Source organism: Mesorhizobium sp. C395A (assembly GCF_030323205.1).
Classification (GTDB): Bacteria; Pseudomonadota; Alphaproteobacteria; order Rhizobiales; family Rhizobiaceae; genus Mesorhizobium.
Map to the genome: position 1 here is coordinate 3,915,001 of NZ_CP100473.1, position 222,661 is coordinate 4,137,661.

The 222,661-nt window shown below is 63.4% G+C and carries 216 protein-coding genes, 3 tRNA genes, 2 pseudogenes and 1 riboswitch (1 of these 222 cut by a window edge); of the genes and pseudogenes, 106 read left to right on the forward strand and 115 right to left on the reverse strand.

Going from position 1 to position 222,661, the window contains the following annotated elements; translation table 11 throughout:
- The first annotated feature begins 491 nt into the window (after positions 1 to 491).
- Complete coding sequence (locus NLY37_RS19115; RefSeq protein ID WP_023686664.1) at positions 492 to 2,462, forward strand: M23 family metallopeptidase; 1,971 nt, start codon at positions 492 to 494, stop codon at positions 2,460 to 2,462.
- A gap of 172 nt (positions 2,463 to 2,634) precedes the next feature.
- Here NLY37_RS19115 and NLY37_RS19120 read toward each other — a convergent pair whose 3' ends face one another.
- The 9 genes from NLY37_RS19120 to NLY37_RS19160 all read right to left on the reverse strand — a co-directional run bounded on the left by NLY37_RS19120 (position 2,635) and on the right by NLY37_RS19160 (position 16,201).
- A complete protein-coding gene (locus tag NLY37_RS19120) occupies positions 2,635 to 4,194 on the reverse strand; it encodes an MFS transporter (RefSeq protein ID WP_023743067.1) in 1,560 nt (519 codons plus the stop codon).
- A gap of 102 nt (positions 4,195 to 4,296) precedes the next feature.
- Positions 4,297 to 5,814, reverse strand: a complete 1,518-nt coding sequence (locus NLY37_RS19125; protein WP_023743066.1) for a L,D-transpeptidase family protein — start codon at positions 5,812 to 5,814, stop codon at positions 4,297 to 4,299.
- Between the two features lie 292 nt (positions 5,815 to 6,106).
- On the reverse strand, positions 6,107 to 6,463 hold the full coding sequence (locus NLY37_RS19130) for an MmcQ/YjbR family DNA-binding protein (RefSeq protein ID WP_023685771.1): 357 nt from the start codon (positions 6,461 to 6,463) through the stop codon (positions 6,107 to 6,109).
- A gap of 71 nt (positions 6,464 to 6,534) precedes the next feature.
- The gene (gene clpB / locus NLY37_RS19135) at positions 6,535 to 9,141 is read right to left on the reverse strand and encodes an ATP-dependent chaperone ClpB (protein WP_023743065.1); all 2,607 of its coding nucleotides are present in this window, start codon (positions 9,139 to 9,141) and stop codon (positions 6,535 to 6,537) included.
- 208 nt (positions 9,142 to 9,349) lie between these two features.
- The gene (locus tag NLY37_RS19140) at positions 9,350 to 10,330 is read right to left on the reverse strand and encodes a DUF4167 domain-containing protein (protein WP_023698975.1); all 981 of its coding nucleotides are present in this window, start codon (positions 10,328 to 10,330) and stop codon (positions 9,350 to 9,352) included.
- A gap of 304 nt (positions 10,331 to 10,634) precedes the next feature.
- Positions 10,635 to 11,513, reverse strand: coding sequence for a peptide chain release factor N(5)-glutamine methyltransferase (prmC, locus tag NLY37_RS19145; RefSeq protein WP_023701435.1), 879 nt, complete (start codon positions 11,511 to 11,513; stop codon positions 10,635 to 10,637).
- On the reverse strand, positions 11,506 to 12,585 hold the full coding sequence (prfA, locus tag NLY37_RS19150; RefSeq protein ID WP_023672971.1) for a peptide chain release factor 1: 1,080 nt from the start codon (positions 12,583 to 12,585) through the stop codon (positions 11,506 to 11,508). Before prfA ends, prmC begins: the two co-directional genes overlap by 8 nt.
- Positions 12,586 to 12,593: 8 nt before the next feature.
- Positions 12,594 to 14,864, reverse strand: a complete 2,271-nt coding sequence (gene ptsP, locus NLY37_RS19155) for a phosphoenolpyruvate--protein phosphotransferase (RefSeq protein WP_023672972.1) — start codon at positions 14,862 to 14,864, stop codon at positions 12,594 to 12,596.
- 83 nt (positions 14,865 to 14,947) lie between these two features.
- The gene (locus tag NLY37_RS19160) at positions 14,948 to 16,201 is read right to left on the reverse strand and encodes an aspartate kinase (protein WP_023707556.1); all 1,254 of its coding nucleotides are present in this window, start codon (positions 16,199 to 16,201) and stop codon (positions 14,948 to 14,950) included.
- Between the two features lie 245 nt (positions 16,202 to 16,446).
- On the opposite strand from NLY37_RS19160, the gene NLY37_RS19165 reads away from it, so the two are divergent.
- The 4 genes from NLY37_RS19165 (at position 16,447) to NLY37_RS19180 (ending at position 19,777) form a co-directional block, all read left to right on the forward strand.
- Positions 16,447 to 18,288 carry a CHASE3 domain-containing protein gene (locus tag NLY37_RS19165; protein WP_286440125.1) on the forward strand — a complete coding sequence of 614 codons (1,842 nt, stop codon included), beginning with the start codon at positions 16,447 to 16,449 and terminating at the stop codon, positions 18,286 to 18,288.
- Positions 18,285 to 18,584, forward strand: coding sequence for an antibiotic biosynthesis monooxygenase family protein (locus NLY37_RS19170; RefSeq protein ID WP_050588469.1), 300 nt, complete (start codon positions 18,285 to 18,287; stop codon positions 18,582 to 18,584). The genes NLY37_RS19165 and NLY37_RS19170 overlap by 4 nt, the downstream gene beginning before the upstream one ends.
- A gap of 85 nt (positions 18,585 to 18,669) precedes the next feature.
- Positions 18,670 to 19,419 carry a bifunctional 2-polyprenyl-6-hydroxyphenol methylase/3-demethylubiquinol 3-O-methyltransferase UbiG gene (gene ubiG / locus NLY37_RS19175; protein WP_023672976.1) on the forward strand — a complete coding sequence of 250 codons (750 nt, stop codon included), beginning with the start codon at positions 18,670 to 18,672 and terminating at the stop codon, positions 19,417 to 19,419.
- 25 nt (positions 19,420 to 19,444) lie between these two features.
- Positions 19,445 to 19,777, forward strand: a complete 333-nt coding sequence (locus tag NLY37_RS19180) for an MmcQ/YjbR family DNA-binding protein (RefSeq protein ID WP_023693995.1) — start codon at positions 19,445 to 19,447, stop codon at positions 19,775 to 19,777.
- Between the two features lie 87 nt (positions 19,778 to 19,864).
- On the opposite strand, the gene NLY37_RS19185 is transcribed toward NLY37_RS19180, so the two are convergent.
- Positions 19,865 to 20,755 carry a DMT family transporter gene (locus NLY37_RS19185; RefSeq protein WP_023743064.1) on the reverse strand — a complete coding sequence of 297 codons (891 nt, stop codon included), beginning with the start codon at positions 20,753 to 20,755 and terminating at the stop codon, positions 19,865 to 19,867.
- A gap of 101 nt (positions 20,756 to 20,856) precedes the next feature.
- Here NLY37_RS19185 and NLY37_RS19190 point away from each other — a divergent pair, with 101 nt between their 5' ends.
- A complete protein-coding gene (locus tag NLY37_RS19190; protein WP_023701431.1) occupies positions 20,857 to 21,342 on the forward strand; it encodes a MarR family winged helix-turn-helix transcriptional regulator in 486 nt (161 codons plus the stop codon).
- 4 nt (positions 21,343 to 21,346) lie between these two features.
- Here NLY37_RS19190 and NLY37_RS19195 read toward each other — a convergent pair whose 3' ends face one another.
- The 4 genes from NLY37_RS19195 to NLY37_RS19210 all read right to left on the reverse strand — a co-directional run bounded on the left by NLY37_RS19195 (position 21,347) and on the right by NLY37_RS19210 (position 23,811).
- Positions 21,347 to 21,772 (reverse strand): DUF1178 family protein, encoded by a 426-nt coding sequence (locus NLY37_RS19195; protein ID WP_023672980.1) that lies wholly within the window; start codon positions 21,770 to 21,772, stop codon positions 21,347 to 21,349.
- A complete protein-coding gene (locus tag NLY37_RS19200; RefSeq protein WP_023743063.1) occupies positions 21,769 to 22,635 on the reverse strand; it encodes a carbon-nitrogen hydrolase family protein in 867 nt (288 codons plus the stop codon). Before NLY37_RS19200 ends, NLY37_RS19195 begins: the two co-directional genes overlap by 4 nt.
- A gap of 86 nt (positions 22,636 to 22,721) precedes the next feature.
- Entirely contained in the window at positions 22,722 to 23,003 is a 282-nt protein-coding gene (gene grxC, locus NLY37_RS19205) for a glutaredoxin 3 (RefSeq protein ID WP_023672982.1), read from the reverse strand.
- A 22-nt stretch (positions 23,004 to 23,025) separates the two neighbouring features.
- A complete protein-coding gene (locus NLY37_RS19210) occupies positions 23,026 to 23,811 on the reverse strand; it encodes a ComF family protein (protein ID WP_198024960.1) in 786 nt (261 codons plus the stop codon).
- A 72-nt stretch (positions 23,812 to 23,883) separates the two neighbouring features.
- Here NLY37_RS19210 and NLY37_RS19215 point away from each other — a divergent pair, with 72 nt between their 5' ends.
- Entirely contained in the window at positions 23,884 to 24,756 is an 873-nt protein-coding gene (locus NLY37_RS19215) for a methyltransferase domain-containing protein (RefSeq protein ID WP_286440126.1), read from the forward strand.
- 12 nt (positions 24,757 to 24,768) lie between these two features.
- Here the strand turns inward: NLY37_RS19215 and NLY37_RS19220 are convergent, their stop codons facing one another.
- The 5 genes from NLY37_RS19220 to argJ form a co-directional block, all read right to left on the reverse strand.
- Complete coding sequence (locus NLY37_RS19220; protein WP_023672984.1) at positions 24,769 to 24,951, reverse strand: Flp family type IVb pilin; 183 nt, start codon at positions 24,949 to 24,951, stop codon at positions 24,769 to 24,771.
- Positions 24,952 to 25,078: 127 nt separating this feature from the next.
- Positions 25,079 to 25,387 carry a hypothetical protein gene (locus NLY37_RS19225; RefSeq protein ID WP_023694000.1) on the reverse strand — a complete coding sequence of 103 codons (309 nt, stop codon included), beginning with the start codon at positions 25,385 to 25,387 and terminating at the stop codon, positions 25,079 to 25,081.
- 97 nt (positions 25,388 to 25,484) lie between these two features.
- A complete protein-coding gene (mutT, locus tag NLY37_RS19230; protein WP_023685791.1) occupies positions 25,485 to 25,901 on the reverse strand; it encodes an 8-oxo-dGTP diphosphatase MutT in 417 nt (138 codons plus the stop codon).
- Entirely contained in the window at positions 25,898 to 26,647 is a 750-nt protein-coding gene (locus NLY37_RS19235; RefSeq protein WP_031246542.1) for a GNAT family N-acetyltransferase, read from the reverse strand. The genes mutT and NLY37_RS19235 overlap by 4 nt, the downstream gene beginning before the upstream one ends.
- 29 nt (positions 26,648 to 26,676) lie before the next feature.
- On the reverse strand, positions 26,677 to 27,918 hold the full coding sequence (gene argJ, locus NLY37_RS19240; protein ID WP_023743060.1) for a bifunctional glutamate N-acetyltransferase/amino-acid acetyltransferase ArgJ: 1,242 nt from the start codon (positions 27,916 to 27,918) through the stop codon (positions 26,677 to 26,679).
- Between the two features lie 169 nt (positions 27,919 to 28,087).
- Here argJ and NLY37_RS19245 point away from each other — a divergent pair, with 169 nt between their 5' ends.
- A complete protein-coding gene (locus NLY37_RS19245) occupies positions 28,088 to 29,317 on the forward strand; it encodes a caspase family protein (RefSeq protein WP_023743059.1) in 1,230 nt (409 codons plus the stop codon).
- A 114-nt stretch (positions 29,318 to 29,431) separates the two neighbouring features.
- Entirely contained in the window at positions 29,432 to 30,019 is a 588-nt protein-coding gene (locus NLY37_RS19250; RefSeq protein ID WP_023743058.1) for a TetR/AcrR family transcriptional regulator, read from the forward strand.
- Between the two features lie 46 nt (positions 30,020 to 30,065).
- On the opposite strand, the gene NLY37_RS19255 is transcribed toward NLY37_RS19250, so the two are convergent.
- Positions 30,066 to 30,986, reverse strand: a complete 921-nt coding sequence (locus NLY37_RS19255; protein WP_023743057.1) for a peptidylprolyl isomerase — start codon at positions 30,984 to 30,986, stop codon at positions 30,066 to 30,068.
- A 243-nt stretch (positions 30,987 to 31,229) separates the two neighbouring features.
- Between NLY37_RS19255 and secA the strand changes: the two genes are divergently transcribed.
- Both secA and NLY37_RS19265 read left to right on the forward strand, forming a co-directional pair.
- Positions 31,230 to 33,962: a preprotein translocase subunit SecA gene (gene secA / locus NLY37_RS19260; protein ID WP_023743056.1), complete on the forward strand. Its 2,733-nt coding sequence runs from the start codon at positions 31,230 to 31,232 to the stop codon at positions 33,960 to 33,962.
- Positions 33,963 to 34,171: 209 nt separating this feature from the next.
- Positions 34,172 to 35,254 (forward strand): transposase, encoded by a 1,083-nt coding sequence (locus NLY37_RS19265; protein WP_286440127.1) that lies wholly within the window; start codon positions 34,172 to 34,174, stop codon positions 35,252 to 35,254.
- Positions 35,255 to 35,517: 263 nt separating this feature from the next.
- Here NLY37_RS19265 and NLY37_RS19270 read toward each other — a convergent pair whose 3' ends face one another.
- Positions 35,518 to 38,106 (reverse strand): helix-turn-helix transcriptional regulator, encoded by a 2,589-nt coding sequence (locus tag NLY37_RS19270; protein ID WP_286440128.1) that lies wholly within the window; start codon positions 38,104 to 38,106, stop codon positions 35,518 to 35,520.
- Positions 38,107 to 38,350: 244 nt separating this feature from the next.
- Here NLY37_RS19270 and NLY37_RS19275 point away from each other — a divergent pair, with 244 nt between their 5' ends.
- The 6 genes from NLY37_RS19275 (at position 38,351) to NLY37_RS19300 (ending at position 44,453) form a co-directional block, all read left to right on the forward strand.
- Positions 38,351 to 38,623, forward strand: coding sequence for a DUF4242 domain-containing protein (locus NLY37_RS19275; protein ID WP_023673765.1), 273 nt, complete (start codon positions 38,351 to 38,353; stop codon positions 38,621 to 38,623).
- A gap of 445 nt (positions 38,624 to 39,068) precedes the next feature.
- Positions 39,069 to 39,572 (forward strand): hypothetical protein, encoded by a 504-nt coding sequence (locus NLY37_RS19280; protein ID WP_023742868.1) that lies wholly within the window; start codon positions 39,069 to 39,071, stop codon positions 39,570 to 39,572.
- A 260-nt stretch (positions 39,573 to 39,832) separates the two neighbouring features.
- The gene (locus NLY37_RS19285; RefSeq protein ID WP_023742869.1) at positions 39,833 to 41,236 is read left to right on the forward strand and encodes a lipopolysaccharide biosynthesis protein; all 1,404 of its coding nucleotides are present in this window, start codon (positions 39,833 to 39,835) and stop codon (positions 41,234 to 41,236) included.
- The gene (locus NLY37_RS19290; protein WP_023731050.1) at positions 41,236 to 42,516 is read left to right on the forward strand and encodes a GNAT family N-acetyltransferase; all 1,281 of its coding nucleotides are present in this window, start codon (positions 41,236 to 41,238) and stop codon (positions 42,514 to 42,516) included. The genes NLY37_RS19285 and NLY37_RS19290 overlap by 1 nt, the downstream gene beginning before the upstream one ends.
- 76 nt (positions 42,517 to 42,592) lie before the next feature.
- Positions 42,593 to 43,738, forward strand: a complete 1,146-nt coding sequence (locus NLY37_RS19295; protein WP_023742870.1) for a YncE family protein — start codon at positions 42,593 to 42,595, stop codon at positions 43,736 to 43,738.
- Between the two features lie 139 nt (positions 43,739 to 43,877).
- Complete coding sequence (locus NLY37_RS19300) at positions 43,878 to 44,453, forward strand: cation efflux transmembrane domain-containing protein (RefSeq protein WP_023742871.1); 576 nt, start codon at positions 43,878 to 43,880, stop codon at positions 44,451 to 44,453.
- A gap of 188 nt (positions 44,454 to 44,641) precedes the next feature.
- Here NLY37_RS19300 and NLY37_RS19305 read toward each other — a convergent pair.
- Positions 44,642 to 44,726: transfer RNA gene (locus tag NLY37_RS19305), tRNA-Leu, on the reverse strand.
- Positions 44,727 to 44,932: 206 nt separating this feature from the next.
- On the opposite strand from NLY37_RS19305, the gene NLY37_RS19310 reads away from it, so the two are divergent.
- Together NLY37_RS19310 and NLY37_RS19315 are read left to right on the forward strand one after the other, a co-directional pair.
- Positions 44,933 to 45,517, forward strand: a complete 585-nt coding sequence (locus tag NLY37_RS19310; protein ID WP_023685316.1) for a YqaA family protein — start codon at positions 44,933 to 44,935, stop codon at positions 45,515 to 45,517.
- Between the two features lie 62 nt (positions 45,518 to 45,579).
- A complete protein-coding gene (locus NLY37_RS19315; protein ID WP_023714966.1) occupies positions 45,580 to 46,098 on the forward strand; it encodes a disulfide bond formation protein B in 519 nt (172 codons plus the stop codon).
- Positions 46,099 to 46,363: 265 nt separating this feature from the next.
- On the opposite strand, the gene NLY37_RS19320 is transcribed toward NLY37_RS19315, so the two are convergent.
- Positions 46,364 to 46,921 carry an HNH endonuclease gene (locus NLY37_RS19320; protein ID WP_008874122.1) on the reverse strand — a complete coding sequence of 186 codons (558 nt, stop codon included), beginning with the start codon at positions 46,919 to 46,921 and terminating at the stop codon, positions 46,364 to 46,366.
- 127 nt (positions 46,922 to 47,048) lie between these two features.
- Positions 47,049 to 47,690 (reverse strand): DNA-3-methyladenine glycosylase family protein, encoded by a 642-nt coding sequence (locus NLY37_RS19325; protein ID WP_023685318.1) that lies wholly within the window; start codon positions 47,688 to 47,690, stop codon positions 47,049 to 47,051.
- 74 nt (positions 47,691 to 47,764) lie between these two features.
- On the opposite strand from NLY37_RS19325, the gene gluQRS reads away from it, so the two are divergent.
- A complete protein-coding gene (gene gluQRS, locus NLY37_RS19330; RefSeq protein WP_023685319.1) occupies positions 47,765 to 48,640 on the forward strand; it encodes a tRNA glutamyl-Q(34) synthetase GluQRS in 876 nt (291 codons plus the stop codon).
- Here the strand turns inward: gluQRS and NLY37_RS19335 are convergent, their stop codons facing one another.
- Positions 48,641 to 48,928 carry a hypothetical protein gene (locus NLY37_RS19335; protein ID WP_023671677.1) on the reverse strand — a complete coding sequence of 96 codons (288 nt, stop codon included), beginning with the start codon at positions 48,926 to 48,928 and terminating at the stop codon, positions 48,641 to 48,643.
- 218 nt (positions 48,929 to 49,146) lie between these two features.
- Here NLY37_RS19335 and NLY37_RS19340 point away from each other — a divergent pair, with 218 nt between their 5' ends.
- Positions 49,147 to 50,022 carry a DMT family transporter gene (locus NLY37_RS19340; RefSeq protein ID WP_031193215.1) on the forward strand — a complete coding sequence of 292 codons (876 nt, stop codon included), beginning with the start codon at positions 49,147 to 49,149 and terminating at the stop codon, positions 50,020 to 50,022.
- Here NLY37_RS19340 and NLY37_RS19345 read toward each other — a convergent pair.
- Positions 50,019 to 50,870 (reverse strand): YihY/virulence factor BrkB family protein, encoded by an 852-nt coding sequence (locus tag NLY37_RS19345; RefSeq protein WP_031246482.1) that lies wholly within the window; start codon positions 50,868 to 50,870, stop codon positions 50,019 to 50,021. The two genes, NLY37_RS19340 and NLY37_RS19345, sit on opposite strands and share 4 nt — an antisense overlap.
- Positions 50,871 to 50,930: 60 nt before the next feature.
- Between NLY37_RS19345 and NLY37_RS19350 the strand changes: the two genes are divergently transcribed.
- The 7 genes from NLY37_RS19350 (at position 50,931) to NLY37_RS19380 (ending at position 56,356) form a co-directional block, all read left to right on the forward strand.
- Positions 50,931 to 51,797, forward strand: a complete 867-nt coding sequence (locus NLY37_RS19350) for an SDR family oxidoreductase (protein ID WP_084559024.1) — start codon at positions 50,931 to 50,933, stop codon at positions 51,795 to 51,797.
- A 24-nt stretch (positions 51,798 to 51,821) separates the two neighbouring features.
- Entirely contained in the window at positions 51,822 to 52,013 is a 192-nt protein-coding gene (locus NLY37_RS19355) for a twin transmembrane helix small protein (RefSeq protein ID WP_023671673.1), read from the forward strand.
- Positions 52,014 to 52,032: 19 nt separating this feature from the next.
- On the forward strand, positions 52,033 to 52,614 hold the full coding sequence (locus NLY37_RS19360) for a cob(I)yrinic acid a,c-diamide adenosyltransferase (protein ID WP_023742873.1): 582 nt from the start codon (positions 52,033 to 52,035) through the stop codon (positions 52,612 to 52,614).
- A gap of 29 nt (positions 52,615 to 52,643) precedes the next feature.
- Complete coding sequence (locus NLY37_RS19365; protein WP_023742874.1) at positions 52,644 to 53,444, forward strand: rhomboid family intramembrane serine protease; 801 nt, start codon at positions 52,644 to 52,646, stop codon at positions 53,442 to 53,444.
- Positions 53,445 to 53,658: 214 nt separating this feature from the next.
- Positions 53,659 to 54,408 (forward strand): electron transfer flavoprotein subunit beta/FixA family protein, encoded by a 750-nt coding sequence (locus NLY37_RS19370; RefSeq protein WP_023685322.1) that lies wholly within the window; start codon positions 53,659 to 53,661, stop codon positions 54,406 to 54,408.
- A 19-nt stretch (positions 54,409 to 54,427) separates the two neighbouring features.
- The gene (locus NLY37_RS19375; protein WP_023742875.1) at positions 54,428 to 55,357 is read left to right on the forward strand and encodes an electron transfer flavoprotein subunit alpha/FixB family protein; all 930 of its coding nucleotides are present in this window, start codon (positions 54,428 to 54,430) and stop codon (positions 55,355 to 55,357) included.
- A 120-nt stretch (positions 55,358 to 55,477) separates the two neighbouring features.
- Positions 55,478 to 56,356, forward strand: coding sequence for a 3-hydroxybutyryl-CoA dehydrogenase (locus NLY37_RS19380; RefSeq protein ID WP_023671668.1), 879 nt, complete (start codon positions 55,478 to 55,480; stop codon positions 56,354 to 56,356).
- Positions 56,357 to 56,383: 27 nt separating this feature from the next.
- Here NLY37_RS19380 and NLY37_RS19385 read toward each other — a convergent pair whose 3' ends face one another.
- The 3 genes from NLY37_RS19385 to NLY37_RS19395 all read right to left on the reverse strand — a co-directional run bounded on the left by NLY37_RS19385 (position 56,384) and on the right by NLY37_RS19395 (position 59,712).
- Positions 56,384 to 58,318, reverse strand: a complete 1,935-nt coding sequence (locus NLY37_RS19385) for a PAS domain S-box protein (protein WP_050588462.1) — start codon at positions 58,316 to 58,318, stop codon at positions 56,384 to 56,386.
- A 202-nt stretch (positions 58,319 to 58,520) separates the two neighbouring features.
- Positions 58,521 to 59,159, reverse strand: coding sequence for an NrsF family protein (locus NLY37_RS19390; protein WP_286440129.1), 639 nt, complete (start codon positions 59,157 to 59,159; stop codon positions 58,521 to 58,523).
- A 1-nt stretch (position 59,160) separates the two neighbouring features.
- Complete coding sequence (locus NLY37_RS19395; protein WP_023742878.1) at positions 59,161 to 59,712, reverse strand: sigma-70 family RNA polymerase sigma factor; 552 nt, start codon at positions 59,710 to 59,712, stop codon at positions 59,161 to 59,163.
- Between the two features lie 204 nt (positions 59,713 to 59,916).
- Here NLY37_RS19395 and NLY37_RS19400 point away from each other — a divergent pair, with 204 nt between their 5' ends.
- From NLY37_RS19400 to NLY37_RS19410, 3 genes are all read left to right on the forward strand, one after another.
- The gene (locus NLY37_RS19400) at positions 59,917 to 60,924 is read left to right on the forward strand and encodes an iron ABC transporter substrate-binding protein (RefSeq protein ID WP_286440130.1); all 1,008 of its coding nucleotides are present in this window, start codon (positions 59,917 to 59,919) and stop codon (positions 60,922 to 60,924) included.
- A gap of 154 nt (positions 60,925 to 61,078) precedes the next feature.
- Complete coding sequence (locus tag NLY37_RS19405) at positions 61,079 to 62,650, forward strand: ABC transporter permease (protein WP_023742880.1); 1,572 nt, start codon at positions 61,079 to 61,081, stop codon at positions 62,648 to 62,650.
- Positions 62,647 to 63,729 carry an ABC transporter ATP-binding protein gene (locus tag NLY37_RS19410; RefSeq protein ID WP_023742881.1) on the forward strand — a complete coding sequence of 361 codons (1,083 nt, stop codon included), beginning with the start codon at positions 62,647 to 62,649 and terminating at the stop codon, positions 63,727 to 63,729. Before NLY37_RS19405 ends, NLY37_RS19410 begins: the two co-directional genes overlap by 4 nt.
- 35 nt (positions 63,730 to 63,764) lie before the next feature.
- Here the strand turns inward: NLY37_RS19410 and NLY37_RS19415 are convergent, their stop codons facing one another.
- The 4 genes from NLY37_RS19415 to ugpB form a co-directional block, all read right to left on the reverse strand.
- Complete coding sequence (locus NLY37_RS19415; protein WP_023742882.1) at positions 63,765 to 64,826, reverse strand: sn-glycerol-3-phosphate import ATP-binding protein UgpC; 1,062 nt, start codon at positions 64,824 to 64,826, stop codon at positions 63,765 to 63,767.
- A 7-nt stretch (positions 64,827 to 64,833) separates the two neighbouring features.
- Positions 64,834 to 65,682, reverse strand: a complete 849-nt coding sequence (ugpE, locus tag NLY37_RS19420; RefSeq protein ID WP_023694018.1) for a sn-glycerol-3-phosphate ABC transporter permease UgpE — start codon at positions 65,680 to 65,682, stop codon at positions 64,834 to 64,836.
- Positions 65,683 to 65,691: 9 nt separating this feature from the next.
- The gene (ugpA, locus tag NLY37_RS19425; protein WP_023731064.1) at positions 65,692 to 66,576 is read right to left on the reverse strand and encodes a sn-glycerol-3-phosphate ABC transporter permease UgpA; all 885 of its coding nucleotides are present in this window, start codon (positions 66,574 to 66,576) and stop codon (positions 65,692 to 65,694) included.
- A 71-nt stretch (positions 66,577 to 66,647) separates the two neighbouring features.
- Positions 66,648 to 67,958 carry a sn-glycerol-3-phosphate ABC transporter substrate-binding protein UgpB gene (gene ugpB / locus NLY37_RS19430; protein WP_023685331.1) on the reverse strand — a complete coding sequence of 437 codons (1,311 nt, stop codon included), beginning with the start codon at positions 67,956 to 67,958 and terminating at the stop codon, positions 66,648 to 66,650.
- Positions 67,959 to 68,143: 185 nt separating this feature from the next.
- Between ugpB and NLY37_RS19435 the strand changes: the two genes are divergently transcribed.
- Both NLY37_RS19435 and NLY37_RS19440 read left to right on the forward strand, forming a co-directional pair.
- On the forward strand, positions 68,144 to 68,290 hold the full coding sequence (locus tag NLY37_RS19435) for a hypothetical protein (protein WP_023685332.1): 147 nt from the start codon (positions 68,144 to 68,146) through the stop codon (positions 68,288 to 68,290).
- Between the two features lie 147 nt (positions 68,291 to 68,437).
- On the forward strand, positions 68,438 to 70,885 hold the full coding sequence (locus NLY37_RS19440) for a bifunctional diguanylate cyclase/phosphodiesterase (RefSeq protein ID WP_023742883.1): 2,448 nt from the start codon (positions 68,438 to 68,440) through the stop codon (positions 70,883 to 70,885).
- A 99-nt stretch (positions 70,886 to 70,984) separates the two neighbouring features.
- Here NLY37_RS19440 and tlpA read toward each other — a convergent pair whose 3' ends face one another.
- Positions 70,985 to 71,677: a thiol:disulfide interchange protein TlpA gene (tlpA, locus tag NLY37_RS19445; RefSeq protein WP_023742884.1), complete on the reverse strand. Its 693-nt coding sequence runs from the start codon at positions 71,675 to 71,677 to the stop codon at positions 70,985 to 70,987.
- Positions 71,678 to 71,712: 35 nt separating this feature from the next.
- On the opposite strand from tlpA, the gene argH reads away from it, so the two are divergent.
- The 3 genes from argH to lysA all read left to right on the forward strand — a co-directional run bounded on the left by argH (position 71,713) and on the right by lysA (position 74,737).
- Positions 71,713 to 73,113 carry an argininosuccinate lyase gene (argH, locus tag NLY37_RS19450; protein WP_023742885.1) on the forward strand — a complete coding sequence of 467 codons (1,401 nt, stop codon included), beginning with the start codon at positions 71,713 to 71,715 and terminating at the stop codon, positions 73,111 to 73,113.
- 68 nt (positions 73,114 to 73,181) lie between these two features.
- Positions 73,182 to 73,388, forward strand: coding sequence for a hypothetical protein (locus NLY37_RS19455; protein ID WP_023673325.1), 207 nt, complete (start codon positions 73,182 to 73,184; stop codon positions 73,386 to 73,388).
- Between the two features lie 80 nt (positions 73,389 to 73,468).
- On the forward strand, positions 73,469 to 74,737 hold the full coding sequence (gene lysA / locus NLY37_RS19460) for a diaminopimelate decarboxylase (protein ID WP_023742886.1): 1,269 nt from the start codon (positions 73,469 to 73,471) through the stop codon (positions 74,735 to 74,737).
- A 20-nt stretch (positions 74,738 to 74,757) separates the two neighbouring features.
- Here lysA and NLY37_RS19465 read toward each other — a convergent pair whose 3' ends face one another.
- A complete protein-coding gene (locus NLY37_RS19465) occupies positions 74,758 to 75,060 on the reverse strand; it encodes an ArsR/SmtB family transcription factor (RefSeq protein WP_023694025.1) in 303 nt (100 codons plus the stop codon).
- Positions 75,061 to 75,110: 50 nt separating this feature from the next.
- On the opposite strand from NLY37_RS19465, the gene NLY37_RS19470 reads away from it, so the two are divergent.
- The 3 genes from NLY37_RS19470 to NLY37_RS19480 all read left to right on the forward strand — a co-directional run bounded on the left by NLY37_RS19470 (position 75,111) and on the right by NLY37_RS19480 (position 79,190).
- Positions 75,111 to 76,052, forward strand: a complete 942-nt coding sequence (locus NLY37_RS19470) for a threonine/serine dehydratase (RefSeq protein WP_023737448.1) — start codon at positions 75,111 to 75,113, stop codon at positions 76,050 to 76,052.
- A 136-nt stretch (positions 76,053 to 76,188) separates the two neighbouring features.
- Positions 76,189 to 78,777, forward strand: coding sequence for a TIGR02302 family protein (locus NLY37_RS19475; protein WP_023737447.1), 2,589 nt, complete (start codon positions 76,189 to 76,191; stop codon positions 78,775 to 78,777).
- Positions 78,778 to 78,818: 41 nt separating this feature from the next.
- A complete protein-coding gene (locus tag NLY37_RS19480) occupies positions 78,819 to 79,190 on the forward strand; it encodes a glyoxalase superfamily protein (RefSeq protein WP_023685340.1) in 372 nt (123 codons plus the stop codon).
- Here NLY37_RS19480 and NLY37_RS19485 read toward each other — a convergent pair.
- Positions 79,187 to 80,050, reverse strand: a complete 864-nt coding sequence (locus NLY37_RS19485; RefSeq protein ID WP_023737446.1) for a LysR family transcriptional regulator — start codon at positions 80,048 to 80,050, stop codon at positions 79,187 to 79,189. The genes NLY37_RS19480 and NLY37_RS19485 overlap by 4 nt on opposite strands.
- Before the next feature lie 226 nt (positions 80,051 to 80,276).
- Between NLY37_RS19485 and NLY37_RS19490 the strand changes: the two genes are divergently transcribed.
- Positions 80,277 to 81,227: a DMT family transporter gene (locus NLY37_RS19490; protein WP_023737445.1), complete on the forward strand. Its 951-nt coding sequence runs from the start codon at positions 80,277 to 80,279 to the stop codon at positions 81,225 to 81,227.
- Positions 81,228 to 81,233: 6 nt separating this feature from the next.
- Here the strand turns inward: NLY37_RS19490 and NLY37_RS19495 are convergent, their stop codons facing one another.
- The 3 genes from NLY37_RS19495 to NLY37_RS19505 form a co-directional block, all read right to left on the reverse strand.
- Entirely contained in the window at positions 81,234 to 81,605 is a 372-nt protein-coding gene (locus NLY37_RS19495) for a response regulator (RefSeq protein WP_023694030.1), read from the reverse strand.
- A gap of 64 nt (positions 81,606 to 81,669) precedes the next feature.
- On the reverse strand, positions 81,670 to 82,212 hold the full coding sequence (gene hpt, locus NLY37_RS19500; protein WP_023673315.1) for a hypoxanthine phosphoribosyltransferase: 543 nt from the start codon (positions 82,210 to 82,212) through the stop codon (positions 81,670 to 81,672).
- 24 nt (positions 82,213 to 82,236) lie between these two features.
- On the reverse strand, positions 82,237 to 82,872 hold the full coding sequence (locus NLY37_RS19505; protein WP_023735188.1) for a hypothetical protein: 636 nt from the start codon (positions 82,870 to 82,872) through the stop codon (positions 82,237 to 82,239).
- A gap of 173 nt (positions 82,873 to 83,045) precedes the next feature.
- Here NLY37_RS19505 and ftsE point away from each other — a divergent pair, with 173 nt between their 5' ends.
- From ftsE to NLY37_RS19520, 3 genes are all read left to right on the forward strand, one after another.
- Complete coding sequence (ftsE, locus tag NLY37_RS19510; protein WP_023685344.1) at positions 83,046 to 83,705, forward strand: cell division ATP-binding protein FtsE; 660 nt, start codon at positions 83,046 to 83,048, stop codon at positions 83,703 to 83,705.
- The gene (locus NLY37_RS19515; RefSeq protein WP_023742887.1) at positions 83,698 to 84,687 is read left to right on the forward strand and encodes a cell division protein FtsX; all 990 of its coding nucleotides are present in this window, start codon (positions 83,698 to 83,700) and stop codon (positions 84,685 to 84,687) included. The genes ftsE and NLY37_RS19515 overlap by 8 nt, the downstream gene beginning before the upstream one ends.
- A 132-nt stretch (positions 84,688 to 84,819) precedes the next feature.
- Positions 84,820 to 85,539, forward strand: a complete 720-nt coding sequence (locus NLY37_RS19520) for a YdcF family protein (protein ID WP_023742888.1) — start codon at positions 84,820 to 84,822, stop codon at positions 85,537 to 85,539.
- 98 nt (positions 85,540 to 85,637) lie between these two features.
- Here NLY37_RS19520 and NLY37_RS19525 read toward each other — a convergent pair whose 3' ends face one another.
- Positions 85,638 to 86,270: a pyridoxamine 5'-phosphate oxidase family protein gene (locus NLY37_RS19525; RefSeq protein WP_023742889.1), complete on the reverse strand. Its 633-nt coding sequence runs from the start codon at positions 86,268 to 86,270 to the stop codon at positions 85,638 to 85,640.
- 114 nt (positions 86,271 to 86,384) lie between these two features.
- On the opposite strand from NLY37_RS19525, the gene NLY37_RS19530 reads away from it, so the two are divergent.
- Both NLY37_RS19530 and NLY37_RS19535 read left to right on the forward strand, forming a co-directional pair.
- Positions 86,385 to 87,290: a LysR family transcriptional regulator gene (locus NLY37_RS19530; RefSeq protein WP_023742890.1), complete on the forward strand. Its 906-nt coding sequence runs from the start codon at positions 86,385 to 86,387 to the stop codon at positions 87,288 to 87,290.
- A gap of 115 nt (positions 87,291 to 87,405) precedes the next feature.
- Positions 87,406 to 88,215: a lysophospholipid acyltransferase family protein gene (locus NLY37_RS19535; RefSeq protein ID WP_023742891.1), complete on the forward strand. Its 810-nt coding sequence runs from the start codon at positions 87,406 to 87,408 to the stop codon at positions 88,213 to 88,215.
- A gap of 69 nt (positions 88,216 to 88,284) precedes the next feature.
- Here the strand turns inward: NLY37_RS19535 and NLY37_RS19540 are convergent.
- From NLY37_RS19540 to NLY37_RS19550, 3 genes and pseudogenes are all read right to left on the reverse strand, one after another.
- Positions 88,285 to 88,910: pseudogene (locus NLY37_RS19540) on the reverse strand (LysE family translocator).
- Positions 88,911 to 88,993: 83 nt separating this feature from the next.
- Positions 88,994 to 89,941 (reverse strand): aldo/keto reductase, encoded by a 948-nt coding sequence (locus NLY37_RS19545; protein ID WP_023701390.1) that lies wholly within the window; start codon positions 89,939 to 89,941, stop codon positions 88,994 to 88,996.
- Between the two features lie 164 nt (positions 89,942 to 90,105).
- A complete protein-coding gene (locus NLY37_RS19550) occupies positions 90,106 to 90,639 on the reverse strand; it encodes a gamma-glutamylcyclotransferase (protein WP_023742892.1) in 534 nt (177 codons plus the stop codon).
- 124 nt (positions 90,640 to 90,763) lie between these two features.
- On the opposite strand from NLY37_RS19550, the gene NLY37_RS19555 reads away from it, so the two are divergent.
- Together NLY37_RS19555 and NLY37_RS19560 are read left to right on the forward strand one after the other, a co-directional pair.
- Positions 90,764 to 91,762, forward strand: coding sequence for a DUF2125 domain-containing protein (locus NLY37_RS19555; RefSeq protein WP_023742893.1), 999 nt, complete (start codon positions 90,764 to 90,766; stop codon positions 91,760 to 91,762).
- A gap of 124 nt (positions 91,763 to 91,886) precedes the next feature.
- Positions 91,887 to 92,810, forward strand: coding sequence for a sugar kinase (locus tag NLY37_RS19560; protein WP_023742894.1), 924 nt, complete (start codon positions 91,887 to 91,889; stop codon positions 92,808 to 92,810).
- A gap of 7 nt (positions 92,811 to 92,817) precedes the next feature.
- Here the strand turns inward: NLY37_RS19560 and NLY37_RS19565 are convergent, their stop codons facing one another.
- Together NLY37_RS19565 and hisC are read right to left on the reverse strand one after the other, a co-directional pair.
- Complete coding sequence (locus NLY37_RS19565; protein WP_023742895.1) at positions 92,818 to 93,753, reverse strand: prephenate/arogenate dehydrogenase family protein; 936 nt, start codon at positions 93,751 to 93,753, stop codon at positions 92,818 to 92,820.
- Between the two features lie 4 nt (positions 93,754 to 93,757).
- Positions 93,758 to 94,867 carry a histidinol-phosphate transaminase gene (gene hisC / locus NLY37_RS19570; protein ID WP_023742896.1) on the reverse strand — a complete coding sequence of 370 codons (1,110 nt, stop codon included), beginning with the start codon at positions 94,865 to 94,867 and terminating at the stop codon, positions 93,758 to 93,760.
- A gap of 125 nt (positions 94,868 to 94,992) precedes the next feature.
- Positions 94,993 to 95,070, forward strand: a riboswitch (SAM riboswitch).
- A gap of 60 nt (positions 95,071 to 95,130) precedes the next feature.
- On the opposite strand from hisC, the gene metX reads away from it, so the two are divergent.
- Together metX and metW are read left to right on the forward strand one after the other, a co-directional pair.
- Positions 95,131 to 96,300, forward strand: coding sequence for a homoserine O-acetyltransferase MetX (gene metX / locus NLY37_RS19575; RefSeq protein WP_023742897.1), 1,170 nt, complete (start codon positions 95,131 to 95,133; stop codon positions 96,298 to 96,300).
- On the forward strand, positions 96,297 to 96,911 hold the full coding sequence (gene metW / locus NLY37_RS19580; protein ID WP_023673299.1) for a methionine biosynthesis protein MetW: 615 nt from the start codon (positions 96,297 to 96,299) through the stop codon (positions 96,909 to 96,911). Before metX ends, metW begins: the two co-directional genes overlap by 4 nt.
- A gap of 7 nt (positions 96,912 to 96,918) precedes the next feature.
- Here metW and NLY37_RS19585 read toward each other — a convergent pair whose 3' ends face one another.
- Positions 96,919 to 97,239 (reverse strand): DUF1330 domain-containing protein, encoded by a 321-nt coding sequence (locus tag NLY37_RS19585; protein WP_023694041.1) that lies wholly within the window; start codon positions 97,237 to 97,239, stop codon positions 96,919 to 96,921.
- Between the two features lie 248 nt (positions 97,240 to 97,487).
- On the opposite strand from NLY37_RS19585, the gene NLY37_RS19590 reads away from it, so the two are divergent.
- The gene (locus NLY37_RS19590) at positions 97,488 to 98,423 is read left to right on the forward strand and encodes a glycosyltransferase family 2 protein (protein WP_023673297.1); all 936 of its coding nucleotides are present in this window, start codon (positions 97,488 to 97,490) and stop codon (positions 98,421 to 98,423) included.
- Positions 98,424 to 98,474: 51 nt separating this feature from the next.
- Here NLY37_RS19590 and NLY37_RS19595 read toward each other — a convergent pair whose 3' ends face one another.
- The 3 genes from NLY37_RS19595 to NLY37_RS19605 form a co-directional block, all read right to left on the reverse strand.
- The gene (locus tag NLY37_RS19595; protein ID WP_023714977.1) at positions 98,475 to 99,263 is read right to left on the reverse strand and encodes a DUF1194 domain-containing protein; all 789 of its coding nucleotides are present in this window, start codon (positions 99,261 to 99,263) and stop codon (positions 98,475 to 98,477) included.
- Between the two features lie 64 nt (positions 99,264 to 99,327).
- Entirely contained in the window at positions 99,328 to 101,148 is a 1,821-nt protein-coding gene (locus tag NLY37_RS19600) for an ABC transporter ATP-binding protein/permease (RefSeq protein WP_023737439.1), read from the reverse strand.
- A gap of 137 nt (positions 101,149 to 101,285) precedes the next feature.
- On the reverse strand, positions 101,286 to 102,068 hold the full coding sequence (locus NLY37_RS19605; protein ID WP_023670688.1) for a class I SAM-dependent methyltransferase: 783 nt from the start codon (positions 102,066 to 102,068) through the stop codon (positions 101,286 to 101,288).
- Positions 102,069 to 102,186: 118 nt separating this feature from the next.
- Between NLY37_RS19605 and gloB the strand changes: the two genes are divergently transcribed.
- Both gloB and NLY37_RS19615 read left to right on the forward strand, forming a co-directional pair.
- Entirely contained in the window at positions 102,187 to 102,954 is a 768-nt protein-coding gene (gene gloB, locus NLY37_RS19610) for a hydroxyacylglutathione hydrolase (protein WP_023670687.1), read from the forward strand.
- Positions 102,955 to 102,974: 20 nt separating this feature from the next.
- Entirely contained in the window at positions 102,975 to 103,406 is a 432-nt protein-coding gene (locus NLY37_RS19615; RefSeq protein WP_023699114.1) for a cupin domain-containing protein, read from the forward strand.
- On the opposite strand, the gene NLY37_RS19620 is transcribed toward NLY37_RS19615, so the two are convergent.
- Genes NLY37_RS19620 through NLY37_RS19630 form a run of 3 tightly spaced genes read right to left on the reverse strand, consistent with a single transcriptional unit; the run spans position 103,403 to position 105,806 of the window.
- A complete protein-coding gene (locus NLY37_RS19620; protein ID WP_023742898.1) occupies positions 103,403 to 104,077 on the reverse strand; it encodes a lysoplasmalogenase family protein in 675 nt (224 codons plus the stop codon). The genes NLY37_RS19615 and NLY37_RS19620 overlap by 4 nt on opposite strands.
- A complete protein-coding gene (yddG, locus tag NLY37_RS19625; protein WP_023670684.1) occupies positions 104,074 to 104,961 on the reverse strand; it encodes an aromatic amino acid exporter YddG in 888 nt (295 codons plus the stop codon). The genes NLY37_RS19620 and yddG overlap by 4 nt, the downstream gene beginning before the upstream one ends.
- A 44-nt stretch (positions 104,962 to 105,005) precedes the next feature.
- Complete coding sequence (locus NLY37_RS19630) at positions 105,006 to 105,806, reverse strand: DUF3108 domain-containing protein (RefSeq protein ID WP_023685359.1); 801 nt, start codon at positions 105,804 to 105,806, stop codon at positions 105,006 to 105,008.
- 259 nt (positions 105,807 to 106,065) lie between these two features.
- Between NLY37_RS19630 and rpmB the strand changes: the two genes are divergently transcribed.
- From rpmB to NLY37_RS19645, 3 genes are all read left to right on the forward strand, one after another.
- A complete protein-coding gene (gene rpmB, locus NLY37_RS19635) occupies positions 106,066 to 106,362 on the forward strand; it encodes a 50S ribosomal protein L28 (protein WP_023670682.1) in 297 nt (98 codons plus the stop codon).
- 162 nt (positions 106,363 to 106,524) lie between these two features.
- Positions 106,525 to 107,205, forward strand: coding sequence for a queuosine precursor transporter (locus tag NLY37_RS19640; RefSeq protein ID WP_023731082.1), 681 nt, complete (start codon positions 106,525 to 106,527; stop codon positions 107,203 to 107,205).
- Positions 107,206 to 107,208: 3 nt separating this feature from the next.
- Positions 107,209 to 107,880, forward strand: coding sequence for a polyamine aminopropyltransferase (locus NLY37_RS19645; protein ID WP_023742899.1), 672 nt, complete (start codon positions 107,209 to 107,211; stop codon positions 107,878 to 107,880).
- Positions 107,881 to 107,885: 5 nt separating this feature from the next.
- On the opposite strand, the gene NLY37_RS19650 is transcribed toward NLY37_RS19645, so the two are convergent.
- The 4 genes from NLY37_RS19650 to NLY37_RS19665 form a co-directional block, all read right to left on the reverse strand.
- Positions 107,886 to 108,911 carry an esterase-like activity of phytase family protein gene (locus NLY37_RS19650; RefSeq protein WP_023742900.1) on the reverse strand — a complete coding sequence of 342 codons (1,026 nt, stop codon included), beginning with the start codon at positions 108,909 to 108,911 and terminating at the stop codon, positions 107,886 to 107,888.
- A complete protein-coding gene (cobT, locus tag NLY37_RS19655; RefSeq protein WP_023742901.1) occupies positions 108,908 to 110,806 on the reverse strand; it encodes a cobaltochelatase subunit CobT in 1,899 nt (632 codons plus the stop codon). Before cobT ends, NLY37_RS19650 begins: the two co-directional genes overlap by 4 nt.
- 11 nt (positions 110,807 to 110,817) lie before the next feature.
- A complete protein-coding gene (gene cobS / locus NLY37_RS19660) occupies positions 110,818 to 111,804 on the reverse strand; it encodes a cobaltochelatase subunit CobS (protein WP_023670677.1) in 987 nt (328 codons plus the stop codon).
- 123 nt (positions 111,805 to 111,927) lie between these two features.
- The gene (locus NLY37_RS19665; RefSeq protein ID WP_032887126.1) at positions 111,928 to 112,557 is read right to left on the reverse strand and encodes a J domain-containing protein; all 630 of its coding nucleotides are present in this window, start codon (positions 112,555 to 112,557) and stop codon (positions 111,928 to 111,930) included.
- Positions 112,558 to 112,725: 168 nt separating this feature from the next.
- Here NLY37_RS19665 and NLY37_RS19670 point away from each other — a divergent pair, with 168 nt between their 5' ends.
- Positions 112,726 to 113,028 (forward strand): BolA family protein, encoded by a 303-nt coding sequence (locus tag NLY37_RS19670; RefSeq protein WP_023742902.1) that lies wholly within the window; start codon positions 112,726 to 112,728, stop codon positions 113,026 to 113,028.
- Positions 113,029 to 113,039: 11 nt separating this feature from the next.
- Here NLY37_RS19670 and NLY37_RS19675 read toward each other — a convergent pair whose 3' ends face one another.
- Positions 113,040 to 114,593, reverse strand: a complete 1,554-nt coding sequence (locus NLY37_RS19675) for an acetolactate synthase large subunit (protein ID WP_023742903.1) — start codon at positions 114,591 to 114,593, stop codon at positions 113,040 to 113,042.
- A 536-nt stretch (positions 114,594 to 115,129) separates the two neighbouring features.
- Here NLY37_RS19675 and NLY37_RS19680 point away from each other — a divergent pair.
- From NLY37_RS19680 to NLY37_RS19690, 3 genes and pseudogenes are all read left to right on the forward strand, one after another.
- On the forward strand, positions 115,130 to 117,079 hold the full coding sequence (locus NLY37_RS19680) for a PrkA family serine protein kinase (protein ID WP_023686732.1): 1,950 nt from the start codon (positions 115,130 to 115,132) through the stop codon (positions 117,077 to 117,079).
- A gap of 17 nt (positions 117,080 to 117,096) precedes the next feature.
- Positions 117,097 to 118,403, forward strand: a pseudogene (locus NLY37_RS19685) (YeaH/YhbH family protein).
- A 13-nt stretch (positions 118,404 to 118,416) separates the two neighbouring features.
- On the forward strand, positions 118,417 to 119,967 hold the full coding sequence (locus tag NLY37_RS19690; RefSeq protein ID WP_023670670.1) for a SpoVR family protein: 1,551 nt from the start codon (positions 118,417 to 118,419) through the stop codon (positions 119,965 to 119,967).
- Positions 119,968 to 120,008: 41 nt separating this feature from the next.
- Here NLY37_RS19690 and NLY37_RS19695 read toward each other — a convergent pair whose 3' ends face one another.
- Genes NLY37_RS19695 through NLY37_RS19705 form a run of 3 tightly spaced genes read right to left on the reverse strand, consistent with a single transcriptional unit; the run spans position 120,009 to position 122,643 of the window.
- Complete coding sequence (locus tag NLY37_RS19695; protein WP_023670669.1) at positions 120,009 to 120,905, reverse strand: HlyC/CorC family transporter; 897 nt, start codon at positions 120,903 to 120,905, stop codon at positions 120,009 to 120,011.
- Positions 120,902 to 122,035: a 3-dehydroquinate synthase gene (gene aroB, locus NLY37_RS19700; protein ID WP_023742904.1), complete on the reverse strand. Its 1,134-nt coding sequence runs from the start codon at positions 122,033 to 122,035 to the stop codon at positions 120,902 to 120,904. The genes NLY37_RS19695 and aroB overlap by 4 nt, the downstream gene beginning before the upstream one ends.
- On the reverse strand, positions 122,032 to 122,643 hold the full coding sequence (locus NLY37_RS19705) for a shikimate kinase (protein WP_023670667.1): 612 nt from the start codon (positions 122,641 to 122,643) through the stop codon (positions 122,032 to 122,034). The genes aroB and NLY37_RS19705 overlap by 4 nt, the downstream gene beginning before the upstream one ends.
- Positions 122,644 to 122,815: 172 nt before the next feature.
- Between NLY37_RS19705 and NLY37_RS19710 the strand changes: the two genes are divergently transcribed.
- From NLY37_RS19710 to NLY37_RS19730, 5 genes are all read left to right on the forward strand, one after another.
- Positions 122,816 to 122,968, forward strand: a complete 153-nt coding sequence (locus tag NLY37_RS19710) for a hypothetical protein (RefSeq protein WP_023670666.1) — start codon at positions 122,816 to 122,818, stop codon at positions 122,966 to 122,968.
- Positions 122,969 to 122,989: 21 nt separating this feature from the next.
- On the forward strand, positions 122,990 to 123,901 hold the full coding sequence (locus tag NLY37_RS19715) for a site-specific tyrosine recombinase XerD (RefSeq protein ID WP_286440131.1): 912 nt from the start codon (positions 122,990 to 122,992) through the stop codon (positions 123,899 to 123,901).
- Between the two features lie 88 nt (positions 123,902 to 123,989).
- Positions 123,990 to 124,940, forward strand: a complete 951-nt coding sequence (locus tag NLY37_RS19720; protein WP_023670665.1) for an acetyl-CoA carboxylase carboxyltransferase subunit alpha — start codon at positions 123,990 to 123,992, stop codon at positions 124,938 to 124,940.
- 237 nt (positions 124,941 to 125,177) lie between these two features.
- Positions 125,178 to 126,473 carry a L,D-transpeptidase family protein gene (locus NLY37_RS19725; protein WP_023694055.1) on the forward strand — a complete coding sequence of 432 codons (1,296 nt, stop codon included), beginning with the start codon at positions 125,178 to 125,180 and terminating at the stop codon, positions 126,471 to 126,473.
- A 60-nt stretch (positions 126,474 to 126,533) separates the two neighbouring features.
- The gene (locus NLY37_RS19730) at positions 126,534 to 126,782 is read left to right on the forward strand and encodes a sulfurtransferase TusA family protein (RefSeq protein WP_031246492.1); all 249 of its coding nucleotides are present in this window, start codon (positions 126,534 to 126,536) and stop codon (positions 126,780 to 126,782) included.
- Positions 126,783 to 126,794: 12 nt separating this feature from the next.
- Here NLY37_RS19730 and NLY37_RS19735 read toward each other — a convergent pair whose 3' ends face one another.
- Both NLY37_RS19735 and NLY37_RS19740 read right to left on the reverse strand, forming a co-directional pair.
- Positions 126,795 to 127,898, reverse strand: coding sequence for a CobW family GTP-binding protein (locus NLY37_RS19735; RefSeq protein WP_023742906.1), 1,104 nt, complete (start codon positions 127,896 to 127,898; stop codon positions 126,795 to 126,797).
- 3 nt (positions 127,899 to 127,901) lie between these two features.
- A complete protein-coding gene (locus NLY37_RS19740; RefSeq protein WP_023742907.1) occupies positions 127,902 to 129,080 on the reverse strand; it encodes a D-alanyl-D-alanine carboxypeptidase family protein in 1,179 nt (392 codons plus the stop codon).
- 233 nt (positions 129,081 to 129,313) lie between these two features.
- On the opposite strand from NLY37_RS19740, the gene NLY37_RS19745 reads away from it, so the two are divergent.
- Both NLY37_RS19745 and NLY37_RS19750 read left to right on the forward strand, forming a co-directional pair.
- Positions 129,314 to 130,477 carry a M20 aminoacylase family protein gene (locus tag NLY37_RS19745; RefSeq protein ID WP_023742908.1) on the forward strand — a complete coding sequence of 388 codons (1,164 nt, stop codon included), beginning with the start codon at positions 129,314 to 129,316 and terminating at the stop codon, positions 130,475 to 130,477.
- Positions 130,478 to 130,584: 107 nt separating this feature from the next.
- Positions 130,585 to 130,661, forward strand: a tRNA-Arg gene (locus tag NLY37_RS19750).
- 10 nt (positions 130,662 to 130,671) lie between these two features.
- Here the strand turns inward: NLY37_RS19750 and NLY37_RS19755 are convergent.
- The 5 genes from NLY37_RS19755 to NLY37_RS19775 all read right to left on the reverse strand — a co-directional run bounded on the left by NLY37_RS19755 (position 130,672) and on the right by NLY37_RS19775 (position 135,899).
- Positions 130,672 to 131,658 carry a methyltransferase gene (locus NLY37_RS19755; protein ID WP_023742909.1) on the reverse strand — a complete coding sequence of 329 codons (987 nt, stop codon included), beginning with the start codon at positions 131,656 to 131,658 and terminating at the stop codon, positions 130,672 to 130,674.
- 237 nt (positions 131,659 to 131,895) lie between these two features.
- Positions 131,896 to 133,287, reverse strand: coding sequence for a chromate efflux transporter (gene chrA / locus NLY37_RS19760; protein ID WP_023742910.1), 1,392 nt, complete (start codon positions 133,285 to 133,287; stop codon positions 131,896 to 131,898).
- On the reverse strand, positions 133,284 to 134,102 hold the full coding sequence (locus NLY37_RS19765) for a chromate resistance protein ChrB domain-containing protein (RefSeq protein WP_023742911.1): 819 nt from the start codon (positions 134,100 to 134,102) through the stop codon (positions 133,284 to 133,286). Before NLY37_RS19765 ends, chrA begins: the two co-directional genes overlap by 4 nt.
- Before the next feature lie 140 nt (positions 134,103 to 134,242).
- A complete protein-coding gene (locus NLY37_RS19770; RefSeq protein WP_023734628.1) occupies positions 134,243 to 135,031 on the reverse strand; it encodes a 3-hydroxybutyrate dehydrogenase in 789 nt (262 codons plus the stop codon).
- 331 nt (positions 135,032 to 135,362) lie between these two features.
- On the reverse strand, positions 135,363 to 135,899 hold the full coding sequence (locus NLY37_RS19775) for a TetR/AcrR family transcriptional regulator (RefSeq protein WP_023742912.1): 537 nt from the start codon (positions 135,897 to 135,899) through the stop codon (positions 135,363 to 135,365).
- Positions 135,900 to 136,048: 149 nt separating this feature from the next.
- On the opposite strand from NLY37_RS19775, the gene NLY37_RS19780 reads away from it, so the two are divergent.
- Both NLY37_RS19780 and NLY37_RS19785 read left to right on the forward strand, forming a co-directional pair.
- On the forward strand, positions 136,049 to 137,353 hold the full coding sequence (locus tag NLY37_RS19780) for an efflux RND transporter periplasmic adaptor subunit (protein WP_023742913.1): 1,305 nt from the start codon (positions 136,049 to 136,051) through the stop codon (positions 137,351 to 137,353).
- Positions 137,350 to 140,433, forward strand: a complete 3,084-nt coding sequence (locus NLY37_RS19785; RefSeq protein ID WP_023742914.1) for an efflux RND transporter permease subunit — start codon at positions 137,350 to 137,352, stop codon at positions 140,431 to 140,433. The genes NLY37_RS19780 and NLY37_RS19785 overlap by 4 nt, the downstream gene beginning before the upstream one ends.
- A 165-nt stretch (positions 140,434 to 140,598) precedes the next feature.
- Here the strand turns inward: NLY37_RS19785 and NLY37_RS19790 are convergent, their stop codons facing one another.
- Positions 140,599 to 141,060, reverse strand: coding sequence for a L,D-transpeptidase (locus NLY37_RS19790; RefSeq protein ID WP_023742915.1), 462 nt, complete (start codon positions 141,058 to 141,060; stop codon positions 140,599 to 140,601).
- Between the two features lie 331 nt (positions 141,061 to 141,391).
- Here NLY37_RS19790 and NLY37_RS19795 point away from each other — a divergent pair, with 331 nt between their 5' ends.
- Both NLY37_RS19795 and NLY37_RS19800 read left to right on the forward strand, forming a co-directional pair.
- Positions 141,392 to 141,724 (forward strand): hypothetical protein, encoded by a 333-nt coding sequence (locus NLY37_RS19795; RefSeq protein WP_023742916.1) that lies wholly within the window; start codon positions 141,392 to 141,394, stop codon positions 141,722 to 141,724.
- Positions 141,725 to 141,757: 33 nt separating this feature from the next.
- Positions 141,758 to 141,928, forward strand: a complete 171-nt coding sequence (locus tag NLY37_RS19800; RefSeq protein WP_023670062.1) for a hypothetical protein — start codon at positions 141,758 to 141,760, stop codon at positions 141,926 to 141,928.
- Positions 141,929 to 141,999: 71 nt separating this feature from the next.
- On the opposite strand, the gene NLY37_RS19805 is transcribed toward NLY37_RS19800, so the two are convergent.
- Positions 142,000 to 142,704 carry a response regulator transcription factor gene (locus NLY37_RS19805; protein WP_023670063.1) on the reverse strand — a complete coding sequence of 235 codons (705 nt, stop codon included), beginning with the start codon at positions 142,702 to 142,704 and terminating at the stop codon, positions 142,000 to 142,002.
- Positions 142,705 to 142,750: 46 nt separating this feature from the next.
- Here NLY37_RS19805 and NLY37_RS19810 point away from each other — a divergent pair, with 46 nt between their 5' ends.
- Positions 142,751 to 143,527 (forward strand): response regulator, encoded by a 777-nt coding sequence (locus tag NLY37_RS19810; protein WP_198018604.1) that lies wholly within the window; start codon positions 142,751 to 142,753, stop codon positions 143,525 to 143,527.
- 222 nt (positions 143,528 to 143,749) lie between these two features.
- Entirely contained in the window at positions 143,750 to 145,840 is a 2,091-nt protein-coding gene (locus tag NLY37_RS19815) for a hybrid sensor histidine kinase/response regulator (protein ID WP_023742917.1), read from the forward strand.
- Between the two features lie 235 nt (positions 145,841 to 146,075).
- Here the strand turns inward: NLY37_RS19815 and NLY37_RS19820 are convergent, their stop codons facing one another.
- Entirely contained in the window at positions 146,076 to 146,456 is a 381-nt protein-coding gene (locus NLY37_RS19820; RefSeq protein ID WP_023670066.1) for a hypothetical protein, read from the reverse strand.
- 502 nt (positions 146,457 to 146,958) lie between these two features.
- Between NLY37_RS19820 and NLY37_RS19825 the strand changes: the two genes are divergently transcribed.
- A complete protein-coding gene (locus tag NLY37_RS19825; protein WP_023742918.1) occupies positions 146,959 to 148,161 on the forward strand; it encodes an aromatic ring-hydroxylating oxygenase subunit alpha in 1,203 nt (400 codons plus the stop codon).
- Between the two features lie 15 nt (positions 148,162 to 148,176).
- Here the strand turns inward: NLY37_RS19825 and NLY37_RS19830 are convergent, their stop codons facing one another.
- Positions 148,177 to 149,589, reverse strand: coding sequence for an aminotransferase (locus NLY37_RS19830; RefSeq protein WP_023742919.1), 1,413 nt, complete (start codon positions 149,587 to 149,589; stop codon positions 148,177 to 148,179).
- Between the two features lie 291 nt (positions 149,590 to 149,880).
- Here NLY37_RS19830 and NLY37_RS19835 point away from each other — a divergent pair, with 291 nt between their 5' ends.
- The 3 genes from NLY37_RS19835 to NLY37_RS19845 all read left to right on the forward strand — a co-directional run bounded on the left by NLY37_RS19835 (position 149,881) and on the right by NLY37_RS19845 (position 152,784).
- Positions 149,881 to 150,798: an ABC transporter permease gene (locus NLY37_RS19835; RefSeq protein WP_023742920.1), complete on the forward strand. Its 918-nt coding sequence runs from the start codon at positions 149,881 to 149,883 to the stop codon at positions 150,796 to 150,798.
- Positions 150,795 to 151,619, forward strand: a complete 825-nt coding sequence (locus tag NLY37_RS19840) for an ABC transporter permease (RefSeq protein WP_286440132.1) — start codon at positions 150,795 to 150,797, stop codon at positions 151,617 to 151,619. The genes NLY37_RS19835 and NLY37_RS19840 overlap by 4 nt, the downstream gene beginning before the upstream one ends.
- Before the next feature lie 91 nt (positions 151,620 to 151,710).
- On the forward strand, positions 151,711 to 152,784 hold the full coding sequence (locus NLY37_RS19845; protein ID WP_023742921.1) for an ABC transporter ATP-binding protein: 1,074 nt from the start codon (positions 151,711 to 151,713) through the stop codon (positions 152,782 to 152,784).
- 39 nt (positions 152,785 to 152,823) lie between these two features.
- Here the strand turns inward: NLY37_RS19845 and NLY37_RS19850 are convergent, their stop codons facing one another.
- The 6 genes from NLY37_RS19850 to NLY37_RS19875 all read right to left on the reverse strand — a co-directional run bounded on the left by NLY37_RS19850 (position 152,824) and on the right by NLY37_RS19875 (position 157,951).
- Positions 152,824 to 154,119 (reverse strand): flavin monoamine oxidase family protein, encoded by a 1,296-nt coding sequence (locus tag NLY37_RS19850; protein ID WP_023742922.1) that lies wholly within the window; start codon positions 154,117 to 154,119, stop codon positions 152,824 to 152,826.
- Positions 154,116 to 155,192, reverse strand: a complete 1,077-nt coding sequence (locus NLY37_RS19855) for an extracellular solute-binding protein (protein WP_023742923.1) — start codon at positions 155,190 to 155,192, stop codon at positions 154,116 to 154,118. Before NLY37_RS19855 ends, NLY37_RS19850 begins: the two co-directional genes overlap by 4 nt.
- 116 nt (positions 155,193 to 155,308) lie before the next feature.
- Positions 155,309 to 156,391, reverse strand: a complete 1,083-nt coding sequence (locus tag NLY37_RS19860; RefSeq protein ID WP_023708596.1) for an ABC transporter substrate-binding protein — start codon at positions 156,389 to 156,391, stop codon at positions 155,309 to 155,311.
- A gap of 58 nt (positions 156,392 to 156,449) precedes the next feature.
- Positions 156,450 to 157,130 (reverse strand): transcriptional regulator BetI, encoded by a 681-nt coding sequence (betI, locus tag NLY37_RS19865; RefSeq protein ID WP_023708595.1) that lies wholly within the window; start codon positions 157,128 to 157,130, stop codon positions 156,450 to 156,452.
- A 27-nt stretch (positions 157,131 to 157,157) separates the two neighbouring features.
- Positions 157,158 to 157,715 carry a methyltransferase domain-containing protein gene (locus NLY37_RS19870; protein WP_245261175.1) on the reverse strand — a complete coding sequence of 186 codons (558 nt, stop codon included), beginning with the start codon at positions 157,713 to 157,715 and terminating at the stop codon, positions 157,158 to 157,160.
- Positions 157,712 to 157,951, reverse strand: coding sequence for a class I SAM-dependent methyltransferase (locus tag NLY37_RS19875; protein ID WP_245271003.1), 240 nt, complete (start codon positions 157,949 to 157,951; stop codon positions 157,712 to 157,714). The genes NLY37_RS19870 and NLY37_RS19875 overlap by 4 nt, the downstream gene beginning before the upstream one ends.
- Before the next feature lie 202 nt (positions 157,952 to 158,153).
- On the opposite strand from NLY37_RS19875, the gene NLY37_RS19880 reads away from it, so the two are divergent.
- From NLY37_RS19880 to NLY37_RS19895, 4 genes are read left to right on the forward strand one after another with little or no spacing between them, the layout of a single operon-like run.
- Positions 158,154 to 159,773, forward strand: a complete 1,620-nt coding sequence (locus tag NLY37_RS19880) for a phytoene desaturase family protein (RefSeq protein WP_023708594.1) — start codon at positions 158,154 to 158,156, stop codon at positions 159,771 to 159,773.
- Positions 159,760 to 161,325, forward strand: a complete 1,566-nt coding sequence (locus tag NLY37_RS19885) for a phytoene desaturase family protein (RefSeq protein ID WP_286440133.1) — start codon at positions 159,760 to 159,762, stop codon at positions 161,323 to 161,325. Before NLY37_RS19880 ends, NLY37_RS19885 begins: the two co-directional genes overlap by 14 nt.
- A 51-nt stretch (positions 161,326 to 161,376) precedes the next feature.
- Positions 161,377 to 162,603: an aminomethyl transferase family protein gene (locus NLY37_RS19890; RefSeq protein WP_023708592.1), complete on the forward strand. Its 1,227-nt coding sequence runs from the start codon at positions 161,377 to 161,379 to the stop codon at positions 162,601 to 162,603.
- A 2-nt stretch (positions 162,604 to 162,605) separates the two neighbouring features.
- Positions 162,606 to 162,851 (forward strand): hypothetical protein, encoded by a 246-nt coding sequence (locus NLY37_RS19895; RefSeq protein ID WP_023708591.1) that lies wholly within the window; start codon positions 162,606 to 162,608, stop codon positions 162,849 to 162,851.
- 3 nt (positions 162,852 to 162,854) lie between these two features.
- Here NLY37_RS19895 and NLY37_RS19900 read toward each other — a convergent pair whose 3' ends face one another.
- The 4 genes from NLY37_RS19900 to NLY37_RS19915 form a co-directional block, all read right to left on the reverse strand.
- A complete protein-coding gene (locus NLY37_RS19900; protein WP_023708590.1) occupies positions 162,855 to 163,913 on the reverse strand; it encodes a dipeptidase in 1,059 nt (352 codons plus the stop codon).
- Positions 163,914 to 164,160: 247 nt separating this feature from the next.
- Positions 164,161 to 164,460, reverse strand: a complete 300-nt coding sequence (locus NLY37_RS19905; RefSeq protein WP_023683956.1) for a GNAT family N-acetyltransferase — start codon at positions 164,458 to 164,460, stop codon at positions 164,161 to 164,163.
- Positions 164,453 to 165,085, reverse strand: a complete 633-nt coding sequence (locus NLY37_RS19910; RefSeq protein WP_023734636.1) for an alpha/beta hydrolase — start codon at positions 165,083 to 165,085, stop codon at positions 164,453 to 164,455. Before NLY37_RS19910 ends, NLY37_RS19905 begins: the two co-directional genes overlap by 8 nt.
- Before the next feature lie 4 nt (positions 165,086 to 165,089).
- Complete coding sequence (locus NLY37_RS19915; protein WP_023742924.1) at positions 165,090 to 166,022, reverse strand: VOC family protein; 933 nt, start codon at positions 166,020 to 166,022, stop codon at positions 165,090 to 165,092.
- Between the two features lie 217 nt (positions 166,023 to 166,239).
- Between NLY37_RS19915 and NLY37_RS19920 the strand changes: the two genes are divergently transcribed.
- The gene (locus NLY37_RS19920; protein WP_031246493.1) at positions 166,240 to 167,778 is read left to right on the forward strand and encodes an alkaline phosphatase family protein; all 1,539 of its coding nucleotides are present in this window, start codon (positions 166,240 to 166,242) and stop codon (positions 167,776 to 167,778) included.
- 89 nt (positions 167,779 to 167,867) lie between these two features.
- Here the strand turns inward: NLY37_RS19920 and NLY37_RS19925 are convergent, their stop codons facing one another.
- On the reverse strand, positions 167,868 to 169,172 hold the full coding sequence (locus NLY37_RS19925) for a PRC-barrel domain-containing protein (RefSeq protein WP_023670087.1): 1,305 nt from the start codon (positions 169,170 to 169,172) through the stop codon (positions 167,868 to 167,870).
- Positions 169,173 to 169,430: 258 nt separating this feature from the next.
- On the opposite strand from NLY37_RS19925, the gene NLY37_RS19930 reads away from it, so the two are divergent.
- Positions 169,431 to 170,351, forward strand: coding sequence for a diacylglycerol/lipid kinase family protein (locus NLY37_RS19930; RefSeq protein ID WP_023742925.1), 921 nt, complete (start codon positions 169,431 to 169,433; stop codon positions 170,349 to 170,351).
- A 26-nt stretch (positions 170,352 to 170,377) separates the two neighbouring features.
- On the opposite strand, the gene NLY37_RS19935 is transcribed toward NLY37_RS19930, so the two are convergent.
- Positions 170,378 to 170,605 (reverse strand): hypothetical protein, encoded by a 228-nt coding sequence (locus NLY37_RS19935; RefSeq protein ID WP_023742926.1) that lies wholly within the window; start codon positions 170,603 to 170,605, stop codon positions 170,378 to 170,380.
- Positions 170,606 to 170,717: 112 nt separating this feature from the next.
- Between NLY37_RS19935 and NLY37_RS19940 the strand changes: the two genes are divergently transcribed.
- Positions 170,718 to 172,292, forward strand: coding sequence for an HWE histidine kinase domain-containing protein (locus tag NLY37_RS19940; RefSeq protein ID WP_084559026.1), 1,575 nt, complete (start codon positions 170,718 to 170,720; stop codon positions 172,290 to 172,292).
- Between the two features lie 58 nt (positions 172,293 to 172,350).
- Here the strand turns inward: NLY37_RS19940 and NLY37_RS19945 are convergent, their stop codons facing one another.
- The 3 genes from NLY37_RS19945 to NLY37_RS19955 all read right to left on the reverse strand — a co-directional run bounded on the left by NLY37_RS19945 (position 172,351) and on the right by NLY37_RS19955 (position 174,039).
- A complete protein-coding gene (locus tag NLY37_RS19945; protein ID WP_023742928.1) occupies positions 172,351 to 172,815 on the reverse strand; it encodes a hypothetical protein in 465 nt (154 codons plus the stop codon).
- 11 nt (positions 172,816 to 172,826) lie between these two features.
- Complete coding sequence (locus NLY37_RS19950; protein WP_023670092.1) at positions 172,827 to 173,153, reverse strand: ElaB/YgaM/YqjD family protein; 327 nt, start codon at positions 173,151 to 173,153, stop codon at positions 172,827 to 172,829.
- Between the two features lie 124 nt (positions 173,154 to 173,277).
- Complete coding sequence (locus NLY37_RS19955; RefSeq protein WP_023670093.1) at positions 173,278 to 174,039, reverse strand: Crp/Fnr family transcriptional regulator; 762 nt, start codon at positions 174,037 to 174,039, stop codon at positions 173,278 to 173,280.
- 339 nt (positions 174,040 to 174,378) lie between these two features.
- Between NLY37_RS19955 and NLY37_RS19960 the strand changes: the two genes are divergently transcribed.
- Complete coding sequence (locus tag NLY37_RS19960; RefSeq protein WP_050485906.1) at positions 174,379 to 174,696, forward strand: response regulator; 318 nt, start codon at positions 174,379 to 174,381, stop codon at positions 174,694 to 174,696.
- A 56-nt stretch (positions 174,697 to 174,752) separates the two neighbouring features.
- Here the strand turns inward: NLY37_RS19960 and NLY37_RS19965 are convergent, their stop codons facing one another.
- On the reverse strand, positions 174,753 to 175,304 hold the full coding sequence (locus tag NLY37_RS19965; protein WP_023670095.1) for a sigma-70 family RNA polymerase sigma factor: 552 nt from the start codon (positions 175,302 to 175,304) through the stop codon (positions 174,753 to 174,755).
- 3 nt (positions 175,305 to 175,307) lie between these two features.
- Entirely contained in the window at positions 175,308 to 175,511 is a 204-nt protein-coding gene (locus NLY37_RS19970; protein WP_023670096.1) for a NepR family anti-sigma factor, read from the reverse strand.
- A 212-nt stretch (positions 175,512 to 175,723) separates the two neighbouring features.
- Here NLY37_RS19970 and NLY37_RS19975 point away from each other — a divergent pair, with 212 nt between their 5' ends.
- From NLY37_RS19975 to NLY37_RS20000, 6 genes are all read left to right on the forward strand, one after another.
- Positions 175,724 to 176,518: a response regulator gene (locus tag NLY37_RS19975; RefSeq protein WP_023670097.1), complete on the forward strand. Its 795-nt coding sequence runs from the start codon at positions 175,724 to 175,726 to the stop codon at positions 176,516 to 176,518.
- Between the two features lie 220 nt (positions 176,519 to 176,738).
- Positions 176,739 to 176,906 carry a DUF1328 domain-containing protein gene (locus tag NLY37_RS19980; RefSeq protein ID WP_023670098.1) on the forward strand — a complete coding sequence of 56 codons (168 nt, stop codon included), beginning with the start codon at positions 176,739 to 176,741 and terminating at the stop codon, positions 176,904 to 176,906.
- Positions 176,907 to 177,069: 163 nt separating this feature from the next.
- Entirely contained in the window at positions 177,070 to 178,104 is a 1,035-nt protein-coding gene (locus NLY37_RS19985; RefSeq protein ID WP_023670099.1) for a sensor histidine kinase, read from the forward strand.
- A 129-nt stretch (positions 178,105 to 178,233) separates the two neighbouring features.
- Complete coding sequence (locus tag NLY37_RS19990) at positions 178,234 to 178,410, forward strand: hypothetical protein (protein WP_023670100.1); 177 nt, start codon at positions 178,234 to 178,236, stop codon at positions 178,408 to 178,410.
- 142 nt (positions 178,411 to 178,552) lie between these two features.
- Positions 178,553 to 178,879, forward strand: coding sequence for a hypothetical protein (locus tag NLY37_RS19995; protein ID WP_023670101.1), 327 nt, complete (start codon positions 178,553 to 178,555; stop codon positions 178,877 to 178,879).
- A gap of 83 nt (positions 178,880 to 178,962) precedes the next feature.
- A complete protein-coding gene (locus tag NLY37_RS20000; protein ID WP_023670102.1) occupies positions 178,963 to 179,205 on the forward strand; it encodes a YMGG-like glycine zipper-containing protein in 243 nt (80 codons plus the stop codon).
- 39 nt (positions 179,206 to 179,244) lie between these two features.
- On the opposite strand, the gene NLY37_RS20005 is transcribed toward NLY37_RS20000, so the two are convergent.
- The 4 genes from NLY37_RS20005 to xylF form a co-directional block, all read right to left on the reverse strand.
- Positions 179,245 to 180,891 carry a CHASE domain-containing protein gene (locus NLY37_RS20005; protein ID WP_023742929.1) on the reverse strand — a complete coding sequence of 549 codons (1,647 nt, stop codon included), beginning with the start codon at positions 180,889 to 180,891 and terminating at the stop codon, positions 179,245 to 179,247.
- 154 nt (positions 180,892 to 181,045) lie between these two features.
- Positions 181,046 to 181,843, reverse strand: a complete 798-nt coding sequence (locus NLY37_RS20010; protein ID WP_023742930.1) for an ATP-binding cassette domain-containing protein — start codon at positions 181,841 to 181,843, stop codon at positions 181,046 to 181,048.
- A gap of 12 nt (positions 181,844 to 181,855) precedes the next feature.
- Complete coding sequence (locus tag NLY37_RS20015; RefSeq protein ID WP_023742931.1) at positions 181,856 to 183,172, reverse strand: sugar ABC transporter permease; 1,317 nt, start codon at positions 183,170 to 183,172, stop codon at positions 181,856 to 181,858.
- A 144-nt stretch (positions 183,173 to 183,316) separates the two neighbouring features.
- Complete coding sequence (xylF, locus tag NLY37_RS20020) at positions 183,317 to 184,357, reverse strand: D-xylose ABC transporter substrate-binding protein (RefSeq protein ID WP_023742932.1); 1,041 nt, start codon at positions 184,355 to 184,357, stop codon at positions 183,317 to 183,319.
- A gap of 266 nt (positions 184,358 to 184,623) precedes the next feature.
- Here xylF and NLY37_RS20025 point away from each other — a divergent pair, with 266 nt between their 5' ends.
- Positions 184,624 to 185,859, forward strand: coding sequence for an ROK family protein (locus NLY37_RS20025; RefSeq protein WP_023742933.1), 1,236 nt, complete (start codon positions 184,624 to 184,626; stop codon positions 185,857 to 185,859).
- 30 nt (positions 185,860 to 185,889) lie between these two features.
- Here the strand turns inward: NLY37_RS20025 and phoB are convergent, their stop codons facing one another.
- The 7 genes from phoB to NLY37_RS20060 form a co-directional block, all read right to left on the reverse strand.
- Positions 185,890 to 186,579: a phosphate regulon transcriptional regulator PhoB gene (phoB, locus tag NLY37_RS20030; protein WP_031246494.1), complete on the reverse strand. Its 690-nt coding sequence runs from the start codon at positions 186,577 to 186,579 to the stop codon at positions 185,890 to 185,892.
- A gap of 16 nt (positions 186,580 to 186,595) precedes the next feature.
- Positions 186,596 to 187,300: a phosphate signaling complex protein PhoU gene (gene phoU, locus NLY37_RS20035; protein ID WP_023670109.1), complete on the reverse strand. Its 705-nt coding sequence runs from the start codon at positions 187,298 to 187,300 to the stop codon at positions 186,596 to 186,598.
- A 41-nt stretch (positions 187,301 to 187,341) separates the two neighbouring features.
- Positions 187,342 to 188,166 (reverse strand): phosphate ABC transporter ATP-binding protein PstB, encoded by an 825-nt coding sequence (pstB, locus tag NLY37_RS20040; protein ID WP_023683970.1) that lies wholly within the window; start codon positions 188,164 to 188,166, stop codon positions 187,342 to 187,344.
- A 17-nt stretch (positions 188,167 to 188,183) separates the two neighbouring features.
- Positions 188,184 to 189,500: a phosphate ABC transporter permease PstA gene (gene pstA / locus NLY37_RS20045; protein ID WP_023683971.1), complete on the reverse strand. Its 1,317-nt coding sequence runs from the start codon at positions 189,498 to 189,500 to the stop codon at positions 188,184 to 188,186.
- Complete coding sequence (gene pstC / locus NLY37_RS20050; protein ID WP_023706293.1) at positions 189,497 to 190,957, reverse strand: phosphate ABC transporter permease subunit PstC; 1,461 nt, start codon at positions 190,955 to 190,957, stop codon at positions 189,497 to 189,499. The genes pstA and pstC overlap by 4 nt, the downstream gene beginning before the upstream one ends.
- 96 nt (positions 190,958 to 191,053) lie before the next feature.
- Entirely contained in the window at positions 191,054 to 192,082 is a 1,029-nt protein-coding gene (locus NLY37_RS20055; RefSeq protein ID WP_023706292.1) for a substrate-binding domain-containing protein, read from the reverse strand.
- Positions 192,083 to 192,578: 496 nt separating this feature from the next.
- Entirely contained in the window at positions 192,579 to 197,087 is a 4,509-nt protein-coding gene (locus NLY37_RS20060) for a PAS domain-containing hybrid sensor histidine kinase/response regulator (RefSeq protein ID WP_286440134.1), read from the reverse strand.
- Positions 197,088 to 197,329: 242 nt separating this feature from the next.
- Between NLY37_RS20060 and NLY37_RS20065 the strand changes: the two genes are divergently transcribed.
- Positions 197,330 to 197,686: a hypothetical protein gene (locus NLY37_RS20065; protein WP_023742935.1), complete on the forward strand. Its 357-nt coding sequence runs from the start codon at positions 197,330 to 197,332 to the stop codon at positions 197,684 to 197,686.
- 110 nt (positions 197,687 to 197,796) lie between these two features.
- Here the strand turns inward: NLY37_RS20065 and NLY37_RS20070 are convergent, their stop codons facing one another.
- Positions 197,797 to 198,312: a DUF2865 domain-containing protein gene (locus NLY37_RS20070; protein ID WP_245271004.1), complete on the reverse strand. Its 516-nt coding sequence runs from the start codon at positions 198,310 to 198,312 to the stop codon at positions 197,797 to 197,799.
- A gap of 298 nt (positions 198,313 to 198,610) precedes the next feature.
- On the opposite strand from NLY37_RS20070, the gene NLY37_RS20075 reads away from it, so the two are divergent.
- Positions 198,611 to 198,826, forward strand: a complete 216-nt coding sequence (locus NLY37_RS20075) for a hypothetical protein (protein ID WP_023670117.1) — start codon at positions 198,611 to 198,613, stop codon at positions 198,824 to 198,826.
- Positions 198,827 to 198,960: 134 nt separating this feature from the next.
- Here the strand turns inward: NLY37_RS20075 and tolA are convergent, their stop codons facing one another.
- The 6 genes from tolA to NLY37_RS20105 form a co-directional block, all read right to left on the reverse strand.
- Complete coding sequence (gene tolA / locus NLY37_RS20080; RefSeq protein WP_023742937.1) at positions 198,961 to 199,329, reverse strand: cell envelope integrity protein TolA; 369 nt, start codon at positions 199,327 to 199,329, stop codon at positions 198,961 to 198,963.
- Between the two features lie 226 nt (positions 199,330 to 199,555).
- Positions 199,556 to 200,431, reverse strand: a complete 876-nt coding sequence (locus tag NLY37_RS20085) for a glutathione S-transferase family protein (RefSeq protein WP_023742938.1) — start codon at positions 200,429 to 200,431, stop codon at positions 199,556 to 199,558.
- 25 nt (positions 200,432 to 200,456) lie between these two features.
- Positions 200,457 to 201,038: a VOC family protein gene (locus NLY37_RS20090; RefSeq protein ID WP_023742939.1), complete on the reverse strand. Its 582-nt coding sequence runs from the start codon at positions 201,036 to 201,038 to the stop codon at positions 200,457 to 200,459.
- Between the two features lie 592 nt (positions 201,039 to 201,630).
- Positions 201,631 to 201,705, reverse strand: a tRNA-Glu gene (locus tag NLY37_RS20095).
- A gap of 85 nt (positions 201,706 to 201,790) precedes the next feature.
- Entirely contained in the window at positions 201,791 to 202,204 is a 414-nt protein-coding gene (locus tag NLY37_RS20100; RefSeq protein WP_023742940.1) for a VOC family protein, read from the reverse strand.
- A gap of 13 nt (positions 202,205 to 202,217) precedes the next feature.
- Positions 202,218 to 202,598: a hypothetical protein gene (locus NLY37_RS20105; protein WP_023690093.1), complete on the reverse strand. Its 381-nt coding sequence runs from the start codon at positions 202,596 to 202,598 to the stop codon at positions 202,218 to 202,220.
- A gap of 25 nt (positions 202,599 to 202,623) precedes the next feature.
- Here NLY37_RS20105 and NLY37_RS20110 point away from each other — a divergent pair, with 25 nt between their 5' ends.
- Together NLY37_RS20110 and rpoH are read left to right on the forward strand one after the other, a co-directional pair.
- Positions 202,624 to 203,682 (forward strand): RluA family pseudouridine synthase, encoded by a 1,059-nt coding sequence (locus NLY37_RS20110; RefSeq protein WP_023742941.1) that lies wholly within the window; start codon positions 202,624 to 202,626, stop codon positions 203,680 to 203,682.
- A 188-nt stretch (positions 203,683 to 203,870) separates the two neighbouring features.
- Entirely contained in the window at positions 203,871 to 204,782 is a 912-nt protein-coding gene (rpoH, locus tag NLY37_RS20115; protein ID WP_023670124.1) for an RNA polymerase sigma factor RpoH, read from the forward strand.
- Between the two features lie 152 nt (positions 204,783 to 204,934).
- Here the strand turns inward: rpoH and NLY37_RS20120 are convergent, their stop codons facing one another.
- The 4 genes from NLY37_RS20120 to NLY37_RS20135 all read right to left on the reverse strand — a co-directional run bounded on the left by NLY37_RS20120 (position 204,935) and on the right by NLY37_RS20135 (position 207,453).
- A complete protein-coding gene (locus NLY37_RS20120) occupies positions 204,935 to 205,807 on the reverse strand; it encodes an MBL fold metallo-hydrolase (RefSeq protein ID WP_023742942.1) in 873 nt (290 codons plus the stop codon).
- A gap of 145 nt (positions 205,808 to 205,952) precedes the next feature.
- Entirely contained in the window at positions 205,953 to 206,612 is a 660-nt protein-coding gene (locus NLY37_RS20125) for a peroxiredoxin (protein ID WP_023670126.1), read from the reverse strand.
- Positions 206,613 to 206,802: 190 nt separating this feature from the next.
- Complete coding sequence (locus NLY37_RS20130) at positions 206,803 to 207,168, reverse strand: cell division protein ZapA (RefSeq protein ID WP_023670127.1); 366 nt, start codon at positions 207,166 to 207,168, stop codon at positions 206,803 to 206,805.
- Positions 207,169 to 207,180: 12 nt separating this feature from the next.
- Positions 207,181 to 207,453, reverse strand: coding sequence for a DUF4164 domain-containing protein (locus NLY37_RS20135; RefSeq protein ID WP_023670128.1), 273 nt, complete (start codon positions 207,451 to 207,453; stop codon positions 207,181 to 207,183).
- A gap of 273 nt (positions 207,454 to 207,726) precedes the next feature.
- On the opposite strand from NLY37_RS20135, the gene tkt reads away from it, so the two are divergent.
- The 8 genes from tkt (at position 207,727) to NLY37_RS20175 (ending at position 217,511) form a co-directional block, all read left to right on the forward strand.
- Positions 207,727 to 209,718, forward strand: a complete 1,992-nt coding sequence (gene tkt / locus NLY37_RS20140) for a transketolase (protein WP_023737393.1) — start codon at positions 207,727 to 207,729, stop codon at positions 209,716 to 209,718.
- Between the two features lie 155 nt (positions 209,719 to 209,873).
- A complete protein-coding gene (gap, locus tag NLY37_RS20145) occupies positions 209,874 to 210,884 on the forward strand; it encodes a type I glyceraldehyde-3-phosphate dehydrogenase (RefSeq protein WP_023683984.1) in 1,011 nt (336 codons plus the stop codon).
- 210 nt (positions 210,885 to 211,094) lie between these two features.
- On the forward strand, positions 211,095 to 212,981 hold the full coding sequence (locus tag NLY37_RS20150; protein WP_023670131.1) for a potassium/proton antiporter: 1,887 nt from the start codon (positions 211,095 to 211,097) through the stop codon (positions 212,979 to 212,981).
- Positions 212,982 to 213,126: 145 nt separating this feature from the next.
- Positions 213,127 to 214,329, forward strand: coding sequence for a phosphoglycerate kinase (locus NLY37_RS20155; protein ID WP_023742943.1), 1,203 nt, complete (start codon positions 213,127 to 213,129; stop codon positions 214,327 to 214,329).
- Between the two features lie 120 nt (positions 214,330 to 214,449).
- Positions 214,450 to 215,475, forward strand: coding sequence for a class I fructose-bisphosphate aldolase (locus NLY37_RS20160; protein WP_023742944.1), 1,026 nt, complete (start codon positions 214,450 to 214,452; stop codon positions 215,473 to 215,475).
- A 173-nt stretch (positions 215,476 to 215,648) separates the two neighbouring features.
- Positions 215,649 to 216,389: a DUF899 domain-containing protein gene (locus NLY37_RS20165; protein WP_023742945.1), complete on the forward strand. Its 741-nt coding sequence runs from the start codon at positions 215,649 to 215,651 to the stop codon at positions 216,387 to 216,389.
- A 62-nt stretch (positions 216,390 to 216,451) separates the two neighbouring features.
- Entirely contained in the window at positions 216,452 to 217,165 is a 714-nt protein-coding gene (locus tag NLY37_RS20170) for an SGNH/GDSL hydrolase family protein (RefSeq protein WP_023690086.1), read from the forward strand.
- Between the two features lie 121 nt (positions 217,166 to 217,286).
- Positions 217,287 to 217,511, forward strand: coding sequence for a hypothetical protein (locus NLY37_RS20175; RefSeq protein ID WP_156933971.1), 225 nt, complete (start codon positions 217,287 to 217,289; stop codon positions 217,509 to 217,511).
- A 9-nt stretch (positions 217,512 to 217,520) separates the two neighbouring features.
- On the opposite strand, the gene NLY37_RS20180 is transcribed toward NLY37_RS20175, so the two are convergent.
- Entirely contained in the window at positions 217,521 to 217,682 is a 162-nt protein-coding gene (locus NLY37_RS20180; protein ID WP_023670137.1) for a hypothetical protein, read from the reverse strand.
- Between the two features lie 204 nt (positions 217,683 to 217,886).
- On the opposite strand from NLY37_RS20180, the gene NLY37_RS20185 reads away from it, so the two are divergent.
- The 3 genes from NLY37_RS20185 (at position 217,887) to NLY37_RS20195 (ending at position 219,495) form a co-directional block, all read left to right on the forward strand.
- Positions 217,887 to 218,057, forward strand: a complete 171-nt coding sequence (locus NLY37_RS20185) for a hypothetical protein (protein ID WP_023670139.1) — start codon at positions 217,887 to 217,889, stop codon at positions 218,055 to 218,057.
- A gap of 181 nt (positions 218,058 to 218,238) precedes the next feature.
- Entirely contained in the window at positions 218,239 to 218,649 is a 411-nt protein-coding gene (locus NLY37_RS20190; RefSeq protein WP_031246500.1) for a hypothetical protein, read from the forward strand.
- A gap of 126 nt (positions 218,650 to 218,775) precedes the next feature.
- Positions 218,776 to 219,495: a helix-turn-helix transcriptional regulator gene (locus NLY37_RS20195; RefSeq protein ID WP_023683994.1), complete on the forward strand. Its 720-nt coding sequence runs from the start codon at positions 218,776 to 218,778 to the stop codon at positions 219,493 to 219,495.
- Positions 219,496 to 219,553: 58 nt separating this feature from the next.
- On the opposite strand, the gene NLY37_RS20200 is transcribed toward NLY37_RS20195, so the two are convergent.
- From NLY37_RS20200 to NLY37_RS20215, 4 genes are all read right to left on the reverse strand, one after another.
- Positions 219,554 to 220,908, reverse strand: a protein-coding gene (locus tag NLY37_RS20200) for an IS3 family transposase (RefSeq protein ID WP_502882082.1) whose coding sequence is annotated in 2 segments (ribosomal slippage) — positions 219,554 to 220,429 and positions 220,432 to 220,908 — 1,353 coding nt in all. Because the reading frame shifts where the segments join, the coding sequence is not laid out codon by codon here.
- Positions 220,909 to 220,986: 78 nt separating this feature from the next.
- On the reverse strand, positions 220,987 to 221,679 hold the full coding sequence (locus NLY37_RS20205) for a DUF1013 domain-containing protein (protein WP_023670142.1): 693 nt from the start codon (positions 221,677 to 221,679) through the stop codon (positions 220,987 to 220,989).
- Positions 221,680 to 222,005: 326 nt separating this feature from the next.
- Positions 222,006 to 222,146: a DUF1127 domain-containing protein gene (locus tag NLY37_RS20210; protein ID WP_023670143.1), complete on the reverse strand. Its 141-nt coding sequence runs from the start codon at positions 222,144 to 222,146 to the stop codon at positions 222,006 to 222,008.
- A gap of 421 nt (positions 222,147 to 222,567) precedes the next feature.
- On the reverse strand, positions 222,568 to 222,661 hold the final stretch of the coding sequence (locus tag NLY37_RS20215; RefSeq protein WP_031195639.1) for an NAD(P)H-quinone oxidoreductase. It continues 917 nt past the right edge of the window; the window shows 94 of its 1,011 coding nt (coding positions 918-1,011); its start codon lies beyond the right edge, outside the window; it ends in the stop codon at positions 222,568 to 222,570.

The window sequence follows — 222,661 nt, forward strand, 5'->3', positions numbered from 1 at the left end:
CGCTTACGCGGCTCTCTTGAATTCTCACAAGGGCTTCTCAGAAGCAAACTGCTTCGCCGCCAGCGGCGCACCGCCCTCGTTCGTGAGGCGTATATAGTCGCCACCAACCAGAACTGTCAACAGTCATCGACGATGTTTTTGAACTTTTTACGACAGAAGTTTTGGCGACGGCGGACTGCCCCAAGGGAACATTGGCATTGCCAAAAAGGAGCCCTATTGCCGCCGCATTGCCGTTCGACACCAAGGCCAACAAAGAAGGGCTCGGCGCGGCCCGCGAGGTGCCTTCCTATAAGAGCCAAAGCGGGGTCTGCGCATCACGGTTCGGAGCCTCCTATAAGAGGATAAAGACGCCTCTCTACAAGGGGCTGTAAAACAGAGCGTGTGAGCGGGGATTTCGCCGCTTCGTTGACTTCACCCGCCGTGACAGGCAAATGTCATGGCCCAACAGAAGCGAAAAGCCGTTCCGCCCGGGGAAGAAGCAGCCTTTCTGGATGCCAGACACGGAAGATGTCATAGCCGAACTCGGCAATGAGCCGCCGCTGATCGCGGATGGCCGCAGCGGCCCGCCCGACCGGCGCGAGGTTTCAGCGCGCTGGCTGTCGGGCACCTTTCTTACCGGCGTGACCTCGAGTGTGCTGATGGGCGTGGCGTTGTTTGCCGCCCTTGACGGCCGCCAGCAGCTGGCAACCCCGCCCGAAATCGCCGAACTGGCCCAGCTCGAAAGCGGCGGCGATTCCGGCGAGGTCGCCAAGACCACCAGGCTGGTGGCGCCGCGCCAGATCGCCAAGGCCAAGGACCGCCGGCGCATGGAAGTGTCGATGGTGACCAAGGTCGGTGACCGCGACGTTATCCACACCATGCCGTTCGTGCAGATCAAGATGGCGCTGGCCGCCGGCCACACCACCAACCGCGCCTATCCGCCTTTCGACCCGATGCAGGTGTTCGGCGACGATGGCGACTCGACGCCGGCGCAGCCGGCGACGGCTTCCGCAGTTGGGGGCCAGATCTACGGCGCCAAGGTCGAAAGCGAAATGAGCCTGAAGACGGTCGATTTCCCGGTCGAGACGGCCTCCTTCGACGAGAAAAGCGACCTGTCCGCCGACGAGGTGGAAAAAGTGGTGCGCGAAGCCGGCACCGACCTCAGCGACGGCGCCGTGCAGGTCGCCTCGCTGCATTATGTCGACCCGCAGCGATTCGGCGATGCCTTCGCCGAATCGATGGCCGGCTCCTACGACGTCAAGATCGTGCCGGAAAACGTCTCGGTGGCGCCGCGCGTCGCGCTCGACGACCAGACCCCGGCTTTCGCCGAGGAAATCATTCCCTTCACCAGGGACCGCGACATTGCCGAGGCTTTCGCTGATTCGGGCTATACGGGCGATGACGCCACCGGCATGGCGGAGGCGATCGGCAAGCTGCTCAACGCACCGGCGCTGAAGGCCGGAACCGTGCTGCGGGTCGGGCTCGAGGTACATGGCGACGCCGCCAAGGTCGTTCGCACCAGCGTCTATGACAAGACAACGCACATCGTCACCATCGCGCTCGACGACCGCGGCCAGTATGTGCCGGCGCAGGAACCGGAGCCGAACCCCGAATTGCTGACCGCGTTCGACGATTCGTCGGCACCGGTGGTGGTGCGCGGCAATCTGCCGAACGTCTATGACGGCATCTACCGCGCCGCCTATTCCTATGGCATGTCGAAGAAGCTGACCCAGCAATTGGTCAAGCTCCTGGCCTCCGGCGTCGACTTCCAGTCCAGGCTCAATCCGTCGGACCGCATCGACGTCCTGTTCTCGCAGCCGGACGGCGACGACCAGGCCTCCGACGAATCGGAACTGCTCTATGTCTCGTCGACCTTCGGCGGCCAGACGCGCAATTTCTACCGATTCCAGATGCAGGACGGCTCGACCGACTATTTCGACGAGGACGGATCTAGCGCCGAGCAGTTCCTGTTGCGCAACCCCCTGCCCGCCGGGAAATTCCGCTCCGGCTTCGGCGCCCGCCGACATCCGATCCTCGGTTATGTCCGCATGCATACCGGCGTCGACTGGGCGGCGCCGATCGGAACGCCGATCATCGCCGCCGGCAACGGCACCATCGAAAAGGCCGGCTGGGCCGGCGGCTACGGCAAACAGATCATCATCCGCCATGCCAATGGCTACGAGACCTCCTACAATCACCAGAGCGCCTTTGCCAAAGGCATCGAACCCGGCGTTCATGTCCGCCAGGGCCAGACCATCGGCTTCCTCGGTCAGACCGGCCTCTCCACCGGTCCGCATCTTCACTACGAGCTGATCGTCAACGGCACCAAGGTCGACCCGATGCGCGTGCGCCTGCCGGTCGGCAAGGTGCTGAAGGGCGACGACCTGGTCGCTTTCAAGCGCGAGCGCGAGCGCATCGATGAACTGCTCAAGCAGGAAGACAGCAATCCGCTGAAGGTCGCGAGCGCCAAGATCGAAGGCTAGTGCATGTCGCCCAGAAGTGTGCCGCGGCTCTGGGACAAGGACATGTGTCAAAACAAAGACTTAAAGCGCGTCGTATGAATCCGTTCAGCGCGACGCGCTTTAAGCCGTCACACTCGACGCCGGCGAATCATAATCGCCCCATCAGAGCATTCCGAATCGGGTCGGCTCCGAATCAGGTCGACTGCTCCTCTTCGGCTCGTGACCAAGGCAGCTTTTGCCCCGAAACGGTGGCCCAGGCGATAACAGCGGCAAGGAGGCAAAGCACGGCCGTCACTGTCGACACGGCCGCGAACGCCGCATCGCTGGCGGCGAGCCGTGTTGCATCAAGGTCTGGCGCCAGGCCGGCCAATGCCGGTTCGCCGAATCCCGGAATGCCCGGCCTGACGCTGGTATCGAGCATCGTCGAATAGACCCAGGCCGCGAGCGAGCCCATCGCCGCCACAGCAATCAGCCCGCCAATGCGCGAAACCGCATTGTTGATGCCGGAAGCGGCGCCGGTATCCTTGTCCTCGACCGCGGTCATGACCGCCGTCGACAGCGGCGACACCACCAGCGCCATGCCGAGCCCCATCACCGCCATCAGCGGAAAGATACCGGTCCAGAAATTGTGCATGCCGGCATGAGTGAGCAAAGCCAGCCCGGCAAAGGCGATGGCGACCACCAGGCAGCCGCTGGCGATCGGAAAACGCGGACCGATGCGATCCGACCACTGGCCTACGAGACCCGACAGCAGCGCGATCGACGCCGACAGCGGCAGGAAGATGAAACCGACCTCTTTGGTGCTCAGCCCCCATCCGGCGATCAACAGCATCGGCAGGTAGAACAGATTGGCCGACAGCGCGAAATACAGGAAGAAGGTGGCGAGGTTGGCGCCGGCGAAGGCGCCGATCCGAAACAGCTTGAGATCGATCATCGGCTCGCGCTGCCGAAGCTCGAAGACGATGAAGATGATAAGCAGCACGGCGCCTGCGGCGATGCTCGGCCCCGACATCAACCCCCTGCCTTCGGCGCTCATCGAGGTCAGTCCGTAGGCAAGCGCCCCGAAGGCAAGCGTGGCGAGAGCGGCGCCGCCGAGATCGAGGCTTCGCTTCTCCGTCGGCGCGTCGGCGGGAATCTTGGCCAGCAGGAGATAGATCGAGATCAGCCCGAGCGGCAGGTTGACGGCGAAGATCGCCCGCCAGATACCGCCGCCAAAGGCCGACAGGACGAAGCCACCGAGCACTGGACCGAGCGCCGTCGTCAGCGCCGAGGCGGCGGCCCAGATGCCGATCGCCCGGCCGCGCTCCTTCTTCGGATAGGCCTTGGCGATGATGGCGAGGCTGCCCGGCACCATGATCGCCGCACCAATGCCCTGAATGGCGCGAAAGGCGATGAGCACCAGCGCATTCGGCGCCACCGCGCAGGCCAGCGAAGCGACGATGAACAGCGCAATGCCGGCAACGAAGGCGCGCCTGAGGCCAAACCGGTCGCCGGCGGCGCCGCCGGCCAGAATCAGCGCCGACAGCGTCAGCGCATAGGCGTTGGAAATCCACTGGACCTCGGCCAGGCTGGCGCCGAGGTCGACGCGCATTGCCGGCATGGCAATGGCCAGGATCGACCCGTCGATGAAGCCGAGCGCTGACGCCAGGATCGCCGCTACCAGCACGAACTTGCGCTGCGACTGCGGGCAAAATGTACCGTTGGAAAGCGCCCTGGTCAGGGGAACGGCTGCGGCTTCGCTCGGAGACTTCATGAGCGTCTGCTTAGACTTGTTGCGGGCCGGCAACAACCAGCCAGCACCCTGCGCTCATGAATCCAGCTTTGGATATCGGCCTGCCTTATGGGCAGGCCGATATCACTGCGCTGGAGCGCTCACTTGCTCCGCAACATCATCGGCCGAGGGACCGCCGACGAACTCGACGGTGACGCCCGGCGACACCAGCTTGGCCAGTTCACGCGCATCCCAATTTGTCAGGCGCACGCAGCCATGGCTTTCGGTCTTGCCGATCTTGGAGGGATCGGGCGTGCCGTGAATGCCATAGGTCGGCTTGTCCAGCGCGATCCACACCGAGCCGACGGGGCCGTTCGGACCCGGCGGGATGGTCAGGATCTTGTCGTTCTGGCCCTGCTTGAAATTGATGCTGGGGTTGTAGGTGTAGTTCGGATCGAGCGCGACGCGCGACACCGTATGGGTGCCGGTCGGCGAGGGCGTGTCGGCTGAACCGATGGTGGCCGGATAGGCCGCGACCAGCTTGCCACCGGCGTCATAGGCGAACACCTGCTTCTTGTCCTTGTCGGCGACGATGCGGGCAACCGGCGTCGCCACCAGCCTGCCGAAATTGGCGACCTTGATGATGGTGCCGGGACGGCTGAAGTCGGCCTCGGGATTGAGCCCCTTCAGGTAGTTCTCGTCCATGTGGAACCGTTCGGCCAAGGCTTCGGTGACGGAGGTGTAAGCCATGCGGTCGAGCTGCGCCTTCTGGCTGTAATCCTCCGGTATCGAGGCGACATAAGGCCCGGCCGCGTCCTCGGGCGTGATCGTATAATTGGCGAAAGCATCGCCACCGGTTTGCGCCAGCGCAGCCTGGATGCCGACCGCGTCGGTCGAGCGCAGATTGCTGCCGGTGATCTGGTTATAGGCGGCAAGCGCCTTGTCGACATTGGAGCCGAAGCGCCCGTCGACGACGCCGGGTGAAGCGCCGGCGCGGTCGAGCAGCACCTGCAAGGCGGCTACATCCTGGCGTGCGCCGAGTGAAAGCGAGGGATCGACCACGGTCTTGCCACCGGCTTTCGGCGGCAGCGCGGCCTGGTCGGCGGGCGCCGCCGGTTCGGCGGGATCGATAGAGGCTTCGTTCAGCGGCTGGCGCTTGAGGGGCCGCGGTTCAGCGGATTTCGGCGCTTCCGGATAGGTGTCGCTGTCATTGGCATCATCCTGCGGAGCGGCCCCCAGGAATCTGTCGCTTTCAGGATCGTATTCATCAACCGGCGGGCCGGGGATTCGTCCCTGATCGTCCAGTTGCCTGCGGCGGAAACGCGCCATGTCTTCGGGATCGTCGAGATAGTAGCGGTCGTCGTCTTCGACCGGTGCGCGTCCAAGCTCACGTGCCCGCATTTCCCGGCGCAGCGCGCGGCGGTCGAGCCTGGTCTGCGGCGGCTGGATGGCAATGACCTTGCCGGTCTCGGCATCGACGATGACGCGGTTGCCCCTGGCGTCGTAATAGATGTCGAGATTGCCGTCCTGGGCAAGCACAATGCCGCCGCTATCGGCGGCGCGGACGGCCGGCAGTGCGTTGTCCACAGTCGGCGATGCCATGGCGCTGGACGTGAGCAGCCCGGCGGCGAGCACCGAAAAGGCAAGGATCGTGCGGAACATGGTGGTCAAACTCTCCGGTACTTACAGCGCCGCGCGTCCGTTTGGACGCGCAAAGGACGTTGTAACACTTCATGTCTGCGCATGATCCTTTCCGAAAATCGAATTTCGATTTTCGGGGTCATGCGTAATTGCCGCCGCCCGGCAGTGTTCCCACCAGAACGTTCTCGCCACCGTTTGGATGCGCAAGGAACGCCCTGATCGTCAAAAGCCTGCAGGCAAACCCCTTCGCCAGCAAACCACAACATAAGCTTTCCAACATGAACCGGGCATGAAGATGGCGGATTACTGGTTGCTACAGGCCCAATTCCTTGCGCGTCTGCTTCGTCAGCTTGAGGACGACGAGGCGGTGGCTTTCGCCGAGATAGTCCTTCAGCGCATCATCATCCATGCTCTGGCTTGTCTGACGCTGGATCCATTTCATGCCGCGCGAGGCGAGATAGGGCGCCGGCCGGCAGCCGGGCTGATCCTTCAGCACGTCATATGCCATCTCAGAGCATTTGAAGGTGACGAAGACGCCACCCTCCCGGTCATGGCCGGCGATGGTGAAGACCTTGCCACCGACTTTCCAGACATCGGCCCCGCCCCACTGCACGACGTGCGTCGTCTGCGGCAGCGAGGCGCAGAAGCTGTTGTAGTCGTCCAGCGTCATCTGCACCCCCGTCAAAGGATTGTTGTTTCATAAGAAAATGCCGCGCGTCCGGTCGGACGCGCGGCGTTGGATCAGGCTGCCGCGTCGGTCGGCACCACAGTGGGCCTGGACCGGAAATTCAACCGGTCGGAGCCGGCGGTGACCTTGACGGTCGAGCCGTCGAGTATCTCGCCAAGCAGGATTTTTTCCGCCAGCGGATCTTGCAGGTCCTTCTGCATCACCCGCTTCAGCGGCCGCGCGCCATAGGCCGGGTCGTAGCCCTTCGCCGCCAGCCAGTCGATCGATTCCTGGTCGAGCGACAGTGTGATCTTGCGGTCGACGAGCAGGCTTTCCAGCCGCTTGAGCTGGATCTCGACGATGCGGCCCATATCCTGCCGGCGCAGCCGGTGGAACAGGATCACCTCGTCGACGCGGTTGAGGAACTCCGGCCTGAACGAGGCTCTCACCACGCTCATAACCTCGTCGCGCACGGCATCGACATCCTGCTCTTCGCCGAGATTGACCAGATATTCGGCGCCGAGGTTCGACGTCATGACGATCAGCGTGTTGCGAAAGTCGACCGTGCGGCCCTGCCCGTCGGTCAGCCGCCCGTCGTCGAGCACCTGCAACAGGACGTTGAAGACATCCGGATGCGCCTTCTCGATCTCGTCGAACAGCACGACCTGATAGGGCCGGCGCCGAACCGCTTCGGTCAGCGCACCGCCTTCCTCATAGCCGACATAACCGGGAGGCGCTCCGATCAGCCGGGCGACCGAGTGCTTCTCCATGTATTCCGACATGTCGATGCGCGCCATGGCGCTCTCGTCGTCGAACAGGAAATTGGCCAGCGCCTTGGTCAGTTCGGTCTTGCCGACGCCGGTCGGTCCGAGGAACATGAACGAGCCGATCGGCCGGTTCGGATCCTGCAGCCCGGCCCGGGCACGACGCACGGCCTTGGACACCGCCTGCACCGCTTCGCCCTGGCCGACGACTCGCTTGCCGATCTCGTCTTCCATGCGCAGCAGCTTGTCGCGCTCGCCCTGCAGCATCTTGTCGACCGGAATGCCGGTCCAGCGCGACACGATATGGGCGACGTGGTCGGGCGTGACCACCTCTTCGACCATGCCGGCCTTGCCGTCCTGGGCTTCGGCTTCCTTCAGCTTCTTTTCCAGTTCCGGGATCTTGCCATAGGCAAGCTCGCCGGCGCGCTGGAATTCACCCTTGCGCTGGGCAATGGCGAGGTCGTTGCGGGCCGCGTCGAGCTGCTTCTTGAGGTCAGCGGCGAGGCCAAGCTTCTGCTTCTCCGACTGCCATTTGGCGGTGATCTCGGTCGATTCCTCCTCGAGGCCGACGAGTTCCTTTTCGAGACGCGCGAGCCGGTCCTTTGACGCCTCGTCCTTCTCGACCTTCAGTGCCTCGCGCTCGATCTTGAGCTGCATGATGCGGCGATCGATTTCGTCCAGCGCCTCGGGCTTGGAATCGACCTGCATCCTCAGCCGCGACGCGGCTTCGTCGACAAGGTCGATCGCCTTGTCCGGCAGGAAACGGTCGGCGATGTAGCGGTTGGACAAGGTCGCCGCCGCGACCAGCGCCGAATCCGAGATGCGCACCTTGTGGTGCTGCTCGTACTTCTCCTTCAGGCCACGCAGGATCGACACGGTATCTTCCACCGACGGCTCGTTGACGAAGACCGGCTGGAACCGGCGGGCAAGGGCCGCGTCCTTCTCGACATGCTTCCTGTATTCATCGAGCGTGGTCGCGCCGACGCAGTGCAGTTCGCCGCGCGCCAGCGCCGGCTTCAACAGGTTCGAAGCGTCCATGGCGCCATCGGCCTTGCCGGCGCCGACCAGCGTGTGCATCTCGTCGATGAACAGGATGATGCCGCCGGCCGCCGAGGTGACTTCGTTGAGCACGGCCTTCAGCCGCTCCTCGAACTCGCCGCGATATTTGGCGCCGGCAATCAGCGCGCCCATGTCGAGCGCCATCAACTGCTTGTCCTTCAGCGATTCGGGCACGTCGCCATTGACGATGCGCAGCGCCAGACCTTCGGCGATCGCCGTTTTGCCGACGCCCGGCTCGCCGATCAGCACCGGGTTGTTCTTGGTACGCCGCGACAGCACCTGGATGGTGCGGCGGATCTCGTCGTCACGGCCAATCACAGGGTCGAGCTTGCCGGCGCGGGCATCGGCGGTGAGGTCGCGCGCGTATTTCTTCAGCGCGTCATAGCCCTGCTCGGCGCTCGCCGAATCGGCGGTACGGCCCTTGCGGACGTCGTTGATCACCTGGTTCAGCGCCTGCGCTGTGACGCCGGCCTTGGACAGGATATCGGCCGTCTTGGCCGACTTCTCCATCGCCAGCGCCTGCAGCAGCCGCTCGACCGTGACAAAACTGTCGCCGGCTTTCTTGGCCAATTCCTCGGCGGTCGAAAACACCTTGGCCAGCGGCTGCGCCAGATAAAGCTGGCCGTTGTCGCCTTCCACCTTGGGCATGGCCTCAAGGGCGGTCTCGACGCCAAGCTTGACGTCGCGCACGTTGCCGCCGGCGCGCTCTATCAGCGAGGCGGCCAGCCCCTCGTCGTCATCGACGAGGACCTTCAGCATATGTTCGGGAGTGAATTGCTGGTGATTGCGCGAGAGCGCCATGGTCTGGGCGGACTGAATGAATCCGCGGACGCGCTCGGAGTATTTCTCGAGGTTCATATCTGTCTCCTTCCATCACCGGCCCGCTTTGCGGCACCGGATCAGATTGCGGTGACGGACCCGCTCATCCGAGCCGGGTCCAGTTCACGCCAGATATGGGGCGCAAGCCATTGCCGCTCAAGACGTCCGGCTGATGATATTGCATGGCCGAGCAAACGAAAACGGCGGAGATTTCTCTCCGCCGTTTCATCGACTTATGTCTTGTGGGTCAGTTGTTGGCGTCGACGGCGAACGGGTCGCCGGCAGAGCTTTCGGCCGGCGCCGCATCAACCACGTCAACAGCGGCAGCGGTCTCGCCGGCGCCATCCACCACCTGGCCACCACCAGACTGTTCGTCACCGACCTGATCGGCATTGTTGCGCGGGCGGCGCGGACGCCGCGGGCGACGGGCAGCGCCGCTCTCGGCGGCTGCCTCATTGAGTTCGGCCCGGGCGGCAAGAGCCGCCGGCGACAGGTTTTCGTACAGCGGCGCCGGCTCGGAGAAACCACTCTCGGCTTCGGGCTCAACCGCGGAAACGGTTTCCGCCTGTGCCGGGGTTTCGGTGAAGCGCTGCTGGTCGCCGCGCTGGCCGTTCTGCTCGCCACGCTGGGCAAAGTCGCCACGCTGGTCGTTCTGGCCATAGCCGCCATTGGGGCGGCGGTCACGGTTGCGGCCATTGTTGTCGCGGCCGTTATTGTTGCGGCCATTATTGTCACGGCCACTGTTGTTCTCGCGGCCGTTTTCCTGGCCGTATGCGAGTTCGGCCGGCGTGCCCTCAATCGTCGGCTGCGGACCGTTGCCGTGGTTGGCCATCGGCGCTTGCGTCTCGCCGCCATTGCCGCTGCCGGCATTGTCAAAATCGTCGCGATCTTCATCGTCGTCGAATTCGTCGCGGTTCTGCGGGGCATTCTGGATCGGCATCTGCGCCTGTGCGGCGGCAATGATGCGGTTGTAGTGCTCGGCGTGCTGGAGGTAATTCTCCGCCATAACCCGGTCGCCGGAGCTTTGCGCGTCACGGGCCAGAGTGGCGTATTTTTCGGCGATCTGCTGAGCCGATCCACGGATTTTCACGTCCGGGCCGTTGCTCTCGTAGTTGCGCGTCAGGGGATTTGGGCCCTTGCGGTTGTTGTTATTGTTATTGTTGTTGCCACCGCCGCCGCCATTGTTGTTGCGACCGCGCATGCGCCTGTTCTGCTGTTGTGGCCTCATAAGACTCTCTTCATTTTGAAATTTTCGAAAAACGTTTCACGAACGGAGGCGCTCATGCAGCCAGCCGTTTCGTTTCTTCACCGGCGTTCGCCCGCATCAATTGCGTTGGCGCCACGTGTCATCCTGTTCCGGTTACATCACTTGCCGGACGATTCCCGCACGAAGCTTGGGCGTCGTTTGCGCAAGAAGGCAGCTATTTCCAAGGAAAACCGAATCGCTAAGAGCACTGCCTGCTTCGTCTCATCCGGTTAGGGCGGACCCTAGCCGCATTCCCCGGCATTGCCAAGCGCTTTTTTGCACTGCGTCAAGGCTTTCCCTGTTCAAACATAAGAACCCTGTCGTTTCCGCCAAGATCGACAAATGCCCCGGCCAGCCTGTAGCCGGCTGCCGCGAATATGTCTTTGACCTCATTGCGCTGCGTGTGGCCGATCTCGACCGCTATCTTGCCTTGTGCTTCCAGAAACTTTGCCGCCTCGGCAGCGATGATCCTGTAGGGGCCAAGACCGTCCACACCGCCATCAAGGGCTCTGTGCGGATCGAAATCGCGGACCTCGTCCTGCAGATTTCCAATGTCTCCAGTCGGTATATAGGGAGGGTTTGCGGCAATTACATGGTATCGGCCCGAAACTTTTTCGAACCAGTCGGACTGCAGCCCCACGAACCGGCCGGCGAGTCCGAGTTGCTCGGCATTGCGTATCGCGGTTGCCAGCGCGCCTTGTGAAATATCGACCCCGGTGGCCGTCGCGGCCGGAACCGCGCTGAGCAGCGCCAGCGCAATCGCGCCGGTACCGGTGCCGAGATCGAGGATACGGCATTCCCCCAGCCTTTCGGCCGTCGCGCCGGCAAAAGGCAGGATCGCCTCGACCAGCGTTTCGGTGTCCGGCCGCGGCTCCAGCGTTTCCGGCGACAGCGACAGCCGCAGGCCGTAAAACTCGCGAAACCCGAGGATGCGGTGCACCGGTTCGCCGGCCATGCGGCGCTGCAGAGCAGCGCCGATTGCGGCAACCGCACCCGCATCGACCGTCCGTTGCGGGTCGGCGATCGCCTGCGTACGGTCCGTGCCGGAAAAATGCTCGACGATCAGCCTGGCATCCAGCGCCGGGTCGGAAAGGCCGGCCGCGGCAAGCCGCTCCCGCGCCACCCGCAACAACGGCCCGAGCGCGCCGGGCAACATGTCAGCCATCGAGGCCAATATCGGCGAGCAGCTTCGACTGATGGTCGGCAATCAGCGCATTGATGACCTCATCGAGCTCGCCCATCATCACCCGGTCGAGCTTGTAGAGCGTCAGGTTGATACGATGGTCGGTAAGGCGGCCCTGCGGGAAATTGTAGGTACGGATGCGCTCCGAACGGTCGCCCGAACCAACCTGCGATTTGCGTGACTCCGAGCGCTCCTCGTCCGCCTTGCTGCGCTCGAGGTCGTAAAGCCGCGCACGCAGAATCTGCATGGCTTTCGCCCGGTTCTGATGCTGCGACTTCTCCGCCTGCACCACCATGATACCGGTCGGCAAATGGGTGATGCGCACGGCCGAATCGGTGGTGTTGACGTGCTGGCCACCCGAACCCGAGGCGCGCATCGTGTCGATGCGGATGTCTTCGGCGCGGATGTCGATGTCGACCTCTTCGGCTTCCGGCAGAACGGCCACCGTCGCCGCCGAAGTGTGGATGCGCCCGCTGGCCTCGGTCGCCGGCACGCGCTGCACGCGGTGCACGCCGGATTCGAATTTCAGATGGGCAAAGACGCCCCTACCGGAAATGGTGGCGATGATTTCCTTGAAGCCGCCGGCATCGCCGTCGCTGGCCGACACCGTCTCGAAGCGCCAGCCGCGTTCGGCGGCATAGCGCTCATACATGCGAAACAGGTCGCCGGCGAACAATGCCGCCTCATCGCCGCCGGTGCCGGCGCGGATTTCAAGGATGGCGTTCTTGTCGTCGGCCGCGTCCTTGGGCAACAGCAGGATCTGGATGTCCTTCTGCAGCTCTTCGATTCGCGCTTCGACGCCCGGCAAATCTGCCTCCGCCAGGGCCCGCATCTCTGCGTCGGTGCCCTTGTCGGCAAGCATCGCCTCGAGGTCGGCTTGCTCGCGCTCGACTGAGCGCAGTTCCCTGACCTTGGCCACCATGTCCTGCAGCTCGGCATATTCGGAAGCCATCTTCACATAGGCATCGGCTGCCGGGCCGGCCGACATCTGCGCTTCGAGCATCTCGAAACGCTTGACGACCTGATCCATACGCTCGCGGGGAAGATTGACCATGGCTAATGCTATAGCGGGATGGAGCGGTCGTCGGCGAAGGCCTGCAGCAGCGCCCGCATCGGCAGCCCTTGAGCTGGCGCCATCAGATTGTCGGCAAAGAAAGCCTCCAATTCCTCCAGTGGCAGTTCGGTCAACATCGCCTTGACCGGGCCGATCGAGGCTGGAGACATCGAGATCGAGCGGTAGCCGAGGCCGATCAGCGCCATGGCGGAAATGGGTTTTCCGGCAAGCTCGCCGCACAGCGTCACCGGCGTGTGGTTGCGAACCCCGGCGTCGGCGATCTGCTTCAGAACCCGCAGGAACGGCGTCGACAGCGTGTCGAAGCGGTCGGAGAGCTGCGTGTTCCCCCGATCGACCGCCATGACGAACTGGAACAGGTCGTTGGAGCCGACCGAGACGAAATCGACCGCCTTCATCAACTCGTCGAGCTGGAACAGCAGCGACGGCACTTCCAGCATGGCGCCCACCTTGAGGCTGGTCGGCAGATGGTGGGCAAAGCGGGAGAGATGCCGCACTTCGCGGTCGATGATCTCGCGCGCCTGGGCGATTTCGCCGAGCTCGGTCACCATCGGCAGCATCAGCTTCAGTTCGCGCCCGCCGCAGGCCTTCAGCAGAGCGCGGATCTGGGTCCTGAGCAGACCCGGCCGGTCGAGCGTCAGCCGGATCGCGCGCCAGCCGAGCGCAGGGTTTTCTTCCTGGACAGCGCCCTTGAAGTAGGGCAGCACCTTGTCGCCGCCGATGTCGATGGTGCGGAAGGTGACCGGCTTGCCACGCGCCGCGTCCAGCACGTCGCGGTAGAGCCGCTCCTGCGCCTCGGCGCGCGGGAAGGTCGAGGCGACCATGAACTGCAATTCGGTGCGGAACAGGCCGATGCCGGCCGCACCCGCCTCGGCCAGCTGCGGCAGGTCGACGGCCAGGCCCGCATTCATCAGCAGGTCGACCTGGACGCCGTCCTTGGTCACCGACGGCTTCTTGCGCAGTTCCCGGTAGACTTCCTGCCGGCGCGCCCGGAAGCGCACTTTTTCGGCATAGGCAGCTTCGAGGTCGGGCTGCGGCCGCAGATGGATGGTGCCTTCCTCGCCGTCGACGATGATGGCATCGCCGTTTTCCGCCATGGAAACGGCGCCCTTCATCTGGCCGGCGACCGGAATGCCCATGGCGCGCGCTACGATGACGACATGGCTGGTGGCAGCGCCGTCTTCCAGCACCACGCCGCGCAGCTTGTCCCTGGGATAATCAAGCAGTTCGGCCGCGCCCATCGAGCGCGCGACCAGGATGGCATCCTTCGGCAGTGACGCCGCGACGTCGTCAGGCCCGCGCCCCATCAGCTGGCGCAGCAGCCGGTTGGCGAGATCGTCGAAGTCGCTCATCCTCTCGCGCAAATAAGGATCGGTCATGTGCAGCATGCGGGCGCGCATGTCGCTCTGCACCTTTTCCACCGCCGCTTCCGCCGTCAGGCCGTTGCGGATCGCCTCTTCCAGCCGGCGCACCCAGCCGCGGTCGTTGGCAAACATGCGATACGCCTCGAGCACCTCGCGATGTTCTCCCTCGAAGGCGACATCGCGCCGCTCCAGCATGTCGTCGATGGAAAGCCTGAGCGAACCGAGCGACGTCTCCAGCCGGCGCACCTCTTCCTCACTGTCCTCGTTGAACAGATTGGTGACGACGATGCGTGGCTCATGCAGCACGACATGGCCGAGGCCGACACCCTCGTTGAAGGACAGGCCGGTAAAGCTGACGGGACGGCGCAGGTCGAGTTCGAGGCCGGGCCGGGTCAGGCGCGCGAGATCGCCGGTGGCGATCATCTCGGCGATCACCATGGCGGTCGTTTCCAGCGCCTCGACCTCGTCGTCGCGGTAGTGGCGCATGGTCTTGTTCTGCACCACCAGCACGCCGAGCGTGCGCCCTGCCCTTAGTACCGGCACGCCGAGGAAGGAATTGTAGATCTCTTCGCCGGTCTCCGGCAGGTAGGCGAAGGCCGGATGTTCCTGCGCATTGGAGAGGTTGAGCGGCCGCGCGCTGGCGGCAATGGTGCCGACGAGGCCCTGCCCCAGCCGCAGCTGCGCCAAATGGACGGCGTTCGGGTTCAGACCTTCGGTGGCATAGAGTTCGAGCACCGAATCGGCGCGCAGCACATAGAGCGAGCAGACCTCGGCGACCATGTTGGAGGCGATGTCGCGCACGATCCGGTCGAGCCGCTCCTGCGGCTCCAGCGGCTCCTGCATGAGCTCGCGGAGCCGTTTCAGCAGAACGCGCGGGCCACTGGCCGTATCACGCATCGCGGCTTCTTCTCCAATGGGCATTTTGCCCGCCGCAGTTTCCACTGCCACCGGCGCACACGCAACAACTCAAATCGCTCTCGCTACTGCTTATCCAGACCGTACACGGAATGCAAAGTGCGAACCGCGAGTTCCGTGTAAGGACCGTCGATCAGTATCGAAATCTTGATCTCGGAGGTGGTGATGGCGCGGATGTTGATCGCCTTGTCGGCCAGCGCCTTGAAAGCGGTGGCGGCCACACCGGCATGGCTGCGCATGCCGATGCCGATGACCGAAACCTTCGACATGCCGGCTTCCGACTGCACCACGTCATAGCCGATCGAAGCCTTCAGACGCTCCAGCACGGCCAGCGCCTTGTCCACGTCGCCGGACGGCACGGTGAAGGTCATGTCGGTGAACTTGCCGTCCTCTGAGATGTTCTGGACGATCATGTCGACATTGATGTTGGCCTCGGCCAGCGGGCCGAAAATGCCGGCGGCAACGCCCGGGCGGTCGCCAACGCGGCGCAGAGAAATCTGCGCTTCGTCCTTGGCGTAGGCAATTCCGGTGACGACCTGCTGTTCCACGATCTCTTCCTCGTCGCAAATAAGCGTTCCCGGAGGATTGAGCAAATCCCCCATTCCGGGCGCATCGGGATCGTCGAAGGACGACCGCACGAACGTACGCACCCTGTGCACCATGGCAAGCTCGACCGAGCGCACCTGCAAGACCTTGGCGCCGAGCGAGGCCATTTCGAGCATTTCCTCGAACGAAATCTTGCTGAGCCGCCGCGCCTTCGGCTCGATGCGCGGATCGGTGGTGTAGACGCCGTCGACATCGGTGTAGATGTCGCAGCGGTCGGCCTTGACCGCCGCGGCAATGGCCACCGCGCTTGTGTCGGAGCCGCCGCGGCCGAGCGTGGCGATGCGGTTGTCCGGGCCGATGCCCTGGAAGCCGGCGACGACAGCCACCTGGCCCTCGCCGAAGCGCTTGATCAGGAACGCGCCGTCAATTTCGAGGATGCGCGCCGCGCCATGCGCGTTGTCGGTCTTGATCGGGATCTGCCAGCCCTGCCAGGAGCGGGCATGGACGCCCATATTCTGCAGTGTGATCGCCAGCAGGCCGGCAGTCACCTGCTCGCCCGAGGCGACCACGGCGTCATACTCGCGCGCGTCGTGCATGGGCGAGGCTTCGCGCGTCCAGCCAACCAGTTCATTGGTCTTGCCCGCCATCGCCGAAACCACGACAGCGACCTCATGGCCGGCATCGACCTCGCGTTTGACGTGACGCGCCACATTGCGGATGCGGGCGATGTCGGCGACGGAGGTTCCGCCGAATTTCATCACGATGCGCGCCATGGAAGCGAAATGCCTTTGACTGAAGCCGGCCCAGGACCGAAAGGGGAAGTAAGCGCTCGACAGAAGCCGGCCGCTGAATGCGCGCCTCCTTAGCCAAATGATCACGGTTTCGCAAGGCTGGCGGCGGATGCCGGCTTCAGGATCGCGGCATATTGCGTTCGGCCCCGCCGCCGCTTACCAAATGCTGCCCGCGGGAAACTCCTTTTGGTCCGGCATATCGAATGATTGTTCGCCTTCGACGCGCCATGCGGTGGCAATCGCTGCCGCTGTTCATCGGCTTCGCCGTGCTGGCGTTGATCGTCGGCACACGCGCCGTGCTGGTCGAGACCCAGAGAGCCAATCGTGAGGCCGCGCGCGAGGCGGTCGAGTATCAGGAATTGCTTTCCGGTTTGCTTGCGATGGCTCAGGAGGCCGAGACCAGCCAGCGCGGCTATCTCCTGACCGGCGAGAAATCCTACCTCCAGCCTTATCGGCAGGCGGTCGACGCCATTCCGGGCCAGCTTGCCCGCATCCACGGCATGACCGCGCCGGACGACGAACTCGTGCAGCAGATCAACCACGTCAAGGACGCGCTTTCACAAAACCAGGCCGAATTGGCTGAGACGATTGCACTCTACGATCGCGGCGATGCGGCAAAAGCTCTGGAACTGGTCCGCAGCGGCCAGGGCAAGGCCGCCATGGACCAGATCCGGGCCAGCATGGACACGATCCGGCGCATTGGCGGCGCAGCCATCGCCGCGCGCGACGCTCATACCGACCGGGTCGAAAACTGGCTGCGAATCGGCTCGATAGCGGCGCTGCTGGCGATCTTCCTGCTTGGCGCCTACACGGTTCGCCTTTCGCGCCGCCGGTTCCGCGCAGTGGCCATCGCCCAGGAAGAGCTGATGCGCAAGAACATCGAGCTCGGCAACGAAATCCAGACGCGTGAAAAGGCCGAATCGCAGATCCGCCAGATGCAGAAGATGGAGGCTGTGGGCCAGCTGACCGGCGGTATCGCCCACGATTTCAACAACATGCTGGCGGTGATCATCAGCGCCATGAACCTCGCCCAGCGCAAGCTGACGCGGGGCGAGCACGACATCATGAAATTCATCGAAGCGGCGACCGATGCGGCGACCCGGGCCGCAAACTTGACGTCACGGCTGCTTGCCTTCTCGCGCCAGCAGCCGCTCGCGCCTCAGGTTGTAGACGCCAATCGTCTGGTCGCCGGCATGTCGGACCTGCTTCGGCGGGCGCTCGGCGAAACCATCCGCATCGAAACCGTGCTGGCTGGCGGCCTGTGGAAGACCCATGCCGATCCGAGCCAGCTCGAAAATGCCATTCTCAACCTGGCGGTCAATGCGCGCGACGCCATGGGCGAGGACGGCAAGATGACCATCGAGACCGCCAACAGCCACCTCGACGAGGGCTACGCCGCCACCCATGCCGAGGTCAAAGCCGGCCAGTATGTAATGATTGCGGTCAGCGACACCGGCGCCGGCATGCCGGCGGACGTCATGGAGCGGGCTTTCGAGCCATTTTTCACCACCAAGCCAGTCGACAAGGGCACCGGCCTCGGGCTGAGCCAAGTGTTCGGCTTCGTCAAACAGTCCGGCGGACACGTCAAGATTTACTCGGAACCCGGCCAAGGCACCACGATCAGGATCTACCTGCCGCGCTTCTTCGGCCCGGAAGAGGCCACCATATCTTCGGAACGAGCCGGAAATCCTGCCGTGCCGGTCACCGAAACCATCCTTGTCGTGGAGGACGATCCACGCGTGCGGGCTTCCACCACGGATGCCATGCGCGAACTCGGCTACACCGTCATTCATGCCACAAGCGGCCAGGAAGCGCTGGAAAAGCTGGGCGACAACCCTGGTGTGGCGCTCATGTTCACCGATATCGTCATGCCGGTGATGAATGGCCGCAAGCTCGCCGAGGAGGCGCTGGCGCGCATGCCGAAGCTGAAGGTGATCTTCACCACCGGCTTCACCAGGAACGCCGTCGTCCACAATGGCGTGCTCGACCATGACGTGCATTTCCTGGCCAAGCCCTTCACCATCGAGCAGCTGGCGGCGAAATTGCGCGACGTGCTGGACGCAAAATGACCGAGGCCCTGGAAATCGTCACCTTTCGCCTCAAGCCTGGAGCGGAAGCGGGCTTTGCCGCCGCCAACAACCTGGTCGCCGACTGGCTGGCGCGGCAACCTGGTTTCGTAAACCGCTGCCTGGCGCGGCGGGACGATGGCAGCTGGGTCGATGTCGTGCGCTGGCGAAGTCGCGAGCAGGCTCTCGCCGCCGCCGGCCGCATCATCGCCGAGATCGGCGATTGCGAAGCGATGCGGGCCATCGATCCCGCGAGTGTTGAGATGGGACATGCGGCGATTGTGATCTCGAGGCCCTAGGTCGACTTGCCAGCAGTCGCATAAAACCGGCCTTGACTTTCTTGCCCCGGCACCCGACTTCCTAGCGTCCGAGGAGACCCGCCCCATGCCAGAGGCCCGACGATCGACAATCGATGCCGGAGAAGTGGAACGCTTTTCCGCGCTTGCCGCCGAATGGTGGAACCCGAACGGCAAATTCCGTCCGCTGCACAAATTCAACCCGGTCCGGCTGGCCTATATCCGGGACCAGGTGGCGGCGCGCTTCGGCCGCGATCCGCGGGCGGCGCGGCCGTTCGAAGGCCTGCGTTTCCTCGATATCGGCTGCGGTGGTGGGTTGTTGTGCGAGCCGATGGCAAGGCTTGGAGCCGAAGTGGTCGGCGCCGACGCCTCGGCAACCAACATCGAGGTGGCGAAGCTGCACGCGGCCGAAGGCGGCGTGACGGTGGATTATCGCGCTACGACCGCTGAGGATTTGGCCGATTCCGGCGAGAAATTCGACGTCGTCCTCAACATGGAAGTCGTCGAGCATGTTGCCGATGTCGACCTGTTCATCGGCAAGTGCGGCGAGATGGTCAAGCCCGGCGGCATCATGTTCGTCGCCACCATCAACCGCACGCTGAAGGCACTGGGCCTGGCCATCATCGGCGCCGAATATGTGCTGCGCTGGCTGCCGCGCGGCACCCACCAGTTCGGCAAGCTGGTGCGGCCCGAAGAGCTTGAAAAGGCGCTCGGCAGCGCCGCCATGACCATCATCGACCGCACCGGCGTGACCTACAATCCTCTCGCCGACCGCTGGGCACGCTCCAAGGACATGGACGTCAACTATATGGTGCTGGCGGAAAAACGATCGGTCTGAACGAAAGGGGGCGGCCGTGGACACTATGAGGGCCCGAGAGCTGGCGCTCGATCTTCCCGAAACGGTCGAGCAATCGCATTTCGGCAAGGCTGACTTCCGCGTCCGCAACCGTATCTTCGTCTCGCTGCCCGAAGCCGACCGTGCTGTCGTCAAGCTCGACCGCGACCAGCAAGAGATGATGGCCGCGGCTGAGCCATCGGTTTTCAGGCCCGTGACAGGCGGCTGGGGCCAAAAGGGATGGACGTCGATCATGCTCGAAGCCTGCGACGAACAGACATTCCGCAGCGCCGTTCGGACGGCCTGGCGAAACGTCGTCCCGCCGGCGCTACGGAAGCGCCTCGACGCGAGCCAAATTTAAGCTTGAGCAGTTCGAGCAAAGTGTGAAGCGGTTTTCCCGGGAAAAGCGCATAGCGCTTTGCCTAGGGAATTGCGTAAACCAAAGACCCTATGCCTTCTGGCTCTGCGCCTTGGTGGTGATGATCACGCCGATGGTGATGATCACCGCGCCGGCCCAGGTCAGCAACTGGTAGTGCTCGCCGAGGAAGATGGTTCCGGCAAACAGGCCGACGGCCGCCGCCACATAGCCGATCTGGCTGAGATAGACCGGACCGCCCACGGCCTGCAGCCGGAAGAAGAAGGCAAACATCGCCGAGGCCGAAGCGACTTGCGCCACGACAACCAGCGGCACGGCCCTGAGCGGGGCGAAAGCGCCGACGCCGAACAGCGCGAGAATGCCGATCAGCAGCAGCGTCGCCGAGGCCAGGTGGCTGCCGACGGCCAGTTCGATCGGACCGGTGCCTTCGGGCCAGTCGACGGTGCGATAGATATTGCCGGCGGCAAGGCTGACCGGGATCAAAAGTCCGACCAGCACCCAGTAGACATCGGCCGGCTGGCCGGCCTCGCCGCGCGTCACCGCCACCATGACGGCGCCGATGAAGCCGACGGCGATACCGATACTGCCGAGCGTATTTGGCCGTCGAACGCCGAGCAGGATCGAAAACACCAGTGTGATGACCGGCGACAGCGTGAACATGATGCCGGTATAGCCGGCGCCGAGATGCGGGATAGCCGAAAACATCAGCAGATTGGGCACGGCGTAGGACACGGCAGCGGTGATGAAGAAATAGCGCAGTCTGTGCGAGGTGAGCCGCATGCGCTCGCCGTTCGCGAGCAACGCGCACAGCAGCACGCCCCCGGCGCCGAACGAGATGACGAAGGCCCAGACCATGGCCGGAACGCCGGCAGCCGTCGCCAGCTTGCCGAACGGCAGGGTCAGGCCGAGCAGGCTGCCGGTGACGACCAGCAGGCCAAGCGCCGATTCCCAGAGAAATTTCATCGGATGGTCCCGTCACTCACTTGCGGCACTGGGTCGAAACTGTATCTTGAGGTAGCATACCACAAAGATTCTTAACGTCAAGATACTTAGCGGTGAGGCAGATGGATCGCGCGGCAAAGGCGGTGGAGCAATGGAAGCGGGAACGGCCGGACCTGGAGGTGTCGCCAATGCTGGTGCTTGGGCGGCTGAACGAAGCCTCGTCGCTAATCGCCCGCGAGCGCCTCGCCCCGCTGTTTGCCCGTTTCGGACTGCAGGCCGGCGAATTCGATGTGCTGGCGACGCTGCGCCGCTCCGGCCAGCCCTACGCGCTGACACCGACCGCTCTATACGAGGCGACGATGGTGACCTCCGGCGCCATGACCAACCGGCTCGACCGGCTTGAGAAGGCCGGACTGATCCTGCGCGGCCCGCACCCCAACGACCGGCGCGGCATTGTCGTGCAACTGACCGAAAAAGGTCTCGCCTTGATCGATGAGGCCGTGACCGCCCACGTCGCCAACGAGCATGAAATCCTTGCCGGGCTCACCGGCACGGAGCGGGGAGCACTGGCTCAGTTGCTTGGCAAATTGATCGATAGCGCCAGCTGATCGCTCAGTTGCGCTCCTCTGGAAAACTCGGGATCGGCATGAAATCGATGCCATCCTCGGCCAAGCTCTTGGCTTCGTCCAACGTCGCCTCGCCATAGATGCCGCGCGCATCGCTCTCGCCGAAATGGATCTTGCGCGCTTCTTCGGCAAACTTGTCGCCGACATAGTCGGCATTCTCGCGCACCTTCTCGGCCATCGCCTTCAGTTGCGCCAAAGCCTGCTTCTGGGTTTCGCCCATGGCCAGCGCAATTGTTTCCTGCTTCCGCGCGGTGGAGACGGCTGGCGCCATCAGCGCCTTTTGCACCTTGTGCGAGCCGCAGCTCGGGCAATCGACGAAGCCGCGCTTCTTCTGCGTGTCGAAATCGTCATTGCTGCGAAACCAGCCCTCGAATTCGTGCTCGTGCTCGCAGATCAGGGCAAAGCGGATCACGAAGCCGCGCCCCTGAGCCGCGGCGCTTCCACTGCGCCGGCATTGACGGCAAAATCGCGCGCATTCCTAAGGTTGGGGATTTTCTTACGCGCGGCCCACGACTGCGCCGTGTCGATCTCGGCGATGATCACCTCCGGATCGTCATGGTCGGCCTCGGCGAGAATTCGACCCCATGGGTCGACGATCAGCGAATGGCCATAGGTTTCGCGGCCATCCTCATGCAGGCCACCTTGTGCTGCAGCAACCACATAGGCGCCGTTCTCGATGGCACGGGCTCGCAGCAGCACATGCCAGTGCGCCTCGCCGGTCTGGCGGGTGAAGGCGGCAGGCACCGACAAGAGGTCGGCGCCGGCCATCGCCTCGGCGCGGAACAGCTGTGGAAAGCGTAGATCGTAGCAGACGGCAAAGCCGAGCCTAGCGCCGTCGATCTCGGTGACGACGGCCTCGGTGCCCGGCTCATAGGCGGCGGATTCGCGCCAGCTCTCGCCATTGTCGAGGTCGACATCGAACATGTGGATCTTGTCGTAGGTGGCAAGGGTGGCGCCGTCCGGCCCAAACAGCAGCGCCCGGTTGGCGAGCTTGCCGTCGGTGCGCAGGATGGCGGTCGAGCCGATGTGCAGGAAGACGCCGAGTTCGCTGGCGAGCTTGCGCGCGGCCGCCACGACGATGTCCTTGTCTTCCAAGGTGAAGGAAGCAGCCCTGGCTTCCTTGTCGCGGATCAGCGCACCGGTCATTTCCGGGGTCTGGATGTAGGTTGCACCGAGGCCTGCCGCTTCGCGCACCAGCCGTTCGAGATCGACCGCGTTGCGCTCGGGGCTCTCGCCCGAACGCATCTGGATCGCCGCCGCCTTGAAAATACCCATCATCACGTCCTCTTTGAGCAATTCCAGGAAAATCGTGTAACGGTTTTCCGTCCGGAATTGCGTAAAAACAAAGACATAGAGCGGCGCTACGAACCGCTCTTTGTCGTCGAGCCGTTGGCAAGCAGCCTATCCAGCTGCCCCCGTGCCTCCAACTCGTGGAGGTCGTCGGAGCCGCCGACATGCGTGTCGCCGATGAAAATCTGCGGAAAGGTCGAGCGGCCATGCGCCCGCGAAATCATTTCCTGGCGCAATTCCGGCGAAAACGAAGCGTCATGCTCGGTGTAAGCGACGCCCTTGCGGTCGAGCAGCCGCTTGGCCGCCGCGCAATAGCCGCACATCATACGGGTGTAAATCGTCACATCGAGCATCGGTCCGTGCCTTTCCTCGACCTTATATAGTCGCGGACTCGTCGGCCCGAAAGTCCCCCGGCAGGACACGCGCGAAGGTCAGCACATCAACCGCTCCGGCGCCGCCCTTCTTCAGCGCCCTGGCGACCGAGCGCACGGTGGCGCCGGTGGTGTAGACATCGTCGACCAGAAGCACGCGGCGCCCAGTGATCTCGATTTCGGCTTCCGCAGGCACACGGAAGGCGGCGCGGACATTGGCCTCGCGCTCCTGCCGCTCCAGCCCGACCTGCTGGCGCGTGAGCTTGACGCGCCGGACCGCCGAGGGCGAGAAAGGCAGCCCGCTAAGCTGCGCAACCGCCCTTGCCAACTCCGCCGACTGGTTGAACTGCCGCCGAAAGAAGCGCCGCCAGTGCAGCGGCACCGGTACGACGACATCGGCGTCTGCAATTACCTCAGCGCCGGCGCGCAGCATCCAGCGCGCCATCCACGGCGCCAGATCGGTGCGATCCTGGTATTTCAGCCCTTGCACCATCTGGCGGGCGACACCGGAATAGGCCACGGCCGCCCGCGCCCGCTCGAACGGCGGCGGATCGGCGATTGCCTCGGCCGACAGGAACCCCTCGCCCATATCGTGGGTGAATGGCGTGCCCATCAACGCGCACCATGGCCGCTCCAGCAGCCTCAGCTTCGGCCAGCAGGCACCGCACAAAACGCCGGGTTGCGAGACGTGCCTGCGACAGCCGGCACAGACCGGCGGGAACAGCATCCGCGCCGGCCAGTCCAACATGGCCAGTTTCAACATGGTTTGAGCGAGGCTCTTGATCTCCATCACCGGATCGGCCACGTGGTTTTGTCGTCCGCGCCAGGATATCACTAGACGGACAAACAGGGATGTCTACCGTTGCAGCCGATCATCGATACTGAACTTTGGCTGGTGCGCAAGCGCAGGGCGCTGGCCCACCCCGTAGCCGGCGCGGATTTTCTGATGCGGCGGGCGGCGGAAGACCTTGCCGACCGGCTCGGCGCGGTCGAGCGGAAATTCGGCAAGGCCGCGGTGCTGTTTTGCCAGACGCCGGACGCAACGGACGTGGTCGCTGCAAGCGGCAAGGCAGCGGAGATCGTGCGCGTCGAGGCAGATCCAGCGTTTCTGGACGGCCGGCCAGGGCTGATAGCACCGCTGGAAACAGTGCCGTTCCAGCCGGAAAGCCTCGACCTCGTCGTTTCACTTCTGTCGTTGCAGGCGATGAACGACATTCCCGGCATGCTGGTGCAGATCCGCCGCGCTCTGCGGCCCGACGGGCTTTTCCTCGGCGCCTTTGCCGGCGCCGGCACGCTTTCCGAATTGCGCGAAAGCCTGCTCGCCGCCGAGACCGAACTCTATGGCGGCGCCAGCCCGCGTGTCATCCCCTTCACCGATGTTCGCGATGCCGGCGCATTGCTGCAGCGCGCCGGACTGGCGCTGCCGGTGGCCGACGTCGAAACTGTGACGGCGCGTTACGACACTCTTTTCGACCTCACGGCCGATCTCAGGGCGATGGGCGAAACCAGCGCGCTGACTGATCGCAGCCGGCGACCGGGAGCGCGAAAGCTTTTTACCCGTGCCGCCGAAATCTATGCCGAACGCTTTTCGGACGCTGATGGCCGCATCAGGGCAAGCTTTTCCATCGTCTGGATGTCGGGCTGGGCGCCCGATGCCTCGCAGCAAAAGCCCTTGAAACCGGGTTCGGCGAAGGTCTCGCTGAAGACGATACTGGAAAACCCCGGCGGGCGGTGACGGCGCTCCGGATCAGTGCTCGGCGAAGGCGTTTGCGAGCCTGCTGTTGTTGTCGCTGAACAGAAACTGGATCGCATTGCTGGCCTTGCCGACACCCCCGACGATGGCAAGCGACAGCACCGCAACGATCAGGCCATATTCAATGGCCGTGGCGCCTGTTTCGTCCTGCAAAAATCGGCGCAGCAATGGCTTCATGATCGTCGATCCCTCTCATCCCCGACCATATCGCCAACCTGTTAAGAAAGGTTAACGGCACAAGCTTAACAGGCTGTGAAATGGGCCTGCGTTGAGGAAGTTCTCAAGCTGGTGTCGACCTTGTTGGTCAGCAGTCGCCGCTGCGTTGGCCGTCGGCGCGGATGATGCAGACTGAGCTCGGTGAGGGCTGCAGCACGCTTCTGCGCAGCGTATAGGTGGCCCGCGAGCCGATCGAACCCGTACTCATCGGGTCGAGACCGCCTGCAAGAGCATCGCGGCTGGATGATCGCGTCTGGTTGTCCAGCACGGGGACCGCGATCAGCGCCAGCGCCACTGCGGCCGAGCCGAACAACAGCGTGACGCGCAATAAGCCGACGCCGGCGGCGCGAAAGCTGCGATCTGGCCGGATCGAGTCCCATTCCCTGTCGAGGCTCATGCAATCGCTCCCCGCGAACCCGCTTTGCCGCAATTTTTCACGACGAGATAAATCTTCCATTAACGCTGGCTAGATCAGACCGCGAAATGGCTTTGTATCACAACAGGTCGATGAGGAACTGGATCAGCGGCGCGTCGGCCGGCGGCATGGGATAGTCGCGCATCTGTTTTGGCCGCACCCATTTCAACGCCTGCCCTTCCCTGGGCTGCGCGATGCCGCGAAAGCGGCGGCAGACGAAGAGCGGCATCAGGAGATGGAAATCATCATAGGAATGGCTGGCGAAGGTGAGCGGCGCCAGGCAGGGGATGTCGGTCTCGATTCCGATCTCTTCTTGCAGTTCGCGGATCAGGCATTGTTCCGGCGTCTCGCCTGGCTCTACCTTACCGCCGGGAAATTCCCACAGGCCGGCAAGCTGTTTGCCCTCGGGTCGCTGCGCCAGAAGCACCCGCCCATCGGTATCGACCAGCGCGCACGCGGCGACCAGCAGCAGGCGTTTGCCGGTGATCTCGCTCATGCGCCCGCCGGCCGGCGATAGTGGTAGCGATAGACTTCGTCGAAGCCCAGCGAGTGATAGAGCGCCAGCGCCGGCGCATTGCCGGCCTCGACCTGCAGCCAGGCTTCGCGAGCGCCACGCAGCCTCGCCCACTTCAGCGCCGACAGGATCAGGTTGCGGCCATGGCCCTGATTGCGCGCCGACTTGGCGGTGGCGATCTCAAACAGGCCGGCAAGATCGCCGTCATGGACGCAGATCAGCACCGCCAGAGGGTCGGCCCCTTCCTCCAGCGCAAACAGCCCGACTTCGGGTTGGATGGCGCCGATGATTTCCGAAAGACCGGGCCGCAGCGATGCATCCGAGCCGCTGACCTTGAGCGACGCGCCGAGAAAGCGGCTGATATCCTTCAGCGGAATCTGGTCCATGGCCGGCGCCAGTTGCGCGTCCGCCAGCGGCAGCCGCATCACCAGGGATTCGTCGAATGTGCTCCAGCCCTCATTGTCGAGATGCTTGGCTAGGTCCGGCCCCGACAGCGGCGAGATGCGGAAGGTCAGCGGCCTGCCATAGGCGTCGAAGCGCCGGCTGGCGCGGCCGATGCGCTCGGCAATGTGCTGGGTGTCGCCGGGATCGAGCGGGTTGACCGAGTTCAGCCGCTTGGCCGGATGGCCGGCTGTCAGCCGCACCACCCAGGTGCCGTCATAATGCACGGCCGCCGCCGGCCAGGCACGAAACCCCGCAGCCTCGTAGCGGCGCACGATGGCGAGCATGCTTGCCGGATGCCTGGAAGCCAACTCCATCAGCTCCGGTAATCGCCATTGATGGCGACATATTCCTTGGTGAGGTCGCAGGTCCACACCGTCGCCTTGCCGCGGCCGATACCGATATCGGCGCGGATGCGAATGTCGTCGCGCTTCATATAGGCCGAGGTCGCTTCCTCGGAGTAGCCCGGGTCGCGTTCGCCCTCATGCGCCAGACGGTTGTCGCCGAACCAGATCGACAGAAGGTCGCGATCGGCCGGCTCGCCGGCCTTGCCGACGGCCATGACGACGCGGCCCCAATTGGCGTCCTCGCCGGCAACCGCCGTCTTGACCAGCGGCGAATTGGCGATGGACAGCGCGATGCGTTTGGCCGAGCGCGCCGATTTGGCGCCGGTAACGGTGACTTCGACCTGCTTGCGGGCGCCCTCGCCGTCGCGCACCACTTGCAGCGCCAGCGATTTGAGCACCTTGCCCAGCGCGCGGCGGAAGGCGCCGAGACGCGCATCCTTGGGATCGCTGATGGCGGGCGCGCCGCGCTTGGCAGCGGCTCCGGTGGCGAACAACAGCAGCGTGTCGCTGGTCGAGGTGTCGCTGTCGACGGTGACGGCGTTGAAGGTCTTGGCCGTGCCGCGCGACAACAAGTCCTGCAGCACGGGGGCGGCGATCGGCGCATCGGTGGCGATGAAGGACAGCATAGTCGCCATATCGGGCGCGATCATGCCGGCGCCCTTGGAGATGCCATTGATGATGACGTCGGTGTCGCCGAGCTTGACCGTCGCTGTCGCCACTTTCGGATAGGTGTCGGTGGTCATGATGGCCTTTGCCGCCTCGGCCCACAGATCCGGCTTGCCGTCCTTGACCAGTCCGGCGAGCAAATGGCTGAATTTGGTGGTGTCGAGCGGCTCGCCGATCACCCCGGTGGAGGCGAGGAACACTTCGCCTGGCGTGCAACCTGCGGCCTTGGCCGCGGCCTCGCCGGTCAGTTGGGTGGAGGCGCGGCCCTTCTTGCCGGTGAAGGCGTTGGCGTTGCCGGAATTGACGACCAGCACCCGCGCCTTGCCGGCGCCAAGGTTTTCGCGGCAGAAGTCGACCGGCGCCGAGGGGCATTTCGATTTCGTGAACACGCCGGCAACCGCTGTGCCGGCATCGAAGACCATGGCCAAGAGGTCGGTACGGTTCTTGTACTTGATCCCGGCCTCGGCGGTGGCGATGCGCACGCCCTCAATGTCAGGCATTTTGGGATATTTCTTCGGCGCGAGCGGCGAAATCGTTGCGGACATTGGAGACCTCGGGCGAGGGAAAAACGCTGGGCGAAGGCCGGTTTGCCCGATAGCACGGCCCGGCGCAAGGGCGTTTTCTTGGCCGCCGCTGTCGGCAAGCCACCAGGGATTAAGCTTGCATTTCAAATCCGTTGGCGTCACCGGGGCCTCTGGCGTTATGATATCGGCCATGGGCAGGCTGGTGATCTTGGCGGTGGCGTTTATGGGGCTTTTGCTCCTGAGCGCCGATGCGCAGCCGGAACGGCGCGTGGCGCTGGTCATCGGCAATGGCACCTATGCCGAAGCCGGCACGCTCACCAATCCGGTCAACGATGCCCTCGATATTGCCGGCAAGCTGCGCTCGATCGGCTTCGAGGTCATCGAAGGCAACGACCTCGGCAAGCGCGAACTCGAGCGCAAGATCGGCGAATTTTCCGATGCGCTGGAAGGCGCCGGGGTCGGGCTGTTCTATTATGCCGGCCACGGCCTGCAGGTCGAAGGGCGCAACTACATCGTGCCGGTCGACGCCCGGCTCGACATGCCGGTCAAGCTGCAGCTCGAAGCCGTGCCGATCGACGAAGTCCTCGACATCATGGAGCAGCAGACCAAGGTCAGCCTGGTTTTCCTCGACGCCTGCCGCAACAATCCCTTTGCCCGCAGCCTGAGCCGCACCGCCACCACGCGCTCGGTAACGGCGCTTGCCGGTCTGGCGCAGTTCGATTCGACGCGCGGCTCCTTCATCGCCTTCTCGACGGCGCCGGGCGCTGTCGCCATGGACGGCACCGGGCGCAATTCGCCGTTCGCCGCCGCCCTGCTGCGACACATGGCCGAGCCCGGCCAGAGCATCAACGACATGATGATCGCGGTGCGCCGCGACGTGGTCTCCGAAACCCGCGAGGGACAGCGCCCATGGGAACAGGGTTCGCTGCTCGAACGGTTTGAGTTTGTGCCCGGCGGCGAAACGGTTGCACAGCCGAAGCCCGCCGTCCCCCCGGCGCCCGAAACAAAGGTTGTGGCACTCGAACGGTCTGTAGGGGACGACAAGACCGCAATCGAGAAATTCCTGCGCGACGACTATCTTGCGCCCGATGCCGCGGCGATCGGCGAGACCGTCAAGCGGCTCTATGCGCCTTCCGTCACCATCTTCGGCACGCGCTATGACAGCGACGCCGTCGTCAAGCTCAAGACGGACTGGTTCGCGCAATTTGCATCCTGGTCGTTCAGTCTCGAGCCCGGCAGCCTCAATGTGACGCGGCAGGGCGAGAACCGCGCCGAAGCCGTGTTCGCGATGAGCTACGACTATATGTCGAAAGACAAATCGGCGGCGCGCATGACCGGCAAGGCACGAGTCACGCTTGGGCTGGTGAAGAGCGACGGCCAGTGGCGGATCGCCTCGGAAACCTCGCAAGCGATGAACTGAAAATCCCCGCGCAGGGCGAACGTGAGGCCTGCTTCTACAAGCGCTGGAAACGGGCCGTTTCGTTTGCCTGCCAGCTCACCTATATTGCCGGCGAGATTGTTGGCGAGGACAGACATGGGCGAGGATCCGGCGCGCAGATCGATCGGGGCGCGGCGCAACCCAGACAGCGCCGAGGCCATTCTCGAGGCCGCGGAGGCGGTGCTGGTCGAGGCCGGCTATGCCGGCTTCTCCATAGAGGCCGTGGCGCGGCGGGCGCGCGCCGGCAAACCCACGATCTATCGCTGGTGGCCGAGCAAGGCGGCCCTGCTGTTAGAGGTCTACAAGCGGCAAAAGCGTGTCGACGTCCCCGATACCGGCAGTCTCGAAGACGACCTCGTCGGTTTCCTGAGGAACCTCTTCGCGCATTGGCGCGACACACCCTCGGGCAGCGTATTCCGCTCGCTGATCGCCGAGGCCCAGTCGGACGAAGCGGCGGCCGCGGCCCTGACTGGCTATGCCGATGGGCGCGTGTCCCACACCGCTCGGATCATCGAGCGCGCCAAGGCGCGCGGCGAGGTTGCGGCCGATATCGACGCAGCGCTGGTCGCCGACCTCATCGCTTCCTATGCCTGGAAACACCTTTTGACCAACCGGCTGGACGAAGATGAGGCGACAATCCGTGCCACTGTCCGCTATGTGATGTCAGGCATCTCCCGCAATTGAAAAGGGCGCCGAACGGCGCCCTTTGCATGTTTTTTCGGTGCCGGCCTTACTTGCCGGCTTCCATCGTGTCGACGGCCTTCTTCAGATTGGCGTCGGGGATTTCGACCTTGGCGGCGCCGCGCAGCTGCTTGACCAGTGCGAAATACTTGTCGCGGATCACCGCCTGCTTGGCCTGGTCCTTGACGTCGTCGAAGGCCGGCGGCTGTTTGGTGCGCTTGTCCTCGAGCTTGATGACGTGCCAGCCGAATTGCGTCTGCACCGGCTCCTTGGTGTATTTGCCGATTTCGAGCGCAACTGCCGCCTTGTCGAATTCCGGCACCATCTGCCCCGGGCCGAACCAGCCGAGATCGCCGCCATTGGTCTTGCCCGAGGGATCGCTGGTATGCTCGTTGGCGAGCTTCTGGAAGTCGGCACCGCCATCGAGCTGCTTGATAATCGCCTCGGCCTCTTCCTTCGTCTTCACGAGGATGTGACGGGCATGAATCTCATTGACCGGCGGCGTGCTGGCGATTTCCTGGTCGTAGCGGGCGCGCACCTCGGCATCGGTAACCTTGTCGACGACGCCCTTCTCGACCATCTCGCCATGCAGCGCGCGCTGCTGCAGGAACGCCATGCGGCGCTGGAATTCGGGATCCTTGTCGAGCCCGGTAGCGACCGCCTGGGCGGCCATGACGCGGATTTCGATGGCTGCCGAAAGGGCGGCGGCGCGGCGCTGCTCGGGTGGCAACTGCGAGAACTGCTGCGACAGCTCGCCCTCGGCAAGCCTAAGGTCCGCCTCGGTCAGCTTCTGGCCATTGACGGTAGCGATGACGGCGTTCGGATCGACGGGGGCTGCCGCCGGCGCTGCTGCGGCAGCGGCCGGGGCGGGAGCGGCTTCCTGGGCCATCAGCGGAGACAGCGACAGGGCCGACAGGCCGAAAGCCAAGCCAAGGCTGGCGAGCGACGCACGGCGAAACAGTAAGGACATCAAGATTAACTCCAAGGGGGATTGGTAGGGCTTGCAGATCAGCCGGATTGTGGCGGAATTTGGCGCTGCCCATAGGGCTAACGCGGCGTTGACATCAGTTGAGCCCCCTCTTATCTGTCCAACGACTTTGCGTCCAGAACCGTTTTCCGGGCGCTTTTTGTGTTTGTCCGCGTTTCACGCGGAATTGATGGGGCCGGCCGGCGCTCATCTCAAAATTGAGAATTCTATCGAAAGGACCATCGGATGGTCAGTCTCGGCGGTCTCGCCCGTAAGGTTTTCGGTTCCTCCAACGATCGTCGCGTAAAATCGACCCGGCCGCGTGTCGAGGCGATCAACGCCATGGAAAACGAGATGCGGGCGCTGTCCGACGCCGAGCTTCAGGCCCGCACGGAAAAATTCCGCCTGGATATCGCCAACGGCGCTACGCTCGATGACCTGCTGGTGCCGGCCTTCGCCACCGTCCGCGAGGCATCCCGCCGCGTGCTCGGCATGCGCCCGTTCGACGTGCAGCTGATCGGCGGCATGGTGCTGCACAATGGCGGCATCGCCGAAATGCGTACCGGCGAGGGCAAGACCCTGGTCGCCACCCTGCCCGTTTATCTCAACGCGCTTGCCGGCAAGGGCGTCCATGTCGTCACCGTCAACGACTACCTTGCCACCCGCGACTCCGAATGGATGGGCCGCGTCTACAAATTCCTCGGCCTCTCGGTTGGCGTCATCGTCCATGGCCTGTCCGACGAGGAACGCCGCGTCGCCTACGCGTCCGATGTTACCTATGCCACCAACAACGAGCTCGGCTTCGACTATCTGCGCGACAACATGAAGTATGAGCGCGCGCAGATGGTGCAGCGCGGCCACAATTACGCGATCGTCGACGAAGTCGATTCCATCCTGGTCGACGAGGCGCGCACGCCGCTGATCATTTCCGGTCCGCTCGAGGACCGTTCGGAAATGTACAACACCATCGACGCCTTCATGCTGCAGCTCGGCCCGGCCGACTACGAGATCGACGAGAAGCAGAAGACCTCGATCTTCACCGAGGAAGGCACCGAGAAGCTGGAAAACCTGCTGCGCGCGGCCGGCCTGCTCAAGGGCGAGTCGCTCTATGACGTCGAGAACGTCGCCATCGTCCACCACGTCAACAACGCGCTGAAGGCGCACCGGCTGTTCCAGAAGGACAAGGACTACATCGTCCGCAACGACGAGATCGTCATCATCGACGAATTCACCGGCCGCATGATGCCGGGACGCCGCTATTCGGAAGGCCTGCACCAGGCGCTCGAAGCCAAGGAGCATGTGGCGATCCAGCCGGAAAACCAGACGCTGGCCTCCGTCACCTTCCAGAACTATTTCCGCCTCTACAAGAAGCTGTCCGGCATGACCGGCACGGCGCTGACCGAGGCCGAGGAGTTCGGCAACATTTACGGCCTCGAAGTCACCGAGATCCCGACCAATCTGCCGGTCATCCGCAAGGACGAGGACGACGAGGTCTACCGGACGGTCGAGGAGAAGTACAAGGCGATCGTCAAGGAGATCAAGGAAGCGCGCGCCAAGGGCCAGCCGACGCTGGTCGGCACCACCTCCATTGAAAAATCCGAGCAACTGGCCGAGCGCCTGCGCAAGGAAGGGTTCAAGGATTTCGAAGTGCTGAACGCCCGCCATCACGAGCGCGAAGCGGCCATCGTCGCCCAGGCCGGCAAGCCCGGCGCCATCACCATCGCCACCAACATGGCGGGACGCGGCACCGACATCAAGCTCGGCGGCAACGCCGAGATGCGCATCGAGGACGAACTGGGCGACATGCCTGCTGGTCCCGAGCGCGAGGCGCGCGAAAAGGAAATCATTGCCGATGTCGAGCGCCTGAAGGAAAAGGCGCTAGCCGCCGGCGGCCTCTACGTGCTCGCCACCGAGCGCCATGAATCGCGCCGCATCGACAACCAGCTCCGCGGCCGCTCCGGCCGCCAGGGCGACCCCGGCCGTTCGAAATTCTTCCTGTCGCTGCAGGACGATCTGATGCGCATCTTCGGCTCCGAGCGCATGGACGGCATGCTGCAGAAGCTTGGCCTCAAGGAAGACGAGGCCATCATCCATCCGTGGATCAACAAGGCGCTGGAAAAGGCGCAGAAGAAGGTCGAAGCGCGCAACTTCGATATCCGCAAGAACCTGTTGAAATACGACGACGTCTCGAACGACCAGCGCAAGGTGGTGTTCGAGCAGCGCATCGAATTGATGGACGGCGAAGGCCTGTCCGAGACGATCGCCGAGATGCGGGAAGGCGTCATCGAGGAGATCGTCACCAAGAACATCCCCGAAAACGCCTATGCCGAGCAGTGGAACGTCGCCGGCCTCAAGGCCGAGGTCGCCGAATTCCTCAATCTCGACCTGCCAGTCGAGGACTGGGTCAAGGAAGAAGGCATCGCCGAGGACGACATCCGCGAGCGCCTGACCAAGGCCGCCGACGCCGCCGCCAAGGAGCGCGCCGAGCGCTTCGGCCCCGACGTGATGAGCTATGTCGAACGCTCGGTGGTGTTGCAGACGCTCGATCATCTGTGGCGCGAGCACATCGTCAACCTCGACCATCTGCGTTCGGTCGTCGGCTTCCGCGGCTACGCCCAGCGCGATCCGCTGCAGGAATACAAGAGCGAGGCGTTCGAGCTGTTCCAGGCGCTGCTCGGCAATCTGCGCCAGGCCGTCACCGCGCAATTGATGCGGGTCGAACTGGTCCGCCAGGCCGCCGAAGCACCGCCGCCCGAAGCGCCTGAAATGTTCGGCAGCCACATTGACGGCACCACGGGCGAGGACGATTTCGAGGGCGGCGAGACCGCACTTCTGGTCCGCCAGGAGAGCAACGCCATCGTCGCTCCCGAAGACCGCGATCCGAACAACCAGGCGACCTGGGGCAAGATCGGCCGCAACGAAGCCTGCCCCTGCGGCTCCGGCAAGAAATACAAGCACTGCCACGGCGCGTTTGCCTGATTTCGACGGCTAGGTCGGCGGGACAGCACCCCCCTCTGGCTTGCCGGCCATCTCCCCCTCAAGGGGGGAGATCAGCAGTTGCGGCGCTCTGACTTCTTTCAACTTCGACAATTGGCGAAAGCCGCGATGACAGCCAATCTCCCCCCCTTGAGGGCATAGGCGCTAAGATAGGTATTGCCCTGCGGAATCGGGTGTGATTCTACACTGCGATGACACACGAATCGCTTGTTGATGACGGCTGGGCCGAGACGATTGAGCTTCTGGGCGGCGAAGAGTTGATCGCAGGAAGTGCCCGCGAGACGAAGGCGTTCCTGCGCCCGCGCGGCGTCAGGTCGGCGAGCGACCTGTTGCGCCTGACACTGGCTTACTGCCTTGGCAAGGTTGGCATGCGGGGCGTCGTGGCCTGGGCGGCGGCGAGCGGGATTGCCGACATTTCAGACGTGGCGTTGCTTGGCCGGCTGCGCAATGCAGGACCATGGCTGCAGCAGTTGATTGGGCACCTTTTGAAGCGCGAGGATGCAGGTTTGGCCAAAGGCCGACTGGTTCGCATCCTCGATGCGACAGCGGTTGCCAAGGCCGGTGCGTATGAGAAGAAGAACAATGGTCTTTGGCGCATGCACTGCGCCTTCGAGCTTGAGCGCGAGCAGTTCGACTTCCTCGAGATCACCGATCAGAGCGAGGCCGAGTTGATCGACCGCGTGCCGGTGGTGCCGGGCGAGATCCGCATCGGTGACCGCGCCTATCTGCAGGCCGAGCGGATCGCCAAGGTGATGGCGCAAGGCGGCGATGTTGTTGTGCGCGCGTCGTGGAAAAACGCGCGATGGCTCGACGCCAACGGCAGGGCGTTCGATCTCATCGGCTACCTGGAGAACTGCCGGGAGGAAGTCTGCGAAACGCCTGCCCGGCTGGCACTCAAGAAGGGCGAGCCTGTGAAGATGCGCCTGATCGCCTTGCGCAAATCCGAGGCCGCGGCACAAGAAGCGCGGCGCAAAATCAACAAGGAAGCCAGGGCCAAGGGCAACAAGGTTCAACCGCAGACGCTGATTGCGGCCGGCTTCGTCCTGCTTGTGACCTCGCTTGACCGGGAGGAGTTTCCCGCCGATACGGTCCTCAAGCTCTACCGCATGCGCTGGCGCATCGAACTCGCCTTCAAGCGTCTGAAGAGCCTGATCGGGCTGCGCTCTCCTCCCGCCAAGGACCCAAGGATCGCAAAGCCTTGGATCCTTGCACACTTCCTCATCGCGCTTGTGACCGAACCCCTCTCGCAGGAGTTGGGTGTCTCTCCCCCTTGAGCGACGGGCGCCCGCTACTGTGGCGCGCAACCCGCCAGATCGTCGCCTCTCTGATCGCGACCATCTTTACTCAACCTTCCTTGGCGGCCCTGCGCCAAAATCTCCATGCCTTGCGATATCGCTGGCGCGAACCACCACGAAAGCGCAAGTTTCAGTCCATGCCAAAGCTATCTTAGCGCCTATGCCCTTGAGGGGGAGATGTCCGGCAGGACAGAGGGGGGTGCGAAGGATCGCGACTTCTCGGTCCAACCCTCGTCAAAACCTTACAACAACCCCGAATCGCGCGCGGTCGCTGTCGCCTCGCCGCGCGACACCGCATCCAGCTTGCCCAGCACCGCCGAGACATGGTGATCGACCGTCTTTGGCGAAATCGTCAATTGCTCGGCGATCCGCTTGTTGGAGAGACCACGTTCGATCAGCTGCAGCACCTGCATCTGGCGCAAGGTGAGGCCGGCGAGGTTGGCGCGCGTCGAGCGGCGCGGGCCGCGGGCGATGCCGCCAACGCCGTTCTTGCGCATGATATCGCGCAGGCGCTGGGCTGCCGGCCTTGCCCCCAGGCCGTCGAAAATATCCAATGCCAGCCGCTGCCCCTCGTCGTCGCCGAGGATGAGCGCCAGTCCGCGCTCGTATGGCGCATTCAATTCGGCCCAGAGTGCCGAAGCCGAACGCCAGTCGCCGGCTAGAAGCAGCCGGTATGGTGTCGCCATGTCGGCGGTGTCGCCGGCCGGCATATCGGGAGAGAGCAATGTTCGCCACAGCGCCAGCTCCCCTACATGGGCACGCGAGCGAACCGGCGTTTCGGCGCGGGTGATCAGCGCCAGCGCCTCTTGCCTGTCGGCCAGGCCCAGCCATGCCTGCTCCGCCATCAGCGCCGCGTAAGAGCTCAGCATCTGCAGCTCGCCGCCGCTTCCAACCAGGCGCGCCAATTCGGCGAACAAGGGCTGGGCCGAGGGATCGCCGCGCCTCAGGCGCAGTTTCGCCAGGGCCAGCAGCGCCGGAAACCGGCCCACGGTCGTTGTCCGCTCATTGTCGATGACATCGCTTGCCGTCGCGGCGGCCTCATCCCATTGGCCCTGGCGCAGCTGCACATCGGCCAGCATGCCCCTGAGATAGTCGCGCCAGGTGCCGAGGTCGTTTTCGGTGCAATAGTGGATGCCGCTCTCCAGCACCGGACGCGCCGCGTCGTAGCTCATCTGGGTGATCTCGAAACAGGCGCGGTTGGTGAAGGCGCGCGCGGCATGCTCCTGGAAATTGCCCTGGAGCGCAATTTCAAGGCTTTGGTCGAGGCGCAGGCGTCCCGCATCCGGATTGAGCCACTGCTCGACGCAGCCGACATTGTTGAGGGCATGCGAGGCGATGTCGGGACGGTTCATGCGCGCAGCCAGCGCCGCTGCCTTCTCGCCATAGAACAGCGTGTCCTCCACCCTCTCCGACAGCATCGCCAGATGTGAGAGGTTCGAATAGGCCATGGCGAGTTCCGGACCGGCGGGCGCCGCTTCCAGCATCGCCACCGCTTCGGCGCCGAAGGCGGCCGCCGCCTCGCGGTCATCGCCCATTTCGCTCAGCCGGGAGAGCCATCTCAGGCTGTCGCCCTCCTTCAGCCTGTTGCCGTCGGCCTGATGCAACCGGCGCGCCTCGCCCTGCGCCGCAAGCGCGTCGTCGATCTTGCCGATGAGATGGCACTCGAAGGCATGGCTTTCGTAGAGCGCGGCGCGCTCGATCACCGGCAGGCTGTCGGCCTGCCGCAAGGCGATCTCGTAATAGCCGGCGGCATCGCGATGGGCGCCGACGCGCGACGCCTCGCGCGCGGCGATTGGCGCAAGTTCGCGCACCGCCGCCAGATTATGCGCCTCGACCGCATGATGCACCAGGCGGCCTGTGGAGACGTCGCCATTTTCGAGCAGTGCCGCCAGCGCACGCTGGTTGAATTGCCGCCTGTGCGACGTCGTCAGCATCATTTCGATGGCGCGCCGCGCGATGTCGTGGCGAAAGGCGTAGCCGTCGCCCAGATCGTCGAGCAGGCCGTTGGCGACACACTCGGCCAACTGGCCGGCGCTGGCGACGCCGCACAGGCCCTGCAGGGCCCAGGCGTCGGCGCGGCGCGGGAACACCGACACCGCGTCGAGCATGGCCCGGGCGCCAACCGACAGCCGCTCGGCCCTTGCCAGCACGGCGTCGCGCACGCTTGCCGGCAGCGCCATTTCGTTTTCGGCGCACAACAATTCGGTGACGAAGAAGGCATTGCCGGCGGTCGCCCGGTAGATGGCGTCGCCGTCGCGGCCGGCCGCATCGGCGAGCGACAGCACGGCCGCCTCGCTGAGCAGCGGCACGTCGATGCGCGCCACGCTGCCGGCCGGGATTTCGCCCAGGGCGCGGCGCACCCGCATCTGTCCCTCGCTGCGGTCGGTGCGCGCCGTGAGCAACAGCAGGATGTGGGTGTTGGCGATACGCCGGCTGAGGAAGCGCACGAAATCGAGCGTCGCATCGTCGGCCCAGTGCAGGTCTTCGATCACCAGCAGGCTCGGCCCCTTGGCTGCAAAAGCGTCGAGCGCATCGGAAAACAGCGGCAGTCTCTGCCCATGCCGGGCGTCGATTGCGCGCGGCAGCGCCCATTGCGCCTCACGGGCCAGATCGTAGAGCGGCCCCAGCGGATCGGGGATCGACAGATCCTCGCAGGCGCTACGCAACATTGCCGCGCTTTGCCCGACACGGGCCGCGAATGCCTCAACAAGCGCCGTCTTGCCGGCGCCGGCCTCCCCGGCCAGCACGGCGATGCGGCCATGGCCGCGTATTGCATCGCCAAGCAGTGTCTCCAGCTGCTGCAGCTGCATCTGCCGTTCCAGAAGCATCATTGTCATCGTCTCACAGGATCGGAGTTTTCCCACCATGGCGGGCCGCTCACGATTAGCCCGTGAAGAAAGCGCCGCAATGTGACTTTGCACACATTGCCGTGCCTCTTTCCACAAAGAACGACGCCAATATAGGGAATCGTCCCGCCAAATATGGGGAATCGTTCCGATGCGCGGGCCGGGCCGGCGTGGTCAACGTCCAGCAGCGCTCCGATCGAGCGTGAACCAATGGAAAAGGAAACCTTCCATGCCTCGCTACCTGATTGAACGCACATTTCCGGACGGCCTCAACATACCGATGACCGATATCGGCGCCAGCGCGGTGGGCGGCGTCGTCATGCGCAATGCCGAAAAGGGCGTCACCTGGATCCAGTCCTTCGTCACGCCCGACAAGAAGCACAGCTTCTGCATCTACGACGCGCCGACGCCCGAAGCTATCCGCAGCACCGCTCAGAAAAACTCGCTGCCGGTCGACAAGATCACGGAGGTGCGGGTTCTTGACCCTTACTTTTACCTCTGATCCTGCGTTCGGTCGCCACGATGATGAGCATCAAACTGTCCTTCGCGGCCGTGGCGAACTGCCTGATGGCCTGCCGCTCGGTGGAATCGGGCCTGTCCTGGGAAAGACCGTCCGGCCAACCTCCGTGCTCGGCCGTCTATGGCGGTTCGCGTCGAAGCTGCCTGCGTATCTGTCTGAAAGGCGGCGCCTGCCCCCGGAAGGCGACTATCTGAGGCGCGACATCGGGCTCTCGGAGCGGGAAGCCCCGCAGGAATATTGGCAACATTACTTTTGGGATCGTTGATTTTGCTGAATTTTTAGCGCGGCGGTCAAAGCTCGGCAACCGAAGCGGCATATCCATCGCACAGCCGGCACGGACAAAACTGTCCCCAATCCTTAAACCACGCCAGCGGCGTTTCGGCATCGGCCGCCGTCGCCTCGAGCGTCAACAAACGAACGGAAGACCATGACCATAATTCTTTGGACGACACGCTTCGCGGCTTTCGCCGCCATCTCGATCGCGGCGGGTGCGGCCGCCCAGGCGCACGACGCCAACCTGCTGGCCGAAAAGGTGCGCGCCGCCAACAGCCGCTTCGAAAATGTGGCAACCGCCACTGCCGAAGGCTATGCCCCCATCCCTTGCGCCAGCGGCATCACCGGCGGCGCCATGGGCATCCACTATGTCAACGGCGCCTATCTCAAGGACGATGCCGTCGATGTCGCCAAGCCCGAAGCGGTGATGTACGAGCCGACGGCCGACGGCAGCCTGAAGCTGATAGCGGTCGAATACATCACCTCGAAGGGGCCGGCCTCGCTCGAAGGCCAGCTGTTCAACTTCAACAGCGCCCCCAATCGCTACGGCCTCGGCCCGTTCTACGAACTGCACGTCTGGGCATGGAAACAGAACCCGACGGGCGCCTTCGCCGACATGAACCCGAACGTGTCCTGCGACGCGATGAAGGGGATGTAACGCTCCGACACCTCCGGCACCGGACACACCCGGTGCCTGGCCATCCCCCTTGGCGGGGGAGGGGCGAGCGAAACGCCGACCGGCTCCCCAGTCTTCCCCGGCGTTCGCTCGCCTTCTATTATGCCCCGGTATACGATGACGCACCTTGCACACGCGGCCGTCCTTGGCCCCTCGGCGCACCCGCACCTGCCCACCCTTTCTTAAGGTGTTTCGGATACATCGAAAGCTTGAAAAGAGGCGGAAAACGGAGAGACATCGGGGTGCGGTTTTCCGCGGCGACGACGGCCGGGCGGTTCTTGCCGCAGCGCTTGGCGCTGCGCATGGGGCCGCTGCTTGGCCGGATCGATGCGGTGCTGTTCACCGCCGACGAGCGCGGCGAAGCCGGGCGCATGTCGCTGATCGCCTTTGCCATCCGCATCGTCAGCGCCGTCATCGCCTTCATCAGCCAGGTGCTGATGGCGCGCTGGATGGGCTCGTTCGAATACGGAATCTTCGTCCTCGTCTGGGTGACGATGGTCATCGTCGGCAACCTCGCCTGCCTCGGCTTCCACACTTCGGTGATCCGCTTCATCCCCGAATACCGCGAACGCAACATGCTCGCCGAACTGCGCGGCATCGTGGTCGCCAGCCGCCTGTTCGTGCTGATTGCCTCGACCGCGATCGCCGGGCTTGGCGCACTGGGCGTCTGGCTGTGCGCGAACTGGATCGAGAGCTACTATGTAATGCCCTTCATCCTCGGCCTGTTCTGCCTGCCGATGATCGCCATGGGCGATCTGCTGCAAGGCCAGTCACGCGCCAATTCCTGGGCGTTGTTTGCGTTGTCGCCGACCTATCTGGTGCGGCCGGTGCTGATCCTGGCGCTGATGGCGCTGATGCTGGCAATGGGCTATGCGCCCGACGCCAGGACAGCGATCTTCGCCTCGATCACCGCCACCTACGTCACCACGCTCGGCCAGCTCATCGGCGTGACCACACGCATGGGCAGGAATATCCCGGCCGGGCCGATGAAGGTGCATTTCGCCGAGTGGTTCATCGTCTCGCTGCCGATCTTCCTGGTCGAGAGCTTCTTCTTCCTGCTCACCAACGCCGACGTGCTGATGGTCGGCGCCTATCTCCAGCCCAATGACGTCGCCGTCTATTTCGCCACCGTCAAAACGCTGGCGCTGGTGCATTTCGTCTATTTCTCCGTCAAGGCCGGCGTCGCCCAGCGCTATGCGCAGTTCACCCATGGCGAACCGGAAAAGCTCGCCGCCTTCGCACGCGAGACCGTGTCGTGGACGTTCTGGCCCTCGCTGCTTATGGCGCTGCTGGTGCTGGCGCTCGGCGAACCGATGCTGGTGCTGTTCGGCCCCGAATTCACCGCCGGCTATCCGCTGTTGTTCCTGCTGGTGTTCGGCGTCGTGGCGCGCGCCGCCGTCGGCCCGTGCGAAAGCCTTCTGACGATGAGCGGCAACCAGAACATCTGCGCCGCCGTCTATGCCATGACGCTGGCCTTCAACATCGGTCTCAACGTGGTGCTGATCCCGTTCTTCGGCCTGTGGGGGGCGGCGATCGCCACCAGCCTCGCCATGGTCTTCGAGGCCAGCGCCCTGTCCTTCACCGTCTGGCGCAAGCTCGGCATCGTCATGCTGATCTTCGTGCCCGCCGCCAAGGGAGATGCCTGATGGCCGCCATCCCGCTGATCGAGGAAACCAGCGGCGGTCCGGCCGGCGCCATGGTGTCCGGCCTTGCCGGCCTGGCGCGCGACGCCGATCCGGCGCATCTCGAGATCCTCGCCAGCAACCGGCCGCTGCGCAAGCTGGCGATCTATCCGGCTTCGGCCGGCTTCGAGCTGGTCGAGGAACTCGACTTTCTGTGCACCCGCACGATCGAGCCCAACGTCTTCTTCAACCCGCGCTTTCTTGCGCCGGCCATGCCCCGGCTGGAAGATCGCGAGGTCAAGCTGGCGGTGATCCGCGACGGCGACGAATACCGCAACCGGCTGCGCCTGCTGGTGCCGTTCTCGGTCGAAAGGCCGGCCGTGCCGCTCGGCGTTCCGGTGATGCGCACCTGGTCGAGCCCGTTCGGCCCGATCGGCACACCGCTGGTCGACCACGACGACCCGATCGGCGTCGTCGAGGATTTCTTCGGCATGCTGTCGCGGCCGCATCTCAAGCTGCCGAAGGTCTTCGTGCTGCCCGACATGCGCCTCGACGGCCCATTGGCCAGCGTGCTGGCCACCGTTGCCGAGACGCGCGGCCTGACGATGGTCACCACCGGCAAGGCGGACCGGCCGGTGCTCGAAAGTACGCTCGACGGCGAGGCGTATCTGAAGGCATCGCTGCGCGCGCACCACTACCGCGAATTCCGCCGCCTAAAGCGGCGCCTGGGGGATCTCGGCAGGCTGGAACATGTCGTGGCGCGGGGACCGGACGAAATCCGCCACGCCATCGAAAGTTTTTTGACGCTGGAAGCCGCCGGCTGGAAGGGCCGCGAGCGCACCGCCATGGCCATCGACCGCTACCGCGCCGCCTTTGCCCGCGAAGCCGTGCACCGGCTGGCCGAGCACGACATGTGCCGCATCCATTCGCTGACGCTGGACGGCCGCACGATCGCCTGCCTGGTCGTCTTCGTCGAGGCCGGCGTCGCCTACACCTGGAAGACCGCCTATGACGAGACGCTGGCGACCTATTCGCCGGGCACGCTGTTGATGATCAAGGTGACCAGGCAGCATCTCGACGACCCCAACATTATGATGACCGATTCCTGCGCCGTGCCCGACCATCCGGTGATGAGCCGGCTGTGGAGCGAGCGCAAGCCGATGGGCTCGCTGGTGATCGGGCTGACTCCGGATGCCGACCGCCTCGCCCGCCAGGCAGCCTCGCAGTTGCATCTCTACCGCGAGACCCGCAACATGGCCCGCCTGCTGCGCAACCGCGTGAAGAGTTTGCTGGGACGGCGATAGCCACTGGATCAACGGCAAGACACCAGCTATGGGTCGGCGCGGCAATTTCGGCCGGCCTTCACGACAAGCCATCCTGATGATCAGAACCTTTTTGCGTCACGCCGGTCCCCGTGCGGCCTTTTCGCTGCTTGCACTGCTGCCTGTCCGCGCCTGGGCCGATAGCTGTCCCGAGGATTGCAGCGAGCCCGCGCCGTCCATTAACATCTACAGCCACACCGCCGCCGGCCATCTCAGCCCGGCCACGCTGGGTGCACTGCCGCGCGTCTATGTGCCGAACCGCTCCTCCAACAGCGTCACGGTGATCGACACCATGACGCTCAAGGAAGTCGACAGGTTCCCGGTCGGCAGCAAACCGCAGCACGTCGTGCCGTCATGGGACCTGAAGACGCTGTGGGTCGCCAACAATGGCACCGGCAAGAACGGCAGCCTGACGCCGATCGACCCGATGACCGGCAAGCCCGGCCCGCAGATCGCCGTGGACGATCCCTACAATTTGTATTTCATGCCGGCCATCGTCGTCGACGAAGCCCTGGAGCGGCTCGATTTCCGCGATCCTCACACCATGGCGCTGAAGTCGGCCCTGCCGACGCCCACTTGTCCCGGCATCAACCACGCCGATTTCTCCGTCGACGGCGCCTACGCGATCTTCACCTGCGAATACGGCAATGGCGGGTTGGCCAAGATCGACCTGAAGAACCAGAAGGTGCTTGGCCATCTCGACTTCTCGAAAATGGGCATGCCGCAGGACATCCGCCTCTCGCCCGACGGCAAGGTTTTTTACGTCGCCGACATGATGAATGACGGCGTGTTCCTCGTCGATGGCGACAGTTTCAAGGAGATCGGCTTCATCCCGACCGGCATCGGCGCCCATGGCTTCGTCGTCAGCCGCGACGGCAAGCGGCTCTATGTCTCGAACCGGGGCTCGCACAAGATGGAGCAGGGCAAGGCAAAGGGACCGGGCAGCGTGAGCGTGATCGACTTCGCCAACCGCGCGGTCGTAGCACTTTGGCCGATCCCCGGCGGCGGCAGCCCCGACATGGGCAATGTCAGCGCCGACGGCAAACAACTATGGCTGTCCGGCCGCTTCGACAGTGCCGCCTACATGATCGACACGACATCGGGCGCCGTGACCAAGTTTCGGGTTGGCTCAGAGCCGCACGGCCTGACGGTGTGGCCGCAGCCGGGACGGTATTCCCAAGGCCATACGGGGAATATGCGCTAAGTCCGTGTTCGAGGCGCGGCTCGAACGCAAAAGGTCGCAAGGGCAACCGCCCATCGGCCGGGACCCGGAACGAGCAGGGGCTTTCCTTGGACACCGCGAAGCTGTAGCTCCACACACTGGTTTCGGATACCGCCAGAAGATGAACCTCCGCCGCATCGTCCTCACCGTCGCGCTTCTCAATCTTGCCTATTTCGGGATCGAGTTCGCTGTGGCGCTCGCCATTGGATCAGTGTCCCTGTTCGCCGACAGCATCGACTTTCTTGAAGATGCTTCCGTGAACCTCCTCATCCTGCTCGCACTTGGCTGGTCTGTGCGTTCCCGTGCGCGGGTGGGGATGGCATTGGCGCTCATCCTTCTCATGCCGGGTCTGGCAACGCTCTGGACGGCTTGGGAAAAGTTCAACGTGCCGGTGCCGCCGCAGCCCATCGCCTTGACCTTGGCGGGACTTGGCGCTCTCGCCGTCAACCTGTCCTGTGCCTACATGCTGGCCGCGCACCGGCATCGTGGCGGCAGCCTCTCAAAGGCGGCCTTCCTGTCGGCCCGCAACGACGCCTTGGCCAACATCGCCATTATTGCCGCAGGGTTGGTCACGGCCTTGCTCTGGCATTCCGCGTGGCCCGATTTGGCGGTGGGATTGGGGATCGCGGTCATGAACGCCGACGCGGCCCGCGAAGTGTGGGAAGCTGCCCGTGAAGAACACCGTGCGGCGGCCTGAGAGCACGTAGAGCTGGGCTACCGGCCGCCGCTGATTGGCGCTATCGCTGTCATTCGCAGCAGCCGCGGTTGGCTCTGTGTTCAAGGCACTGTTCGAACCCGGAGGGTTCGCAAGGGCGACCGCCCGTCGGCCGGTCAGGCCGCCCCATCGGAGCCCATGAGCGAAGCGAACTGGCGTGAGATCAAAAATGGTGCCCCTAGCCGGAATCGAACCAGCACTCCTTGCGGAACTCGATTTTGAGTCGAGCGCGTCTACCAATTCCGCCATAGGGGCTCAGGCCCAAAGGCCTGGATGGGCGCGGACTATACGGTTGGAGGCCTGTTCGTCAACTGGCCAAATGCGCCGCCGTGCCCTGCTTGCGGCAAAAGCCCGCCTTTCTGTTTCATGACGCTCCTGCCATTGTGCGGCGCGGAAAATCTTTCTAGACAGATGCGCATCAAAGCGCGTTGCGTCTGGGCAACCTGCATCCAGGAGAGCCGATGCTTCGCGGACTTTACGACTGGACCTTGTCGCTGGCGGCCCGCAAATCCGCCGAATGGTGGCTGGCCTTCATCGCCTTCGTCGAAAGCTCGGTGTTTTTCATACCTGCCGACGTCTTGTACCTGCCCATGGCGTTGGCGCGGCCCGAACGCGCCTATCGGTACGCGCTGACCGCCACCGTTGCGTCCGTGCTGGGCGGCATTGCCGGCTGGCTGATCGGCTACTATGCCTACGACACGATAGCACGGCCGATGCTGGAGCACTTTGGCGGCCTTGACGCGTTCGAGAGGTGGCAGTCGGCCGGCACCGGGCTGATGCTGGTGCTGCTCGTCACATCGGGTGCCGCCCACCTGCCGCCGATCAAGGTGGTCACCATTCTGGCAGGCGCCCTCCACGTCAATCTTGTCGTCTTCATCGTCTCCGCCATCCTGGCGCGTGGCGCTCGTTTCCTGCTTCTTGCCTGGCTGCTGCGCCGCTATGGCGAGGAGATCAAGGAATTCATCGAGAAGCGTTTGGGATTGATCGTCGGCGCCGGCGCCGCCGCCCTGATTTTGCTCTATATCGTCGTCAAATACGCCTTCTAACCGCCCAAGGCGGGCGGTGGGTCAGGACTATGCCGGCGGACGGCGAATTCAACGGACGAAACATGACAGCCACGATGACAGCCGATACCGGACGCCAGCGGACGCGCACCGCTTTGTTTCTCGCCGTCGCCATGGCCGCCACGGTCGGCTCCGCGCTCGCCTTCCAGCACATAGGCGGCTACATCCCCTGCCATCTCTGCCTGGAGCAGCGCACGCCCTATTATATCGGCGCCCCGCTGATGCTGCTGGCGGTGATCGCCTCGATGTTCAGCGCACCCGCATGGCTGACGCGCGGCCTGCTTGCCGTCGGCGGCCTGCTGATGCTCTACGGGCTCTATCTCGGCGTCTATCATTCGGGCGTCGAATGGGCCTGGTGGCAGGGCCCGGCCGATTGCACGGCCGGCGCCGGCCCGGTCGACACCGGCGGCAAGGGCGTGCTCGACGCGCTCGACAAATTCGTGCCGCCATCGTGCGACAAGGCAGCCCTTCGTATCCTCGGCCTGTCGCTGGCCGGGTGGAACGCCATAGCCAGCTTCATCCTCGCCGCCATCGCCTTCCGCGGCGCGCTGGCGCGCGACTAATCAAGTGCGAGGTCGCGCCATGCGGCCAGTCTCTAAATGTTGGCACCGCCCCTCATTGCCCTGCCGGGCATTTCTCCCCGTGTAGTGACGGGGAGAAAGACGCAGTCATCAATGGTTTCGCCAATCCCGAACGCTGAAAGAAGGGCGCCAGATTTGCAGCCAATTCCCTTCTCCCCGTCACAATACGGGGAGAAGGTGGCGCAGCCGGATGAGGGGCAGCACCTGACATCGGCGATTGCCCTGGCAAGGCCGATCGGGCCAATCCCTACGGCTCCAACTCCACATCCCAGTAGAGATAATCCATCCAGCTTTCATGCAGATGGTTGGGCGGGAACAGCCGGCCATTGTTGTGCAGGTCGTGCACGGTCGGCTGGTAGGGCTTCTGCAGCGGCCACATCTTGGCGTGCGCCGGCATCATGCCACCCTTCCTCAGATTGCAGGGTGAACAGGCGGCCACGACATTCTCCCACGTCGTCGCCCCGCCGCGATGGCGCGGGATGACGTGGTCGAAGGTCAGATCCTCGGGCGTGCCGCAATACTGGCACTGGAAGCGGTCGCGCAGGAACACGTTGAAGCGGGTGAATGCCGGGTGCCTCGACGGCTTCACATAGGCCTTCAGGCTGACGACGCTGGGCAGCTTCATCGAAAAGGTCGGCGAAGACACCGCATGCTCGTATTCGGCGACGATGTTGACCCGGTCGAGGAACACCGCCTTGATGGCGTCCTGCCAGGACCAGAGCGACAAGGGGTAATAGCTGAGCGGACGGTAATCCGCATTCAGCACCAGCGCAGGAAGCCCATCCGGAGATACGGCAACCGTCACTTGTTGACCTCCTCGTTCTAGAACCGATCGGCGCGGATACTGTAAGCCCGACATGACAGGGATGTGAAGCGGATTGTCATCAGCCAAAAGCGGCAAAAATGCAGGATTTTCATGCTTTTTTACGGTTTCAGGCCGGAGGTGCTGCGTCCCGGCCCCTGGTTTCGCGATAATAGGACCAGAAAAGCCGCGATGCGACACCTCGCCACGGGCTCCATGATTCGGCCAGGGCGATCAGCGTTTTCTCCGGCGGACGCGGCTCGATGCCGAGCGCGTGGCCAACCGCGCTCTGCAGCGCGACGTCGCGCGCGGGGAAAATATCGGGGTGGCCGGCGGCAAACAGGAGATAGACTTCCGCCGTCCACGGGCCGATGCCCGGCACCGCGATCATAGCCGCGATCGCCTCTTCGGCGTCGAGCGAACAGAGGTGATGCAGGTCGAGCCCCTCAACCACGGCCTGCGCAACCGCGATCAGACCGCGCTGCTTCGGCCGCGACAGCCCAGCCTCACGAAACATGTCCTCGCCGGCGGCAAGGATCGCCTGCGGCGTTAGCGGATCGACCAGTTTCACCAGCCGGCCGAAAATGGCATCGGCGCTCGCACGGGATACTTGTTGCGAAACGATAATGGAGGCCAGGCTTCGAAAGCCGGGCTCCGACAGCCGCAGCGGCACCTCGCCGGCCATGCCGCGCACCTTTTCCAGGCGCGGATCGATTGCGCAAAGCGCATCCAGCCCGCGCGCAATATCGTCCAGTGTCGCGATGCGTTGCATGTTTTCTTGTTCCTGAACCGACCTCACGGTAGCAATTGGCAAAACCGCTGCACAACCCGATTGCCGCTTGTGAGATGACGCTCCTGACATTCCGCTTCGCGCCGAGCCCGAATGGCGAACTGCATCTCGGCCATGCCTATTCGGCACTGCTCAACCAGCAACTGGCGCGTGCGGCCGGCGGCCGCCTGCTGCTGCGCATCGAGGACATCGACACGATCCGCTGCACGCCTGAATTCGAGGCTGGCATCTTTCGCGACCTCGAATGGTTAGGTCTCGAATGGGAACAGCCGGTGCGGCGCCAGGCCGAGCATTTCTCCGACTATCAGGCCGTGCTCGACCGGCTGGTCCGCGAAGACCTCGTCTACCCTGCCTTTATGAGCCGTGGCGAGATCAGGGCCTTCATCGCCGACAGTGAAAAACGCGGCCGCGACTGGCCGCGCGACCCGGACGGCGTGCCGCTTTATCCCGGCGCCGACAAGGCGCTGCCGATCAGCGAACGCAACCGCCGCATCGCCGAAAATGCGCCCTTCGCCTGGCGCCTCGACGTTAAGGCGGCGCTGGCGCGCGTCGGCACGGATTTGTCCTGGCGCGAATTCACCAACGAGACGCTTTCGGCGACGCAGCGCGTCGAGGCGCGTCCGCAGGACTGGGGCGACGTCATTCTGGCGCGCCGCGACATACCGACCAGCTATCACCTGGCCGTCGTCGTCGACGACGCCCTGCAAGGTGTGAGCCATGTCGTGCGTGGCCGCGACCTCTATTCCGCGACCGGCATCCAGCGCCTGCTGCAGGAATTGCTCGGCCTCGGCCAGCCGCAGTATTTCCACCACCGTCTCATACTCGGACCGGATGGGCGCAAACTGTCGAAGAGTTTTGCTGATACCGGCCTTGCCGCGCTGAGGCAGGCAGGCATGTCGCCGGACGATGTCAGGCGGCTGGTCGGGCTATGACTAAAGCCGGGCCAGCCCCGCCTTGAGCAGCGCCAACGCGCCGATAAACGCGAAGGCGCCGCCCAGTCCCCAGGCAACCGCGAGCTTCAGATCTCTCAGGACGATGCCATGTTCGTTCGCGGCCATGACCGCGGCGAAAAAGCCGAGCGTGAACAGCAGCGTGTTGCCGGTCGACCCAAAACCGTCCTCCTGCATGATGGCGTCGAGCGCTGAGCCGAAGAAGAAGCCGAACACGGCCACACTGGCCACCGTCATCAACAGCCAGCTTGTATCGAGATGCAACAGCATGCGCGCTCCCTGTCGAAGCCGAAACGCCATGTCGCCGGATCGATCGACAGAAGTCGATTGCCCTGACGCCGCCCTTTGAATTCGGCCACCTCCTACATCAGGATGAGCTTATGTACCAATTGTTTCACTTTGCTTGCCGGATTGAACCGCATTAGAGCAATTGCCGTATTTGTCTCTTCACCGAATCGGACCTCTCCACCGGAAACGGCTTCCCCGAAATGCACAGTCTCAAGCGGTTCATCCCCGCCTCGTTTGTCGTCCTGTGGGCGACAGGTTTCATAGGCGCGCGCTACGCCATGCCCTGGGCGGAGCCCTTCACCTTTCTGGCCGCCCGCTTTGTCATCGCCGCCTTGCTGCTCGCCGGCCTGATGCTCGTGCTTGGCTCGAAGCGAGCCACAAGGGTAGAAGCGCTTCACGCCACGGTCTCTGGCATCCTCATGCATGGCATCTATCTCGGCGCGGTGTTCTGGGCGATCCACAGGGGCATGCCCGCCGGGCTTTCGGCGCTGATCGTCGGCCTGCAACCGCTGATCACGGCCGTGCTTGCCGGCCGGTTCCTCGGCGAGGCCATCCTGCCGCGCCACTGGGCCGGCCTTGCCGTCGGCCTTGTGGGGGTGATCATCGTGCTGTGGCCGAAGCTCGGCGCTCTCGGCGGCGGCGTTACGCCCGAAACCCTGTCGGCGTCGCTGGTCTCGGTGCTGGGCATGAGCGCCGGGACCATCTGGCAGAAGCGCTATGCCTCGGGTGGCGACCTGGTGGCGGCGACGATGTGGCAATATATCGGCGGCGGCTCGCTGATGATCCTGGCTTCGCTGGCCCTTGAGACCCACACGGTGATCATCAACGGCGAACTGATCTTCGCCATGGCCTGGCTGGTCCTGGTGCTGTCGATCGGCGCCATCTTCTTGCTGATGGTGATGATCCGCGACGGCGAGATGTCGAAGGTCGCGTCGCTGTTCTACCTGGTGCCGGTCGTCACCGCTGTCATCGCCTGGGCGCTGTTCGGCGAACGGCTCAGCCTCGTGCAGATCGTCGGCATGGCAATCGCGACGCTCGGCGTCGGGCTGGCCACGGCTCGGCCAGCCAAAACCTAGCTGCCGACACGTGCGCGCGCTTCGAGAAAGCGGCTGATCGCGGCGTTGAGTTCGCCGCCGAGGATGAAGATTGCCGACAGCATATAGAGGAAAACCACGGCGATCATGATCGAGGCAAGCCCCGCATAGGTCGTCACATAGGACGAGAAGTGATCGAGATAGGTCGCGAACATGGTCGAGCCGACAAGCCACGCAGCCAGAGTGAAGATGATGCCAGGCACCAGCGAGACAAAGCGGCGCTTGCCCGCCGGCAGCCAGTAGTGGACGGCAAACAAGCCACCAATGATGACGGTTGAGGCGATGACGTAGCGCCACAGCGTGATCGTGCCCGTATAGGGTTTGATCCACTCGAAATGAGCTTCCGCCAGCCGCGCCAGCAGAGGCGCAAAGACCAGGAGCACGCTGATCGCCAGGAAACCGGCCGTCGCGATCAGCACGAAGAAAATGCTCTGCACCCGGCGGTAGATGATGCCGCGCGTTTCGGCGACGCGGTAGGCGCGGTTGAGCGAGGTGCGCAGCGCCTCGATGCCGTTGGAGGCGAAATAGGCCGCCAGAAGCACGCCGTAGGTCAAAAGATCGGTGCGCCGCACGGTCAGCACGTTGAGCACCTCGCGCGCGATAGGCTTGGCGATCTGTTCGGGCCAGGTGTCGAAGACCAGGTGCACGGCAGTATCGGCGAACGCCTGCGCACCGAGGAAGCTCGCCAGCGTGGTGGCGAAGATCAGGAACGGGAACAGCGCCATGAGCGAAGTGATCGCCAGATGGCTGGCCATGGCCCAGCCGTCATCGGTGTTGAAATGGCCAAGCGCGTCATAGAGCACGCGGCGCAGCACGACGACATTCCGCATCAAGAGCCGCGTTCCCTTCGATTGTCTCGACGCCGCGAATATGGGAAGGGATTGTGGCAAATGGCAACCCTTGCTCAAACCACGATGCCGCCTGCCAAAGAGTTGCGCACCATCATCGTCACCGGCGCCTCGTCCGGGATAGGCGCCCACTGCGCCCGTGCACTGAAGGCGGATGGCTGGCGCGTGTTTGCAACGGCGCGCAAGCCGGATGACATAGCCGCACTTGAAGCCGACGGCATCGAGGCCTTTTATCTCGACTACCGTGAGCCGGATTCCATCGCAGCACTTGCGGCATCGGTGCTGGAGCGGACAGGCGGACGCCTCGACGCCCTGTTCAACAACGGCGCCCATGCACAGCCCGGCGCCGTGGAAGACCTGCCGGTTGCGGCATTGCGCGAGCAGTTCGAGGCCAATTTCTTCGGCTGGCACGACCTCACCCGACGCATCGTACCGGTAATGCGTCGCCAGGGACATGGCCGCCTCGTTCATTGTTCCTCGATCCTTGGGCTAGCGCCGGTGCCTTTTCGCGGCGCCTACTCAGCCTCCAAGCACGCGCTCGAAGGCCTGATGCTGTGCATGCAGCAGGAACTCAGGGGCAGCGGCATCCATGTCTCGCTGATCGAACCGGGGCCGGTGACCTCGAAAATCGCCAGCAACGGGCTGTTCTGGTTCCTGAAGAACATCGACCACGAGAATTCCGTCCACCACCTCGCCTATGCCACGCAGCTGGCGCGGCTTCGGGCCGGCGGCAGCTCATCGCGGCTGAAAAAGGGGCCGGAGGTGGTCTATGCGGCCTTGCGCCATGCACTTCTGTCGCGGCGCCCGCGCCCGCACTATGTGGTAACAGTGCCGGCCAGGATTGGCGTGATGCTCAAGCGCATCCTGCCGGCATCGATGCTCTACCGCGTTCTGGCCAGACGCGCCTGACCGCAACAGAACTGGGAACAGATCATGGCAACCGTCATCAAAGTCCTCCTCGTCCTCGTCATGGTCGCCGTGGTGATCGTGCTTGTCCGCGGCCTCATCAACATGATGCGCGGCGGCTCCGGTGTGAGCTCGAACAAGCTGATGCAGGCGCGTGTGCTGTTGCAGGCGCTGGCGTTGGCACTGATCCTGCTGGTGGTGTACTTCACCCGCAAGTGACGGCCGTTCGGGAGGCGACGTGGTCAAGCTCAACAAGATCTACACCCGCACCGGCGATGACGGCACCACTGGCCTCGGCACCGGTGAACGCAGGCTGAAATCCGACCTGCGCGTCGATGCGTACGGCACCGTCGATGAAGCCAATGCCTGCATCGGCATCGCCCGCCTGCACACAGCGGCAAGTTATCCCGCCATCGACGCCATGCTGTCCCGCATCCAGAACGATTTGTTCGACCTCGGCGCCGATCTCGCCGTGCCCGACGACGGCAAGCCGCTTGGCTACGAGCCGCTGCGCATCATCGCCTCGCAGACCGACCGCGTCGAAAAGGATATCGACCATCTCAACAAGGATCTGCAGCCGCTCAAATCCTTCGTGCTCAATGGCGGCACGCCGGCGGCGGCAGCACTTCATCTTGCCCGCACCGTGGCGCGACGGGCCGAGCGGATCATGGTGGCGCTGGCGCAGGACCCGGCCGAACATGTCAATCGCGAGGGGCTGAAATACATAAACCGCGTCTCGGACTTTCTGTTCGTCGCCGCTCGTGCGGTCAATGACAACGGAAATGCCGACGTGTTATGGGTGCCCGGCAAGAACCGCTGAATTTTCGAAGGCGGGAAAGGGCTTGGGGCATGTTCATCCCGCTTTACGACTCCAACAGGTTGCGCCACATCCGGCTGCAATATGTGACGATCGGCCTGATCGCGGCCAACGTGTTGGTCTTTCTCATCACCACGATCGGCGGCGAAAATTTCAACAACGCAGCCGTGCTCGGCTTCGGCTTCATTCCTTCGGTTGTCCACGACACGGCAGAACTCTCGCCCCAATTCGTCGTCATTCCGGAGAGCCTGAGTTACCTCACCTATGCCTTCCTGCATGCCGATATCTTTCATCTCGGCGGCAATATGCTGTTCCTGTGGGTGTTCGGCGATAATGTCGAGGACGCACTCGGCCACATCCGCTACCTCATCTTCTACCTGCTTTGCGCCATCGCCGGCGCCTTCTTCCAGGGGCTCGTCGCCTGGAGTTCAGAGGTGCCGCTGATCGGCGCCTCCGGCGCCATTGCCGGCGTCGTCGCCGCCTATCTGGTCCTCTACCCCCGGGTGAAAGTGTGGGTGCTGGTCTTTGCCCGCATTCCGCTGCGTATCCCGGCCTTCATCCCGCTGATCCTGTGGATCGGCTTCCAAGTGGTGATGTTTGCCGCCGGCGGCGAAAACCAGATATCCTGGGCCTGCCATATTGGCGGCATCATTGCCGGTGGCGTGCTGGTGCTCATCATGCGCAGCCGCGGCGTGCCGCTGCTCGCCGGTGACGACGGCGAGCCGGAACCCGCCGATCAGCCAGCCGCTTCTACTGGCCCGGCGCCAGCCGGTCCCGCTCCCGTGCAACCTGAGACGCGTTGGGGCCGGGGTGGCGCTTCCGGTCACAAGTGAACCGATTTGGGTGGTTTGGCCGCTGCCGTGGCATATTGACGTGTTGCGTCGCCACAACTACGGAGAGCGCCACCGCTAGGCGGCAGAAGACCAGAATTCGTCCGGCCAGGATTCCGTTTGGCCGCAATTCAGTCAGGAATGTCGGCTTTCGACAACTCTGCGGAGGCGCACGCTGCTATAGCGCGCCCGGATATCTCAGGAGAGGTGACAGACAATGAAGATCCTTGTGCCCGTGAAGCGGGTTGTGGATGCGAACGTCAAGGTTCGCGTCAAGGCCGATGGTTCGGCGGTGGAACTCGCCAACGTCAAGATGGCGATGAACCCGTTCGACGAGATCGCGGTGGAAGAGGCGCTCCGGCTGAAGGAAGCCGGCAAGGCCGAAGAGATCATCGTCGTTTCGGTCGGCCCGCAGCAGGCGCAGGAAACGCTCCGCACCGCGCTCGCCATGGGCGCCGACCGCGCCATCCTGGTCAAGACCGACGAGCAGACCGAGCCGCTCGGCGTCGCCAAGGTGCTGAAGGGCGTCGTTGACGCCGAACAGCCCGGTCTCGTGATCCTCGGCAAGCAGGCGATCGATGATGACTCGAACCAGACCGGCCAGATGCTGGCCGCCCTGCTCGGCTGGGCACAGGGCACTTTCGCCTCCAAGGTCGTGATCGACGGCGACAAGGCCAAGGTGACGCGCGAAGTCGACGGCGGCCTGCAGACGGTGGAACTGAAGATGCCGGCGATCATCACCGCCGATCTTCGCCTCAACCAGCCGCGCTATGCCTCGCTGCCCAACATCATGAAGGCCAAGAAGAAGCCGCTCGACGAAAAGAGCCCGGCCGATTACGGCGCCGACGTCAAGCCGCGCCTGAAGGTGCTCAAGACCGAGGAGCCCAGCGGCCGCAAGGCGGGCGTGAAGGTCAACAGCGTCGCCGAACTGGTCGACAAGCTGAAGAACGAAGCCGGCGTGCTCTGAGACTGGAAGGAACAGATAAATGACCATTCTCCTCATCGCAGAACACGACAACGCCAGCCTTTCTGACCAGACCGCCAAGGCGCTCTCGGCGGCGCTGCAGATCGGTTCGGACGTGCATGTTCTGGTTGCCGGCAAAGGCGCCAAAGGCGCTGCCGACGCCGCCGCCAAGCTCAAGGGCGTGAGCAAGGTGCTGCTGGCCGAGGCCGACGAACTGGCCGAGCGCCTCGCCGAACCGCTCGCCGCACTCGTTGTCTCACTGGCCGGCGCCTACGACACCATAATCGCGCCGGCGACCTCGTCGGGCAAGAACGTCGCGCCGCGCGTCGCGGCCCTGCTCGATGTCGCGCAGGTGTCGGAAATCATCGAAGTGATTTCGCCCGATACCTTCAAGCGTCCGATCTATGCCGGCAACGCCATCCAGACGGTGCAGTCGAGCGACGCCAAGAAGGTGATCACCGTGCGGACCGCTTCCTTCCAGGGCGCGCCCGAAGGCGGTTCGGCCGCGGTCGAGACGATCCAGGCAGCGTCCAATCCGGGCCTGTCCACCTTCGTCGAGAACAGGCTGTCGGAGACGGACCGTCCGGAGCTGACCTCGGCCAAGATCATCATTTCGGGCGGTCGCGCGCTCGGTTCCTCGGAAAAGTTCCAGGAGGTCATTCTGCCGGTCGCCGACAAGCTCGGTGCAGCCGTCGGCGCCTCGCGCGCTGCCGTCGACGCCGGCTACGCCCCGAACGACTGGCAGGTCGGCCAGACGGGCAAGGTCGTGGCGCCTGACCTCTATATTGCCGTCGGCATTTCCGGCGCCATCCAGCACCTTGCCGGCATGAAGGATTCGAAGGTCATCGTCGCCATCAACAAGGACGAAGAGGCGCCGATCTTCCAGGTTGCCGATTACGGCCTGGTCGGCGACCTGTTCGTCATCCTGCCGGAACTGCAAAAGGCGCTTTGACGCTTTCTGCCAAAGCGTATTAAATTGTGAAAGGGTGGGGTAGACGAAGCTGCCCCACCCTTTTAGTTTGCACTGCACAAAAAGCAGGCCGCAAAGGCCTTTTCGACGGGATCGCTGCAAATGGCCAAGATCGAGACGATCGGCATCATCGGCGCCGGCCAGATGGGCGGCGGCATCGCGCATGTATCAGCACTTTCGGGTTTCAAGGTGCTGATCTACGACGTCTCGCCCGACCGTATCGAGAAGGGCATTGCCACGGTCAGCGGCAACATGGCCCGCCAGGTCGGCTCCGGCAAGCTTGAGGAAAAGCTGCGTAACGAAGCGATGGCGCGCATTTCCGCAGCCCCCACCATGGCTGATCTCGCCGGTGCCGATCTGGTGATCGAGGCGGCGACCGAGGACGAGACGGTCAAGCGCAAGATTTACGCGCAGCTCTGTCCCCAGCTCAACCCGGAAGCCATTCTGGCGACCAACACCTCGTCGATTTCGATCACCCGGCTTGCCGCGCAGACCGACCGTCCCGAGCGTTTCATCGGCATACATTTCATGAACCCCGTGCCGCTGATGAAGCTGGTCGAACTGGTGCGCGGCATCGCTACCGAGGATCAGACCTTCGAGGCGGCCAAGGCCTATGTGAAACAGCTCGACAAGACCATCACCGTCTCTGAAGATTTTCCGGCCTTCATCGTCAACCGCATTCTGTTGCCGATGATCAACGAGGCGATCTACACGCTCTATGAGGGGGTCGGCTCGGTCGATGCCATCGACACCGCCATGCGGCTCGGCGCCAACCATCCGATGGGACCGCTGCAGCTCGCCGATTTCATCGGCCTCGACACCTGCCTGTCGATTATGCAGGTGCTGCATGACGGCCTGTCGGATTCGAAATATCGCCCCTGCCCGCTGCTGGTGAAATATGTCGAGGCCGGCTGGCTCGGCCGCAAGACCGGGCGCGGCTTCTACGATTATCGCGGCGAGCATCCGGTTCCGACGCGCTAACCACCAGAACGAAAGTTCCGTGCTCCCTCAGGACGCCGCTGCAAGCGGCGGCCCTGCTTGGCCTCTTGACCCGGTATCGTCAGGCGCCACGGAAACACAGCCGCGGCCGGCGCCCTTGGCCGCATAGCAGGCAGCATCGGCCCGGGCGATGATCTCGTCGACTTCACCGCTGTTGCTGTGGATTGGCGCCAGCCCGATGCTGGCATCGATCGCATGCGGCCGGCCGTCCCAGCTGAACTGCAGGCCGCGGATGGCGTCGATGACCGAGCGTGCGGCAATCCTGGCGCCGGCGCTCGACCCGGCTTTCAGGATGACCGCGAATTCGTCGCCGCCGAGGCGGGCCACGATATCCTCCGGCCCAAGCGCACCGCGAATGGCCTCGGCAACCCGCTTCAGCAAGGCGTCGCCGGCGGCGTGCCCGCCAGTGTCGTTGACCAGCTTGAAATGGTCTAGATCGATGAACATGAAATGATGTTCGCCCGCCGGCCTGGCTGTGCCGGCCTTGCGGCTCCGGTCGACCAGTTCCTCCATGGTGCGGATAAAGCTCGAACGGTTGGCAAGGCCAGTCAGCGCATCATGCGCGGCGGCATAGGCGAGCTGGCGCTGCAAGGCGCGCGCATCGGTGAAGTCCTGGAAGACAATGACAAGACCGCAGAACTCCTGGCGGTCGTTCATGATCGGCGACACCACCTGGCGGATGCTGCAGCGTGTGTCGTCGCGACGGATGAGGACGGCGCGACTGTTCTGGTCGACAGGGCTGGCGCTGCCGAGCGCCGGCCGCGTCATGCCGATCCTTTGCCCGGTTTCTTCGTCCACCGCCCAGTAGACATGGCCAAGCGTCTTGCCGAGCGCCTCCGCGCCAACAACGCCGGTGAGCTTTTCGGCGACCGGGTTCATGAAGGTGATGCGGTTGGCGGCATCGGTGCAGATGACGGCGTCGCCGATCGACTGCAGCGTCACCCTCAGCCGCTCCTTCTCGTCGGCCAGCATTGCCGCCGATACGATGAGGCTTTCCTCGGTTTGCTTGCGCTGGGTGATGTCGGTCAGGCTGCCGATGGCCCTGACCAGCCGTCCGTCCTTGTCGCGTTCGAGCGTCTTGCCGCGGTCGAGGATCCAGACCCAGTGGCCATCCTTGTGGCGCATCCGGAACTCGGCTTCGAAGAACGGTGTCCTGCCCTCCAGATGGGCACGATCGGCTTCGGCGACGTTTTCGCGATCGTCGGGGTGGATCATCGCCAGCCAGCGGTCGGGGTCGCCGTCCAGTTCGCCATCGGCATAGCCCAGCATCTTCACCCAGGTGGCGGAGTAGGTGGTGCCGCCCTTCCGCATATCAAGATCCCAGACGCCTTGTCCGGCGCTGGCCAGGGCAAAATTCCAGCGCGTTTCGGCTTCGGCTATGCGCGCCTCGGATTGCTTGCGCGCATCGATATCCTCGATCTGGGAGACCAGGTAGAGCGGGCTCCCGCTCTTCTCGTCGCGAATGACGGAACCGGCAAGATGGGCCCATACCGGCGTGCCGTCCTTCCTGAGGTAGCGCTTTTCGAAGTGGAAGGCGTTGACGGTGCCCGCCCGCATGCCGTCCATCGTCTCACGGCCGATCTGCACATCGTCGGGATGGGTGATCTGGAAGAAGGTCAGCGCCTCGATCTCCTGCTTGCTATAGCCGAGCATGGCGGCGAAGGCCGGGTTGGTTTCATGGATGCGGCCGTCGAGGCCGACAATGGCGATGCCGATCGCCGAATCCTCCATGGCGCGGCGGAAACGCTGCTCGCTTTCGGCGATCTGCCGGCGGTCGTCCAGTATCCGGTAAATGAACAGGGCGGCGAGAATCAGCGCAACGGCGGCGACCGGCACCGATATCTGCAGGCAGAGTTTCAGCACTTCGGCGCTGACATCGAGCCGCGACAGCAGGAGCGCGACCACGGCAGCGCAAAGCCCTCCGGCCGCAAGCACCAAAGCCACGTGACTGTCAGCCCGCAGGCTTTTTCGCTCTCGTCGCATCACTGTGCATGCCACCCCATGCGCAACACATTTCTGCAAAAAACACTGGATGATCGATTTTAAGGAAAGGTTGCGCCGGAGCCACCGGCAACACGGTGAACCCGCAAACAATTCCCGGCATGATTAAGGATCGGTGATTATTGGGCGATCTTGGACGGCCCGGTCACCAGCGCACGAAGAACCGTCCCCCGAGCGCGCCCAGACCGGCGAGGACGGCGATGGCGAGCGTGTACCAGGTGGCGACGAAAAGCGGCGAATCGTCGAAGCAGTGCGCGGCGTAGAAGGTCGCCGCCAGGCCGCCGGCGAGCAGTCCCGCGACCGCCCCGGCCAACACCGGCCGCGTCGGCGCGCCATAGCGCAGCATCCACAGGAAGACGGCAAGCGGGCCGATGCCGATCAGCGGGATGAAGCCCATGCAGATCATCATGTTGGAGCCGACCATGCGCGTGCTCCACATCGGCTCCGGCACCATGAACAGTTCGAGAGCCACCGCCACGGCCACCAGCAGCGGCGCCGCCAGCATCCAGGCCGCGGCTCTCGCAGTCGAAGCGCCCGGCGTCGACAACGCACGGACCAGGCCAAAGGCGGTGACGGCGAGCACGATGGTGAACACGAACTTCGCCAGGAACCGCATCGTGTGCATGGCGGTCATGATGTCGGGACGCGGGCCGATGGTGAGAAAGAAGACCAGAGCTGCGATCACCGCCGCGGCTGCCGCCGCCATCCACCAGGCCGAGCGCAGCGGCATCGCCCTGTTGCTTGTGTCGGCGTCGAGTGCCTTGATGAGATCCTCGGTCCTCATGTCACTGCCGCCCGAAGCGCCCCTGCCCAAATCGCTTAGCGATCGCCGCAAGCCCGCGATGCAGCGACACCCGCACTGCCGCCTCGCTGACGCCGAGCCTGGCCGCCGTCTCGCCGATGGAGCGGCCGTCGACCGAGATCGAAGAAACGACGGAACGCTGCGCAGGCGGCAGTCCTTCCAGCGCCCGGTTGATGTCGCGTTCGCTGACGGTCTCGGCTTCCGGCTCGGCAAAGGTCTCGGCGATCTCGTCGATCTCGATTTCGATGCGCCGTCCGCGCCGCCGGAAGGCATCGATCAGCTTGAACCGGGCGATCGCATAAATCCACGGCAACACCGGCGCGTCCTGGCGCCAGGTATGCCGTTTCACATGAATGGCCAGCAAGGTTTCCTGCACGACATCCTCGGGATCGACCCCGCCCTGTACGATCTTGCGCCTCGCAAAGCCGCGAACCAGCGCGGCGATCCGGTGCAAAAAGTCGGCGTAGGCCCTTTCATCTCCCGCGATCGCGGCCCGCATCAGCCGGGAAAGCTCGGCCTCATCCTTGCCGCTCACAAGAGTTCACTCCCCGATCTTCGCGCCTCGGCACCGATTTGTTACGTGTCCGGCGAAATGATGTCCAAGCCAAAGTGCCGCAAAATCACGAAAGTTTGCGGGAGCGGCGACCGATTGAAGCAGCCAAGCAATGTTGACTACTGCTGTCAGGTATCGGTAGGTGCAGCCTGCGAAACCAGAACCACCGAGATTGAGGATGACGCCATGAGATACACGCTCTCCACCCTAGCGGGGGCCACAGCGCTGGCCGTGAGCATGATCGCCGGGCCGGCGATGGCCGCGGATGCCGGCATCATCGTCTACAACGCCCAGCATGAGAGCCTGGCCAAGGAATGGGTCGAAGGTTTCACAAAGGAAACCGGCATCAAGGTCACGCTGCGCAATGGCGGCGACAGCGATTTCTCCAACCAGATCGTCGCCGAGGGCGCTTCTTCGCCGGCCGACGTGTTCCTGACCGAGAACTCACCGGCCATGACTCTGGTCGAAGCGGCGGGCCTTTTCGCGCCGGTCGACGCCGACACGCTGGCGCAAGTCCCGGCCGAATTCCAGCCGAGCAGCGGCAAATGGGTGGATGTCGCGGCGCGCAGCACCGTCTTTGCCTACAATAAGACCAAGCTCACGGCCGAAAAGCTGCCCAAATCGATGCTCGATCTCGCCGATCCCGCCTGGAAAGGCCGCTGGGCAGCCTCGCCTTCCGGCGCCGATTTTCAGGCCATCGTCAGCGCGCTGCTCGAGCTCAAGGGCGAAGCCGCAACCGCCGACTGGCTGAAGGCCATGAAGGAGAATTTCACCGCCTACAAGGGCAACGGCACGGTGATGAAGGCGGTCAATGCCGGCGAGATCGAAGGCGGAATCATCTACCACTATTACTATTTCGGCGATCAGGCAAAGACCGGCGAAAACAGCAAGAACGTCGAACTGCATTATTTCAAGAACCAGGATCCCGGCGCTTTCGTCTCCATCTCCGGCGGCGGCGTGCTCGCCTCGAGCAAACACCCGAAGGAAGCCCAGGCGTTCCTCAAATGGGTGACCGGCAAAGGCGGCCAGGACGTGCTGAAGACCGGCACGTCCTTCGAATACGCTATCGGCAAGGACGCGCGGTCCAATCCCAAGCTGGTGCCGCTGGCCGACCTGCAGGCGCCGAAGGTCGATCCGGCGACACTGAACTCCAAAAAGGTGACCGACCTGATGACGGCAGCCGGCTTGCTTTAGTCCGCGTTCGTCCTAAAAGGGCAACGTTTGCGCTCCTGCGAGGCTTTCCGCAGGAGCGCTCTGTTTTCGGGATGGCTTCGTCCATGACGACATATTGCGTTTCCGGCCGCCCCTGCGGCGCCCCCGCTCCGGCAGCAGTGGCGCGGTCGAGCTGATGCAATCTGCGGTCGATCTCGCACGTTCAGGCCAGACAGTCAGGCGGTCCCGCCGGCAGCCCATGTCCTGGATCGCGCTTGCCGCCATAATCGTCTCGCTGCTGTCGCTGCTGCCGCTCGCGTTCATCATCTGGATCGGTGTGCAGATCGGCTGGGACACTGCTTCGGCCCTGGTCTTCCGGCCGCGCGTCGGCGAACTCCTGGTCAACACCGTGCTTCTGGTGGCGCTCACCGTGCCGATCGCCACCGTGCTGTCGGTGACGCTGGCATGGCTGACCGAGCGCAGCGACCTGCCAGGCGCCCGCCTTTGGGCCTGGCTGTCGGTAGCGCCGCTTGCCATCCCCGCCTTCGTGCACTCCTATGCCTGGATTACCCTGGTGCCGGGACTGCATGGCCTATGGGCCGGCTTGCTGGTGTCGGTCCTTGCCTATTTCCCATTCCTCTATTTGCCACTAGCGGCCGCATTGCGCCGGCTGGATCCCGCCCTGGAAGATGCGGCCGCAGCGCTTGGCCTCGGACCATGGCGCGTGTTTTGGCGCGTCGTGCTGCCGCAGCTCAGGCTCGCCATTTGCGGCGGTGCGCTGCTGGTTGGACTTCATCTGCTTGCCGAATATGGCCTCTATGTCTTCATCCGCTTCGACACTTTCACCACCGCGATCGTCGACCAGTTCCAGTCGACCTTCAACGGCCCCGCCGCCAACATGCTGGCCGGCGTCCTGGTGACATGCTGCTTCGTGCTGCTCGCTCTGGAGGTGCTGGTGCGCGGCGAAGAGCGCTATGCCCGCGTCGGCTCAGGCGCGGCGCGCCACCGGCAGCGCTCGAGGCTCGGGCGCGCCACGCTGGCTTGCCTGGCTCTGCCTGCCGTCACCACGCTGCTCGCCATCGGCGTGCCCTTCGTCACCATCGGCCGCTGGCTGGTCGCCGGCGGCGCCGATGTCTGGCGTTTGGACGAGATCGGCCTGGCGCTGGGCCAGACGCTGTTCCTGGCGCTGGCCGGCGCCCTGCTTGCAACCATCGCCGCCATGCCGATGGCCTGGATCTCGATCCGCGCGCCGGGGCCGCTGCAGCGGCTGCTCGAAGGCTGCAACTACATTGTCGGTTCGCTGCCCGGCGTGGTCATCGCGCTGGCTTTGGTCACCATTACCGTGCGCATCGCCATGCCGTTCTACCAGACGCTGTTCACAATCCTGGTCGCCTATGCCCTGATGTTCCTGCCGCGCGCCTTGATCAGCCTCAGGGCCTCGATCGCACAGGCGCCGGTCGAGCTCGAACGTGCCGCCGCCAGCCTTGGCCGGCCTCCGCTGAAAGCGCTGTGGTCGACAACGATCCGCCTGTCGGCGCCGGGCGCGGCGGCTGGCATGGCGCTGGTCGCGCTCGGCATCATGAACGAGCTGACCGCCACCCAGATGCTGGCGCCCAACGGCACGCGCACGCTGGCCATGGCGTTCTGGTCCTATAGCGGCGAGATCGACTATGCGTCGGCCGCCCCTTACGCCTTCATCATGGTGGCGATGTCGCTGCCGCTGACCTGGCTGCTCTATGTCCAGTCGAAACGGATGGCCGGGCGATGAGCTTTCTCGAAATCAGCGGCCTTACCAAGCAGTATGGTCCGGTGGCCGCCCTTGCCGGGGTCGACCTCAGCGCCGCCAGCGGCAGTCGCACCGCCATCGTCGGCCCGTCCGGCTGCGGCAAGACCACCTTGCTGCGGCTGATCGCCGGCTTCGAGGCGCCGGACCAGGGCCGCGTCGTGCTCGACGGCGAAGTGCTGGCCAATGGCGGCCATGCGGTGCCCGCGTATCGCCGCGGCATCGGCCTGGTGGCGCAGGACGGCGCCCTGTTCCCGCATCTCAGCATCGCCGACAATATCGGCTTCGGCATGGCCCGCGGCGAGGACCAGCGCGCCGAGCGCATCGCCGAGCTCGCCTATACCGTTGGGCTCGACAAGGCGATCCTCAAACGCCGTCCGCATCAGCTTTCCGGCGGCCAGCAGCAGCGTGTGGCGCTGGCGCGCGCCATGGCGATGAAGCCCAGGCTGATGTTGCTCGACGAGCCGTTCTCGGCGCTCGACACGGGGCTGCGCGCCTCGATGCGCAAGGCCGTGGCCGAACTGCTCGAAGCGGCCGGCATCACCACCATCCTGGTCACCCACGACCAGGCCGAGGCGCTGTCCTTCGCCAGCCAGGTCGCGGTGATGCGCGACGGAAAGTTCTCGCAGGTCGGCACGCCGCGTGAGCTCTATATGCAGCCGAAGGACCGCATGGTCGCCGAGTTTCTTGGCGACGCCATCATCTTGCCGGCAAAGATTTCAGGCGGCTTCGCCACCTCCTCGCTCGGCCGCATCGCCGTCGACTCGAAGGAGCGGCGCGACATCGCCCGCATCATGCTGCGACCGGAGCAGGTGCAGGTAAAGCGCACGTCGCGCGAAGGCATGTCGGGTCCTGCGGGCACGATCTTCGCCGAGGTGACGGACTCGGAATTCGCCGGCTCGATGTGCACCATTGCGGTGCGGTTGTTGAACAACCCCGATCCGCCCGACGCCGCGGCGATCGGCAGCACGCCGCTGATCCTGCGCAAACCGGGTATCGACGCGCCTTCCGTCGGCGAGATCGTGCGCCTGACCGTCTCCGGCAAGGCGCATGTCTTCGCCTGAACTGCCGATGCGTCGGATTGGCGCGAGCGGCTGCGTCAATCGACTCGTTTCCCAGCATTGTCGAACCAATGCAGCTTCTCGGCCCTGGCCACGACGCGCAGTTGATCGCCGGGTTTGGCCGTGGCGCGGCCGGCCACACGCACGACGATGCGGTTGCCGCCGGCGGCACAGTGAAGAAAGCTTTCGGCTCCCACAGGTTCGACCGCCTCGACCGCCGCAGGCAGAATAAGCGCGCCGGATGATGCCTCAGCACTGAAGGTGACGTCGGCATCCTCAGGGCGGAAGCCAAGCGTGGCGGCGTTCGTAGGCGCGAAGTCAACCGTCTTGCCGTCGGTCAGCGCCGGACCAGCCGGTCCTTGCGAAAGAGGCAGAAGGTTCATCGGCGGTGCGCCGATGAAGGAAGCGACGAAGGTCGAGGCTGGCTTCTCGTAGATGTCGAGCGGCGCGCCCGTCTGCTCGACCAATCCGCCATTCATGACGACGAGAATATCGGCCAGCGTCATCGCCTCAAGCTGGTCATGGGTAACGTAGACCGAGGTGACACCGAGCGAGCGCTGCAAATTCTTGATTTCGACCCGCATCTGGCCGCGCAGTTTGGCGTCCAGGTTGGAAAGCGGTTCGTCGAACAGAAAGACTTTCGGATTGCGCACGATTGCGCGACCCATGGCCACGCGCTGGCGCTGGCCGCCGGAAAGCTCGCGTGGGCGCCGGTCGAGCAGCGCCGTGAGTTCCAGGACCTTGGCGGTCGAGCGAACCCTGCTGTCGATCTCGTCCTTGGGAGTACCCCGGTTGCGCAACCCGTAGGCCATGTTGTCGTAGACCTTCATATGCGGATAGAGCGCATAGTTCTGGAACACCATGGCGATGTCGCGCTCGGTCGGACCGATCGTGTTGACGATCTTGCCGTCGATGGCGACGGTGCCGGAAGAAATGGTCTCAAGCCCGGCGATCATCCGCAGCAGCGTGGACTTGCCGCAGCCGGACGGCCCAACCAGCACGCAAAGCTCCTTGTCGGGAATGGCGATCGAGACACCCCTCACCGCCTCGACGCCGCCGGGATAGACTTTCTTCACATCCTTCAGATCGACGGTCGCCATCAGCTTCTCACTTTTCGGTATCGACCAGTCCGCGCACGAACCAGCGTTGCATCAGCACCACGATCAGGATCGGCGGCAGTATGGCCAGCATCGCGGTGACCATGACCAGATGCCATTGGGTATCGGCATCGGCGAAGGAAACCATCTTTCTAAGTGCGATGACGATGGTGTTCATGTCGTTGCTGTTGGTGACGAGCAGCGGCCACAGGTACTGCGTCCAGCCATAGATGAAGAGGATGACGAACAGTGCTGCGATGTTGGTGCGCGACAGCGGCAACAGGATGTCGAAAAAAAAGCGCCATGGCCCGGCGCCGTCGACACGCGCCGCTTCCACCAACTCACCTGGAATGGTCATGAAGAACTGGCGAAACAGAAGCGTGGCGGTGGCCGAGGCGATCAGCGGAATGATCAGGCCCGCATAGGTGTCGATCATGCCGAGATCGACCATCACCTTGTAGGTCGGCAGGATGCGCACCTCGACGGGAAGCATCAGGGTGATGAAGATCAGCCAGAAGAAGACCATCCGAAGCGGAAAACGGAAGAACACGATCGCATAGGCGGAAAGGATCGAGATGAAAATCTTCCCCACCGCAATGCCGAGCGCCATGATCGTGGTGTTGAGCAGCAATCGGCCGACACTGACGCCGCCGATGCGGCCGACACCGCCAAACAGCGCCTCGCTGTAATTGTTCCAGACCTGGTCGCCGGGCAAAAGAGGCAATGGCGGCTTGAGGATGGTCTGCAGCGTCTGCGTGGAGGCAACGAAGGTGTAGTAGATCGGGAAAGCGACGATCAGGATGCCCAGGATGAGCACGGCGTGGGCGATGAGGGCGCGAAGCGGGGACTGACCAATCATCGCTCGCGCTCAACCGTAGTGGACTTTGCGTTCCACATAGCGGAACTGGATGGCCGTGAGTGAGATGACGATGACCATCAGGATGACCGACTGCGCGGCCGAATCGCCGAGGATCAAATTGACGAAACCGTCATTGTAGACCTTGTAGACCAGCGTCTCGGTGGCCTTGCCCGGCCCGCCGCCGGTGACCGCATGGACGATACCGAAAGTGTCGAACAGCGCATAGACCGTGTTGACGACCAGCAGGAAGAAGGTCGTCGGCGCGAGCAGCGGGAAAACGATGGTCCAGAAGCGCTTCGTCTCCCCGGCGCCGTCCATGGCCGCCGCCTCTATCAACGTCTTAGGCACCGCCTGCAGCCCGGCGACGAAGAACAGGAAATTGTAGCTGATCTGCTTCCAGGCAGCCGCAGACACCAGCAGGATCATGGCTTGGTTTCCGTTGAGCAAGGGATCCCAGGCAATGCCGAGACCTCTCAAGGCGTAGGCCAGCGAACCGATCGAGGGGTTGAACAGAAACAGCCACAACATGCCGGCAATCGCCGGCGCCACCGCATACGGCCAGATCAGCAGCGTGCGATAAAGGCCTTTGCCGCGCACCACCTTCTCGGCCATGACGGCAAGCAACAGGGCCACACCCATGGCGACGATCGCGGTCGCCAGAGAGAACACCAGCGTAACTTTGATCGAGTTGAGGTAGGCCGGGTCGGCCAGCACCTTGCGAAAATTGGCGAGCCCGACGAACTTGCTCTTCAGCCCGAACGGGTCTTCCCTAAGCATCGACTGGTAGAGCGCCTGCCCCGTCGGCCAGTAGAAAAAGATCAGCGTAATGGCGAGTTGCGGCGCCACCAGCAGATAAGGCAGGGTCTTGTTGGGAAAGACGACGCGTGGAGACAGTGTGGTTCCCTCGCTGTGCAGGAAATCGTCCACGCGGGTCCGCGTGGACGAGGTTCAACTGACAAATCGCTTCAGTTTCCGATCGCTTCCTGAATCGCCTTGTTGCCGCGTGCGACCGCGTTGTCGAGCGCCTGCTGCGCAGTCTGCTGGCCGGCCAGCATCTTCTCGAACTCCTCGTTCTCGATGTCGCGCACCTGCGGCAGGTTGACGAGGCGCACGCCCTTCGAGTTCTCGGTCGGCGCCTTGCCCAGCATCTGCAGGATCGGCGTCTCACGGCCCGGATTCTTGTCATAGAAGCCGGACTTCTTGGTCGCCTCATAGGCAGCGAGCGTCACCGGCAGATAACCCGACTTCTGGTGCAGATACTCCTGCACTTCGGTCTTGGACAGGTAGGAGAAGAACGCCGCGACGCCCTTGTATTCCTCGTCCGATTTGTTGCCGAACACCCACAGGCTGGCGCCGCCCGGCGTGGTGTTCTGGGGCGCGCCCTTGGCGTCACTATCATAGGGAAGCTGGCCGATGCCGTAGTTCATGCCCGACTTGACGATGTCACCGAGACCCCCCGACGATTCGGTGAAGATGCCGCATTCTCCGGCAAGAAAGATCTGCTTGGCTTCGGATGTACGGCCGCCATATTTGAAGGTGCCGTCCTTGGCCAGGTCGGCGAGCGCCTGGAAATGATTGACGAAGATCGGCGCATTGATCTTGAGCTCGACGTCGGTTCCGGCAAGTCCGTTCTGGTTGGTGCCATAGGAAACGTCGTTCCAGGCAGCGAAGGCCTCAAGGTGGATCCAGGTCAACCACGTCGAGGTATAGCCGCAGGAAGCGGCGCCGCTCGCTTTGATCTTCTTGGCGGCTTCCCACACCTCGTTCCAGGTCTTTGGCGGATTGTTCACATCAAGCCCGGCCTTCTGGAAGATATCCTTGTTATAGTAGAGGATGGGCGACGAGGAATTATAGGGGAAGGACAGCATGGTCCCGTCCGGCTTCGAATAGTAGCCGACGATGCCGGGCAAATACTGGCTCTTGTCGAAGGTCACGCCGGCGCTGGTCAGCACATCGGCCACCGGCTTGATCGCACCTTCGGCGGCCATCATGACGCCGGTACCCACGTCGAACACCTGGATGATGTCGGGCGCTTGCCCCGCACGAAAGGCAGCGATGCCGGCATTCAGCGTTTCGGGATAGGTGCCCTTGAAAACAGGGAGAATTTCATAGTCGCTCTGGCTGGCATTGAAATCCTTGGCGATCTTGTCGACCACCTCGGCATTGGCGCCGGTCATTGCATGCCACCAACTGATCTGGGTGGCGGCGAAGGCGGAGGTGGTGGAAAGCAGGGTCAAGGTGGCGGCAACACCGGCCGCAAAGCCGAACAACTTCATGTTTCATCTCCCGTTTGTCATTGGCGAAAGGGGCGCTCCCGCGAACGCAATATGTGTCTCTGATGACAATCGGACAACGGATTTGTTGCTGTTTCGTGAATTTCATACCCGGCTAACTTCGCGCCCCCTCGCCTTGCAACGAGGACCGAGAGAAATGCCAAGCCGGCTCAGCGATAGAATGGGGCATGGTGGGCCTGCAAGGATCGCCGACCGCCCAGCGATGCGTGAAGGGCCCGCGTGACAGCGCCACGCACCTGCACCGTGCGGCCGCCAAACCGGCGCTCGGCCAGATCGAGATCGGCCGAGCGGCATCGCGCCAGGCGCTGCTGTAACCGTGCGTCTGGAATGAGACAGGATCGCCGCAACGTACAACCCGAAAAACCCGCTGTAGTTGTAGTTCGCATAACCGATTCTTCGTCAAGCGTGGCATACTAATCAAGTGGACGGCTTGATTGCTGTGGGAGAGCAGGTGGGGCGAGATGCTGACGGTCTATAATTGTATCGTGCATGAGCACGATCTGAGACTGGTCGCACTGGCAGCGCTCATTTGCGGTATTTCTTCCTTCTCGGCGGTCAACCTGCTTCGCCATGTCGACCGCTCGAGCGAGCGCAACCGCTATACCTGGCTGATGATAGCAGCCACTTCCACCGGCTTCGGTATCTGGGCGACGCACTTCATCGCAATGCTTGCCTTTTCTCCCGGAATCCCCAACGCCTACAATACGGAAATGTCGGCGCTTTCGCTCGCCGGTTCCGTCGCCCTGACCGCTGCGGGCATGTGGATCGCCACCTTGCGCCGGGGCATCGACTACCCTCTGGTCGGCGGCGCGGTCCTCGGCGCTGGTATCGCCGCCATGCACTATATCGGCATGGCCGCCTTCGAGGTCGAAGGGCGCATCGTCTGGAACCCGCTGCTGGTCGGCGTCTCGGTGCTGACAGGCGTCACCCTCGCCGCGCTGGCGCTGCTGGTGGTGTTGCGACGGCCGTCCATGCAGGCCACAATCGCCGCCGCCATCCTGTTGACGCTGGCGATCTGCAGCCTGCACTTCATCGCCATGGGCGCGGTGTCGATCTTCCCGGACTCCTCCATCGAGATATCGCAGTTCACGGTCGAACCGGTGTCGCAGGCCTTCGCCGCCGCTGCAGTCAGCCTGGCTATCCTGGTGCTTTCAGCCGCAGCATTGTGGATCGACCTTCGCTTCCGGCGTCACAAGCTCGAGGCCGAGCGCATGCACGGCCTCGCCAACGCCGCCGTCGAGGGGCTGATCGTCTGCGATGGCGCCCGCATCGTCAGCGCCAATGACAGCATCGCGGCACTCACCGGCATTGCGCCGGAAGTGCTGAACGCGATGCTGCTTGGCGATCTCTTCGGCGAACGCACCGCGGCCGGCATGTCCGACTGCAGCGGACAGGCACAGGAAGCCGAACTCAGAGCCCATGACGGCGCCACCATCCCCGTCGAACTTATCGCCAGAAGCATCGACTATTGCGGCAAGCGGCACAGCGTTGTCGCCGTGCGCGACATCCGCGAACGCCGGAAGGCCGAGCAGGAGATCCTGCGCCTCGCCCATTTCGACCCGCTGACCGGGCTCCCCAACCGCCGCAGTTTCTCCGGCCGGCTCGAGGCCGAAATTGCCGCAATGGACCGCGGCGGCAAGGGTGGGCATCTTGCGCTGCTGCTGCTCGACCTCGACCGCTTCAAGGAAGTGAACGACCTGTTCGGGCATGGCGCCGGCGATGCCATGCTGCAGAAGGTGGCGCTATGCGCCTCCGCCGTGCTCCGCCACGGACAGATGCTGGCGCGTCTCGGCGGCGACGAGTTCGCCATCATCGCTCCGAACCTTCCCGATCCGCAGGCGGCCGGCCGCATCGCCGAGGCGGTGCTGGCGGCCATGCGCGAGGAAAACCGGCTGTCGGTCGGTGGCGGGCTGGTGTCGGCCAGCATCGGCATTGCACTTTATCCGCTCGACGCCGATGAGCCGACACTCCTGGTCAGCCACGCCGACACCGCGCTCTACCGCGCCAAGGCCGAGGGCAAGGACACTTACCGTTACTTCGAGGCCTCGATGGGCGCCGAGGCGCGAGACCGGCGCGTGATGGAGCACGAACTGCGCCAGGCCATGGCGCGCGATGAGTTTCGCCTCGTCTACCAGCCACAAAAGGAGATCAGCAGCGGGCGGATGGTCGGGTTCGAAGCGCTGATCCGCTGGCGCCATCCGCAGCGCGGCGACGTGTCGCCGGCGACCTTCATCCCGGTGGCCGAAGACAGCGGCGTCATCATCCAGATCGGCGAATGGGTGCTGGCGACGGCCTGCGCCGAGGCAGCGCGCTGGAAGAACCCTCTCACCGTCGCGGTCAATGTCTCGGCGGTGCAGCTCCACAATCCGAATTTCAGCCGCAAGGTGCATGAAGTCCTGCTCGGCTCCGGCCTGACGCCCGGCAGGCTCGAACTCGAGATCACCGAAACGGCGCTGGTCAAGGACATGCCGCGCGCGCTGGCGACCTTGCGCCAGGTGAAGGCGCTTGGCGTGCGTGTGGCGATGGACGATTTCGGCACCGGCTACTCCTCGCTGTCCAATCTCCGCGCCTTCCCCTTCGACAAGATCAAGATCGACGGCTCATTCATCAAATCAGTCGACAGCAACGGCCAGGTGGCAGCCATCGTGCGCGCCGTTCTGGGGCTTGGCCGCGGTCTCGGCCTGCCGGTTCTGGCCGAGGGCGTCGAGACGCTGGGCGAGCTGAAATTCCTCGACGCCGAGGCCTGCGAGATCGGCCAGGGCTACTATCTAGGCCGGCCCAGCCCGATCGAGGCGTTCAGCGAACTGACCGGCGTCGCGGCGCCGGCGGCACACGACGACGCCAGCGTCAAACAACGCGGCGGCAGCATCTTGATGCTGCCGCCGGCGGCGGCCCTGCGCTCAGCCTAGAGCAATTTCAGGAAAAGTGTGAAACGGTTTTCCGTCCGAAATTGCGTCGAAACAAAAAAGTTAGCGCGGGTAGCCGTTTCGATGAAACGGTGAACCGCTCTAAGGGGCGAGTGCGGCCTCGACCAAGCGCTTGGCATCCGGTCCCGACCATTCGGCCGGTCCGTTCATATGCGCGATCAGGCAGCCTTCGCCGTCGATCAGCATGGTGACGGGGAGGCCTAGCGCCAAGCCACGCGTCTTGACGTCGTTGAACAGCGCCAGCGTCGAATCGCGGTAGTAGCCGAGCGACCCGATGCCGATATCGGCTAGGAACTTCTTGGGCTTCACATCGTCGCCGGCATCGACATTGACCGCGACCACTTCGAAGGCATCGCTGCCCTTTTCCTTCTGCAGCGTATCGAGCGCCGGCATTTCGGCGCGGCAGGGCGCGCACCACGACGCCCACAGGTTGAGCAGCACGGTCTTGCCGACATGATCGGCGAGCGTCATCGGCTTGCCGTCTGGGCCGTTGAAGGCGAGGCTTTTCAGCGATTGCGGCGGATCGGCGGGCAGCAATGCCGCCACCTGGCCGGTGGCTGCGGCGGCAACCTTTTTGGCGCGGTCGCTCTTGGCGGCGCAGGCGACGTCGTCCTTGCTGTTGCCCGCGCCGGCCGCAGGTGCGCTGCCGGTGGCTGCGTTGTTGCCAGACCCGCTCTCGCTGACATATACCGCGACCGCGCCGGCCAGCACGCCCGCCAGCAAAGCGGCGAGGATCAGGCGCGGGGCCGGGAAGTATCTGTTACCGTCTGCCATTTTTCTAAGACTGCTCCGGAGCACGGGTTATAGCGATGAGCGACAAGAAGGCCAGCAACCAGATGTGGGGCGGACGTTTTGCCTCGGGTCCGGCCGCGATCATGGAAGCGATCAACGCGTCGATCTCGTTCGACCGCAAACTTTATGCGCAAGACATAAGAGGTTCGGTCGCCCACAGCGAGATGTTGGCTGAAACGGGCATTATTTCGGCGGCCGATCAAGAAAAGATTGCTCACGGGCTGAACACGATCCTGAAAGAGATCGAGGCCGGCACGTTCGAGTTCTCGACCCGGCTGGAAGACATTCACATGAACATCGAGGCCCGCCTCGCCGATCTGATCGGCCCGGCCGCCGGCCGCCTGCACACGGCGCGGTCACGCAACGACCAGGTGGCGGTGGATCTCCGGCTCTGGGTCAAGGACGAGTGCTTTCGGGTCGCCGAGGCGCTGAAGGGGCTGATCTCAGCCTTGCTCGATCGCGCCGAGGAGCATGCGGCGACCGTGATGCCCGGCTTCACCCACATGCAGGCGGCGCAGCCGGTGACCTTCGGCCACCATTGCATGGCCTATGTCGAGATGTTTTCGCGCGACCTGTCGCGCGTCCGCGACGCCATCGAGCGGATGGATGAAAGCCCGCTCGGCGCGGCAGCGCTTGCCGGCACCAGTTTTCCGATCGATCGCCACAAGACCGCCAAGGCGCTCGGCTTCCGCGAGCCGATGCGCAATTCGTTGGACAGCGTCTCCGACCGCGATTTCGCGCTGGAGTTTTTGAGCCTGGTGGCGATCTCCGCCACGCATCTGTCGCGGCTCGCCGAAGAAATCATCATCTGGTCGACGCCGCAATTCGGCTTTGTCAGACTGTCGGACAGTTTCTCCACCGGCTCCTCAATCATGCCGCAGAAGAAGAACCCGGACGCCGCCGAACTGGTGCGCGGCAAGACCGGCCGCGTCACCGGCCATCTCGTCGGGCTGCTGACGGTGATGAAGGGCATGCCGCTGACCTATGGCAAGGACATGCAGGAAGACAAGGAATCGGTCTTCGACGCCGCCGAGACGCTCGATCTGATGCTGGCGGCGATGACCGGCATGGTGCGCGACATGACGGTCAATGCCGCCGCCATGAAGAAGGCCGCCGGCTCGGGCCACGCGACCGCGACCGACCTCGCCGACTGGCTGGTGCGAACGCTGGGCCTGCCCTTCCGTGAGGCACACCATGTCACCGGCGGCGCAGTGGCGTTGGCCGAAGAGAAGAAGGTGAGCCTTGAAAAGCTGTCGCTGGAGGATCTGCAGTCGATCAACCCCGGCATCACGGCAGACATCTTCTCGGTTCTGGCGGTGCAGAATTCGGTGAAGAGCCGCACCAGTTTCGGCGGCACGGCGCCGTCGGAGGTCAGGAAGCAGATCCGCAGCTGGAAAAAGCGCATCGCCAAGGCATGATGCCGGGGTGCAATGCGCCTAAAACTCGGTTAAAAGCGCAGCATATAAAGTTTCGGACGGATGGATCGATGACCGCAAGCAGGATTTTGGTGACGCTGACGCTGCTGACGGCGATGGCTGCCGTGACCGCTTGCGGCCGTAAGGCTGGTCTCGACACGCCCTATGAAGCGGCCGTCCAGGCCCGCAAGGACGCCGAGCGCGCCAAACAGCCGGTGCCGCCGGAGCCGGAAAAACCGGTCGTGGACAAGAAATTCATCCTCGACCCGCTGATCTAGGGCCGATGAGACCGGCTTGGTCTTTCTGACCAGGTCTCGTGCTAACCAGGTCTCGTGCTCCAACTTCCGGAAACACTCTCGTGAACCATTTCGATTACCGCGACGGCGTGCTCCATGCCGAGGACGTGGCGATACCAGACATCGCCGCAAGCGTCGGCACGCCGTTCTATTGTTATTCGACGGCAACCTTGACCAGACACTACCGGGTGTTCGCCGGGGCCTTTGCCGGGCTCGACACGCTGGTCTGTTACGCCTTGAAGGCGAATTCCAACCAGGCGGTGCTGCGGACGCTGGCAAAGCTCGGCGCCGGCGCCGATACCGTCTCGGAAGGCGAAATGCGCCGCGCGCTCGCCGCCGGAATCCCGGCCAACAAGATCGTGTTTTCCGGTGTCGGCAAGACCGCGCGCGAGATGGATTTCGCGCTCGAGGCCGGCATTCTCTGTTTCAATGTCGAATCCGAGCCGGAGCTTGAATTGCTGTCGGCCCGCGCCACCGCGCTCGGCAAGGTGGCGCCGGTGTCGCTGCGCATCAACCCGGATGTCGACGCCAGGACGCACAGGAAGATCTCCACCGGCAAGGCCGAGAACAAGTTCGGCATTCCCTGGCAACGGGCGCGCCAGGTCTATGCCCGCGCGGCCGGTTTGCCGGGCACCAAGCCCATCGGCATCGATACCCATATCGGCAGCCAGATCACCGAGTTGCAGCCCTTTGACGATGCTTTCGCGCTTCTGGCGGAACTGGTCGGCGCGCTGCGCGCCGATGGCCACGCCGTCGAGCATGTCGATCTCGGCGGCGGCCTCGGCATCCCCTACCGCACCGACAACAGCCCGCCGCCTCTGCCCGATGCCTATGCCGAGATCGTCAGGAAGCACCTGACAAAGCTTGGAGTGAAGGTGATGTTCGAGCCGGGCCGGCTGATCGTCGGCAATGCCGGCATCCTGGTCTCGGAAGTGATCTTCGTGAAGGAAGGCGACGCCAAGAACTTCCTCGTCGTCGACGCCGCCATGAACGATCTGACCCGGCCGACGCTCTACGATGCCTTCCACGACATCAAGCCGGTGGTGCAGCCGCCGGCCGACACGCCGCGCATGGCGGTCGACGTCGTCGGCCCGGTCTGCGAGACCGGCGACTATCTCGGCCTCGACCGTGACCTGCCCCGGCTCAAGTCTGGCGACCTCATTGCCGTCACCACCGCCGGCGCCTATGGCGCGGTGCAATCCGGCACCTACAACACCCGCCTACTTGTGCCTGAGGTTCTGGTCGACGGCGACCGTTTCCATGTCGTACGCCGGCGCCAGACCTATGACGAGCTTATCGGCCTGGATTCGGTGCCCGACTGGCTGAAATAGAAGCCGCAGCGCCGGCTGCGCTACAGCCGGTTTTGGATGAGCATCCTTGTGTCGGCGATCCTGTCCTCGTCGCGGCGGTAGAACGTCCATTGCTTGATGCGCTTGGGCCGCAGCAGGCCGGCCTGGGTAAGCACGCGCATATGTTCGGAGAGCGTCGCCTGCGTAATGCCGAGCTTCTCCGCGATCAGCAGCGCGCAAACGCCGTCCTCGACCAGATCGCCGTCTGCCTGGGCCGGGAAATGCGCCTGCGGATCCTTCAGCCAGTCGAGGATCTGCAGCCTGCGTTCATTGGCGATCGCCTTGAAGACATCAACCTCTTGCATTTAGCCATTTTGCCAAGTTACTAATTGCTGTCAATCCCAAGGAGATGGTCATGACGAACGGCAACACCGTCACGCGCGAACGCATTGCCGCGATGGAACCGCGCATCCGCCGCTATATCAGGCACACGCCGGTGCTCCGCGTCGACATGGCCGATTTCGACCGGCCGCCGCTGGCGGTCGACCTCAAGCTCGAATGCCTGCAGCATTCCGGTTCGTTCAAGGCGCGCGGCGCCTTCACCAATCTGCTCGAACGGCCGGTGCCTGCGGCCGGCGTGGTTGCGGCTTCGGGCGGCAATCATGGCGCCGCGGTCGCCTATGCCGCCATGCGGCTTGGCCACAAGGCGACGATCTTCGTTCCCGAAGTCAGCCCACCGGCCAAGCTGCAGCGCATCCGCGGCTACGGCGCCGAACTGATGGTCGGCGGCGCCCGCTATGCCGAGGCGCTGGCCGCCAGCGAGGCTTTTGCCGAAAAGACCGGCGCGCTGCAGATCCATGCCTTCAACCAGGAGGAAACATTGGTCGGCCAGGGCACGCTCGGCCTCGAAATCGAAACCGATCTGCCAGACATCGACACGCTGCTGGTCGCTGTCGGCGGCGGCGGCCTGATCGGCGGCATCGCCGCCTGGTTTGCCGGCCGCATCAGGATCATCGCCATAGAGCCCGAAGGCGCGCCGACGCTGCATCGCGCCTTCGAAGCCGGCCACCCCGTCGATGCGCCGGCCGAAGGCGTCGCCGCCGATTCGCTGGCGCCCAAACGCGTCGGCGAGATGATGTTCCCGATCGCCGAGGCCTTCGTCGAACGCTCCATCCTGGTCACCGACGACGCCATCATCGCCGCGCAAAAGGCGCTGTGGGAGCGGGTGCGGATCATCCCCGAGCCGGGCGGCGCAGCGGCCTTCGCAGCGCTGCTGTCCGGCCGCTACACGCCGGCGCCGGGCGAGCGGATCGCCGTCCTTGTCTGCGGCTCGAATACCGATCCGGCGAAATTCTAAACCTTGCTTCGACTGAAGTGGGACGCAAACCCGCCAAAGCTTTTCAAGTTTTCCGGAACCGCCTCGCCTTTGCCGTGTTTGCTGGTAAACTTCTGCTTGTTGAGTCCGGGCTATCCCGCCCGGGCAGGAAGGGCCGATGACGGAACGCCCCATTTCCAGTGGCGATCGCAGCCTGGCTGGGCGGCTTGCCCTGAGCCGGCTGGCGACACGGGTCTCGATGACCGTCGAGCGCGGCTGGCCGCTGCTTCTGCCGCTGCTCATTGTCGCCAGCCTGTTTCTCAGCCTCTCCTGGCTCGGCCTTTTCCCCCGGCTGCCGGACATTGCGCGTATTATCCTGGTCACGGCGTTCGGTATTGCCACGCTGGCGGCGCTCTATCCGCTGCGTTTCTTCAAGCTTCCATCCGCCGCTGAAATCGACCGCCGTATCGAGGCCGCCAACCAGTTGCAGCACAGCCCGGTGCTGGTGCAGACCGACCGTCCCAGCGGCAAGGAAAGCATCTTTTCCCAGGCGTTGTGGCGCGAACACCAAAAGCGCATGGCCGACAAGCTCGGCAGCCTTGGCGCCGACCTGCCGCGCACGCGCGTGCCGGAGCGCGATCCGTGGGCATTGCGTGCCGTGGCGGCGCTGCTGTTGGTCACCGCTTTTGCCTTCTCCTTCGGGCCGTCCGGCGGCAGGCTGTCCGATGGTTTCAGTGCCCATGCGGCGCGCGACATCGTACCGCCCCGCATCGATGCCTGGGTGACCCCGCCGGCCTATACCGGCAAGCCGCCCATCTTCTTGACCGCGCCAGTCATCGATGGCAACGCCAAGCAGGCGGTTGCCACCTTCACCGTGCCGCAAGGCAGCGACGTCTCGCTGCGCGTGACCGGCGGCTCCGGCGAGGAAACGCTAAGCTTTGCCGACAAGGGCGGCAATGCTCGCGCCATCGACCCGTCGGGACCACAGGTGGCGGCCGTCAAGGCAGCGGCGGTCAACCCGGCGACCCCCAAGCTGCGCCAGTTCACCGGCAAGCTGACCGCCGACGGCACGCTGACGCTGAAGTCGGGCGAAGCCGATCTCGGTCGCTGGGCCTTCGCGGTGATCCCCGACAAGCCGCCGACGATCCGCTTCGTCGGCGAGCCCAAGCGCGCCGTCAACGGCGCCTTCGAGCTCAACTACCAGATCGACGACGACTATGGCGCGGCCACCGCAAAGGCGGTTTTCGCGCTGGCCGACCCGGCGGCGCCCGATGCGCATCCGCTCTACGGTCCGCCTGACCTGCCGCTGGCGCTGCCGCGCCGCGGCGGCAAGGCGAACGCCGCCAAGACCACCAAGGACCTCACCGAGCACGTCTGGGCCGGCGCCAGCATCAAGCTGTCGCTTGTCGCCACCGACGATGCCGGACACACCGCGACCAGCGAAACCAAGACTATTGTGATGCCGGAGCGGCCCTTCGCCAACCCGCTGGCGCGGGCGGTGGTCGAGCAGCGCCGCCTGCTGGCGCTCGACGCCAATGCCAAGCCGCGCGTGCTCGACCTGATGGACGCCATCACCCTGCGGCCCGAGGACACGTTCGACAACATGTCGCATTACCTCGCCATCATGAGCGCCCGCAGCCGGCTGAAGATGTCGGACAGCGACGATCAGTTGCGCAACGAGATTGCCTATCTCTGGGAAATCGCGCTCGGCATCGAGGAAGGCAATCTCTCGTCCGCCGAAAAGCGGCTCCGCCAGGCCCAGCAGGCGCTGCAGGACGCCATCAAGCGCGGCGCCAGCGACGACGAGATCGAAAAGGCGATGAAGGAACTGCGCGAGGCGATGAACGAATTCCTGCAGGAATTCGCCGAGCGCGCCAAGCAGAACCCGAACGCGCCGCAGATGCAGCAGAACGGACGCGAGCTGCGCCAGAGCGATATCGACCGCATGATGGACCAGATCGAGAACCTGGCGAAGTCGGGCGACCGCGACAAGGCGCAGGAGCTGCTGTCGCAGCTGGAAAACATGATGAACAACCTGCAGGCCGGCCGTCAGCAGCAGGGCGGCGAGCAGGACAGCGAGATGCGCCAGCAGATGGACAAGCTGGGCGAGATCATGCGCCGCCAGCAGGAGATGATGAACGACACTTATCGCATGGACCAGATGCAGCGCGGAGATAATCAGCAGCCCGGCGAAGGCAATGGCGACGATCCGGACCAGCCGGGCGTCGGCAAGGATCGCGATCCTCTCGCCCGGCCGAAGTCGATGACACCGCAGGAATTCGCCGATGCGATGAAGCAGCTGCAGGAAGGCCAGGGCCAGTTGCAGAGCGAACTCGACAAGCTGAAGAAGGGCCTGGAAGGCATGGGCATGCAGCCCAATGAGGGGTTTGGCGACGCTGGCAAATCCATGGGCAACGCCGAAAAGTCGCTTGGCGAAGGCGAAGGCGACCAGGCAGTCGGCCACCAGGGTCGCGCGCTGGAAGCGCTGCGCAAGGGCGCCAAGGAGATGATGAAGCAGCTGCAGGCGATGCAGGGCGACCAGGGCGGCAGCCAGGAAGGTGGCCGCCAACAGGACGCCGGCCGCGATCCGCTGGGCCGGCCGCGCGCCAGCCGCGGACCCGATTTCGGCGATTCGGTGAAGGTGCCCGACGAGATCGACGTGCAGCGCGCCCGCCAGATTCTCGAAGCGATTCGCAAGCGGCTCGGCAACGCGCTCAGCCCCGACATCGAGCGCAGCTACCTCGAGCGGCTGCTGGAGCTGAAGTAGCCTCCAAGGCAACATCCGTCGAACTGAATGGTATCAGCGCCATGCCGAAACTCGGTGCCGTCACGCCCATCCTGCGCATCTTCGACATCGCCAAGGCACGCGAATTCTATGTCGACTTTCTCGGCTTCAAGGTCGAGTTCGAGCACCGCTTCGACGACAATGCGCCGCTCTACATGGGTGTAATCCGCGACGGCTGTGTCCTGCATCTGAGCGAACATCATGGCGACGGCGCGCCGGGTATAGCCATGCGCATCAAGGTCGAGGACATCGCGGCATTGCACCGCGAACTGATCGGCAAGAGATACCGCTACGCCCGGCCGGGCCTCGAAACCACGTCGTGGCAGACCCGTGAAGTGTCGGTCGGCGACCCCTTCGGCAATCGGCTGCATTTCTACGAGGATGCAACAGACTAAGCCGGCCGGTTGACGAACGCCTCGCGGATCGCCTCCTGCATGCCGTCGATAGCCTCGCCTGAGGCATTTGGGCTGCGGTGCATCACCACATTCGAGGAATCGATATGGCCGAACCCGTCAGCGGCGGTGAGTTCACGACAGCCATCCGGAATATTGCTGTGCGAGATCGGCGCGATCGCCAGGCCGGAGGTGACGGCGAGCTTCAGGCCGCCGGTGGTGTCGCTGGTATAGGCGACACGGTAGGCCAGCCCACGCTGCTCCAGCGATTTGATGGCGAAGTCCTTGCACCAGCCGGCTCTGTTGTAGAGCGCGATCGGCACCGGCCGCTCCTCATGCATGTGATGCAGGCTCGATGTCACCCACACTGTCGGATCGTGCATCAGCACCTCGCCGCCGGAAGGATCCTGCCATTCGAACACCACGGCGAGGTCGAGTTCACCGGCGGCTAGCGCCGCCAGCTGGGCGCCGGAATGTGCATAGCGCACGGTGACCTCGACCTTGGTGTGACGCTTCGAGAAGGCGCCGAGCGCGCGCGACAGGATGGCGTGACCATATTCCTCGGGAATGCCGATGCGCACCGGCCCGCCAAGCGGTGCCGCCGCCATCGACGCCGCCGTCTCGTCGAGCAGCGAGACGATGCGGCGGGCATTGACGATCAGCTCGCCGCCACGGCGCGTCAGTGCCACGCCGCGCGAGCCGCGTTCGAACAGCCTGTCGCCGACCAGCTCCTCGAGCTTCTTCATCTGCATCGACACCGCCGACTGGGTGCGCCCGGCCTGCTCCGCCGCCCGGGTGAAATTGCCCGCTTCGGCAATGGCGACGAAGGTGCGCAGGAGATCGCTGTCGAGGGTTGGCCGCATCGAATCCGTCATAAGCAAATTTGATCGCTGGTATCATTCCAATTCGTTTGCAACATGTCAAACGCCGCAGCATAGTCCGCTCGCCCATTGGATATGCCGCCGCGAAATCGGCTGCGGACCAATCAAAGAGTCCTCACTCATACCCGCTGCCCGAAACGGTGGCGGGTTCTTTTTACCCCATGGCCGGGCGGCTGCGGGCAGTTAAGGCAAGGGCCGGCAGAACAACATGCGCAACCGGATCGTTCTCGGCATCATCAGCCTGTGCCTTGGCGTGCTGGTGTTCTCGCTCCAGGACCCGCTGGTCAAGGCGGTGTCGGCCGGCTATCCCGTGACCGAGGTGATGTGGATCCGCTCGATCGTCGCTTTGCCGATCCTGATCTTTCTCGTTCGCGCCGACGTCGGCCTGCGGGCCATCGCCTCGAAGCGGTTCGGCCTGCTGACGATACGCGCCTTCATCCAGTTCTCCTCCTATACGGTCTACTATCTGGCCATCGCTGCCTTGCCGCTCGCCGACGCGGTGGCGCTCTATTTCATGGCGCCCCTGTTCATCATGGCGATGGCCGGGCCCTATCTCGGCGAGCGGGTATCCTGGCAGGCTCTCGCCACCGTGCTGATCGGCATGCTGGGCGTGGTCGTGATGCTGCGCCCGGGCGCCGGCCTGTTCGACTGGGCGGCGCTGCTTTCGTTGGGCTCGGCTTTGCTCTACGGCTTTTCACAGCTGATGGCGCGCAAGATCGGCGACACCGAATCCTCCACCGTCATGGCCTTCTACCAGAACGGCGCCTATCTGGTCGGCGCCGCTGCGGTTGCCGGCACATTCTGGCTTGCCGGCATAACCCATGCTGTCCACCCCAGCCTCGAATTCCTGGTGCGGCCGTGGGTCTGGCCGACGACCCCGGATTTCCTCAAGATGGCGGCCTGCGGCTTCGTCGCTTCGGCCGGCATGATTCTGCTGTCGCAGGCCTACAGGCTGGCGCCCGCCAACCGCGTCGCCACCTTCGAATACACCGGCATCATCTGGTCGCCGCTGTGGGGCTTCCTGTTCTTCGACGAGGTGCCGCGCTCGACCACTGCCATCGGTGCGGCGCTGATCATCGGCGCCGGTCTGCTGGCGCTCAACACCGAACGGCGCCGGAGCGCTGCGCCTGTCCTCGCCGCGTCTCAGGATGTCGCCTGAAGCGTGTCAGGCGAAGCAGGCGAGCGCCTGGTCGACCCGCGAGCGGATTTCGGCCAGTGTGAAAGGCTTTTGCACGACGTCGATAATGACGCCGTTCAATTCCTCGGCGCGCTCGCGCTGGTCGGCATAGCCGGTCATCAGCAGGATCTTCATGTCAGGGAAAAGCCTGGCTGCGGCGATCGCCATCTCGATGCCGTCCATTTCCGGCATGCGGATATCGGAGACGACGAGGTCGTAACCGCCGCCTGCAGCACTGACCATCGCCAGCCCCTGCGCGCCGTCGGCGGCGATATCGATCGAGTGCCCGGCGCGTTCGAGCGCGCGGGCGGCGAGGGTGCGGACGGACTCATCGTCCTCGACGATCAGAAGCTTTGCCATGGGCCGGAATTTGGCGGGCAAAAGTTGACTTTTTCTGAAAATTTGAAGCGTCGGGGGCCTTTTCTCAGGCATCGCCTTTGACGACACCGACAAACGGCAGTTCGCGAAAAGCGTGAGCGACGTCCATGCCGTAGCCGACGACGAAGTAATCGGGACAGTCGAAGCCGACATAGTCGGCGTTCAGCTCGGTCTGGCGGCGCATGCGCTTGTCCAACAGCACCGCGATGGCGCAGCTTTTGGCGCCGCGCGACAGCATCAGGTTGCGGGTGAAGGACAGCGTCTTGCCCGACTCCAGGATATCGTCGATCAGCAGCACGTCGCGGCCGGCGACCTCATTGTCGATGTCGCGCAGCACCCTCACCTCGCCGCTGGTGGTGCCGGCGCCATAGCTGGAAATGAAGATGAACTCGACCTCCGGCGACAGCCCGACATCGTGCATGGCGCGGATCAAATCGGCGGCGAAGATGAACGAGCCCTTCAGCACCGAAATCACCAGCAGGTCGTGATAGTCGTGCTCGGCGATCTCCTTGGCGAGTTCGAGATTGCGCCGCGCGATCGCGGACGCCGAAAACAGGACCTCGATGTCCTTGCCGCGCACAACTGGCATCAACGACCTTTCCAGAGAAACCGACTAGCCGGCGAAGGTGACCGCCACGGCCTTGACGCCGTTTCTAGGCACATCGAGGCGGCTGGAAAAGCCGAATCTTTCGCCGGGCGCCAGAGAACGGTTGGATGTCCCCAGAGTATAGCGGGTGATGCGGCTGTCATTGCCGGTGACACGTATCTCCAGCGAAGGCAATTGTCCCGCCTTCAAACCGTCATTGACGGCCTCGCCGTCCACGAACAGCACCGGGGTGGGTCCCGAGGCGTCGACACGCGACGTGACGCCGGCAATGCTGAGTACGGCGCCCTCCGGCTGTTCGACTGACCAGAACGGCGTCTGGCGCACCAGCGCGTGGCCACCCGAGACCCAGAAGGCGGCAAGCGCCGCACCGATGCCGGCAATCCAGAAGATCGGCCCGCCACGCGATGCCGGCCGCCCGGCTGACGCATCTGATTTGCGCAGCATCTCCATGCCTTCCATCGACGGCGTCGCGATGTCGCGCGCCGGCGTCGGCATGGCTTCTACCCTTGGGATCGGCTGCGGCAGCACCTCATAATCCGCATCGACAATGTCGGTCGCCACAGGACGCGATTCCGGTGCGACACTTGTCCCGGTCATGATTTCGCCGGAAACCGGGCGCGCGGTTCGTTGCTCAGCCATCATGGCCCCGCTGTTGCCTGTTCGTTTCTTTTGCGTAAATGGAAATGGTTAACGCTTCCCACCGGAACCCTTGTGACGCACTCAAGAACAGCGAAAATTAACCGACGGTTAACCATGGCGGCCGATGGTCGTCGGACAGAAAGGGCTGGCACGCCGCCGCCCTCAGGTCGTCGCACGTGATCCGCTTCGAAAATGTCGGCCTCCGCTATGGCATGGGTCCGGAAATCCTCCGCGACATCTCCCTGCACATTCCGGAGAGCTCCTTCCAGTTCCTGAGCGGGCCCTCCGGCGCCGGCAAGACGACGCTGCTGCGCCTTCTGTTCATGTCGCTGAAGCCGACACGCGGGCTGATCACCATCTTCGGCAAGGACCGCTCGCGCATCTCGCGCGCTGAACTGCCGCATCTCAGGCGCCGCATCGGCGTGGTGTTCCAGGATTTCCGCCTGCTCGACCACATGACCACCTATGAGAATGTCGCTCTGCCGCTGCGCGTGCGCGGCCGCGAGGAAGCGAGCTACCGCACCGACGTCACCGAACTTTTGAAATGGGTTGGCCTGGGCGAGCGCATGCATGTGCTGCCGCCGGTCCTTTCGGGTGGCGAAAAGCAGCGCGCGGCAATCGCCCGGGCCTTGATCGAACAGCCCGAAATCCTGCTTGCCGACGAGCCGACCGGCAATGTCGACCCGCCACTGGCACGCCGGCTGCTCAGGCTGTTCATCGAGCTCAACCGGCTCGGCACCGCGGTGGTGATCGCCACTCACGATCTCGGCCTGATGGAACAGGTCGACGCGCGCCGCATGATCCTGGCCGGCGGAAGGCTGGATATTTATGACTGAAGTATCGGCCGAACAGCTGCATGGAGACGCCGCCGAGCGCGCGACGACGACGCAGCGCATCCAGCGCCGCATGGCGCCGATCGTGCCGGCGCAGAATATTGCCGGCCGCGCCTTGGTGCTGGTCATCGCCATCATGACCTTCCTGTCCTGCCTGACTTTCGGCGCCGTCACGCTGGTGCGCGACACTGCCTCGGTCTGGGAAAACCAGATCTCGCGCGAGGCGACGATTCAGATCAAGCCGGTCGACGGCCTCGACATGGAGGCAGCCCTTGCCCAGGCCTCGCAGATCGTCGGCGAATTCCCCGGCGTGAAGGAAACCCGGATCATCGATCGCGACGCCACCGCGCGTCTGTTGGAGCCATGGCTGGGTTCGGGCCTGAATATCGACGAATTGCCGGTGCCGCGCCTGATCATCGTCACCATCGACGAGACCAGTCCGCCCGACTTTAGCGCCATCCGTGCGGCGCTCACGCCCAAGCTGCCGAGTGCTTCGCTCGACGATCACCGTACTTGGGTCGACCGGCTGGTCGCCATGGCCCGCACCACGGTCACCATCGGCATCGCCGTGCTGGTCCTGATGCTGTCGGCGACGGTGCTGACCGTAGTGTTTGCGACGCGCGGCGCTATGGCGGGTAACGGCCATATCATCGAAGTGCTGCATTTCGTCGGCGCCGAGGCGCGCTTCATCGCGCGCGAATTCCGCTGGCATTTCCTGGTCACCGGGATGAAGGGCGCGGCCGCCGGCGGCGCAGCCGCGATCCTGGTTTTCATCGTCTTTTCCTGGTGGTCGTCGCGCAACATGGCAACGCCGCAGGCCGACCAGGCCACCGCTTTGTTCGGCAATTTCGCCATCGGATCGGCAGGCTATCTCGGCGTCGGCCTGATGGTGCTGGTGATCGGCGGACTGACGGCGGCGACCTCGCACGCCACCGTGGTCGCCTATCTCAGCGACATCGATGTCCGCCAGCCGGATGCGGGGTGAACCGTGAGGGCAGAAGCGAAAACAGTTGGGGGGAAGGACAGGAATGGAAGGGACGATCACGGATCGAAAACCGACGTAACGCAATGTGCGCTTTTTTCCTTACCAAAAAGGCATTTCAGGATTAACCATAGGATGATGAACGCGCGGGAGTCGACCGGAACGGCTGGACAGATGCCAGTGGTGCGTTCGCGTGTGCGCACCGGGCTGGGCCGTTTGCGCACCGCCCTGCGTCTCGCCTCCCTCTGTCTACTGCTGCTGGTGGCCCTGTTTGCCGGTGGCTTCGGCTGGTTCGCCAGCAAGGTCAGCCACATGACGACCCCGGCCAACCCGGCCAAGGCCGATGCGATCATCGTCTTGACCGGCGGTCAGGCCCGCCTCGACGCAGCACTCGATCTGCTTGCCTCCGGCAAGGGCGAGCGGCTGCTGATCTCAGGCGTGCATCCCTCTGCCAGCCGCCGCCAATTGCAGGCTGCTACCGGCGGCGACAAGGCGCTGTTTTCCTGCTGTGTCGACATCGACCGCGCCGCGCTCGACACGATCGGCAATGCCGAGGAAAGCGCTAAATGGGTGGAGAGCCACGCCTATGGCAGCGTCATCCTCGTCACCAACAATTACCACATGCCGCGCAGCCTGCTCGAGATGGGCCGCCTGCTGCATGGCGCCAGGCTTGAACCCTATCCGGTGGTCAACACCAATCTGGACAATGGCGACTGGCTGACCAAGCCGGAAGCGCTACGCGTGCTTCTGACCGAATACAGCAAATACCTGCTGGCGCTGGCGCGCGGCGTCGTCTCGGTCCGCCAGACCGCCGACAGCGTCGCTCTGGCCGAGGTTTCGACCGCCAAGGACTAAAGCAATTCCAGGAAAAGTGTGTAGCGGTTTTCCCGGGAAAAACACGTACGCTTTCCCTTGGGAATTGCGTCCAAACAGACGATTCTGACGGCGCTCGATTACCCCTTGGCCGTGCCGTCTTCCGCGCCACGCAGCCGCGCAATCTCCTGTTCGAGGCGTTCGATCCGCTTGTCGCGTTCGGCGAGTGCGGCCGCGACATCGGCGGCCTCGAATCGCTGCGGAATGTGTTGCGGGCAATTGGCATCCCAGGCCAAGACGGTGAACAGGATGACCTGCTCGGGGCGCGCCTTGTAGTCCTGCGGCATCAGCCTTGCCAGAAGCTCGGCATCGTCCTCGACGACCCGCGCCGTGCCCCAGATCTTGACGCGCTGGCGATGCGCATAGTCGATCAGGAACAGGAATGCCTGGTTGTTGTCGGCGAGATTCCCCTGCGTGATGAACTGCCTGTTCCCGGAGAAATCGGCAAAGCCGATGGTCTTCTCGTCCAGCACCTTGAGGAAGCCGGCTGGCCCGCCGCGATGCTGGATATAGGGCTGACCCTCGCCATTTGCCGTCGACAGGAAGACGCTGGTCTGCGCCGCGATGAAGTCGGCGAGGTCGGGCGTCATATGGGCGCGCCATCCGCCGCGCTCCTCGGCGCTGGCATAGCCCTTGCGCGAACCTTTGCGGGTCTGGATCGCCTTGACCGTCGGCGTGAAGGCGACATCGCTGGTGAAAGTATGAGCATTCATGGAAGCCTCCGCGAGGCCGAAACACGGCCATTGTACGCGAAGAGGTAGGTCCTTCCATGTTTTGGATGTAGATGGCATAGTTGCAAGCTATCTTTCCAATTTCCGGAAGAAACTATGGATCGTCTCGAAGCCATGTCGCTGTTCGTCGCCGCGGTGGAAGCGGGCAGCCTTTCCGCTGCCGGCCGCCATTTCGGCATTCCACTGGCAACGGTCAGCCGCAAGGTTTCCGACCTCGAGAAGCACCTTCAGGCGCGCCTGCTGAACCGTTCGACCCGGCAGCTCACGCTGACCGATGCCGGCCAGGCCTATCTCGCCGCCTGCCGCCGCATCCTCGGCGAGGTCGGCGAAGCCGAACGCACCGCTGCCGGCGAATACAGCACGCCGACCGGCGACCTGTTCATCACCGCGCCGGTCGTCTTTGGTCGCCTGCACGTGCTGCCTGTCGTCACCGAATTCCTGGCGGCTTATCCTCAAGTCAACATTCGCCTGACGCTGGCTGACCGGATAACCCAACTGGCGGAGGAACATCTCGACCTTGCCATCCGCATCGGCGAGCTTGCGCCTTCGAGCCTCATTGCCATCCGCGTCGGCGCGATCCGTCGCGTCGTGTGCGCCAGCCCCGCCTATATCGCCGCGCATGGCATGCCGCGGACGCCGGACGATCTGGCCGCGCATGAATGCATCAGTTTCGAAGGGCCTGCAGCGCTCGCCAGTTGGAGCTTTGCCGGCGACAAGGGCGAACTGATCGTGCCGATCCGCTCACGGCTGCGCGTCAACACGGCGGAAGCTGCAATCGATGCCGCGATTGCAGGCGCCGGGATGACGCGGGTGCTCTCCTACCAGATCGCGGACGCAGTACGTTCCGGCGTGCTCGTCCCGGTCTTGCGACCCTTCGAGCCGCAGCCGTGGCCGGTGAGCCTCGTCCATGCCGGCCAAGGCCTGCTGGCGGTGAAACTCAGGGCGTTCCTCGATTTCGCCGCTCCGCGGCTGAAGCAGCGGCTATTGCAGGCGACGTGGTGAGTTGAGACTGGCTTGAGTCAGTGGCGAGCCGGCCTATGTCAGGCCATTGCGGCGTTTCCTTTTTGCCCGCGCTTGGTGTAACCAACGCACACCTCCTCAACGGGCCCTTCCCCGCATGCTCTATATCCGCTCGCTGGCGTTCAACTTCGTCTTCTATGTCAATCTGATCGTCCAGATGGTCCTCTGGACCCCTTACTACTTCCTCTCGCCACGCCATCGCGCCTGGTTCGTGCCTAAATTCTGGTCGCGCACCAGCCTGTGGCTCTACGACAAGATCGCCGGCACCAGGAGCGACATCACCGGCGTCGAAAACCTGCCCGAGGGCTCTTTCATCCTGGCGCCGAAACACCAGTCGTTTTGGGACGCGATCGCTTTCTTTCCGTTTTTACACGACCCGCTTTATATCCTGAAGCGCGAGCTGACCTGGATTCCCTTCTTCGGCTGGTACATCCTGAAGATGCGGATGATCCCGGTTCACCGCGGCAGCCGCTCCAAGGCGTTGAAGCAGGTCGTAGCATCGACAAAGCAGGAGATGGGGCGCAATCCGCGCCAGCTGATTATCTACCCCGAAGGCACGCGCCGAGCGCCAGGCGACGAGCCGGCTTACAAATACGGCATTGTCGAGCTCTATACGCAGCTTGGCGTCCCGGTGGTACCGGTCGCCCATGTCGCCGGCCTCTATTGGCCTCGCCGTAAATTCTTGCGCTTTCCCGGCACCATCAAGGCCCGCTTCCTGCCGCCGATTCCGCCCGGGCTCGGCAAGGACGAATTCATGGACCGGCTGATCGGCGATACGGAAGTCGCCTGCGACCAGCTGCTGATCGAGGCATCGCAGGCTCCTAACCCGCCGCAAATGCCGCCGACGGCGGTCAAGCGGCTGGCCGAACTCGCCGCGGCCGCCAAAGCAATTCCAGGAAAAGTGTGAGCGGTTTTTTCCGTCCTGAATTGCGCCAAAACAAGAAAGACCAAAGCTTGATCTCTTCTGCGGGTCGGCTCAAGGCCACGCCGCCAGCGCCGTGGTCAGCACCAGCGTCGCCGCGAAGGCCAGATTGATGATCCGCGACGCCAGCGGCTGGCGCAGGGTGCGGGCGAAGGCCGCGCCGGCCAGCAGCCACAGCACATGGATGGCTACGATCATCAGGTGAGAACCGCCAGCCTGGCCGGGATGCCGAGAGCATCGGCGCCGGCTGCGGTCGCGGAGCCAGCAAGGACCGCAGCAATCGCCACATAGGCTTTCGGGTTGGCAACGGCGAGCAGTAAGCCGCCGAGGAAGGTCGGCAGAACCGCGCTGCTGTCACGCGCGGCCAGCGGCGGCGCTGTCGCTATTCTATAGGCGAGGTAGAGAATATAGGCGGCGGAAGCCACCGCCAGCACTGGCGCTACGCCCGGCATCGAGGTGAGGATAGCCTTGATGCCGGTGGCCACCACCAGCAGCACCGCGACCGTGCCTAAAATCATCCCCGATGTGTAGTGAAGCGAATTGCGCAGGCCGAAGGCGGCCCCTATCGCCGTGACGCTGATCGTCGCCGGGCCAGGACTGCCCATGACGACGGTTGCCGCCAGCACCAGCGCCAGCAATTGCTGCCAGGGCTGCGCCTGCGAAAGAATGTCTGCGGCCATGCTGCCTCTTCTCCACAATAATGGAGAACAGTGTGGCAAGGCGGACAGCCGGCGTCTTGAACGATCGTGCCGAACCTGCGCGGCTAGGCGCTGGCCTTGTCCAGCGCCACGAGATCCTCCGCGCTGAGCTTCAGCGATGCGGCGCGCACCAGGCTGTCGACCTGGTCCAGCGTCGTGGCGCTGGCGATCGGCGCAGTGATGCCGGGCTGCGCCATCACCCAGGCGAGTGCTACTTCCGCCTGCTTGGCCGAATGGCGCGCCGCCACAGTGTCGAGTGCGGCCAGAATGCGCATGCCGCGCGCATTGAGATAAGCCTTCACGCCGCCGCCGCGTTCACTTTTGCCGAGATCGGCCTCGCTACGGTATTTGCCGCTCAAAAACCCCTTGGCGAGACTGAAATAGGTGATGACGCCGATATCCTCGGCCACGCACAGATCATGCAGCGGCCCGTCGAAGGATGAGCGGTCGTAGAGATTGTATTCCGGCTGCAGCACGCTGTAGCGCGGCAGCCCGCGCAGGCTGGCAACATCGAGCGCGGCGCGCAGCTGGCCGGCGTCAAGATTCGAGGCGCCGATATGGCGGACCTTGCCGGCAGCGAGCAGCTTCTGGTAGGCGCCGAGCGTCTCCTCATAAGGGGTTGTCGGGTCCGGCCAATGCGAGAGATAAAGGTCGATCACGTCGGTCTGCAGTCGCTTGAGCGACGCCTCGACTGCCCTTTCGATATGGGCAGCGGACAGATCCTTCTTGCCTTGTCCCATATCCGAGCCGACTTTGGTGATGACGATGATCTTGTCACGGTTGCCGCGGCTTTTCATCCATTTGCCGATGATGGTCTCGGACTCGCCGCCCGCGTGGCCGGGCACCCAGCGCGAATAGGCATCGGCCGTATCGATAGCGTTGAGGCCGGCGCCGCCGAACCGGTCGAGCAGGTCGAAGGAGGTCTTCTCGTCCGCGGTCCAGCCGAAGACATTGCCGCCCAGGACCAGCGGCGCGATGGAAAGGTCGGTTTGACCGAGACGGCGTTTTTGCAAGACGGGGCTCCGTGGGCTGGCGGCGGGCGACCCGAATGCTTCGGGCCGCAGCTAAGCTAGGTCTCGCCGCGCCGAGGTCAAAGGCCTCAGCCAATTTTTCCAGCGGGCCAGCGCTTCACAAAGGCGCGAGCGCTTCGCCTGCAGGCTCGCCGTGGTCTACTGGCTCACGAGGCGATCCGCTTCGCCACCTCTTCCAGCCAGTGGTCGCTGATACCCAGCGCCGCGAGATGCTGCAGCGTGTTGAGCACATAGTCCTCGTTGTTTCCGGACTGGCCGACGGCGCCACGGATAACACCTGCCGCATGCGCGGGGTCGAGCCCGCCGGCATACTGCTCATGCTGGCGGTGGACGATATAGGCGACCGCTTTCACTCTCTCTCCCGCGGCCGCCCCATTCCCGTCGAGGCTGATATCGAGCACACGCTCGAGGTAGACGCTGGTCACCAATTCGCGCTCGCGCAGATAGGTCAGCACCTCATCGCGCAGCTCGCCGGGCACGCGAAAGGCCAGCCCGATGCAGGAGCCGCCACGGTCGAGGCCTAGCACCAGGCCCGGCCGCTGGCGCGTGCCGCGATGCACGAAGGAATAGACGCACAGCGACCGGCGGTAGCCGTAAAGCCGCGCGCGGCGGGTCTCCACATGCGCAAATCCCGGCCGCCAGATCAGCGAGCCGTAGCCAAAAACCCAAAAATCGCCCATATCGCCAAGCCTGATTGCACGAGAGTGACGCCGCCGCATCGGAATCGGTGCTCTTCTGTTCTTTTTGCTTGTTGCGTAAGCCACAGTCCACCCGCAACACGCCCGCGTTAATGAAAGCCGCAGCATGACGTCAAGTGACGAGCGTCCGTCGAAGTTTCGCCGCCGGCTGATGTGGCTCGCTGCCTTGGTCGTTATGCTGTTCGGCGTCTACAGCGCGGTCTGGTTCTATGTCGCCGGTCGCGTCAGCAGCGAAGCCGACAAGGCGGTGGCCTCGCTCAAGGACAAAGGCATCGAGGCCGGCTGCGCCAACCTCACTGTCAGCGGCTACCCCCTGAGTTTTGCCATCTCCTGTGACAATCTGGCTTACGAGGACGACGCCAGGAACGTTGCCGCCTCGGCAGGCAGCTTCAACTTCGTTGCAGAGCTCATCCGGCCTTTGTCGCCTGCCGCCGAGTTGCGTGGGCCGCTGCGCACCTCGGTGCCGGGGATGGCGCCGCTATGGATCGACTGGGACAATCTGCAGGCCAATGCCAAGCTCTCCTGGCCCTTGCCACGCAGCATTTCGCTGCAGGCCGAGAGCTTGTCCGGCCAGACCGATCCGGCCGACGACACCGACCCGGTTTCACTGTTCAGCGCCGGAACCGCGGCGGGCGAGTTGCGACCCGACGGCCAGGACATCGGCTACGTCGGCAGCTTCACCGATCTTGAGATCGACGCCGACGCGATCGGCGGGCGCGTGCTGCCGCCGCTCGACGGCAGCGGCGACGCGACGCTGAAGAACGGCGTCGCGCTGATGAAGACGCAGGCCAGGAGCCTGCGCGGCCAGGCGGTCGACATCCACAAGCTCGATCTGTCGTCGGGAACCGCGCGCATCACCGTCTCCGGCCCGGTGTCGGTCGACGCCAACGGCCAGGTCAATGCCGACCTGACGATCAAGCTGCAGGATCCCAAAGCCGTGGCGGCAATCCTCGCCACCGCAATCCCCGAGCAGAAGAGCCAGATCGAGCAAGGCTTTGCCGGTCTGGCGCTGCTCGGCAACGAACCGTCGATGCCGCTCAAGGTGGTGAAGGGCAAGGTCTCGCTCGGCTTCATTCCGCTGGGCAAGATCAAGCCGCTCGATTAGAGCAATTCCAGGAAAAGTGTGAGCGGTTTTCCGTCCGGAATTGCGTTAAAACAAAGAGATAGAGCATGATCGCAAAGAGCGGGAACGGCTATTGGGGCGAGATCATGCTCGAGCAAGCCGACGCATGAACCGACCGGTGAAACTGCTGAGCGTTGGCGCGCTGACGCTGGATACCATCCTGCGCGTCGAAACCCTGCCCACGCATCAGGGCAAGTTCATCGCCTCGGACGGCATCCAGATCGCCTCGGGCATGGCGACAAGTGCTGCCTGCGCCGCCCGCCGTCTCGGCGCCGAGGTGTTCCTGTGGGCAAGTGCAGGTGACGATGCCGTCGGCGACCAATTGCTGGCCGGCATCGAGGCCGAGGGCGTCGATTGCCGCTTTGTCCGCCGCGTCGAAGGCGCCCGCTCGGCGCTGGCCGCGATCCTGGTCGACGCTCATGGCGAGCGCATCATCGTGCCCTTCTACGACCCAAAGGCGCAGGCCGACCCCGAGGCGGTGCCTGTCGCCGATCTTTCCGGCTTCGATGCCGTGCTGGTCGATGTGCGCTGGCCGGGCGCCGCCGCTCTTGCCTTGACCGCCGCGCGCAGCGCCGGCCGTCCCGCCATCCTCGACGCCGACACGGCGCCGGTTGAGGTGCTGGAGCGCCTGCTGCCGCTGGCATCGCACATCGTCGCTTCGGAGACGGCGGCACGCATCGTCTGCGGCCATGCGCTGGACCCCGAAACCGCCTGTGCCGACCTCGCCAGCCGCACCGATGCCTTCGTGGCGGTTACCGGCGGCGCCGCGGGAAGCTGGTGGCATGACCGGTCCGCCGGATGCGTGCGCCACATCGCGGCGCCGAAGATCAAGGCGATCGACACGCTTGCCGCCGGCGACGTCTTCCACGGCGCCTTTGCTGTCGCGTTGGCGGAAACCATGCCGATCGAGCAGGCGTTGCGCTTTGCCAGCGCGGCGGCCGCGCTCAAATGCCAGCGCTTCGGCGGCCGGCTGGGGGCGCCAAACAGGGACGAGGCAATGGCCATGGTCGCGGCGACCTGGCCCGTCTGAAACAGATTTAACTTTTCACCGGGTGCTCGACCGCCTGCCGGCCGAAATCCGGCACGTCGATATCCTGGCCGGCCTCGATGATCGAACGGCGAACGGCCCGGGTGCGGGTGAACAGGTCGAACAGCTTGTCGCCGTCGCCCCAGCGGATCGCCCGCTGCAGCGAGGCGAGGTCCTCCGAAAAGCGCGCCAGCATTTCCAGGATGGCATCCTTGTTGTGCAGGCACACGTCGCGCCACATGGTCGGGTCGGAGGCGGCCAGACGGGTGAAGTCGCGGAAACCGGAAGCCGAATATTTGATCACTTCCGACTTGGTCACCGATTCCAGATCGTCGGCCGTGCCGACGATGTTGTAGGCAATGATGTGCGGAAGATGCGAAACGATGGCCAGCGTCATGTCATGATGCTGCGGGTCCATCGTGTCGATGTTGGAGCCGCAGCGCCGCCAGAATTCCGACAGCTTTTCCAGCGCGGCCGGATCGGTTCCCGGCAGCGGCGTGAAGATGCACCAGCGGTTTTCGAACAGGTCGGCGAAACCCGCATCCGGGCCCGATTTCTCCGTACCTGCCAGCGGGTGCCCCGGAATAAAGTGCACGCCGTCCGGTACATAGGGCTGCATTTGCGCAATGACCGAGGCCTTGGTCGAACCGACATCGGTGAGGATGGCGCCCTTTTTCAGCGCCGCTGCGATCTCTTGCGCCACCTCGCCCGACGACCCCACTGGCACCGAGACGATGATCAGGTCGGCGTCGCGGACTGCTTCCCTGGCGTCGGTGGTGTAGCTCTCGCCAAGACCGAGCTCCTTCGCCCGCGCCAGCGTGGCCGGGCTGCGCGTCGCGATGGCGACATGGCGGGCCAGGCCCTCAAGGCGGATGATGCGGGCCAGCGACGAGCCGATCAGGCCGATGCCGACCAGCGCGATCTTTTCAAACATCGGTGCTGTCATTGTTTCAGCTTTTCAGGAATGTCGTGAGGGCATCGATGACGCCGCGATTTGCTTCTTCGGTGCCGACGCTCATGCGCAGCGCATTGGGAAAGCCATAGCCGGTAACGCGCCGCAATATATAGCCGCGCTGGGTGAGGTAATCGTCCGCCGCCTCAGCCGAATGCTTCTTGTCGTCGGGAAAGTGGATGAGGACGAAATTGCCGACGCTGGGCGTCACGCGCAGCCCAAGCTTCGTCAGTTCTTCATTCAGCCAGGTGAGCCAGGTCTCGTTGTGCAACGAACTGCGCTCGACATGGGCGCGGTCGCGGATGGCGGCAATGCCGGCCTCGATCGCTGTTGCGTTGACGTTGAAAGGGCCGCGGATGCGGTTGATGGCATCGACGATGTGCAGTGGGCCATACATCCAGCCGATGCGCGCGCCGCCAAGGCCGAGCTTGGAGAAGGTGCGGGTCATGACCACATTCTGCGCGCTGCCCGCCAGCTCGATACCTGCCTCATAGTCATTGCGCCTGACATACTCGGCATAGGCCGCGTCCAGCACCAGAAGCACGTTGCCTGGGAGCGCGGCATGCAGGCGGCGGACCTCCTGGAACGGCAGATAGGTGCCGGTCGGGTTGTTGGGATTGGCGAGGAAGATGATTTTGGTCCGCGGCGTCACCGCGGCCAGGATCGCGTCGACGTCGGCGCGCTCCTCGGTTTCCTTCACAGCAACCGGCTTGGCCCCCGCCGACTGAATGTAGATCTTGTAGACCATGAAGGCATGTTCGGTAAAAATCGCCTCATCGCCTGGCGCAAGATAGGTCTGCGCCAGCAGGCCAAGTATCTCGTCGGAACCGTTGGAGCAGATGATGTTTGCCGGGTTGAGGCCGTGCACCTCGGCGATCGCCTCGCGCAGCCGGCGGGCGGTGCCGTCGGGATAGACATCAAGCTTGCTGGCCACTTCGCGCGCGGCCTCGATCGCCTTCGGCGACGGGCCGAGCGGGTTCTCGTTCGACGACAATTTATGGACCTTGGCGACGCCGGCAGGTGCCGTGCTCTTGCCCGGTACATAGGCGTCGATGTCCATGATGCCCGCGCGGGGCGTCGGCCGTGCCTTGCCCGCTGTCTTGTCCATGTCGCAAATCCATCCAGAATGCCTCCGTCCGGAGGCCGCAGCGGAAATACAAGCCGTAGCCGCGAATGTCGAGAGGCGGGCATAGCTGGCCGTTGACGCCGGGCCGCACGAGTTCTAGAAGAACGCAACAGTTCCGTGGTGATTTGGCCGGTCGGCTTGCAGCCACGTTAAACAACTCGCTAAAGGGCCGTTTGCGTGACGTAACCGGCTTTGCGATCGCATTGCCGGTTTTTTATTGCCTGACGGCGGGCAAGGAGAGTCACATGGCCGCGCTCCGCGCTACAAAAACCAACAACGAGGCCGACAGCCCGTCGAGCCCGGTGTTGCGTTTTGGCCCTGACAAGCCGCTGAAGCTCGACGCCGGCACGCTTTTGTCGCCGTTCCAGATCGCCTACCAGACCTATGGCACCCTCAACGATGCCCGCACCAACGCCATCCTGGTCTGCCACGCGCTGACCGGCGACCAGCATGTCGCCAACACCAATCCGGTGACCGGCAAGCCCGGCTGGTGGGAAGTGCTGATCGGTCCCGGCAAGATCATCGACACCAACCGCTTCTTCGTCATCTGCTCCAACGTCATCGGCGGGTGCCTCGGCTCCACCGGTCCGGCCTCGACCAATCCCGCCACCGGCAAGCCCTACGGCCTCGACCTGCCAATCATCACCATCCGCGACATGGTGCGGGCGCAATTGATGCTGGTCGACCATTTCGGCATCGAAAAGCTGTTTTGCGTGCTCGGCGGCTCGATGGGCGGCATGCAGGTGCTGGAATGGGCATCGTGCTATTCCGAGCGCGTCTTCTCGGCCCTGCCGATCGCCACAGGCGCACGCCATTCCTCGCAGAACATCGCCTTCCACGAGGTCGGCCGGCAGGCCGTCATGGCCGATCCGGACTGGCATGGCGGCAAATATTTCGAGCACGGCAAGCGCCCGGAAAAGGGGCTCGCCGTGGCGCGCATGGCCGCCCACATCACCTATCTGTCGGAAGCCGCCCTGCATCGGAAATTCGGCCGCAATCTGCAGGACCGCGAAGCACTGACCTTCGGTTTCGACGCAGATTTCCAGATCGAAAGCTATCTGCGCCACCAGGGCATGACATTCGTCGACCGCTTCGACGCCAACTCCTACCTCTACATGACCCGTTCGATGGATTATTTCGACCTCGCCGCCGACCATGGCGGCCGGTTGGCAGATGCCTTTGCCGGGACCAAGACCCGCTTCTGCCTGGTGTCCTTCACCTCGGACTGGCTGTTCCCGACCGAGGAGAGCCGCTCGATCGTGCATGCGCTCAACGCCGCCGGCGCCTCCGTCTCCTTCGTCGAGATCGACACCGACCGCGGCCATGATGCCTTCCTGCTCGATGAACCCGAACTGTTTGCCGCCATCAAGGGCTTCATCGGCTCGGCGGCCCGCGCAAGGGGGCTCGCCTCATGAGCGTCAATGGCAGCCAGCGCGTCGACCTCGAAGTCGTGGCCAACCTGATACCGCCGCAGTCGCGGGTGCTCGATGTCGGCTCCGGCGACGGCCTGCTGCTCGAACTCCTGCAGGAGACCAAGCAGGTCGACGGCCGCGGGCTGGAGCTGTCGCAGCGCGGCGTCAATGAATGCGTGGCGCGCGGTCTCTCGGTCATCCAGGGCGATGCCGATACCGACCTCGAATTCTATCCGGACAAGGGTTTTGACTTCGTCGTCCTGTCTCAGACGCTGCAGGCGACCCGCAACCCGAAGCTGGTGCTCGACGAGCTGCTGCGAATCGGCAACCGCGCCATCGTCTCCTTCCCCAATTTCGGCCACTGGCGGGTGCGGCTGTCGCTGTTCGTCAATGGCCGGATGCCGGTGACCGCGGACCTGCCCTATTCCTGGTACGACACGCCCAACATCCATTTCTGCACCATCCGCGACTTCGTCAATCTGGTCGAGGAACTCGGCGCTTCGGTCGAGAAAGCCACCGCGCTCGACGGCAACGGCCAGAAGATCGGCCTGTCGATGCCATGGTGGTTCTGGAATTTCTTCGGCCAGCAAGCGGTGTTCTTGCTGAAGCGGTAGTTTGCCCCTATTCCAGCACGTCCGTCGCCTTGTGCGGGTGCTGAACGCCATCGGCGATGATCACATCGGCGTGGGAGTTGTCGGTGCGCAAGGCCAGAATCTCCCGATAGGCTGATGAATCGTACCAGCCCCACGCATGCGCCCTGTCCGGAAACTCGATGACGATCAGATGCCCGGGCCATTCGTTTTCGACCACGTCCATGTCGCCGCCGTGGACAAGGAAGCGGCCGCCGAACGGCTCCAATGTGGCGTCGATCCTCTGCAGATACTCGACAATCTGCGGGCCCATTGTGACTTGACGCATATGGGCGACGGCGTAGGCGGCCATGGCTGAACTCCCTGTGAGATCGAAGCCCGACGACCGGCTTCGTTGGCGCAATCTGCAGACATGATGGCCATCGGTCGATTACGTCTGGGGTAATCGGCCGGCTTACCGGCGTCCTGGCTCAACAGTTTGTGATGACATTGCCGCTGGTTTTTTGTAGCGTCGAATCGAATGCCATCCCGGGGTAAGGCTTGGACGGCGACCATCAAAACCTCCGGCCTCCAGGCATTTCGGGGCACAATCGAAGCAACATGTCCAAGGCAACCGACCTCGCTCCGCTGATCTCGGTGATCACACCGACGCACAATCGCCGCAGCAAGGTGGTGCGCGCCGTGGAGAGCGTGCTGGCGCAGAATTTTCCCCGGTTCGAACACATTGTCGTCGATGACGGCTCGACCGACGGTACGGCAGCCGCACTTGCCGAAATCCGCGATCCACGGCTGATCTATGTTGGCTCGAAATGGCGCGGCGCCAATGCCGCCCGCAATGCCGGCATCGAGCGGGCGCAGGCGCCGGTGGTGACATTCCTCGATTCCGACGACGTCTATTTGCCGGATCGCCTGGCGCGGACGCTGGAGCAGTTCGACAACAATCCCTCGCTCGAAGTGCTGATCAGTTCCTTCGTGTCGCTGAAGGGCAATCGCCGCACCAACTGCGTCAACCGCGAGGCGCTGCTGAGCCGCGACTCGCTGGAGCGGGCCCTTGTCGCGCAGACCATCTTCATTGCCGGGTCGGCAATCACCGCCCGGCGCGAGTCGCTGCTGGCCATCGGCGGCTACGACAGTGACGTCACGCGCATGCAGGATCGCGAATTGTTGCTGCGCTTTGCCCGTCGCAGCGGCGCGCAGCTGTCCGAAGTGATCGACTGGAAAAAGTACAACTCGGAGAATTCGATCTCCGGTCGCCGGGACGGCTATGTCGAAGCCTATGCGAGCTTGATCGACAAGCACCCCTATATCGCCGACCGCTACCCCTACATTCCGCCTTACATGATCGCCCGGCAGCTCATCGCCGATGCACTCAAGGGCAGGGTTTCGCAGGCGTTCTCCGGCTATATGGCCAACCGGTCGTCGAAGGCGCTTGGCTATTCGCTGCCGCAGCTGTTGCGTGGCTATGTCGGCGGCCGGCGCTGGCGCCGCGATCTCTATGCCGAATTTCGCGACAAATACGGTGCACGGCCGGCCTGAAGTTTGCCGACAAGCCGCGCAGCGGCTTTCCCCTCCGAACTGCCTCAAACCTCATTTGTCGAGTTCCGGCAGATATGGGTCGGAATATAGCCGCCGGTCGCGTTCGCCCTGTAGGCAGTCCATGGGTGCGGCGGCATCGATCGGGACCACGGTCGCATCGGCGATGCCGCTCACCTCCAGGATCAGCTTGCGGCGTATGGCGGTGGCGAATTCCGAGGCCGCATAGATCGGCAACACGAAGGAGCCTGGCCCACCGGTGACGCAGTCGTCATAATACTGGTCGAGATGGCTGAACGTCGGCGACGGGCTGATCAGGATCGGCAGGCCGTTGATGACGATGCCCTTGGCCACCGCCGCATCGCGTGTCGTGGCGACGGGCAGCCCGGTGTTGTTGGGACCGTCGCCGGAAATGTCGATGACGCTGCGTGGCGCATCGAACCCCGTGCCCTCGAACAGCCCGGCGCCGAAGGCAAGCGCACCGGAAATCGAGGTGCCGCGAAAGCTGCGGAACGGCCGCGCTTCTATTCTGTCGGCGAAGGCGTTGGCGCTCTCTGCGCTGTCGATCACCTGCCAGGCGATGACGCCATCCTCGCGCACGACGCCCGCCCATTCGAAATAGGCAAGCGCGATGCGCCCGGTGGTTCCCGAGCGCACGGCCTTGATGAAATCGGGATGCCTGAGGGCCTCGACATAGCCAGCGCGCTGCAGCGCGAACTCCCTCTCGTCCATCGACTGTGAGATGTCGACGGCCAGCACCAGTTCGACATCCACGGCAACGGCCGGGGCAGCCACGGGCGTGGTGCAGGCAAGGCAGGCAAGCAGGCTGAGCGCATCGAGCATGGCCGCACCACGGACGTTTCGACCCGTGAATCTTCGCCGCGATCGCGGCGAAATAAAGCCCCTTCTACTTCTTTCGCCGCACGGCCGCTTTCGGCGGCGGGTCGATGGCGCCGGTCCTGACTCGGGCGGGTTTCAGTGGCGCAGCACCCGTATCCTTCACGATGTTCAATGCGCGTGGAAAGAAATGACCATTGTGCAGTCCGCGCCCGATGTTGAGGATCGCGGTTTCCGGCAGGCGTTTCTCCAGCATGGACAGTACCCTTCGCAGCGAAGGACCATCGAACGCGTCCATCGCTTCGTCGATGATCACCCATTTCGGCTGCCGCAAGGCCAGCCTGGCGAAGGCCAGCGACCGCTGTTCGTCATCGTTGAGTTCACGCTCCCAGCGTGCGGAACGGTCGAGCGAGGATGACAGCCGCTCGAGGCCGACCTCGGCCAGCACCGCCCCAAAATCAGCATCGCCAGCCGGCGCCGAGCCATTCGGATGCAGCACTTCGCGTAACGTGCCGGCAGGAAAATACGGAACACGCGGCACGAAAATCGGCGTTTCTCCGGCCGGCAAGCCGATCCGCCCGCTGCCCCAGGGCCAAAGGCCGGCAATGGCGCGGAAGAACAATGTCTTGCCGGCGCCTGGGTCGCCGGTGATCATGACGCGCTCACCGGGATGGATCTCGACATGGCTGTCTGAAAGTTTGGTGCAGCCCTCCGGCGAGGCCACTTGGAGCTTCTCGAAGGTCAGGCTGCCATTGGCGTTATCGCCGAATTCGATGCGCTTTTCCTTGTCGTGCAGCACATCGGTTTCATCGAGCGCAATGCGGAAGTCGGCAACGCGCATCAGCGTGGCGCGCCAGTCGGCGATGCCGCCGATATTGTTGATGAACCAGCGCAGCGACGAGTGCACCTGGTTGAAGGCGCCGACCGCCATCATCAACCCGCCAAAGCTGATATCGCCTGAAAAATAGACCGGCGATGCCACCAGGATCGGCGCCACCACGGTGATCCAGCCATAGGTATCGGTCACCCAGGACAGGTTGATCTGCGCTTTGTAGATGTTTCGCATCGCGCCCAGCACCGTGCCAAGGTCGATTTCGAGCCGTCTCTTGGCATCGGCTTCGCCGTGATAGAGCGCGATGGCGTCGACATTCTCGTTGACGCGCACCATCCCGGAACGCAGCTCGGCCTCGCGGGTGTAGCGGTCGCTGTTGAGGCGGATCAGCGGCCGCCCGACCAGCCAGCTCAGCCAGGAGGCGATGCCGGCATAGAGGAACGCGGCCCAGACCATGTAGCCCGGTATCGCCAGCGACCAGCCGTTGATGTGGAAGACGAAGCCCGACGAGAGTTGCCAAAGCACGCCGACGAACGACACCAGCAGGATGAAGGATTGCAGCAGGCCGACGCCGAGGTCCGTCGACAGATCGGACAGATGCGCAGCATCCTGCTGCATGCGCTGGTCGGGATTGACGCCGATGGCGCCGGCATTGGCGAGCCGGAAGGCCCGCGCCGGCCGCATCCATTGGTCGATCAGGTCGAGCGTCAGCGCCTCGCGCAGCTTCAGCCGGATCATCTGGTTGAGCCAGGTCTGAGCGATGTTGAGCAGGAGCAGCGTGCCGGCAATCACGGCAAAGATCATCAGCTGATGCAGGAAGGCCGCCATGTCGCGACGCGCCAGCGCATCGTAGAAAGGCTGGTTCCAGCGGTTGAGCAGAACCTGGCCGATCGACGTGGCGACGATGACCGCCATAATGCCGACCGACGTCCAGACCAGCCACTTGCGCACCGGTGAGCCTATCAGCGCCCGTTTGATCGTCGCCACCTGATCGCGCAGGCTGCTGGCTTCGACGGTTACCGGCTGAGCGGTGGCGGACTTGTCCGGTTGATCAGCCATGCACGAGGTCCTTGCGTTCAGAAGCGTTGCTGAAACCAGATGGAGAGACTTGAAGGCATCCGCCGCTCAAACGGACCGCGAATGCACCTGCGACAGATAGGTGGGAAAAACCCACGCAACACCAGTTTTCATGATGATCACGAAGGTGTCACCTGACGCGTCGTCGATGTCACCCCTTCCGCCCGGCGGCCAAGCCGCGTCGCACCGTGCGGTGACAGTACCGGCACGAAGACACGGCGCGAGGCGCGCTGCGCGACCGGCACGCCCTGATAGAGCCGCTTCTGCGCCTCGACCACGATGACGCCGGAAAAGATCGGCCAGAACCGCCGGCCGGCGCGCTCCAGCACATTGTGGAACCGCATCATGAAGCGCCGCGGCGATGGCGGGAAGAACAGCGCGTCGGACCAGGAAGCCGGTGTGAAATTCGCCTCGCGGAGCAATTCTGTCAGCTGGCCGCGCGAGAACGGCCGGCCATTGCCGAACGGCGTGTGCTCGAACCGCGCCCAGACACCGCGCCGGTTGGGCACGACGATGACGACGCGCCCTGCCGGCGACAGCACCCGCCAGATCTCGTTCAGCGTCTCGCGCGGGTTTTCGACATGTTCGAGCGAATGCACGAGCAGCATGCGGTCGATGCAGGAATCGACCAGCGGCAATTCCTCGTCGAAGACCAGCGCCGTAGCCGTCGGCCCGTTCGCCGGCCAGACGACGGCGCCTTGCGTAGCAGGCATGAAGGCAAACACCCGCTCGGCATCGGTGCCGAACCGCTCCAGCCACGGCAAGGTATAGCCGAGCCCGACCAGCCGCTCATTGGGCACTGTTGCCCATATTGAGGACAGCGCCATGGTGATCGAGCGTTCAGCCAGGCGGCCGAGCGTGGTCGAATAGAAGGAGCGGAGATCGACGATATCGGAATGCATGCGCGGGACGGTAGCTGCGATGCCGCCCAAGTTCAACAAAGCCGGCACGTTCTGCAAAGCTAGAGTGACATCGGCGGCCAAGCGCCCTATGTCTGCGCCAACAGATGGAGAGATGCCAATGCCCGTCGAAATCGAACAGTTCATGTGCCGCAGCGACAATTTCGGCGTGCTGGTGCATGACCCGAAAAGCGGCGAGACCGCCATTATCGACGCGCCCGAAGAAGCGCCGATCATTGCCGCGATCGAGCGTACCGGCTGGAAGCCGACGATGATCCTGACCACCCACCACCATGTCGACCATGTCGAGGCCAATCTGGCGCTGAAGGAGCGCTTCAAGCTGCGCATCGTCGGACCGGAGGCTGAAAAGGAAAAGATCCCCGGCATCGACGAGACCGTCGGGCAAGGCTCGGTCGTCCATCTCGGCGGCGAGCGGATCGATGTCATCGCCACGCCCGGCCACACTGCGGGCCATGTCTCCTATCATTTTCCGGCCTCGAAAGTGGCGTTCACCGCCGACACTTTGTTCGCGCTCGGCTGCGGCCGGCTGTTCGAATGCAAGCCGCCGGTGATGTATGAGTCGCTGAAGAAGCTCGCCGCACTCCCGGCGGACACGGTCATCTATTGCGGCCATGAGTATACGCTTTCGAACGCCCGCTTTGCGTTGACCGTCGACCCGACCAATTCGGCGCTGAAAGAACGCGCCGCCAAGATCGAGACCCTGCGCGCCGACAACAAGGCGACGCTGCCGACCACGATCGGCGAGGAATTGTCGACCAATCCGTTCCTGCGCTGGCACGACCCGGCGATCCGCAAGCATCTCGGTATGGAGGAGGCCTCCGACGCCGAAGTGTTCGCGGAAATCCGCAAGCGCAAGGACAATTTCTGAGCATCGTTCCGGGATCAGCCATGACCAGCGCCGCTGAAATCATCGCCATGCTTGGCCTCAAGCCGCATCCGGAAGGCGGCTGGTATGCCGAGACCTTTCGCGACGGCGCCGGTGGCGCGCGTGGCCATTCGACGGCGATCTATTTCCTCCTTGAACAGGACCAGATTTCGGCCTGGCACCGGGTCAAGGACGCGGCCGAGGTCTGGCACTTCCATGCCGGAGCGCCGCTGGCGCTGTCGATGTGCGAGGAAGGTAGTCCAATGCTTAACCAGGTGATCGAGCAGGTGCTCGGCATTGAGCTTGCGGCGGGCGAGCGGCCGCAGATCGTCGTGCCGGCCGGCTGGTGGCAATCGGCGCGCAGCCTCGGCGAATGGACGTTGGTCGGCTGCACCGTGGCGCCGGGCTTCGACTTCGCCGCGTTTGAAATGGCCGAGCCGGGCTGGCAGCCTTAGGCCAGAAGAAAACCAAGAGTTATGCAGAGCTGGGCGGCATAGTAGAGCACCCAGACCGCATAACGGATGCCGGCGCGATAGGGTGCTATTGCCGGAACCAGGAATTTCTCCGCGGCAAGCAGCCCGTCCGATGCCATGAACATAACAGCGCCGCCGATGACCCACGGATTGGCGAGCGTCAACGCCGAGATGCCCATCGCCAGAATGGCCGCGATATAGATGGCGATCGGCACCCGCAGGCCGGGACTGACACGGCGCCAGAGCGCCGCCAGCATGACGACTGCGAAGGCCGCCATGGCAAGCGCGATGGCGCCGCGCCATGTCTCGGTGCTGAGCACATCCAGCCCGCCGCCGCCGAGCAGGAAGAGCGGCACATAGAGGACATGCGCCGCAAGGAAGCTGGCCAGCCCGCCGAGGAAGGCCTTTTCGCCGTCACGCGACAGGAAGGCATCGCCGACGGCGCTGAGCGCCAGCGCAGAGACGAGCAACAGCGGCCCACCTTGCATGAAGGCCAGCGCCGCAAGCATGGCCACGGCCAGCGTCTTTGCCGCCGAGCGGGCCAGCGTCGGCCGCATGTCCAGGGTGAAGGCGTAGATCACCGCCGCCACCAGCGAAAAAATCAATGTTGCATTTGCGTTGGCGTCGATGCCGCCGGCAAACGGCATCGTCATGCGCTTGCCCCGCCAGTTGCCGCCTTGCGCAGGAACAACGATTTCGCCGCCAGCGCCGCGCCGCCGGTGATCAGTACGCAGGCCGCCAGGATACGCAGCGACGGCTCGGCAACGCCCGCCGCGATCAGCACCAATGTCGACAGCAGTGGCGCCGCATAGCTTGCCGCGCCGAGCACCTGGATGTTGCCTCGTTTGACGCCGATATCCCAGGCGTAGAAGGCGGCACCCACCGGCATCAACCCCAAACCAACCACCGCCAGCCACTGGCCGGGGCCATCGGGCAGCACCGTCTTTTCCAGCAGAAGATGGCAGATGAGGGACAGGGCTGCCGTGGCGGCGCAGAACCAGGTGACGATTGAGGTCGGCACCGCCGGAAAGCGCCGCGACAGCAGCGAATAGGACGACCACAGCAGCGCACAGACGGCCGCCATCGCATAGCCGAAGGTGTAGCGAGCATCGAAGGCGAGGCCGCCACCCTTGGTGACGATCAGCACGGTCCCGGCGAGCCCGAGCAGCGCGCCGACGACATGGTTCCAGGCCAGCTTCTCGCCCGGCATCAGCGCTGATCCCAGCACGATCAGCAGCGGCCACAGATAGGCGATCAGGCTTGCCTCGACCGCCGGCGCGTTGCGCAGCGCGGTGAAATAGAAGAAATGGTAGCCGAACAGTCCGGCAATGCCGATCACCCAGACCTGGCGTGGGATCTTCAGGCTTTTATCGGTCGCCGGCATGAACAGCCGGGCAACCAACCCGACGGCGGTGCCGATGGTGAAGGTGATGGCCGAGAGCAAGAATGGCGGCACGGCGCCCGACGCATCGGTGAGCAACGCCAGCAGCGCCCACATGGCGACCGCCGAGAAACCGATCAGTGTTGCGCGCCCCATGCCCGTCTCCGGCGACTCGCCCCATTCTATTCGGGTGGGCGCGTCTATTCAGTAGCTTCGAACCGCCCCGCGCTGACAGTCAAGGTGCCGATCTGCGTCCCGACCGTGGCGTGGATCGGCGCATATATGCCGGTTTGGCCGAGCGGTGCAAACGTCACCATCATCTGGCTCTTCTTCTTCAGGTAATTCAGCGCCTTGCGGCCCTTGCGGTAGCCTGCCACCGGCTCGAAGCTCATCTTGCAGGTAACGGTGTCGCCCTTGTAGCCCTTGACCGAGATCGATCCTTTCGAGGCGTAGGTCAGCGTCAGGTCGGCGCGCATCTCGCCGTCATAGAATTTCACCTTGCGCCCACAGACCTGGTCGAGGCTGTCAGCATGGATGACGGTAGCCGCCATCGGATCGAGCACCGATGCCAGATCGTTGCTGCCCAGCGGTATCCAGTTTTTGGGATTGCGCTTTTTCGGCTCGGGAATGATCTGGGTGGCGGTCACCGCGCCATTGGCAAAGCGGATATCGACCATGGAAGCCTTCTTGCCGGACTTATAATCGGCGCGAAATACCTGCGGCTGCATCTGCTTGCCCAGGATCTTGCCCTTTGACGAGATCGTGCCGCTCGTGTCGTCGAACAAGGTGGCGAGACCCGCGCTGGAGACGGTGCCGTCTATGGAATAGCTATCGCCTTCGTAGTGGCTGGAAAATGTCGCCTTGGCCACGGAAAGGCCCAGGAACGACACCGTGTATTCGCCCTTGAAGGACTGTGCGGTGGCTGCGGGCGCGGCGGCAAGGGTTGATGTTGGCAAGGCGGCGACAAATATGGCGACAACGGCATGTGACGGGCGAAGCATGGCGGGCTCGGTCCTTGATTTTTTTAACCGGAGGCGGGCGACTCCGGCTTGAAATGTCCCTGTCCGACCGCTTATAGGCTGAATTCCGGCCTTTATGTGAAACGCCCGTCACAGTCGTGGGCAAGCCGGAGCTTGACGCATTGGCGAAATGCAACTAAGGAACGCCAACTTTTCCATAAGGCCGCCTGACTGAAACCGCGCGCCACCCGGCGCGGGCGAACAAGGTTTGGCAGGCTAGACAGAACTGAAGGTTAGAACCATGTCCCGCACCTGTGAACTCACTGCCAAGGCAGTCCAGACCGGCAACAATGTGAGCCACGCCAACAACAAGACCAAGCGCCGCTTCCTGCCGAACCTCGTCAATGTGACGCTGATTTCGGAAGCGCTGAACCAGAATGTGCGCCTGCGCATTTCGGCCAACGCGCTGCGTTCGGTCGAGCATCGCGGCGGCCTCGACGCCTTCCTGGCCAAGGCCGACGCCAAGGAATTGTCGCAGCGCGCGCGCCTGTTGAAGAAGCAGATCGCCAAGAAGCTGGCCGACCAGCCCGCCGCTTAACGATATCAAGGCGGGGGACGACCGCCCTGAGCATCGGAGCAATCCGATGCTCAAAACTTCTAAGGCAGCAGCATCGGAGCAATCCGATGCTCAAAACTTGCAAGGCAGCGCGACCCGAACTTCGGCTAGCGCCTGGCTGGTTCCATTACCCAGGATAAAAAAATGACTTCCTTCTCGCGATATCTGCCCTTTGTGGCCGCCATGGCGCTTGTCGTCGTGGCATCGAACATCCTCGTGCAGTTCCCGATGCAGGGCCAGGCCGGCGGTCTGTCGCTGGGCGACATCCTGACCTGGGGCGCCTTCACCTATCCCTTCTCCTTCCTGGTCACCGACCTTGCCAACCGCCGCTACGGGCCGACCGTGGCGCGCCGCATCGTCCTTGTCGGCTTCATGACCGCTGTGGTCTGCTCGATCCTCGTCCCGCCCTTCCTGTTTCGCCACGGCCTGATCGAGTTCGAGACATCAGCCGACCGGCTGGTGCGCATCGCCACAGCTTCCGGCGCGGCCTTCCTTTGCGCGCAATTGCTCGACGTCACCGTGTTCAACCGGTTGCGCCGGCAGAGCTGGTGGCGCGCGCCGATCGTCGGCACGCTGGTCGGCTCGGTGTTCGACACCCTGGTGTTCTTCAGCATCGCCTTTTCGGCCGCCTTCGCTTTTGCCGGCCCGAACGACAGCTTTGCGCTGGAGACGGCGCCGCTGATGGGCGTGCTGCCGGTCGAGTCCATGCGCTGGGTCTCCTGGGCGCTGGGCGACCTCTCGGTGAAGCTGATCATCGCTGTTGTGGCCCTGATCCCCTACCGGCTGCTCGCCGCCCACTGGAGCCAGCCGGCCGTGGCTGTCTAGGCCGTGATTCCCTGGGTCCAGCTCGGCTCGGCCAAAACGCCTGACGGCGGACAGGAACTGCGCCTCAAGCAGCGCGGCAGCGAATTCTCGATCATGCTCGGCACCAATGAGCTGATGAACAGCCGCCTCAGCGGCTCCGAGGAAGCGCTGGCCAAGCTCTCCTGTGAAAAGATCGGCGGCCGCGCCCAACCGAGAATCCTGATCGGCGGCCTCGGCATGGGTTTTACGCTGCGCGCTGCGCTTGCCCAAATGGGCGCCGACGCAGGCATCACCGTTGCCGAGCTTGTCCCCGCCGTCATCGCCTGGGCGCGCGGCCCCATGGAGGCGGTCTTCGCCGGCTGTCTCGACGATCCCCGTGTGACGGTTCGCGAAGCCGACGCCGGGCACATCATAAGATCCGACAAGGCAGCCTGGGACGCCATCCTGCTCGATATCGACAATGGCCCCCAAGGCATCGTCTACAGGGGCAACGACGCCCTCTATGGCGCTGCCGGCCTCGGCGCGGCGCGTGCAGCGCTCAGGCCCGGGGGCGTGCTGGCTGTTTGGTCGCAAGGCCCCGATGCCGGCTTCACACTTAGGCTCAAGCAGGCGGGCTTTGTCGTGGACGAGGTGAAGACGCGCGCCAATGGCAAGCGCGGCGCGCGCCACGTCATCTGGATCGCCACCAAGCCTTAGGGCTCTCAATCCTGGTGCAGGATGAATTCCAGATAGAGGTTGCGCTGCAGGATCGAATGGTTGTCGTCCGAGATCAGCGACACCATCAGCGCTCCGTCATCGCGGGTCCAGACGTCGAGCCCTTCCATATTGTCGATCTGGTAGCCCATGTCGGCTTCCATCAGCACCGGCCCGTCGGCAACCGCGCCCTTCTCGACGCTTTCGCCATAGATGCGCCTTAGCCGCATCCTGACACCGCCGGCCATCGAGAAACTGCGCTCCAAAAGCAGCAGGTCGCCATCCGGCAGGAAAGCGCCGTCGGTGATGTCGAAATCGCCGTTGCGCTTGATCGTGAAGACGCCCTTGTGCGGCCCTTCGATGATGGCGGCATAGATGTTGCCAGCCTTGTCCAAGCTCTTTTCCGAGACCACGACGAGGCCGCCCTCGTGCTGGCCGTTGGGATTGGCGTGGGTGACGGTCTCGAAACCGCGGTTCTGTCGCAGTTCGCGGGCTGGAACCAGAAAGTTCAGTTGCTTGAACGGCGCCGTCATGTTGCTGGGGTCGATCTTGAACTGGGCGACGCGGTGATCGCGCTCGAAGCCGACGGTGGCGATGCCGTCCTTGACTGCAAGGCCCTCGGCATCGACTTCCCATTTCCTGTCGATCGGCCGGCCCTTCTCATCGACCATCTGCTGCATGCGGAAATTCTGGATGCCGGACGGCCGCTTGTCGGCATTATGGGTGATAGAGCCGAAGAACCAGAAGCCCGTATCGGCGACGCCGATGAAATCGCTGCCGGGTTTGACGAACCGAAATGCCGACAGCGCGCCGAAATCGCGCGTCGTCGAGTTCATCTCAAGACCGCCGACGAATTCCAGCGGCCCAAACTGCTTGTCGGCGCTGCCGATATGGAAGGTGGTGATCGGCCGCGCCGAGACTTCGACCGGCTCGACCGCGCTTGGGCCGGCGGCGATGGCCGGCGCAAACGCCATGCCAGACAAGGCAGTGACCGCGAAGAGCATCTGCCGAAACCCGCCGCGCAAAAAAATCATCCGGCGCGCCGGTAGCCGCCGCGGCGTGTATCGCGCACGTTTTCCTCGGCGAACAGCGAGGCCAGCTGCTCGGTCATGGCGCCGGCCAGTTCCTCGGCATCGACGATGGTGACGGCGCGCCTGTAATAGCGGGTGACGTCGTGGCCGATGCCGATGGCCAGAAGCTCGACCGGCGAGCGCGTCTCGATCAGCTCGATGACGGCGCGCAGGTGCCGCTCGAGATAGTTGCCAGGATTGACCGACAGCGTCGAATCGTCAACCGGCGCGCCGTCCGAGATCATCATCAGGATCTTGCGCTGTTCGGGCCGGGCGATCAGCCGGTTGTGCGCCCATAACAACGCCTCGCCGTCGATGTTTTCCTTGAGCAGGCCCTCGCGCATCATCAGGCCGAGATTGCGCCGGGCGCGACGCCACGGATGATCGGCGGATTTGTAGATGATGTGGCGCAGATCGTTGAGCCGGCCGGGGTTCGGCGGCTTGCCGTCCTTCAGCCACTTCTCGCGAGCCTGTCCGCCCTTCCACGCCCGCGTGGTGAAGCCGAGGATCTCGACCGAGACGCCGCAGCGCTCCAGCGTGCGCGCCAGAATGTCGGCACAGGTGGCGGCAACCGTGATCGGCCGACCGCGCATCGAGCCCGAATTGTCGAGCACCAGCGTCACCACCGTGTCGCGGAATTTGGTGTCGCGCTCCTGCTTGAACGACAAGGGCTGCATCGGGTCGATGACGACACGAACCAGGCGTGCCGGATCGAGATAACCCTCTTCGAGGTCGAAATCCCAGGAACGGTTCTGCTGCGCCATCAGGCGGCGCTGCAGCCGGTTGGCGAGCCGTCCGACGACGCCGGAGAGATTGGCCAGTTGCTTGTCGAGGAAGGCGCGCAGCCGGTCGAGTTCTTCTTCCTCGCACAGCTCTTCCGCACCGACCGTCTCGTCGAAGGCGGTGGTGAAAACCTTGTAGTCGATCTCTTTCGGCAGGTTGGCGAACGGGTTGTCGTTACGGCGCGCCTCGCCCGGCGTTTCGGCGTCCGCATCGTCATCGTCGGAAAGATCGTCGGCAGTGGCGTCGGAGGCCTCAGTCTCGGACGACTGTTCGTCGTCGGCCGAGGCCTCGGCATCCTCGGATTGCGACTGCTCGGAGCCGGAATCCTCTTCGCCGCCCTCCTCGCTCTGCTCCTCGCCTTGCGGCTGGTTCTCGTCATTGTCCTCGGAGTCTTCGGTCTCCTGATCGTCGCCGAGTTCCTCGGCCATCTCCATGGACGCCAGCATCTCACGCACGACGCGGGCGAAGGCCTGCTGGTCGCCGAGCTTGGCCGACAGTCCGTCGAGATCGGCCTTGGCCTTCTCCTCGACCCAGGGCCGCCAGAGGTCGACCAGCCGCTCGCCGCTCTTCGGGATCGGCCGCCCGGTCAGCTTTTCGCGCACCATCAGCGCCAGCGCTTCCTCGATCGGCGCGTCGGCCTTGTCCTTGACGTCGACAAGGTTGGCCTTGGCGTATTTGTCCTCCAGCATGGAGCCGATATTGTCGGCGACGCCCTGCATGGCGCGGCTGCCGATCGCCTCGACGCGGGCCTGTTCCACGGCGTCATAGATCGAGCGCGCCAGCTTGCCTTCCGGCGCCAGTTTGGTGTGGATACGCTGATCGTGGCAGGCGCGCTTCAGCGCCATGGAATCGCCCAGGCCACGAGTAATCGCGATGTCTGTCTTGGACGCTTTCTTCGGCAGTTCGGGCAGACGGGCGCGGCTGCCGGCGAGCGCCGGGCGGTCCTTGGCGAAACCGACTTCGAGCTCCTTGTCGCCGGCGATGGCGCGCATGCAGACGGTGACGGCACGCTTGAAGCTGTCGGCTTCAGACCCCGTCTTCGACTTGTTGCGCGTGTTGTCGCCCGGACCCGCCATCGAGGCTCTGCTCAGCCCAGCACCACGTTGGCGGCGCTCTCGGGCAGGTCCTCGCCGAAGGCGCGCTGGTAGAACTCGGCCACCACCGAACGCTCCAGCTCGTCGCACTTGTTGAGGAAGGTCAGCCGGAACGCCATGCCGATATTGCCGAAGATCTCGGCATTTTCGGCCCAGGTGATGACGGTACGCGGGCTCATCACGGTCGACAGATCGCCATTGATGAAGGCCGAGCGCGTCATGTCGGCGACGCGCACCATCTTGTTGACGATGTCCTTGCCCTTGCCGTCGCGATAGTGCTTGGCCTTGGCCAGCACGATGTTCACCTCATTGTCGTGCGGCAGGTAGTTCAGCGTGGTGACGATCGACCAGCGATCCATCTGCGCCTGGTTGATCTGCTGCGTGCCGTGATAGAGGCCGGTGGTGTCGCCGAGGCCGACCGTGTTGGCGGTCGAAAACAGCCGGAACGCCGGATGCGGGCGGATGACCCGGCTCTGGTCGAGCAGCGTCAGGCGGCCCGACGATTCCAGCACGCGCTGGATGACGAACATCACGTCCGGACGGCCGGCATCGTACTCGTCAAAGCAGAGCGCGACATTGTGCTGGTAGGCCCAAGGCAGGATGCCGTCGCGGAATTCCGTGATCTGCAGGCCGTCCTTGACGACGATGGCGTCCTTGCCCACGAGATCGATACGGCTGACATGGCTGTCGAGGTTGACGCGCACGCAGGGCCAATTCAGACGGGCTGCGACCTGTTCGATATGCGTCGATTTGCCGGTGCCGTGATAGCCCGAGACCATGACGCGGCGATTGTAGGCAAAGCCGGCAAGGATCGCCAGCGTCGTCGCCTTGTCGAACAGATAATCCGGATCGATGTCCGGCACATGTTCCGAGGTCACCGAATAAGCCGGCACCACCATCTTGGACTCGAAGCCGAATTTGTCTTTCACCGACACCGTCGTGTCGGGCAAATTGGCGATGTCGCGATCGACCTTGTTCATCTCTATCCGAGTCTCCACGGGCGAAATGCCTGATTTCGCCGGCAATCGTTTTTGTCCGGGGGCGGTCTTAGAGCCTTTTCCACCCTTATGAAAGTTGGAAAACGACACGAACCGTTAGGTTGCTCAGCACAAACCCGCCTGCTTGAGCACGCGATAGGCCTGCAGCACATCGCGGAACCGGTCTTCCGAACCTCTATCGCCGCCATTCGCATCCGGATGGTGGCGCTTCACAAGTTCCTTATAGCGCGCCTTGATGTCCTTGCCAGTCGCCTTTGTATCAAGGCCAAGCGTTTCCAGCGCCTTGGCCTCAAGCGGCTTGGCCTTGCGTTCGCGCGCCTCGCGCGGGTCCTTCGGCCCTTTGAACAGGTCGAAAGGATCGCGCATGCGGTTGTAATAGCCGGCGCGACCGGAACGCTGCTGGGCGAAATCGGGCGAGGAGCGCGTCGAGGCGCCGGCGACGCCCATCTTCCATGTCGGCCGGTGGCCGGTCATCGCTTCCTTCTGGAAGCGGGCTATCTCGGTGTCCGGCACGCCGGAGAAGTAGTTGAAACCCTTGTTGTATTCGCGCACATGATCGAAGCAGAACTGAAAATACTCGCCTTCCTTCATGCGTCCGACCGGCGCCCGGTGGGTACCGGCCTCCTTGCAGCCGTCCCACTGGCAGATCGGCGAGTGCGACTTCAGCTCCGCATCCTTGTCGGGACGGACCCGAATTTTCTCGAAATATTTGGGGTACGGTTTCATCTCACCCATTTATGGGCTGTTCGCACGTGCGAAACAAGAATTGACATTTTCGCGATCATCGCCCTAACCGCTGAATCGCGGCATAAAGCAGGGCGAATGGCGATTTTTGAGGCGGCCCGGCGGGATCGATCCCGATTTCCCGATCACGCCTTGCAGATATGGTGAAGGGAGATGGCGATGTCCATACAGGCGACGATGGAAGACAAGCTGAACAAGGCGTTTTCGCCGGAGCGCCTGGCGATCGTCAATGAAAGCCATCTCCATGCCGGTCATCACCACCACGGCTCCGACCATCACGCTGCCTATGAAGGCACTGGCGAGACGCATTTTCGCGTCCGCATCGTCTCATCCGTCTTTGCCGGCATGAGCCGCATCGACCGCCACCGCGCCGTCAACGAATTGCTGGCAGCGGAGCTGCAAGCCGGCGTCCATGCGCTGGCAATCGAACCGGCTGCACCCGGCGAAAAGACCCGTTGGTAAGTCTCTCCGCCTCAGATCACCGCTTCAATGAGAAACGGTCCCGGACGCGACAGGGCACTGTCGAGCAGCGCGTCGAACCGCTCGCACGTGTCGGCGCGGGCCGCCTCGACGCCCATGCCTTTGGCCAGCGCAACCCAGTCCAGCGCCGGATGGTCGAGATCGAGCATGCGCCTGGCGTTCTCGCCGATCTCATTGACCCCGACATTCTTCATTTCGCCATGCAGGATGGCGTAGGTCCGGTTGGAAAAGATGATGGTCACGACGTCAAGCTTTTCCCTGGCCTGGGTCCACAGTCCCTGCACCGTGTACATGCCACTGCCGTCGGCTTCGAGATTGATCACCTTGCGGTCCGGGCAGGCGATCGCCGCGCCGGTAGCCATGGGAATGCCGCCGCCGATCGATCCGCCCGTACCCATCATGTAGTCGTGCGGCGCCGCAAAGGCGGATAGCGTGAAGAACCGTCTCGCCGAGGTGACCGCTTCGTCGCAGACGATGGCATTGGCCGGAAGTTTGCGCGCCACCGACAGCGCGATGGCATCGTCCGTCAGTCTGCCGCTCAGCGTCGGTTCGTCTGGAAAGGCGGTTGCGGCGGCGAATTGCTGCGTCGGCTTGATGCCGAGCTCGTCGGCCAGCGCCTCCAGCGCCGCTTTCAGATCCTGGCCATGCGCCGCCAGCGAAAGCACCTTGCAATCGTCCCGAACCAGCCGCCCGGGCTTGCCGGGATAAGCGAAGAAGGCAACCGGCTCCTTGGCGCCGACCAGCACCAGCAAATCGATATCCCGGAGCGTGGCCGTCGCCGCATCGACCGGATAGGGAATGCGGGTCGGGGCGAACCGCCCGCGGCCGCGCTGCATGCGGGCGATCAGAACCTCACTGAACAGCCTGACATCGCTTCCCGATGACATTCTCCCTGCGATTTCAAGTCCATCGGCGCGCGCCGCCTGCCCACGCACCACCATGCCGACACGGCCCGGCGCGGCGCGGATTGCTTCGGCGATCGTGCGCACAACAGCCATGTCGACGGCGGGCGGCGGCTCCAGCTTCACCTTGCCAGGCGAAATCGCAGCAACTTCGCCCCAGGCGGCATCCGCAGGCAGGATCAAGGTCGTGACGCCAGGCGGCGTGAGTGAGGCGCGGAAAGCCGCCTCTGCGGCCGGCACAATATCGGCCGGCCCCTTGACGCGGCCAACCCAGTTCGACATCGGCGACGCCAGGCCTTCTATGTCGCTGGTCAGCGGGGCATCGAGCGGCAGATGGTAGGAAGCATGGTCGCCGACAATGTTGATCATCGGGCTGCGCGCACGCCTTGCGTTGTGCATGTTGGCCAAACCGTTGGCGAGACCCGGTCCGGTATGCAGCAACGTTGCTGCCGGGCGGTCGGTCATGCGCGCATAGCCGTCGGCGGCGCCGGTCACCACGCCCTCGAACAGGCCGAGCACGCAGCGCATCTGAGGTTTGCGGTCCAGTGCGGCAACGAAATGCATTTCGGATGTGCCAGGATTGGCGAAGCAGACCGTGACGTCATTGGCCAGGAGCACGTCGCACAGCAGATCGGCGCCATTCATGATTTTCTTTCCCAATCGACAACTCAGGAACAATTGCACCTGTAGCCGCCGGGTCGGCAATGTCCCGCCGGGGCTTTTGGTCTGATCCAGGACGCCTCGCGGGGATCGGGGATCAACCGACGGTCCATTCAGGAAGGCCAGCATCGCGGCGGTCAACGCGTCGCCGTCCTCGCCGAAGTCGTGATTGATCGACATATGCGTGTAGGCGTTGCCGTCGAACAGCGTCACTTCAGTGCCGATGGCGCGCAGGCGTTTGGCAAAGCCTTCGATTGGTCGTCGCGGCCTTCGGCGCGCGAATAGGCGATGAAGGTCGGCGGATGCTTGTGTCCATCGAGATAGCTGGCCGGCGACAACGCCGCCCATCAGCGCCGCAGCACCGGGCAACCCGCCATTCCAGCCACTCCGAATGTTTCCTCCCAAGCCTTCTACCCGGATTGCAGCCACTCTCCTTCATGTGAAGGGAACCAACAATGCTTTCCGACAGTTGAAGGTGATGAGGCGATTGGAATCCAGATCGGCTCCGAGGGCAGAACATCATGCGTGCAACCCAATCCGACGTCTTCGATCTTTTTTCGGAAATTTATGCCAATGCGGCGGACGAAGAGGTCAGCATCCAACAGTATCTTCTTGCCTGTCGGGAAGACAAATCGATGTACGCTTCGGCGCCCGAAAGGATGGTCGACGCAATCGGCGAACCAAAACTGGTTGACACCAGCAAAGACGAGCGCCTCGGCCGCATTTTCGCGAATCGGACCCTCAAGATCTACCCTCATTTTTCTGACTTCTATGGAATGGAGGATACGATCGAGCGCATAGCTGGATATTTCCGCTATGCCTCGCAGGGGCTCGAAGAACGCAAGCAGATCCTCTATCTCCTCGGCCCGGTCGGCGGCGGCAAATCCTCTCTGGCCGAGCGCCTGAAGAAACTGATGGAGCAGCGCCCGATCTACACGCTGAAGGTCGGCAACCAGATCAGCCCGGTTTTCGAGTCGCCGCTTGGGCTGTTCCATCCCGATCACATGGGTGATCTGCTAGAGGATAAATACGGCATAGCCCGGCGCCGGCTGAACGGATTGATTTCGCCATGGGCGGCCAAGCGCCTCGACGAATTGTCTGGCGACATTTCCAAATTCAGCGTCGTCAAGCTGATGCCGTCGCGGCTGCGCCAGATCGGCATTGCCAAGACCGAACCTGGCGATGAGAACAATCAGGATGTCTCGGCCCTGGTCGGCAAGGTCGACATCAGGCAATTGGAAAATTTTAGCCAGTCCGACCCCGATGCCTATTCCTATAGCGGTGGCCTGAACCGGACCACGCAAGGTCTGCTTGAATTCGTCGAGATGTTCAAGGCACCCATCAAGGTTCTGCATCCGCTGCTGACCGCGACACAGGAAGGCAGCTACAACGGCACTGAAAATTTCGGCGCCTTTCCCTACCAGGGGATCATCGTCGCCCATTCCAACGAGTCGGAATGGCAACAGTTCAAGAGCAACAAGAACAACGAGGCGTTTCTCGATCGCATCCTGGTGGTCAAGGTACCCTATTGCCTGCGGATCACCGAAGAGAGGCAGATCTATGAGAAATTGCTGCGTGAGAGCGAGTTGGCCGCCAGCCCCTGTGCCCCTGAAGTTTTGGACATCCTCAGCCGCTTTGCAGTTTCGACGCGCTTAGCCGAGCACGACAACTCGCCGCTCTACACCAAGATGCGCGCCTATGACGGCGAAAATCTGAAGGAAGTCGATCCCAGGGCAAAGTCGGTCCAAGAATATCGCGACGCCGCCGGCGTCGATGAAGGCATGACGGGCGTCAGCACGCGCTTTGCCTTTAAGATCCTTTCGCAGACATTCAACTTCGATAATGAGGAGGTGGCCGCCGATCCTGTGCATCTGATGTACATTCTGGAGGAGGCGATCAAGCGGGAGCAGTTCCCGAAGGAAACGGAAGCGGCCTATCTTGAATTCATCAAGTCGGAGCTTGCGGCGCGCTACGCCGAGTTCATCGGCCACGAAATCCAGAAGGCCTATCTGGAGTCCTATAGCGAATACGGCCAGAACCTCTTCGACCGCTACATCGCCTATGCGGATGCCTGGATTGAGGACCAGGACTACAAGGACCCCGACACCGGCCAGATCCTCAACCGGGAGATCCTGGACAACGAACTTTCGCAGGTCGAGAAACCGGCAGGCATCGCCAATCCCAAGGACTTCCGTAACGAGGTGGTGAAGTTCACTCTGCGCGCTCGCGCAAGAAACCACGGCCGCAACCCGTCATGGACCAGCTATGAAAAACTGCGCGAGGTCATCGAGAAGCGGATGTTCGGACAGGTCGAGGACCTCTTGCCGGTGATCAGCTTCGGCTCCAAGCAAGACAGCGTTACGGAAAAGCGCCATAACGAATTCGTACAGCGCATGATCGAGCGTGGCTACACAGAACGGCAGGTACGCCGGCTGGTGGACTGGTACATGCGGGTGAACAAGGCGGGTTGACAGAGCCGGATGGTTCCATGCCGATCTTCATCGACCGTCGCCTGAACCCCAAGGACAAGAGCCTTGGCAATCGACAGCGCTTCCTCAGGCGTGCTCGCGAGGAGTTGAAGCGGAGCATTCGCGATCAAATCCGCACTGGCAGGATCGCCGACGTGGATACCGAGCACGCCGTGCCCATGCCGGAAAGGAAAACGGCCGAGCCGAGCTTCAACGATGACAGGGCCAGCGGACGGCGCCGACACATCCTTCCGGGCAACAGGCATTTTTCCCCTGGAGACCTGCTCCCGAAGCCGCATGGGGGCGGCGCGGCGTCGTCGCCAGGAAACACGGCGTCGGAAGACGATTTTCGTTTCGTGCTGTCACGCGAGGAGGTGCTCGAACTCTTTTTGAGGATCTCGAACTGCCCGACCTGGTTAAGCTCAATCTCAAGGAAATCCTTGCCTTCAAGCCGCGCCGGGCCGGCTTCGCGGCAACCGGTTCCCCGACCAACATCAATGCCGGCCGCACGATGCGCAACAGCCTAGGCCGGCGCATTGCGCTGAGGCGCCCCACGCAGCAGGAACTGGAGGCGATCCTCCGGGAAATCGTCACGCTTGAGTCGGCCCCGGCCGGCGCGGCGGTGCGCCAGCGCATCGCGGAATTACGCGACGAGCTTGACCGGCTGGAGCGACGGCGCAGGCGAATTGCCTTTGTCGATCCGGTCGATATCCGATTCAACCGCTTCGACGCCCGGCCGGTGCCGAATGCCAATGCCGTCATGTTCTGCCTTATGGACGTGTCCGGATCGATGGGCCAACGCGAAAAGGACTTGGCCAAACGCTTCTTCGTGCTGCTGCACCTGTTCTTGAAACGGCGCTACGAACGCACGGAGATCGTCTTCATCCGCCATACCCATGAGGCGCACGAAGTGGATGAGGACACGTTCTTCTACAACACGCAGAGCGGCGGTACGATCGTCTCCACCGCGCTCGACGAAATGCACCGCATTATCGGCCAGCGCTATCCTGCCAGCGAGTGGAACATTTACGCCGCGCAGGCCTCTGACGGGGACAATTTCACCACCGATTCCGAGCGATGCATAGAGCTCATGAACGGCAAGCTCATGCGCCTGTGCCAGTATTTCGCCTATGTCGAGATCATCGACGAACGCGAGAGCCACATATTCGGTGCTACCGAAAACGGGACGTCGCTTTGGCGCGCCTACAGTACGATCGAGCTGAAATGGCCCAACTTCCAGATGAGCCGCATCGCTGCTCCCGCGGATATTTACCCGGTCTTCCACCGGCTCTTCGCCAGGCAGCCGGTGGCCATCAAGAGCGCTTGAGAGAGAGAGAGAGATGGTCAGGCGAGCCAACGAAACGAATTTGTTGTTTTCCGGTTCCGACTGGAATTTCGAGAAATTATCGCGGGCTTTTGAAGAGATCGAGGCGATCGCGGTCGACGAGTTGCATCTCGATACTTACCCGGTCCAGATGGAGATAATCTCCTCCCAGCAGATGCTCGACGCCTACTCATCTATCGGCATGCCACTGATGTATCGGCATTGGTCGTTCGGCAAACATTTCCTTCACCAGGAGCTTCTTTACCGTAAGGGTGGTCGGGGGCTGGCCTATGAACTGGTCATCAACTCCAATCCCTGCATCGTCTACCTCATGGAGGAAAACACCATGGCGTTGCAGGCCCTTGTGACGGCCCACGCGGCGCTTGGCCACAATCATTTCTTCAAGAACAATCATCTGTTTCAGCAATGGACCGACGCCGGGGCAATCCTGGGTTATCTGGACTTCGCCAAGGGCTACATCGCCCGGTGCGAGGAGCGGCACGGCCTTGCAGCAGTGGAGGCCATTCTCGATTCCGCCCATGCGCTGATGGAACAAGGGGTGTTCCGCTATCACCGGCCGCCAAAGCTCTCGTCGGAGCGACAGCGCGAAGGGCTTCGCGAGCGCCTCGAATACGAAGAGCGCTCCTACAACGATCTGTGGCGCACGCTGCCGCCGTCGCAGAACAAAAACAAGTCCGGCAATGAGGATCAAGGGATGGCGGAGCGCAAGAGATCGCTCAACCTGCCCGAGGAAAACCTCCTGTATTTCCTCGAGAAGAACAGCCTGATCCTGGAACCCTGGCAGCGCGAGATCATCAGGATCGTCCGCGTCATCGCGCAATATTTCTACCCGCAGCGACAGACTCAAGTGATGAATGAAGGCTGCGCCACCTTCGTGCATTATACGCTCATGAACATGCTATTCGATCGTGGCCGGATCGGCGAAGGTGCCATGCTCGAAATCCTGCGCAACCATTCGAACGTGATCTTCCAGCCGGCCTTTGACGATCCCCGGTTTTCAGGCATCAATCCCTATGCCCTCGGCCTCGACATGATGCAGGACATACAGCGCATTTCGACCGAGCCGACGGCGGAGGACCGCGACTGGTTCCCGGACATTGCAGGACATGGCAACTGGCGCGAGGTCCTGCTTGAGGCCTGGGCCAACCACCGCGACGAATCCTTTATCCGCCAGTATCTCAGCCCGAGCTTGATCCGAAAATGGCGGTTCTTCGTGCTTGGCGATGGAGCCGACAAACCGCATTTCGAAGTCGCGTCGATCCACAACGAACGTGGCTATCACAAGATACGCGCCCAGCTAGCCCACAGTTACGACCTTGGAGCGAATCGGCCGGACATCCAGGTGATTGATGTCGACCTGCTCGGCGACCGGCAGTTGCGGCTGCAACACAGGGTAAAGGATGGTGTTGTGCTCGAAGGGGCCAGCCGTGACGCGACGCTGCGCCATGTCCGCAGCCTCTGGGGCTACGAGGTCAGCCTGGTCGCAGTTGACGCTCAAACCGGTGCGACCATCCACGAACGGTCTACGAGCCAGATCGCTGCATAAGCTCGGCAAAGAGCGTCATGTGGCGGGCCTGCTCGGTACCTTTAAGATTCGCCCGCCGGCCTGATCCTGATTCTGGCGATCCGGTTTTTGTCGCGCTTCATCACCACGAAGCGCTTGCCGTGGAAGGTGAAAGCCTGCTTTTCCTCGGGGATCGACTGCGTCTCGTGGATGACCAGGCCGGCAATGGTGGTCGCTTCCTCGTCAGGCAGGTTCCAGTCGAGCGCCCGGTTGAGATCGCGGATCGGCACGGTGCCGTCGACGACCACGGAACCGTCCGCCTCCTGCTTCACGCCCTGAATGTCTACATCGTGCTCGTCGGCGATCTCGCCAACGATCTCCTCGATAATGTCCTCCAGCGTCACCAGCCCTTCGACCTCGCCATATTCGTCGACGACGATAGCGAAATGCGCCTTGGCGCGCAGGAAGGCGTTGAGCTGTTCCTGCAGCGTCGTGGTGTCGGGCACGAACCAAGGCTTCGAAGCGATCTTCATCACGTCGATCCGGGAAAAGTCGTTGCCGACCTCGTTCAGCGCTCGCAGCAGGTCCTTGGCGTGCAGCACGCCGACGATGTTGTCGAGAGAGCCTTTCCACAACGGCATGCGGGTGTGCGGGCTTTGCAGGATCTCGCGCACCACCGCTTCCGGCCCATTGTCGGCATTGACCGAGCGCATATTGGTGCGGTGGACCATGATGTCGGAGACTTCGAGCTCGGCGAGATCGAACAGCCCGCCGACGCGGTCGCGGTCCTCACGCACCATCTGGCCGTCGCGGCGGAAATCGTCGACCGCGCCGCGCAACTCGTCCTGTGTCGAGCGCTGCGGCTCGATGCGCGACAGCTCATAGCCGAACATGGCAAGCAGGCGCGTGCGCACGGCCAGGACCAGCAGGATGAGGATGGCAAGGACGGCGACGACGGTCCAGCCGGGCTCGTTGATCATCGCTGCCGGCTTTCCTGGCCCGGGTGGTTCTCCCTGAGGAACGAAAGCACTTCCGACGCCGGTACATCCTTGGCAATAAAAGCTTGGCCAACGCCGCGCGTCAGGATGAATGTCAGCGCGCCGCGCGACACTTTCTTGTCCTGGGTGATGAAGCCAAGCAGCGCCTCGGCATCGGGCAACTCACCAGGGATGTCGGCCATCCGCCAGGGTAGACCGACGGCGCGAAGATGCGCCTCGACCCGCGCCGCGTCGTCGGGGCTGGCCAGATTGAGCCTTGCGGAAAAGCGGTGCGCCAGCGCCATGCCGATGGCGACGCCTTCGCCATGGACGAGGCGGGCGCCGTCATACTGTGTGGCGCCTTCCAGCGCATGGCCGAACGTGTGGCCAAGATTGAGCAGTGCGCGGTCGCCGGTTTCGAACTCGTCGCGGGCGACGACATCGGCCTTGGCGCGGCACGCCTCGGCGATGGCCTCGGCCCGCTCCGGTCCGCCAGCGAACACCTTTTCCCAGTTCGCTTCCAGCCAGGCGAAAAACGCCGGTCGGTCGATCAACCCGTATTTGGCAAGCTCGGCATAGCCGGCGCGAAATTCGCGGATCGGCAGCGTGTCGAGCACTTCGGTATCGGCCAGCACCAGTTTCGGCTGGTGGAAGACACCGACCAGATTCTTGCCGCGCGGACTGTTGATGCCGGTTTTGCCACCGACCGAGGAATCGACCTGCGCCAGCAGCGAGGTTGGAATCTGGACGAAATTCATGCCGCGGCGCACGATGCCGGCGGCAAAGCCGGTGAGGTCGCCGATGACGCCACCGCCGAGCGCAATGACGACATCGCCGCGCTCCAGCTTGGCGGCGAGCACGCCGTCGACCACCTCTTCGAGATGGGCAAAGCTCTTGGTCTTTTCGCCGGCCGGCAAAGTGATGACGGCAGGCTGGATGCCGCGTGTTTCCAGACCGGCCTTCAGCGCGTCGAGATGTGCCGCCGCGACATTATCGTCCGTGACCACCGCCGCTCTCGTGCCGGGCAGGCGGCGCGAAATCTCGGCGCCGGCGCGCGCCAAAAGGCCGGGGCCGATCAGGATGTCGTAGGCACGCTCGCCAAGGCCGACCTCGACAGTGACCGGTTCGCTCACAGCCGCACCTCGCCCGGCGCAGTCGGAGCCGGAATGCCGAAATGCCCGCACAGCGCGTCGACAACCTCGGTCGCAATGACCTCCTTGCGGTCGTCGCGTGTCGGCACGGTGATGTTGGACGTGGCATAGACCGGGTAGCGCTCGCCCATCAGCCGCTCGAGCACGGCGCGCGGATCGGCGCTTTTGAGCAACGGCCGGTTCTGCTTCTTGGACACGCGCTCCATCAACAGGTCGATCTCGGCCTTCAGCCACACCGACACGCCATGCCCGGCGATCGCTTCCCGCGTCTGCGCATTCATGAACGCGCCGCCGCCGGTCGACAGCACCTGCGGGCCACTCTCCAGCACGCGCAGGATGACGCGCTGCTCCAATGCCCGGAATTCGGTCTCGCCATAGCGTTCGAACAGTTCCGGCACCGTCATGCGCGACACGGTTTCTATCTCCTGGTCGCTGTCTACGAAGGGCAGCGACAGCATCGTCGCCACCTTGCGGCCGATCGCCGTCTTGCCGGCGCCCATCAGGCCGACAAAGACGATCGAGCGGCTGCCCAGCCTGTCGAGCAGCGCGGCATGGCTATCGCCGGGAGGATTTGCTGGTAACGCGTTCATGAGACCATGCTGTTTCTAAGCCGTCTTTGCCGGCGTATCGACATCAAAAGCCCGTTTGCGTCAAGCATAGCGCCTTTCGCACGCAGAGCCCTTCGTCCTTGAATTGACGGAATTAGCGTCCCATAAGGACACAGGGCTTGGAATCGCAGAGCAAGAAGACGGGCGAAGATTGATGCCGACACTGTTCCGCTTTGTCGTGACGATGATGATTCTTGCCGGCATTGCCTATGGTACGATGGTGGCGTTGGCGATGTTCGTCGAGCCGAAAAAAGCCGAAATCACCGTGCGCATTCCACCGGAAAAGCTGAACCCCAAGAAAAACTGACCCAAAACTGACCCCTGGAACATGAACAGCGCGGCTCGCATCGAAGCCTTTCTCGAAATGATGAGCGCCGAACGCGGTGCCGCTGCAAACACGCTGTCTTCCTACCGCCGTGATCTCGAAGACGCTTCGCAGCAGATTGCCGGCGGGCTTGCCGCTGCCGCCGCAGTCGACATCCGCGCCTATCTCGACGACATCGCAGCGCGCGGCTTTGCGTCGACGTCGCAGGCGCGCAAACTGTCGGCGATCCGCCAGTTCTTCAAGTTCCTCTACGCCGAGGGCTTGCGCGGCGACGACCCGACCGGCACGCTGGACAGTCCGAAAAAGGGCCGGCCGCTGCCCAAGACGATGAGCGAGGCCGATACCGGTCGGCTGCTCGACCGTGCGGCGCTTGAGACAGGCGATGGCGTCAATGGCGACCGGGTGGCGGCACTGCGCCTGCACGCTTTGGTCGAGGTGCTCTATGCCACCGGCCTGCGCGTCTCCGAACTTGTCGGCCTGCCGGTGACCGTCGCCCAGCGCGACGACCGCTTCTTCATGGTGCGCGGCAAGGGCGACAAGGAGCGCATGGTGCCGCTGTCGGCCAAGGCCCGCATGGCGATGCGGGCATGGCTCACGGCCCGGGCGTCGGTGCCGGCTTTCGCCGACAGCCCGTTTCTGTTCCCGGCCGCCAGCGACAGCGGCTTTCTCTCCCGGCAGGTCTTTGCCCGCGACCTCAAAGGCCTTGCCGCGCGGGCCGGCATATCGGCGGCCAAAATTTCGCCGCATGTGCTGCGCCATGCTTTTGCCAGCCATCTCCTGCAGAACGGCGCTGATCTCAGGGCGGTGCAGCAGCTGCTCGGCCACGCCGATATCTCGACCACGCAGATTTACACGCATGTGCTGGAAGAGCGGTTGGTGCGGCTGGTCAACGATCATCATCCGCTTGCCGACTAGGCCTCATATCGCTATGTGAGGGCAACGTGCCCGCGCGGAGCCTACATCTGCGCGATGTTTGCCTTCCGACGCATCGGTCCGCTCAAGAATGTACAATTACCTCGATTTCGAAAAGCCGGTGCAGGACCTTGAACTCAAGATCCTCGAGCTGAAGAAGCTTGCCGAGAATGGCGAGGCGGTCGATGTCGGCGACGAAATCAGCCGGCTCGAGAAGCGCGTGCGCGACGCGCTGCGCGACATCTACAAGGCGCTGACGCCGTGGCAGAAGGTGCAGGTCGCGCGCCACACCGACAGGCCGCATTGCCTCGACTACATCAAGGGTCTGTTCAGCGATTTCACGCCGCTCGCCGGCGACCGCAATTTCGGCGAGGACCAGGCGATCATCGGCGGCTTCGCCCGATTCCGCGGCGAACCGGTGGCCGTCATCGGCCAGGAAAAGGGCTCCGACACGGCGAGCCGGCTCAAGCACAATTTCGGCTCGGTGCGCCCTGAAGGCTACCGTAAGGCCGTGCGGCTGATGGAACTTGCCGACCGCTTCCAGATTCCACTTCTGACGCTGGTCGACACCGCCGGCGCCTACCCCGGCGTTGGCGCCGAGGAACGCGGCCAGGCGGAAGCCATCGCCCGTTCAACCTCGGCCTGCCTCGGCCTCAAAGTGCCATCGATTTCGGTCGTCATCGGCGAAGGCGGTTCGGGCGGCGCCATTGCGATCGCCACCGCCAACCGCGTCTACATGCTGGAACACGCCATCTATTCGGTGATCTCGCCGGAAGGCGCTGCCTCGATCCTGTGGCGCGACACCACGCGCTCGAAGGATGCGGCGACCAACATGAAGATCACCGCCCAGGACCTTCTGGAAATGAAGATCATCGACGCCATCATTGCCGAGCCGCTCGGCGGCGCCCAGCGCGCGCCCGAAACGGTGATCGCCGCCACCGGCGACCTCATTGCCAAGACGATGAAGGAATTTGCCGGCGCCAATACCGATTTTCGCGAGCAGCGCCGCGAAAAATACCTGGCGATGGGCCGCAGCCTCTGATTTCGGCGGGCAACGCACCGCAATGTGGCGTCAAGGAGCAATTTCGCCATAAAAATGCCGCCGCATTCGGCTCAATAAAAAATCCGTGACACCGGGCGAATTGCCGTGGGGGACGCCGTCCGACGCTTGCGGTAAGGAATTTTCAAGGTTAACGGGCTTAGGGTGTCCGTCAGTGTTCAGCATACCGGACCGGGCGCTATCCGGCCCGTGACGCGAGAAAAAGACATAGCCGTATCCATGTTTACCAAGCTTGCCCGCACCGCACTTCTGATCGCCGCGCTTGGCGTTGCCGGCTGCAACGATTCCTCTATGAAGAATTTTGCGCCGGAAGCCAGCAAGCCGCTGCCGGACAAGATCCTGGCCGACATGAAGGCCAAGGGCATGATCCGCACCTCGTCGGTGATGGCTCGCATCTTCAAGGAAGAAGGCAAGCTCGAAATTTGGAAGGCCAAGACCACCGGCCGCTACGAGATGGTCGCCAGCTACGACATCTGCAAATGGTCGGGCAAGCTCGGCCCGAAATACACCGAGGGCGACCGCCAGGCGCCGGAAGGTTTCTATACGGTCCGCCCGTCGCAGATGAATCCGCGCTCGAACTATCACCTGTCCTTCAACATCGGCTATCCCAACGCCTATGACCGTGCCAATGGCCGCACCGGCGCCAATCTCATGGTGCACGGCGCCTGCTCGTCGTCGGGCTGTTATTCGATGACCGATCCGCAGATCGAGCAGATCTACGCTTTTGGTCGCGATGCCTTCCAGGGCGGCCAGACCGAGTTCCAGATCCAGGCCTTCCCATTCCGCATGACCGCCGCCAACATGGCGCGTTACCGCAACGACCCGAACTATGAGTTCTGGAAGATGCTGAAGGTCGGTTACGACAATTTCGAGATCACCAAGGTGCCGCCGAAAGTCGATGTCTGCGACAAGCGCTATGTCTTCAACCAGGTGGCGCCCGAGGGCACGACATTCGATCCGACCGGCGCCTGCCCGGCGACCACGCAGCCGGATTCGCTGAAGAGCGCACTCAACGCCTATCAAAGCAGCTATGACGCGGCCTTCACCGGCGCGGTCAAAGCCAGCGTGCCGGCGCCCAAGCCGACCATTGCCGGCATCAAGGAAGCCGCCATCGTTTCCGAATGGTCGAAGCGCCGCGCCCGGGGCGAGCGCGTGCCGATCGAACCGCCGTCGCTGAATTCCGACGGCACGCTGACCGAGACGGCGCGCATGGGCCGCATCGATTCGCCCGCCGGCCGCAAGATGGCGGCGCTGGACGCAGAGAAGGAAGCCAAGCGCAAGGCCGAGGAACAGCGGGTTGCTGCCATCGAGGCTGCGAAAGCCGCCAAGGCCCAGGCACTGGCTGAAAAGCAAGCCGCAAAGGCCCAAGCGCTGGCCGAAAAGGAAGCAGCCAAGCAGGCCCCCCAGCAGCCGGTCGCCACTGCGAGCGTCGAGGCGGTGCCTGCAGAACCGCCGGCGGACGAAAGCCGGATGTCGAAGATCAAGAACAAGCTGCTAGGCATGTTCGGCGGCTGAGGTTTTTCGCCTTGCCGATGCATGTCGCCCAAAAGTGCGCAGCGGTTTTGGGACAAAGACATGCATGAAGACAAACAAACAAATCACACCGCGATCTATGACCTCAAGGGCCTGAACTGCCCCCTGCCCGTTCTCAAGGCGAAAAAACGCTTGGCGGCAATGCAGCCGGGCAGCCGGCTTTGGCTGGAGACCACCGACCCGCTGGCGGTCATCGACATCCCCGCCTTTTGCGCCGACGCTGGCCACCAGCTTGTTGAAACATCAGCCGGCAGCGGCGGCCACCGCTTCCTGGTCGAACGCGGCGCATAGCGAGCCTGACAATCAGCCCCCGGCTATCGCCAGCGGATTGCTCTCCAACGCCGCGCGATCCGGCGTGTCGATCGACGGCCGGTTGGTGAAGGCGGAAAACAGCCGGCGCACATAATCTTCCGGCATATCGAGCGTGATCAGCACCAGCCTGGTGCCGCGTTGGCCGTCCGGCCAGGCCAGCAGCCGCGCCGGCGGATGCAGGATCTTCTGCACCCCGTGGACGACAAGCGGCCGCGACGGGTCCTCCGCAAGCTCGATGACGCCCTTCATGCGCAAAAGCTTGTCGCCATGCGCCGAACGCAGCAGGTCGAGGAACATCTCAATCGCCGAAAACGGCACCGGGCCGTCATGGACCAGCGAGTAGGAGCGCACGCGGGAATCGTGGCGGTGGTGATGCTCATGCTCGCCGTGGTCATGATCATGATGATGATGGTGCTCATAGGCGGCTTCTTCGCCGAGCCAGCGCCGGACATCGGCGGATTTGGTCGCCGGATTGTAGAGGCCGCAATCGAACAGCGCCGCGACGCCGGTTCGGCCGTCGCCGGCGTCCAGCACCACGGCGCCTGGATTGAGCTGATGGAGTCGCGTTCGCAAAGCATCGACGTCGCCGGGATCGCTGGCCAGATCGACCTTGGTCAGCACGATGCGATCGGCGACCGCCACCTGCTTGACCGCCTCGACATGGCCGTCGAGCGTCGCATTGCCGTTGACCGCGTCGACCAGCGTGATGACGCCATCAAGTCGGAAGGCCTGCACAAGGGCGGGATGCGCCATGATCGACTGCAGCACCGGCGCCGGATCGGTGAGCCCGGTGGTTTCGACAACGACGCGGGCAAGGCGGGCGATACGGCCGGTCTGCAGCCGGTCGACGAGGTCAGCCAGCGTATCGACCAGTTCGCCGCGCACCGTGCAGCACAGACAGCCGTCGGACAACTGGATGATGCCTTCCGAGGCCTGCTCGACCAGCAGGTGGTCGATCGCCACCTCACCGAATTCGTTGATGATGACGGCCGTGTCGACCAGTGCCGGATCTTTGAGCAGCCGGTTGAGCAATGTCGTCTTGCCGGCGCCTAGGAAGCCGGTGACCACCGTGACGGGTATCGGAAAGCCAGCCATCGCCTAGTTCGCGGCTTTGACCAGCTGGTCGCCCTGCACCGCGGTTGCCTGGCCCACCACGGCCGGTTCGGCGCCCTTTGGCGCCGGAATGTCTGGCCGCCAGCTCGGCAGCGGCACATCGGCGTATTCCTGGCCGCCCTGGTCGAGCATCGCCTTCGGCGCCGGCCCGGTGGCGCCGCCGAGGCCGACTGCAACCAGCGTCGGCACGTGGTCGAGCTTTTCCTGATAGGGCGATTTCGGCACGTCGGCGCCCTTCGCGGCCACCGGCGGAGCCGCCTCGGACTGCTCGTGCGGCGCCTTCTTCCTGCAGATCTCATCATGCATGTCGTTGGGTGACATGGTATCGCCATAGGAAGGCATGGCCGCGACCGTGAGCCAGTGCGGGTCGGGCATGGCAAAGCCCTGGTCAAGCAGCCTGGCGGCGGTCTCGGCACGGCTGATCGCCGATTTTTCGCCGAGCACGACCGCGACCAGCGTGCGGCCATTGCGTGTCGCCGAGCCGATCATGTTGAAGCCCGAGGGACAGACGAACCCGGTTTTCATGCCGTCGGCGCCGGGATAGCGCCCGATCAAGAGATTGTAGTTGGAGATCGCCTTCTTGCCGACGGCAAGGCCTTCGATCGAGAACCAGGGGGCGTATTGCGGGAATTCCTTGCGGATCGCCATCACCAGCAGGGCAAGATCGCGCGCCGTCGTGTACTGCTCCGGCGAAAACAGGCCGTTCGGATTGACGAAATGCGTTCCGGTCATGCCAAGCCGCGCCGCCTCCGCATTCATGCGAACGGCGAATCCGGCCTGCGAGCCGCCTATGTTTTCGCCGATGGCCATGGCGATATCGTTGGCCGATTTGACCAGCATCATCTTCAACGCATTGTCGAGCCGCATCACCGAGCCCGGCTTGAAGCCCATCTTGCTCGGCGGTTCGCCCGCCGAATGCTTGGTCACCTTGATCGGTGAATCGAGCTGGACCTCGCCGGCGGCAATCGCCCGGAAGGTGACATAGGCGGTCATCAGCTTGCTCAGCGAAGCGGGATACCAGCGCTTGAAGGCGTCCTGGTGCTGCAGAACCTTGCCGCTGTTGAGGTCGAACAGGATCACCGGATTGGCCAAACCTGGCCCAGCCAGCATAGGTAGCGCCAAGCCGCCCGTTAGCAGTAATTTGAGGATATGGCTGTGCCGCATCATGGAATCCGAAATCGCCTCTTGCCGTAGTCGCCCCTGGCTCCGTAAGATTTCGTTACGCGATGGCCAGCATGACCTGATCCGGCCCTCAATTTCCGGATCACATTGTCTGGGGTGCTATTTACCCTATGTGACGCCAAGATGGCAAAGTGCCAAGATGGCAACAAGCATGGCAATCACAATTGCAATCAAGCAGGCCAGATCGTCTGCTCCAACAGCGAGATGGAACCATTATGCCGATTCTCAACCGCGCCGCCGAGATGCAGGATGAAGTTGCCGGCTGGCGACGCCATCTGCACCAAACGCCAGAACTGAATTTCGATGTCTTCAAGACCGCCGCCTTCGTCACCGAGAAGCTGAAGGAATTCGGCTGCGACGACGTGGTGACGGGCCTCGGCAAGACCGGCGTCGTCGGCATCATCCATGGCCGCAAGGGGCAAGGCGCGACCATCGGCTTGCGCGCCGACATGGACGCGCTGCCGATCAACGAGATCACCGGGAAGCCCTATGCCTCGACCGTGCCTGGCAAAATGCACGCCTGCGGCCATGACGGCCATACGGCGATGCTTTTGGGCGCCGCCAAATATCTGACCGAAACGCGCAATTTCGCCGGTTCGGTCGCGGTTATCTTCCAGCCGGCCGAAGAGGGCGGCGGCGGCGGCAACGAGATGGTCAAGGACGGCATGATGGAGCGTTTCGACATTTCGCGCGTCTTTGGCATGCACAACATGCCGGGCCTGCCGGTCGGCCAGTTCGCCATCCGGCCGGGTCCGATCATGGCGGCGACCGCCGAGTTCACCATCACCGTGAAGGGCCGCGGCGGCCATGCGGCGATGCCGCACGGCACGATCGACCCGATCGTCATCACCAGCCAGCTGGTCGGCGCCCTGCAGACGGTCGCTTCGCGCAGCACCGATCCGGTCGAGGCGGTGGTGGTTTCGGTGACGAAATTCCACGCCGGCGACGCCTATAACGTCATTCCCGAGACCGCCGAGATCGCCGGCACGGTGCGCACGCTGAAGAAAGAGATCGCCAAGAAATCGGAAGAGCGCATCCGCACCATCTGCGAAGGAATAGCCACCGCCTTCGGCGCGACGATCACCGTCGACTATGACGCCAACTATCCCGTGACCTTCAACAATCCGGAAGAAACGGTCTTTGCCGGCGATGTCGCGGCAAATGTCGCCGGCGACACCCAGGTCCACCGCGCCATCCAGCCGGTGATGGGCGGCGAAGACTTCTCCTACATGCTGGAAGCCCGCCCTGGCGCCTTCATCTTCATCGGCAATGGCGAGACCGCCGGCCTCCACCATCCGGCCTACGACTTCAACGACGAAGTCATCCCGCACGGCATGAGCTACTGGGTAAAACTGGCCGAAACGGCGCTCGCAGCCTGACATATGCCGCCGAAAGGCCGGCCGAATTGCCTTCGGCCGGCCTCTTCATTGCCTTCGGCGAGCCCTCTTGGCGAAACGATCGGAAGCGGCTATGTGTCGGGCCGCGTGGTCCCGTAGCTCAGTAGGATAGAGCGGCAGATTCCTAATCTGTAGGTCACAGGTTCGATTCCTGTCGGGATCACCAGCAGCCACGATCAGTCCGTGAGGCGCCCACGAAACAACGTGGTGCCGTCGGTCAGCTGCGACCTGGAGATATCCCGGAACCCAGCTTCGGCCATCCACCCGCGATACTGACCTTCCGTGTACGATTCGCCTGCGCGGTAAAGGTTCAGGAAGGTGAGATTGAGAAAGACACCCTCAGGCGGGCCGAGACGGTCGTCATCGACGACACCCCACCCCGCAATTGCGATCTCGCCTCCTTGGGTGAGGCAACGCGCCGCGTTCAGGATCGAACTGCGCGCCTGGTCCGGCGGCAGGACCTGGACGACAGCCTTCAGGATTGCCAAGTCATGCCGGCCGGTCGATGGCGCGACCGTTATGTCGCCTTCTTCGACAACCACATCGCCGGCACCGTATTCCGACAGGATCGCTGGTGCGACCGCCGCGACCGTCGGGAGTTCCATCAAAGTCGCCGCAATATGCGGCCATCGCTCGCGAAGACCGACCAGAATGGTCCCGGCGCCGCCGCCGATGTCGATCACCGAACTGACCGCCGAGAAGTCCAGTTCACGGGCGAGATTTCGGCCGAAAATCACCCCTCCCGGTGCGAGCATGCGGCTGAAGGCCGCTGCGGATTCTGGCCCCGCTTCGGAAAAGTCGTGCAGCGCGGCCGGCCGGTTCTGCCGCAGCGACTCTGCGGTCAAAAGGTCGGCTCCCCAGAGTTCGCGCAGCAGCACATGATCGCCGCCGCGATAGGTCGGCTTGGACGCGTCAAGAAACTCCGACGCTTCGGCTCCGTTGCGAAACTGACCATCCTCGACGTCGAGGAGACCTATGCTGGCGAGCGCGTAGAGGAGCCGCGACAGACGAGCGGGCTCGACTTTGAGCGCTGCCCCAAGGCTGTCGGCAGTCGCAGCATCGCCGCCGAGCCAGGTGAAGATGCCAAGGTCCAGCCCGGCACGAAGCGCCAAGGCGGGGGGCACCCCTGCGATCAGCTTGTCGATCCGATCGGAATCCACCATGTCATATCCCGTTGTGCGATCCAGGATCGACTTTGAACAGCTCGGCCAACCTCGTCAAATCAGTTCGCCAGCGCGCCGCTCTCCGCGTCGAGCAGGTTCAGCTTGGCGGTATCGGGTTCGACGTAAAGGGTATCTCCGGGGCCAGCGCTGATCCTACCAGCGCCCGCGACCGTTGTGCGCCGGCCCGGCATACCTCAAAAATCCGGCTGTGATAATGGCTGGTCGCGCCTTCGGACGCTACGCAGGCAAGGCCAGCAGCGCCAGTCCGGCCAGCGCCGAGCCGGCCAATGTCGGCAGCATGCCGATCCTCAGTTTCAGCATGGCGACCATAGCGGCTGCCGCCAGCAGCGCGGCACGCCAATCCAGCGACGACAGCACCGGCACCTCCATGCCCAGGCCAACGCGGTGCACCGCGCCGAAGACGACATGCAGTGCGAACCACAGCGCAAGGTTCATCACCACGCCGACGACAGCCGCCGTGATCGCACTCAGCGCCGCCGACAGTGCCTTGTTGCCGCGCAGCGCTTCGATGTAGGGGGCACCGAGAAAGATCCAGAAGAAGCACGGCACGAACGTCACCCAGAGCGTCAGCAATGCGCCGAGCGATCCGGCGACAAGCGGTCCCATCGCACCGGCGTGACGATAGGCGGCGACGAAGCCGACGAATTGCAGCACCAGGATCAATGGTCCCGGCGTCGTCTCGGCCAGGCCAAGCCCATCGACCATTTCACCCGGCGCCAGCCAGCCGAACGAGGTCACGGCTGCCTGCGCGACATAGGAGAGCGCGGCGTAGGCGCCGCCGAATGTGACCACCGCCATCAGGCTGAAGAAGCCGCCAAGCTGTGCCCAAACACTGGCAGGGCCGGTCAGCGCCAGGATCAGTACGACCGGCCCGAGCCAGATCGGCAGCCAGATCGCGATGGTGCGCGGCGCGTGCCATTTCGTCGGCTTGGTGTGAGCGAGTTCGCCGCGTTCGAACATGACGTCGACGGCGCCCCTGACATCGGGCAAATTGTCCTTGCCGCGTGCGGCTCCGGAAAAACGCGCCGGTGCCAAGCGGTTGCCGATCCAGCCGGTCAGCCCTGCAACCAGGATGATCAGCGGAAACGGCAGCCTGATGACATAGATGGCAAGGAACGCGGCCACCGCGATCGCCATCATCACCCGGTTCTTGAGCGCCCGTTTGCCGATGCGGAGGACCGCCTCGACGACGACGGCCAGCACCGCCGCCTTGATGCCGAAAAACAGCGCCTCGATGACGGGCGCATCATTGTAAAGCACGTAGAAGATGCTGAGGCCCAGCATGACAAACGCACCGGGCAGCACGAACAGGATGCCGGCAACGAGGCCGCCGGCGGTCCGGTGCAGCAGCCAGCCGATATAGATGGCGAGCTGCTGTGCCTCGGGGCCTGGCAGAAGCATGCAGTAGTTGAGCGCATGCAGGAACCGCTGCTCGCCGATCCAGCGGCGATCCTCGACCAATTCCTTGTGCATCAGCGCGATCTGTCCGGCCGGCCCGCCGAAGGAGAGCAGGCCGATCCTTGCCCACAGTTTCGCGGCTTGGCGGAAGGTCGGGACGATCGGAGCCTCGGTAGCCTGTGCATCGTCGTCCGCGGCGAGGGCGCTCATGGCGCGTTGCCCGCGCTGGGCCAATTGTGGGTTTCGTCAGTGGCATCGCGGCACCATCTGAAGAACGCATCGTAGAGCAGCATGCCGGCATCAAGCTGTTCGAGATCGTCGCGGAACATGCGCGACAGCCCGAGCGATGCAGCGAGGAACCCGGCCGCCTGCGGGACGAGATCGAGGCGCGCCGTATCGGCTGCACGCACGATCAGCGCAAGGCGATCGAGCGCTTCGGACCGCAACCCGAACTCTTCGATCATCGTGTCGAAGGTGCAGCGCTCGCCGCGATGGCTCCAGAACACGTCGTCGATGTCGAAGGCAACCGCCCCAAACCGATCGGCGGCCGCCAGCACTTCAGACGGCTCGACAAACAGGAACACCGCCGAGGGATCGACGAAGCGGCGGATCAGCCAAGGACAGGCGATGCGGTCGACCTTGGGGCGGGCACGCGTCACCCAGACCGTGCGGCCCTTGTCGTCGCGGGGCGGTATCTTGTCGGCCTTGACCAGAAGTCCCTTGGCCGCCTGCCACGCCTCGAAGCCGCCTTCAAGGGATTCGGCAGCAATGCCCTCATGGCGCAGCCATGCGGCAACGCCTTGCGAGAGCTTCAGCCCCTTCTGGCAGATGACGACAGCATGAGCCCCCGTGAACTCGGCCGCCCAGCTCGAAACAGACTTGAAGTCGCGCCGGCACGAGGCCGGAAGCAGCCGCGGATCGACGTCGTAGTCTTCGTCGATGCGGACATCGACAAGAACAGGCGCGTCGGACAGACCGACAAGGCGGGAAAGCTGCGCTACGGTGATTGCGGTTGTTGACGGCATGGCGTCCACCTCCAGAGTGAGAGTTTGGACGCGATCATTGGGCTGACGCCTCACGGGGTCGTCGCGAAGGAACCCCTTGCCACAATGCTGGATTGATCTTTCGTCTTTGTCAAGGAAAGAGCGGCGCCGGGGGAGCGCGCCTACTGCGCCGTCCAGCCGCCATCCATCGGCAAAGTCGTGCCGGTAATCTGCCTGGCCGAGTCCGAGCACAGAAACAGTGTCAGCGCGGCGAGCTCCTCGACGGTGACGAATTGCTTCGTCGGCTGTGCCGCCAGGAGCACGTCGCGCTTGACCTGTTCCTCGGTCATGCCGCGCGCCTTCATCGTGTCGGGGATCTGCTTTTCGACCAGTGACGTCCAGACATAGCCGGGCGCGATGGCGTTGACGGTGATGCCGTCCTGCGCGACTTCCAGCGCTACCGTCTTGGTCAGACCCGCTATGCCGTGCTTGGCCGAGACGTAAGCCGACTTGAACGGCGAGGCGACCAGTGCATGCGCCGACGCGGTGTTGATGATGCGGCCCCATTTGCGCGCCTTCATGCCGGGCACCACGGCCTTGATCGCGTAAAAGGCGGCAAGCAGATTGATGCGGATGATGGCTTCCCACTTGTCGTCGGGAAACTCCTCGATTGGCGCGACATGCTGTATCCCGGCATTGTTGACCAGAATGTCGAGGCTGCCCAAGGCCTGCTCGGCTTCGCGCAGCATGGCGGTCACCGCTGCGCCGTCCATCATGTTGGCGCCGGAGTAGCGGCACTGGACGCCGAAATCCTTCTCGATGCCGGCGCGCTCCTGTTCGATCGCCGCGGCTTCGCCAAGGCCGTTGATCGTGACGTTGGCGCCCTCGGCGGCAAGGGCGCGGGCAATGGCCAGGCCAATGCCGCTGGTCGATCCGGTGACGAGCGCATTCTTCGAAGAAAGGGAACCCATGGAGATCTCGCGACTGTTAGGACTACTACAAAGGCACATAGTTTGTGCGCCGCAACATGACAATGCCATAACCATATGTCGGCGCCATCACAGCCCTAAAACGCGCTTTGCCGGCCTCGCCGAGCGCCGCCTCAAGGCTGACACGGCAGTGTTATGGTGCGGCGCAACATAGTCGGCCGCGCATTCGCGCAGTCATTCCTGAACCATCATCCAACGAATCAGGGGGGCTGTAGCTTGAAATCGCCGATGTCGTGATGCGTGCCTATGCCATGCCGCTCACCAACCGTCCTTCCGCCCGGCCCGTATCGCTTCTTCGACGCGACGCCCTGAGCTATCCTGCAATTTCCAGCAGGGCCGATACCAGCAAGTGGCGTTCGTCGGCGGAAAGCACGTCGGAATCGAAGAGGTTCATGCTGCGCAGCCCTTCGATGGCCAGAAAGCAGACCAGCAGCCTCTTCAGGTCCGGCGTCTCGCTCTTCAGCCGCTGCAGCAGCTGCGACTTGAAGGCTTTTATCGGCGTCAGGAAATCCGGATCCTCGGCGATCGCCGAGAATATCCACGAAGCCGTCGGCTTCGGCTCCTCGCAATCATCCGCCGAGAGCCGGATATAGGTGGCTAGCAGGCTCTCGCCGCTGGCGCCGGCGACACGGCCTGATTCCAGCGCCAGCTCGAACGCGCGCAGGTAATTCTCCACCAGGCCCTGCATCAGTTTGGCCTTGGTCGGAAAGTTATATAACAGGCCGCCTTTCGACACGCCGGCGCGGCTGGCGACGGCGTCAAGCGACAGGCTGCCGGGACCGGCCTCGCGTGCGACATCGGCGGCGGCGGCGAGTATCTTGTCGCGCGAATTTGCCCTTTGGGTCTTCATCGATCCCTTCCCCCGCACCAGCCTAGGCGGAATTGACAAGACCGTCCAGACGGTACAGTAAGTTCGCCGTCATATGTAATCGGGACCTGGCGTCGATAAGTGTCCCGCTATTCGGCTATTTTGCCGGACACCGGCCGAGGGGACAGTTCGTGAAGCGCTTCATCTCTATCACCGCAATTCTGCTTCTGCTCGCTCTGGTGTGCGTCGGCGTTGTCGGCTTCAACCTGTTCCGCGACAACGCTATCAAACAGTATTTCGCCACCATGAAGCCGCCGGCGACGACCGTATCGACGGTTGTCGTCAAGCCTTCCGACTGGACGCCGGGCGTCGAGGCGATCGGCACGGTACGCGCCGTGCGCGGTGTCGACCTTACCGTCGAGACCAGCGGCATCGTCAAGGACATCCTTTTCCACGCCAACCAGAAGGTGCCTGTCGATTCGGTCCTGCTGCAGCTCGACGATGCCGTCGAACGCGCGGATCTCGTCGCGGCCAAGGCGCAGTCCGTGTCCGACAAGACGGCGCTCGAACGCGCGCTGGAACTGCAGCGGCGCGGCGTCGGAACGGATGCCACGCTCGACACCGCCCAAGCCGCTGCATCGGCCTCCGCCGCGCAGGTCAACAAGCTGCAGGCCGTGCTTGATCAGAAGCAGCTGACGGCGCCGTTCGCCGGCACCGTGGGCATCCCCAAGATCGACCTCGGCCAATATCTCTCGCCCGGCAACGCAGTGGTGACCTTGCAGGATCTGGACACCATGCGGGTCGATTTCTCGGTACCCGAACAGCAGCTGCCGCTGCTCAAGATAGGCCAGGCGGTGCGGCTCGGCCTCGGCGGCACCGGCGGCGGCGCCGACATGCCGTTTGCCGGCTCGATTCGCGGCATCGATCCCAAGATCGACGCTTCAAGCCGCCTGGTGTCCGTCCGCGGCGAGGTCGCCAACCCCGACGGCAAGCTGACGCCCGGCCAGTTCGTCCAGGTTCGCGTCGAGCTGCCGCAGGAGAAAAACATTCTGTCCTTGCCGCAGACGGCATTGACGTCGAGCCTCTATGGCGACTTCGTCTTCGTCGTCGTTCCGGCGAAGCCGACGGAAGGCGCCCCGGCCGCGAAACCCGAGGAAAAGCCTGCCGCAGGGGCCGACGCGGCAAAGCCGGCGGCTGATGCAAAGCCGGCCGGCGCGAAACCGGCTGCCGAAGACGCCGCGGCGAAGCCCGCGGACAAGCCGGCTGTCGACCCCGCGAAGCCCGCGGCAGAACCGGAAAAGCCGGAGCTCGTGCTGTCGCAGGTGTTCGTGAAGCCCGGCCGCCGCAACGACGGCATGGTCGAGATCGTCGAGGGCATCAAGGCCGGTGACGAGGTCGTCACCGCCGGCCAAAACCGTCTCTTCAACGGCATGTCCGTTGCTGTCGACAACACCATTGACCCCAGCAAGTCGGCTAACCAGCAGGCTCAGCAATGAACTTTTCCGACATCTTCATTCGCCGGCCGGTCCTCTCCACCGTCCTCGCTTGCATGATCCTGCTCCTGGGTTTCCAGGGCATCTTCAACCTGTCAATCCGGCAGTATCCCAAGGTTGACGAGACGGCGATCACCATCACCACCGCCTATCCCGGCGCCAGCGCCGACCTGATCCAGGGCTTCATCTCCGCCCCGATCGCGCGGGCCGTCGCCTCGACCGAGAACATCGACTACGTCACCTCGTCCAGCCGGCCGTCTTCGAGCACTGTGGTCGTCCAGATGAAGCTCGGCTCCGATCCGGATGTCGCGCTGACCGAGGTCCTGTCGAAGGTGCAGGGCGTACGCGGCACCTTGCCGGATGCGTCCAAGGACCCGGTCATCGTCAAGGGCACCGGCCAAGAGTTCGCGATGATGTACATCTCGATGCAGAATCCGAACATGAGCAAGGAGCAGCTCACCGAATATATCGAGCGGGTGGTGCGGCCGCGCATGTCGACGGTCGAAGGTGTCGCCGACGTGCAGATCTTCGGCGCCGAGGAATATTCGATGCGGGTCTGGATCGACCCGGTCAAGCTTGCTGCGCGTGGCGTCACCGCCGCCGAAGTGCTGGCGGCGATCAACAACTCCAACTTCCTGTCGGCGCCCGGCAACACCGAGAACGAATATGTCGTCTCCTCGATCACGGTTCGCTCGACGCTGCAGACGCCTGAGGCCTTTGCCGAGCTTCCGCTGCGCTCGGCGGACGGCCAGGTGGTGCGCTTGCGCGACGTGGCGCGAGTCGAGCTTGCCGCCGAGAGCACCGACACGAGGGTGAGCTTCAATGGCAAGCCCGGCACCTTCCTCGCCATCTTCCCGACGCCGGCCGCCAACCCCCTGACAACGGCGGAGGCGATCCACAAGATCGTGCCTTTGATTCAAGAGACGCTGCCGAAAGGCATGACCATCGAAATCGTCTACGATTCCACCGAACAGATCAGCGCCTCGATCGATGAAGTGTTCAAGACCATCGCCGAAGCCGTCGCCATCGTCGTCGTGGTCATCCTGTTGTTCCTCGGCTCATTCCGCTCGGTGATGATGCCGATCGTGACCATCCCGCTGTCGCTGGTCGGCGTCTGCTTTCTTTTGTTTGCGGTCGGCTATTCGATCAACCTTCTGTCGCTGCTGGCCATGGTGCTGGCCATCGGCCTTGTCGTTGACGACGCTATCGTGGTGGTGGAGAACATCCATCGCCACATGGAGGAGGACCACATGTCGCCGATGCAGGCGGCCTTCAACGGCATGCGCGAGATTTTCTCCGCCATCGTGGCCATGACCATCACGCTCGCCGCCGTGTTCGCGCCGCTGGCCTTCACCGGCGGCCTGACCGGCGCGCTGTTCCGCGAGTTCGCGGTGACGCTCGCCGGTTCGGTGGTGCTGTCCGGCCTCATAGCCGTCACCATCACGCCGATGATGGCGGCGCGTCTGCTCAAGGCGGGATCGCACAGTCGCTTCCAGCGCGTCGTCGACGGAACCTTCAGCCGTGTCGAGCATGTCTATGAGCGGGCGGTCACCGCCTCCTTGAGAAATCGACCGGTGACGCTGCTGATGGTCGTGGCGCTGGTTGCGCTCACCGGCTTCATGTTCACCAAGACCTCGAGCGAACTGGCGCCGGAAGAGGACCAGGGCTTCCTGTTGTCGATCGTGACGGCACCGCGCTACGCGACCTCGGACTACACCGAGACCTACGTCAACCAGATCCTCGGCCTGGTGAAGGACATTCCCGAAACCAGGGCGCAATTCTCCGCCGTTGCCTTTGGCGGCGCCACCAACGGCGCCTTTGTCGGCTTCGCCTTCAAGGATTGGGCCGAGCGCCAGCGCAACTCAAAGGAGCTTCAAGCCGATATCCAGGGACGCCTCGGCAAGGTGGCCGGCGTCGAGGCCTTCGTCTTCGCGCCGCCGACGCTGCCGGGCTCCGGCGGCGGCCTGCCGATCTCCATGGTGGTGCGCTCGACCGGTGGTTCCGCCGAGGTCTACGAGGCGGCCGAGCAGATCAAGAACAAGGCGCAGGCCTCCGGCCGCTTCATCGTCGTGCAAAATTCGATGTCCTTTGACGCTCCGCAGGTGACGGTGACCATCGACCGCGACCGCGCGGCGGCTCTCAACCTGCCGATCGCCGACATCGGCCAGACGCTGACGCTGCTGGTCGGCGGCGCCGAAGTGGCTCAGTTCGACCGCGACTCCAACAGCTACGACATCATCCCGCAGGTGCCGAAGGAATTCCGCGACAATCCCGAGAAGCTCGGCGAATATTTCGTGCGTAGCGTGACCGGCGAAATGGTGCCGCTTTCAGCGGTAGTGAAGATTTCGACCAACGCCGCGCCGGCCGCGATCGAGCAGTTCAACCAGCTGAACTCGGCGACGATATCAGCGCTGCCGCTTCCCGGCGTCACCACGGGCGACGGGCTGCAGACCCTGGAGAACCTTGCCAAGGAGAGCCTGCCCGATACCTTCTTCATCGATTATTCCGGCCAGTCCCGGCAGGAGAAGGAGCAGGGCAACACGATCCTTATCGCGTTCGCAGCCGCCGTAATCGTCATCTATCTGGTGCTGGCGGCGCAGTTCGAAAGCTTCCGCGACCCGCTGATCATCATGATGGCGGTGCCACTGTCGATCTTTGGCGCCATCGTGCCGCTCAATCTGGGGCTTGGAACGCTCAATATCTACACGCAGGTCGGCCTGATCACACTGATAGGTCTGATCACCAAGCACGGCATTCTTCTGGTCGAGTTCGCCAACCAGCAGCGCGAGTTGCATGGCATGAGGCGGCGCGATGCGATCGTCGCCTCGGCCAAGGTGCGCTTGCGGCCGATCCTGATGACGACAGCGGCGATGGCGCTCGGCGTCGTGCCGCTGATCGTGTCCAGTGGTGCTGGTGCGGCGGCGCGCTATTCGATGGGCCTCGTGATCTTCACCGGCATCCTGGTCGGAACCATGTTCACCCTGTTCGTGGTGCCGATGTTCTACACCTTCATCGCCAGCAAGGACCTGCCGCACCACGCCGAAAAGCCAGACCCGAAGCTGATGCCGGTGCACGCGGACTGAGCGCGAACGGCGTCAGCGAACAAACGAAAAGAGGCCGGAAATTTCCGGCCTCTTTTTTTGACTGGATTGATTTACCGCGAAGCCCCGATGGAGCTCCAAGGCGGGAACTTGCGGTGCGGCATGACCTGTCCGGCTGCGCTGCACCATCGCTCCAAACGCAGTCTGCTACTTGACGATGACGATGCTGGTGTTGGTCGGGCCGAAGGTTTCGACCAACTGGTAGAAGTCGGCGGCATTGTCGGGATGCAGCCGCACGCAGCCATGCGACGCCGGGCGTCCCAGCCGCTTGATGGCGTTGGTCGCATGCACGGCGTAGCCGCCGCTGAAGAAGACCGAATGCGGCATCGGCGCGTTGTCGTATTTCTTCGAATGCCACATCTCGTGCATGCGGGTCGGCTTGAACGAGCCGGTCGGCGTGACATGCGCACTGTCGCCGGTCGAGACCTTCCAGGCGAAAGTCGGCCGGCCATCGACCAGCACTTCCATGGTCTGCTGCGACAGCGAAACACGCGCGACGATCTGGTTTGTCGCGGCATGGGCGGTGCTGTTGGCCGCGCCAAGCAGAAGCGCGGCGCCGGCAGCGGCGGCGGTGACGTTGATGAGTTTGGCGGAAATGGCTTTGTACATGATGGCTCCCCTTTGCCGGCCCGGCCGGCGTCAATTCGATGGCCGCTTATCCCTGCGTCATGTTTCAGGCTGATTTCGCTTGACGCTCGTTTGTGTTTCGAATTTGTTTCCTCGGGTTTAACAAGCAAGGCGGACAAGGAGCGCGCTCCCGTCTTCGCTGCGCACTCCCGATCACGCACCGCGCCTCCAAACGAAAGTGCTGATGTCCTTATATGAAAGAAGATTGGCTTCGCTCGAAACCGACTTGCAACAAAGCGCGGCCTGGGCGGCATGATCTGGTTACAGGCTCGCGGCACAGTCATCCCAACGAGAACAGCCGGCGCCAACGAAAATGAGCATCAAATCGACCACCCTGTCCTGGCTCTTCAGGATAAGCATCGCCGCATTTGTCGTCGGCGGCATCGGCACAGTAGCCGGCACCTCGATGACGAAACTGGCGGTGATGAATTCGGGTGAGATTTCGACGCTGCATGCCGCGCTGTTCATAGCCTTGGTCTGGATTGTCTCCAGTCTGCGCATCAACCGTCTCAGGGCCCTCTGGCGGGTCGGCCTCGGGTTGAAGTGGATGCGCGGCCCCTCCGGCAACTTGCTGCCGAGAGGACCGAAGGCCCGCGTCGCAACGGGGGGCTCCGTGGGCGACGCGGGCACTTCGGGTTTATCCTGAAGCACCCGCGGTTCTGATTTTTGGGGACAACCGATGAAGACGAAATCTGCAGCTTCCGTGCTTTCGGTACTGCTCTATGCACAAGGCCTGCTCGGCTTTGCCGGTCTCGCCACGGTTCTTCTGAAGGACCGCGCGCATGCCGCCAGCGAAATCGTAGTCGCCAGCGAATTGCCGTCGGGACCATCGCTTCTGGTGGTGCGCTGACGCCTATGCATGGCGCCCAAGATTGCGCAGCTTTTTTGGGCGAGCCGAGGAACAATCCAGCCTCCCAACCCTCAGTCGGCGCGCTGCGTCGGCGGGTCGAACCGGTAGCCTGCGCCGCGTATAGTTGTGATGGTTTCGGTGTCGAGCTTGCGGCGCAGCCGCACGATGCGCGAATCGATCGAGCGGTCGAAGGCATCGGCATTTTCGGCGGGCGCCGCCGCAATGATGTCGTCGCGCGTCAGCACCTTGCGCGGGCTGGCCAGAAACAGCCTGAGCAGCGCCACCTGGCCCGGCGACAGCTGTTCTTCCGTACCCGAACGGTGCATGACGATGGCCGACCGCAAATCGACGGTGGCATTTTCCAGCACGATCAGTTCCTGGGCGGACCTGCCGCGCCGCGTCAGCAGGCCGCCGATGCGCGCGGCAAGCTCCCTGACATTGAGCGGACTTTCGACGACATCTGCGGCGCCAAGCTCGAGCGCCAGCACCTTGTCGACCAGATCGGCCGGCCGGCAGATCAGGATGAAATCCGGCCCCGCCTTCCCGTCCGCGCTCTGGCCGCCGCCATAACGCCTGAGCAGGTCCCGCCCCTCCGCCTGGCTGAGGCTGTCGCCGACGATGACGATATCGATGCCTCCGGCCGAAAGCAGGGATTCAGCTTCCCAGGGCTGCCGCGCCTCGCGCACGTCATGGCCGCGCCGGTCGAGATGATCGGCAAGATCGCCGGCCACCACATCGGCGACGGAAACCAGCGCGATGACGGATCGTGCAGCCATGTTTTTCTTCCCGTTCCCCCGCAACCGGATATGAGTGCTGGACATCATGTTTATACCCAATCTACTTTCCGCTGAAAGCGGGAGCGAGGCCATAGTGCGGGCACGGATTGTCATCGTCGAGGACGAGCCCGATCTCCGGGACGCGGTCGCCGAGTATCTCGGCGCCAACGGCTACGATGTGACCCAGGCCGGAAGCGCGGCCGAGGCGCGCGCCTTGCTGGAGACGGAATCGTTTCATTTGGCCATTCTCGACATCGCCATGCCGGGCGAGGACGGACTGTCGCTCGGCCGCTGGCTGCGCTCGAAAATACCGGTCGGCATCATCTATGCCACGGCTGCCGGCACCGCACTCGACCGCATTGTCGGGCTGGAGCTTGGCGCCGACGACTACATCGTCAAGCCCTACGAGTTGCGTGAGGTGCTGGCTCGTGTGCGCAGCGTGCTGCGCCGCGTTCCGCAGCCGAGCCCGCCCCAGGCGGCGAAAGCACAAGCCGATGGCGGCCGCCGCCTGACCTTCGGCCCGTTCCAGGCCGACCTCGACGGCAGGCTTGTCACCGGCGCCAACGGCGCCGTCATCGACATGGCCAAGAGCGAGTTCGATGTGCTGGAGGTTTTCCTGACTCGCGCCAACCGGCTGTTGACGCGATCGGCGATCTCCGAGGCGATTGGTTTTGTCGAGGATCCTGAATCGTCGCGCGCCGTCGACATTCGCATCATGCGGCTGCGCAAGAAGATCGAAACCGATCCGGCCAATCCGAAATTTTTGCGCACAGTGCGCGGCGAAGGCTATATCTTCTCGCTGCCGACCGGTGACGGGCACTAGAGCAATTACAGGAAAAGTGTACGCGGTTTTCCGCCCGGAATTGCGTAAAACAAAGGGATAGGGGCTTCTCCGTTTCCGTGAAACGGTGAAACGCTTTAGCAATTCCAGGAACAGTGCGTAGCGATTTTCCGTTCGGGATTGCATTGAAACATGGAGCGTTTCATCTTTTTCATGAAATGCTCCATAGCTGCCTAATCCGACGGCCCTTTACTGATGGCTGACATGACCGCTGAACCAGCACCACGCATGGACCCGCAAGGCGCTCGCCAGAGCGCCGCGATGGCGGCTGTGCGCGTCGTCCGCCGGTTGCGCGATGCCGGCGACTGGCAGCGCGAGATGGAAACCATCCTCGAAACGCTCTGCAGCGCCATGAATTGCCAGCGCGGCATCCTGTTCAGGCTGCGCGAATTGCCCGGCCAGGGCTTCGCCCAATCGGTCGCCGCCTACTGGATCGATCCTCGCTTCGGCGGCGAACTGGCTTCGCCGACGGTGATCATGCAGTCGATCGTCGATACCGATCCGCTGCTGGAGCGGATTGGAGAGGACGAGCGGCAAGGCAAGATCTTCGCCGGCCATACGCGCGATCTCGACGGGTTCCTCAGGGCCGATTTCGAAAAGCAGCACATCAAGTCGTTCCTATCGGTATCGGTGTTCGCGCACGGTCATCTGTGGGGCACGTTCGCGGTCAATGACTGCCTAAACGAGCGCGAATGGACCGAAGAGGAAGAGGCGACGATGCACATCATCGCGCTCGCCATCGGCGACGCCATCGAGCACTCGCCGTCCGACGCCCATGCCAGCGAAGTCATCCGCCGCACCATGCTGCAGGCGTCGCTCGACGCCATCATCGTCATCGACGAGACCGGCTCGATCATCGAATTCAATCCGGCCGCCGAAAAGATGTTCGGCTATCAGCGCAGCGACATCCTCGGCAAGGACCTGCTCGATACCGTGGTGCCGGAATATTACCGCAAGGGCTATGTCTCGGGCGCCGAATACATGTCTGGCCGCGGCGCGCCGATGGTTGGCCAGCGGCTTGAGACCGTGACACAGAATGCGGCCGGCGAGGTGTTTCCCATCGAATTGACGGCGACCGAGATGCGGGTGGCCGACCGTCAGCTCATCTTCGGTTCGATCCGCGATCTGCGCGATAAGCTGCGCGCCGAAGAAGAGATCAACCGCCAGCGCGAAAAACTGCACCAGAACGAGAAGATGGCGGCGATGGGTTCGCTGCTGGCCGGTGTTTCGCACGAGCTCAACAACCCGCTCGCCGTTGTCGTTGCGCAGTCGACGCTGCTGCATGAATTCGCCACCGACCCGCAGACCAAGGTTCGCGCCGAGAAAGTGCGCGCCGCTGCCGAGCGCTGCGGCCGCATCGTCAAAAGCTTCCTGTCGATGGTGCGCCTGCATCCGGCGGCGCAGGCCGAGACCGATCTCAACCAGGTGATCCGCGCCGCACTCGAAGTGACCGCCTATGGCGCACGCTCGAGCGGCATCATCATCGACACCGATTTCGCGCCCGGCCCGCTGCTGGCGATGGCCGATGCCGACCACGTCACGCAGGTGGCCGCCAATTTCCTGATCAACAGCCAACACGCTCTGGCCGGTATCGGCGGCGACCGCCTGATCAAGGTGCGGACATTCCGCAGCGATCGCGGCAACCCCGGGTTTTCGGTCGAGGACAACGGACCGGGCATTCCCGAGGCGATCCGCAGCCGCATCTTCGAATCCTATTTCACCACCAAGCCGGTCGGCGTCGGCACCGGGATCGGCCTGTCGATCTCGAAATCGATCGTCGAGCGCCACAACGGCAATATCTGGTTCGAGGAGGTGCTGCCGCGCGGCGCGCGCTTCGTCGTCCAGCTGCCGGTAATCACCGGCGGCGCGGCAGCAGCCGGCGACAGCCCGGCTCGTTCCAGCGGCTTGCGCCATGCGCTGATCATCGACGACGAACCCGACGTCGCCGGCTCCCTCTCCGACATCCTGGAACTGATGGGTATCAAGTCGCGGGTCGTGCCGGCCTGGACGTCGGCGGCGGCGACCTTGACCGGCCACATGCCGCCAGACATCGTCTTTTCCGACTTGCGCATGCCCGGCACCAGCGGCATTGCCATCTACCGCGAATTGCTCGCCGACAACATGGCGCTGGCCAAACGCTTCGTGTTGGTCACCGGCGACCTGATCGGCGCCAAGGCCGAGATCGAAGCCTTGCCGGCGCCGCAGCGCCCGCAAATCCTGGAAAAGCCGTTCTCGACGCTGGACGTCCGCGGCGTACTTTCGGCAATAGCCGACCAGGTCGCCGCCGCCGGCTAAGTTTTCCGAAGCACCCACGTAGGGTCTATCGAGATTCGGGTCAGGCGGAGTCGAGAATGGTGGTTCCCGAGAACCGGAGCGGAGCGTACTTGAAGTACGCGAGCACCGGAAGCGCAGGGAACCTCCATGCGCAGGCCGGCCTCACCCGAATATCGATAGGCCCTAAAAAAGAGGCTCCCGACCGAGGGAAGCGGCGGGAGCCAAGAACGAGCGCGGGAGGAAGCGCTCGGGAAGTTCAGAAAACGTTGGGTGTCGTGGTCAGCGGCGCTGCGTTGGCGATCATGCGGACGGAACGCGCCTTGTGCACGCCGGACTGGGCGGCGATGACGCGCAGGCACTCCGCGCTCTCGGCGCCCCAGGCCTGGCCCTGGCAGGCAAAATCGATTTCCGGCTCCGGCAGCCGGGCGGTCTTGATTGTGGTCGGCGCGCCCTGGACGACATTGGCCGGCGGGTTGAGCGAAGCGAAGGCCGGACCGGAAGCCGGTGTCAGGAACATGACGGCCAGAGCGCAGGCGCCCAGCATGGAGAACATCGCAACCGGATGGTCGCTGGCGCGCTGACGCAGTGCCAGTTTGGCGCGCCGTTCGTTGCTGGTGATCTCGACTTTCGTATGCATTGCTGCTCCCCTTCGTTTTCTTATGAAACGAACCTAAGCGCGCCTGGTAACGGGCGAATGATGCGCTTGGCTTGCCCGCGTAACAGGTTTGAAACAAGAAATTCGGGCATATCCGGGCAGATCCGGTCATGTGCCGACGGCAAGATGCATTTGCGAAGCTGTTCATGCGCGCAATCAAATGTTGACGACAGGCGGGCCGCGAACGCACCAAGCCCGCTTCCTGTCGGCCGCACTATGAACAAGCTCACACTGCGGATCGAATTTGCGGACGCCAGGTATTTTTCGTCTCGGAGCGGGCCGTGTTTGCAAGCTCGGCACGGCCAAATCCGCATGCCGGACAGCTATTTCACGACCCCGGTTAACGCCCGGATATTCCGGGATTTTCTGGCTTTCAGCCGGCCCTGTTGTGCCGACTTGAAAAGTTGAGATTTCTACAAGCCATTGCATTTCAATGCAAAATATGGTTTTATTGAATGAGTATTCAATAAAGAAGAGCTTTTTTATGAACCCGCATCTCCGTGACGTGGCGATCCCCAATGATTGGGACCGGCGGGGTCTGCCGGGCTGGAGTTATCACTCCGACGCGCTTCTCGAACTTGAGAAGGAATACGTCTTCCGGAACCATTGGCAGATCGCCGGCCATGTCTGCGACGTGCCGAATGCCGGCGACTATCTGACTATGGACGTGGTCGGCGAGCGGGCGCTCATCGTGCGCGGCAAGGACGGCGTCGTGCGCGCCTTCAACAACATGTGCCGGCATCGCGGCAGCCGTGTCGTCGCCGACAGCCAGGGCACCTGCAAGAACGCGCTGGTCTGCCCGTTCCATGGCTGGGTCTACAATCTCGACGGCACGCTGCGCGGCGCCGCCCGGCCGCGCTCCTTCCCCGAGCTCGACAAGACCGAATTCGGCCTGATGCCGCTCGACCTTGAGATATGGATGGGCTTCATCTTTGTCCGCTTTCGCAAGGGCGGCCCGCAGCCTTCGGTGGCCGAACTCTTGAAGCCGATCGAGGCCGAGATGGCCCACTACAATGTAGCCGAGATGGTGCCGTCCTGGGGCATCTGGACACAGAAAACGCCGGTCAACTGGAAGTCGGTGCGCGACGTCGACAATGAAGGCTACCACGTCGCCATGGCGCATCCGGCGCTGCAGGATCTCTACGGCTCAACCTATTTCGACGAGCCGTTCATCGACGGCGTGTCGCGCTCGTTTGCCACCTACAGTCCGCATGCCGGCCGGCGCTGGAGCGTGCGCGAATACATCAAGCTCACGCCCGATGCCTCACACCTGCCGGAGCATCTGCGCAGGGCCTGGATCTATTACGGCATCTTCCCCAACAACGCGCTGTCGATCATGCCGGAATCGGTGCAGTTCTATCAGGAGTTCCCGCTGTCGACCGGCGAGACGCTGCTGCGCGGCGCCATCTACCGCTACCCCGACGAGACCCGGGAACAGGCGGCCGCCCGCTATCTCGCCTACCGCATCGACCGCGACACCATGAACGAGGACGTGCAGCTTTCCGTGTGGTCGAACGAGTCCATGATCTCGGAGGCCTTCGAGGGTTTTTATCTCTCCGACCTCGAATACGGTGTGCGCACCCACCACGACCATCTGCGCAAGCAGATCCCGGTGCTGGGCCTGGAGACCGCGCCGGAGGAGAAGGACATGTGGAACCTCAATGAGGCTATGCGCTCGCAGGTGTAAGGGCGGAACTGCCAATCACCCCTGCCACACGCCCTCTTTGCGCAGATCATCCATGGTCCGCGAGATCCCCTCACGCAGGATCGCCACCATGTGGTCGATCTGCTCTCGCGTGATGATCAGCGGCGGCGACATCACGCACATGTTGATCAGCGGCCGGACCAGGAGGCCGAGTTCGTGGCAATGCGCGTCGATGCGCTTGCCGACATCCTTGTCGAGCTGCAGCGGATCCTTGCTTTCGCGGTCGGCTACGCACTCGACGCAGCCCATCAGGCCCATGCCGCGGACTTCGCCAACCAGCGGCAGTTCCTCCAGCGTCCTCAGCTGCGCCTGGAAATAGGGCGCGACATCGCGCGTGTGGGCCAGCACGCTGTCTTCCAGGATATCGAGGTTCTTCAGCGCCACCGCGCAGCCGATGGGATGACTGGTATAGGTCAGGCCATGGCCGAACATAGCGTCGGGATGGTTGGAACGGCGCATTTCCTGAAGCAGCCGCTCCGAGATGATGACGCCGCCAAGCGGGAAATAGCCTGATGTGACGCCCTTGGCGAAGGTGATCATGTCGGGGTCGATGCCGAAGCCATCGCCGGAGGCAAAGACATGGCCGAGCCGCCCGAAGCCGGTCACCACCTCATCGGAGATATAGAGGATATCCTTGTCCCTGCAGATTTCGCGAATGCGCTTGAGATAGCCATCCGGCGGCACCACGACGCCGCCGGATGCCTGCACCGGTTCGCCGACGAAAGCACCGATCTTCTCTGCGCCGACGCGGGCGACCGCATCGCGAAACTGATCGACCAGGAAATCGCAGAAGGCGGCGATGTCAATGCCTTTCGGCCGCCGGAACGGGTCTGGCGAGGACAGTTTGACGACCAGATCGTCGGCGCCGTCCATCCAGTCGCGGTCGCGCGGCCGGCCGTTGAGCGAGGCCGACAGATAGGTCGAGCCGTGATAGGCGCCGCCACGGCTGAGGATCAGCTTCTTTTCCGGCCGCCCGCGCACATTGTTGTAGAACTGCATGAAGCGCAGCGCCGTCTCGACAGCCGACGATCCGCCGGTGGTGAAGAAGGTATGGCTGAGATCGCCCGGCGCATGATCGGCGAGGCGCTTGGCGAGCTCGGCCGACGGCGCGTTCATCGTATACCAGGGCGTGTTGTAGGACAGCATCATCGCCTGGTCGTACATCACCTTGGCCAGCTCCTCGCGGCGGTGGCCGACATTGATGCACCACATGCCGGCCGGCCCGTCGATCAGTCGCTTGCCTGTTACATCGGTGATGTAGATGCCATCGCCCTCGCCGATCAGCGCACGCGCTTCATTGCCGACCGAGCCGGCATAAGGCCAGGGCTGGATGAGATGGCGCTTGGCCAGATCGACCGCATCGTCACCGTCAGCCATTTCCATCGCTCTTAGGTCTCTTGCAGCCGCCATCATTGCCTCGCATCGTCTGAGCGTAATTTGCCGGACAGAACATGAAGCGCCAAGGGCAGGAAAGCCGGCTTTCTTCACTCCATTTTGAATGTCCGTTCAATCAATATTACAGAAATAGCGCTTGATTTCAATGCACGGATGCGCTCATGATGAAAGAAAGCCGGCAAGCTTGGAGCGCGGCCAGCAAAGCGCGCTCCGCAAAAATTGGGAATAGACAGCCGGCCCGGTCGATGGGAGCATCATGGCGGAACAGTTCGAGCCAGCAACCGAGATCACGCCCGGGTCGCTGCAATGACGGTAGCTGCCGAAGGGGTGCCCACGCGGCGCATGACGCGAGCAAGGCGAAACGCCCTTCTGCAGTCCGAGTCCGTCCAGGGCCTTGCCCTGATCAGCCCGACCTTGGTCTACGCTTTGATCCTGCTGCTCGTGCCGATCCTGGTGGTCTTCGCCCACTCCTTCTGGACGCAGAACTACCTCACCATCGATCATACATTCACGCTGGAGAATTATCGCATCGCGCTGACCGAGCCGATCTACCGCGATCTGCTCTGGCGCTCGCTCTACATTTCGCTGACGGTGAGCTTTTTCACCGTCAGCCTCGCTTATCCGATCGCCTATTTCATCTCGTTCCATGGCGGTCGCCACAAGAGCCTGTGGCTGTTCCTGATCACCATCCCGTTCTGGACCAGCTATCTCCTGCGCGTGATGTCATGGAAAGTCATCCTCGGCTATAATGGCGTGCTGAATTCCGGCCTGATGGGCCTCGGCATCATCGACGAACCATCGACCGCGCTACTCTACAATTCCAGCGCCGTCATCATCACGCTCACACACGCCTGGGCGGCCTTCGCCATCCTGCCGATCTTCGTTTCGCTCGAGAAGGTCGACCGCACCTTGGTCGAGGCTGCCACCGATCTTGGCGACGGCCCGCTGCGCTCCTTCCTGCGCGTGACGCTGCCGCTGTCGGCGCCGGGCGTCATCTCGGCCGCTCTCATCGTCATGATCCCCACCGTCGGCGACTACGTCACCCCAAGGCTGGTCGGCGGCAAGGATGGCGTGATGATCGCCAATGCCATCGAGTCGCAGTTCCATAAGGCCTCCAACTGGCCACTCGGCGCGGCACTGTCCGTGACCACCATGCTGGTCGTGACGCTGATGGCGGGCGCCACCGTGCTCATCATCCGCGCGCTGCAGAGGCTGGCGCGATGACAGCGAGGCGGCGCCTTTTCCCTGGCGGCAGGCTGTCCGCCTACGCCTTCCTCTACGTCGTCTTTCTCTATCTGCCGGTAATCTTCCTGCCGATCTTCTCGATCAACACCGCGCCGACGCCAAAATTTCCTCTCACCGGCTATACGCTGAAATGGTACCAAGACCTGCCGAAGACGCCGGCGCTGCTTGACGCCGCCTGGAACAGCCTGATCGTCGGTGTCTCGGCATCGGTGCTGGCGACGCTGCTCGGCATCCTCGCCGCCCGCTCGATCACCCGCTACCGCTATCCCGGCCGCCGCACAATCAACGGCCTGATCATGGCGCCGCTGGTGCTGCCGGAAATCATCCTCGCCATCTCCATGCTGCTGGTCATGCTGCAGTTAGGCCTGAGCCTGTCGCTGTTCACCGTCGTGCTCGGCCATGTCCTGATCTGCATTCCCTATTCGATGACGGTGCTGACCGCCGGCTTCGAGGGCTTCGACCGCAGCCTCGAAGAAGCCTCCGCCGATCTCGGCGAGAGTGCCTTCGGCACCTTCCGGCGGGTGACGCTGCCGATGGTGGCGCCGGCGATCATTTCCAGCCTCCTGGTCTGCTTCACCATCTCGCTCGACGAGTTCGTCATCGCCTTCTTCCTGACCGGCACCGAGACGACACTGCCGATCTATATCTGGGGCCAGTTGCGCTTTGCCGCCAAGCTGCCGGGTGTGTTGGCGCTGGGCACGCTGCTGCTGGTTGCCTCTTTCGTTTTGATGACTGTTGCCGAGATCCTGCGCCGCCATGCGGCCGGACGCACCCAGAGCGAGGGAGGCCTCTATGCCTGAGCAGTCCCGGGCCGAACGGCCTCAGGATGAGCCATCCAAGCAAGATAAGTCCGAGCGGGCCCAATCTGATCGACCCCAAACCGACCGAGCAATGATCGAAATCCGCAGCGTTACCCGCAGCTATGGGGCGTTCAAGGCGCTCGACGACGCCTCACTGACCATCAAGGAGGGCGAGTTCTTTTCGCTGCTCGGCCCTTCCGGCTGCGGCAAGACCACGCTGCTGCGCATGATTGCCGGTTTCGACAACCCGACCAGCGGCTCGATCTCGGTCGGCGGCCAGTCGATGGAAGGCATCCCCGCCAACCGCCGGCCGACCAACATGGTATTCCAGAGTTATGCCATCTTCCCGCATCTCAATGTCGAGCAGAATGTCGCCTATGGGCTGAAACGGCTCAGGCTGGGAGGAACGGAAGAAAAGCGCCGCGTCGAGGAAGCGCTGGCGCAGGTGTCGCTCACCGGCCTCGGCAAACGCCTCGCCACCGAGCTTTCCGGCGGCCAGCGCCAGCGCGTGGCGCTCGCCCGCGCCTTGGTGATGCGGCCCAAGGTACTGCTGCTCGACGAGCCGCTGTCGGCTCTCGACAAGAAATTGCGCGAGCAGATGCAGGTCGAACTGCGCCGCCTGCAGCAGGCGGTCGGCATCACCTTCGTGCTGGTCACCCATGACCAGTACGAGGCGCTCGCTATGTCCGACCGCATCGCCGTAATGTTCGGCGGCAAGATCGCCCAGGTCGCCTCGCCCAAGGAAATCTACCAGCGGCCGGTCAACCGCCAGGTCGCCGATTTCCTCGGCGGCATGAATTTCGTAAAAGCGCAGATCGTCGAGGAGAGCAGCGCCTCGCTGGTCGTCGACACGCTGGGCTTCGGCCGGGTCAGGACCGACAAGCCGAAGGCCTTCGTGCGCAATGGCGGCGGCGCCACTCTGGGCATCAGGCCGGAGCGATTGCGCGTGCTGTGGGACAATGCGACGGCGAAATTCGAAGTGGCCGGCAAGGTGGTCGAACGCCACTATTTTGGCGAGATCACCCACCTGATCGTCGAGATACCCGGATTGGAAAAGCCACTGTCGGTCACCGAGACCAACGACTTCGGCGCCGACGATATCCCCGTCGGCACGTCGGTCCGCCTCGGCTACGATCCCGAGGCCCTGGTGGCGATGGCGGACTGAGCATGATCCCGAAAAATGGAACCGGTTTTCGGAATAAGATCATGCTCCACTAAGAATTTTAAGTTCCGTCGCGATCTCTTTGGCTGCGATCCGCCCCATGACGATAGCGCCTTCGACATAGCCCGGAAACGACGGCGACAGTTCCGACGATGCAAAATGAACCGGGGCGGCGCCGGCACGGATCGTGCGCTCGGCATCCCGTGCCGCCACATCGACAATAAGGTCGCTGTAGGCGCCGCCGCTCCAGCGGTCATCGATCCAGTCGCGCTGGCTGAAATCGACAATGTCGGCCGCCTCCGGCCCAAGGGCATCAACGAGCCTTGCCGTGACCTCCGCACGCAGCGCCGCGTCCGCGAGCGGACGCCAACGCAACGCCAGTGGTCCGCCGACGAAGACGACCAGCGCGGCATGTTGCGCATCCTTGCTGGCGTCACAGGCGAACAGGCCCGGCAGGTCGCGCCACATCACCATGCCGCACAGGTCGCGCTCCCGCCAGAACGGCGTGGGATAGCGCACCAGGATCTTGATCACCGCACCGCTTTCCCAGACGCCGAGCGCTTTTGCGAGAGCCGGCGGCAGAGCGGGCGCGAAATCCAGCTTCGCGGCCGTCGCCGGCGGCAGCGCGACCAGCACTTTTCGCGCTTCGATGGAGCTGCTCGCCGAGACGGCACGAACCCGTTGCGGCCCGTGCTCGATGCGCGTAACCGGTTCGTTCAGCCAAACCCTGTCGCCGAGATCTCCCGCCATGTCCTCGGCCAGCGACTGCATGGTTTCAAGCAGCGAATATTGCAGCTCGGGCACCTCGTTGGTGATGCGGCGGTCATTGTCGATGAGGTACCACAGCGGCACCTTGTCCATCGCCAGGCACCACAGGCCTTCGATCATCGAGCGGAAAGCCGTCTTGGCGTCAGTGGGATCATGCTGGCACTCGAGCCAGGCGGCAGCGCCCATGTCGGCGATCGAGGGATCGTCCGGCTCGATCGCATTCATCCGCTCGCGGATTGCCATCGCGCCATGATAGGTCCGTTCGGCCTCTTCGACCGACAGCGATGGATGGGTGATGAAATCGCCATTCACATAGGTTTCGACGAAGGCCTTGCCACGGGACGCGGCCAGCGCCGTCACCTCCGGCATGTCTTCGCAGAAAAACTGGCCGCCGCTGTCGATGCGCTCGCCAAGCCCGTTGCGAATAGCCTCGACCCTGCCGCCGACGCGGTCGCGTGCTTCGAGCAGCACGACATCGATGCCGGCCTTTCTCAGCTCAAGCGCAGCCGACAGGCCGGTGAAACCGGCGCCGACGATGACGACATCGGTTCTTTCAGTCCTGTCGCTCAATAGCCGGCCTTGATCTTCTCGAATTCCGTGACCATGCGCTGCTTGAGCTCAGGCGGCACCGGCTGCTGGAACAGCGTCTTGTCCAAGAACTTGTCGAGATTGTCGAAGCCACGGTCGCTCAGCACCTGATGGTCGATCGCGGCCATCCCGGCGCTGTTGCCGTGGCCGTAGCCGAAGGTCTTGACCAAGTAATCGGAAACGGCATGCGCGTTGACCGCACTGAGGAAATCATAGGCCTGATCGAGCTTGCCCGGCGCATCCTTCATCAGCACATAGCCGCACACCCAGGTGGATATGCCTTCCCTGGTGTCGCGGTTCATGGCGATCGGCATGCCTTGGCCCTTGAGCGTCACGAAGGTCTCATTCCAGCCCCAGACGAGGTCGACCTCATTGCCGGTAAAGGCCTGGTTGAGGTCGGTGTCGTCGGTCCAGTAAAAGCGGATGTTCTTGTGGACGTCACGCAGGAAGGCGGACGCCTCCTGGAACTGCGCGTCGGTCATCTTGGTCCAGTCCTTGAGGCCGATGACCAGGCTGGCCAGCGCATAGGCGTCATCGACATTGTCGCCGATGGTGACGCGGCCCTTGAATTTGGGATCGGCGAAAATCTTCAGCGACTGCGCTTCCTCCGCCGTGACCTTGTCGGTGCGGTAGAGCAGCGAAGTGTTGCCCCAGTCGAACGGCATGAACCAGGCCTTGCCGTCGGCGGTGACGGCGAGATCCTTCATCGCCATGATGCCGGGATTGAGATCCTTCCAGCCGGCGATCCGCGAGGTGTCGAGCGGTTGCAGAATGCCGGCCTCGCGCCACTTGGTCACGCTTTGCGAGCAGGGGTGGGCGATGTCGGCCTTGAAGCCGGCGCGCATCTTCTGGAACGCTTCCTCCTCGTCGCCGAAGAAAGCAAAGGTCGGCTCGGCGCCGTATTTGGCGGTGTAGTCGGGGTGCAGCAACGGATCTTCATAGCCTGACCAGTCGAACACGACGAGGTCGCCGCCGCCTTCGGCATGAGCAAGCACGGCGCCGGCGCCGACTGTAAGAGCAGCGGCAAGGGCGAGGCGGCGAAGCATGGAATTCATGGCGCGAAACTCCTCATCGCGAAAAGCGGCCGGGCGACGTTACGGAATTTCAGCGGCCTTGGCGAGACCGTCTGCCCGGCGCACTGACAGGCAGACGGAGGAGGCCGGACAGAGCTTTAGTAGCCTGCCTTGATCTTCTCGAATTCGGCGATCATCTTGAGCTTGAGCGACGACGGCACGGGCGATTGGAACAGGGTCTTGTCGACGAATTTCTGCACGTCGTCATAGCCCTTTTCTTTCAGGATCGCCGGGTCGACGCCGGCCATGCCCTTGGCGTTGGCCTGGCCATAACCCCAGTCCTTGACCAGCACCTTGGCGGTCTCGGGATCGTTGATCGCGTTGAGGTAGTCATAGGCCTTGTCGACATTGCCGGGTGCGTCCTTGAACAGCACGTAGCCGCAGACCCAGGTCGAGATGCCTTCGTCCGTATCCTTCTTGGACTTGATCGGCACACCGGCAGCGACGGATTGTACTGTGGCATCGTTCCATGCCCAGGCGAGATCGACCTCGCCGCCGCTCAGCAACTGCACGACGTCGGTGGTATCGGTCCAGTAGGAGCGGACATTTTTGTGCACCTGACGCAGGAAGTCGGAAGCCTGCTTGAACTGGTTGTCCGTCATCTTGGTCCAGTCCTTGAGCCCGATGGCAAGGCTGGCCAGCGCATAGGCGTCGTCGACATTGTCGCCGATTGAGACCCGCCCCTTGAACTTGGGGTCGGCGAAGGCCTTCAGCGACTGCACATCCTTCGCGTCGATCTTGTCGGAGTTGTAGGTGAGCTGGGTGTTGCCCCAGTCCCACGGCATGAACCAGGCCTTGCCGTCCGAAGTGGTGGCCAGATCCTTCATCGCCATGATGCCGGGATTGAGATCCTTCCAGCCGGTGATCCTCGAGGTGTCGAGCGGCTGCAGCAGCCCCGCCTCACGCCACTTTGTCACGCTCTGCGAGCAGGGATGGCCAAGATCGGCCTTGAAACCGGAGCGCACTTTCTCGAAGGCTTCGTCCTCGTCGCCGAAGAAGGCGAAGGTCGGCGAGTCGCCGTTCTTCTCGACATATTTGGGGTGAAAGCTCGGGTCCTCATAGCCCGACCAGTCGAACACGATCAGGTCCTTGTCGGCGGCGACCGCAATCGCCGCGGCCGAACCAGCCAGCGTCGCCGTCAGCGCCAATGTCAGTGTCAGGCGTCGGGTTATTCTTTTCATGCTGTTCCATCCTCTTTGTTTTTGATTGTTCGCTCCGGCTTGGATCTGCCGGTTGTTGTCAACGTCCGCTGCCCGGCCGGTAGTGTTTCGGAAAGGCGGCCGACAGGAATTCGTTTGCCGCCTGCAGCGCGCTCTCACGGGTGACGTCCTCGGTCCCCATCATCAGCCGCAGCCACAAGCCCTCCAGCATGGCGCTGAGCGCGAGCGCCATCACCTGCGGCTCATAGGCATAACCACCGCCCTGCTTGAGCGTGGCACAGAGGTCGATGAAGATCTTCTGGTAGGCCGCGTCGCGTGCGCCGCACAGCGCCTGGTAGGTCGGCCGCGACTTGGCCTCGCCCCAGAACGCGCACCAGGCCGCGAGCTTGCGCTTGTTGCAGATCGAACGGTCGAAATCGGCGGCGACCAGCGCCCGCAGCTGCCGGGCTGGATCCTCGCCGGCCTTGGTCAGCGCGACGCGCCAATGCGCCGCATATTCGTCGGCCATATAGGCAAGCGTGGCGACGAGCAGCTTCTCCTTGCTCTCGAAATGGAAGTTGACGATGCCGCGCGACAGGCCGGCGCCGTCAGCGACATCGGCCATCGTCGTTTCCGAATAACCGCGCTTGGCCAGCGAATCGATGGTCGCTTCGATCAGCTGCTGTTGCCTGACCTCCTTCGACGCCTTGCGGCCGCGTTTTTCCGGTTCGGTTTTTCCAGACGTGTCGGAGGATCGCTCTTCGCGCGCTGCAGCTTTCATCGGTGCCGTCATGCTCCACATTGCCGGCTATCCCACCACAGCCGGCTTCCACCCGCGAAGATGAGTGGGACGGTGCTCGCCACTGTCAAGCACCTTCTGCATGGCCTCCCAGGTTCGTATGTTCTTGTCGATATAGGCCGCTCCGACTGCGGCTGCCGCCGTCTGGTAGAGCGGGCCTTTCAGCCTTTCCAGCTCGCCGCGCGCGACCTTGCGATACCAAGAATTGCGGTCTCTGACGGCGACATCGGCAAAGCCGGCGCTGCGCATCGCTTGCGCATAGCGTGCCGGCGAGGCCATGGCGAAGGACAGGCCTTCGGCCGCGACATAGGCCTTCATCTCAGATGACGGCTCGCCGTCATGGCCGATCAGCCAGTCGGAGGCGGCAAAGACGCCGCCCGGTTTCAGCACGCGGAAGATTTCGGCAAACAGCGCGTCCTTGTCACGCACATGCAAAAGCGCGTCCTTGGAGAACACAACATCGAAGGCGCCATCGGTGAAAGGCAGCGCTCCGGGTGACGCCTGGATGAAGCTGGCGCGGTCTGAGAGCCCGCGTGCAGCAGCCCGCGTTCTGGCCGCCTCGATCACCGGGCGTCGATGTCGAAGCCGGTGGCATGGGCTGCACCGTGGCGCTCGATCAGATGCAACGCGATGCCGCCGGAGCCGCAGCCTATGTCGAGGATCGTCTTGCGCGACAGGCCTTCGACCACCCGGTCGACCTCGTCGGGTCCGCCCGGCGACAGATAACCCTCGCCCCACAGCGCCTCGAGGAAGCGGATCGCGGCGTCGTCATATTCCGGCTCGCCATCTGCCGTTTCGATCATCAGACTTTAAGTCCCATCAGCCGAATTGCGCAGGTTCGAATGCCGGCAAAGCGTAGCGTATTAACAGGAAAACGCAATATCATTTGTTGAACATTCATTCAGAACGGCTGGACAGAATAGCCGCTGCCGTGCCAAATTCCGCGCATTCGGCGACAAATCACGCGAAAAATGAAGGGTCGAGCACCATGAAGGCTGGGCGCGAATGAAAGCTTGGGATGCGATCGTCATCGGCGGCGGACACAACGGCCTGGTCAACGCCTGCTATTTGCAACGCGCCGGGCTCGACGTGCTGGTGGTGGAAAAGAACGACTGGGTCGGCGGCGCCGCCACCAGCCGCGAGCTGACGCCGGGCTTCCTCTACTCCAACTGCTCCTATGTCTGCTCGCTGTTTCGCCCCGAGATCATGCGCGACCTCGAACTGCCGCGCTTCGGCTTGCAGGTGATTTCCTATGAGGGCGGCGCCGTGTTCACGCGCGATGGCGACTACCTCGCCAACTACCGCGATCACGATGCGCACCGGCGCGAATTTGCCCGCTTCTCCAGGCGCGACGCCGAGGCCTATGACCGTTATTCGCGCGACGTGACGCGGCAGTGCCGCTTCATCCAGCCGCTGCTGATGCGCACCGCACCGGACCCGACCAGTCTCAAGCCGCGTGACCTCGGAGAGTTTCTCTATCTCGGCAGGAAATTCGCCGGCCTGTCATCAGAAGAAATGGCGCTGACGCTGCGCTTCTGGACCATGTCGATCTCGGAATTCCTCGACGAATATTTTGAGACCGATGTCATCAAGGCGAACTTCGCTTTGTCCGGCATTATCGGTACCGCGCTCGGGCCGATGTCGCCCGGCACGGCCTACGTGCTGCTGCACCACTATATGGGCGAGGTCGACGGCTCGGTCGGCGCCTGGGGCTATGCGCGCGGCGGCATGGGCGCTGTCACCAAGGCGCTCGCCGCTTCCTTCGAGGGGTCCGGCGGCACCATCCGTACCGGCGCCGAGGTCGACCATGTGCTGGTGAGCCGAGGCAAGGCCAAGGGCGTGGTGCTGGCCGGCGGCGAGGAGGTCTACGGCAAGCTCGTCGTCTCCAACGCCGACGCCAAACGCACATTCCTGAAACTGGTCGAGGAGAAGGAACTGCCCGATATTTTCCTGCGTCGGGTCAGGAACTTCAAGGTCCGCGGCTCGTCCGGCAAGGTCAACATCGCGCTGGATTCGCTGCCCGATTTCCCGGCACTGCCGAAGGATTCGCCCGTTTATCGCGGCGACATGCATTTCACCGACTCCATGGAGCGCATGGAGCGCGCCTATGACGACTGGAAGGCCGGTCGCTGGTCGGCCGACCCATTCCTCGACATGGTCATCCCAACGACGCTCGACCCGACCATGGCGCCGCCGGGCAAGCATTTCATGAGCTGCTTCGTGCAGTACGCGCCGCCCAAGGTGAACGGCCGCGACTGGACCGATACCGACCGCGACGGCTTCGCCGAAAGCGTGGTCGCGCAGATCGCGGAATACTCGCCGGGCTTCCGCGACCGCATCGTTCACATGGAGGTTCGCACGCCGCGCGAGATCGAAGCCGAGGTTGGGCTGACCGAAGGCAATATTTTCCAGGGCGAGCTGACCTTCGACCAGCTGCTGTTCAACCGGCCGGTGCCGGGCTACGCGCAATACCGTTCGCCGGTCGGCGGGCTCTATATATGCGGATCCTCGACCCATCCCGGCGGCGGCGTCATGGGCGCGCCCGGCCGCAATGCGGCAGCCGAAATCCTGCGCGATCTCGCCAAATCGACCTCCCATATGAGCCCGGCCCATGACGTCATTTGATGCCATCATCATAGGCGGCGGCCATAACGGCCTTGTCGCTGCCGCCACTCTGGCGAAAGCCGGCCGCAAGGTGCTGGTGCTGGAAGCCGCTGGCGATGTCGGCGGCGCGGCGCGCACCGAAGAGTTTGCGCCGGGTTTTCGGGTCTCCTCGATCGCGCATGTGCTGAACCGCCTGCACCCCGACGTGGTGAAGACATTGGAGCTGGAGAAACACGGGCTGCAGGTCACCCGTACAGACTTCATGCCGTCGGTCGCCTTGGCGAAGGACGGCCCGCCGCTTGTCCTGCATGGCGCCTATGGCGAAGTGCTGACCGGCTCCACTCCGTCCGAGCAGTCCGCCTGGAAGGAATTGCGCGCGCAACTCATGCGCTATGCCGGCATCCTGAAACCGTTCCTGTCGCGGCGCCCGCCCGATCTCGGTGGCATGTCGCTGCTTGAAACGGCAGCGCTCGGCCAGACGGCCGTGGCGCTGAAAAAGCTCGGCAAGGAAGACATGCGCGACTTTCTGCGCGTTCTCCTGATGAACGTCGCCGACCTGCTCGACGAGCAGCTTGCCGATATCAGGCTGAAGGGCCTGCTTGCCTTCGACGCCACGCTTGGTAGCCATCTCGGCCCGCGTTCGCCGACCTCCCTGCTCGGCCTCTACTATCGGCTGGCCGGCGAGACCGGCGGTGCGGCAGGGGCACAGATGCTGCCGAAAGGTGGCATGGGTGCGGTCGTCGCCGCGATCCGCGCGGCGGCGGAGAAAGCCGGCGTCACCATCCGCACGGCAGCGCCCGTGGCCAGAATAGTCGTCGAGAAAGGCCGCGCCCTCGGCGTGACCCTCGACGGCGGCGAGGTGCTGCACGCCAGAACGATCGTCTCCGCCGTCAACCCCGCGACGACCATGCTCGATCTCGTCGGTCCGCGCGAGATCGACACGGGTTTCGTGCGCAAGGTAAAAAATATCCGCATGAAGGGCGACGCTGCCAAGCTCCATCTGGCGCTCGATCGGCCACCGCAATTTTCCGGCGTCGACGCCGATAATCACAAGGGCCGTCTGGTCATCGCGCCCTCGGCCGACCATGTCGAGCGCGCCTTCAACCCGTCAAAATATGGCGAGTTCTCAGCCGAACCGGTGATGGAGATCACACTGCCCTCGCTCTCCGACCCCTCGCTCGCGCCAAGCGGCGCCTGCGTGCTGTCGGCGAACGTGCAATACGCGCCTTACGCGCTGAAAGAGGGTTGGGATGCCGGCAAGCCGAAATTCCTCAAGGCTGTTATGGCGCAGCTCGAAGCGTACGCCCCCGGTATCGGCAAGTCCGTGCTGCATGCCGAGCTTTTGACGCCAGCCGGTATCGAAGCCAACTACCGGATGCCGGGCGGCCATTGGCACCACGGCGAATTGCAGGCCGACCAGATGCTGATGTCGCGGCCCGTCTCGGGCTGGTCGGGCTACGACACGCCGATCGAGGGGCTGTTCCTGGCCGGCGCCGGTTCGCATCCAGGCGGCGGCGTTTCGGGTGCTCCCGGTTTTAATGCGGCGCGGCGCATCATAGCGATGAAGGGATGATCGGATGTTTCAGCCAGTCAACGCCGCACTCTACGGCGAAGGAATGCCGTCATGACGAGTCGGGTCAACAACGCCGCCCGCACCACAGCGCAGGGCCATTTCCGCACCTTGCGTCTCGGCACGCCGTTCCAGCCGCGCATCGATGCGGTGGCCAAAACTCAGGACTGGTACAATTGGGCCGGCTATCGCGCGCCGCATTCGCTGTGGGACGAGGAACTCGAATATTTCGCCATCCGCAGCCAGGCGGCTTTGTTCGACATCTCGCCGATGACCAAATACCGCATCGAGGGGCCGGATGCCGAAGCCTTCCTCGATCGCGTCACGCTGCGCGATGTCACCAAGCTGAAACCCGGCCGCGTCCACTACACCGCATGGTGCGACGACGAAGGTTTTGTCCTCGATGACGGCACGCTGTTCCGGCTGTCGCCGACCCGCTTCCGCCTGTGTTCGCAGGAGCGGCACCTGCCCTGGCTGCTCGACAGCGCCATCGGTTTCGAAGTGACCGTCGAGGAAGAGACCGAAAACGTCGCTGGTCTCGCGCTGCAAGGCCCAACCTCCTTCGCCGTGCTGCGCGAGGCGGGTTTCGCCGGCGTCGAGAAGTTGAAGATATTCGACCTCGCCGAGTTTCCGCACGACAGCGGCACCGTAACCATCTCGCGCACCGGCTTCACCGGCGATCTCGGCTACGAACTGTTCGTGCCGGCCGAAAAAGCGCTCAGCCTCTGGGACCGCCTGATGACGGCAGGCGAACTGCGCGGCATCCGCGCCATCGGCTACGCCGCCCTCAACCGCGCCCGGCTGGAAGCCGGCCTGATCGTCGCCAATGCCGACTTCACCACCGCAGACCATGCCATTCGCGCCGACCGTCTGCGCATGCCGGACGAGATCGGTCTCGGCTTTATGGTCGATTTGGGAAAAGGCCATTTCAACGGCCGCCGCGCCATCCTCGAAGCCCGTGCCAAACGCAGGCTGCGCCACATGCTGGTCGGGCTGGAGATCGAAGGCAACATCCCGGCCGAGCACGCCATCGTCTACCACAAGAAGCATCAGGAGGTCGGGCTGGTCAGCGCCGCCATCTGGTCGCCGATGGCCAAGCGCAATATCGCCATCGCCTCGCTGACGCGTCCCTATGGTGATACGATGGTGGAAGACCTCTGGGTCGAGATCTACGCCATGCGCGAGTTGCAGTACCAGAAGCTGATGAAGCGGGCCAAGGTGGTGGCCCGTCCTTTCATCAAGCTCGACCGCCGCACCGCCAATCCGCCGGCGGATTTCTGATCATGGCCGACGAACCGGATGATGATACGGAAGCCGCCGAACAGTGGCAGCTGGTCAACACGCCGCTCGGCGAAAAATGGTCGGGTCGTACCCGCTATGCCGCCGCCATGTACTTCTACAAGCGCGGCGAAATGAGCGCCGAGACGCTCGAAGTCTACCGCATCTGCGCGCGGTTGGACTGGGAGAACCCGCTGCCGATGATCAGGGATCGCGGCGGCCAGGATTGGCTGAAGCGCATGGGCGCTTAAGCCTCAGCCTATGGTTCTTTCGAGAACGTTCAGCCAGTTGCGATAGGCGATCTTCTCGATCAATGCGCGTCCGAATCCGCGCGCGGCCAGCGCATCTATCAGCTTCGGCAAGCCGGCAACGTCGCCGATGACCGCCGGAATCATCGCGCCGTCGAAATCGGAGCCGAGACCGACGCCGTCCTCGCCCAGCGCCTGCAGCAGCGAGTCGACATGGCGCACCATGATGTCGAGGCTGGTGTCCGAGTTCATCCGTCCGTCTTCGCGCAGGAAGCCGGTGGCGAAGTTGAGCCCGACCATGCCGCCGGTCTCGCGGATAGCGCCGAGCTGCCAGTCCGTCAGGTTGCGCGAATGGGTGCACAGCGCATGCACGTTCGAATGGGTGGCGACCAGCGGCGCATCGCTGAGTGCGGCGACATCGCGAAAGCCCTTTTCGTTGAGATGCGACAGGTCGACCATGATCTTGAGCTGATTGCAGGCCTTGATCAGCGCCTTGCCGGCATCGGTCAGCCCCGGTCCGGTATCGGGCGACGACGGAAAGCGGAACGGGACGCCGTGGCCGAAGGCGTTGGGGCGGCTCCAGACAATGCCGAGCGAGCGCAGGCCGGATTCGTAGAGCACGTCGAGCAAGGTAAGTTCGGGATCGATCGCCTCGACGCCTTCAATATGAAACACCGCCGCGATCGAACCTTTCGCCATCGCCTCGCGAATGTCACCGGCACTGCGGCAGACGGTCAGCGCCCCCGCTCGCTCCAGCCGAAACAGGATCGAGGCCATGCCGATGGTGGAATTGAGCGCATCAGCGCGCGGCAGTTCCGGCGGCAACGGCTCATTGTCGCTCGGCGCCGGCGGCACCGCAGAGCGTTTGCTCTTCTCGACCGGCGGTGGAAAGATCGCGAACATGCCGCCGGCAAAGCCGCCCTTCTTGGCGCGCGGCAGATCTATATGACCGCCCTGCGTCCCCTCGATGAACAGCTTTTCGACGTCGGTGTCTTTCGACTGGTACAGTCGCAGCAGCGTGTCGTTGTGGCCGTCGAAGACGGGGACGAGATCGGATTCGGTCATCAGGAAGCCATTCGGTCAGTTGGCAGGAGCGGACGAACCGCAGCGAACTGTGTACTTAGGCAAGAAGGCCGAACTGCGCAAATGCCAGAGAGGCGTTCGCTCTTGTGGCTGAGCGACTCCGACCACCTGCCGGTCCCCGCTGCTTCGCAGCGTCCCGGCGTTCGCCGGCCTTTCATCATGCCACCGGCACGATGAATTCGCCTGCGGCGAACCGGCTGCTCACCCCACAAGGGGAGAAGGAAAAGTTCTATTGCTTCAGCACATCCGCCCATTCCGGATGGCGGCGGAACTGGGCGTTGGCGAAGGGGCAGAGCGGGATGATCTTCTTGCCCACTGCCCGCGCGTCCTCGACGGCGCGTGTGACAAGCCGAAGGCCGGCGCCCTGGCCGCGAAACACGTCCGGCACTTCGGTGTGATCGATGATGATCTGGTGCTCGCCGACCTTGGTGAAGGTCATTTCCGCCTCGGCGCCACCGGGCCCGCGCAGGACATAACGTCCCTTCGAGCCGCGGTCCTCGAGTTCGATCTCAGGCAATTCGTCAGGCATCGCTTGCTCCTTCAACCGGCGCATCGGCAAAAAGCCGCCTCGCCGCTTCGATCTCGTTTGGTCGAATTTCGTGGCCGCCATCGTGCCACTCCACTGTGACATCGGCGCCATCGGCGCGCAAATAGGCCTCCAGCCGGGATGTCAGGTTGGGCGGGCAGATCGGGTCGCGCTTGCCGGCGGTGACCAGGATGCGGCGTCCGGCAAGGCTGCCCTGCACCTGCGGTTCGAACGGGATCAGCGGGTGCATCAGCACCGCCGCATCGAACAGCTCGGGCGCGGCGAACATTACGGACGCCAGGATGTTGGCGCCGTTGGAATAGCCGAGACCCAAGACCGAAGATGGCCTTGCCGCTATCACCTGCGCCTTGATGAAACCGGCCATCTTGGCGGTCGCCCGCGCGAGGTCGTCCATATCGTAGACGCCCTCGCCGGTGCGGCGGAAGAAACGCGCCGCACCATGCTCGGAAACATCGCCGCGCGGCGATACGATCGTCGCCTGTGGCGCGAGGTCGCGCCCGAGGGACAGCAGCTGGCTCTCGTCCGCGCCGGTGCCGTGAAAGACGAAGAGCAGCGGGCCGCCGGGCGAACCCGGCAGCGCCTTATGGATGTAAGCTTCCTTGCTCATCGTCTCAGCCTTCCAGCTTCTGCAGATGCTCTTCAAGATAGGGCCGCAGATGCTGGTGCTGCGTCGGCAGTTTCAGGGCTTCGCCGAGATGGGCGGTGTCCTCGTCGCGGTCGAAGCCCGGCTCATTGGTAGCGACTTCGAACAGCACGCCGCCCGGCGTTCGGAAGTAGATCGCCCAGAAATAATCGCGGTCGATCACCGGCGTCACGCCATAACCCGTATCGATCAGCGCCTTGCGCACTTCGAGCTGCTGGGCGCGGTTCTCCACTGCGAAGGCGACATGGTGGACCGAGCCGGCGCCGAGATTGGCAAAGCCCGCCGTAGGCAGCGATTCGATATCGACGACATCAGCGCCGTTGCCGTTCTTGATGGCGAGCCGGCTGACATTGCCGGACTTGTCCACTTGCTCATAGCCCATGAACTTCAACAGTTCTTCCGTGGCGCCACCATCCTTCAATCTGAGCGAGACCGAGTGGAAGCCGCGTATCGCCTCATCAGCGGGAATGCCGCCTTTCAACCATGGCGCGCGGCTGTCCGCTTTGTCTTCGACCAGCGCGAAACCGTCGCCGTCGGGACCGGCGAAGGCCAGCCGCTTCTCGCCGAACGTTTCTTCGCGGGAGACACCCGCAACGCCTTCATCGGCGAAGCGCTTTTCCCAATAGCCGAGCGTGCCGGCCGGCACCGAATAGGCCGTGGTACCGACCTCGCCGACGCCGTGGCGGCCCCTGGCAATGTCCGGGAACGGAAAATAGGTCATCACCGAGCCGGGCGTACCGTGCTCGTCGCCATAATAGAGGTGATAGACATCTGGCGCGTCGAAGTTGACGGTCTTCTTGACCCGGCGCAGGCCGAGCTTGTGCGTGAAGAAATCATTATTCTGGCGCGCATCGCCGGCCATCGACGTGACGTGATGCAGGCCCTTGATCTGGTCGAGCATTGTCTTGCTCCTTCCCTTCGGTTTGCGGCCCTTGCCGCTGTCCACGCCTATATGAGGGGCCGCCCGGCAATGGCAAAGGCGGCAAACTCAGAATGGACTGTATCCTAATAGTGAACAGCAGGAAATTTTCGTTCACCATTTAAGCAAGACCGACAGGCTTGCGCCGCAGCCAAATTCCGGTTCATTGAACGTCTTCCCGACGTGACAGGATAGAGCATTGGCCGCGAAAAGCAGACGCCCAAACATCCTATTGATCTCCTGCGACCAATGGCGGGGCGATTGCCTGTCGGCTGCCGGCCATGCCGTGGTGAAGACGCCGAATGCCGATGCGCTCGCCGCCGAAGGCGTCCTTTTCAAGCGGCATTACGGCGGCGCGGCGCCCTGCTCGCCGGCCCGTGCGTGCCTCTACACCGGCCTCTACCAGATGAACAATCGCGTTTGCCGCAACGGCACGCCGCTCGACGCCCGCCACGGCAACATCGCGCTTTCGGCCCGCGCCCTCGGCTATGATCCGACTTTGTTCGGCTACACCGACGTCTCGCCCGATCCGCGCACGATGGCGCCGGGCGATCCCCGGCTGAAAAGCTATGAGGGCGTGCTGCCCGGCTTCAGCGTGCGCCAGTTCCTGCCTGAGCATCAGCAACCATGGCTGTCATGGCTGAAGGCACGTGGCGTCGACACCAGCGCGGGCTCTCCCGGCATTCACCGTCCCATGGGCGGGGAAGCGGGCGACGCCGTGACCAACGCGCCGCCTGTCTATTCCAGGGACGAGACGCCGACCGCTTTTCTTGCCGGCGAATTCATTCGCTGGCTAGACGAACAGGATGCGCCATGGTTCGCGCATGTCTCCTTCATCAGCCCGCATCCGCCCTTTGTCGTGCCGCAGCCCTACAACACGCTGTATGATCCGGCGGACGGACCGCCCTTCCGCCGTGCCGAGACTTGGCAGGCAGAGGCGCAAAGGCATCCCTATCTGGCTTACGACCTTGGTCGCCAGAAGCGGAGAAGCTTCCGCCCCGGCACCGACGGCCACGTGCGCGACTGGGGCGACGACAACATCCGGGCCATCCGCGCGATCTATTACGGCATGATCTCGGAGGTCGACGCGCAGCTTGGCCGCATCTGGCAAGCGATCAAGACGGCGAATGCATGGGATGACACCATCATCGTGCTGACTTCGGACCACGCCGAGATGATGGGCGACCATTTCATGCTGGGCAAAGGCGGCTTCTTCGACGGCAGCTATCACATCCCATTGATCGTGCGCGACCCACGACGCGGCAATGCAGCCGGCTCGATCGTCAACCACTTCACCGAGGCAGTCGACATCTTCCCGACCTTGCTCGATCTGCTGGACGCCGACGCCCAGCTGCATCTCGACGGCCGCTCGCTAAAACCGTTCCTGCAATATGAACCGCCTAAGGATTGGCGCGACGCGGCGCATTGGGAGTTCGACTTCCGCTCGATTGCCGATGGTGAGGCCGAACGGCATTTCGGCATCGGCTCGCGCCAGTGCAACCTCGCCGTCATCCGTACGGAAAAATTCAAATACGTGCATTTCGGCGGCGGCCTGCCGCCGCTGCTCTTCGACATGGAGAAGGATCCGGGCGAACTGGCCAACGTTGCCGCCGACCCGGCCTATCTCAGCGTGCGGCTTGAATTTGCCGAGCGGCTGCTTGCCTGGCGCGCCGAGCATCTTGACCAGTCGTTGGCGCTTGCAGAGCTAACGGACGAAGGGGTGGTGGGTATGTGGTAGGCAGTAGGCAGTAGGCAGTAGAATGTTCTGGCGGCCTGATGCCTCGTCACTCGGTTTCGCCTACTGCCCAATCCCTACTGCCTATTCCCTTACTGTACCATCATCCGCTGCTGGTCGCGCTTCTCGGCATAGCTGCCCTTGTCATACGCGGCCTGCGCCTGCAGCTGCTCCTTGGTGAAGTTGGTGTAGAGATATTTGTTGCCGTCCTTGTCGGTCATGAATTTGAGCTTGTCCATGCCGACCGCGACCTCCTTGGCGCCGATGCCTAGAAAGCCGCCGACATCGATGATGACGGCATCCGGCTTGCTGTCGGGCGTGAGCACGACGTCGCCGATCTCGCCGACCTTGGCGTCGTTGGCGCCATAGACGGTGGTGCCCTTCAGGTCGTCGCCTCTGATGTTACCGACCGGCATTTCGGTCAGTGTCGACTTGTCGATCGCTGCCGTTTGCGTCGGATCGGTGGCCTTTGTCCCGGCCGGAGCTTCCGCGGTCTTGTCCGCTGGCTGAGCATTGTCAGCCGGTGCAACGGCCGTCGGGGCAGCCGGAGCAGTCGGCTGCGTCGCGTCGGAGGTTGTCGTCACGGGCGCCGGATCATAGGGCTTCCGGTCGAAATCAGGCTGCGCCTGCAGTTCCTCCTTGGTCGTCTGCGCCACCAGCCAGCGATCGCCGTTCTTTTCGGCCCACCGCGCCTTGGCGAAATCATAGGTCACGTTCTTTTCACCCATGCCGAGGAAGCCGCCGACGCCGATCACCAGCGACTGCGCCTTGCCATCCTTGGTCAGCACGATGTCGTTGACGTCGCCGATATTCTGGGCATCGTCGCCAGTGCCATTGTAGACATTCTCGCCGATGATGTTGGTTGCGAGATTGCCGTCAGCGCGTTTCACCGCCGGTTCTGACGGCGCGGCGTTGAGATCAACCGGCTTCTGCGGGTCGTTCTGCGCCGTGGAAGCAGGCGCCGAGGCCGGATCGTAGGGCTTACGGTCGAAGTCGGGCAGCGCCGTCAGCGCTTCTTTCGTCGTCTCGGCGACGAGCCAGCGGTCACCATTCCTCTCGACCCATTGCAACTTGCCGTAGTCGAAGGCGACGTTCTTGCTGCCTATGCCGAGGAAGCCGCCAACGCCGATAATGGCGGATTTCGCCTGGCCGTTTTCATCGAGGACGACGTCGCTGACGTCACCGATCTTCTGCGCATCGTCGCCAGTGCCATTGTACACCGACTCGCCGATGATATTGGTCATCAGCGCGCCGTCGGCCTGTTGCGGCGCCGGCGCGATGGTAGCAGGGGCTTCAGCCGGCGCTGGGGTCGTCGCCGGGGTCGTCGTTGACTGCGCAAACGCACCGGTAGCGATCAGCGTTGCGAGTGCAGTCGTCGCGAACAGTGTGCGGATCATGATTAAGTCTCCTCTTGCGTGATCTCATGCGCGCCGCAATCGGCAAACCACTTGCCGGGAGACCGAAGGCGGCGCCTCCAATGGGATCACAACGTTGTGACAAGGCGCTTGTTCCGAAAAAACGGGAGCATCGAAATACCCTGGGCAAGTCCGTGAAATCGCCCTAGATTTCCGCCCGGCCGATGGAACCTTTGCCAAGCTTGCCCGTTTCAGCCTGCGGCTGGCATTCCGGCCGCTAAAAAGAATACGGAGCGGGGCATGCGATTTGCAGCGGTGCTGAACCGGGACGGCGGCACCTTGCGGACCACCGATCTTTCAGCGCTAACCGACCGGATGCGCCAGACGCTCGAGGCGGCTGGTCATTCCATCGAGATCGACATCGTCGCCGGCAAGGAGATTGTCGCGGCGCTCGACAAGGTCGCCGCGCGGCGCGACATCGACGTCGTGCTGGCCGGTGGCGGCGACGGCACCATTTCGGCCGCCGCGGGGCGGCTGATGAATGGCAAGAAGGCGCTGGCCGTCCTGCCTGCAGGAACAATGAACCTGTTCGCCCGCGGCCTTGGAATTCCGCAGACCATCGATGGCGCGCTGAAGTCCTTTGCCGACGGCGAGATCATGGCGGTCGATATCGCGAGCGCGAATGGCCGGCCGTTCGTACATCAGTTCTCGATCGGTCTGCACGCCAAGATGGTGAAGCTGCGCGACAATATGGAATTCGCCTCGCGCCTGGGAAAGATTCGCGCTTCGGCCAAGGCCGCTTGGACGACGATCAACAATCCTCCCGCCATGAAGGTGACATTGACGGTCGGCGAAGCCGAGATCGTGACCCGCATCAGCGGCATCGGCATTTCCAACAATCTGTTTGGCGAAGGCCATCTGCCTTATGCCGACAATCCTGCCGGCGGCGTGCTCGGCATCTATGTCACCGTGGCGCGGCAGCGTGGCGAGCTGGTCAGGGCGCTCTTCGACATGGCTCGAGGCAGGTGGCGCGACAGCGATCATGTCGAAACTCATCAGGCCGACAAGGCAATCGTGAAGATCCATACCGGGAGCAAGAAATTCGGCGCCGTCATCGACGGCGAACTGGTCAAGCTGGAGCGTGAAACGACAATCCAGATCCACCCTGGCGCACTGAACGTCCTGGTTCCGGCGCAAGCCGCCCAGGCGAAGGCCGCCTGATGCGATTACGAATGACGCGGAAAACCCTAGCCGCCCGACTGCCCCTCGCCGGCTGGCGAGCTCTGGTTGGCCGGCGCGGTCTGGCCGGTGGGCTGCCCCTGGCTTTCAGGGCTATCTGGATCTATCTTTTGGCCATAAATCTCGGCCGCTCCCCAAGCAATAAAAGCCAGGAGCAACGCGGCGACCAATATGCGCAGGCCGTGCCAACCCCAGCGCCCCTGACGGGCTTTGTTTTCAGGGGCGATCTTGGTCATTGGCGGCGTTCCTATCGTGCAACCGGCATGGTCGATGAAACCATCGCCGGCGAAACATGGTGGGGTAACGATTGCTTGCTACAAAAGTTCCGGCGCGCGACGGCCGCGCAAGATGCGCGCCACCGCGGGTGGGGCCTGCAAGCGAGGGGGCTTGGTGGATAGCAAGGTGGCGAAGCAGGCTGGTTTGCCGGTTGAGGTCCGCCGCGCCGTGGCGGCGCCGGAGCGGCTTGCCGTACTGCACGGGCTTGACGCGATCGACACCGACTCCGATCCCGACTTCGATCGCATCACCGACCTTGCCGCAGCCGTGATGCAGGCGCCGATCGCGCTCGTCACGCTGCTCGACACCGAACGACAGTGGTTCAAATCCTGTGTCGGCTTCAACGAGACCGAAACCGCGACCGACATATCGTTCTGCGCCCATACCATTGCCGCCGGCGACGAGCCGATGGTGGTGCCGGATGCCAGCATGGACCCTCGCTTCTCCCGCAACCCGCTGGTCACCGGCGAACACCATGTCCGCTTTTATGTCGGCGCGCCGATGGTGGTCGCCGGCGCGCGCGTCGGCACGGTGTGCGTACTCGACCGGGAGCCGCATGAATTTCCGTCCGCTGCCGCGCTCGATCATTTGAAATCGCTGGCCAGCCTCGCCGCCAGCCTGTTTACCCTCAAGGACGCCACCCGCAGCGGCGCCATTGCCACGGCTGCTTTGGCGCAGGAGGAAAAGCGCCGAGCCATAGCGCTCGACGCCGCCTCGCTCGCCAGTTGGGCCTGGGATATCCGCACCGACATGATCGAATGCGACGTGCGTTTGTCGGAGCTGTTCAACCTGCCGCGTTCGAACCGGTTGCGGGCGCGCGACATTTTGGCCGCCATCGACCCGCGCGACGTCTACCAGACCGAGACGCGCTTTCGCGATGCCCTGACCGGCAGCGACGACTATTTCGGCGAATACCGGGTCAAAGGCTTCGATCCGCCGCGCTGGATAGTCACCCGCGGCCGCGTCATCGAGCGCGACGGCGAAGGCAAGCCGACGCTTATCTTTGGCGTCAACTACGACATCTCGGAACGCAAGCTCGGCGAGGACCGGCAAAGGCTGCTGCTGCGCGAGCTCAACCATCGGGTCAAGAACACGCTGGCGACGGTGCAGGCGCTGGCGACGCAGACCGTTCGCCACGCTCGCCGCCCAAGCGAATTCCTGGAAGCCTTCGGCGCCAGGCTGCAGGCGCTGGGCGCTGCCCATAACCTGCTGTCGGATCGCGAATGGCGCGGCATCGGTATTCGCGAACTGATGCAGATCGAGGTCAAGCCGTTCGATTCGGCAGAACGGCCGCGCATCGTGATCTCCGGTCCGGAGCTGCTGCTTTCGCCTGACCAGGCGGTGGGGCTCGGCCTGATCATGCACGAACTGGCCAGCAACGCGCTGCAATACGGATCGCTGTCGGTTGGCTCGGGGAAGGTCGATGTCGACTGGAAGGCGGCGGGCAAGAAAGGCGCGCGCCGCCTTGTGCTGACCTGGAGCGAAAGCGGCGGGCCGAAAGTCGACCCGCCGGAACGCCAGGGCTTCGGCTCTATCCTGATCCGCCGCAGCCTCGCCAAGGTTTTATCGAGCGAAGTGACCCACGAATTCCGCAGCGAAGGCGTGTTCGCCGAAATATCGATGCCGCTTGAAGATCTGCCGGCTTAAAGCAATTTCAGAAGTGCGAAGCGGTTTTCCCGGGAACAGCGTATCAGCGCGACGCGCTTTAGTCGGCTTCGATGTCTGGATCGCCCGGATCCGGTTTGACGTTCTCGCGGTAGATGGCATAGGCCGCGAGCGCGATCATCGGGCCGAGAATGACGCCCTTCCCGCCTTTCCCCTTGAGCAAGGCCGGCAGCACGGCAAGCGCCGCGGTGATACCGAGCGCCTTCAGGTCGGCATTGCGCCTTCGCCGCGCACGTCGGCGCGCACGCGTTCCGGCCGCAAGTTGATGAATGAGCACGATAAGCCCGGCCGTTACCAGGAAACCAGCGGCGAAGCCAAGACAGGCGGCCATCGAGCCATAACGGTCAGCCGCCCAGATGTAGGCCGCCCCCAGGAGAAATCCGAGGCCGCACAGGGCAGCCACGGCGGCGAGCCCATAGACGATTGCCGCCGTGCGCGCGCGGCGCATGGCGGCAATGGCTTCACCCGAGGCCAAGGCCGAGATAAGCGGTGCCAGCATGCCCATCTCTGTCGAAACTAGCGCCGGGCAAGAAGCGCAAACAGGAAGCCGACGCCGGCCGCGATCGCCAGTGAAGTTACCGGCTTCTCGCGCACATTGGCCGTGATCTGGGCCTCAAGATCCTTGGCGTTGCCACGCAGGCTGTCGAAGACGGCTTCGCCCTGCGCGCGCAACTGGTCGACGCCTTCGGCAGCAGCGCGCCGCGCCGTGCCGTAACCATGTTCGCCGGTCTTGGCCAATTGCTTGGTCAATTTTTCGATATCCGCCTTCAACTGCCGAATGTCGGCTTCGAGGTCGGCGTTCGTCTGACTTTCGTTGGCGGTTTTTCCTGCGGCAGTTGCCATTCTAAACTCCTTGCGTTTGCTTGGCTTCAAACGCCCGACACACATCATGGTTCCGAAATCGGAGACCGTATCCATGAAAGGGTGTTTGCAAGTGCGAGTCCAGCCCCAGATGGAGGCCTGCCTGTCAGATCAGCGGCCGACGGCCTTCGCTTAGGCCCTCCCAGCGCGCGAGATCCTTCAGCCCCTCCCCGTCGATCACTTCGCAACCGCCGTCGCGCCAGGCGATCAGCTTGCGATCGATGAGCTTGCGGATCGTCTTGTTGGTGTGGACCAGCGACAGGCCGAGCGTATCGGCGACATGCTGCTGGGTAATCGGGATTTGCACCGGCGCCTTGCCGTTGAGCCCGACTGCCGCCGCGCGGCTGGCGATGAAGGCAATGAGATAGGCGGTGCGCTCGACCGCCGTGCGCCGACCGACGCTGAGCAGGTTCTCGTCCAGCATGCGCTCCTCGCGCGACGCCAGCCAGGTAATGTCGTAAGCAAGGCCCGGATGGTTGCGGTAGAGCTCGTGCAGGTTTTCACGCTCGAAGACGCACAACAGCATGGGCGACAGCGCCTCGACCGAGTGCTGCATTTCGCCCATCAGGCTGCCCTGCAGCCCGATAAGATCGCCGGGCATGGAGTAGTTCAGGATCTGGCGCCTGCCGTCCGACAATAGTTTGTAGCGGAAGGCCCAGCCCGAAAGCACGGTGTAGAGATGAGCACTTTGGCTGCCTTCGACCAGCACTGTGGCGCCCTTGTCGACGGCCAGTTCGCCCTTCTTGAACATGCTGACATAGGCAAGCTCCTGCTTCTCGAATTCCCGGAACACCGGCAATGGCCGAAGCGGGCAGATCTCGCATGGGTACTGACGGCTGGAAAACGAACGACCATTCTGGCCAGACATTTCGATCCCTCTTTCGAACGTCTCTTGCCAGAGACTGAGTGCTACGCCTTTGCAAGGCCGCGGTTCCGCTGCCGATGGCATGTCTTTTTTAAATGACAGGATGGCAAATAGCGATCATGACTCGCTACACTCCACTGAGGCGAATTCGAAGCTCGCTTGTGGAGTAGAGCCGGTGGGCGAACTTTTCGGATTAAGGCCTGACCGATCCCCCAAGGTCCGCGATGCGGTTGACTGGAGTCACTGTACCCGATGCTGCAAGAATTGAGGAGAGATTGCCAAGTGCCGCCATTGCTTGAGGGATTGCGAATTCTTGTCTTGGAGGATGAATTCCTGATCGCCATGGATGTCGAGCAGCTTTGCCGCGACCATGGCGCGAACGACGTAGTGATTGCCCGCGCTCTGGCCGAGATCGATGAGCAGAAGGTCGTTGGCGAGTTCGACGCCGCTATCGTGGACCTCATGCTGGGCGGAACGTCCACACTCGATTTTGCCGCGCGGTTGCGCCAATCGGGCCTGCCGTTTGTCTTTGCCTCCGGCTATTCGGACCCCGATGAGATCAAAGGGTCTTTTCCCGGCATCCGCCTGGTCACCAAGCCCTATTCGGGGACCGATCTCGTCGAGGCTCTGGCGGCGGCCTGCGGCCGCGCGCCAGTCTGAGATATCTTCGATGCGTATGTGTAGAGAGCCCAGGCCCGCAAACGGGCCCTCCGCCGTCAGGCAGCGTTTGAACCCGTCACCTGGGACGAGATCGCGTCCGGCCCGTATTCGTCTTCGCCGGAGATTTTGAGGATCTCCTGCAACCGCGTGCGGGCCCGGCTGACCCGGCTCTTGATCGTTCCGACCGCACAGCCGCAGATTTCGGCGGCCTCTTCATAGGAAAAGCCTGAAGCGCCGATGAGGATGATGGCTTCGCGCTGGTCCTCGGGGAGTTGCTCGAGCGCGCCGCGAAAATCCTTGAGGTCAAGCTGGCCGTGCTGAGCCGGATGAACGGCAAGCCTGGCCGTCATGATGCCGTCGCTGTCCTGCACCTCGCGGCCGCGCTTGCGCATCTGGGAATAGAACTCGTTGCGCAGGATGGTGAACAGCCATGCCTTGAGATTGGTGCCGGGCTGAAAGCTCTCATGCTTGTCCCAGGCCTTGACCAGCGTCTCCTGCACCAGATCGTCGGCCTTGTCGGCATTCTGCGTCAGCGACACGGCAAAGGCCCGCAGGCTCGGGATCGAGCCGAGCAGGTCGGTCTTGAACCCTTGTGAGACAGCTGCCATGCCTCAGTCCTTCTTCTGTGCGGGTTCGGCCTTTTCCAGTTGGCTGAGCAACTGGGCAAAGCGATCCGGCACATTGTCCGAGACCAGCTCGTCATAATACTGTTTGAGTTTACGGCCAATTTCCGAATTCGCCCCGAGCGGGTCGCCGGAATTGGCCCGGCGCCTGTCAGCGGCGCCAGCCAGCGTTTCTTTATTCATGTCCTTCATTTCGCCCTTAAATCCAGCGCCCCGAGCCGCCCCATTACACAACGCAAAGCGGCCCCCTCGTCTGGTTGCCCATCGCACCACAAACGTCGCCCGTGCAGTTTCGTTCCACAAGTGTCGGAACTTTTTCGCAAAACCCGCGTTTGGGTGTTGGGGCTTGCAATCAGCTTGACCTGCAATCTATGCAATCACGTCATCTGAGGGAGACGTCTACCATGAGCCTTTCCGCAACCATCGCTCCGCACCTGCCGTTCCTGCGCCGCTTTTCACGCGCCGTATCCGGATCGCAGGAGAGTGGCGATGCGCTGGTAGCCGCGATGCTCGAAGCCATCATCGCCGACGTCGACATCTTCCCGCAAGCGTCAAGCGACCGCATCGCGCTCTACAAGGTATTCGCCAAACTGTTCACCTCCATTGCCATCCGCGTTCCGCAGGAGCAGGCGCAATCGGCATGGGAGCAGCGCGCCGCCGCCAATCTGAACGCCATTGCGCCACGGCCACGCCAGGCTTTCCTGCTGGTCGCGGTCGAAGGCTTCGGTGAAGACGAGGCAGCTGAAATTCTCGATGTCGACGCCAAGGAATTCTCCGAACTGCTTGCCCAGGCGAGCAACGAGATCTCTCGCCAGGTGGCGACCGATGTGCTGATCATCGAGGACGAGCCGCTGATCGCCATGGACATCGAGGAAATGGTCGAGAGCCTCGGCCACCACGTGGTCGGAACCGCGCGCACCCATACCGAGGCGGTGGCGATGTTCGGCAAGACAAGGCCGAAGATGGTGCTGGCCGACATTCAGCTTGCCGATGGCAGCTCGGGTATCGATGCGGTCAACGAAATCCTGTCGTCGACTTCGGTGCCGGTAATCTTCATCACCGCCTTCCCCGAACGTCTGCTGACCGGCGAGCGGCCTGAACCGGCCTTCCTCGTCACCAAGCCGTTCAATCCCGACATGGTCAAGGCGCTGATCAGCCAAGCGCTGTTCTTCGACCGGCAGGCCAAGGCCGCCGCGTGAAGTAGGGCCTTCAATCTCCAACTTTTCGCCGCCTCGCAGCGTTGGCGGCACTGGCGATCGCCTAACCCGGCGATCGGCGGCTGCCCGTCGCGCCGTATCGCGCTCACGCGCGCGAATCAATTCGCGTCCGGGCCTCTTCCAAAGACCTTCTTTTTCGGCAAATGGTGGAACAAACAGCAATCACTCACGTTCTTGATCCAGTATCGGAAGGAGACAGATCATGCTCTACTGGGCGCTCGTATTTCTCGTCGTGGCGATCATCGCCGGCGCGCTTGGTTTCGGCGGCATCGCCGGTACCTCGGCCGGTATCGCGCAAATATTGTTCTTCATCTTTCTCGCCTTCCTCGTCATCTCGCTTCTGGCCGGCCTGTTCAGACGGGCATCGTAGGAGCGGGCGAAGAACACTGGAAGCCGCACCCCTCAAACGGTTTCCAGCCACCGCCGGGCGATGTCCTCCAACGGGACATCGTCCGGCGGACCTTTTCTGGGGACCTACTCAGGAACTGAGTCCAAGTGAATCGTTCGGTCCTGATCAGGTGGACAGGTGATTGATGCGTTCCATTGGCGGAGGCGAGAGCGGACAGGGCGACGAGGTGATCGCACTGCACCCGGCTGAAAGCGGAATGCAGCTTGGCCGGGCCTTGCTTCACGCTCTGCACAATGCCGGCATTTCCGTCCTCTATCAGGATCGTGAATTGAAGACTGTATGGGCCCGCAACATGCGTGCGCCGTGGGTTTCCGACACAGCCGACAGCAACGGCGCGTTGCCACCGGCGCAAGCTGAGCAAATCGCCGCCGCCAAAAGCAATGTGATCGCTTCCGGCAATCCGGAACGCCTTGAACTGAGTGTTCCCACCGGTGATGGCATGCGCTGGTTCCAGGTATGGGTCGATGCCGATCGGGGCCATCGCGGCGACGTTCAGGGCGTCGTCACCACGATGGTGGAAACCACCGAGCAGAAACGCCGCGAACAGACGCTGAAGACGCTGTTGCGCGAAGTCAGCCACCGCTCCAAGAACCTGTTGGCCATCATCCAGAGTATTGCCACCCAGACCGGCCGCTATTCCGAGACACCCGACGATTTCCTGAAGCGCTTTCGCGGCCGCCTGCAGTCACTGGCTTCCTCCCAGGATCTGGTAACGTCGTCGAACTGGCGGGGTGCAGCACTTCGCGAGCTTATCCGCGGCCAGGTCGTTCGCTACGGCGCCGATCCCGCGCAGAGCCTGCGCTTCAATGGCGTCAACCCCTACCTCAATCCCAACGCGGCCATTCATATCGGACTGGCAATGCACGAACTCGCCGTCAATTCATTCAGCTACGGCGCCCTGGCGCGGCCGGACGGCTTTGTCGAGGTAACCGCCGATCTGTCGAACGTCGCAGAGGCCGCAGACAAGCCGGCTTTGTCGCTGACCTGGGTCGAGGCCATTGTCGCCAATGATAACAGGCGCACCGAGAAACGCTTCGGCAGCGTTGCCCTCGAACGTGTCGTGCCGGCATCGCTGAACGGCACGGCGACGCTGGAGATCACCAGTGACCGCCTCGAATATCGCCTCGTCGTTCCGCACGGCAATTTCGAAACCGAATGAGCGGCGGGATTCCTTAACCGGCTGTTCACCATAAAATCCGATGCTGTGGTTCCCAGAGATTGCTGGATCTTGACCGATTCAACCGATGTTTCGGCCGCAGCCTGCAACGCGAGTATGGGAGGAATGATCATGACGGTTGCCGATATGAACAGGCTGGAGCAGGCCGCCCGGGTGTCCATGAGCGGCTTTCAGGATCCTGACGCTTCAGCCTCGCCTTTGCAGCACGCCTGGCATCCCTTGCTTCGCGTCGCCGCTGTCGCGCTCGTCGCCGCTGTTGTGCTGATCGTGGCGTCGCAATTGGCCTGAGCCAGATGCTCAGGTTCACGCTGCTCCCAAGCAGCCTGGCTCAGAAGCTGTCCAGCTCGTAGCCGACCAATTATTAACGCCCCTTTCGGCACAGGAACTTTGACGGCTGTGGACCGTTCTTATGGCGAGAGGACGTGTCGCCGTGGAACACATCGCCGCTTTGCTTTTGGTAATTGGCTGTTCGAACAACATGACCGAATGCCGTGAACTGCCGGTGCCGGTCAGTGTTTTCGAAACCGCCGAAGCATGCACGGCAGAACGTCCATTCGCTGCCGGCGACGTGCAGGGTCAGGCCGAGCACGTCGTTGCCAAATGTCTTACGGTCGACCCCGCGCTGGAAGATGATTACGACCAGATCGTCTGGAACGTGCGCCCGGACGGCACCCTCGACGCGTCTTTGCAGATTTCCAGTGTCGTGGTCGCGTCGAACGCCACGCGCCGCGAAAAAGACTCTCTTAGCCAACAATAAGATCGAGCGGGCAAAGGCTGCTGTTTCGTGCTAAATAGCGGCTGGAGCTTACTAAAGTGAGGACAAAAGTGAGGAGAGATTCTATGCGGAAATTGATTATTGCCATGGTTGCGGTGGTCGCCGTCAGCGGCTGCAGCACGACCGAGCAGGATGTCGGTGTCGGCGCCGGTGTCGGTGCTTTGGCCGGCGGACTGATCGGCGGCGGCAAGGGTGCGCTGATCGGCGCAGCCGTTGGCGCCGGTTCCGGCCTGCTGGTGCGCAACCTGCGCAACGGCTATTGCCAGTATCGCGACAATCGCGGCCGGCTCTACACCGCTCGCTGCTGATCCGCTTCAAAAGCGTCAGACAATCGCGACGGAGACCGGTCAGCCGGTCTCCGTTTGTTTGACTGCATCAGGCTGCGGGATCCTGATTTCCACCGTAAGCCCATCGGCGCGAAAATCTCGGGCAATCGTGCCGCGCAATTCGCGCGTGACATTGAGGTCGATCAGCTTGGTGCCGAAGCCGGTCTTCGCCGGCGCTTCGAGTTCCTTCTGCCCGGCCTCGCGCCAGTTCAGAACCAGCATCCGCTCGGACCCGCGCCCCTCGAACGACCAGTCGACCTTCAGCGCACCCACGGAATTGCCGGCCTCGCCATACTTCAGCGCATTCGTCGCCAGTTCGTGAAAGGTCAGGCCAAGCGCCTGCGTCGTCCTCTCGTCGAGCAGCACCTGAGGCCCTGACAATATCCCTTCCGGAAGCTCCTTGCCGAACACCTGGCCGAGCTCGATGCGCAGCAGGTCGCCAAGATCGGCCTTCTGCCAGCGCGAACGCGTCAGCATATCCTGGGAAGCCGCCATTGCCTGCAGGCGGGCTGAGAAGGAAGTTGAGAACTCCTTCACGTCGGTTGCTTGCGCTGCCGTCTGGCGCGCAATCGCCAGCACCCGCGTGATCGAATTCTTGATCCGATGCTTCATCTCCTGCAGCATCAAATCCTTTTCGAGCAGGCTTTTTTCCGTCGTTTCATGCAGCAGCGACTTGGCGTCGTAGGCGCGCTCCTGGTAGCGGGCCACCAACGCGATGGCGCCGGCCAGAAGCAGGCCGAACAGCCCGAGCATGACCGGAATGGCGCGCGAGGACGGTTGCGAAAATGCACTTGTCGGCCGAAACAGCACCGTCCACGGCCGACCGGCGACGATGATCTTGCGCGTCACCAACAGCCTGTCGCCAAACCTCGCAACCGGCGGCGTTTCGGACTGGAACAGAAGATTGTCGGCGTCCGCCGTGCCGTCATAGACCGCGGTGTTGACCGGCAGCAAAGGCGTGCGGCTGAGCGCGGTCTGGAACAGGTCGCGGGCGCGGAAGGCTGCGTAGAGAAGGCCTGATGTCGATGATCTGGACGCATTGATACCATCCGGCGCGGTTTCTACATTGAGCCTGACGAAGACCAGGAAACCGGTAAAGGTCTGCGCCGCGCCAGTATCCTGGCCGAGCTGGACCAGACCGCTTGCGTGCTGTGCGTCATCGGCCATCGCTTTTTCGATCGCCTCGCGCCGCACCGGCTCGGTGAACATGTCGTAGCCGATGGTGGATTCGTTGGCAGGGTCGAGCGGCTCGAACAGCACGACGGGCGTGCGCCACGGCTGTGTCGTGTCCGGATAGACCGTGTGGGCGGCGCCGCGGTCGCGCAACATGTCGCGCTCGACCGCCGCTTCGTCACCGGTCTTGGCCAGCCTGAGATAGCCGATGCCGCGCAGGCCGGCGAAATTGTTATCGACATCGAGGGCGCTGAAGAAGGCCTCGAATTCGCTACCTGAAATCTCGCCATTGCGGGCGTCGAACAACGCCTGCGTCGAGCGCAGCAGTGACAGATGCAGATCGATACGGCTTTCGATGCGGTTGAGCGCGTCGTCGGCCGTCGCCTCGAACTTGATGCGCGCCGCTTCCTGGGTCGCGAAATAGGCGAAGCCCGCCATCGTCAGGCTGATCAGTGCAACGGCAATGAAGGCAAGGATCGGGAAAAACTTCTTCAACGCAGGCCCATGGACGGTTCGGGACCTTTATGGGCAAGTCGCCGCGGCAAGACAATGGCGCGGCCAAGCCATAATGACAGCTGGCATATCATGCATATTTAGCCGGCTTATCGATCGAACATCCGTGAACATGACAGCTGACGATAGCGTGGTCTCAGGCCGCGATCTTCAGCGCACCCGGACCGGGAATGGCGCCGGGCGGGCACTTTCCCAGGATGATCATGCCGAGCACTTCGTCCTGCGTCACATCGGTGGTGCGCGCGGTGCCGACGACCTGGCCGTTCTTCATTACGCAGACCCGGTCGGCAAGCTCGAACACGTCGTGAATGTCGTGGCTGATCAGGAAAATGCCGATGCCGTCGGCCTTGAGCTGCTTGACCAGTTCGCCGACCTGCGCCGTCTCCTGCGGCCCAAGCGCGGCCGTCGGTTCGTCCATGATCAGGATGCGGGCGTTGAACAGGATGGCGCGTGCGATCGCCACCGACTGGCGCTGGCCGCCCGACAGCTTGATCACCGGCTCCTTGAACCGCTGGAAGCGCGGATTGAGTCGGCCCATCACCTTGCGCGCCTCGGCCTCCATGGCGACATCGTCCAGCGTGCCCCAGGCGGTCATCAGCTCGCGGCCAAGGAACAGGTTGGCGGCGGCATCGACATTGTCGGCCAGCGCAAGCGTCTGGTAGATCGTTTCGATGCCGTATTTCTTGGCATCGCGCGGGTTGGAGATCGAGACCTCCTGGCCGTTGACCAAGATCTGGCCGGCATCGCGCTTGTAGGCGCCCGACAGGATCTTGATCAGCGTCGACTTACCGGCGCCGTTATGGCCAAGCAGCGCCACTACTTCGCCCGGGAAAAGATCGATGGACGCATCGTCGACGGCGCGAATGCCACCGAACGCGATCGAGATGTTGCGCATGTCGATCAGTGGCGTACCGGTGGGAGCAGTTTTTTCCATAATCGTTCCTCCCTAGACGCGCTTGCGGTAGACGGTGTCGAGCCAGACGGCGATGACCAGGACAGCGCCAACGACAATGCTCTGCAGCGGCGAGTCGATGCCGAGCAGCACCATGCCGGATTGCAGCGACTGCATCAGAAGCGCGCCGAGCATGGCGCCCATCACCGTTCCGGCGCCGCCCGCGAGCGACGTGCCGCCGATGACGGCGGCCGCGATCACCAAAAGCTCGTCCAGTGTGCCCAGCGCATTGGTTGACGCATTGAGACGGGCCGACGAGATCGCCGCGCTGATTGCAGCCAGCACACCCATGATCATGAACACCTTCATGGTCACCCAGCGCGTGTTGATGCCGGCGAGTTCCGCTGCCTCCGGATTGCCCCCGATGGCGAAGACATAGCGGCCGAAACGCGTGCGCTTGGTGATGAACGTCATGATGATGCCGACAATCACCGCCATCAGCACCGGTATGGCGATGCCATGCGCGATGAACAGCCCGCCTTCGGGAACGGTGATGCCGTTCTGCTGTGCGTACTGGCGCACGATGCCGATCGGCCATGGATAGGAATTGGCGATCCACACGGCGCCGAGGATGGCCGCGCAAGTGACCACGCCAAGCAAGGTCTCGGCCCAGACGGGGCGCAGTGGAAAGCTGAAGCGCTTGCGCTGCGAGCGACCGTTGAGCAGCGCGAAGGCGACCGCCGCGCAGGCGACGATGCCGACGATCCAGCTGGCAGCGGCGCCAATCGAGCCGCGTGGTCCGCCGCCCATCAGCTGGAAGGTGGCGTCGAGTGGCGCGACCGTGCGCCCGCTGGTGATGAGCCATGCCATGCCACGCCAGACCAGCAGGCCACCAAGCGTCACGATGAAGGCCGGAACCTGCATATAGGCGATGATGAAGCCCTGGAACGCGCCGATCAGCAGACCAAACACCACGCCGGCGGCAAGCGCGACGACCCAGAGCCAGGGGTTTCCAAGCTGGAAGCCGATGACGCGAATCAGGAATTCGGCCTGTGCCACGCCCATGATCATGCCGATCACGCCTTCGACCGAGCCCACCGAAAGGTCGATGTTGCGCATCACGATGACCAGTACCATGCCGGTAGCCATGATCGCGACCGAGGACGTCTGCACCGACAGGTTCCAAAGATTGCGCGGCGTCAGGAAAAGCCCGCCCGACAGGATATGTATGCCGACCCAGATGACCAGCAGCGCGCCGACCATGCCGAGCATGCGCGTGTCGAGCTCGGTCGCCTTCAGGAACCGGGCGACCGCGCCGAGTTCAGACGCTCGTGCCGTATCGGCCTGCGGATTTGAGGTCGTGTCGGTCATGATGTCCTCCAGCGGCTTGCCGTCTGGCGCGGATGCCGGACCACAGCCTAGAAGTTTGCCGCCCATGGCGGAAACACACAATTCTCGTAGAGAAAACGCCGCGGCTTGACAGCCGCGGCGCCTCATTTCTTCAAGTCGTCGAGATCAGTCGCAAGCCGCGACGCTGCCGGCGGCGACGCCCGTGCAGACTTCGTCCTTCTTGATCCAGCCGGCGTCGATGACGACGTTGAGGTTGTCCTTGGTGATCGCGACGGGGGTCAGGAACAGCGACTTGACGGTGTTGCCGCCAGGCGTGGTAAAGTCCTTGGCGCCGGCAATGTCGCCCGTCTTCTTGCCATCGGCAAGCTGCGAGGCGATCTCGGCGGCGTTCTTGCCGAGTTCGCGCGCGTCCTTCCACACCGACACCGTCTGCGTGCCGAGCGCGATGCGGTTCAGAGCGGCATGGTCGCCGTCCTGGCCCGAGACCGGAACCGTTCCGGCGAGGCCCTGCGCCGTCAGCGCGGCGACAACGCCGCCGGCGGTGCCGTCATTCGCCGCAACCACGGCATCGACCTTGTTGTCGTTGGCGGTCAAGAACTGTTCCATGTTCTTCTGGGCGTTGGCCGGCAGCCAGCCATCGGTATAGGCCTCGCCGACATTCTTGATCTTGCCCGAGTCGATGGCTTCCTTGAGCACTTCCATCGAGCCCGAGAACAGGAAATCGGCATTCGGATCCGAGCCAGAGCCCTTGATGAAGACATAGTTGCCTTCGGGCTTCGCCTTGAACACTTCGCGGGCCTGCATGCGGCCGACTTCCTTGTTGTCGAAGGTCAGGTAGAAGACGTCCTTGTTCTCGATCAGGCGATCATAGCCGACGACCGGAATGCCTTCGTCCAGCGCCTTCTGCACCGCCGGGCCGATGGCCGAGGCGTCCTGCGCCAAGATGATCAGCGAGTTGGCGCCCTGCGAGATCAGGCTTTCGACGTCGGTCAGCTGCTTGCCGGGATTGGACTGCGCGTCGGCCGAAATGTACTTGTCGCCGGCGGCTTCGATCGCCGTTTTCATCGCCGCCTCGTCGGTCTTCCAGCGCTCTTCCTGGAAGTTCGACCACGACACGCCGATGACCTTGTCCTTCGCCTGCGCGACCGACATCAGCGCCAGCGACATGGCGACACCCGCCAGCATGGCGGCTGCAAATCTGTTCATTATAACCCTCCCTGCGCCGCCCACGGCGCGACAAAACCGGCCCGAAGGCCTGCACAAAGAGGCTCCATTTTTTCGAGCCTCGAAAAAATACTGGTTCAATGATAAGGCACTGTCAACATCGATTATGATGGATTCTGATGGCGTTGCCGAATTTTTTCGAGCTCCGCAATAAACAATGACAGGGCTGCCGGCGTCTGCCAATATTTGGCTGGTGCCGTCGAACGCCTTCACTATCATGAGGCGCGAGGAGGCCGGGAGGAAAACAAATGTCGGTTGGGATCCGCCACGACGATCTGCGCCGTCGCAACCGTGCGATGGTGATTTCGGCCGTGCGCCGGGGCGGCCAGCCGTCGCGGACCGAGATTGCGGCGACCACCGGCCTCAGCCATTCGACGATATCGGCAATCTCGTCTGATCTAATTCAAGAAGGCATCCTGATTGAAGGCAAGCCTGGCGAGACCGGCTCGCTGAAACGCGGCCGGCCGCAGGTCGGCCTTGGCCTCAACCCGGAAGCGGCGGCGGTCATGACCGTGGTGCTGTCGCTGAACTTCCTCTCCGTCACCGTCATCGACTATGCCGGCCAGGTGGTCGCGGAAGAACAGCGCCGGCTCGACACGCTGACCATGCCGCGCGACGAGCTGATCGGCGAATGCGTAGCAATCGTCGGGCGGCGTCTCGCGGACCCGGACCTCGATGTCCAGAGCATCGCCCGCATTGCCATGGGCATCCAGGGCATCACCGATTCGCAGGCGCGGGCCATGCTGTGGTCGCCAATCACGCCACTGACCGACATTGCCTTCGCCGACATGTTGGAAGCGGAATTCGGCATTCCTGCCACCATGGAGAACGACTGCAATATGATGGCGGTGGCCCTGCAATGGCGCCAGCCCGAGCGCTACCGCGACAATTTCATCGCGATCCTCTTGTCGCACGGCATCGGCATGGGGCTGGTGCTGAAAGGCGAACTGTTCACCGGCACCCATTCCTCGGGCGGCGAGTTCGGCCACATGATCCACCGTCCGGGCGGCGCGCTCTGCCGCTGCGGGCGGCGCGGCTGCGTCGAGGCCTATGCCGGAAACTACGCCATCTGGCGCAGCGCCAAAATGATGAGCGAAGATGCCGAGCCGGTCGATATCGGCGACGCTGATATGCGCGCACTCGCCGCGCGCGCCCGCGAAACCGATGGCCCGGAGCGCGAAGCCTATCGCAAGGCCGGTGAGGCGCTCGGCTTCGGCCTCGGCAGCCTGTTTGCGCTGATCGACCCGGCGCCTGTCGCCATGGTTGGCGTCAGCGCCGCCGCCTTCGACCTGATCGAGCCGGCATTGCGCGAAGCGATCGCCCAGACCGCCGGCGGCCAGCACTCGAAGTCGATCTCCTTCGACACCGAGCCCAACGAGCTGCCGCTGATCCGCGAAGGCTGTGCCATGCGCGCGCTCGGCTTCGTCGATCAGGAGATTTTCGCGCCGGGCATTCAGGCCAAATCCGGCAAGCATGTCGCCTGAATGGCCGGCAACGGCGCGACGCGCAGCATCCTAGTCTTCCCTGATCGCGTAGCCGGCGCCGCGAATGGTACGGATGACATCCGGCATGCGGCCGTTGTTGACCGCTTTGCGTAAGCGCCCGACATGGACGTCGACGGTTCGCTCGTCGATGTAGATCGTCTCGCCCCAGACATTGTCGAGCAGCTGGCTGCGCGAGAACACGCGGCCGGGATGGCGCATCATGAATTCGAGCAGCCGGAACTCGGTCGGTCCGAGCCTGATCTCGCTCTTCTTGCGGTAGACACGGTGCGACTCGCGGTCGAGCACGATGTCGCCGACCTTGAGCACGCTGGACAGCACTTCCGGCTTGGAGCGGCGCAGCAGCGCCTTCACGCGCGCCATGAACTCCGGCGTCGAGAATGGCTTGACCAGATAGTCGTCGGCACCGGTGGACAGGCCGCGCACGCGATCGCTTTCCTCACCGCGCGCGGTCAGCATGATGATCGGCAGCCGCTCGGTTTCGGGCCGCACTCTAAGCCGCCGGCAGAGCTCGATGCCGGAAACAGCGGGCACCATCCAGTCGAGCACCAGGAGATCGGGCACGTTTTCCTGCAGGCGGATCTCGGCCTCGTCGCCGCGTGTCACCACCTCGACGTGATAGCCTTCGGATTCGAGGTTGTAGCGGAGGAGCACGCCTAGCGGCTCCTCGTCCTCCACGACCATGATGCGTGGCGCGATCATAGGCAGTTCACCCTCATCAGGCCGGCGTGGCCATCGCCGTCTCGTCCTGCTTCGGACGATTGGCGGGCAATTGCTGGCCGGTCAGCACATAATACGCATTTTCGGCGATGTTGGTGACATGATCGCCGATGCGCTCAAGATTCTTGGCGCAGAACAAGAGATGCGTGCAGGCGGTGATGTTGCGAGGGTCTTCCATCATGTAGGTCAAGAGCTCACGAAACACGGACGTGTATTTGACGTCGATGCGCTCGTCGTCATTCCTGAGTTTTGCAAGAGCTGCCGCATCGGTGGCGGCATATTCCTCGACGACGCCTTGCACCTGGATCAGCACCAGCTGCGCCATGGCATCGATGGAGTGCGAGAGGTCGCGCGGCGTGACGCTCAAGCCCACGGTGCCGACGCGTTTGGCGATGTTCTTGGCGAGATCGCCGATGCGCTCGAGGTCGCCGGCCATGCGGATCGAGCCGACCACGGCGCGCAGATCGTTGGCCATCGGCTGGCGCTTGGCGATCAGCGTGATGGCGCGGTCGTCCAGTTCGCGCTGGCGCGCATCCATGATGGCGTCGTCGGAAACGACACGCTGTGCCAGCGCATTGTCCGAATTGAGCAGCGCCCTGGTCGAGCCGCTGACCATCGAGCCTGCCAGATCGCCCATGTCGCGGATCAGCTTGCTGATCTGCCCGAGCTCTTCATCGAAGGAGGCGACGGTATGTTCACCCATGATCTTGGTCCTCGTGCCTGAAAATTCACCCGCCGGACGGCTCAGCCGAAGCGGCCGGTAATGTAGTCCTGGGTGCGCTTGTCGTCGGGGTTGGTGAACATCTTGTCGGTGGCGCCCTCCTCGACGAGATAGCCGAGATGGAACATCGCCGTGCGCTGCGACACGCGCGCCGCCTGCTGCATCGAGTGGGTGACGATGACGATCGTGTAGTTCTGGCGCAGTTCGTCGATCAGCTCCTCGACACGGGCGGTGGCGATCGGATCGAGCGCCGAGCAGGGCTCGTCCATCAGGATCACCTCCGGCGACACGGCGATGGCGCGCGCGATGCACAGGCGCTGCTGCTGGCCGCCGGACAGGCCGGTGCCGGGCTCCTGCAGGCGGTCCTTGACCTCGTTCCAGATCGCCGCCTTCTTCAGGCTCTGCTCGACGATCTGGTCCATGTCGGACTTGCGCTTGGCCAGCCCATGGATGCGCGGGCCGTAGGCGACGTTCTCGTAGATCGACTTCGGGAACGGGTTGGGTTTCTGGAACACCATGCCGACGCGGGCGCGCAGTTCGACGACATCGATGTTCTTGTCGTAGATGTCGTCTTCATCGAGCGTGATCTTGCCGGTCACCCGCGCCAAATCGATGGTGTCGTTCATGCGGTTGAGGCAGCGCAGGAAGGTCGACTTGCCGCAGCCGGACGGGCCGATCAGCGCCGTCACCTGGTTCTGACGCACGTCGAGATTGACGTCGAACAACGCCTGCTTCTCGCCGTAGAAGACGCCGACCTTGTCGCCGCGCATCTTGATGACTTCGTTCGACTTGGCGTTCATTTTGTCGCCCACTGCATTCTCAAGGGACTGTTCGGTCATGATGTTCATACCAAATTGCCTTTTTTCTACCAGCGCCGCTCGAAGCGGCGCCGGAGCACGATCGCGGTGATGTTCATGGCCATGAGGAAGACGAGCAGGATGATGATGGCGCCGGACATGCGCTCGACAAAAGCGCGCTCAGCCTCGTTTGCCCACATATAGATCTGAACCGGCAGCGCGGTCGCCGGATCGAAAGGCGTCGTCGGATAATCGGCGACGAAAGCGACCATGCCGATCAAGAGCAGCGGTGCTGTCTCGCCGAGCGCACGCGCCAGGCCGATGATGGTGCCGGTAAGGATGCCTGGGGCGGCAAGCGGCAGGATGTGATGGAACACCATCTGCATCTTGGAGGCGCCGAGACCTAGGGCCGCCGAGCGGATCGACGGCGGCACCGCGGCGAGGGCGGCGCGCGTGGCGATGATTATGGTCGGCAATGTCATCAAGGTCAGCACCAGGCCGCCGACGAAGGAAGCCGAGCGCGGCATGCCGAGGAAGTTGATGAACACGGCAAGGCCAAGCAGACCGAAGACGATCGACGGCACCGCCGCGAGATTGTTGATGTTGACTTCGATCAGGTCCGTAAAGCGGTTCTTCTTGGCGAACTCCTCCAGATAGATGGAGGCGGCGACGCCGATCGGCAGCGCCAGCAACAGCACGATCACCATCATGTAGAACGAGCCGATGATCGCCACGCCCATGCCCGACGTTTCGGGCCGGCTGGAGGCGCCATAGGTGAACAGGCCGGTGTTGAAATGCTCGGCCATCACGCCGTCGGCTTTGAGCTTGTTCATCCAGTCGATCTGCTGGTTGGACACCTTGCGGCGCGCTTCATCGACGCCGAGGTCGATCTGGCCCTTGAAGGCCGAGTCGAGGTTCGCGGCAGCCAGGATGTCGACGTCACGCGTCCTGCCGATCACCGACGGATCGGCGGAGACGATGTCGCGCAGCTGGACGCGGGCGCCTTCCGACAGGAAGCCCTTGAGCTTCAGCATCATCGGCTTGTTGGCCGGATCGATGCCGAGCTTGGCCACCAGCGCGTTTTCGGCGAGCTTGGGATAGTTCGCCTTGATCAGCACGGTAGGGTCGGTCGCGCGCTTGCCGGAGGGATCGATCACCTTCTCGTCGAAGGTGACCGGCAGCGTCACCGTCGTCTGCCAGAAGGCGGTGTAGCCTTTCGAGACGATGGTGATCAACATGATGGCCAGGAACGCCAGGCCCACCGAGATCGCAATCACGCCATAGATGCGGAACCGGCGTTCGGCGGCGTAGCGCGCCTTCAGCCCGATGTCGCGGCGCGGACGCGCGACGGCGCCCGCCATCGTGTCCAGGGGGATGTCGGTCATTCGTACTGCTCCCGGTACTTGCGCACGATGTAGAGGGCGACGATGTTCATCACCAGCGTCAGCGCGAACAGCGTCAGGCCGAGCGCGAAGGCGACCAGCGTCTGCGGCGAGTTGAACTCGAGGTCGCCGGTCAGCTGGTTGACGATCTTGACGGTGATGGTCGTCATCGCCTCGAACGGATTGGCCGTCAGATTGGCGGCGACGCCCGCCGCCAGCACGACGATCATCGTCTCGCCGATGGCGCGCGACGCCGTCAACAGGATGGCGCCGACGATGCCGGGCAGTGCCGCCGGCAGGATCACCCGCTTGATCGTCTCGGAGCGGGTGGCGCCGAGGCCGAGCGAGCCGTCACGCATTGCGCGCGGCACCGCGGTGATGATGTCGTCGGACAAAGAGGACACGACCGGGATCAGCATGACGCCCATCACCAGACCGGCGGTGAAGATGCTCTGGCCCTGGATGAAGGGCGAGCCGCCGGTGAGTGCCGCCGACAGGTCGCGCAAGAACGGTCCGAGCGTGACAACGGCGAAGATGCCGTAGACGATGGTCGGAATGCCGGCCAGCAGTTCCAACGCCGGCTTGACCACCGAGCGCACACCGCGCGAGGCATATTCGGACATGTAGACCGCCGACATCAGCCCGACCGGCACTGCGACCAGAAGCGCGACGGCGGCGATGTAGAGCGTGCCGGCGAGTAGCGGGATCAGGCCGAACTGACCCTGGCTGCCGCCGGAACCGGCGGCGGCGAAACGCGGATCCCACACCGTGCCGAAGAAGAAGCTCATCGGCGATACGCTCTCGAAGAAGGTGATCGTCTGGAACAGCATCGACAGCACGATGCCGACCGTGGTCAGGATGGCGATGGTCGAGGCCGCAAGCAGCCCCCACAGCATCAGCTTCTCGACATTGTTGCGCGCCCTGGCGCGCGGCGCGATCTGCCTCAGCGCATAGAAGGCGCCGGCGACCGACAGCGCGAAGGTCAGCACGGCGCCGAACAGGCCGAGCCGGTCCTGGACCTGGTTCGCCTCGACCGCGATCGGGATCATATAGTCCTGTGTGTCGCTGGCCAGTGCCACGCCCTTGGCGGCGAGCAGCGGCTGCAATTCGGCGAAAGTAGCGGGAAGTGCGGTATCGCCATCGAGCCGGCGCAGGCCCTTGGCCAGGCTCTTCACCAGGCTGGCGTCGAGCGCTTCGCTGGCCACCTTTGTGTCGGCGGTGCGCTCGGGCAAAGCGGCATGGATGTGCCGGTCGAGATAGAAGGAAGAGCCGATATCCCAGACGGCGAGCAGCAGGACGGCAGGCAGGACCGCGAGCAGAAAGGCCCACCAGCCATGATAATGCGCGCGCGAATGCGGCTTGACCTTGCCGGTATCCTGCGCCGCTGCGCGCTGGCGGCCGATCACAAAAGCGACCACGCCTATGGCGATGACTATGGCGAGTACGAGCAAGGACGACATCACCCACCCCAGGGAAAATTCAGATCGCCGCCACCGTTGCGGCAAGCGGCGAAATCATGGCGCGGATTTGGTCCGCGCCCTGATCCGGTCGGTTGATTACATCGTCTTTCCGGCGGCGAAGGCGTCGCGCTGGCCCTGACGTTCGGCGTCGGGAGCGGAAACCAGGCCGTACTGGGCGAGCGGGCTTTCCGGGCCGATCATCTGGTCATCAAGGAAGAACTCGACATATTCCTTGAGGCCGGGAACGACGCCCAGATGCGCCTTCTTGACGTAGAAGAACAACGGCCGCGACACGGGGTACGTGCCATCGGCGATGGTCTGCGTCGAAGGCACGATGCCTTCCACGGTAGCGACCTTCAGCTTGTCGGCATTGTTCTCGTAGAAGGCGAGGCCGAACACGCCAACGCCGGTCTTGTTGGAGTCGATGCGGGCCAGCGTCTCGGTGTAGTCGCCATCGATGTCGACAGCCTTGCCGTCCTTGCGGATGGCGATGCAGGTCTTGCCGATTTCCTTGTCGTCGGCGATGCCGGCAGCCTTCAAAGCGGCCTTGTCGCAGCCGGCGTCGAGCAGCTTGGTCTCGAACACTTCACGGGTGCCGTGCTTCTCACCCGGGATATAGGCGGCGATATCCCAGTCGGGCAGCTTCGGATTGACCTGGTTCCACTTGGTGTTCGGGTTGTCGACCAGCTTGCCGTCGACCACTAGCTTGGCGGCGAGCGCCTTGTAGATGTCGGCGGGAACCAGCGCCCAGTCCGGACCCTTGATGCCGGTGGCAAAGACGATGCCGTCATAGCCGATGCGGACTTCCTGGACGTCCTTGACGCCGGCGTCGGCGCAGGACTTCAGCTCGTCCTTCTTGATCGGGCGCGAGGAGTTGGCGATATCGATCGTGTCTTCGCCGACGCCCTTGCAGAACTCCTTGATGCCGGCGCCGCTGCCGCCGGACTCGACCACCGGGGTCTTGAAGTTGGTGAAGGTTTCGCCGAACTGCTCGGCGACGATCTTGGCGTAAGGCAGCACGGTCGACGAACCGGCGACCTGGATCTGGTCACGCGCAGCGGCGACACCGGACGATGCGGCGAACGCTACCGCCACGGCCGATGCCGTAACGAGGAATTTCTTCATGTGGCCTGCTCCTGTTCGGAAGATGGTCTCTTGGCGCCCTCTTCAAACCGGCGCCCGCTGAGGCCAATAGCCTTCGATTATTACAGTCGCATGACAGTTTCGTGTCAGCCCGGTAACGTCGCACAGACGTCTTGTGGGCCGCACCCTTTAAGCCGGTTTGTGGGAATGGAAGTTGCCGCTGGAATCAGACGCTTGCGCAATTCGTGCTGGCATCAAGTCCCGGCACACCGCAGGCCGCGATGCCGAGAAAGAAAAACCGGACGGGAGCGCGTTGCCCGTGACCAGAGCGAATCTTGGCCGAGCCATCGCCAAAAACAGGTCCGTTGGGGTAGATTCGACGCTGTTTCTTGTCGGCGGTCGCTTGCTCCCGCCCGTAACTGAATGAGCGGTTTCGTTGCGACCATTGTCCTGACTGGGCGCCAGCTTTGATATGGTGCGATCGCACCATATCCTTGGCTGTTGCGGCGCGGCCGAATCCCGGCGGCGCCGCAGGTTGCTATCCAGCGTCTCGTTGGGCTTCGCCTGATATGCCGACCCAGCGCTCGACCTTTTCGAGCAGCGCCCTGGGGCTGATCGGCTTGGGCAGATAGTCGTCCATGCCGGCTTCCAGGCAGCGCTCACGGTCGCCCTTCAAGGCATGCGCGGTGACGCCGACGATCGGGATATGCATACCCGTATGTTCTTCCAGCCGGCGAATTGCGGCGGTGGCCTCGAGCCCGTTCATCTCCGGCATCGAGACGTCCATCAGGATCATGCGCGGATTAAGCCGGCCGAAGGCGTCGAGCGCCTTGCGGCCGTTGCCGACGATTTCGAAACTGTAGCCGGTTTCGCCGATTATCTGGGTGAACACCATCTGGTTCACCTCATTGTCCTCGGCAACGAGAATGTCGAGCCGGCGTTCATCCCCGGCGGCCCGGGCGCGGGCACGAACCGGCGGCGGTTGCAGCAAGGCGCGTTCCGATGCAGCGAGCGGCGGCTTTGCCGGCGACGGTTCGTTCCTGCCGCCGCCGGAACCGCTGCTTGCCGCCGGCAGCACACGGCCGTCCGTGATATTGTGATGGTGCCGCTGGATGGTGGCGACCAGCGTTTCCAGAAGCACCGAGGAACGCGCCGGCTTGATCAGCTGGGCGTCGATGCCGAGATCGCGATAGCTGGTGTTGGCGAGCGACTGGTCGACCGAGGTCAGCATGATGATCGGCGTGTCGGCCAGCCCTGCGGTGTTGCGCACGACGCGCGCCATTTCGGCGCCGCTCATCCCCGGCATCTGATAATCGAGCACGACGCAGTCGACCGGCACGCCGTAGGCAGCCGCGGCGACCAGCACCTTGAGCCCTTCGGGTCCGCTTTCGGCGGCGCAGGAATCGAAGGTCCATGACGCCATCTGCTCGCTCAGGATCGATCGGTTGACGGCATTGTCGTCGACGATCAGCACCCGTGAGCCGGTCACGTCGACCGGCATGATCCGCCGTCCGGTCTGTTCCTCGGCCCTGGGCAATGTCACGGTGAACCAGAAGGTCGAGCCCTTGCCTTCGGCGCTCTCGACACCGATCTCGCCGCCCATCAACTCGACCAGCCGCGAGGTGATGGCGAGCCCGAGCCCTGTGCCTTCGTGGCGTCTGGTCGACGAGGTGTCGGCCTGACTGAATTTTTCGAAGACGAGCTTTAATTTCTGCTGCGGAATGCCGATGCCGGTGTCGGTGACCGAAACGGTAAGCTTTGTCCCCGTCGGCCCCCTTTGTCCGGTCACGTCGACCAGCACGTGGCCTTCGTCGGTAAACTTCACCGCGTTGCCGACCAGATTGGTGACGATCTGCCTGACGCGACCGACATCGCCGACGAACAGGCTTTCCAGGCCCGGCTCGACGCGCACGATGAGCTCGAGGTCCTTCTCCTTGGCGCGCGTCGATATCAGCGTCGCCACATCCTCGATCGCTTCGGGCAGGTTGAAGGGCGCAGGGTCGAGCACCAGCTGTCCGGCATCGATCTTGGAGAAGTCCAGTATGTCGTTGATGATGGTCAAGAGCGCGTTACCCGACTTGACGATGATATCGGTGAACGTCTTCTGCTTGGGATCGAGGTCGGATTTGGCCAGCAACTCGGCCATGCCGAGTACGCCGTTCATCGGCGTGCGGATCTCGTGGCTCATATTGGCCAGGAATTCCGACTTGGCGCGGTCGGCCAGCACGGCGCGCTGGCGCGCCTCGCGCAGTTCGGCCTCGCGCAGCTTCAGTTCGGTGATGTCGGTGGTCGACCCAATCAGATAGAGCGAACCGTCGGACGCGATCATCGCGCCCTTGCGGGCGAACTGGTGGCGCACGCTGCCGTCGGCAAGCGTCACCGTTTCCTCGATCTCCTGTGTATCGCCTGTGCGCAGCACGGCGAGATCACTGTTGACGAAGGCTTCGCCGTCTTCGCCGAAAATCTCGATGTCCGTCTTGCCGATCGCGTCTTCCCTGCGGAGGCCGGTGAGGTCGCACCAGCCCTTGTTGACGTAGAACTGCCTGAGGTCGGAGCGCTTGGCGTAGATCGACACCGGCACGTTGTCGATGAGATTGCGGAACACCTCGTTCTCGCGCATGCTCTCTTCCAGCGCCTGCTCGCGCGCCTTGACGTCGGTGATGTCGGTGCTGGAGCCGACAAGGTGCACCGACCCATCGAGCGCCACCAGCCGGCTCTTGCGCGTCATCAATTGCCGCACCGTGCCGTCGCGATGGGTAACGGGCTCCTCGATCTCGCGGCCGCGGCCGGTGACGACGACCTCGGTGTCGTCATGGGTGTAGGTTTCGGCGTCGTCGATGCCGAAAAGCTGGAGATCGGTCCGGCCGATGACTTCCTCCTTGGGGATGCCGGTCAGCGCGCACCAGGCCTTGTTGACGAATTCCATGCTCAGATCCTGCGCCTTGATGAAGGCGGCGACCGGCAGTTCGTCCATGACGTGGCGGAACAGGTCGATCTGGCGCATGCTTTCCTGCAGCGCCTTTTCGCGGCTCTTGATCTCCGAGATGTCGACGCGCACGCCGATGAAGGTGCCGTCCTCGGTGCGCATATCGTAGACCTGATACCAGCGGCCGTCGGGATTGCACCGTTCGTAGGAGGAGTTCGGCAGGCGGTAGCGGGCGAGAATGGCATCCAGCCAGATGTCTCGATCGCCGTCATAGAGCTTGTCGGTCTCCGGATCGCCACTGAAGCGGAAATATCCCACGGAATGTCCAAGTTCCAACGCCTCGCGGAAGCTGCGGCGAGGCTGCCATGCCGGTTTCAGCGCCGGCAGCGTGTCTTGCAGCTTGCGGTTTGCAAAGACGAACTTGTCGTCGCGGTCATAGATGATGACGGCCGCCGGCAGCGACTCCAGCACCGTGGCGAGATTCTTGCGGGCGTCCTCGGCCTCGGTCTCGCGGCGCTTCATGTCGGAAATGTCGAACAGGAAACCGGCGACATAGTTGCGGCCGCTGGGCATGCCGACGCGGTTCTTGCGCACGATGCGCGAGCGCTTGGCGCCCTCGGCGTCGAAAGTCTCCTCGACCTCGTAGGGCGTGCCGGTCGCCAGCACGGCGCGTTCGCTGTCTTCGAATTGCGCGGCGTCCTTTTGCTTGAGGAAGTCGCCGCCGGGTCTGCCAAGCATCGCTTGCGGGCTCTGTCCGAACAGTGCCGAAAATGCCTCATTGACGAAGACGAAACGCAGATTGTCGTCCTTGACGAAGATCGGGTCCTTGACGCCGTTGATCACCGCCTCGGCCAGCCGCGATTTCTCCAGTGCTTGGGCGAGTTCAGCCTCGCGATCCTTCATGTTGGTGACGTCGACATAGGAGATCAGCCTTTTGCCGCCGGCGAGCGGCGCCAGCGAGGCAATCAGCGTACGGCCGTCATTGCGTGGCAATTGCCTGGAGCCCACCAGGCCGGCCGAGATTTCTGCTTCGCGCTCGGCGATGTGGTCCTGCCATTCCGCATCGTCAGCACCGTACGGGTCCATATCGCGGCTGGCCTGCATCAGTTCGCGGAAGCCGCAGCCGATGCCGGCGCGTCGGGGATCGATTTCCCAGAAATCATAGAAGGCGCGGTTGATCACCTCCGCGCGCATGTCCGCATCGAGGACAAGCACGCCGATCGGCATCTGGTCGACCATCGTGCGAAGATTGGCGAAGGTCTCCGTGATTTTGGCGTTGGCACTCTCGATCTCTGCGTCGCGACGCTTGAGCTCGGAGACGTCGTAGTAGGTCAACAGCCGCTTGCCGCCGGACAATGCCGTCACCGAGAACATCATCGTCCTGCCGTTGGCATGGAGAAATTCGCGTGGCGCAACCGAGCCGGCGCTGATCTCCTCGATGCGGGTGGCGAGGTAGTGCTGCCACTGCTGTTCATCGAGATCGCCGTAGATGCCGTTGCGGCGGTTGAGTTCCATCAACAGGCTGAACGGCGCGCCGACCGTGACGGCGCCGTCGGGAATCCTGGAGAGCTCGCGATAGGCCTTGTTGACGATGAGCGTATCGAACTTCGCGTCAAGCACCACGACGCCCATATGCATGGCATCCATCGTCCGCTCGAGATCGGCGAGGTGCTGCGTGGCCTCGCCGGCCGGCGGATCGCTCTCCTCCTCCCGCAGTTCGTCCAGCGCACCGGCCAGTGCCGTGACGTTGCGGCCGATGCCGCGATAGCCGATGAATTCGCCTTCGCCGTCGAACCGCGGGGAACCGGTGATCGAAACCCAGCGGCAGCCGGGACGGCCGCCCTTCAACTCATAAACAAAGTCGCGAAACGGCCGATGCGCCTGCAGATCCTCCAGATGCGCGGCGGCGTGTCGATTGCCGTGCACCATCTGCTTGAGGAAATCGAAGCGGAAACGGCCAAGTATGCTGGCGGGATCGATGCCGGTGGCGGCCTGGTAGTTCTCCGAAAGCCAGGAAAAGCGCAGCTCGGCGTCGGTCTCCCAGACCCAGTCGGCGCCGGCCTCGACCAGTTCGCGCAGCGCTTCGGGCGAACCCCCGACGGACGTATCCTCGCCGTTCACCACCCCTTTTCGGGAACCGCGTCCGCCGCGTGTTCCAACAGTCCCGTCAGCCATCCCGTTCCCACCCCGAAAGCCAAGGCCGAACCCCCTCAGCGGTTCGCCGGCGGAATGTGCCCGAGAAGCATTAATGATCCGCTAACCATAACCAATCCAGACTGCGGCCAGAGCCACATTGCCCTGCGGTATTCCGCCGGTTGTCGGCGGAACCCCGGCCGGGCTATAAGTCGGCGGGGGTGTTGCTGATGACCGGTTGGATCGTGCCTTGTTTCCTGTGCCTGGCGCTGCTTGCGGGCAGCGGCTGCGCACGCAGCTATGACGGCACGGTGGTGATCCCGAAGCCGCTCGATATCAGGCGGGTCTGGGATCGCGATCCGTCGCAGACTGAGGCCAGCCGGATGCAGGCGGCAGCCGGTGTGTTTCCGACGCCGCCGCCGCAGGAGCCCTACCGGCTCGCGGCACGCAGGCACACAACACAAATAGCTGCGCCAAGCCGGCACGTCAGGTCCAGCCCGCCCAGCATGGCTTCCGAACCGGCCAATCCGCTCACCTGCAAGAATGTCAGCGAACCCGGCAAACGCTACAGGATGGTTTGCGAATAGCTGGTACTAGAGCAATTCCAGGAAAAGTGTGAAACGGTTTTCCGTCCGGAATTGCGTAAAACAAAGACATAGAGCGGTTCGCCGTTTCGGTGAAACGCTCTAGGCGCAGGTTACTCCGCCGGGAAGAAAGCCGGCCCGACCACCCTGACCGGCCGCGAGCCGGCCAATGGCTCGACCGATTGTCGCTGGGCGGCGCCCCTGGCCTCTGCAGCGTCTGCGCCAGGCTGGGGAAGTTGCGCCACGGTGCCAAGATCCGGCTTCGCTGACGGCAAAGGAATGATCGCGTTGGCCATATTGGCTGGCGTCACCGTGCGCGCTCTCAGCTCGGCAACGCGCCGGTGATAGCGCTTGAGGTCGCAGGCCCTGAAGTTCGCATCATCGCGATATTTGAAGGCCGCCGGCAGGTCCTTGTAGGATGTGCGCGTATCGAGCGCGACCATCTCTTCGGTTTCAAGACTTGGGTCACTGAGCGTGTACAGGTCGACGCCGGCATCGTCGCAGATGTAGCGGCACTGATCGACCATCTCCTTGACATCGCCGCCTTGCACGAACTGCGATCTCGGCGCCGGGAAGAAATAGCCGTCGGAGAGACGAACGCAAAACAGCATCGAATTGCTGCCGATCATGGCACCAGCCGGACGCTGTCTTTGTTGCCCGGCGGCGGGCCTGCAGCCGAGCGCGACGAGCCTGGCCTGCAGTCCGGACGGATCCCGGCGCGAAATCGCGGCGCCGGCGATCTGGCGTTGCACCTGTGTGTATTATGCCGGTTCCTGTAAATTCGCCATTACACTTTTGTTTCAAGATGAGACGAAGCCAGGCTCGGGCGAGCCCAGGCCGCCGCAATCATCGATCCCGCGTTATCGGCCCTTGCGGATGAAACCTTTCTCCGGTGTCTCGCGTTGTGTGGAGCAAAGGAGAGCGAAGATGTCTATTCACTTCACTGTCTCTGGCCTGACCAGGAACCTGTTCCACTCGCTGGGGCTGGACCACGAGCGGGCGCCGAGAGCGCTCGATCCCGAACAGAGCCTGCTGCTGGAATGCTATCTGGCCGGACAGATTCCGGAATCCGCCTGGGCCGACTACGTCTTCGAGGCGCCGGAACTGCAGCGGCATGTCGATATCAGACGCCCGCACAACTGATCAGAGCAATTTCAGCAAAAGTGTGAGTCGTTTTTCCGGGAAAAGCGCGTAGCGCTTTCCCCTGGGAATTGCGTCAAGACAACGAGAGACGGGGTCGCCGTTTCTGTGAAACGGTGAAACGCTCGCCCGCTCGTTTATTGCTTGGGCGAGGCGAATTGCAAGTTGAAGACATTGCCCGCGACGCCTTGCGCCAGCGTCGGCGAGAAGCTCAACGGCAGGCACTTTTGCAGAGCAGTGGTTGCGGCGTCGACGAACGACTTCCTGGTATCCGCATCGCCATCGACCTTGATCGCCGTCGGCCGCGGCGGACCAATCAGCGTGCCGTCGCGCTTGAAGCTGAAGCTCAAGGTGACGCTGGCATTTCCAACACCCGCCGGCGGCGTCCAGCACGCCTGGATGGCATCGCCGACCTCCGCCATCGTGTCGAGCGGCGCGGCATCGGACGGGTAGCCTCCGACCAACACAACACCGGCAATCGCAAACAGTCTCGCTACGCCCCTCATCGCAAAGCTCCTCGTGTGTCGTCCGCCGACCATGATGGTAGGGTCGAAGCAGACGATGGCAATATGCCTGATGTCGGACTTTACACCATGAGACGCGCCTGATGGCGCATCGGCGAAAAGCAAAAGGCCGGCATTGCGCCGACCTTTCCCTTCACCCTTGCGCCAGTACATCCGTGGTCGCGCGGTGCCTTCAATAGACAGCGTTCTGGTTAATGAATCCTTAGCTTTACGCGCTGGCCTGCGACTTCACATAGGCGATGTAGCCGCGCACGTCGCCGGCCGGCTCGGCATAGGCCTTGCCGAGTTTCTTCTCCATCGCCGCGACATACTCCTTGGCCCATTTTGGCAGCGCATAGTCGATGACGGCCAGGAACTCCAGCGTCGATGCCAGGCGTATGTCGGCGATCGACGGGTGCTTGCCGCCGATGAACGGCTTGCCGTCCCTGAAGAAGGAGTGAAACACCTCCAGCGGCTCGGCAATCGCCGCCATGGCGGCCTTCTGCGCCTCGGACTTCTTCTCCGGATGAGCGTCGCTATGGCCGACCTCGCCGGCATAGTGCGGGAAACCCAGCGCCGGATAGGTGGCGCGCGCCACATACGGGTAGAGCGTGCCGATCAGGTAGAACATGGCGCTGTCGACCATCGCCCGCTTGGCCGGCGCCTTGGGATAGAATTTCTCCAGCCCGTGCTTGTTGGCGAGATACTGCATGATGGCACAGCTCTCCCACAGCACGCCGCGCGGCAGCCCCTTGTCCTCGATCATCGGCGTCAGATGCGCCGGATTGCGCGCCATATATTCCGGCGACCGCGTGTGGCCCCAGGCGTCGGTCTCGGCGGCGTCGAACCCGGCCGCACGGGCAAACACCCGGACGGTCATGTTGTTGACGCTCGGCTTCAGCATCGAAAGCTTCAGCGCCGGTTTTTTCGCCCCCTTGGCCTTCGGCCCCGACATCTTAGTAGCCGGCTTTGTCGCGGCTTTCGCGGCCGGCTTCGCGGCTGCCTTCGGCGCGGCCTTTACGGCCGCCTTTGCGGCCGGCTTCGCTGCCGCTTTTGCTGCTGGCTTGGCCGCTGGTTTGCCAGCGCTCTTAACTGTCTTTGCCATTATGGTCCTCCCCTTTTGCTGGCCGTCAGTATGGATTCTTCGGCGTCCGGTCGTCCGACAAGGTCGCGCGCGACCGTTCGACCAGCGTCTGGATCGCGTCGGCAAGGTGCAATTCGGCGATGTTGTAGTCGCCGCGCGCAACGCGCAGCTTGTGCGCCTGCATCAGCACATCGGCGTGGGTGAAGCCGGCCGGCGGCTCAAAGCGATAGGACGCCAGCTCGATCAAGAGGCCGAGCGGATCCTCGAAATAGATCGAATCCATGAAGCCGCGATCCTTGACGCCGCTGTGCTTGATGGCGCGCTCGTCGAGCCGGGCGACCGCCTGCAGGAAGGTCACGCGCGACACCGAGAACGCAATATGATGGACGCAGCCCGGTTCGGTGGGCGTGCGCCGCTTGACCGGCGTGCGGCTCTCGTCGGTGAAGACGGTGATCAGCCTGCCGTCGCCGGGATCAAAATAAAGATGGCTTTCGCTTGGCTTGTCGAGGTTGGGCTGCTCGAAAATGAACGGCATGCCGAGCACGCCTTCCCAGAAATCGATCGAGGTCTGGCGCCCGGCGCCGACGAGCGTGATGTGATGGACGCCCTGCGATTGCAGTTTCCGCATCGGTCTCCTCCTCGCCGACCCTCGCCTATGTACCCCGGCGTCTTGGGCGCCGCAAAGAGCCCTTTGGCTAGGCTTCGTACATGATGCTAGTGCAATTGGCAGCGCCGCGCCAGAAGCTCGCGGAGACTGCCGGCGCTGGATGGTGAAAGGGGCTTGAGTTGCATGACCTGAGGCTATGCAACGGCTCTGAGCTCGGCTTCCGCCAAGGTACCCAGGCCCGCGCATTCGGCGCATGCCATGGTCTGCCCGGGACAGCCGGCCCGATGCGTGCCTTGCGGGCAGCAATGCCCTTTCGACTCACGCCATTTCAAGCAATCGAAAACCTGCCCGCTGCCGTGACAGCGCGGGCATATCATTTTTGCCGAACTCATACCTGCGCTACCCAACCCAAATCCGCGTTGCCGCAGATGCTATCCCGCACCGCAAGTAACAGAGATTGCTACGCTTTCAAGCGTCGCAGCCTGACTTAAATTGGGTGCATTCGGGTCACGGACTTGCCGGGTTTTCGCTGATGCCGCCGACCCTCGCGGTCAAACGCGATGCACGCGGCGGCTGCCCGGAATTGTCGATCATGTGGGAGGAAAGCCGTTCTTGGTACGCCCAAGGGGAATCGAACCCCTGTTCCCGCCGTGAGAGGGCGGTGTCCTGACCGCTAGACGATGGGCGCGTTCAAGAACCGGCGATATAGGCTGGCGCTCGGGAAAAAGCAACTGGGCTTGGAGCGCTTCCGCCGAACCATTGATTTGCGTTGTTCATGCCTGCCGTTTGGGTTCGATCAAATCCCACAGATTGCCGTAGAGATCGGCGAACACCGCCACCGTGCCGTAGGGCTCGAAGCGCGGCGCTTCGCGAAAGTCGACGCCCTTTGCCAGCATCGCTTTGTGGTCGCGGGCAAAGTCGTCGGTCTCGAGGAACAGGAAGACGCGGCCGCCGGTCTGGTTGCCGATGCTCTTATCTTGCGCCGCGCCGTCAGCTTCGGCCAGCAGCAGCCTCGCGCCTTGCCCGTTGGCCGGCGCAACCGTCACCCAGCGCTTGCCGCCGCCGAGATCGACATCCTCGATGAGCAGAAAGCCGAGCCGTTCGACATACCAGGCAATCGCCTCATCATAGTTGGCGACGACCAGCGCGACGGTCGCAACCCGGCGATGTTCGGCGAAGCCGCTCACAATTGCCGCCCGCTCATTTGTTGCGGATGGCAAAGCGGCCGATGATACGGCGCTCGGCGATGTCGTAGACGAAGATGGTGCGGCTGCCGTCGCTGAGCTCGGCGTCGATTGAAATTCGATTGCCCGACAGAGCCTGGCTGATCACCTTGGCTCCGACCGGGAGCACTATGTCGGCCGCGAGCGGCTCGCCGGGCGGAACTGGAATGTCGTTGGCGAGCGGCGGGTTCGCGGGCGGCGCTTTGCGCGATTTGTAGACAATGGCCGCGATCACCACCATAAGGGCCAGCAAAAGCAGGCCGAGATTGATGGCCATGAAACGGATGAGCCTGCCGCGCACCTTTTCGATCTCGGGATCGAGCGGCTTTTCTTCTTCATCGGCAACGGGCCGGGCCATGGCAGAACTTTCCGGAACTTTTTCGATGAGCGCTCATAGCGAAGAGACCCCTGAATTGATAGAGCCTGGACAATTCATAGAGGCGGCGCCGACCGTGCTCGAAGCCGGCGCGGAAGCGGCCGGCCAGCGCCTCGACCAGTGGCTGGCGAGCGCCCTCGGGCCTGACATGTCCCGCAGCCGGGTGCAGATGCTGATCCGGCAAGGTGCCGTTTCGATCGACGGCAAGCCGGTCGACGAGACCAAGCGCAAGATGAGTGCCGGCGAGCGCGTATCGGTCGTCATGCCCGAGCCGGAACCGGCCGAACCGCAAGGCGAGCCCATCGCGCTCGACGTCCTTTATGAGGACGACGAGCTGATCGTCATCAACAAGCCGGCCGGCCTCGTCGTCCATCCCGGCGCCGGCAACTGGACCGGCACGCTGGTCAATGCCCTGATCCACCACTGCGGCGACAGTCTTTCAGGCATTGGCGGCGTCAGGCGGCCGGGCATCGTCCATAGGCTGGACAAGGAAACCAGCGGCGTCATGGTGGTGGCCAAGACCGACCGCGCCCACAAGGCGCTGTCGAAGGCCTTTGCCGACCACGGCCGCACCGGCGACCTCGAACGTGCCTATTTGGCGCTGGTCTGGGGCATCCCTCCACGGCCGACCGGAACGGTCGACGCGCCGCTTGGCCGTGCCGCCGACCGCGTGCGCCGCGCCGTCGTGCCGGAAGGCCGCGACGATGCCCGCCACGCCGTCACCCATTTCACGGTCAAGGAGCGTTTCGGCGAGGCCCAGCAGGCGTTCGCCACCGCCAGCCTGGTCGAATGCCGGCTGGAAACCGGCCGCACCCACCAGATCCGCGTTCACATGGCTCATATCGGCCATCCCGTCATCGGTGACCCCGATTACGGCCAGGCCTTCCGCACCAAGGCCAACCGGCTGCCCGAACTGCTGAAGGGTCAGGTCAAGGCATTTTCCAGGCAAGCTTTGCATGCCTGGCTTCTTGCATTTCGGCACCCGGCTACCCATTTATCGATGAGGTTCGAGGCGCCGATACCGGGGGACATGGAGGAACTCGTCGGCGGCTTCCGCAAGCTCTGAACCAGCCAGCTAAAACCTGAGCGGCATTGTTCACTTCAGCGTGACACACTGTTTCGTGTTGAACAAATGCCTGTCTTTTCTGGTTTTGTTCCTATATAAATCAGTTGTCGCGGGCGAGCCTTTTGGTGCTCGCGTCACATGCCCGCCGCGTTTCGGGGGCATCACTCCAATAGAGAGGGGGCGCAATCATGGCCCAGTCACTACCCAGTATTGTTTCCGGCGAAGGCGGCCTCAGCCGCTACCTGGAAGAAATCCGCCGCTTTCCGATGCTTCAGCCGCAGGAAGAGTACATGCTCGCCAAGCGTTACGCCGAGCATGAAGACACCAGCGCTGCGCACAAGCTCGTCACCAGCCACCTTCGGCTTGTTGCCAAGATTGCCATGGGCTATCGCGGCTACGGCCTGCCGATCGGCGAAGTGATCTCGGAAGGCAATGTCGGCCTGATGCAGGCCGTCAAGAAATTCGAACCCGAGCGTGGCTTCCGCCTCGCTACCTACGCCATGTGGTGGATCAAGGCCTCGATCCAGGAGTACATCCTGCGCTCGTGGAGCCTGGTCAAGATGGGCACGACCGCCAATCAGAAGCGCCTGTTCTTTAACCTGCGCAAGGTGAAGGGCAAGATCCAGGCGCTGGACGATGGCGACCTCAAGCCCGACCAGATCACCGAGATCGCCACCCGGCTGAACGTGTCGGAAGCCGAAGTCGTGTCGATGAACCGCCGCCTGTCGGGCGACGCGTCGCTGAACGCGCCGATCCGCGCCAGCGAAGGTGAATCCGGCGAATGGCAGGACTGGCTGGTCGATGATCACGAAAGCCAGGAAGACATGCTGATCGAGCAGGACGAGCTGGAAAACCGCCGCGGCATGCTGTCGGGCGCTCTGGCCGTGCTCAACGATCGTGAGCGGCGCATCTTCGAGGCCCGCCGCCTCGCCGAGGAGCCACTGACGCTGGAAGAGCTGTCTTCCGAGTTCGACATCAGCCGCGAGCGCGTGCGCCAGATCGAGGTGCGCGCCTTCGAGAAGGTGCAGGACGCGGTCAAGGCCGCCGCCAAGCGCCAGATGCAGGCGCTGCGCACGATCGAGGCGCAGCCGGCGGCGTAAAGCTGGGTTCGGCTAAGGAACAGAAGGCGGCGTCGGGAAACCGGCGCCGCCTTTCTTTATGTCTTACGCTTACGCTGGCGATTGGCGAAAGCATTCTTGACATCCAATCTCCCCCCTTGCGGGGGAGGTCGGCAGCTTCGCCAACTGCCCTCTCAAAGCCCATCAAGCGGAAACTTCAGATACCGCCTCCCATTGGCCTCCGGTTCCGGCAGCCGTCCACCATTCATGTTGACCTGCAGCGCATGCAGGATCAGCCGCGGCATCGGCAGTGTCTTGTCGCGCGCTTCGCGCAAGTCGACGAACTCGGCTTCGCTGCGCGCCACAACGAGGTGGATATTCTTTGCCCTCTGCTCGGCGACCGTGCTCTCCCAGCACGGCTCGCGGCCGCCGGCCTGATAGTCGTGGCCGACGAACACGCGCGTATCGTCCGGCAGCGCCAGAATGCCCTCAATCGAATGCCACAGCCGCGCGGCACTGCCGCCGGGAAAGTCCGTCCTTGCCGAGCCGCTGTCGGGCATGAACAGCGTGTCGTGGACGAAGGCGGCGTCGCCGATGACATAGGTGATCGAGGCGAGCGTGTGGCCGGGCGAGAACAGCACCTTGACCGGCAGGTTGCCGATCATGAACGTTTCGCCTTCCCCAAACAGCCGGTCCCACTGCGAGCCGTCTGCAGGGAAATCCGGCCAGTTGTAGATCGCCTTCCACAGCGCCTGGACTTCGATGATCCTGTCGCCGATCGCCGTCGGCGCGCCGGTCTTTTCCCGGAGATAGTGCGCCGCCGAGAAATGATCGGCATGCGGATGGGTGTCCAGGATCCACTCGAGCTCCAGCCCGTTTTCGCGGATAAAATCCAGCAAGGCGTCGGCATTCTTCGTCGCCGTCGCGCCGGATTTTTCGTCGAAATCGAGGATCGGGTCGATGACGGCGCAGCGTCTCGTCACCGGGTCGGTGACGACATACTGGATGGCGCCGGTCGGCTTGTCGTAGAAGCCGGCGACCTCAGGTTTGGCCGAAGCGATGTCCAATGTCCGGCCCCCCTGCCCCTTGCCCGACAGGAACCGTTTTCTCCGTCGGGTTGAACAAGAGCATGGTCATCTGGCAAAGCGCGCCGGTCAAGCACGCCTTGTCACAAATAGGACTGAAGCCCCAAATAGCTCCGACGGAGAAAACCTAGGCTGACGGCTGCTTGGTCTTCCTGAGATAGGGCAGGATCGTCTCGAAAGCGCCAAAACGCTTGACCGCATCTTCGTTCGAAACCGCGGCGGTGATGATCACATCCTCGCCCTGCTTCCAGTTGGCCGGCGTCGCCACCTGGTGCTTGGCCGTCAGCTGCATGGAATCGACCGCGCGCAGGATCTCGTCGAAGTTGCGGCCCGTCGTCATTGGGTAAGTCAGCACCAGCTTGATCTTCTTGTCCGGCCCGATGACATAGACCGAGCGCACCGTGGCGTTGTCGGCCGGCGTGCGGCCTTCCGACGTCTCGCCGGCGCCCGCCGGCAGCATGTCATAAAGCTTGGCCACCTTGAGGTCCTTGTCGCCGATCAGCGGGTAGTTCACCGTCTGGCCGGTCGCCGTCTTGATGTCGGCCTGCCACTTGTCGTGGCTCGCAACGGGATCGACGGAAATGCCGATGACCTTGACGTTGCGCTTCTTGAACTCGCCTTCGAGCCCCGCCATCGTGCCCAGCTCGGTGGTGCAGACCGGGGTGAAATTCTTCGGATGGCTGAACAGGATCGCCCAGCCGTCGCCGATCCAGTCATGAAACTTGATCGGCCCTTGCGTGGTCTCGGCGGTGAAGTCAGGCGCGATGTCGTTGATACGAAGGCTCATGGCATTATTTCCCCAGCAACAGATTTCGTCAGGAGCGGCCGTGGACGGCGTCAACGCTCCGGCATTCCCGCATCTTAGCGCAAAAATCGCGGCTGCAGGACAATAGAAAACTATTATTGGCGACGGAACGAGCACTTTCGTTCTACGGACCGACGTTGGGCCGACAATCTTTCGTTTGTGCGGGAAAGGCTCAGGCCTTGTTGACCGCCAGCGACGTGGCCAGGTCTTCCATGCGCTGGGCGAGCGCGCCGAGCGCGCTGGTCAGCACAGTGTCGTTCTTGTCGGCCTTGGTCAGCGCTTCGTCGCGCGTCTTGCGCAGCGTCTGCACTTCGGTCTCCATGCCCTTGACCCGCTTCTGCAGCTCCGAAAGCTCGTCCATCACCATGATGCCGGCCATCACCGTCAGCCGCTGGTCGCCGATCTCGCCGAACGAATCCTTCAGATGCGAGACATAACGGTCGAACCGCTCGGCGAGGTCGATCAGGTGCTCTTCCTGACCCTCGTCGCAAGCCATGCGATACTGCTTGCCGTCGATGGAAACCGTGACCTGTGCCATGGCCTGCAGCTCCTACCTGTCCAGCACCGCGCGGATGGTTTCCATGGCGGTCACCAAGCGGCGCGACACTTCCTTGTTGGCATCTTCCAGCCGTTCGGCGCGGGCTTCGGAATTGTCGAGTTCCTGCGCCAGCCGTGAACGGTCGGCGTTCATGCGCTGCACCTCAGCCTCGGCTTCGGAATAGTCGCGCTCGTGCTCGAGCTTGGCCGCGACGGCGTTTTCCAGCCCCTCGATGGCCTTGCCCAGCCTGTGGATGACTTCCTTGAGTGTGGTTTCGCCGGTCATGGCCTTCGTCCTGTGCCCTGCCCATCACCGAATCGCTTCGCGTTCAGAACGCGTTAACAAGGAAACATTAGGCACCGGGTGAAGGCAACGTCAACAAAGCTCTCGCGACTGTCCCCCGCTAACGCTAATGTAGGTCGCCCCATAAGGTCTCAAAGCCATCACAAGACCGGCAAATGTGCAGCCGATTTGTTGACTAAAAGCCCGTGGCTGCTATGTGTCGCGCACTCTTTCCTGGGCTCTGCCAAGCCCACAAATCCCCACCCCGGAGGTACCATGACGTCGCGTGAACAACATGACCGGATGGCCAATGCGATCCGTTTTCTCTCCATGGACGCCGTCGAGAAGTCCCAGTCCGGCCATCCCGGCCTGCCCATGGGCTGCGCCGACATCGCCACAGTGCTGTTCACCCGCTTTCTGAAATATGATCCGAAGAACCCCCATTGGCCGGACCGAGACCGCTTCATCCTGTCGGCCGGCCACGGTTCTATGCTGCTCTACTCGCTGCTGCATCTGACCGGTTACGAGGACATGACCCTCGACCAGATCAAGCATTTCCGCCAGCTGGGTTCCAAGACTGCCGGCCATCCCGAATACGGCCATGCCACCGGCATCGAGACGACGACCGGCCCGCTCGGCCAGGGTCTCGCCAATTCGGTCGGCTTCGCGCTCGGCGAGCGCATCATGAACGCCGCCTTCGGCAATGACCTCGTCGACCACTACACCTATGTCCTGGCCGGCGACGGCTGCCTGATGGAAGGGGTTTCGCAGGAAGCCATCGCGCTGGCCGGGCACCTCAAGCTCAACAAGCTGATCGTCTTCTGGGACAACAACAACATCTCGATCGACGGTCCGGTTTCGCTTGCAGACAACACCGACCAGGTCGCCCGCTTCCAGGCCTCGGGCTGGAACGCCAGCCACATTGACGGCACCGACCCCGAGGCAATCGCCTACGCCATCGAAGCCGCCCGCCATTCCGACAAGCCGACGATGATTGCCTGCAAGACGACCATCGGCTTCGGCGCCCCGACCAAGGCCGGCACCAACAAGGCGCACGGTTCGCCGCTCGGCGCCGACGAGATCGCAGGCGCGCGGAAATTCTTCAACTGGGACTCGCCGCCCTTCGAAATTCCGGCCGACATTCTCGACGCCTGGCGCACCGCCGGCAAGGCCGGCGTCAAGCCGCGCACCGACTGGGAAGGCCGCCTGGCCAAGGCCAAGCCTGAGTTGAAGGCCGAGTTCGAGCGCCGCCTTGCCGGCAAGCTGCCGTCGAATTTCGATGCCGTCATTGCCGACTACAAGAAGAAGCTGTCGGCCGACAAGCCGAAGGTCGCCACCCGCAAATCGTCGGAAATGGCGCTGGAAGTCATCAATGGCGCGGTGCCGGAAACCATCGGCGGCTCTGCCGACCTCACCGGCTCCAACAACACCAAGACCAGCCAGACCAAGAACATCACGCCGGACGATTACGGCCAGCGCTATGTCCACTACGGCATCCGCGAGCATGGCATGGCGGCCGCCCTCAACGGCCTGACGCTGCATGGCGGCCTCATCGCCTATGGTGGCACCTTCATGTGCTTCTCCGACTATGCCCGTCCGTCGATGCGGCTGGCGTCGCTGATGGGCATCCGCTCGATCTTCGTCATGACCCATGATTCGATCGGTCTGGGCGAAGACGGGCCGACCCACCAGCCGGTCGAGCACCTGGCGGCGCTCCGCGCCATCCCCAACCACAATGTCTTCCGTCCGGCCGACGCGGTGGAAACCGCCGAATGCTGGCAGATTGCCATTGAATCGGAAAAGACCCCGTCCACCCTGGCGCTGACCCGCCAGAACCTGCCGACGGTGCGCACCGAGCACTCGGCCAGGAACCTCAGCAGCCAGGGCGCCTATGAACTGGCCGCGGCGAGCGGCGAAGCGGCGGTGACGATCTTCGCCACCGGCTCCGAGGTCGAGATCGCGCTCGGCGCCCGTGATTTGCTTGAAAAGCATGGGCACCCGACCCGCGTCGTCTCGGTGCCTTGCTTCGAACTGTTCGACCGGCAGAGCGACGCCTACCGCAAGGAGACGATCGGCAACGCGCCGATCAAGATGGCGATCGAGGCCGGCATCCGCCAGGGCTGGGATCACCTGATCGGCTCCGACGGCATCTTCATCGGCATGACCGGCTTCGGCGCTTCCGGCACCATCGAGCAGCTCTACCCGCATTTCGGCATCACCGCCGAAGCCGCGGCCAAGGCGGCGGAAGCCCGCCTGCACGGCAAGTAAGATCAGGGTCAGTCCCGCGCACCTCCAAGGCGGATTCGCGGGGCTGGACCAACCTAATCGATTTAAATTCGGCCTTCTGCGGCTGGATTCTTGTGCCATCCGCCGCTATGAAGCTGCGGACCCATCTGCCGCCTCCAGCTCCCAGGGAGAGTAAAATGACCGTCAGAGTTGCCATCAACGGATTTGGCCGCATCGGCCGCAACATCCTGCGCGCCATCCATGAATCCGGCCGCAAGGACATCGACGTCGTCGCCGTCAACGACCTCGGCCCGGTCGAGACCAACGCGCATCTCCTGCGCTATGACAGCGTGCACGGCCGCTTCCCGCACGAAGTGTCGGTCTCGGGCGACCAGATCACCGTCGGCAAGGAGACCTTCAAGGTCACCGCGATCAAGGACCCGGCGCAGCTGCCGTGGAAGGAGCTCGGCATCGACATCGCGCTCGAATGCACCGGCATCTTCACCGCCCGCGACAAGGCTGCCGCGCACTTGACCGCTGGCGCCAAGCGCGTCGTCGTCTCCGCGCCTGCCGAAGGTGCTGACCTCACCGTCGTCTACGGCATCAACCACGACAAGCTGACCAAGGACCACATCGTCATCTCGAATGCGTCCTGCACCACCAACTGCCTGGCGCCGCTGGCCGCCGTGCTGCACGAGACCGTCGGCATCGAAAAGGGCATGATGACGACGATCCACTCCTACACCGGCGACCAGCCGACGCTGGACACCATGCACAAGGATCTCTACCGCGGCCGCGCGGCTGCCCTGTCGCAGATCCCGACCTCGACCGGTGCGGCCAAGGCGATCGGCCTGGTGCTGCCCGACCTCAAGGGCAAGCTCGACGGCATCTCGATCCGCGTGCCGACCCCCAACGTCTCGGTCGTCGACTTCAAGTTCATCGCCAAGCGCGCCACCACCGTGCAGGAGATAAACGAAGCGGTGATCGCTGCCTCCAACGGCAAGCTGAAGGGCATTCTCGGCGTCACCCATCATCCGAATGTGTCGATCGACTTCAACCACGATCCGCGCTCGTCGATCCTGGCGCTCGACCAGACCAAGGTCATGGACGGCAACTTCGTTTCGGTGCTGTCCTGGTACGACAATGAGTGGGGCTTCTCCAACCGCATGGCCGACACCTCGGTCGCCTTCGGCAAGACCATCGCCTGATCTGAAGGCATCGTCTCGCAGCTTCGAACGCCCGGCTTTGCCCGGGCGTTTTTCGTCAGTCAGCGCGCCGGGTAAGGCGCGCCGAGCCGCCAAACGCCGGAAAATCAGCGGCATAAGGCAAAAAGCCATCCTTGCGCCTTGCACCGGCCATGCCTTCGCCCCACTCTCCCGTGAATCGGTAGAAAGAGGAATTCGAGGGGCAAATCACGGATGGAGCATGCGATCTATCTCGTCACGCTGGTCGGCACAGCGCTAGTCGTCGCCGCAGCGTTCTCGAGCCTGATCGCCTTTCGCTTCGGCGCCCCTTTGCTGCTGCTCTTCCTCTGCATCGGCCTCGCCAGCGGCGTCGATGGTCTCGGCATCGAATTCGACAATGCGCGCGTGGCATATTTTGCCGGCTCACTGGCGCTGGCGGTCATCCTGTTCGATTCCGGTTTCGGCACGCCGCTCAACGCGCTGCGCCAAGCGGCCGGACCGGCGCTGTCGCTGGCGACCTTCGGCGTAATCCTGACCACTGGCCTGTTCGGCGCCGCCGCCTATTATCTGCTCGACCTCAGCTGGCTGGAATCCTTCCTTCTGGGAGCTGCCGTCGCCTCGACCGACGCGGCTGCGGTGTTCTTCCTGCTGCGCGCCGGCGAAATCAATCTGCGCGAGCGCGTGCGCGCCACGCTCGAAGTCGAATCCGGCACCAACGACCCCATCGCCATCTTCCTGACCATCACGCTGGTCGAGATCATCGCCGCCCACGCCAATCCCGAGACCCATGTGCTGGTCACCGACCTGATCCTCGGCTTCCTGCTCAATATGGGGCTCGGCGCCGTCGTCGGCGTGCTTGGCGGGCTCGGCATCGTGCGCCTCGTCGACCGGCTCAACCTCGACCATGGCTTGCTGCCGATCTTCGTGCTAACCCTGTCGCTGATGGTGTTCGCCGCGGCCGGCGCCATTGGCGGCTCGGGCTTCCTGGCGGTCTATCTCGCCGGGCTGATTGCCGGCAACTCCGACATCCGCGCCGTCACCATCCTGAAGCGCTTCCAGGACGGCATGTCGTGGCTGGCACAGATCATCATGTTCCTGATCCTCGGCCTGTTCGCGACACCCTCGCAGTTTCCGGCGATCATGGTGCCGGCGGTGCTGCTCGGCCTGTTCCTGATGTTTGTAGCGCGCCCGGTCGCCGTCTGGCTCTGCCTTATCCCGTTCCGCCTGCCGCGTCCCGAGATCGCCTTCGTCTCCTGGGTCGGCCTGCGCGGCGCCGTGTCCATCCTGCTTGCCATCACCCCGCTGCTCGGCGGACTGGAGAACGGCCGCACCATCTTCAACGTCGCCTTCATCATCGTGCTGGTATCGCTGGTGGTGCAGGGCTGGTCGGTCGGTCCGCTGGCGCGCCGGCTCGGCCTGATCGTGCCGGCGAGGCTCGGGCCGCTCGACAAGGTCGAACTCGAACTGCCGGGCTCCGCCCACCACGAACTGCTCGCCTACCGCGTGGCGCCCGGCAGCCCGGTGGCGCGCGGCGAGCGTATCCCGCGCTGGGCACGGCCCTCGTTGGTGCTGCGCGACGGCCGCTCGATGCGTTTCCAGGACATGGGCCGGCTCGCGGCCGGCGACCAGGTTTACATCTTCGTGCCCGACCGCTATCCGCGCCTGCTTGACAAGCTGTTTGCCAGCCGCGCCGTAGTCGACCCCGAGGATGCCGACTTCTTCGGCGCCTTCGCCGTCGATCCCGCCCGCTCGGCCGCAGAGCTCGAGGCCGCATACACACCGGGATTGAGCGAAGCCGAGCAGAAGCTCACCGTCGGCGCGCTGGTGACGGCAAGGCTTGGCGGCCATGCCGAATATGCCGACCGGGTGCTGATCGGCCCGATCGAATTGATCGTCCGCGACGTCGACGACAAGGGCAAGATCACCGGTCTCGGCCTCTCCTTCGAGCCGACCGCGCCGGTGGCGCGGGTTCCGGTGTTCCTGAGCGCCGGCGAGATCGGCGATCGTGTCTCCGCCTTCATCCGCAACTGGCGCAAGCCGACCGAGACGCAGACTGCAGAGGCGACAGCCAATGAGAAGGCCCTTGAGCCGACGGCGGAAAAGATAACGACAGAAGGCTGACAAGCGATCGGTTCACGCTGACGTCCCGCATCATCACGACAGCCTTCGCCTTGATCTCAAAATTTAGCTCGCACCCCGGCTCAAGCCTTGCATCGTCATCGATGCGAGGTATGGTCCCGGCGATTTTCCACGGAAAGGAACCCGCATGGCCGCCTTCAAGACACTCGACGATATCGGCAATATCAGCGGCAAGCGCGTGCTGGTGCGCGTCGACCTCAACGTGCCCGTCGCCGACGGCAAGGTCACCGACGCCACCCGCATCGAACGCATCGCGCCGACCATCGCCGAGCTGTCCGGCAAGGGCGCCAAGGTCATCCTGCTCGCGCATTTCGGCCGCCCGAAGGATGGTCCCTCGCCCGAATTCTCGCTGGAGCCGATCGCCAAGGCTGCCGCGGAGGTGCTTGGCCGCCCCGTCGGCTTTGCCGGCGACTGCGTCGGCGACACGGCGGGCAGTGCGGTCGCCGCCATGAACAAGGGCGATGTGCTGCTGCTGGAAAACACCCGCTTCCACAAGACCGAGGAGAAGAACGACCCGGCCTTTACAGAGCGGCTCGCCGCCAATGGCGATATCTTCGTCAACGACGCCTTTTCCGCCGCCCACCGGGCGCACTCCTCGACCGAAGGCCTGGCGCGGCTGTTGCCGTCCTATGCCGGCCGCACCATGCAGGCCGAGCTCGAGGCGCTGGAGAAGGGGCTCGGCAATCCGGTCCGCCCTGTCGTCGCCATTGTCGGCGGCGCCAAGGTGTCGACCAAGATCGACCTGTTGATGAACCTGGTGAAGAAGGTCGACGCGCTGGTGATCGGCGGCGGCATGGCCAACACTTTTCTCGCCGCGCGTGGCACCGCTGTCGGCAAGTCGCTGTGCGAGCATGACCTTGCCGCGACCGCCAAGCAGATCATGATCGAGGCCGCCGAAGCCGGCTGCGCCATCATCCTGCCTGTCGACGGTGTCGTCGCCAAGGAATTCAAGGCGGGTGCGGCCAGCGAGACCGTTGCCATTTCGGATGTCCCGGCTGACGGCATGATCCTCGATGTCGGCGAAAAGACCGTGAAGACGATCGGTGAATGGATCGACCGCGCCGCGACCCTGGTCTGGAACGGCCCGCTCGGCGCCTTCGAGATCGAGCCTTTCGACCACGCCACGGTGGCGGCGGCCAGGCACGCGGCGGCCCGCACCAGGGCCGGCAAGCTGGTCTCGGTCGCCGGTGGCGGCGACACGGTGGCCGCCCTCAACCATGCCGGCATCGCCGACGACTTCACCTATGTCTCGACCGCCGGCGGCGCTTTCCTCGAATGGATGGAAGGCAAGCCGCTGCCCGGCGTCGACGTGCTGAAGAAACAAGCCTGACCGGATCGGGGGCGCAAAAACGGACGCCAGGAACTTTCAATCGATTCGAGCTTTCCGATCCCATTCCTTTGGCGGTAGACTTCCGTTACGCGCGGAACGTACCCCCTTAGGAGAAGAAAAATGAGCGAACGTCTCGAAGACATTGCCGCCGCGATGGTGGCCGGCGGCAAGGGCCTGCTGGCCGCCGATGAAAGCTCCGGCACCATCAAGAAGCGCTTCGACGTCATCGGCGTCGAATCGACCGCCGATAGCCGCCGCGACTACCGCGAGATGATGTTCCGCGCCAAGGACGCGATGACGAAGTACATCTCCGGCGTCATTCTCTACGACGAGACCATCCGTCAGAAGGCTGCCGACGGCACGCCTCTGGTCGACATCATCAAGGCGGCGGGCGCCATTCCCGGCATCAAGGTCGATGCCGGCGCCAAGCCACTCGCCGGCTTTCCCGGCGATACCGTTACCGAAGGCCTCGACGGCTTGCGCGAACGGCTCGCCGATTATTACAAACTCGGCGCCCGCTTTGCCAAATGGCGCGCGGTGATCGACATCGACACCGGCAAGGGCGTGCCCTCGGCCAATTCGATTGCCTCCAATGCCCATGCGCTGGCCCGCTATGCCGCACTGTGCCAGGAGGCCGGCATCGTGCCGATCGTCGAACCGGAAGTGCTGATGGACGGCGCGCACGACATTGACACCTGCTACGACATCTCGAAGGCAACGCTGATCAAGCTCTATGACGAGCTGCATGCAGCGCGCGTTGTGCTGGAAGGCACCATCCTGAAGCCGAACATGGTGCTGGCCGGCAGGAAGTCGGGCAAGGTGAGCAGCCCCGAAGAGGTCGCGGAAAAGACCATAAAACTGTTCCGCGAAACCGTACCGGCAGCGGTGCCGGGCATCGCCTTCCTTTCGGGCGGGCAGTCGGACGAGGAGGCGACCGCCAACCTCAACGCCATCAACGCCATCGGCCAGCATCCGTGGAAGCTGACCTTCTCCTATGGCCGCGCCTTGCAGGCCGCCCCGCAAAAGGCCTGGAGCGGCAAGGCATCGAACGCCGCCGCCGGCCAGGCCGCCTTCACCCATCGTGCCCACATGAACCATCTGGCGGCGCTGGGACAATGGACGGCGAGCCTCGAACAGGCCGCCTGAGCGCAGTCCTCCCGTTGTCATACAACCCGGGCCGATGCGCCCGGGTTTTGTTTATGCAAAGCCCGGCTTGGACGGAGTTCGTCCATCCTTATCTACCTTTCGGCAAAAGCTGACGGCGATGTCGGTTTCTGCCCACCCGAAACGTCCTTGGGTGAACAGACAGGGAGAACTTCATGACTCGCAACAAGGTGGTTTCGCGTGAAGACTGGTTTGAGGCGCACAAGGCGCATCTGGCGCGCGAGAAGGAATTGACACGGTTGCGCGAGCGCATCGCCGCCGAGCGACGTGAACTGCCCTGGATGAAAATCCGCAAGGACTATGTCTTAGAGACCGAGCAGGGTCCGAAGAACCTGGCCGGACTGTTCGGCGCCAACAGCCAACTGATCGTCTACCACTTCATGATGACGCCAGGATCGAACCACCGCTGCGAAGGCTGCTCCTTCCTTGCCGACCATATAGACGGCGCCGATCAGCATCTGAGGCACCACGACGTGTCGCTGGTGGTGGTTGCGCGCGCGCCGCTGGCGGAACTGCTGCCTTACAAGCAGCGTATGGGCTGGAAATTCGACTGGGTGTCGTCCTACGCCTCGGATTTCAACTTCGACATGCAGGTCTCCTTCACCGACAAGCAGATCGCGGCCGGCGACACCACCTACAATTTCGAGACGCGTCCGCGCACGTCAAAGGACCTTCCCGGCACCAGTGTTTTCTACAAGGACGAGAACGGCGACATATTCCTTACCTTTATGTCGCGCGCCCGCGGCGGCGAGGCCCAGATCGGCACTTACGACTATCTCGACATGACACCGAAGGGCCGCGGCGAAAATGGCCCTTATCATAGCCTGATGGACTGGGTGCGGCTGCATGACGAATATCAGGACAAGCAGGCGGACAAGCCGAACTGCTGCGACTAGAAGCGCGTTCACCTGCGCCCAAACATGCGCTAAGGCTGCCGTTAACCTCTAACGGTATTGCCATGCGCTTCCCGGCCCTTCTTACCTGGCTCGCCTACCCCGTCTATGTCTGGCAGGGCCTCGGCGTGCGCCGCCGCACCACCCGCATGCTGCCGGCACAAGGGCCGGTCATGCACGAAATATCGGGCAAGGCGCCGGCCATCTCGCTGCTGGTGCTGGGCGATTCCTCGGCCGCTTCCGTCGGCATCGGCAATTCCGAGAACGGGCTTGCCGCGCAGCTTGCCGTCATGATCGCGCAACGAACCGGCCTTGCCGTGCGCTGGCGCGCCGCTGGCTTCAACTCGGCAACGTCGGGCCAGATCCGCGACCATGTGCTGCCCAATCTGTCGGCCGATCCGTGGACGCATATCGTGCTCGCCATCGGCACCAACGACACCAAGAATTTCCACTCGGTACCGCGCTTCAAGAAGGAGTTCGGTGGCCTGCTCTACGCCTCGCGTGCCAAATGGCCGGAGGCGCGCGTGGTCTGGTCGCCGGTGCTGGAGTTCACCCGCGCGCCGGCCATGCCGCCGCTGCTCGGCAAGATTCTCGAAATCCGCGCTACCGCAATGAACCGCATGGGCGAGCGCCTCTGTTTCGAGCGCGGCGCCGTGCCGGCGCCACGGCTGCCGATCACCAACCTGGAGGCCGGCTTTGCCTCCGATGGCTTTCATGCCTCGGAAGCCGGTTACCGCGCCTGGGCCGAACATCTGGTCGGATGGGTGCTCGCCGATTGACCTGAGGGGGCACAAGCTCGGACTGGTGGGCTTCAGAGAACTGACATGAGTATTTCCAAATACTGTTGATCGCAGCCTGCTTCCAATGGATCTGAGCCAGAATATCATCCAGCAGCAATGGATGAGCTACGGCCTGGATTCCGAAACCGGCAACGACACCTGCACGCTGACCGGCAACCGCGCCGAATCGAGCAAGCATGTCATTCCGGCCGGCCCGGCCAACGCCACGCCTTTTATTGCGGCGAACCTGCCGGAATTCATGACAACGCGCGGTGGCGATTACTTCTTCGTGCCCAGCCTCAACGCCATCCGGATGATTGCCATGGGAACGGTGGACCCGACCTGACCCTCAAGGCTATGTCCAGTGCCCCAGCGCACCCGCCAGCGCGATGGCCGCCATGGCGATCAGGGCCAGCTTCCAGAAATCGCCGCGCCGCTTCAGGCCCGGCCAGCCGAGCGGCTTGATCAGCTGAATGGCCATCATGCCGATGATGACGAGCGCGAGGAGTTTCGACATGCCCGCCTTTGAGCAGCATCGCGACAGGCTGTCAAAGCGGTTCTTGCATGGTCTCGGTCGACTTGGCCATTCCTGACAAAAGGCTCGTTTCCGAACCGACCGCCAAGCACCTCGCAGCTTTCTTCAACGACCTGACATGCTCCTGACAGACTGCTGTCAGGAGGGGTATGCAATAGTGTCTCCATCAGAGAAGAGGAGATGGTCATGAACAGCTTTGGTATTTTGAACAGCGTACAGCACTATGTCGGCAAGATCCGCACGATGCGCAATGAAGTTCGTACCCAGCGCTTCCTGAACTCCTTGCCCGCGGACATCCGCAAGGACATTGGCTGGCCGGATATGTATGAGGGTCACAGCCGCATTCGCGAGATCTGAGGCGTTTTACATGACAATGCTTGGATGCGAACCCCGCAACGCCCGGATCATTAACATGGCCCCCCGGGCGGCGACCCCTCGGGCTGGCGCAAAAACTTTGGCGCCTGCTACGGACAATGCTGAAGGCTCCTGACAGAATGCTGTCAGGAGCACCATGCCATAAACGTGTCAGGAGACATGAATGGTGAAAAGCTGGAACGACAGGCTGAACACGCCGGGCGTCAACGGCGTGAAGCCGACGCCACGCACAATGGGCGACGTCGTCGAGGGCCAGCCGATGCTGGTGCCGACGGCCCGTCAGGTCGATGATTTCATCCGCACGATCCCCAACGGCCTCGAGATGGATGTACGCGCCTTGCGCACCGCGCTCGCCATCGAGCATGGGGCGCAAGTGACATGTCCGGTCACCATCGGCTATCATCCGCGAACCGTCGCCGAAGCCGCCAATGAGGATCTCGAACGCGGCATGACGCTGAACGATATCACGCCGTACTGGCGTGTGCTCGACGTGAACACGCCGACAACGAAGAAGTTGTCCTTCGGCGCGGAATTCGTCGCCGTGCAGCGCAAGCGCGAAGGACTTAAACCATAATGGGTGTCGCCCAAAAGTGCGCAGCGGTTTTTGGGAGAACGACAAGCATAAAACAGGACATGGATGTCACCCGGAACCGGTTTTGGGACCATGACATTCATAGACAAGCAGCCGAGGGACCATACTATGCGACGTGCCGACAGGCTCTTTCAGATCGTGCAGCACCTGCGTGGCGGCCGGCTGGTCACCGCCCAGAAGCTCGGCACATGGCTCGAGGTTTCCGAGCGGACCATCTACCGCGACATCGCCGATTTGCAGTCGACCGGAGTGCCGATCGACGGCGAGGCCGGCGTCGGCTACATGATGAGGGAGGGTTTCGACCTTCCGCCGCTGATGTTCACGCGTGACGAAATCGTCGCGCTGGTCGCCGGCGCCCGCATGGTGCGGGCCTTTGGCGGCGCGGCCATGGCGCGTGCGGCCGACGAGGCGCTGGTCAAGATCGGCGCCGTCCTGCCCGACGCCGAGAAGGACCGCATCGCCCGCACCGAGATCCACACGCCCATGTGGGTGGTGAGCGACGCCGCGCGTGAGGCGATCGACGTGATCGAGCGCGCTGTCGAGAAGCGACAGGTGCTGACCATCGACTACCGCGACGAGGCCGGCCGCGGCACCGGGCGTGACATCCGTCCGCTCGGTCTGTGGTTCTGGGGCAAGGTATGGACGCTGGTTGCCTGGTGCGAGATGCGCGACGATTTCCGCGCCTTCCGCATCGACCGCATCGCCTCGGTGGTCATCGCCGGCCGCATCTTCAAGCCTGAGCGCGGCAAGCAGCTTGCCGACTTCTACCGCGCCGTCGAACGCTCGGAGGACTATGGCATGACGCCGGACCGGGCGGCGCGCAGCTGAGACTTCGATAATCAATGAAAAGCCCGCTCGATGAACTGACCCCATAAAGTTGGACGGTTCATTGAGCTGGTAGGTTTAAGGGCTGGTTCCTGTATTGCACAGGGGCCAGCCCTTTCAGTTTCAGTTTGATGCGGCGGTGGTTGTAGTAGTCGATGTAGTCCGTGATGGCGTCGTCCAGGCTTTGAACGGTGTCGAAGGTTCCGGGATGGAAGAGCTCGGATTTGAGGATGGCAAAGAAGCTCTCCATTGGGGCGTTGTCGAGGCAATTGCCTTTGCGTGACATGCTCTGTTGAAGGCCTCTGGCTTCCAGCCTGCGTTGGAATGCCGACATTTGATACTGCCATCCCTGATCGGAATGCAGGATCGGCCGTTCGTCCTCACCAAGCCGGGCGAGGGCTTTGGTCAGCATATTGTCCACCAGTTTGAAGCGTGGCCGCCGCGCCGTCTCGAACGCGACGATCTCGCCATTGTAGAGGTCCATGACCGGGGACAGGTAGAGCTTGTCGCCGGCCAGGCTGAACTCCGTCACGTCGGTCACCCATTTGCGGTTAGCCCGGTCGGCGCCGAACTTGCGCTGCAACAGATCGGGAGCGGTCCGCCCAGCCTCGCCCCTGTAGGAGCGATACTTCTTCGGCCTGACCAGCGACTTCAATCCCATCCCGGCCATCAGGCTCTGGACGGTCTTGTGGTTGACGCGCCGGCCCAACCGGTGCAGTTGCGCAGTCACCCGGCGATAGCCGTAGCGACCCTTGTGGCTGTCGAAGATGGCCTTGATCGCCGCCTTCAGCGCCGCATGGCGGTCCGAGCGCTTCGCTGCTTTCTGTCTGTAATAGAACGTGCTGCGCGCAAGCTTCGCCAGCTCGAGCAGCCCCTCAAGCGAATGCAACGGCCTTAACGCCTGGACGGCTTGCGCTTTTTGGGCGCATGTCCCTGCGTTAAGGCCTCCAGTTTTTTTAGGTAGTCGTTCTCCATCCGCAGATGCTTCAGCTCAGCCAGCAGTTCTTCGCGGCTTTTGGCCTCGTCACTGGCTGCAACAGGCACTGCGGGGGACGGCGGCTTTGACATGGGTCGTCCTCTGGGACGTGGGCCGAGCGCCTCTATCCCGCCCGCATGATAGCGCTTCTCCCAGCCCGTCAGGCAACTGGCATTGCGGATATTGAACAATGCAGCCGTCTGCCGATACGACAGACCTTCCTCCCACATCCGCTCAAGCACCGACAGCCTGAACGCCGCGTCATAACGATCGTACTTGGCAGATAGCCCGGCATCTCCATGGGCCTGGTACAACGCAACCCACTTGCGAACAGTGGCCGCATCAACGCCATGCATTGACGCCGCGCTCGCGTAGCCCTCATCCTCGCCTAAATAGATGTCGACAACCGAGCGCTTGAAACTCTCGCTGTATTTGGACATGCAAAACCCCCGAAGGTTGTGTCCAACTTTCGGGGGTCAGTTCACGAAGCGGGCTTTTTTGATGAACTGTCGCAAACCTTACTCGTCGTCCGCATCTTCCTTCTTGGACTTGAGCGCCGAGAGCTTGGCGAACACGGCGTTTGCGTCGAGCTCGGCATCCTCGTCCTTCGGCTTCTCCGGCGCCGGCACCAGGCGCTCGGTCACGGCAGCCGGCAGCAGCGTGTCGCCGACAGGCTGCGCCTGCTCGCGGCCGCGCGAGGCGCGGTTGACTTCCATGTCGAGGTCGATCTGCGAAGCGAGACCCAGCGTCACCGGGTCCATCGGCTGCAGATTGGCCGAATTCCAGTGCTTGCGCTCGCGGATCTGTTCGATCGTCGACTTGGTCGTGCCGACCAGGCGCGAAATCTGCGCGTCCTTCAATTCCGGATGGTTGCGGACCAGCCACAGGATGGCGTTGGGCCGGTCCTGGCGCTTCGACAGCGGTGTGTAGCGGGGACCCTTGCGCTTGGATTCCGGCACCCGCACCTTGGGGTCGGACAGTTTCAGGCGCTGGTTCGGATCCTTCTCGGCGCGCGCGATCTCGTCGCGGGTCAGCTGTCCGGTCATGATCGGATCCATGCCCTTGATGCCCTGCGCCGATTCGCCGTCGGCGATCGCCTTGACCTCGAGCGGATGCAACCCGCAGAACTGCGCGATCTGCTCGAAGGAAAGCGCGGTGTTGTCGACCAGCCAGACGGCGGTCGCCTTGGGCATCAGCAGCGTATTGGCCATTTCAAAAATCCTTCTCGTTCGCCCGCGTTCCCGCGCGGGCGGTGGTTTAGAGCCACCAAAATGGGAAATTCGCGGCCTGTATAACCGCTCCGCTGCCGTTTCGCAATGTTTTTGGCGCAGGGCGCAGCCGTCGGACACCGGACAGCGGGGGAGGCCAGGAGGACCTCGGCTCCGGCGATCATTGATGCCGAGTTGTACAGGGGGTCCAAGACGACAAAACCCGCCGGACAGGGTCCAGCGGGCTCGGAACCGGCGACGGGATACCGTCTGCGGCGGCTCTTGCTTCTGCCGCGTGGTCAGGCCTCATCGGCCGACCAGGCTTCGAATTAGATGGCCTTGCGGGCAATCCTCTCGATGTCGCCGCGGCTGATGCCGAGGTCGCTGAGCTGACGGGCGTTGAGCTTGTTCAGCTCGCGCACGGTTTCGTTGTACATACGCCAGTTACGGAAAGCGCGGATCGGGTTCATGGTTGTCCTCCAGTTGTTGGATCAAATCGTTTCGATGACGCTTAGATAGGCAGTGCTGCCCACGAATTGAACAGACGTCTTTGCATAGCCGCAATGCAAATGCTGCATTGCAGCATTAAGCTTGTGTTCATCTTGCCGACAGGCTGAGCGCGGAGCATGGCGCGAGGTTCAGGTCAGGCCGAGCAGAGAATGGCGGCTCCCGAGAACCGGCCTACGCCCGCCGTAGCCTTCATAGAGCGGAGGCATTTATGACGGCTTCGGCCGGCGAAGGCCGGAGCGAAGCGTACTTCAGTACGAAGCACCGGCCTACGCCGGCCGTAGCCTTAACTGCCGCAACGCCTCATGAGGGCTTCGGCCGGCGAAGGCCGGAAGCGCAGGGAGCCGCCATTCGCAGGCCGGCCTCACCTAAATCTCGCCCCATCTAGCCGACGTCGAGAACGATCTTGCCTATATGCTCGCCCTCTTCCATGCGCTCATGCGCCCGCCAGGCGTCGGTCAGCGGGAAGATCATGTCC

What these genes read in the sequence shown, in the direction of transcription:
- NLY37_RS19115 (WP_023686664.1), top strand. Translation starts at nt 492, where the DNA reads ATGCCAGACACGGAAGATGTCATAGCCGAACTCGGCAATGAGCCGCCG.
- NLY37_RS19120 (WP_023743067.1), bottom strand. Translation starts at nt 4,194, where the DNA reads ATGAAGTCTCCGAGCGAAGCCGCAGCCGTTCCCCTGACCAGGGCGCTT.
- NLY37_RS19125 (WP_023743066.1), bottom strand. Translation starts at nt 5,814, where the DNA reads ATGTTCCGCACGATCCTTGCCTTTTCGGTGCTCGCCGCCGGGCTGCTC.
- NLY37_RS19130 (WP_023685771.1), bottom strand. Translation starts at nt 6,463, where the DNA reads ATGACGCTGGACGACTACAACAGCTTCTGCGCCTCGCTGCCGCAGACG.
- clpB (WP_023743065.1), bottom strand. Translation starts at nt 9,141, where the DNA reads ATGAACCTCGAGAAATACTCCGAGCGCGTCCGCGGATTCATTCAGTCC.
- NLY37_RS19140 (WP_023698975.1), bottom strand. Translation starts at nt 10,330, where the DNA reads ATGAGGCCACAACAGCAGAACAGGCGCATGCGCGGTCGCAACAACAAT.
- prmC (WP_023701435.1), bottom strand. Translation starts at nt 11,513, where the DNA reads ATGGCTGACATGTTGCCCGGCGCGCTCGGGCCGTTGTTGCGGGTGGCG.
- prfA (WP_023672971.1), bottom strand. Translation starts at nt 12,585, where the DNA reads ATGGTCAATCTTCCCCGCGAGCGTATGGATCAGGTCGTCAAGCGTTTC.
- ptsP (WP_023672972.1), bottom strand. Translation starts at nt 14,864, where the DNA reads ATGCGTGATACGGCCAGTGGCCCGCGCGTTCTGCTGAAACGGCTCCGC.
- NLY37_RS19160 (WP_023707556.1), bottom strand. Translation starts at nt 16,201, where the DNA reads ATGGCGCGCATCGTGATGAAATTCGGCGGAACCTCCGTCGCCGACATC.
- NLY37_RS19165 (WP_286440125.1), top strand. Translation starts at nt 16,447, where the DNA reads ATGCGGTGGCAATCGCTGCCGCTGTTCATCGGCTTCGCCGTGCTGGCG.
- NLY37_RS19170 (WP_050588469.1), top strand. Translation starts at nt 18,285, where the DNA reads ATGACCGAGGCCCTGGAAATCGTCACCTTTCGCCTCAAGCCTGGAGCG.
- ubiG (WP_023672976.1), top strand. Translation starts at nt 18,670, where the DNA reads ATGCCAGAGGCCCGACGATCGACAATCGATGCCGGAGAAGTGGAACGC.
- NLY37_RS19180 (WP_023693995.1), top strand. Translation starts at nt 19,445, where the DNA reads ATGAGGGCCCGAGAGCTGGCGCTCGATCTTCCCGAAACGGTCGAGCAA.
- NLY37_RS19185 (WP_023743064.1), bottom strand. Translation starts at nt 20,755, where the DNA reads ATGAAATTTCTCTGGGAATCGGCGCTTGGCCTGCTGGTCGTCACCGGC.
- NLY37_RS19190 (WP_023701431.1), top strand. Translation starts at nt 20,857, where the DNA reads ATGGATCGCGCGGCAAAGGCGGTGGAGCAATGGAAGCGGGAACGGCCG.
- NLY37_RS19200 (WP_023743063.1), bottom strand. Translation starts at nt 22,635, where the DNA reads ATGGGTATTTTCAAGGCGGCGGCGATCCAGATGCGTTCGGGCGAGAGC.
- grxC (WP_023672982.1), bottom strand. Translation starts at nt 23,003, where the DNA reads ATGCTCGATGTGACGATTTACACCCGTATGATGTGCGGCTATTGCGCG.
- NLY37_RS19210 (WP_198024960.1), bottom strand. Translation starts at nt 23,811, where the DNA reads ATGGAGATCAAGAGCCTCGCTCAAACCATGTTGAAACTGGCCATGTTG.
- NLY37_RS19220 (WP_023672984.1), bottom strand. Translation starts at nt 24,951, where the DNA reads ATGAAGCCATTGCTGCGCCGATTTTTGCAGGACGAAACAGGCGCCACG.
- NLY37_RS19225 (WP_023694000.1), bottom strand. Translation starts at nt 25,387, where the DNA reads ATGAGCCTCGACAGGGAATGGGACTCGATCCGGCCAGATCGCAGCTTT.
- mutT (WP_023685791.1), bottom strand. Translation starts at nt 25,901, where the DNA reads ATGAGCGAGATCACCGGCAAACGCCTGCTGCTGGTCGCCGCGTGCGCG.
- NLY37_RS19235 (WP_031246542.1), bottom strand. Translation starts at nt 26,647, where the DNA reads ATGCTCGCCATCGTGCGCCGCTACGAGGCTGCGGGGTTTCGTGCCTGG.
- argJ (WP_023743060.1), bottom strand. Translation starts at nt 27,918, where the DNA reads ATGTCCGCAACGATTTCGCCGCTCGCGCCGAAGAAATATCCCAAAATG.
- NLY37_RS19245 (WP_023743059.1), top strand. Translation starts at nt 28,088, where the DNA reads ATGGGCAGGCTGGTGATCTTGGCGGTGGCGTTTATGGGGCTTTTGCTC.
- NLY37_RS19250 (WP_023743058.1), top strand. Translation starts at nt 29,432, where the DNA reads ATGGGCGAGGATCCGGCGCGCAGATCGATCGGGGCGCGGCGCAACCCA.
- NLY37_RS19255 (WP_023743057.1), bottom strand. Translation starts at nt 30,986, where the DNA reads ATGTCCTTACTGTTTCGCCGTGCGTCGCTCGCCAGCCTTGGCTTGGCT.
- secA (WP_023743056.1), top strand. Translation starts at nt 31,230, where the DNA reads ATGGTCAGTCTCGGCGGTCTCGCCCGTAAGGTTTTCGGTTCCTCCAAC.
- NLY37_RS19265 (WP_286440127.1), top strand. Translation starts at nt 34,172, where the DNA reads ATGACACACGAATCGCTTGTTGATGACGGCTGGGCCGAGACGATTGAG.
- NLY37_RS19270 (WP_286440128.1), bottom strand. Translation starts at nt 38,106, where the DNA reads ATGATGCTTCTGGAACGGCAGATGCAGCTGCAGCAGCTGGAGACACTG.
- NLY37_RS19275 (WP_023673765.1), top strand. Translation starts at nt 38,351, where the DNA reads ATGCCTCGCTACCTGATTGAACGCACATTTCCGGACGGCCTCAACATA.
- NLY37_RS19280 (WP_023742868.1), top strand. Translation starts at nt 39,069, where the DNA reads ATGACCATAATTCTTTGGACGACACGCTTCGCGGCTTTCGCCGCCATC.
- NLY37_RS19290 (WP_023731050.1), top strand. Translation starts at nt 41,236, where the DNA reads ATGGCCGCCATCCCGCTGATCGAGGAAACCAGCGGCGGTCCGGCCGGC.
- NLY37_RS19295 (WP_023742870.1), top strand. Translation starts at nt 42,593, where the DNA reads ATGATCAGAACCTTTTTGCGTCACGCCGGTCCCCGTGCGGCCTTTTCG.
- NLY37_RS19300 (WP_023742871.1), top strand. Translation starts at nt 43,878, where the DNA reads ATGAACCTCCGCCGCATCGTCCTCACCGTCGCGCTTCTCAATCTTGCC.
- NLY37_RS19310 (WP_023685316.1), top strand. Translation starts at nt 44,933, where the DNA reads ATGCTTCGCGGACTTTACGACTGGACCTTGTCGCTGGCGGCCCGCAAA.
- NLY37_RS19315 (WP_023714966.1), top strand. Translation starts at nt 45,580, where the DNA reads ATGACAGCCACGATGACAGCCGATACCGGACGCCAGCGGACGCGCACC.
- NLY37_RS19325 (WP_023685318.1), bottom strand. Translation starts at nt 47,690, where the DNA reads ATGCAACGCATCGCGACACTGGACGATATTGCGCGCGGGCTGGATGCG.
- gluQRS (WP_023685319.1), top strand. Translation starts at nt 47,765, where the DNA reads ATGACGCTCCTGACATTCCGCTTCGCGCCGAGCCCGAATGGCGAACTG.
- NLY37_RS19335 (WP_023671677.1), bottom strand. Translation starts at nt 48,928, where the DNA reads ATGCTGTTGCATCTCGATACAAGCTGGCTGTTGATGACGGTGGCCAGT.
- NLY37_RS19340 (WP_031193215.1), top strand. Translation starts at nt 49,147, where the DNA reads ATGCACAGTCTCAAGCGGTTCATCCCCGCCTCGTTTGTCGTCCTGTGG.
- NLY37_RS19345 (WP_031246482.1), bottom strand. Translation starts at nt 50,870, where the DNA reads ATGCGGAATGTCGTCGTGCTGCGCCGCGTGCTCTATGACGCGCTTGGC.
- NLY37_RS19350 (WP_084559024.1), top strand. Translation starts at nt 50,931, where the DNA reads ATGGCAACCCTTGCTCAAACCACGATGCCGCCTGCCAAAGAGTTGCGC.
- NLY37_RS19355 (WP_023671673.1), top strand. Translation starts at nt 51,822, where the DNA reads ATGGCAACCGTCATCAAAGTCCTCCTCGTCCTCGTCATGGTCGCCGTG.
- NLY37_RS19365 (WP_023742874.1), top strand. Translation starts at nt 52,644, where the DNA reads ATGTTCATCCCGCTTTACGACTCCAACAGGTTGCGCCACATCCGGCTG.
- NLY37_RS19370 (WP_023685322.1), top strand. Translation starts at nt 53,659, where the DNA reads ATGAAGATCCTTGTGCCCGTGAAGCGGGTTGTGGATGCGAACGTCAAG.
- NLY37_RS19375 (WP_023742875.1), top strand. Translation starts at nt 54,428, where the DNA reads ATGACCATTCTCCTCATCGCAGAACACGACAACGCCAGCCTTTCTGAC.
- NLY37_RS19380 (WP_023671668.1), top strand. Translation starts at nt 55,478, where the DNA reads ATGGCCAAGATCGAGACGATCGGCATCATCGGCGCCGGCCAGATGGGC.
- NLY37_RS19390 (WP_286440129.1), bottom strand. Translation starts at nt 59,159, where the DNA reads ATGAGGACCGAGGATCTCATCAAGGCACTCGACGCCGACACAAGCAAC.
- NLY37_RS19400 (WP_286440130.1), top strand. Translation starts at nt 59,917, where the DNA reads ATGAGATACACGCTCTCCACCCTAGCGGGGGCCACAGCGCTGGCCGTG.
- NLY37_RS19405 (WP_023742880.1), top strand. Translation starts at nt 61,079, where the DNA reads ATGCAATCTGCGGTCGATCTCGCACGTTCAGGCCAGACAGTCAGGCGG.
- NLY37_RS19410 (WP_023742881.1), top strand. Translation starts at nt 62,647, where the DNA reads ATGAGCTTTCTCGAAATCAGCGGCCTTACCAAGCAGTATGGTCCGGTG.
- NLY37_RS19415 (WP_023742882.1), bottom strand. Translation starts at nt 64,826, where the DNA reads ATGGCGACCGTCGATCTGAAGGATGTGAAGAAAGTCTATCCCGGCGGC.
- ugpE (WP_023694018.1), bottom strand. Translation starts at nt 65,682, where the DNA reads ATGATTGGTCAGTCCCCGCTTCGCGCCCTCATCGCCCACGCCGTGCTC.
- ugpB (WP_023685331.1), bottom strand. Translation starts at nt 67,958, where the DNA reads ATGAAGTTGTTCGGCTTTGCGGCCGGTGTTGCCGCCACCTTGACCCTG.
- NLY37_RS19435 (WP_023685332.1), top strand. Translation starts at nt 68,144, where the DNA reads ATGGTGGGCCTGCAAGGATCGCCGACCGCCCAGCGATGCGTGAAGGGC.
- NLY37_RS19440 (WP_023742883.1), top strand. Translation starts at nt 68,438, where the DNA reads ATGCTGACGGTCTATAATTGTATCGTGCATGAGCACGATCTGAGACTG.
- tlpA (WP_023742884.1), bottom strand. Translation starts at nt 71,677, where the DNA reads ATGGCAGACGGTAACAGATACTTCCCGGCCCCGCGCCTGATCCTCGCC.
- argH (WP_023742885.1), top strand. Translation starts at nt 71,713, where the DNA reads ATGAGCGACAAGAAGGCCAGCAACCAGATGTGGGGCGGACGTTTTGCC.
- NLY37_RS19455 (WP_023673325.1), top strand. Translation starts at nt 73,182, where the DNA reads ATGACCGCAAGCAGGATTTTGGTGACGCTGACGCTGCTGACGGCGATG.
- NLY37_RS19465 (WP_023694025.1), bottom strand. Translation starts at nt 75,060, where the DNA reads ATGCAAGAGGTTGATGTCTTCAAGGCGATCGCCAATGAACGCAGGCTG.
- NLY37_RS19470 (WP_023737448.1), top strand. Translation starts at nt 75,111, where the DNA reads ATGACGAACGGCAACACCGTCACGCGCGAACGCATTGCCGCGATGGAA.
- NLY37_RS19475 (WP_023737447.1), top strand. Translation starts at nt 76,189, where the DNA reads ATGACGGAACGCCCCATTTCCAGTGGCGATCGCAGCCTGGCTGGGCGG.
- NLY37_RS19480 (WP_023685340.1), top strand. Translation starts at nt 78,819, where the DNA reads ATGCCGAAACTCGGTGCCGTCACGCCCATCCTGCGCATCTTCGACATC.
- NLY37_RS19485 (WP_023737446.1), bottom strand. Translation starts at nt 80,050, where the DNA reads ATGCGGCCAACCCTCGACAGCGATCTCCTGCGCACCTTCGTCGCCATT.
- NLY37_RS19490 (WP_023737445.1), top strand. Translation starts at nt 80,277, where the DNA reads ATGCGCAACCGGATCGTTCTCGGCATCATCAGCCTGTGCCTTGGCGTG.
- NLY37_RS19495 (WP_023694030.1), bottom strand. Translation starts at nt 81,605, where the DNA reads ATGGCAAAGCTTCTGATCGTCGAGGACGATGAGTCCGTCCGCACCCTC.
- hpt (WP_023673315.1), bottom strand. Translation starts at nt 82,212, where the DNA reads ATGCCAGTTGTGCGCGGCAAGGACATCGAGGTCCTGTTTTCGGCGTCC.
- NLY37_RS19505 (WP_023735188.1), bottom strand. Translation starts at nt 82,872, where the DNA reads ATGATGGCTGAGCAACGAACCGCGCGCCCGGTTTCCGGCGAAATCATG.
- NLY37_RS19515 (WP_023742887.1), top strand. Translation starts at nt 83,698, where the DNA reads ATGACTGAAGTATCGGCCGAACAGCTGCATGGAGACGCCGCCGAGCGC.
- NLY37_RS19520 (WP_023742888.1), top strand. Translation starts at nt 84,820, where the DNA reads ATGATGAACGCGCGGGAGTCGACCGGAACGGCTGGACAGATGCCAGTG.
- NLY37_RS19525 (WP_023742889.1), bottom strand. Translation starts at nt 86,270, where the DNA reads ATGAATGCTCATACTTTCACCAGCGATGTCGCCTTCACGCCGACGGTC.
- NLY37_RS19530 (WP_023742890.1), top strand. Translation starts at nt 86,385, where the DNA reads ATGGATCGTCTCGAAGCCATGTCGCTGTTCGTCGCCGCGGTGGAAGCG.
- NLY37_RS19535 (WP_023742891.1), top strand. Translation starts at nt 87,406, where the DNA reads ATGCTCTATATCCGCTCGCTGGCGTTCAACTTCGTCTTCTATGTCAAT.
- NLY37_RS19550 (WP_023742892.1), bottom strand. Translation starts at nt 90,639, where the DNA reads ATGGGCGATTTTTGGGTTTTTGGCTACGGCTCGCTGATCTGGCGGCCG.
- NLY37_RS19555 (WP_023742893.1), top strand. Translation starts at nt 90,764, where the DNA reads ATGACGTCAAGTGACGAGCGTCCGTCGAAGTTTCGCCGCCGGCTGATG.
- NLY37_RS19560 (WP_023742894.1), top strand. Translation starts at nt 91,887, where the DNA reads ATGAACCGACCGGTGAAACTGCTGAGCGTTGGCGCGCTGACGCTGGAT.
- NLY37_RS19565 (WP_023742895.1), bottom strand. Translation starts at nt 93,753, where the DNA reads ATGACAGCACCGATGTTTGAAAAGATCGCGCTGGTCGGCATCGGCCTG.
- hisC (WP_023742896.1), bottom strand. Translation starts at nt 94,867, where the DNA reads ATGGACAAGACAGCGGGCAAGGCACGGCCGACGCCCCGCGCGGGCATC.
- metX (WP_023742897.1), top strand. Translation starts at nt 95,131, where the DNA reads ATGGCCGCGCTCCGCGCTACAAAAACCAACAACGAGGCCGACAGCCCG.
- metW (WP_023673299.1), top strand. Translation starts at nt 96,297, where the DNA reads ATGAGCGTCAATGGCAGCCAGCGCGTCGACCTCGAAGTCGTGGCCAAC.
- NLY37_RS19585 (WP_023694041.1), bottom strand. Translation starts at nt 97,239, where the DNA reads ATGGCCGCCTACGCCGTCGCCCATATGCGTCAAGTCACAATGGGCCCG.
- NLY37_RS19590 (WP_023673297.1), top strand. Translation starts at nt 97,488, where the DNA reads ATGTCCAAGGCAACCGACCTCGCTCCGCTGATCTCGGTGATCACACCG.
- NLY37_RS19595 (WP_023714977.1), bottom strand. Translation starts at nt 99,263, where the DNA reads ATGCTCGATGCGCTCAGCCTGCTTGCCTGCCTTGCCTGCACCACGCCC.
- NLY37_RS19600 (WP_023737439.1), bottom strand. Translation starts at nt 101,148, where the DNA reads ATGGCTGATCAACCGGACAAGTCCGCCACCGCTCAGCCGGTAACCGTC.
- NLY37_RS19605 (WP_023670688.1), bottom strand. Translation starts at nt 102,068, where the DNA reads ATGCATTCCGATATCGTCGATCTCCGCTCCTTCTATTCGACCACGCTC.
- gloB (WP_023670687.1), top strand. Translation starts at nt 102,187, where the DNA reads ATGCCCGTCGAAATCGAACAGTTCATGTGCCGCAGCGACAATTTCGGC.
- NLY37_RS19615 (WP_023699114.1), top strand. Translation starts at nt 102,975, where the DNA reads ATGACCAGCGCCGCTGAAATCATCGCCATGCTTGGCCTCAAGCCGCAT.
- NLY37_RS19620 (WP_023742898.1), bottom strand. Translation starts at nt 104,077, where the DNA reads ATGACGATGCCGTTTGCCGGCGGCATCGACGCCAACGCAAATGCAACA.
- yddG (WP_023670684.1), bottom strand. Translation starts at nt 104,961, where the DNA reads ATGGGGCGCGCAACACTGATCGGTTTCTCGGCGGTCGCCATGTGGGCG.
- NLY37_RS19630 (WP_023685359.1), bottom strand. Translation starts at nt 105,806, where the DNA reads ATGCTTCGCCCGTCACATGCCGTTGTCGCCATATTTGTCGCCGCCTTG.
- rpmB (WP_023670682.1), top strand. Translation starts at nt 106,066, where the DNA reads ATGTCCCGCACCTGTGAACTCACTGCCAAGGCAGTCCAGACCGGCAAC.
- NLY37_RS19640 (WP_023731082.1), top strand. Translation starts at nt 106,525, where the DNA reads ATGACTTCCTTCTCGCGATATCTGCCCTTTGTGGCCGCCATGGCGCTT.
- NLY37_RS19650 (WP_023742900.1), bottom strand. Translation starts at nt 108,911, where the DNA reads ATGATTTTTTTGCGCGGCGGGTTTCGGCAGATGCTCTTCGCGGTCACT.
- cobT (WP_023742901.1), bottom strand. Translation starts at nt 110,806, where the DNA reads ATGGCGGGTCCGGGCGACAACACGCGCAACAAGTCGAAGACGGGGTCT.
- cobS (WP_023670677.1), bottom strand. Translation starts at nt 111,804, where the DNA reads ATGAACAAGGTCGATCGCGACATCGCCAATTTGCCCGACACGACGGTG.
- NLY37_RS19665 (WP_032887126.1), bottom strand. Translation starts at nt 112,557, where the DNA reads ATGGGTGAGATGAAACCGTACCCCAAATATTTCGAGAAAATTCGGGTC.
- NLY37_RS19670 (WP_023742902.1), top strand. Translation starts at nt 112,726, where the DNA reads ATGTCCATACAGGCGACGATGGAAGACAAGCTGAACAAGGCGTTTTCG.
- NLY37_RS19675 (WP_023742903.1), bottom strand. Translation starts at nt 114,593, where the DNA reads ATGAATGGCGCCGATCTGCTGTGCGACGTGCTCCTGGCCAATGACGTC.
- NLY37_RS19680 (WP_023686732.1), top strand. Translation starts at nt 115,130, where the DNA reads ATGCGTGCAACCCAATCCGACGTCTTCGATCTTTTTTCGGAAATTTAT.
- NLY37_RS19690 (WP_023670670.1), top strand. Translation starts at nt 118,417, where the DNA reads ATGGTCAGGCGAGCCAACGAAACGAATTTGTTGTTTTCCGGTTCCGAC.
- NLY37_RS19695 (WP_023670669.1), bottom strand. Translation starts at nt 120,905, where the DNA reads ATGATCAACGAGCCCGGCTGGACCGTCGTCGCCGTCCTTGCCATCCTC.
- NLY37_RS19705 (WP_023670667.1), bottom strand. Translation starts at nt 122,643, where the DNA reads ATGAACGCGTTACCAGCAAATCCTCCCGGCGATAGCCATGCCGCGCTG.
- NLY37_RS19710 (WP_023670666.1), top strand. Translation starts at nt 122,816, where the DNA reads ATGCCGACACTGTTCCGCTTTGTCGTGACGATGATGATTCTTGCCGGC.
- NLY37_RS19715 (WP_286440131.1), top strand. Translation starts at nt 122,990, where the DNA reads ATGAACAGCGCGGCTCGCATCGAAGCCTTTCTCGAAATGATGAGCGCC.
- NLY37_RS19720 (WP_023670665.1), top strand. Translation starts at nt 123,990, where the DNA reads ATGTACAATTACCTCGATTTCGAAAAGCCGGTGCAGGACCTTGAACTC.
- NLY37_RS19725 (WP_023694055.1), top strand. Translation starts at nt 125,178, where the DNA reads ATGTTTACCAAGCTTGCCCGCACCGCACTTCTGATCGCCGCGCTTGGC.
- NLY37_RS19730 (WP_031246492.1), top strand. Translation starts at nt 126,534, where the DNA reads ATGCATGAAGACAAACAAACAAATCACACCGCGATCTATGACCTCAAG.
- NLY37_RS19735 (WP_023742906.1), bottom strand. Translation starts at nt 127,898, where the DNA reads ATGGCTGGCTTTCCGATACCCGTCACGGTGGTCACCGGCTTCCTAGGC.
- NLY37_RS19740 (WP_023742907.1), bottom strand. Translation starts at nt 129,080, where the DNA reads ATGCGGCACAGCCATATCCTCAAATTACTGCTAACGGGCGGCTTGGCG.
- NLY37_RS19745 (WP_023742908.1), top strand. Translation starts at nt 129,314, where the DNA reads ATGCCGATTCTCAACCGCGCCGCCGAGATGCAGGATGAAGTTGCCGGC.
- NLY37_RS19755 (WP_023742909.1), bottom strand. Translation starts at nt 131,658, where the DNA reads ATGGTGGATTCCGATCGGATCGACAAGCTGATCGCAGGGGTGCCCCCC.
- chrA (WP_023742910.1), bottom strand. Translation starts at nt 133,287, where the DNA reads ATGAGCGCCCTCGCCGCGGACGACGATGCACAGGCTACCGAGGCTCCG.
- NLY37_RS19765 (WP_023742911.1), bottom strand. Translation starts at nt 134,102, where the DNA reads ATGCCGTCAACAACCGCAATCACCGTAGCGCAGCTTTCCCGCCTTGTC.
- NLY37_RS19770 (WP_023734628.1), bottom strand. Translation starts at nt 135,031, where the DNA reads ATGGGTTCCCTTTCTTCGAAGAATGCGCTCGTCACCGGATCGACCAGC.
- NLY37_RS19775 (WP_023742912.1), bottom strand. Translation starts at nt 135,899, where the DNA reads ATGAAGACCCAAAGGGCAAATTCGCGCGACAAGATACTCGCCGCCGCC.
- NLY37_RS19785 (WP_023742914.1), top strand. Translation starts at nt 137,350, where the DNA reads ATGAACTTTTCCGACATCTTCATTCGCCGGCCGGTCCTCTCCACCGTC.
- NLY37_RS19790 (WP_023742915.1), bottom strand. Translation starts at nt 141,060, where the DNA reads ATGTACAAAGCCATTTCCGCCAAACTCATCAACGTCACCGCCGCCGCT.
- NLY37_RS19795 (WP_023742916.1), top strand. Translation starts at nt 141,392, where the DNA reads ATGAGCATCAAATCGACCACCCTGTCCTGGCTCTTCAGGATAAGCATC.
- NLY37_RS19800 (WP_023670062.1), top strand. Translation starts at nt 141,758, where the DNA reads ATGAAGACGAAATCTGCAGCTTCCGTGCTTTCGGTACTGCTCTATGCA.
- NLY37_RS19805 (WP_023670063.1), bottom strand. Translation starts at nt 142,704, where the DNA reads ATGGCTGCACGATCCGTCATCGCGCTGGTTTCCGTCGCCGATGTGGTG.
- NLY37_RS19810 (WP_198018604.1), top strand. Translation starts at nt 142,751, where the DNA reads ATGTTTATACCCAATCTACTTTCCGCTGAAAGCGGGAGCGAGGCCATA.
- NLY37_RS19815 (WP_023742917.1), top strand. Translation starts at nt 143,750, where the DNA reads ATGACCGCTGAACCAGCACCACGCATGGACCCGCAAGGCGCTCGCCAG.
- NLY37_RS19820 (WP_023670066.1), bottom strand. Translation starts at nt 146,456, where the DNA reads ATGCATACGAAAGTCGAGATCACCAGCAACGAACGGCGCGCCAAACTG.
- NLY37_RS19825 (WP_023742918.1), top strand. Translation starts at nt 146,959, where the DNA reads ATGAACCCGCATCTCCGTGACGTGGCGATCCCCAATGATTGGGACCGG.
- NLY37_RS19830 (WP_023742919.1), bottom strand. Translation starts at nt 149,589, where the DNA reads ATGGCGGCTGCAAGAGACCTAAGAGCGATGGAAATGGCTGACGGTGAC.
- NLY37_RS19835 (WP_023742920.1), top strand. Translation starts at nt 149,881, where the DNA reads ATGACGGTAGCTGCCGAAGGGGTGCCCACGCGGCGCATGACGCGAGCA.
- NLY37_RS19840 (WP_286440132.1), top strand. Translation starts at nt 150,795, where the DNA reads ATGACAGCGAGGCGGCGCCTTTTCCCTGGCGGCAGGCTGTCCGCCTAC.
- NLY37_RS19845 (WP_023742921.1), top strand. Translation starts at nt 151,711, where the DNA reads ATGATCGAAATCCGCAGCGTTACCCGCAGCTATGGGGCGTTCAAGGCG.
- NLY37_RS19855 (WP_023742923.1), bottom strand. Translation starts at nt 155,192, where the DNA reads ATGAATTCCATGCTTCGCCGCCTCGCCCTTGCCGCTGCTCTTACAGTC.
- NLY37_RS19860 (WP_023708596.1), bottom strand. Translation starts at nt 156,391, where the DNA reads ATGAAAAGAATAACCCGACGCCTGACACTGACATTGGCGCTGACGGCG.
- betI (WP_023708595.1), bottom strand. Translation starts at nt 157,130, where the DNA reads ATGAAAGCTGCAGCGCGCGAAGAGCGATCCTCCGACACGTCTGGAAAA.
- NLY37_RS19875 (WP_245271003.1), bottom strand. Translation starts at nt 157,951, where the DNA reads ATGATCGAAACGGCAGATGGCGAGCCGGAATATGACGACGCCGCGATC.
- NLY37_RS19880 (WP_023708594.1), top strand. Translation starts at nt 158,154, where the DNA reads ATGAAAGCTTGGGATGCGATCGTCATCGGCGGCGGACACAACGGCCTG.
- NLY37_RS19885 (WP_286440133.1), top strand. Translation starts at nt 159,760, where the DNA reads ATGACGTCATTTGATGCCATCATCATAGGCGGCGGCCATAACGGCCTT.
- NLY37_RS19890 (WP_023708592.1), top strand. Translation starts at nt 161,377, where the DNA reads ATGACGAGTCGGGTCAACAACGCCGCCCGCACCACAGCGCAGGGCCAT.
- NLY37_RS19895 (WP_023708591.1), top strand. Translation starts at nt 162,606, where the DNA reads ATGGCCGACGAACCGGATGATGATACGGAAGCCGCCGAACAGTGGCAG.
- NLY37_RS19900 (WP_023708590.1), bottom strand. Translation starts at nt 163,913, where the DNA reads ATGACCGAATCCGATCTCGTCCCCGTCTTCGACGGCCACAACGACACG.
- NLY37_RS19905 (WP_023683956.1), bottom strand. Translation starts at nt 164,460, where the DNA reads ATGCCTGACGAATTGCCTGAGATCGAACTCGAGGACCGCGGCTCGAAG.
- NLY37_RS19910 (WP_023734636.1), bottom strand. Translation starts at nt 165,085, where the DNA reads ATGAGCAAGGAAGCTTACATCCATAAGGCGCTGCCGGGTTCGCCCGGC.
- NLY37_RS19915 (WP_023742924.1), bottom strand. Translation starts at nt 166,022, where the DNA reads ATGCTCGACCAGATCAAGGGCCTGCATCACGTCACGTCGATGGCCGGC.
- NLY37_RS19925 (WP_023670087.1), bottom strand. Translation starts at nt 169,172, where the DNA reads ATGATCCGCACACTGTTCGCGACGACTGCACTCGCAACGCTGATCGCT.
- NLY37_RS19930 (WP_023742925.1), top strand. Translation starts at nt 169,431, where the DNA reads ATGCGATTTGCAGCGGTGCTGAACCGGGACGGCGGCACCTTGCGGACC.
- NLY37_RS19935 (WP_023742926.1), bottom strand. Translation starts at nt 170,605, where the DNA reads ATGACCAAGATCGCCCCTGAAAACAAAGCCCGTCAGGGGCGCTGGGGT.
- NLY37_RS19940 (WP_084559026.1), top strand. Translation starts at nt 170,718, where the DNA reads ATGCGCGCCACCGCGGGTGGGGCCTGCAAGCGAGGGGGCTTGGTGGAT.
- NLY37_RS19945 (WP_023742928.1), bottom strand. Translation starts at nt 172,815, where the DNA reads ATGGGCATGCTGGCACCGCTTATCTCGGCCTTGGCCTCGGGTGAAGCC.
- NLY37_RS19950 (WP_023670092.1), bottom strand. Translation starts at nt 173,153, where the DNA reads ATGGCAACTGCCGCAGGAAAAACCGCCAACGAAAGTCAGACGAACGCC.
- NLY37_RS19955 (WP_023670093.1), bottom strand. Translation starts at nt 174,039, where the DNA reads ATGTCTGGCCAGAATGGTCGTTCGTTTTCCAGCCGTCAGTACCCATGC.
- NLY37_RS19960 (WP_050485906.1), top strand. Translation starts at nt 174,379, where the DNA reads ATGGATGTCGAGCAGCTTTGCCGCGACCATGGCGCGAACGACGTAGTG.
- NLY37_RS19965 (WP_023670095.1), bottom strand. Translation starts at nt 175,304, where the DNA reads ATGGCAGCTGTCTCACAAGGGTTCAAGACCGACCTGCTCGGCTCGATC.
- NLY37_RS19970 (WP_023670096.1), bottom strand. Translation starts at nt 175,511, where the DNA reads ATGAAGGACATGAATAAAGAAACGCTGGCTGGCGCCGCTGACAGGCGC.
- NLY37_RS19975 (WP_023670097.1), top strand. Translation starts at nt 175,724, where the DNA reads ATGAGCCTTTCCGCAACCATCGCTCCGCACCTGCCGTTCCTGCGCCGC.
- NLY37_RS19980 (WP_023670098.1), top strand. Translation starts at nt 176,739, where the DNA reads ATGCTCTACTGGGCGCTCGTATTTCTCGTCGTGGCGATCATCGCCGGC.
- NLY37_RS19985 (WP_023670099.1), top strand. Translation starts at nt 177,070, where the DNA reads ATGCGTTCCATTGGCGGAGGCGAGAGCGGACAGGGCGACGAGGTGATC.
- NLY37_RS19990 (WP_023670100.1), top strand. Translation starts at nt 178,234, where the DNA reads ATGACGGTTGCCGATATGAACAGGCTGGAGCAGGCCGCCCGGGTGTCC.
- NLY37_RS20000 (WP_023670102.1), top strand. Translation starts at nt 178,963, where the DNA reads ATGCGGAAATTGATTATTGCCATGGTTGCGGTGGTCGCCGTCAGCGGC.
- NLY37_RS20010 (WP_023742930.1), bottom strand. Translation starts at nt 181,843, where the DNA reads ATGGAAAAAACTGCTCCCACCGGTACGCCACTGATCGACATGCGCAAC.
- NLY37_RS20015 (WP_023742931.1), bottom strand. Translation starts at nt 183,172, where the DNA reads ATGACCGACACGACCTCAAATCCGCAGGCCGATACGGCACGAGCGTCT.
- xylF (WP_023742932.1), bottom strand. Translation starts at nt 184,357, where the DNA reads ATGAACAGATTTGCAGCCGCCATGCTGGCGGGTGTCGCCATGTCGCTG.
- NLY37_RS20025 (WP_023742933.1), top strand. Translation starts at nt 184,624, where the DNA reads ATGTCGGTTGGGATCCGCCACGACGATCTGCGCCGTCGCAACCGTGCG.
- phoB (WP_031246494.1), bottom strand. Translation starts at nt 186,579, where the DNA reads ATGATCGCGCCACGCATCATGGTCGTGGAGGACGAGGAGCCGCTAGGC.
- phoU (WP_023670109.1), bottom strand. Translation starts at nt 187,300, where the DNA reads ATGGGTGAACATACCGTCGCCTCCTTCGATGAAGAGCTCGGGCAGATC.
- pstB (WP_023683970.1), bottom strand. Translation starts at nt 188,166, where the DNA reads ATGAACATCATGACCGAACAGTCCCTTGAGAATGCAGTGGGCGACAAA.
- pstA (WP_023683971.1), bottom strand. Translation starts at nt 189,500, where the DNA reads ATGACCGACATCCCCCTGGACACGATGGCGGGCGCCGTCGCGCGTCCG.
- pstC (WP_023706293.1), bottom strand. Translation starts at nt 190,957, where the DNA reads ATGTCGTCCTTGCTCGTACTCGCCATAGTCATCGCCATAGGCGTGGTC.
- NLY37_RS20055 (WP_023706292.1), bottom strand. Translation starts at nt 192,082, where the DNA reads ATGAAGAAATTCCTCGTTACGGCATCGGCCGTGGCGGTAGCGTTCGCC.
- NLY37_RS20065 (WP_023742935.1), top strand. Translation starts at nt 197,330, where the DNA reads ATGACCGGTTGGATCGTGCCTTGTTTCCTGTGCCTGGCGCTGCTTGCG.
- NLY37_RS20070 (WP_245271004.1), bottom strand. Translation starts at nt 198,312, where the DNA reads ATGATCGGCAGCAATTCGATGCTGTTTTGCGTTCGTCTCTCCGACGGC.
- NLY37_RS20075 (WP_023670117.1), top strand. Translation starts at nt 198,611, where the DNA reads ATGTCTATTCACTTCACTGTCTCTGGCCTGACCAGGAACCTGTTCCAC.
- tolA (WP_023742937.1), bottom strand. Translation starts at nt 199,329, where the DNA reads ATGAGGGGCGTAGCGAGACTGTTTGCGATTGCCGGTGTTGTGTTGGTC.
- NLY37_RS20085 (WP_023742938.1), bottom strand. Translation starts at nt 200,431, where the DNA reads ATGGCAAAGACAGTTAAGAGCGCTGGCAAACCAGCGGCCAAGCCAGCA.
- NLY37_RS20090 (WP_023742939.1), bottom strand. Translation starts at nt 201,038, where the DNA reads ATGCGGAAACTGCAATCGCAGGGCGTCCATCACATCACGCTCGTCGGC.
- NLY37_RS20105 (WP_023690093.1), bottom strand. Translation starts at nt 202,598, where the DNA reads ATGGCCCGGCCCGTTGCCGATGAAGAAGAAAAGCCGCTCGATCCCGAG.
- NLY37_RS20110 (WP_023742941.1), top strand. Translation starts at nt 202,624, where the DNA reads ATGAGCGCTCATAGCGAAGAGACCCCTGAATTGATAGAGCCTGGACAA.
- rpoH (WP_023670124.1), top strand. Translation starts at nt 203,871, where the DNA reads ATGGCCCAGTCACTACCCAGTATTGTTTCCGGCGAAGGCGGCCTCAGC.
- NLY37_RS20125 (WP_023670126.1), bottom strand. Translation starts at nt 206,612, where the DNA reads ATGAGCCTTCGTATCAACGACATCGCGCCTGACTTCACCGCCGAGACC.
- NLY37_RS20130 (WP_023670127.1), bottom strand. Translation starts at nt 207,168, where the DNA reads ATGGCACAGGTCACGGTTTCCATCGACGGCAAGCAGTATCGCATGGCT.
- NLY37_RS20135 (WP_023670128.1), bottom strand. Translation starts at nt 207,453, where the DNA reads ATGACCGGCGAAACCACACTCAAGGAAGTCATCCACAGGCTGGGCAAG.
- tkt (WP_023737393.1), top strand. Translation starts at nt 207,727, where the DNA reads ATGACGTCGCGTGAACAACATGACCGGATGGCCAATGCGATCCGTTTT.
- gap (WP_023683984.1), top strand. Translation starts at nt 209,874, where the DNA reads ATGACCGTCAGAGTTGCCATCAACGGATTTGGCCGCATCGGCCGCAAC.
- NLY37_RS20150 (WP_023670131.1), top strand. Translation starts at nt 211,095, where the DNA reads ATGGAGCATGCGATCTATCTCGTCACGCTGGTCGGCACAGCGCTAGTC.
- NLY37_RS20155 (WP_023742943.1), top strand. Translation starts at nt 213,127, where the DNA reads ATGGCCGCCTTCAAGACACTCGACGATATCGGCAATATCAGCGGCAAG.
- NLY37_RS20160 (WP_023742944.1), top strand. Translation starts at nt 214,450, where the DNA reads ATGAGCGAACGTCTCGAAGACATTGCCGCCGCGATGGTGGCCGGCGGC.
- NLY37_RS20165 (WP_023742945.1), top strand. Translation starts at nt 215,649, where the DNA reads ATGACTCGCAACAAGGTGGTTTCGCGTGAAGACTGGTTTGAGGCGCAC.
- NLY37_RS20170 (WP_023690086.1), top strand. Translation starts at nt 216,452, where the DNA reads ATGCGCTTCCCGGCCCTTCTTACCTGGCTCGCCTACCCCGTCTATGTC.
- NLY37_RS20175 (WP_156933971.1), top strand. Translation starts at nt 217,287, where the DNA reads ATGAGCTACGGCCTGGATTCCGAAACCGGCAACGACACCTGCACGCTG.
- NLY37_RS20180 (WP_023670137.1), bottom strand. Translation starts at nt 217,682, where the DNA reads ATGTCGAAACTCCTCGCGCTCGTCATCATCGGCATGATGGCCATTCAG.
- NLY37_RS20185 (WP_023670139.1), top strand. Translation starts at nt 217,887, where the DNA reads ATGAACAGCTTTGGTATTTTGAACAGCGTACAGCACTATGTCGGCAAG.
- NLY37_RS20190 (WP_031246500.1), top strand. Translation starts at nt 218,239, where the DNA reads ATGGTGAAAAGCTGGAACGACAGGCTGAACACGCCGGGCGTCAACGGC.
- NLY37_RS20195 (WP_023683994.1), top strand. Translation starts at nt 218,776, where the DNA reads ATGCGACGTGCCGACAGGCTCTTTCAGATCGTGCAGCACCTGCGTGGC.
- NLY37_RS20205 (WP_023670142.1), bottom strand. Translation starts at nt 221,679, where the DNA reads ATGGCCAATACGCTGCTGATGCCCAAGGCGACCGCCGTCTGGCTGGTC.
- NLY37_RS20210 (WP_023670143.1), bottom strand. Translation starts at nt 222,146, where the DNA reads ATGAACCCGATCCGCGCTTTCCGTAACTGGCGTATGTACAACGAAACC.